Annotated in this window: 158 protein-coding genes and 2 pseudogenes (1 of these 160 only partly in view); 87 read left to right on the forward strand and 73 right to left on the reverse strand. The window is 60.1% G+C overall.

The window, feature by feature from the left end; genetic code table 11:
• The 3 genes in view from AB6803_RS25190 to AB6803_RS25200 are tightly spaced (at most 45 nt apart) and all read left to right on the forward strand, a layout consistent with a single transcriptional unit that may run on beyond the window.
• Window positions 1-303, forward strand: the end of a protein-coding gene (locus AB6803_RS25190) for a hydantoinase/oxoprolinase family protein (RefSeq protein ID WP_371111449.1). 1797 nt of this gene lie to the left of the window's left edge; only the last 303 of its 2100 coding nucleotides appear in the window; its start codon lies off the left edge, out of view; it ends in the stop codon at window positions 301-303.
• On the forward strand, window positions 300-2045 hold the full coding sequence (locus tag AB6803_RS25195; RefSeq protein WP_371111450.1) for a hydantoinase B/oxoprolinase family protein: 1746 nt from the start codon (window positions 300-302) through the stop codon (window positions 2043-2045). Before AB6803_RS25190 ends, AB6803_RS25195 begins: the two co-directional genes overlap by 4 nt.
• A 45-nt stretch (window positions 2046-2090) precedes the next feature.
• Window positions 2091-3272: an acyl-CoA dehydrogenase gene (locus AB6803_RS25200; protein WP_371111451.1), complete on the forward strand. Its 1182-nt coding sequence runs from the start codon at window positions 2091-2093 to the stop codon at window positions 3270-3272.
• Between the two features lie 54 nt (window positions 3273-3326).
• Here AB6803_RS25200 and AB6803_RS25205 read toward each other — a convergent pair whose 3' ends face one another.
• On the reverse strand, window positions 3327-3812 hold the full coding sequence (locus AB6803_RS25205) for a MarR family winged helix-turn-helix transcriptional regulator (RefSeq protein WP_371111452.1): 486 nt from the start codon (window positions 3810-3812) through the stop codon (window positions 3327-3329).
• Between the two features lie 253 nt (window positions 3813-4065).
• Here AB6803_RS25205 and AB6803_RS25210 point away from each other — a divergent pair, with 253 nt between their 5' ends.
• From AB6803_RS25210 to AB6803_RS25230, 5 genes are all read left to right on the forward strand, one after another.
• Window positions 4066-5253 carry an ABC transporter substrate-binding protein gene (locus AB6803_RS25210; protein ID WP_371111453.1) on the forward strand — a complete coding sequence of 396 codons (1188 nt, stop codon included), beginning with the start codon at window positions 4066-4068 and terminating at the stop codon, window positions 5251-5253.
• A 109-nt stretch (window positions 5254-5362) separates the two neighbouring features.
• Window positions 5363-7264 carry an ABC transporter permease gene (locus tag AB6803_RS25215; protein ID WP_371111454.1) on the forward strand — a complete coding sequence of 634 codons (1902 nt, stop codon included), beginning with the start codon at window positions 5363-5365 and terminating at the stop codon, window positions 7262-7264.
• Window positions 7261-8043, forward strand: coding sequence for an ABC transporter ATP-binding protein (locus AB6803_RS25220; protein ID WP_371111455.1), 783 nt, complete (start codon window positions 7261-7263; stop codon window positions 8041-8043). The genes AB6803_RS25215 and AB6803_RS25220 overlap by 4 nt, the downstream gene beginning before the upstream one ends.
• Entirely contained in the window at window positions 8040-8744 is a 705-nt protein-coding gene (locus AB6803_RS25225; RefSeq protein ID WP_371111600.1) for an ABC transporter ATP-binding protein, read from the forward strand. The genes AB6803_RS25220 and AB6803_RS25225 overlap by 4 nt, the downstream gene beginning before the upstream one ends.
• 57 nt (window positions 8745-8801) lie before the next feature.
• Entirely contained in the window at window positions 8802-9269 is a 468-nt protein-coding gene (locus AB6803_RS25230; protein ID WP_371111601.1) for an N-acetyltransferase family protein, read from the forward strand.
• Between the two features lie 22 nt (window positions 9270-9291).
• Here the strand turns inward: AB6803_RS25230 and AB6803_RS25235 are convergent, their stop codons facing one another.
• Window positions 9292-10194 carry a LysR substrate-binding domain-containing protein gene (locus AB6803_RS25235; RefSeq protein ID WP_371111456.1) on the reverse strand — a complete coding sequence of 301 codons (903 nt, stop codon included), beginning with the start codon at window positions 10192-10194 and terminating at the stop codon, window positions 9292-9294.
• A 195-nt stretch (window positions 10195-10389) separates the two neighbouring features.
• Between AB6803_RS25235 and argH the strand changes: the two genes are divergently transcribed.
• The 8 genes from argH to AB6803_RS25275 all read left to right on the forward strand — a co-directional run bounded on the left by argH (window position 10390) and on the right by AB6803_RS25275 (window position 19359).
• Entirely contained in the window at window positions 10390-11856 is a 1467-nt protein-coding gene (gene argH, locus AB6803_RS25240; RefSeq protein ID WP_371111457.1) for an argininosuccinate lyase, read from the forward strand.
• Window positions 11853-12725, forward strand: a complete 873-nt coding sequence (locus AB6803_RS25245; RefSeq protein WP_371111458.1) for an amino acid ABC transporter permease — start codon at window positions 11853-11855, stop codon at window positions 12723-12725. Before argH ends, AB6803_RS25245 begins: the two co-directional genes overlap by 4 nt.
• Before the next feature lie 8 nt (window positions 12726-12733).
• On the forward strand, window positions 12734-13504 hold the full coding sequence (locus AB6803_RS25250) for an amino acid ABC transporter ATP-binding protein (RefSeq protein WP_371111459.1): 771 nt from the start codon (window positions 12734-12736) through the stop codon (window positions 13502-13504).
• 61 nt (window positions 13505-13565) lie between these two features.
• A complete protein-coding gene (locus tag AB6803_RS25255) occupies window positions 13566-14396 on the forward strand; it encodes an ABC transporter substrate-binding protein (protein WP_371111460.1) in 831 nt (276 codons plus the stop codon).
• 108 nt (window positions 14397-14504) lie between these two features.
• Entirely contained in the window at window positions 14505-15896 is a 1392-nt protein-coding gene (locus AB6803_RS25260; RefSeq protein ID WP_371111461.1) for an MmgE/PrpD family protein, read from the forward strand.
• A gap of 10 nt (window positions 15897-15906) precedes the next feature.
• A complete protein-coding gene (locus AB6803_RS25265) occupies window positions 15907-16791 on the forward strand; it encodes a polysaccharide deacetylase (protein ID WP_371111462.1) in 885 nt (294 codons plus the stop codon).
• A 16-nt stretch (window positions 16792-16807) separates the two neighbouring features.
• Complete coding sequence (speB, locus tag AB6803_RS25270; RefSeq protein WP_371111463.1) at window positions 16808-17860, forward strand: agmatinase; 1053 nt, start codon at window positions 16808-16810, stop codon at window positions 17858-17860.
• A gap of 38 nt (window positions 17861-17898) precedes the next feature.
• Window positions 17899-19359: an FAD-binding oxidoreductase gene (locus tag AB6803_RS25275; protein ID WP_371111464.1), complete on the forward strand. Its 1461-nt coding sequence runs from the start codon at window positions 17899-17901 to the stop codon at window positions 19357-19359.
• A 55-nt stretch (window positions 19360-19414) separates the two neighbouring features.
• Here the strand turns inward: AB6803_RS25275 and AB6803_RS25280 are convergent, their stop codons facing one another.
• Entirely contained in the window at window positions 19415-20170 is a 756-nt protein-coding gene (locus tag AB6803_RS25280) for a GntR family transcriptional regulator (RefSeq protein ID WP_371111465.1), read from the reverse strand.
• Window positions 20171-20397: 227 nt separating this feature from the next.
• On the opposite strand from AB6803_RS25280, the gene AB6803_RS25285 reads away from it, so the two are divergent.
• The 12 genes from AB6803_RS25285 (at window position 20398) to AB6803_RS25340 (ending at window position 34640) form a co-directional block, all read left to right on the forward strand.
• Window positions 20398-21621, forward strand: a complete 1224-nt coding sequence (locus tag AB6803_RS25285; protein ID WP_371111466.1) for a M20 family metallopeptidase — start codon at window positions 20398-20400, stop codon at window positions 21619-21621.
• A 12-nt stretch (window positions 21622-21633) separates the two neighbouring features.
• Entirely contained in the window at window positions 21634-23184 is a 1551-nt protein-coding gene (locus tag AB6803_RS25290; protein ID WP_371111467.1) for an ABC transporter substrate-binding protein, read from the forward strand.
• A 105-nt stretch (window positions 23185-23289) separates the two neighbouring features.
• Complete coding sequence (locus AB6803_RS25295) at window positions 23290-24237, forward strand: ABC transporter permease (RefSeq protein WP_371111468.1); 948 nt, start codon at window positions 23290-23292, stop codon at window positions 24235-24237.
• Window positions 24230-25060, forward strand: a complete 831-nt coding sequence (locus AB6803_RS25300; RefSeq protein WP_371111469.1) for an ABC transporter permease — start codon at window positions 24230-24232, stop codon at window positions 25058-25060. The genes AB6803_RS25295 and AB6803_RS25300 overlap by 8 nt, the downstream gene beginning before the upstream one ends.
• 1 nt (window position 25061) lies before the next feature.
• Window positions 25062-26699 (forward strand): dipeptide ABC transporter ATP-binding protein, encoded by a 1638-nt coding sequence (locus AB6803_RS25305; protein ID WP_371111470.1) that lies wholly within the window; start codon window positions 25062-25064, stop codon window positions 26697-26699.
• Window positions 26700-26722: 23 nt separating this feature from the next.
• Window positions 26723-27943, forward strand: a complete 1221-nt coding sequence (locus tag AB6803_RS25310; RefSeq protein WP_371111471.1) for a M20 family metallopeptidase — start codon at window positions 26723-26725, stop codon at window positions 27941-27943.
• Window positions 27944-27949: 6 nt separating this feature from the next.
• The gene (locus AB6803_RS25315) at window positions 27950-29071 is read left to right on the forward strand and encodes a M24 family metallopeptidase (RefSeq protein WP_371111472.1); all 1122 of its coding nucleotides are present in this window, start codon (window positions 27950-27952) and stop codon (window positions 29069-29071) included.
• Window positions 29072-29431: 360 nt separating this feature from the next.
• Window positions 29432-29650, forward strand: coding sequence for a hypothetical protein (locus AB6803_RS25320; RefSeq protein WP_371111473.1), 219 nt, complete (start codon window positions 29432-29434; stop codon window positions 29648-29650).
• Window positions 29651-29723: 73 nt separating this feature from the next.
• A complete protein-coding gene (locus AB6803_RS25325; protein WP_371111474.1) occupies window positions 29724-31484 on the forward strand; it encodes an ABC transporter permease in 1761 nt (586 codons plus the stop codon).
• 23 nt (window positions 31485-31507) lie between these two features.
• Window positions 31508-32839: an AAA-associated domain-containing protein gene (locus tag AB6803_RS25330; protein WP_371111475.1), complete on the forward strand. Its 1332-nt coding sequence runs from the start codon at window positions 31508-31510 to the stop codon at window positions 32837-32839.
• 125 nt (window positions 32840-32964) lie between these two features.
• Complete coding sequence (locus AB6803_RS25335) at window positions 32965-34029, forward strand: sensor histidine kinase (protein WP_371111476.1); 1065 nt, start codon at window positions 32965-32967, stop codon at window positions 34027-34029.
• The gene (locus AB6803_RS25340; RefSeq protein WP_371111477.1) at window positions 34026-34640 is read left to right on the forward strand and encodes a response regulator transcription factor; all 615 of its coding nucleotides are present in this window, start codon (window positions 34026-34028) and stop codon (window positions 34638-34640) included. The genes AB6803_RS25335 and AB6803_RS25340 overlap by 4 nt, the downstream gene beginning before the upstream one ends.
• 93 nt (window positions 34641-34733) lie before the next feature.
• Here AB6803_RS25340 and AB6803_RS25345 read toward each other — a convergent pair whose 3' ends face one another.
• The 3 genes from AB6803_RS25345 to AB6803_RS25355 all read right to left on the reverse strand — a co-directional run bounded on the left by AB6803_RS25345 (window position 34734) and on the right by AB6803_RS25355 (window position 36833).
• A complete protein-coding gene (locus AB6803_RS25345; RefSeq protein WP_371111478.1) occupies window positions 34734-35087 on the reverse strand; it encodes a hypothetical protein in 354 nt (117 codons plus the stop codon).
• A gap of 261 nt (window positions 35088-35348) precedes the next feature.
• On the reverse strand, window positions 35349-36353 hold the full coding sequence (locus tag AB6803_RS25350) for a fatty acid desaturase (RefSeq protein WP_371111479.1): 1005 nt from the start codon (window positions 36351-36353) through the stop codon (window positions 35349-35351).
• Window positions 36354-36635: 282 nt separating this feature from the next.
• On the reverse strand, window positions 36636-36833 hold the full coding sequence (locus AB6803_RS25355) for a hypothetical protein (protein ID WP_371111480.1): 198 nt from the start codon (window positions 36831-36833) through the stop codon (window positions 36636-36638).
• 393 nt (window positions 36834-37226) lie between these two features.
• On the opposite strand from AB6803_RS25355, the gene AB6803_RS25360 reads away from it, so the two are divergent.
• Complete coding sequence (locus tag AB6803_RS25360) at window positions 37227-37970, forward strand: phosphatase PAP2 family protein (RefSeq protein WP_371111481.1); 744 nt, start codon at window positions 37227-37229, stop codon at window positions 37968-37970.
• Between the two features lie 296 nt (window positions 37971-38266).
• Window positions 38267-39523 (forward strand): multidrug effflux MFS transporter, encoded by a 1257-nt coding sequence (locus tag AB6803_RS25365; protein ID WP_371111482.1) that lies wholly within the window; start codon window positions 38267-38269, stop codon window positions 39521-39523.
• A gap of 11 nt (window positions 39524-39534) precedes the next feature.
• On the opposite strand, the gene AB6803_RS25370 is transcribed toward AB6803_RS25365, so the two are convergent.
• Window positions 39535-40557 (reverse strand): LacI family DNA-binding transcriptional regulator, encoded by a 1023-nt coding sequence (locus AB6803_RS25370; RefSeq protein WP_371111483.1) that lies wholly within the window; start codon window positions 40555-40557, stop codon window positions 39535-39537.
• A 94-nt stretch (window positions 40558-40651) separates the two neighbouring features.
• On the opposite strand from AB6803_RS25370, the pseudogene AB6803_RS25375 reads away from it, so the two are divergent.
• Window positions 40652-41844 (forward strand): annotated as a pseudogene (locus tag AB6803_RS25375) (phytanoyl-CoA dioxygenase family protein).
• A gap of 97 nt (window positions 41845-41941) precedes the next feature.
• Entirely contained in the window at window positions 41942-42763 is an 822-nt protein-coding gene (locus AB6803_RS25380) for an SDR family oxidoreductase (protein WP_371111484.1), read from the forward strand.
• Window positions 42764-42782: 19 nt separating this feature from the next.
• On the opposite strand, the gene AB6803_RS25385 is transcribed toward AB6803_RS25380, so the two are convergent.
• From AB6803_RS25385 to AB6803_RS25405, 5 genes are all read right to left on the reverse strand, one after another.
• Window positions 42783-43310: a cupin domain-containing protein gene (locus AB6803_RS25385; protein ID WP_371111485.1), complete on the reverse strand. Its 528-nt coding sequence runs from the start codon at window positions 43308-43310 to the stop codon at window positions 42783-42785.
• A 121-nt stretch (window positions 43311-43431) separates the two neighbouring features.
• Window positions 43432-44676 carry a diaminopimelate decarboxylase gene (lysA, locus tag AB6803_RS25390; protein WP_371111486.1) on the reverse strand — a complete coding sequence of 415 codons (1245 nt, stop codon included), beginning with the start codon at window positions 44674-44676 and terminating at the stop codon, window positions 43432-43434.
• A 117-nt stretch (window positions 44677-44793) separates the two neighbouring features.
• Window positions 44794-45975, reverse strand: a complete 1182-nt coding sequence (locus tag AB6803_RS25395; RefSeq protein WP_371111487.1) for a PLP-dependent transferase — start codon at window positions 45973-45975, stop codon at window positions 44794-44796.
• A 14-nt stretch (window positions 45976-45989) separates the two neighbouring features.
• Window positions 45990-47357, reverse strand: coding sequence for an MATE family efflux transporter (locus AB6803_RS25400; protein ID WP_371111488.1), 1368 nt, complete (start codon window positions 47355-47357; stop codon window positions 45990-45992).
• Window positions 47357-48505 (reverse strand): GNAT family N-acetyltransferase, encoded by a 1149-nt coding sequence (locus AB6803_RS25405; protein ID WP_371111489.1) that lies wholly within the window; start codon window positions 48503-48505, stop codon window positions 47357-47359. Before AB6803_RS25405 ends, AB6803_RS25400 begins: the two co-directional genes overlap by 1 nt.
• 321 nt (window positions 48506-48826) lie before the next feature.
• Here AB6803_RS25405 and AB6803_RS25410 point away from each other — a divergent pair, with 321 nt between their 5' ends.
• The 8 genes and pseudogenes from AB6803_RS25410 (at window position 48827) to phbB (ending at window position 60233) form a co-directional block, all read left to right on the forward strand.
• Complete coding sequence (locus AB6803_RS25410; protein WP_371111490.1) at window positions 48827-52801, forward strand: amino acid adenylation domain-containing protein; 3975 nt, start codon at window positions 48827-48829, stop codon at window positions 52799-52801.
• 33 nt (window positions 52802-52834) lie between these two features.
• Entirely contained in the window at window positions 52835-54145 is a 1311-nt protein-coding gene (locus AB6803_RS25415; protein WP_371111491.1) for a lysine N(6)-hydroxylase/L-ornithine N(5)-oxygenase family protein, read from the forward strand.
• A 432-nt stretch (window positions 54146-54577) separates the two neighbouring features.
• Window positions 54578-55168: a sigma-70 family RNA polymerase sigma factor gene (locus AB6803_RS25420; protein WP_371111492.1), complete on the forward strand. Its 591-nt coding sequence runs from the start codon at window positions 54578-54580 to the stop codon at window positions 55166-55168.
• A gap of 2 nt (window positions 55169-55170) precedes the next feature.
• Entirely contained in the window at window positions 55171-55701 is a 531-nt protein-coding gene (locus AB6803_RS25425; protein WP_371111493.1) for a GNAT family N-acetyltransferase, read from the forward strand.
• Window positions 55702-55757: 56 nt separating this feature from the next.
• A complete protein-coding gene (locus AB6803_RS25430) occupies window positions 55758-56570 on the forward strand; it encodes an ATP-binding cassette domain-containing protein (protein WP_371111494.1) in 813 nt (270 codons plus the stop codon).
• Complete coding sequence (locus AB6803_RS25435; RefSeq protein WP_371111495.1) at window positions 56560-57471, forward strand: iron-siderophore ABC transporter substrate-binding protein; 912 nt, start codon at window positions 56560-56562, stop codon at window positions 57469-57471. Before AB6803_RS25430 ends, AB6803_RS25435 begins: the two co-directional genes overlap by 11 nt.
• The gene (gene fhuB, locus AB6803_RS25440) at window positions 57471-59456 is read left to right on the forward strand and encodes a Fe(3+)-hydroxamate ABC transporter permease FhuB (protein WP_371111496.1); all 1986 of its coding nucleotides are present in this window, start codon (window positions 57471-57473) and stop codon (window positions 59454-59456) included. The genes AB6803_RS25435 and fhuB overlap by 1 nt, the downstream gene beginning before the upstream one ends.
• 70 nt (window positions 59457-59526) lie before the next feature.
• Window positions 59527-60233 (forward strand): annotated as a pseudogene (gene phbB, locus AB6803_RS25445) (acetoacetyl-CoA reductase).
• A gap of 228 nt (window positions 60234-60461) precedes the next feature.
• Here phbB and AB6803_RS25450 read toward each other — a convergent pair.
• Together AB6803_RS25450 and AB6803_RS25455 are read right to left on the reverse strand one after the other, a co-directional pair.
• A complete protein-coding gene (locus AB6803_RS25450) occupies window positions 60462-60854 on the reverse strand; it encodes a GFA family protein (RefSeq protein ID WP_034515365.1) in 393 nt (130 codons plus the stop codon).
• A 190-nt stretch (window positions 60855-61044) separates the two neighbouring features.
• Window positions 61045-63234: a TonB-dependent siderophore receptor gene (locus AB6803_RS25455; protein ID WP_371111497.1), complete on the reverse strand. Its 2190-nt coding sequence runs from the start codon at window positions 63232-63234 to the stop codon at window positions 61045-61047.
• Between the two features lie 319 nt (window positions 63235-63553).
• Here AB6803_RS25455 and AB6803_RS25460 point away from each other — a divergent pair, with 319 nt between their 5' ends.
• Together AB6803_RS25460 and AB6803_RS25465 are read left to right on the forward strand one after the other, a co-directional pair.
• Entirely contained in the window at window positions 63554-64456 is a 903-nt protein-coding gene (locus AB6803_RS25460; protein WP_371111498.1) for an alpha/beta hydrolase, read from the forward strand.
• A 139-nt stretch (window positions 64457-64595) separates the two neighbouring features.
• Window positions 64596-65372 (forward strand): cyclase family protein, encoded by a 777-nt coding sequence (locus tag AB6803_RS25465; RefSeq protein ID WP_371111499.1) that lies wholly within the window; start codon window positions 64596-64598, stop codon window positions 65370-65372.
• 242 nt (window positions 65373-65614) lie between these two features.
• Here the strand turns inward: AB6803_RS25465 and AB6803_RS25470 are convergent, their stop codons facing one another.
• Window positions 65615-66049: a lysozyme inhibitor LprI family protein gene (locus AB6803_RS25470; RefSeq protein ID WP_371111500.1), complete on the reverse strand. Its 435-nt coding sequence runs from the start codon at window positions 66047-66049 to the stop codon at window positions 65615-65617.
• A 59-nt stretch (window positions 66050-66108) separates the two neighbouring features.
• Between AB6803_RS25470 and AB6803_RS25475 the strand changes: the two genes are divergently transcribed.
• Window positions 66109-66324, forward strand: a complete 216-nt coding sequence (locus tag AB6803_RS25475; RefSeq protein WP_371111501.1) for a hypothetical protein — start codon at window positions 66109-66111, stop codon at window positions 66322-66324.
• Between the two features lie 114 nt (window positions 66325-66438).
• On the opposite strand, the gene AB6803_RS25480 is transcribed toward AB6803_RS25475, so the two are convergent.
• The 10 genes from AB6803_RS25480 to dnaK all read right to left on the reverse strand — a co-directional run bounded on the left by AB6803_RS25480 (window position 66439) and on the right by dnaK (window position 78603).
• Window positions 66439-67245: a family 1 encapsulin nanocompartment shell protein gene (locus AB6803_RS25480; protein WP_371111502.1), complete on the reverse strand. Its 807-nt coding sequence runs from the start codon at window positions 67243-67245 to the stop codon at window positions 66439-66441.
• Window positions 67238-68311 (reverse strand): Dyp-type peroxidase, encoded by a 1074-nt coding sequence (locus AB6803_RS25485; RefSeq protein WP_371111503.1) that lies wholly within the window; start codon window positions 68309-68311, stop codon window positions 67238-67240. Before AB6803_RS25485 ends, AB6803_RS25480 begins: the two co-directional genes overlap by 8 nt.
• A 64-nt stretch (window positions 68312-68375) precedes the next feature.
• Window positions 68376-68570, reverse strand: a complete 195-nt coding sequence (locus AB6803_RS25490; RefSeq protein ID WP_371111504.1) for a hypothetical protein — start codon at window positions 68568-68570, stop codon at window positions 68376-68378.
• 104 nt (window positions 68571-68674) lie between these two features.
• Window positions 68675-68929, reverse strand: a complete 255-nt coding sequence (locus tag AB6803_RS25495) for a DUF2171 domain-containing protein (RefSeq protein ID WP_371111505.1) — start codon at window positions 68927-68929, stop codon at window positions 68675-68677.
• Window positions 68930-69046: 117 nt separating this feature from the next.
• A complete protein-coding gene (gene clpB / locus AB6803_RS25500) occupies window positions 69047-71659 on the reverse strand; it encodes an ATP-dependent chaperone ClpB (RefSeq protein ID WP_371111506.1) in 2613 nt (870 codons plus the stop codon).
• 173 nt (window positions 71660-71832) lie between these two features.
• Complete coding sequence (locus AB6803_RS25505; protein WP_371111507.1) at window positions 71833-73857, reverse strand: ATP-binding protein; 2025 nt, start codon at window positions 73855-73857, stop codon at window positions 71833-71835.
• Window positions 73850-75244, reverse strand: coding sequence for a sigma-54-dependent transcriptional regulator (locus AB6803_RS25510; protein ID WP_371111508.1), 1395 nt, complete (start codon window positions 75242-75244; stop codon window positions 73850-73852). The genes AB6803_RS25505 and AB6803_RS25510 overlap by 8 nt, the downstream gene beginning before the upstream one ends.
• Before the next feature lie 146 nt (window positions 75245-75390).
• Window positions 75391-75669 (reverse strand): chaperone modulator CbpM, encoded by a 279-nt coding sequence (locus tag AB6803_RS25515; protein ID WP_371111509.1) that lies wholly within the window; start codon window positions 75667-75669, stop codon window positions 75391-75393.
• Entirely contained in the window at window positions 75669-76574 is a 906-nt protein-coding gene (locus AB6803_RS25520) for a DnaJ C-terminal domain-containing protein (RefSeq protein ID WP_371111510.1), read from the reverse strand. Before AB6803_RS25520 ends, AB6803_RS25515 begins: the two co-directional genes overlap by 1 nt.
• Window positions 76575-76701: 127 nt before the next feature.
• Entirely contained in the window at window positions 76702-78603 is a 1902-nt protein-coding gene (gene dnaK / locus AB6803_RS25525) for a molecular chaperone DnaK (protein ID WP_371111511.1), read from the reverse strand.
• 738 nt (window positions 78604-79341) lie between these two features.
• On the opposite strand from dnaK, the gene AB6803_RS25530 reads away from it, so the two are divergent.
• Window positions 79342-80550: a molybdopterin molybdotransferase MoeA gene (locus AB6803_RS25530; RefSeq protein WP_371111512.1), complete on the forward strand. Its 1209-nt coding sequence runs from the start codon at window positions 79342-79344 to the stop codon at window positions 80548-80550.
• Window positions 80551-80600: 50 nt separating this feature from the next.
• Window positions 80601-81170, forward strand: a complete 570-nt coding sequence (locus AB6803_RS25535; RefSeq protein WP_371111513.1) for a mechanosensitive ion channel family protein — start codon at window positions 80601-80603, stop codon at window positions 81168-81170.
• A 283-nt stretch (window positions 81171-81453) separates the two neighbouring features.
• Here AB6803_RS25535 and AB6803_RS25540 read toward each other — a convergent pair whose 3' ends face one another.
• The 8 genes from AB6803_RS25540 to AB6803_RS25575 all read right to left on the reverse strand — a co-directional run bounded on the left by AB6803_RS25540 (window position 81454) and on the right by AB6803_RS25575 (window position 90422).
• Window positions 81454-82671, reverse strand: a complete 1218-nt coding sequence (locus tag AB6803_RS25540; RefSeq protein WP_371111514.1) for an MFS transporter — start codon at window positions 82669-82671, stop codon at window positions 81454-81456.
• 237 nt (window positions 82672-82908) lie between these two features.
• Window positions 82909-83553, reverse strand: coding sequence for a nucleotide exchange factor GrpE (gene grpE / locus AB6803_RS25545; RefSeq protein WP_371111515.1), 645 nt, complete (start codon window positions 83551-83553; stop codon window positions 82909-82911).
• A gap of 56 nt (window positions 83554-83609) precedes the next feature.
• Window positions 83610-84194: an HdeD family acid-resistance protein gene (locus tag AB6803_RS25550; RefSeq protein ID WP_371111516.1), complete on the reverse strand. Its 585-nt coding sequence runs from the start codon at window positions 84192-84194 to the stop codon at window positions 83610-83612.
• Window positions 84195-84494: 300 nt separating this feature from the next.
• Entirely contained in the window at window positions 84495-85502 is a 1008-nt protein-coding gene (locus AB6803_RS25555; RefSeq protein ID WP_371111517.1) for a cation diffusion facilitator family transporter, read from the reverse strand.
• A gap of 19 nt (window positions 85503-85521) precedes the next feature.
• Entirely contained in the window at window positions 85522-85638 is a 117-nt protein-coding gene (locus tag AB6803_RS25560) for a DUF2474 family protein (RefSeq protein WP_371111518.1), read from the reverse strand.
• A complete protein-coding gene (gene cydB, locus AB6803_RS25565) occupies window positions 85638-86642 on the reverse strand; it encodes a cytochrome d ubiquinol oxidase subunit II (RefSeq protein ID WP_371111519.1) in 1005 nt (334 codons plus the stop codon). The genes AB6803_RS25560 and cydB overlap by 1 nt, the downstream gene beginning before the upstream one ends.
• 5 nt (window positions 86643-86647) lie before the next feature.
• A complete protein-coding gene (locus tag AB6803_RS25570) occupies window positions 86648-88060 on the reverse strand; it encodes a cytochrome ubiquinol oxidase subunit I (RefSeq protein WP_371111520.1) in 1413 nt (470 codons plus the stop codon).
• A gap of 94 nt (window positions 88061-88154) precedes the next feature.
• Window positions 88155-90422: an FdhF/YdeP family oxidoreductase gene (locus tag AB6803_RS25575; protein WP_371111521.1), complete on the reverse strand. Its 2268-nt coding sequence runs from the start codon at window positions 90420-90422 to the stop codon at window positions 88155-88157.
• Window positions 90423-90741: 319 nt separating this feature from the next.
• Here AB6803_RS25575 and AB6803_RS25580 point away from each other — a divergent pair, with 319 nt between their 5' ends.
• On the forward strand, window positions 90742-91638 hold the full coding sequence (locus tag AB6803_RS25580; protein WP_371111522.1) for a bestrophin family protein: 897 nt from the start codon (window positions 90742-90744) through the stop codon (window positions 91636-91638).
• A gap of 175 nt (window positions 91639-91813) precedes the next feature.
• On the opposite strand, the gene AB6803_RS25585 is transcribed toward AB6803_RS25580, so the two are convergent.
• The 14 genes from AB6803_RS25585 to tssH form a co-directional block, all read right to left on the reverse strand.
• Window positions 91814-93958 carry a methyl-accepting chemotaxis protein gene (locus AB6803_RS25585; RefSeq protein WP_371111602.1) on the reverse strand — a complete coding sequence of 715 codons (2145 nt, stop codon included), beginning with the start codon at window positions 93956-93958 and terminating at the stop codon, window positions 91814-91816.
• 16 nt (window positions 93959-93974) lie between these two features.
• Window positions 93975-94904: a substrate-binding domain-containing protein gene (locus tag AB6803_RS25590; RefSeq protein WP_371111523.1), complete on the reverse strand. Its 930-nt coding sequence runs from the start codon at window positions 94902-94904 to the stop codon at window positions 93975-93977.
• 800 nt (window positions 94905-95704) lie between these two features.
• Window positions 95705-96715 carry a hypothetical protein gene (locus AB6803_RS25595; RefSeq protein ID WP_371111524.1) on the reverse strand — a complete coding sequence of 337 codons (1011 nt, stop codon included), beginning with the start codon at window positions 96713-96715 and terminating at the stop codon, window positions 95705-95707.
• A gap of 170 nt (window positions 96716-96885) precedes the next feature.
• Entirely contained in the window at window positions 96886-97266 is a 381-nt protein-coding gene (locus AB6803_RS25600) for a hypothetical protein (RefSeq protein WP_371111525.1), read from the reverse strand.
• Between the two features lie 45 nt (window positions 97267-97311).
• A complete protein-coding gene (locus AB6803_RS25605) occupies window positions 97312-98025 on the reverse strand; it encodes a GAD-like domain-containing protein (protein ID WP_371111526.1) in 714 nt (237 codons plus the stop codon).
• A 274-nt stretch (window positions 98026-98299) separates the two neighbouring features.
• Window positions 98300-98986 carry a GAD-like domain-containing protein gene (locus tag AB6803_RS25610; protein ID WP_371111527.1) on the reverse strand — a complete coding sequence of 229 codons (687 nt, stop codon included), beginning with the start codon at window positions 98984-98986 and terminating at the stop codon, window positions 98300-98302.
• A 733-nt stretch (window positions 98987-99719) separates the two neighbouring features.
• Window positions 99720-100172, reverse strand: coding sequence for a hypothetical protein (locus AB6803_RS25615; protein WP_371111528.1), 453 nt, complete (start codon window positions 100170-100172; stop codon window positions 99720-99722).
• A 256-nt stretch (window positions 100173-100428) separates the two neighbouring features.
• A complete protein-coding gene (locus AB6803_RS25620) occupies window positions 100429-101136 on the reverse strand; it encodes a GAD-like domain-containing protein (RefSeq protein WP_371111529.1) in 708 nt (235 codons plus the stop codon).
• Between the two features lie 18 nt (window positions 101137-101154).
• Entirely contained in the window at window positions 101155-102861 is a 1707-nt protein-coding gene (locus AB6803_RS25625) for a PAAR-like domain-containing protein (RefSeq protein ID WP_371111530.1), read from the reverse strand.
• Window positions 102861-103922, reverse strand: a complete 1062-nt coding sequence (locus tag AB6803_RS25630) for a DUF2169 domain-containing protein (RefSeq protein WP_371111531.1) — start codon at window positions 103920-103922, stop codon at window positions 102861-102863. Before AB6803_RS25630 ends, AB6803_RS25625 begins: the two co-directional genes overlap by 1 nt.
• A 6-nt stretch (window positions 103923-103928) precedes the next feature.
• Window positions 103929-106253, reverse strand: a complete 2325-nt coding sequence (gene tssI, locus AB6803_RS25635; protein ID WP_371111532.1) for a type VI secretion system tip protein TssI/VgrG — start codon at window positions 106251-106253, stop codon at window positions 103929-103931.
• Between the two features lie 7 nt (window positions 106254-106260).
• Window positions 106261-106809 (reverse strand): hypothetical protein, encoded by a 549-nt coding sequence (locus AB6803_RS25640; protein WP_371111533.1) that lies wholly within the window; start codon window positions 106807-106809, stop codon window positions 106261-106263.
• A gap of 117 nt (window positions 106810-106926) precedes the next feature.
• On the reverse strand, window positions 106927-107403 hold the full coding sequence (locus AB6803_RS25645) for an Hcp family type VI secretion system effector (protein WP_371111534.1): 477 nt from the start codon (window positions 107401-107403) through the stop codon (window positions 106927-106929).
• A 64-nt stretch (window positions 107404-107467) separates the two neighbouring features.
• On the reverse strand, window positions 107468-110206 hold the full coding sequence (tssH, locus tag AB6803_RS25650) for a type VI secretion system ATPase TssH (protein WP_371111535.1): 2739 nt from the start codon (window positions 110204-110206) through the stop codon (window positions 107468-107470).
• Window positions 110207-110435: 229 nt separating this feature from the next.
• Between tssH and tssA the strand changes: the two genes are divergently transcribed.
• From tssA to AB6803_RS25720, 14 genes are all read left to right on the forward strand, one after another.
• A complete protein-coding gene (gene tssA, locus AB6803_RS25655) occupies window positions 110436-111494 on the forward strand; it encodes a type VI secretion system protein TssA (protein WP_371111603.1) in 1059 nt (352 codons plus the stop codon).
• A 105-nt stretch (window positions 111495-111599) separates the two neighbouring features.
• Window positions 111600-112112, forward strand: coding sequence for a type VI secretion system contractile sheath small subunit (gene tssB / locus AB6803_RS25660; protein WP_371111536.1), 513 nt, complete (start codon window positions 111600-111602; stop codon window positions 112110-112112).
• A gap of 106 nt (window positions 112113-112218) precedes the next feature.
• The gene (gene tssC / locus AB6803_RS25665; RefSeq protein ID WP_371111537.1) at window positions 112219-113697 is read left to right on the forward strand and encodes a type VI secretion system contractile sheath large subunit; all 1479 of its coding nucleotides are present in this window, start codon (window positions 112219-112221) and stop codon (window positions 113695-113697) included.
• 65 nt (window positions 113698-113762) lie between these two features.
• Entirely contained in the window at window positions 113763-115148 is a 1386-nt protein-coding gene (gene tssC / locus AB6803_RS25670) for a type VI secretion system contractile sheath large subunit (RefSeq protein ID WP_371111538.1), read from the forward strand.
• A complete protein-coding gene (locus AB6803_RS25675; RefSeq protein ID WP_371111539.1) occupies window positions 115145-115975 on the forward strand; it encodes a type VI secretion system accessory protein TagJ in 831 nt (276 codons plus the stop codon). The genes tssC (AB6803_RS25670) and AB6803_RS25675 overlap by 4 nt, the downstream gene beginning before the upstream one ends.
• The gene (gene tssE, locus AB6803_RS25680; protein WP_371111540.1) at window positions 115968-116477 is read left to right on the forward strand and encodes a type VI secretion system baseplate subunit TssE; all 510 of its coding nucleotides are present in this window, start codon (window positions 115968-115970) and stop codon (window positions 116475-116477) included. The genes AB6803_RS25675 and tssE overlap by 8 nt, the downstream gene beginning before the upstream one ends.
• The gene (gene tssF, locus AB6803_RS25685; protein ID WP_371111541.1) at window positions 116470-118251 is read left to right on the forward strand and encodes a type VI secretion system baseplate subunit TssF; all 1782 of its coding nucleotides are present in this window, start codon (window positions 116470-116472) and stop codon (window positions 118249-118251) included. The genes tssE and tssF overlap by 8 nt, the downstream gene beginning before the upstream one ends.
• A 19-nt stretch (window positions 118252-118270) precedes the next feature.
• Window positions 118271-119296, forward strand: a complete 1026-nt coding sequence (gene tssG / locus AB6803_RS25690; RefSeq protein WP_371111542.1) for a type VI secretion system baseplate subunit TssG — start codon at window positions 118271-118273, stop codon at window positions 119294-119296.
• A complete protein-coding gene (locus AB6803_RS25695; protein ID WP_371111543.1) occupies window positions 119286-120434 on the forward strand; it encodes an FHA domain-containing protein in 1149 nt (382 codons plus the stop codon). Before tssG ends, AB6803_RS25695 begins: the two co-directional genes overlap by 11 nt.
• Window positions 120435-120475: 41 nt before the next feature.
• Entirely contained in the window at window positions 120476-121816 is a 1341-nt protein-coding gene (gene tssK / locus AB6803_RS25700; protein WP_371111544.1) for a type VI secretion system baseplate subunit TssK, read from the forward strand.
• Window positions 121813-123309, forward strand: a complete 1497-nt coding sequence (gene tssL, locus AB6803_RS25705) for a type VI secretion system protein TssL, long form (RefSeq protein ID WP_371111545.1) — start codon at window positions 121813-121815, stop codon at window positions 123307-123309. The genes tssK and tssL overlap by 4 nt, the downstream gene beginning before the upstream one ends.
• Window positions 123306-126809 carry a type VI secretion system membrane subunit TssM gene (tssM, locus tag AB6803_RS25710; protein ID WP_371111546.1) on the forward strand — a complete coding sequence of 1168 codons (3504 nt, stop codon included), beginning with the start codon at window positions 123306-123308 and terminating at the stop codon, window positions 126807-126809. The genes tssL and tssM overlap by 4 nt, the downstream gene beginning before the upstream one ends.
• An 11-nt stretch (window positions 126810-126820) precedes the next feature.
• Window positions 126821-128206: a type VI secretion system-associated protein TagF gene (tagF, locus tag AB6803_RS25715; protein ID WP_371111547.1), complete on the forward strand. Its 1386-nt coding sequence runs from the start codon at window positions 126821-126823 to the stop codon at window positions 128204-128206.
• Window positions 128203-129138 (forward strand): serine/threonine-protein kinase, encoded by a 936-nt coding sequence (locus AB6803_RS25720; protein WP_371111548.1) that lies wholly within the window; start codon window positions 128203-128205, stop codon window positions 129136-129138. Before tagF ends, AB6803_RS25720 begins: the two co-directional genes overlap by 4 nt.
• Before the next feature lie 19 nt (window positions 129139-129157).
• Here AB6803_RS25720 and AB6803_RS25725 read toward each other — a convergent pair whose 3' ends face one another.
• The 4 genes from AB6803_RS25725 to AB6803_RS25740 form a co-directional block, all read right to left on the reverse strand.
• Complete coding sequence (locus AB6803_RS25725; protein WP_371111549.1) at window positions 129158-130303, reverse strand: polysaccharide biosynthesis/export family protein; 1146 nt, start codon at window positions 130301-130303, stop codon at window positions 129158-129160.
• A gap of 441 nt (window positions 130304-130744) precedes the next feature.
• Window positions 130745-131182, reverse strand: coding sequence for a YqaA family protein (locus AB6803_RS25730; protein WP_371111550.1), 438 nt, complete (start codon window positions 131180-131182; stop codon window positions 130745-130747).
• 39 nt (window positions 131183-131221) lie between these two features.
• Window positions 131222-132943: a DUF4166 domain-containing protein gene (locus AB6803_RS25735; RefSeq protein WP_371111551.1), complete on the reverse strand. Its 1722-nt coding sequence runs from the start codon at window positions 132941-132943 to the stop codon at window positions 131222-131224.
• Window positions 132930-133379, reverse strand: a complete 450-nt coding sequence (locus AB6803_RS25740; RefSeq protein ID WP_371111552.1) for a thiol-disulfide oxidoreductase DCC family protein — start codon at window positions 133377-133379, stop codon at window positions 132930-132932. The genes AB6803_RS25735 and AB6803_RS25740 overlap by 14 nt, the downstream gene beginning before the upstream one ends.
• A gap of 342 nt (window positions 133380-133721) precedes the next feature.
• On the opposite strand from AB6803_RS25740, the gene AB6803_RS25745 reads away from it, so the two are divergent.
• A complete protein-coding gene (locus AB6803_RS25745) occupies window positions 133722-135758 on the forward strand; it encodes a DUF4034 domain-containing protein (protein ID WP_371111553.1) in 2037 nt (678 codons plus the stop codon).
• A gap of 53 nt (window positions 135759-135811) precedes the next feature.
• Window positions 135812-137653, forward strand: a complete 1842-nt coding sequence (locus AB6803_RS25750; protein ID WP_371111554.1) for a M48 family metalloprotease — start codon at window positions 135812-135814, stop codon at window positions 137651-137653.
• 46 nt (window positions 137654-137699) lie between these two features.
• Here the strand turns inward: AB6803_RS25750 and AB6803_RS25755 are convergent, their stop codons facing one another.
• The 4 genes from AB6803_RS25755 to AB6803_RS25770 form a co-directional block, all read right to left on the reverse strand.
• Complete coding sequence (locus tag AB6803_RS25755; protein WP_371111555.1) at window positions 137700-137903, reverse strand: hypothetical protein; 204 nt, start codon at window positions 137901-137903, stop codon at window positions 137700-137702.
• Window positions 137900-138337, reverse strand: coding sequence for a hypothetical protein (locus AB6803_RS25760; protein ID WP_371111556.1), 438 nt, complete (start codon window positions 138335-138337; stop codon window positions 137900-137902). The genes AB6803_RS25755 and AB6803_RS25760 overlap by 4 nt, the downstream gene beginning before the upstream one ends.
• Before the next feature lie 130 nt (window positions 138338-138467).
• Window positions 138468-139346: a hypothetical protein gene (locus AB6803_RS25765; protein WP_371111557.1), complete on the reverse strand. Its 879-nt coding sequence runs from the start codon at window positions 139344-139346 to the stop codon at window positions 138468-138470.
• A gap of 94 nt (window positions 139347-139440) precedes the next feature.
• Entirely contained in the window at window positions 139441-139929 is a 489-nt protein-coding gene (locus AB6803_RS25770; RefSeq protein WP_371111558.1) for a hypothetical protein, read from the reverse strand.
• 216 nt (window positions 139930-140145) lie between these two features.
• Between AB6803_RS25770 and AB6803_RS25775 the strand changes: the two genes are divergently transcribed.
• On the forward strand, window positions 140146-140604 hold the full coding sequence (locus AB6803_RS25775) for an N-acetyltransferase family protein (RefSeq protein ID WP_371111559.1): 459 nt from the start codon (window positions 140146-140148) through the stop codon (window positions 140602-140604).
• A gap of 5 nt (window positions 140605-140609) precedes the next feature.
• Here the strand turns inward: AB6803_RS25775 and AB6803_RS25780 are convergent, their stop codons facing one another.
• Window positions 140610-141590 carry an AraC family transcriptional regulator gene (locus tag AB6803_RS25780; RefSeq protein ID WP_371111560.1) on the reverse strand — a complete coding sequence of 327 codons (981 nt, stop codon included), beginning with the start codon at window positions 141588-141590 and terminating at the stop codon, window positions 140610-140612.
• A 124-nt stretch (window positions 141591-141714) separates the two neighbouring features.
• On the opposite strand from AB6803_RS25780, the gene AB6803_RS25785 reads away from it, so the two are divergent.
• Window positions 141715-142608 (forward strand): SDR family oxidoreductase, encoded by an 894-nt coding sequence (locus tag AB6803_RS25785; protein WP_371111561.1) that lies wholly within the window; start codon window positions 141715-141717, stop codon window positions 142606-142608.
• Window positions 142609-142709: 101 nt separating this feature from the next.
• Here AB6803_RS25785 and AB6803_RS25790 read toward each other — a convergent pair whose 3' ends face one another.
• The 7 genes from AB6803_RS25790 to AB6803_RS25820 all read right to left on the reverse strand — a co-directional run bounded on the left by AB6803_RS25790 (window position 142710) and on the right by AB6803_RS25820 (window position 149814).
• Entirely contained in the window at window positions 142710-143636 is a 927-nt protein-coding gene (locus AB6803_RS25790) for a dihydrodipicolinate synthase family protein (protein WP_371111562.1), read from the reverse strand.
• 4 nt (window positions 143637-143640) lie between these two features.
• The gene (locus AB6803_RS25795) at window positions 143641-143832 is read right to left on the reverse strand and encodes a hypothetical protein (RefSeq protein ID WP_371111563.1); all 192 of its coding nucleotides are present in this window, start codon (window positions 143830-143832) and stop codon (window positions 143641-143643) included.
• Window positions 143829-145181, reverse strand: a complete 1353-nt coding sequence (locus AB6803_RS25800) for a sigma-54-dependent transcriptional regulator (protein WP_371111564.1) — start codon at window positions 145179-145181, stop codon at window positions 143829-143831. Before AB6803_RS25800 ends, AB6803_RS25795 begins: the two co-directional genes overlap by 4 nt.
• Window positions 145178-146995 carry an ATP-binding protein gene (locus tag AB6803_RS25805; RefSeq protein ID WP_371111565.1) on the reverse strand — a complete coding sequence of 606 codons (1818 nt, stop codon included), beginning with the start codon at window positions 146993-146995 and terminating at the stop codon, window positions 145178-145180. The genes AB6803_RS25800 and AB6803_RS25805 overlap by 4 nt, the downstream gene beginning before the upstream one ends.
• Before the next feature lie 104 nt (window positions 146996-147099).
• Window positions 147100-147939, reverse strand: coding sequence for an ABC transporter ATP-binding protein (locus AB6803_RS25810; RefSeq protein ID WP_371111566.1), 840 nt, complete (start codon window positions 147937-147939; stop codon window positions 147100-147102).
• A gap of 115 nt (window positions 147940-148054) precedes the next feature.
• On the reverse strand, window positions 148055-148861 hold the full coding sequence (locus tag AB6803_RS25815) for an ABC transporter permease (protein WP_371111567.1): 807 nt from the start codon (window positions 148859-148861) through the stop codon (window positions 148055-148057).
• A complete protein-coding gene (locus tag AB6803_RS25820; protein WP_371111568.1) occupies window positions 148858-149814 on the reverse strand; it encodes an ABC transporter substrate-binding protein in 957 nt (318 codons plus the stop codon). The genes AB6803_RS25815 and AB6803_RS25820 overlap by 4 nt, the downstream gene beginning before the upstream one ends.
• Before the next feature lie 446 nt (window positions 149815-150260).
• Here AB6803_RS25820 and AB6803_RS25825 point away from each other — a divergent pair, with 446 nt between their 5' ends.
• From AB6803_RS25825 to AB6803_RS25840, 4 genes are all read left to right on the forward strand, one after another.
• Window positions 150261-151361 carry an LLM class flavin-dependent oxidoreductase gene (locus AB6803_RS25825; protein ID WP_371111569.1) on the forward strand — a complete coding sequence of 367 codons (1101 nt, stop codon included), beginning with the start codon at window positions 150261-150263 and terminating at the stop codon, window positions 151359-151361.
• Window positions 151362-151424: 63 nt separating this feature from the next.
• On the forward strand, window positions 151425-152612 hold the full coding sequence (locus AB6803_RS25830; protein WP_371111570.1) for an acyl-CoA dehydrogenase family protein: 1188 nt from the start codon (window positions 151425-151427) through the stop codon (window positions 152610-152612).
• Window positions 152613-152626: 14 nt separating this feature from the next.
• Complete coding sequence (locus AB6803_RS25835; RefSeq protein WP_371111571.1) at window positions 152627-153211, forward strand: TetR/AcrR family transcriptional regulator; 585 nt, start codon at window positions 152627-152629, stop codon at window positions 153209-153211.
• Entirely contained in the window at window positions 153208-153810 is a 603-nt protein-coding gene (locus tag AB6803_RS25840; protein ID WP_371111572.1) for a 2-hydroxychromene-2-carboxylate isomerase, read from the forward strand. The genes AB6803_RS25835 and AB6803_RS25840 overlap by 4 nt, the downstream gene beginning before the upstream one ends.
• A gap of 101 nt (window positions 153811-153911) precedes the next feature.
• Here AB6803_RS25840 and AB6803_RS25845 read toward each other — a convergent pair whose 3' ends face one another.
• The 7 genes from AB6803_RS25845 to AB6803_RS25875 all read right to left on the reverse strand — a co-directional run bounded on the left by AB6803_RS25845 (window position 153912) and on the right by AB6803_RS25875 (window position 162436).
• Window positions 153912-155450 carry a glycosyltransferase family 39 protein gene (locus AB6803_RS25845; protein ID WP_371111573.1) on the reverse strand — a complete coding sequence of 513 codons (1539 nt, stop codon included), beginning with the start codon at window positions 155448-155450 and terminating at the stop codon, window positions 153912-153914.
• Window positions 155451-155637: 187 nt separating this feature from the next.
• Complete coding sequence (locus tag AB6803_RS25850; RefSeq protein ID WP_371111574.1) at window positions 155638-155979, reverse strand: hypothetical protein; 342 nt, start codon at window positions 155977-155979, stop codon at window positions 155638-155640.
• A gap of 89 nt (window positions 155980-156068) precedes the next feature.
• A complete protein-coding gene (locus AB6803_RS25855) occupies window positions 156069-156509 on the reverse strand; it encodes a DUF1801 domain-containing protein (protein ID WP_371111575.1) in 441 nt (146 codons plus the stop codon).
• 349 nt (window positions 156510-156858) lie between these two features.
• The gene (locus AB6803_RS25860) at window positions 156859-157098 is read right to left on the reverse strand and encodes a Blp family class II bacteriocin (protein WP_047459317.1); all 240 of its coding nucleotides are present in this window, start codon (window positions 157096-157098) and stop codon (window positions 156859-156861) included.
• Between the two features lie 63 nt (window positions 157099-157161).
• On the reverse strand, window positions 157162-158388 hold the full coding sequence (locus AB6803_RS25865) for an HlyD family secretion protein (protein ID WP_371111576.1): 1227 nt from the start codon (window positions 158386-158388) through the stop codon (window positions 157162-157164).
• Between the two features lie 8 nt (window positions 158389-158396).
• Window positions 158397-160529 (reverse strand): peptidase domain-containing ABC transporter, encoded by a 2133-nt coding sequence (locus AB6803_RS25870; RefSeq protein WP_371111577.1) that lies wholly within the window; start codon window positions 160527-160529, stop codon window positions 158397-158399.
• Between the two features lie 1085 nt (window positions 160530-161614).
• Window positions 161615-162436, reverse strand: a complete 822-nt coding sequence (locus AB6803_RS25875) for a bifunctional allantoicase/(S)-ureidoglycine aminohydrolase (RefSeq protein ID WP_371111578.1) — start codon at window positions 162434-162436, stop codon at window positions 161615-161617.
• Between the two features lie 288 nt (window positions 162437-162724).
• Between AB6803_RS25875 and AB6803_RS25880 the strand changes: the two genes are divergently transcribed.
• The 7 genes from AB6803_RS25880 (at window position 162725) to AB6803_RS25910 (ending at window position 169956) form a co-directional block, all read left to right on the forward strand.
• Complete coding sequence (locus AB6803_RS25880) at window positions 162725-164314, forward strand: ABC transporter substrate-binding protein (protein WP_371111604.1); 1590 nt, start codon at window positions 162725-162727, stop codon at window positions 164312-164314.
• 77 nt (window positions 164315-164391) lie between these two features.
• Entirely contained in the window at window positions 164392-165345 is a 954-nt protein-coding gene (locus AB6803_RS25885) for an ABC transporter permease (protein ID WP_371111579.1), read from the forward strand.
• Window positions 165346-165349: 4 nt separating this feature from the next.
• Window positions 165350-166240 (forward strand): ABC transporter permease, encoded by an 891-nt coding sequence (locus AB6803_RS25890; protein WP_371111580.1) that lies wholly within the window; start codon window positions 165350-165352, stop codon window positions 166238-166240.
• On the forward strand, window positions 166237-167301 hold the full coding sequence (locus AB6803_RS25895; RefSeq protein ID WP_371111581.1) for an ABC transporter ATP-binding protein: 1065 nt from the start codon (window positions 166237-166239) through the stop codon (window positions 167299-167301). The genes AB6803_RS25890 and AB6803_RS25895 overlap by 4 nt, the downstream gene beginning before the upstream one ends.
• Window positions 167294-168262, forward strand: a complete 969-nt coding sequence (locus AB6803_RS25900) for an ABC transporter ATP-binding protein (protein WP_371111582.1) — start codon at window positions 167294-167296, stop codon at window positions 168260-168262. The genes AB6803_RS25895 and AB6803_RS25900 overlap by 8 nt, the downstream gene beginning before the upstream one ends.
• Window positions 168263-168313: 51 nt before the next feature.
• Window positions 168314-169018 carry an aspartate/glutamate racemase family protein gene (locus AB6803_RS25905; RefSeq protein ID WP_371111583.1) on the forward strand — a complete coding sequence of 235 codons (705 nt, stop codon included), beginning with the start codon at window positions 168314-168316 and terminating at the stop codon, window positions 169016-169018.
• A 98-nt stretch (window positions 169019-169116) separates the two neighbouring features.
• Complete coding sequence (locus tag AB6803_RS25910) at window positions 169117-169956, forward strand: MurR/RpiR family transcriptional regulator (protein ID WP_371111584.1); 840 nt, start codon at window positions 169117-169119, stop codon at window positions 169954-169956.
• 425 nt (window positions 169957-170381) lie between these two features.
• Here AB6803_RS25910 and AB6803_RS25915 read toward each other — a convergent pair whose 3' ends face one another.
• The gene (locus tag AB6803_RS25915) at window positions 170382-171293 is read right to left on the reverse strand and encodes a LysR family transcriptional regulator (RefSeq protein WP_371111585.1); all 912 of its coding nucleotides are present in this window, start codon (window positions 171291-171293) and stop codon (window positions 170382-170384) included.
• Window positions 171294-171424: 131 nt separating this feature from the next.
• Here AB6803_RS25915 and AB6803_RS25920 point away from each other — a divergent pair, with 131 nt between their 5' ends.
• The 5 genes from AB6803_RS25920 (at window position 171425) to AB6803_RS25940 (ending at window position 175377) form a co-directional block, all read left to right on the forward strand.
• Window positions 171425-171904, forward strand: a complete 480-nt coding sequence (locus tag AB6803_RS25920) for a carboxymuconolactone decarboxylase family protein (RefSeq protein ID WP_371111586.1) — start codon at window positions 171425-171427, stop codon at window positions 171902-171904.
• A gap of 130 nt (window positions 171905-172034) precedes the next feature.
• Entirely contained in the window at window positions 172035-172952 is a 918-nt protein-coding gene (locus AB6803_RS25925) for an MBL fold metallo-hydrolase (protein WP_371111605.1), read from the forward strand.
• Between the two features lie 100 nt (window positions 172953-173052).
• Window positions 173053-173805: an SDR family oxidoreductase gene (locus tag AB6803_RS25930; protein ID WP_371111587.1), complete on the forward strand. Its 753-nt coding sequence runs from the start codon at window positions 173053-173055 to the stop codon at window positions 173803-173805.
• Window positions 173806-173865: 60 nt separating this feature from the next.
• Window positions 173866-174282, forward strand: coding sequence for a cupin domain-containing protein (locus tag AB6803_RS25935; protein ID WP_371111588.1), 417 nt, complete (start codon window positions 173866-173868; stop codon window positions 174280-174282).
• Between the two features lie 69 nt (window positions 174283-174351).
• Entirely contained in the window at window positions 174352-175377 is a 1026-nt protein-coding gene (locus tag AB6803_RS25940; RefSeq protein ID WP_371111589.1) for a mechanosensitive ion channel family protein, read from the forward strand.
• On the opposite strand, the gene AB6803_RS25945 is transcribed toward AB6803_RS25940, so the two are convergent.
• Both AB6803_RS25945 and AB6803_RS25950 read right to left on the reverse strand, forming a co-directional pair.
• On the reverse strand, window positions 175360-175848 hold the full coding sequence (locus AB6803_RS25945) for an Rrf2 family transcriptional regulator (RefSeq protein ID WP_371111590.1): 489 nt from the start codon (window positions 175846-175848) through the stop codon (window positions 175360-175362). The genes AB6803_RS25940 and AB6803_RS25945 overlap by 18 nt on opposite strands.
• A 432-nt stretch (window positions 175849-176280) precedes the next feature.
• Window positions 176281-176847, reverse strand: a complete 567-nt coding sequence (locus AB6803_RS25950) for a flavodoxin (protein ID WP_371111591.1) — start codon at window positions 176845-176847, stop codon at window positions 176281-176283.
• 842 nt (window positions 176848-177689) lie between these two features.
• Here AB6803_RS25950 and AB6803_RS25955 point away from each other — a divergent pair.
• From AB6803_RS25955 to AB6803_RS25985, 7 genes are all read left to right on the forward strand, one after another.
• A complete protein-coding gene (locus tag AB6803_RS25955; RefSeq protein ID WP_371111592.1) occupies window positions 177690-178892 on the forward strand; it encodes an efflux RND transporter periplasmic adaptor subunit in 1203 nt (400 codons plus the stop codon).
• 9 nt (window positions 178893-178901) lie between these two features.
• The gene (locus AB6803_RS25960; protein ID WP_371111593.1) at window positions 178902-182057 is read left to right on the forward strand and encodes a multidrug efflux RND transporter permease subunit; all 3156 of its coding nucleotides are present in this window, start codon (window positions 178902-178904) and stop codon (window positions 182055-182057) included.
• A gap of 144 nt (window positions 182058-182201) precedes the next feature.
• Window positions 182202-182927: a response regulator gene (locus AB6803_RS25965; protein ID WP_371111594.1), complete on the forward strand. Its 726-nt coding sequence runs from the start codon at window positions 182202-182204 to the stop codon at window positions 182925-182927.
• Window positions 182924-184420 carry an ATP-binding protein gene (locus tag AB6803_RS25970; RefSeq protein WP_371111595.1) on the forward strand — a complete coding sequence of 499 codons (1497 nt, stop codon included), beginning with the start codon at window positions 182924-182926 and terminating at the stop codon, window positions 184418-184420. The genes AB6803_RS25965 and AB6803_RS25970 overlap by 4 nt, the downstream gene beginning before the upstream one ends.
• Window positions 184421-185015: 595 nt before the next feature.
• Entirely contained in the window at window positions 185016-185477 is a 462-nt protein-coding gene (locus AB6803_RS25975) for a (2Fe-2S)-binding protein (RefSeq protein WP_371111596.1), read from the forward strand.
• Window positions 185474-187741, forward strand: coding sequence for a molybdopterin cofactor-binding domain-containing protein (locus tag AB6803_RS25980; protein ID WP_371111597.1), 2268 nt, complete (start codon window positions 185474-185476; stop codon window positions 187739-187741). Before AB6803_RS25975 ends, AB6803_RS25980 begins: the two co-directional genes overlap by 4 nt.
• A gap of 137 nt (window positions 187742-187878) precedes the next feature.
• Window positions 187879-189228 carry a cytochrome c gene (locus AB6803_RS25985; RefSeq protein WP_371111598.1) on the forward strand — a complete coding sequence of 450 codons (1350 nt, stop codon included), beginning with the start codon at window positions 187879-187881 and terminating at the stop codon, window positions 189226-189228.
• Window positions 189229-189389 lie beyond the last annotated feature (161 nt).

The following is a 189389-nucleotide window of genomic DNA, read 5'->3' on the forward strand; positions in this document are numbered from 1 at the left end:
AGCCTCGTCAACGTCAACACCTCGGTCATCGGCCGGCGCACGGAGATCGATCTGTCCATGCTGATCGATGCGGCCGGACGCAAGGCGACGCTTGCCGAGGCGCAGACCGGCACGCGCTCGGTCTGGTTCGAGGGCTGGCGGGAGACGCCGATCTACTGGCGGGATCACCTGCCGCTTAAGGCAACGATATCCGGACCGGCGATCATCGAACAGATGGACACGACCATCATCCTCGAGCCCGGCGACGTCGCCACGCAGGACGACGACGGCAATATCATCATCTCGATCGGAGCCGGCCAATGAGCATCGACCCCATCACACTGAGCGTCATTCAATCCGGCCTGCAGCAGGTCTGCGATGAAATGGACCTGACCTTCTCCCGCGCTGCCTTCTCGCCCGTCATCGCCGAGGCCAACGACCGTTCCGACGGTATCTATTCCGCCGAGGACGGTTCGCTGATCGCGCAAGGCGCCGGCGGGCTGCCTGTTTTCGTCGGCACGATGCAATATTCGACCCGCACGCTGATCGAGATGATCGCGTCGGGCAAGGCGGCGGCGCCAAGGCCGGGCGACATCTATATCGTCAACGACCCCTATCTCGGCGGCACGCATCTGATGGATGTGCGCTTTGCCATGCCGGTCTATCGCAATGGCAAGATCTTTTGCTGGCTGTCGAACACCGGCCATTGGCCGGATACAGGCGGTGCCGTCCCCGGCGGTTTTTCGGCCTCGGCCACCTCCGTCGAGCAGGAAGGCTTGCGCCTGCCGCCGGTGCGGCTCTTCAAGGAAGGCAAGCTCGATACCGAGATCTACGCGATCATCTGCTCGAACATCCGCGTCTCCGAACAACGCATCGGCGATGTAAAGGCTCAAGCCGCCGCCCTGCTGGTCGGTCAGGAACGGCTGGTGCGTATTCTCGAACGATACGGTGACGATACGGTCGCCCAAGCGATCGGTGAGTTGCGCCGTCGAGCGGCCGAGCAGATGCGCGCCAATATCCGGTTGATCCCCGAGGGAACCTATCGCTCCATCGCCTATATCGACAGCGACGGCGTGGTCAATGAACCACTCGAAATCCGCCTGACCATCACCGCGACAGGCGACGAGCTTTCCTTCGATTTCGAGGGGTCGTCGAGGCCCTGCGCCGGGCCGATGAATTCGGTACTGGCGACGACGCTATCCTCCGTCTATCTCGCCATGCGCCATATCTTCCCCGATGTCCCGATCAGCGCCGGCGCCTTCGAGCCGTTGAAGGTGAAGACGCCGGAGGGAACCTTCCTCGACGCTCATTATCCGCGCCCGGTTTCCGGCTGCGCTGCGGAAGTCAGCCAGCGCATCGCCGAAGCAGTCTTTGCGGCACTGGTCGAGGCGCTACCTGACCGGGTGACGGCGTCGCCCGCCGGGAGCTCCGGCAATTTTGCGCTGGGCGGCCATGATCCGGAGCGCGAACGCGGCTATGTCATGTACCAGATTTCAGGCGGCGGTTACGGCGGCAACAGCGATCACGACGGGCTTGCCAACGGCTGCTCGACCATCGGCATTTCCAAGGCGCCACCGGTCGAGATCATGGAACAGCAATTCCCCGTGCTTTATCATCGCTATGCCCTTCGCGAAGGGTCCGGCGGCGCCGGCAAGCATCGTGGCGGCTTCGGTCTCGACTACGAGATCGAGCTCAGACGCGGTGCGGCAACCGCAAGCTTCGTCATGGATCACGGACGTTTCGGGCCGCAGGGCGCGCTTGGCGGCGGTGACGGCCGGACGAACAGCGTCACGGTCTGGCGCGGCGGCGAAGCGATGACGCCGGAGCATTTGTCGAAAGCGCAGGACATCGCGCTGAAACCCGGCGACCGCGTCCGCGTCGGCACGCCAGGCGGCGGCGGCTACGGCGACCCGTTGACACGCGAGCCACAAGCCGTTGTAGAAGACGTACGGCTCGGTCGTTATACATCGGCCGAGGCGCTCGATTTGTTCGGCGTTGTCGTAACAGTGGATTGCCATGCGGATGCGACCGCTACGGAGCGAGCCCGTGCCAGCCGTAAGGCATAGGCATATCGCTGTGATTGAGAAAAAAGAGAATTGGGAGACGAGAGCATGAGCCGCGAGATATTCGACTGGGCCGATCCGTTCCGGCTGGTGGAACAGCTGAGCGATGAAGAACGCATGGTGCTGGACACGGCGCATGCCTATGCGCAGAAGAAGCTGGCGCCCCGCGTGCTCGAAGCCTTCCGCCATGAAAAGACCGATCCGACGATCTTCCGTGAGATGGGCGAGCTCGGACTGCTCGGGCCGACCATTGCCCCCGAATATGGCGGCGCCGGCCTCGGCTACGTTGCCTATGGCCTGATCGCCCGCGAAGTCGAGCGTGTGGATAGCGGCTATCGCTCGATGATGAGCGTGCAGTCCTCGCTCGTCATGGTGCCGATCGATGCCTTCGGGTCCGAGGCGCAGAAGCAGAAATATCTGCCGAAACTTGCCACCGGCGAGTGGATCGGCTGCTTTGGCCTCACCGAGCCGAACCATGGTTCCGACCCCGGCTCGATGGCAACACGGGCGAAGAAGGTCGATGGCGGCTATAGCCTCACCGGCGCCAAGACCTGGATCTCCAATGCGCCGATCGCCGATGTCTTCGTCGTTTGGGCCAAGACCGAGGATGGCGTCATCCGTGGCTTCATCCTGGAAAAGGGCTGGAAGGGCCTGTCCGCGCCGGCCATTCATGGCAAGGTCGGCCTGCGTGCCTCAATCACCGGTGAAGTCGTCATGGACAATGTCTTCGTGCCGGAAGAAAACCTGCTGCCGAATGTCTCCGGCCTCAAGGGTCCGTTCACCTGCCTCAACTCCGCCCGCTTCGGCATTGCCTGGGGTGCGCTCGGTGCTGCCGAGGATTGCTATGCCAAGGCGCGGCAATATGTGCTCGACCGCCAGCAGTTCGGCCGGCCGCTCGCCGCCAACCAGCTGATCCAGAAGAAGCTCGCCGACATGGTGACCGAGATCACGCTCGGGCTGCAAGGCTGCCTGCGTCTCGGCCGGATGAAGGAAGATGGCCATCCGCCGGTGGAACTGACCTCGATCCTCAAGCGCAACAGCTGCGGCAAGGCGCTCGACATTGCGCGTGCCGCTCGCGACATGCTCGGCGGCAACGGTATCTCCGACGAGTTCGGCATTGCCCGTCATCTGGTCAACCTCGAAGTGGTCAACACCTACGAGGGCACCCACGACATCCACGCCCTCATCCTCGGCCGTGCCATCACTGGCATCGCCGCTTTTGCGAATTGAGGCCGAATAGCCAAAAAAGAGAGATGCTGTCGAACGGCAGCATCTCCCGCCGCGCTATTTCTCCGACACGCCCGATGATTTGTCATCGTGGTAGTTCAGAATACGGCGCAACAGATAAAGCAGGGCCACTCTTTCGGCGGGATTGAGGTCGGCCATCGTCAACTCGCTGATGACACGAGCCGCAGGTATCATCTCCTCCAGCAGGTGCTCCGCCGCCGGCGTCAAGGACATGATGATCTTGCGCCCGTCCTGCTCGTCCCCGGAGGTGGTAATCAGCCCCCGTGCGGACAGCCGTTCGATGATGCCCCGGATCGTGCCCTGATCGACGGCCGTGGCCTTGACGAGTTCGGTTTGGGAGCTCGGCCCATGATCGCGAAGCGCGCAGAGGGTGACGAACTGGACGGAGGTCAGATTGGGATCGGAGGCGTTTTCCTGGAAGATCGAAAGATGCCGTTGATACACCCTGCGCAGCAGATGGCCTACTTGCTGCGTGACGTCATAGTCGTCCGTATCCGGCCTATCGTGCTTCACATCAGCCATCCGTCGCCAAGATTAGTGTGTACACGCGAATTTCCATCTTCTGCCAACGATTGGCAAGCCGGAAATACGGGATTTCAGCGCAATTTTGCCTAAAAAATACACAGAGAAAGGCCTTGCATTTATAGTGAACACACCAGATCATACCTCAAGGCGACAGGCTATGGATCGCGATTGCACGCGCTCGAAATTCGATGCCGCCGATGACGTGCCGTAAGAACAAGAATCAAAACAGATCAATCCAGAGAGGACGAAAATGAGAGGACTTTTTGCGATTATGGGTACGGCCCTTTGTCTGGCGGCCGGGACACAGGCAATGGCCGGCGAGATCAAGGTCGGCGAGATCAACAGCTATTCTGCACTGCCGGCCTTCACCGATCCCTACAAGAAGGGCTGGCAACTGGCGCTTGACGAAATCAATGCGGCCGGCGGCATCAATGGCGACACGCTGGTGATCATTTCCAAGGATGACGGCGGCAAGCCCGGCGACGCGCTGACGGCCGCCAACGAGCTGGTCGCAAAGGAAGGGGTGGTGATGATCTCCGGCTCCTTCTTCTCGAATGTCGGCATGGCGGTTGCCGATTTCGCCAAGCAGAAGAAGGTCTTTTACCTGGCCGGAGAGCCGCTGACCGACGCGATGATCTGGTCGAAGGGCAACGACTACACATTCCGTCTGCGCCCGCCGAACTACGTGCAGGCCGCCATGCTGGCGCAGGAAGCCGCCAAGCTGCCGGCGAAGCGCTGGGCAACCATCGCGCCGAACTACGAATACGGACAAAGCGCCGTGGCGGTGTTCAAGGAGCTGCTCCAGAAGGCCCGGCCGGACGTGGAGTTCGTCGGCGAGCAATGGCCGCCGCAGGGCAAGATCGATGCCGGGTCCGTGGCGCAGGCCATCGAGGCCGCCAAGCCGGATGCGATCCTCAATGTCGAATTCGGTGCTGATCTAGTGAAGCTGGTGCGCGAAGGCACGACCCGCGATCTCTTCAAGGGCCGCTCGGTGGTTTCCTTCCTGACAGGTGAGCCGGAATATCTGGATCCGCTGAAGACCGATACGCCGGAAGGATGGATCGTCACCGGCTACCCCTGGTATTCCGTCGATACGCCAGTCCATAAAGCCTTTCTCGACGCCTACCAGAAGCGCTACAACGACTATCCCCGCCTCGGCTCGGTGGTCGGCTATGCGCTGGTCAAGTCGATGGCCGCCATCCTGACCAAGGCCAAGTCGACGGACACCGACGCGCTGATTGCCGCCGCCAAGGGCATTTCGGTCGACACTCCCTTCGGCCCGATCACCTATCGTGCCGCGGATCATCAGTCGACGCTCGGCGCCTTCATCGGCAAGACCGCCCTCAAGGATGGAAAAGGCGTGATGGTCGATTTCCAGTACCATAGCGGCAACGACTTCCTGCCGAGCGAGGCTGACGCCGCCAAGCTCCGCCCCTAGCACAACCGTCAAGGCCGGCGGTCGCGGCGTCATGCCCTTCCGCCGGCAAGATGGACACACGCTATCGAGCCGGCATTCGCTCCGTTACGTCGAATGCCACCCTTGTTAAATGGGCAGGGAGCCTCCGTTGGACCTTTATCTTTTGCAGTTCCTGACCGGGCTTTCCAATGCCGCCTCGCTGTTCCTGGTCGCCTCCGGACTATCGCTGATCTTCGGCGTGACCCGCATCGTCAATTTTGCCCATGGCGCCTTCTATATGCTCGGCGCCTATATCGCCTATAGCCTGACGACCCGGTGGGAGAGCGCCTTCGGCTTCTGGGCAGCACTGCTTGTCTCCGCCGCCATCGTCGCAATCTGCGGTGCTCTGCTGGAAATCCTGCTGCTGCGCCGCATCTACCGCGCTCCCGAACTGTTGCAGCTTCTGGCCACATTCGGCGTTACGCTCGTCGTCGAGGACGGCGTGCGGCTGATCTGGGGGCCGGAAGATCTCGTCGGGCCACGGGCGCCCGGACTGTCCGGCGCCGTCGAGATCCTCGGTAGGCCCTTTCCCGCCTATGATCTCGTGCTCATTGCCCTCGGACCCGCCGTTCTCGGCCTGCTATGGCTGCTGCTGCACCGCTCACGATGGGGCATTCTGGTGCGCGCGGCCACCCAGGACCGCGACATGGTCAGCGCGCTTGGCGTGAACCAGAAGTGGCTTTTCACCGGGGTCTTCGCGCTCGGTGTCTTCCTGGCCGCCTTCGGTGGTGGCCTGCAAATTCCGCGCGATGCCGTCACGCACTTCATGGATCTATCCGTCATCACCGAGGTTTTCGTCGTGGTGGTGATCGGCGGGCTGGGCAGCATCGGCGGCGCCTTCCTGGCCGCCATCGTCGTCTCCGAGCTGAACGCCTTCGGCATCCTGGTGTTCCCGGGCATTTCCCTCGTGCTGATGTTCGTGGTCATGGCGGTCGTTCTTGTCCTGCGCCCCTGGGGCTTCTTCGGCAAGCCGTTGCCGGCCTCCCGCGCCGGCCATGCGGCAAGAACCACATGGCAACCACTTGGTCCGCGCAGCCGTGCCGCCGCCGGCGTGCTGATCCTTGGCGCGGTCCTGCTGCCTCTGGTGCTCGGCAATTACGGCCTCGGGGTCGCCAGCGAAGTCCTGATCGCCGTGATCTTCGCCACCAGTCTTCAGTTCATGATGTCGGTGGGCGGGCTTGACTCTTTCGGCCACGCGGCAAGCCTCGGCCTCGGCGCCTACGGGGCGGCATTATCGGTCCAGTGGCTCGGCGCGCCGATGGAGCTTGCCCTTGTCATCGGACCCGTCGTCGCGGCTGCCATATCCCTCATCTCGGGGTGGTTCTGCGTCCGGCTGTCCAACATCTATTTCGCCATGCTCACACTGGCCTTCGCGCAGATCTTCTGGTCGATAGCCTACCAGTGGGTCGACGTCACCGGCGGCGACAACGGCATCGTCGGCGTCTGGCCGTCCGACTGGGCGAGTGGAGCCAAGACCTTCTATTGGCTGGCGCTCGCGGCGGCCGCCCTGTCGGTCGGCTGTATTCGCTATCTGACCTTTGCGCCATTCGGCCATGCCTTGAGAGCCCTTCGGGATTCGCCGCAGCGCGCGGCGGCGACCGGCATTCCGCGCCGCACCGTCCAGCATACGGCATTCGTGGTCTCGGCCTTTTTTGCCGGCCTTGCCGGCTCGCTTCTGGCGTTCCAGAAGGGAAGCATCTTTCCCGACGTGCTCGGCATTCCCATGTCGATCGACGGGCTCGTCATGGTCCTGCTCGGCGGTTTCGGCACGGTATCGGGCGGCATCGTCGGCGCGATCGTCTACAAGACGGCCTCCATCTGGCTGATGAGCAATACCGATCTCTCCCGCATGATCCTCGGCGGCCTCATCATCCTTCTGGTCGTGGCCTTTCCGGAGGGGATCGTCGGCACGCTGGGGCGCATCCTGGGTACTCGCAAGCAGCAACCAGCAATCCTTTCGCGACCGGTCGCCAAGATGGGGGATGCGCCATGAGCCAGCCGCTTCTGTCAGTATCGCATCTGAGCAAGAGCTATCAGGGCCTCAAGGCGGTCACCGACGTCTCCTTTTCGCTCGTCCGTGGCGAGCTGATGGCGCTTATCGGCCCCAACGGCGCCGGAAAGAGCACCTGCTTCAACATGCTGAACGGGCAGATCAGGCCCGATGCAGGGTCGGTGATCCTCGACGGGGTCAATACGTCAGGCCTTTCGCCCGCCCGAATCTTCCGCCTTGGCGTCGGCCGGACATTCCAGATCGCGGAAGTCTACCTCTCTATGACCGTTCGCGAGAACGTGCAGGTAGCGATCCTGTCGCATGCCGGAAATCTCTCGGGATGGACCGGCTTCTTCGGACGGCTGGACCGCAAATTCCGCAGCGAAGCCGAAGAGCTGATCGGCCTGATCGGTCTCCGCGACCAGGCCGATCGTCCCTGTCGCGAACTTCCCTATGGCGACGTCAAGCGCCTTGAGCTTGCCATCGCGCTGGCGGGCGATCCGAAGCTCCTGCAGATGGACGAGCCCGCTGCCGGAATGGCCCCACGCGAACGCATCGAGCTGATGAAGCTGACCGCCCGGATTGTCGAGGAAAGACAGATCGGCGTTCTCTTCACCGAGCATGACATGGATATCGTCTTCGAACATGCGTCGCGGATCCTCGTGCTCAATCGCGGCGTGATTATCGCGGAAGGGTCTCCCGAAGCGATCCGGACCAATCCCGACGTCCAGGCCGTCTATCTCGGCTCCGGCCTGCTTTACGCCAACAGATCGGAGGGCTGATGCTGGAAGTATCGCGTCTCAATAGCTGGTACGGACCCGCCCATATCCTGTTCGACGTGGAGCTGCAGGTTGCCGAAGGCGAAGTCGTCGCCCTGCTTGGCCGCAACGGCGCCGGCAAATCGACGACCTTCAAATCGATCATGAGCCTGCTGATGTCGAAACAGGGGGAAGTCCGGTTTCGCGGCGAGGATATTTCCAGGCTTGCTCCGTTCGACATCGCCCGCAGGGGGCTCGGCTATGTGCCGGAAGACCGGCGCATCTTTACCGGACTGACGGTGGAGGAAAATCTCGAAGTCGGGCGGCAGGTGGGGCGCGACAATCGCGCGGTCTGGACGCCCGAGCGCATCTACGAGATCTTTCCGAACCTCGGCGGCATGCGCAAAAGACCGGCCGGCAACATGAGCGGCGGCGAGCAGCAGATGCTGACGATCGGCCGCACCCTCATGGGCAATCCGCATCTGATCCTGCTTGACGAACCATCCGAAGGGCTGGCGCCGAAAATCGTCGAACAGATGGCCGACGCGATCGTCACGATGAAGCGCGAGGGACTGTCCATCCTTTTGTCGGAACAAAACCTGCATTTCGCCCGGCTGATATCCGACCGCGCCTATATTCTGGAAAAGGGCGGGATCCGATATTCTGGCACCATTGCCGAACTCGAAAGTCGCGAGGATATTCGGCAGGCCTATCTCGCAATGTAATGATCGAATCTGGGTCGAGCGTTGGGTCAGCAATGACAAGGAGGGGCCGCAGTGACCATGGAAATCCGCCTGCTCGAAGCAAACGATCAGGCTCTGCCGGCCCTGGCCGCACTGATGGAAGAAATGCAGGTGCATTACGGCGTGGCTTGCCCACCGCGCGAAGACATCATCTTCGGCCTCGAATCCATGCCGCCGGGCGCGGAAATCCTGCTGGCGGAGGAGAACGGCGCTGTCCTCGGCTTTGCTGCTTTTTCCGGCATCTATCCAGGCCCTGGCCTCAAACCCGGTATCTTCCTCAAGGAGCTTTATGTCGGCAACAACAGCCGCGGTCAGGGGCTCGGACGCCGCTTGATGCGGGCGCTGGCCGGCCTTGCGAAATCTCGTGGTCTTTCCCGGATCGACTGGACCGCCGATCCGGATAATGAGCGCTTGCTGGCCTTCTACGACGAGATCGGCGGCATGCGAAAGACCGACAAGCTCTTTTATCGCCTGGATGGCGAAGCGCTCGACAAGCTTGGGATGTGATGACCGACGCAAGGCGGCGGGTTCAATCCCGCATTTCCTCCGCCTGCGCCATCAGCCATGTCCGGAAGGCCTCCATGGACGAGTTCGGCTTCACCTCATGCGGCGTCGCGAACCAGTAGCCATAGCTGCTGCGGTACCCAAGGCCGCGAGGATTGACCAGCTTTCCGGCCGCAAGTTCCTCCAGCATCAGGCCGCGCGGGACGAGCGCCATGCCCTGCCCGGCAAGTGCGGCGCGGATTACCATCGTATAATATCCGAAGCGCGTGATGTGTCGTACCTCCAGCTCAGCCGCGCCATTGCTCTCGACGAAATATCGCCAGTGCAGCGGGGTCTGCGGGTGCTCCAGCATCTCGCCCCTGGCCAGATCCGCGATCGTTTCCGGCATGCCGTTCTTTTCCCAATAGCTCGGCGCACTCACGAGAAGCACCTCGTGGCCGAAAAGATAATGCAGGTTCTTCTCCTGTCGGGGCTCCGCGAGAAAATGGAATATCCCATCCGGGACTTCGGATTGGGTCGGCGATACGAAGGTTGTGAACTGGACTTCGATATCCGGATGCTTCTCCGCAAATTGCGCAAAGCGCGGCAACAGCCAGCGATCGCCAAAGATCGGCAGGACCTGCAGCCGCAGGACGCGCGGGCCCGGCTTCAGCCGGGCGACACGCAACGCCGCGTCCTCCATCGCCTTCAGTACCGTGCGCGCATGCTCGATATAGATGGAACCGACTTCCGTCGGAATCATGCCGCGTGGTGTGCGGACGAAAGCAGGACTACCGATCAGATTTTCCAATGCCAGCAGTTGCTTGCTGACCGCGCTCTGCGACAGCGATGTACTCTCGGCCGCCGCGCTGGTCGATCCTCTCTCGGCCACCGCCAGCAGCACCTGCAGCGCGGTTGTCGAAGGCAGACGTTGTCGACCGGATGCCATGCAAATCTCCGCGCTATTGCCAATCAGACCGTGTCACGCGTCAGCCCGTGGCCGAACTCCTCGCATGAATATCGGTAAACCCAATGCGATATCCGAGCTAGTCGTTTTCGTCATAGCGGGGTGAAATAACTTCGCTTGCCCACGAAACAAGCACGTGGGAGCCTTGCCGAAAGTTTAAACAGCAGGGGAATATCAATGCCTGAACCCACTCAGCTCTGGGGTGGACGCTTCAAGTCCGGACCGTCCGAAGCCTTGGCCAATCTCTCGCGCGCGCCGAAGTCCTACTTTCGCCTGTTCCGCGAGGATATCGCCGGCTCCCGCGCCCATGCCTCAGAGTTGAAGCGCGCCGGCGTGCTGGTCGAAAGCGAGTTCTCCGCCATTCGCGCAACACTCGACGCCATCGAGGCGGATGTTGACTCCGGCATTGAGGAGCCAATCCCAGGGGACGAAGACGTCCACACCTTCCTCGAGCGCCTGCTGATGGCGCGGCTCGGCGCACTCGGCGGCAAGCTGCGTGCCGGACGGTCCCGCAACGACCAGACGGCCAACAACACGCGCCTCTATCTGCGCCGTATGGCGCGCGAACTCTCTAGCGAGATCATCTCGGTCCAGGAGGCGCTGATAAGCCAGGCCTCGCAGCACGCCGAAACGGTCATGCCGGGCTTCACCCATCTGCAGCCGGCGCAGCCGATCGTCCTTGGCCACCACCTGATGGCGCATGCGCAGTCGCTGTTGCGCGACCTTCAGCGCTTCCAGGATTGGGATCGTCGTTTCGACCGCTCGCCGCTCGGCGCCGCCGCGCTTGCCGGATCGGGCATCGCCTGCCACCCCGACCAATCGGCCATCGAGCTCGGCTACTCCGCCGCCTGCGAAAACTCGATCGATGCGGTCGCGGCCCGCGACCATGTGGCCGAGTTCCTCTTCATATGCTCGCTGGTTGCCGTCGATCTCTCACGGCTTTCCGAGGAGATCTGCATCTGGAGCTCCAAGCAATTCAGCTGGGTGCGGCTGCACGATTCCTATTCCACCGGCTCGTCCATCATGCCGCAGAAGAAGAACCCGGATATTGCGGAGCTGACACGCGGCATGTCGGGAACGCTGATTGGCAATGTCACCGGCTTCCTGGCAACGATGAAGGCCATGCCGCTTGCCTATAACCGCGACCTGGCGGAAGACAAGCGCAGCCTGTTCGAAACGATCGACATTCTCGAACTGATTCTGCCCGCTTTTGCCGGCATGGTCGCAACGCTCGAATTCGATGTCGAGAAATTGCGGGAGGAAGCGCCGAAGGGCTTCACGCTGGCGACCGAGGTCGCCGACTGGCTGGTCGGCCAGAACGTGCCGTTCGCGGAGGCGCACGAGATCACCGGCGCGGTCGTCCGCTATTGCGAGGAACGCGGCCACGATCTTGCCGGGCTCACCGAGGATGATCTGCCGAAGATCGATCAGCGGCTGAACAAGAACATGCTTGCCGCCATCACGCTCGACAATGCACTTGCCAGCCGCACCGGTTACGGCGCCACCGCGCCGGTTCGCGTGCGCGAACAGATTGCCCGCTTCGAAACGGCAATCAACGCCTGCCGCGCCTTTGCCGACACGCCGGGAACAGTGACCAAAGCCACGCATGGAGAGAACGACCCTCAGGAGCCTCGAAGCCGATGACCGCCGCAAGCACCAGCCCATCCCCCACCGACGACAAATACGAAATCGCCCATCTGCGCCTCGTGCCGAAGCGGCATATCGGCCGCATGGTCGCTGCAGCCATCGTACTCGTCCTGCTCGCGGGGCTGGTGCGCGCTTTCAGCGTCGGACAGATAGAGTGGAGTTACGTTCGCCAGTTCCTGTTCGCACCGGCCATTCTCGATGGCCTCACGAACACGCTGCTGATGACCGTGGCAGCCATGGCGCTCGGCATCGTACTCGGCGTCCTCATCGCCATCATGCGCATTTCCGGCAATCCGGTGCTCTCCTGTATCGCCGTCGGCTATGTCTGGATCTTTCGTGGCGCACCGGCGCTGCTGCAGCTGATGCTCTGGTTCAACCTGGCGCTGATCTTCCCGACCATGGGCATCCACGGCCTTCTCGAATTTCGTACCGTGGACGTAATGACGCCCTTCGTCGCCGCCATGCTTGGCCTCGGCATTTCCCAGGGCGCCTATACGTCCGAGGTCGTCAGAAGCGGGCTGCTCTCGGTCGATAGCGGTCAATACGAGGCCGCCCGGACCATAGGCATGACGCAGATGAAGATGCTGCGCCGCATCGTGCTGCCGCAGGCCATGCGCGTCATGGTCCCACCGATCGGCAACGAAGTGATCGGCATGGTGAAGCTCACATCGCTCGCAAGCGTCATCCAGTATTCCGAGATCCTGCACAACGCGCAAATCATCTACTTCGCCAATACCCGCGTTCTCGAACTGCTGCTCGTCGCAAGCTTCTGGTATCTCGTCGTGGTCTCGGTCCTGTCGGTCGGCCAGCACTATATCGAACGTTATTTCGGACGCGGTTCGAAATCGATCAAAGCGTCCATGTGAGGTCGACCATGAAACAGGATATTCTCGTCAAGGCCGTCGACGTCACCAAGAACTACGGCGACTTCTGCGCTCTCGACAAGGTCAGCATGGAAGTCGTGCGCGGCGAAGTCAGCTGCATCATCGGCCCTTCCGGCTCCGGCAAGAGCACGTTTCTCAGATGCATCAACCTTTTGGAGCGGATGGATGGCGGCGCCATCTGGGTCAACGACGAGCTGGTCGGCTACCGTCGCGAAGGCAACAATCTACATCAGATCAGCGATGCTGAAATCTCCCGTCAGCGCCGGCGCATCGGCATGGTCTTCCAGCGCTTCAACCTGTTTCCGCACAAGACCGCGATCGAGAACATCATCGAGGGACCCGTGCATGTGCTTGGACAATCCGCCGAGCAGGCCCGCGAACAGGCGTCTGTCCTTCTCGAGCGCGTCGGTCTTGCCGCGAAGGCGAACCATTATCCGTCGGAGCTTTCGGGCGGCCAGCAGCAGCGCGTCGCCATTGCCCGCGCCATGGGCATGCAGCCGGATCTCATCCTCTTCGACGAACCCACATCGGCGCTCGATCCGGAACTCGTCTCGGAAGTACTCGACGTCATGAAGGATCTCGCGGCCTCCGGAATGACCATGATCGTCGTCACCCACGAGCTCGGGTTCGCCCGCAGCGTGGCCAATACCGTTACCTTCATGGAGGCCGGGAAAGTGATTGAGACAGGCTTGGCGTCGGAGGTTCTCAGTGCCCCGAAAAGCGCCAGGACGGCGGAATTCATCAAGGCCGTCCATAGCTGAGAAAGAGAGTGGCGAGCCATCAGGCCCGCCAGTGCCAACCAGATCAAAAATGGGGAACACTATGAAAAAGCATCTCGCAATGCTCACCATCGCCTGCCTGGCGGTCACCTCGGTCAGCGCCGCAGGCCTGCCGGAGCGCATCAAATCGGCCGGTAAGGTGGTCGTCGCCAACCAGCCGAACTATCCGCCGATGGAATACAAGGATCCGGCGACCAACACGCTGATGGGTGTCGACATCGACCTCGGCCTGGCACTGGCCAAGCAGCTCGGCACCACGGTCGAATGGGCCGACATCGGCTTCGAACAGATGATCTCTTCGCTGACGACCGGCCGTGTCGATCTGATCCACAGCGGCATGAGCGACCTACCGACGCGTCGCGACGCGCTCGATTTCGTAGACTACATGAAGTCCGGCGCGCAATTCTACACGACCGCTGCCCGCAAAGATGAGTTCAAGAAGCCGACCGATTTCTGCGGCAAGATCATCGGCATGAGCCGCCGCACGTCCTTCCCGGATGAAACGGCGAAGTGGAGCGCCGCCAACTGCGAAGCAGCTGGATTGCCGGCCGTAAAGGTCGTCGGCACCGAAGGCTCGGCGGATGCCCGCGCCCAGCTGAAGCAGGGCCGCGTCGATGGCGCGGTGCAGGGCTCCGAAACGCTTCCCTATCTGCTGACCCTCGAGAAGGACACCTATACTGTCGTCGGCGAGCCCTTTACCGCCGTCTATCAGGGTATCGGCTTTGCCAAAAAGGATACTGAACTACGTGATGCCTATGCCGCCGCGCTGAAGGCGCTGATGGCCAGCGGCGAGTACAAGACGATCTTCGCAAAGCACGGCCTCGACGGCACGATGCTGGATGGCATCTACATCAACGGCGAAGCCGTCAAGTAAGGATCGCGATCGGCAGCTCAGGCAATCGCCGCGGGCTGCCGATCCACCGCGAAATGGCAGCATGCCGCCAAGGTTTGACAAACCGAGACACGGAAAGAGAAAACCGGAATGCCCCGCTCACTTGACGACGCTCCTGTTGACCGGCTTGCGTCCTTCGTTGCAAACCTTCGATTTGAAGCGCTACCGGCCGATGTGATCGACAAGGCGAAGATACATATCGCCGACACGCTCGGCGCAGCACTAGCCGGTGCCCGTTCCAACGAGTTCCGGATCACGCGCCGTATTGTCGGATCGCATGGAGCGGCGCGTATCTGGGGCACGAACGCCTTTACCGGCGCACGCGATGCCGCGCTGATCAACGGTGTTTCCGCCCATGCTTTTGAGTTGGACGACGCCGGCGGCTGCGACCATTCGGGCGCCGTCGTCATGCCTGCCCTGTTGGCCGCTATCGCACAGATGCCACGCGCCGTCTCCGGCAAAGAGTTGATCGCAGCCGTCGTTGCTGGATACGATGTCGGCCGCCGCATCCTGGAAGCGACGGGCGGCTACGACAGCCACAACAGTCTCGGCTGGCACTCGACAGGCACCTGCGGCACGCTGGCGGCCGCTGCCGCCGTTGCTAATATTCGTGATCTCGATGCCCATATCACCCGCGACGCCATCACGCTTGCAACCAGCTTTTCCTCCGGCCTCTGGGCCTTCATCCATGATGGTTCCCAGGCCAAGAAGATCCATGCCGGGCGCGCGGCGGAGGGCGGCCTTTTGGCGGCACAGCTTGCCACCGAGGGTTTTGCCGGACCGTCTAAGGTCTTCGACGACGTATGGGGCGGCTTCTTCCGCTCCTTCAACAAATCCACTTGCGATGTGGACAAGCTGAGCGAAGCGCTCGGCGAAGTCTGGAAGGTGAAGCGGGCAGTGTTGAAGCCATATGCCTCCTGCCGCGGTGCGCATTCGGCGGTCGATGCGCTGGAAGACCTGCTGAAGCAGACGGCGCGGACGGCCTCGCAGATCGAGGCGATCGAATTGCGGCTGAGCCCGATGCTGATGGGCATGTGCGGCGCCAAGGAAGGCGGCGCGATGGCACCGACCCAGATGAGTCTGCCCTATGCCGTGGCGGCGCGCTGCGTCTTCGGAACCGCCGGTCTTGAGGCCTATTCGGCCGAACGACGCTCGGATCCGAAGGTTCACACCATCATGGAGCAGATGCAATTGATCGTCGATGACAGCATGAAGCCACTCGATGAACCCTTCGTCACGCTGACGTTCAAAGACGGTCTGCGCGCGACCCATATGGTTCCCCGCGCCACGGGCTCCGCCGAAAGGCCGATGCTCCTCCCGGATATCACCGACAAATTCAAGGAACTCGCTACGATGAGCCTGAGCACCGAGCAAACGGACCACCTGTGGAGCACCCTCGCCACGCTCGAGGAATTGGACGATTGCCGCAAGCTCGCGGACCTTATGGCCGGGGACGCAGACAGCCGACCCGTCTTTTGCTGAGGATATTCTCATGAGTTTCGATCTGACACCGCGCCCTCTCAATCCGGCGCCGAACACACCAAAGATGATCTGGCCGAACGGCGCCAAGAGTGCCCTGTTCATCGGCTTCGATGTCGACGCCGAGACCGCCTGGATCGGCAACAACCCATCGAATGTCGATCGCATGGTGACCACCTCGCATGGCGGCTACGACCGGCGTGTCGGAATAGCAAAGATCCTCGAACTGATGGATGAGCTCTCCCTGAAGGGCACGTTCTTCACGCCGGGATGGACGGCGCTCGCACATCGCGAGATCTGCGAGGCGATCCTGACGGCCGGCCACGAGATCGGGCATCATGGCTATCTGCACAAAATGCCCGACCGCGAGAAGCTGGACGAAGCCTTCGAGGAGATCGATCGCGGTTTCGAGGCGCTGCAACAGGCGCTCGGCGTCAGGCCCGTCGGCTACCGGGCGCCTTCGGGGGAGAATTTCCCCGAGCTGCTGGCCTATCTCGCCAAATCCGGCATTCGCTACTCCAGCTCCTTCCGCGACGATATCCTGCCCTATCGTCACGCCTCATCCGACGGCATGGATGGGCCGGTCGAAATTCCGGTCAACTTTGCCTTCGACGACTGGAATTTCGGCATGTCGAGCCGCACAAGTCCGCGCGCCCTTTTCGGCCGCGACGCCGTGCTGCCGCTCTGGATCGAGGAATTCGAGGCAACGCATGCCTGGGGCGGCGTCACCACACTGGTTCTGCATCCGCAGGTCTCCGGCCGGCCAATGCGCTGGTTCATTCTTCGCGATTTCCTGCGCCATGTTCAGTCTAAGGGCGATGTCTGGATTGCAACCGGGGCGCAGATAACGGACCATTTCGAGGCGCTCGAGGCAGAGCGCAGAGCTTCTCCCACGTAAGATTGGATGGTGAACAATGGCGATTGACGAAGATAAACTGCAGCAACTGCGCGAAAAATTCGGCGAAGGTCACGGCGGCAGCATCCATGATCCGGAGTTCCGCGCCGTCGCGGACAGGATCTTTTCGGCGAGCGGCACGCGCGCGGCTCCCTTCAGTGGCATACCGACGCTGCTGGATGCCGCCTATCGCCAGATCGACGCCGAGAACCCCGATCTCAGCGATCTCGATATCGCGCTCATCGGCGTTCCGATGGACCTTGGCGTCACCAATCGCCCGGGTTCGCGCTTCGGACCCCGGGCGCTGCGCGCCATCGAGCGTGTCGGGCCATACAATCACGTCCTGAAATGCGCGCCCACGTTCGAGGCGAAGGTCGCCGATATCGGCGACGTCCCATTCCGCAGCCGCTATCGCCTCGAACTCAGCCATGAGGATATCGAGCGCCGTTTTGGGCAGATCGTTGCGGCCGGCGTCATCCCGCTGGCGGTCGGTGGCGACCATTCGATAACGCATCCGATCCTGAAAGCCGTCGGCAAGGAGCGGCCTGTCGGACTGATCCACATCGACGCCCATTGCGATACCGGCGGCGCTTACGATCTCACGAAGTTCCACCATGGCGGCCCCTTCCGCAACGCCGTTCTTGATGGCGTCCTCGATCCGACACGCACCATTCAGATCGGCATTCGCGGGGCTGCGGAATATCTCTGGGAATTCTCCTATGAGTCAGGGATGACCGTCATACATGCCGAGGATATCTCTCGCATGGGGATCGATGCCATCATCGAGAAGGCACGCGCCGTCGTCGGCGACGGCCCTACCTATCTGTCCTTCGATGTCGACAGTCTCGACCCGGCTTTTGCGCCCGGCACCGGCACGCCGGAGATCGGTGGATTAACCAGCCGGGAGGCGCTCGCCATCCTCCACGGATTGAAGGGCATCGATTTCGTCGGCGGCGATGTCGTCGAAGTCGCCCCGCAATATGATGCCACCACGAACACAGCCCATGTCGCGGCGCAAATGCTGTTCGAGATCCTGAGCCTCATCCGCTTCAGCCCGTCACTGGCGTTATGACGCATGTTCGATCGGCCTGAACTGGAAGGAGTTTCCGAATGGCGGTGAACGGAAAAGGGCGCAAGCCTCTGGGACTTGAACAGCTGGCTGAAGCAATCGAGATGCTGAAGCGGGCCGTCGGTCCCTTCGGCTGGAGCACGCATCCCGGCCTTATCGAACCGCACGCGGTCGACTGGACGGGATCGATCCGCGGCGACTCCCCCCTGTTGCTGAAGCCGGCAAACACGCAGGAGGTTGCGGCAATCGTCACCATCTGTGGGCAATATGGTCTGAAGATCGTACCCCAAGGTGGAAACACCTCGCTGGCGGGCGGTTCCGTGCCGTCCGGCGAGGGTTTCGAAATCATCGTCAATCTCGCGCGCATGAACAAGGTGCGGGGTATCGACACGATCAACGATACCATCACCGTCGACGCGGGATGCCTGCTCGCCATGATCCAGGCCGAAGCGGCGAACGCATCGCGCTTCTTTCCGCTGCGCCTTGCCTCCGAGGGCAGCTGCCAGATCGGCGGCAACCTTGCCACCAATGCCGGCGGCAGCAACGTCATCCGCTACGGCAACACCCGGGATCTGGTCCTTGGCCTGGAAGCTGTGCTTGCGGACGGCCGGATCTGGAACGGATTGCGCGGGCTGCGCAAGGACAATATGGGCTACGACCTGAAGCAACTCTTCATTGGCAGTGAAGGCACGCTCGGCATCATCACCGGCGCCGTGCTGAAGCTGTTTCCGAAGCCTGCCTCTATCGCCACCGCCGTCTGCGCCGTGCCCTCCGTCCAGGCGGCGCTGGAGCTACTGGCCCTGTGCAAACAGCGAACCGGTGGGCAGATAACCGCCTTCGAACTCATGCCGCGCAACGGTCTGGAACTTGTCTTCAAGCATTTTCCGGCATGCCGCATGCCATTGGACCAGCTTCACGACTGGCAACTGCTCATCGAATTCTCCTCGATTGACGAAGCGGTCTCCCAGCAGGAGCGGATCGAGGCCGTTTTGTCCGAGGCCTATGCGTCCGGTCTGATCGTCGACGCGGCAATAGCCAGCTCCATCGAACAGAGCAGAAGCTTCTGGGCAATTCGCGAAGCATTGGCGGAAGCCGACATGAAGGAGGGTGCGACGGTCCAGGGGGACATTTCCGTTCCGATTTCGGCGATACCCGACTTCCTGGACAGTTGCTCAAGCGCGATCGTAAAAGCGGTCGACGCTGCCCGGATCATCGCCTTCGGCCATCTTGGCGACGGCAATATCCATTTCGGGATCATTGCGCCGGAAGCTGTCCCCACCGAAGAGTTTCTGGCGAGATCGGACGAAATACATCAGATCATCTGCGATCATGCCGACCGCTTTGGCGGTTCGGTCGCCGCTGAACACGGCCTTGGAATCATGAAGACCGATGCGGTCCTCAAATATCGTGGTGACGTCGAGCATGATCTCATGCTTGCCATCAAGCACAGCCTCGATCCTCAAGGCATGATGAACCCGGGCAAGGTACTCAAACGAAAGTAGATCGTTTGACTTTCGATGATCAGCCGCTCTCTTCCAGCGCATTCCCAGGTCCGCCCTACTGCACCTCATGTACATAGCGGTGGCTTCTCGTCGTCGCCCGATGCCGCGCGACAAGGACCGGGGCGGCAGACTGATCGTAGGACACCTCATCGATCGTCAGCACGGCATCCGGCAGAGTGAGCTTCAACAGGCGGGCATCGTCTTCCGTCGCAAGCGTTGCGGCAATCTGCTCGCGAACCGCGGAAATACGGATGCCATAGCGATCGAGCAGGAACAGATAGAGCAGCGCGGGAATGTCCTCTTTCTTCTCGGGGAAGCCCGGCAGCAAGTGCGCCGGAAGCGTGATGATCTCATGCATGACCGGCACACCGCCTACGCTGCGCAGGCGATGAAAGGTGATCACCTCCGTCGGGCTTTCCAGTTGCAGGCTCGCGCTCTCGTCCTGGCTGGCAAGGCGCTTCTCGAGAGACAGGATTTCCGAGGTGGAATTCTGCAGCGAGCCGTCGAGGCCATGAAGGCGGAAATACTGAAAGAAGAAGCGCAGGCTGTGTTGCGGCGTGCGCCCCGTCACGACCGTTCCCGTCTTGCGCCGGCGGCTCAGCAATCCTTCATTGGTCAGATCCGCCAAAGCCCGCCGGATGGTACCGACTGCGACACCGAACATCTGCGAGAGCGCGATCTCGCTCGGCAGGACCGTTCCCGCGGGCCATTTGCCCATCATGATCGCTTCCGTGATCTGTCGCTTGACCACCTCGTAGAGCGGCAGGGAAAACTCCGCCGCACGTGACGTGTCCGCTAAAAAATTGGGCATTTCGCGCAATTAATTGCCTCTTATTTGGAGTTGACTCGCGGAAGGCGAGGAAGCATCATTACTATATAGTTTATATGAATACGAGAGCAGAACAAACCTCCATTCCGCGCATCTTTTCGGAACTCAACGTGAGCAATCAAGCCTTATCACCCCAGTCGATATCATTTGCAAACGCCTTGGCGGCAATCGAACGTGATGTCGAAAAAGCGGTCGAAGATTTGGCGCGCATGATTGCCATCGACACCTCCTTTCCACCCGGCATGGGCTACCCTGCCTTCGCGGACCTGATGGAGGAGCTGCTGGCACCCCTGGGCTTTCACACTAGGCGCGTCAAGGTGCCGGACGAGCTATGGCGTGTCGCCAATGGCCCAGCCTTAGGAGAGCGCGTCAACCTGGTTGCTGAGCGCCCGGCAAACAAGCCGGTCTGCGGCCTCTACTATCATGTTGATACCGTTCCCGCAGCACCCGGCTGGCAGCGTCATCCGCTGTGCCTGACGCGCGAGGGAGACCAGCTTTTCGGGTTGGGTGCCGCCGACATGAAGGGGACAATTGCCGCAACTTTGCTTGCGCTGCGCACCGCCGAGGAGCACGGCGTCGAGCTTGCCTATGCTCCCATGCTGCTGCTGTGCACGGATGAGGAAGGCGGGCTTTATCCGGGTATCCGCTATCTTGCCGAACAGGGCATGCTCAAGGGACATATCGTCAATTTCAACGGTTCGGCCGCGCCGCGCGTCTGGGCCGGCTGCTTCGGTGTCTTTCATCTGCAGATCACCATCAGGGGGCACGCCGTTCATGCCGGCGAAGGCAATCGCACCGGCTCGGGCATCAATGCCATCGAGGGAGCCCTTCCCCTCCTCAATGCGCTTCATGCGCTGAAGCCGCAGATCGCCGCTTTCGAGTCCAAACTGCCGCCACCGCCGCATGCGAGCGGCCCGCTGCGGCCGCAGCTATCGATATCCGCCGTCGACGGGGGCACCTCGGGCGGGCAGGTCGCGGCCGAGGTCAAGATCCTCGTCAGCCGCCGTTACGCTCCCGAGGAAAGTTATGCGGCCGCGCGCGCCACACTCGAGGATCTGGTGCGCGCATGCGTGGCGCAGACACCGGGCCTTAGCTTCGACATCGATCTCGTCGGCCATCTGATCCCGACGGCGGACCCCGATGGCCCTCATTGGCCGCGCTGGCAGAAGGCGCTGAGCCTCGGTTTCGGCTACCAGCCCTCCGACTTCAGCAAGTGGGGGGCCGCGAGCTGCTCGGATTTCGGTTACGTCCAGCAGGCAGGCGCGATGCAGGAGATACTGCTCGGGGGCCTCGGACGTCCCGAAAGCTGCATCCACAGCCCGGAAGAACACACGACAACGACGGATATCATCGCCCTGGCGAAAAGCATTCTCGCCTATCTCGCGCAGGATTTTTCCGCCGATCTCATTCCAGAACATTCCGCGTCAAAATAAGGGGAACACCAGATGCTGAAGTTGAACCGACGTCATTTTCTGGCCGGAACGGCGGCGCTCCTGACAGCGCCGTCTCTCGGTCTCGCTCAAGCCGCCACGCCGGCAAAGGGCGGAACGCTGCGGATTTCCGTCGATCAGGCGGCGAGCGTGATCCATCCGCTTCTGACCCGCGTCAATCCCGAATACATGGTCACCGAGCTGCTCTACAGCAATCTGACGCGGCTGAAGGTCGACATGACCATGGAGCCGGACCTTGCCGAATCCTGGAGCGCCAACGATGCGCTGACCGAATGGACCTTCAAGCTCCGAAGTGGCGTGAAATTCCATGACGGCTCGCCCTTCAGCGCCACAGATGTCGTCGAGACCTTCAAGGCGATCCTGAACCCGAACAATGCGTCTCCGGCCCGCAACAATGTCGGCCCGATCGCCGATGTCACAGCCGCCGACCCTCTGACCGCCGTCTTCAAGCTCTCGGGTCCCTATGCCGATTTCCCGGTCGCCATGGCCTATACGGTGGCCCGCATCATTCCCGCCTCGATCGCCACCGGCGACTTCAAGAAGCTGTCGACAACAGCGAACGGTACCGGCCCCTTCAAGCTCGTGTCCTATGAGCCCGACCGCCTGATCGTCGTCGAACGCAATCCGGATTATTACGATCCGAAGCGTCCCTATCTCGACCGCGTGGAAATCCAGGTTTTCCCGGATACATCGGCGCAAACCTCCGCACTCCTGGCCGGCGACATTGATGTGGTCTCCACCGTCCAGCCCACCGAATATCTGCGCATGAAGGATGCCCAGGGCGTCAACGCATTGCGCATTCCGTCCGGGCAGTTCTGCAACATCAATTTCGGTTGCGACACCAAGCCCTTCAACGATCCCCGCGTCCGGCGTGCCCTGGCACTGACCGTCGACCGGCAGGCCATGGTCGATTTTGTCACCGAAGGCTTCGGAACGCCGGGCAACGACACACCGCTGAACTCCTCCTACCACTTCTACACAGGCCTTCCGCTGCGTCAGGCCAATATCGAGGAAGCAAAGAAACTGCTCACCGAAGCGGGCTATCCAGACGGCTTCGAAGCCACTCTGATCGCCTCGGACAAGCCGAGCCAGCGGACGCAGCTCGCTGTGGCGCTGCGCGAAATGGCCAAGGAAGCCGGCATCAGGATCAACGTCCAGACCATGCCGCATGCCACCTATCTGGATCAGGTCTGGAAGAAGGGCAGCTTCTATGTCGGCTTCTACAACATGCAGCCGACGGCCGACGCCATCTTCAAGCTTCTCTACACCTCAGATGCCGCCTGGAATGAAACACGCTGGAACAACGCGGCCTTCGACAAGGTCGTCAACGAAGCACGCGGGATCACCGACGAGGCCAAGCGCAAGGCACTCTATGCTGAAGCGCAAAAACTGATGAACGAGGAAGTTCCCTCGATCATCCCAGTCTTCTTCGACGTGCTCGCGGCCAAGCGTGACTGGGTCTCGGGCTTTGAAGTCCATCCGCGCGCCTCCGTCTTCCGCCTCGATTACACCGCCTTGACCGACAAGGCGCCGAAGCGGAGCTGAGCTCTGCCGATATAGGCGTTGCGCGTCGCTTTCCGGCGCGCAACGCAGCCCAAAGGCCGGCCGCACAATCCTCAGCCGGCCACAGGAACGCCAGGGAACAAGCCCTTGTCACCGCACTATCTGATCAAGCGACTATTGATGATCGTCTACACGCTCTTCGTCGTGTCGCTCGTCGTCTTCGCCATTACCCAGGTCCTGCCGGCCGATGCCGCCGTGATGATGCTGGGAGAAAACGCCACCGCCCAGGCGTTGGACGCCCTGCGCCAGCAGATGGGTCTCAACGACCCCGTATGGCTGCAGTATCTGCATTGGCTGAGTGGCGTCCTGCATGGCGATTTCGGCCATTCGCTGCGCACCGGCCAGCCCATCGGTCCCGTGATGTTCGAAGCGCTGGGACGGTCCCTGCTGCTCGCCTGCCTGTCGATCGGCCTGATGCTGGTACTGGCCATTCCGCTAGGCGTTATCGCCGCGATGCGGCGCGGCCGCCTGACCGATATGCTGGTGAGCCTGGTGTCCTATGCGGGCGTTTCGCTGCCAGAATTCGTGACGGCGACAGTCGCGGTGCTGGTCGTCTCCGACTGGCTGAAATGGCTACCCGCGACCGGATACGTGCCGCTCACCGAAAATTTCCTCGACGGCATCGCGCATCTGGCGCTGCCCGTCTGCGTCATCTCCATCATCCTCATCGCCCATGTCTCGCGCATGGTCCGTTCGGAACTCGTCGATGTCCTCCATACCGACTATATCCGAGCGGCGCGGCTGAAAGGCCTTTCCGGTTCGAGAGTCTTGTTCGGCCATGCCCTTCGCAATGCACTGCTGCCGACCATCACCGTCGTTGCGCTTGATGTCGGCTATCTGCTCGGCGGCATCATCGTCGTCGAGGAGATCTTCGCCATTCCCGGCATCGGGCGGCAGCTCATCGTCGCCATCCAGACGCGTGACCTGCCCTCCATTCAGGCCGGCGTCCTTCTCATGGCGGCCACCTATTCCATCGTCAATTTCGCAGCCGACCTTCTCTATGCCTGGCTCGACAAGAGGATCCAATATGGTTGATCTTCTCAAGCGGCTGTTGCGTACACCGCAGGGCGCCACCGGCCTGATCCTCATCATTCTGGTGTTCATCGTCGTCGCATTCGGCCCGTGGCTTGCCCCCCGCGACCCCGAAGCCATGTCGATCCTGGCCCGCTACAAGGGGCCGAGCATGACCTTCCTGCTCGGAACGGATCAATATGGCCGCGATATTCTGAGCCGGCTGCTGATCGGCGCTCGTGCGACGGTCATCACGGCGGTCGTCGCCACGCTGGCCGGAACCCTTGCCGGCGCCCTCATCGGTACGGTGTCGGCCTATCTGGGCGGGCGCGCCGACGAGATGATCATGCGCACCATCGATGCCATCATGTCGATCCCGAACCTTCTGTTCGCGCTTCTGATCGTCAATCTGCTCGGTTCCGGCAGCGTCAACGCGCTGGTGGCGGTCGCCGTCGCCTTTGCGCCCGGCATGGCGCGCATTACCCGCAGCGTCGCCCTGTCCGTCCGCAAGCAGGACTATGTCAGTGCCGCCATCGCTCGCGGCGAAAGCTCGTCCTACATCATCCTGCGCGAAATGCTGCCCAATGTCATCGCCCCGATCATCGTCGAGACCACCATCCGGATTTCCTTCGCGGTGATGCTGTTCGCGACGCTGAGTTTCCTTGGGCTCGGCGCCCAGCCGCCGGCAACGGAATGGGGACTGATGATCTCCGAAGCGCGCCAATACATGCATATCAGCGCCGGCATTCTGATCTGGCCGAGCCTGGCGATCGCAATTGTCGCCGTCGGCTTCAACCTGCTCGGCGATGGCCTGCGCGATGCTCTCAACCCGCGCACGGGAGGATGAGATGAGCGAACTCGCACAAAACAGCGTTCTACAGATCCGCAACTATTCGCTCGACTATCTGACAGTGAATGGCGTCTTCCACGCATTGAAGAATATCGACCTGGAGATCGCGGCCGGGGAAATCCTCGGCCTTGTCGGCGAATCCGGCTCGGGCAAGACGTCGCTCGCCTGGTCGATCATGCGTTATCTGCCGGACAATGCCCGCGAAGTCGGCGGCGCCATCCGGCTGCAGGGCGAGGACCTCGCGGCGAAATCGCCGGCCGAAGTCAACCGCATGCGCGGCAAGCAGATCAGCATGGTGTTCCAGGACCCCGGCACCTCGCTCAATCCCACCCTTTCGCTCGGCATGCAGCTGACGGAGGCGCTAAGGCGTCATCGCGGACTGACGAAGAGACAGGCATGGAGCGAAGGCGAGGCGATGCTTGCCCGCGTCGGCCTGAAGGGCCCGGCGCAGATGATGCAACGCATGCCGCATGAGGCATCGGGCGGCGAGAAGCAGCGTGTCGTCATCGCGACGGCCTTTGCCTGCAATCCGCAATGCATCATCTTCGACGAGCCAACGACCGCGCTTGATGTCATCACCTCGCGGCAGATCCTCGATCTGTTTCTCGATCTTCAGGCGGAGACCGGCGTCGCCTCGCTCTATATCTCGCACGATCTGGCGCTGCTCTCGCGCACGGCCAAGCGCGTGGCGGTCATGCGGCGCGGCGAGATCGTCGAGCAGGGCGCCATCGATGATATTTTCAGAGCACCGCGCCAGGATTACACAAGAGAGCTGCTTGCCGCCGTGCCGCGACCCGCCAACCGGCTGGTCGAGACGCGCCCGACCTATCAGACCCAACCGCTGATGGCGGTCGAGAATGTCAGCGTACATTACGGCCGCAAGCCGTTTCTCTCGGCGCTGACGGGCCGCGCCTTCAAGCGCTTCACCGGCAATCGCGCCATCAGCCTCACTGTGCAGCCGGGCGAAATCCTCGGTATCGTCGGAGAATCCGGCTCAGGCAAATCGACGCTCGCCAAGGCGATGACCGGGCTCAATCCATTCGAGGGAAGGATGACCTTCGCCGGACGGACGATCACCGGCCTTTCCGATATGGACAGGAGCTATCGGAGGGATGTTCAGCTGATCTTCCAGCACCCCGACGCCTCGCTCAATCCCCGGCAGAAGATCCATGAAATCCTGTCGCGGCCATTGAAACTCTATGGCGTGGGTGAAGGCGCTTCCCAATCGCAGCAGATCGGCGACCTGCTGGAGCAGGTGCGCCTGCCGCGCACCCATGCCGACCGCTATCCGCATCAGCTCTCAGGCGGAGAGAAACAACGCGTCGCCATCGCCCGCGCCTTCGCCTCGAAACCGAAGCTCGTCATCTGCGACGAGATCACCTCGGCGCTGGATGTTTCCGTGCAGGCCTCCATCGTGCAGCTGCTGCTGGAACTGCATCGCAAGCATGGCACGGCCTTTCTCTTCATCACCCACGACCTCAATCTCGTCCGCCAGATCGCCCATCGCATCGCCGTGATGCACCGCGGCGACCTTGTCGAGGTCGTACCATCAGACGAAATCGCCAGCCCTGACCGCGCCGACTATACCCGCCAGCTGATCGCGGCGGTTCCGGCACTCGCGGGCACATCCCTGTAGAATTGCAGATCAAGGAGCATACAATGGACCCGAAATCGCTCGTCGGCACAATCGACGAGAAGAGCTGCCTCGACTTCCTGTCGAACATGGTACGCCAGAAGAGCCATTCCCAGACCGAAGGCGAGCGCGAACTCGCCCGCATCATGGCCCGGGAGATGGCAGCGATCGGCCTCCAGTCCGAGCTGCAGCCTTTCGACGACGGTCAGCGCTTCAATGCCATCGGGCGCCTGAAGGGATCGGGCGGCGGCAAGAGTCTGCTGTTCAACGGCCATCTCGACACCAATCCGGTGACCGAAGGCTGGACCGTCGATCCTTGGGGCGGCCTTGTCGATGACAAGTTCATCTACGGCATCGGCGTCTCCAACATGAAGGCGGGCGACGCGGCCTATTTCTGCGCCGTCAAGACGCTGCTGGGCGCCGGCGTGAAACTCAAGGGCGATATCATCCTGACATATGTGGTGGGTGAATTGCAGGGCGGCGTCGGCACGCTCGCGGCGATCCGCAGCGGTATCAAGGCCGACTATTTCATCAATAGCGAGCCGAGCGACCTTGCAGCCGTGACAATGCACGCCGCAGCGCTGAGCTTCGTCATCGAGCTCACCGGCGACACCCGCCATCTCTCCAAGCGCGAACAATCCGTCGACGCCATCGCCGCAGCCTGCGACATCATTCCGCGCATCAACGGCATGACCTTCAGCGGTGCGAAAAGCGAGGTACATCGCTCCATCAATCGCGGCCATGTCGGCGTCGTCCATGGCGCGCTCGGACGCGATCTCGAGGAATGGCGGCCGCCGCAGGTCTCTGACTTCGTCCGCATTCGGGGCTCGGCCCGCTACGCGCCCGGCCAGACGCAGGACGGCGTTCTCGCCGATCTCGCCGGCGAACTCGTCGAGCTTGAAAAGCGTTTTCCGGGGCTGAAGGCCAAGCTGGTTCCCGAGATGATCGAGGGCCGCCCGCTGATGCCGCCTTTCGAGGTATCGCCGACCTCACGCATCGTCACATCGATCAATGCCGCCTACGAGGCCGTGCGCGGCGAGAAGCAGCCGACCGGCGCCATTACGCCGACACGCTTCTATGGAACCGATGCCGGGCATCTTTATCACGAGCTTGGCATGGAAGGCATCGTCTGCGGTCCGGGCGGGCGCTACAACACCATGCCGGACGAGCGCGTCGATATCGTCGACTATCTCGACATGATCCGCGTCTACATGCTCACCATTCTCGACATCTGCGAGATCGCCTGAGGCCGCATGTTCCCTCGTGACGAATATGATTGGCGGATCGCCAAGGCGCATGCCGCGATGGACGCCGCCGCCGTCGATCTCCTTCTGATCGACAGCGGCGAGCTGCTGGCCTGGCTGACGGGCTATACCGTCTCCGAAACCATGTACCGCGCCGCTCTGCTTCCGCGCCAAGGACAGCCGTGGTTCGTACTTCGCGAACTCGATGAGGCACCCTGCCGGGAAAGAACCTGGATCACCGATGTGATCGGCTTTGCCGATACCGATGATCCTCATCAGGCCGTCGCGGACAGCATCTGCGCCTATGGTTTCACTGACGCTCGCATCGGAGCGGATATCGGTGCTTATAGCTTCAGCGCCCATACGGCCGCGCGGCTCAAGGCATGCCTGCCTCGGGCGGAATTCATCGCCCTTCCCGGCATCAGCGACCGCTTGCGCTGGATCAAATCGCCGCGCGAGATCGCGGTTCTGACGGATGCGTCTGCCATCGCCGACGAGGCCATGCGGGCCGTCGCGGAGACAATCCGCTCGGGCTTGTCGACCCGCGATGCGGCAGCTGTCGCAGCCGCGACATTCCTGCGGGCGGGCGCCGATACGGGTGAGACCGGACCGATCGTCAAGGCGAGCGGCAGCCATGAATTTCTCCATGGTGCGCTCAAGAATGACGTGCTGAGCGAGGGGGACATACTGCATGTCGAGCTGATCCCGCGCATCGGCGGCTACTGCGCACGTCTGATGCGGCCGATCATCATCGGCAAGCCCGCGTCCCGGCTCCGCGATGCAGCATCTCGCATCGTCACGCTTCAGGACGAACAGATTGCGGCCATGAAGCCCGGGGCTATCGCGCGGGATGTGGACGCCATCGTTCGCAATGGCCTCGTCGCGGAGGGATGGCGGCCAGCCTATAACAATGTCACGGCCTATACGCTCGGTCTCTATACGCGCACGCCGCGCACAAGCGACTTTTCCCGCGTGTTCCTGCCGACGGAGAATTGGCCACTTGAAGACGGAATGGTCTTCCATGTCTATGCAAGCGCCGGCGGCCTTGGCTTTAGCGAAACGGTCGTCGTCACGCCTGAAGGCGGCAAAACGCTGACATCGACTGCCCGGCAGCTTCTGATCTCCGGTTAGTTGCCCGATCACAGCGGCGGCTCTTGCCACCCTCCGATTGGCCTGATCACCGAGGCAAACATCCCCCGCCTATACCAAGGTATAATCGCGGTGCACCAACGCCTGATTGACCGTTCATACCCTCCATGACATCACGGCCATGCCCCACGACGCAGCGCGCGGGGTTACCGAAACAACAGATCAAGAAGCCAATGGACAGCTACTCTAGTCGCTATCCGGTTGCGGCATCCGGCCGTGGCCGGATGGTCATCGCAACAACCTGGACCGCTCCCAGCGCAATCGCCCGGGCGAGCGCCGGTCGGGCCTAGCCTGTCCGGTTCGCCGCCCGGACCTGCCGTCGGCGGACCGAGGAGGTGAACCATGAACAACATCGTTCTTTTTCGCGGACGCACGTCCGTATCCAAATTTCCGGCCATCCGGACACTGCCCGCCAATTCCGTGCAGCCGCGCCCGGCCCTTGTCGCCGTCTGGCACACCAGCCCGCTGACGGGGAAACTGGAGTGCTTCTGGACCACGCAAGGCCCCGCGCCCCTCGACGAGGATGGCAGTCGTCGCACGGATAATCATCAGGCGGCGTAGCCCCCGCTACGACCGCCATCACATCACGCGGGCATATCGCCGACACTCTCCAATTTTTCCATGAGGTCATCACATGGTCTTTCTTTCCAATGATCGCCGGGGGCACAGCGCCGTTGCCGAGCTGGCGCGTGCCCGCATCCTGCCGAACGGCTACGATCTCGTCGCCTTCGCCTTCGTCGCGGCGCTGGCCGTGCTCGCTCTGCACGGGGCGGCCGAAATGCGGGCGCCACTGGAAGGCCTGGCAAGCGCGCCCATCTCGCTCGATCCCGCACGGCTGCCGGAATATGCCCTGCGCACGACGTTGCGGATGTTCGCCGCAATCGGGGCCTCGCTCGTCTTCACCTTCGTTTTCGCAACGCTGGCCGCCAAAAGCCGGCGGGCGGAGATGATCATCATCCCCGCCCTCGATATCCTGCAATCCGTGCCGGTGCTTGGTTTTCTGACCTTCACCGTCACCTTCTTCATGGGGATTTTCCCGGGAAGCCAGCTTGGCGCCGAATGTGCGTCGGTCTTCGCGATCTTCACCAGCCAGGCCTGGAACATGGCCTTTTCCTTCTATCAGTCGCTGCGAACCGTGCCGCGCGATCTCGACGAAGTGAGCCGTGGTTTCGGTCTTTCCGCCTGGCAGCGGTTCTGGCGGCTGGAAGCGCCTTTTTCGGCGCCCGGGCTGATCTGGAACACGATGATGTCGATGTCCGGCGGCTGGTTCTTCGTCGTCGCCTCGGAGGCAATCACCGTCGGCAATACAACGGTGCAGCTACCGGGCCTCGGCTCCTGGCTGGCGGTTGCCATCGATAAGCAGGATTTTGCAGCGGTGAGCTGGGCGGTCCTCGCCATGGGCGTCGTCATCGTGCTTTACGACCAGCTCCTGTTCCGGCCGATCGTCGCCTGGGCCGACAAATTCCGCTTCGAGCAGACGGCGGGGCAGGAGAAGCCACGCTCATGGGTCTATTCGCTGATCCAGCGCACGCGCCTGCTGAAATACCTCATGGGACCGCTTTCCTGGGCATGGGGCCGCCTTATGCTCGTTCGACTGCCTGCCATGACCCGCAAGGCGCCGGCCGCCAGCCGTGACAATGCCATGGCTACACGGGCGCTCGATTACGCCTGGTTCGCCTTGATCACAGTCGTCGGCATCTGGGGTATCTGGACAGCCTTTGCCTATGTGAGCCAGACCTTGACGTGGAGCGACGCATGGGAAGCCTTCCAAGGTGGCCTCGTCACATTGCTGCGTGTGCTTGTGCTGATTGCGGTGGCGTCCGTGATCTGGGTGCCGATCGGCGTATGGATCGGCCTCAGGCCAGCCGTTGCCGAGCGTGTTCAGCCGGCGGCGCAGTTCCTCGCGGCCTTTCCCGCAAACGTGCTGTTTCCCTTCGCTGTCATAGCAATCGTCGCGACCGGAGCGAGCCCGAACATCTGGCTCTCGCCGCTGATGGTGCTCGGCACGCAATGGTACATCCTCTTCAACGTCATCGCAGGTGCCAGCGCCTTTCCGACGGATCTGAAGGAAGCCTGCTCCGTCTATCAGCTCCGGTCCTGGACATGGTGGCGGCGCGCCATTCTGCCGGGGATCTTTCCCTACTACGTCACCGGCGCGCTGACGGCATCGGGCGGCTCGTGGAATGCCAGCATCGTCGCCGAGGTGGTGAGCTGGGGCCACACCAAGCTCGAAGCCTTCGGCCTCGGTTCCTACATCGCCAAGGCCACGGAGGCCGGCGACTTCCCGCGCGTCATCCTCGGCATCGCGGTCATGTCGCTCTTCGTCACGCTTTTGAACAGAACCCTCTGGCGACCGCTCTACGTCTTCGCCGAACGCCGCCTGCGTCTCAACTAACCATTCCAGTCGGAGTAACAATCATGGAAAACACCATACTCACGAAAAAGGCAGGAATTGCCGAAGCCGCCCCGCTGGTATCGGCCAAGCAGGTCTGCCAGATCTACGACAAGGGCGCATCCGGCTCGCTCGTCGTCCTCGACAATGTCGATCTGGAGCTTCGCTCCGCCGAGATCGTCGGACTGCTTGGGCGCTCCGGTTCCGGCAAGTCGACACTGCTGCGGGCAATCGCCGGCCTGATCCGGTCGAGCAAGGGCGAAGTCACCTTCGAGGGCAAGCCGGTGACCGGTCCGAACTCGGGCGTATCGGTCGTCTTTCAGAGTTTTGCACTCTTCCCCTGGCTATCCGTCCTGCAGAATGTCGAATTAGGCCTCGAGGCCCAGGGCATAGCACCGGCCGAGCGGCGCAAGCGTGCACTTGCGGCCATCGACCTCATCGGCCTCGACGGCTTCGAAAGCGCCTATCCGAAGGAGCTTTCGGGTGGCATGCGCCAGCGCGTCGGCCTTGCCCGCGCCCTCGTCGTGCGCCCGAAGGTCCTTCTGATGGACGAGCCCTTCTCAGCGCTCGATGTGCTGACGGCGGAGACGCTGCGCACCGATCTGCTCGATCTGTGGTGCGAAGGCCGGATGCCGATCGAATCCATCCTGATGGTGACGCACAATATCGAAGAGGCCGTGCTGATGTGCGACCGCATCTTGATCTTCGGGTCGAACCCCGGCCGCGTCATCGCCGAGATCCGCGTCGACCTGCCGCAGCCGCGCAACCGCCTCGACCCCACCTTCCGGATGCTGGTCGAAGACATCTATGCAAGGATGACCGCGAAAACCGGCACCGCCGCGCGCGACGGGCTGTTCCCGGGCACAGGGATCGCCATGGCCCTGCCGCGGGTATCGACCAACCTGCTGTCCGGCCTGATCGAGACGGTGGCGGCCGAACCTTATCGGGGGCAGGCGGACCTGCCGCCGCTTGCCACGCATCTCCATCTCGACATCGACGATCTCTTCCCGGTCGCCGAAACGCTGCAACTGCTGCGCTTTGCCGATCTGGAAGGTGGCGACATCCGGCTGACGGCACCGGGCCTGCGCTTCTTCGATAGCGACGTCGACGAACGCAAGCGTTTGTTCGAGCAGCATCTGGCGACCTACGTGCCGCTTGCCGCCCATATCCGCCGCGTCCTCGACGAGCGACCAACGCACCGCGCGCCGGCCCGGCGCTTTCGCGACGAACTCGAGGACTACATGTCGGAGGACTATGCCGATACCACGCTGAAAGCCGTGACGAACTGGGCTCGTTATGCCGAATATTTCGCTTATGACGAGAATGCCGACCTGTTCACGCTCGAAAACCCGAGCTGAGCACCACGCTTGATCACGGCCGACCATTGGCCCACCGCAATGGTCGGCATTGCTCATAGCTTAGCGATCGTGCACCCTGCCGTCGCATGTGCGGCGGCGGATTCGTGTAGGAAAGGTAAGGCGATATGAGGCGCGAGGTCCTGCGATATCTGGTCGAGGCACCCTTGCTGTGGCTCGGCATTACACTGCTCGCCGCCCTGGTCTTTGTTGCCGACACGGTGACCAATCTCGAGATCGCCTTTGCGGTGCTCTATGTCGCGGTGATCCTCATCTCCGTGCGCTCCGGCCGGCCCCGGGCCGTCATGGCCGTAGGGCTCACCTGCGCCGTCCTCACCATAGTCAGCTATTGTCTGACACGGCATGGAGATTCCCAGTCCGGCATGGTGAACGGCGCCATAAGCCTGCTTGCAATCGGCGCGACCACCTATCTGGCGATCAGGATCGAGACGACCGAGGCGAGGGCCAGACAGGCGCAATCCGAACTCGCGCGGATGTCGCGCATCATGACGATGGGCGAACTCAGCACCTCCATCGCCCACGAGGTCAGCCAGCCGATTACCGCAATTGTGGCCAATGGCAATGCGGCGCTACGCTGGTTGTCGGCAGTTCCTCCCGACCAGGAGGAGGCACGGCACGCACTCGACAGGATCGTCAAGGATGCCGGCCGCGCCGGCGAGGTGATCGGTCGCGTCCGCAGCCTCGTTGCGCGAACATCTCCATCGCGCGACAGCATCGACATGGCCGAGACGATCGCGGAAGCGCTGGCGCTCGTCCGTGGCGAGATCCGCGAAAACCATATCCTGCTGCGCACCGAACTTGCCAACGATCTGCCATCCGTGACGGGCGACCGGGTCCAGCTCCAGCAGGTGATCCTGAATTTCGTCATCAATGCCATCGAAGCGATGGCGGGTATCGATGCGGAGAAGCGCGAGTTGCTGGTCAGCGCCGCGGCCGATGGCAGGAAGATAACGGTCAGCGTGCGCGACACCGGCACGGGCGTGCCGCCGGCTGCTTCCGACAGGATGTTCGAGGCCTTCTTCACGACCAAGCCAACGGGAATGGGGATGGGATTGGCGATCAGCCGGTCGATCGTCGAGGCGCATGGCGGTACGATCTATACGGCGCCCAACTTCCCGCATGGCGCGGTGTTCGGCTTCATCCTGCCATCGGATATAGGAGCGAGAGGATGACCACGCTGGAGCAGAAACCGACCATTTATGTCATCGACGACGATCCCTCCGTCCGGGATGGGCTGGACAGCCTCCTGCGCTCGGTCGGCTATGATGTCGGCAGCTTCGCATCGCCACGCGATTTCCTGAAACATCGACGATCCGACGGTCCGTCCTGCCTTGTCCTCGACGTCAGGATGCCGGATGCGAGCGGCCTTGATTTCCAGGATGAATTGGCAAGGACCGGCAATCCCCTGCCCATCATATTCCTGACCGGCCACGGCGATGTGCCGATGTCCGTGAGGGCGATGAAGGCCGGCGCGATGGAGTTTCTGCTCAAGCCCTTTCGGGAACAGGATCTTCTCGACGCCATTCGGCAAGCTTTGGAAAAAGATCGCGCCAGGCTTCGCCAGGACGCCGCAACGACCGATCTGCGGGAGCGGTTTGCAACGCTGACGGCGCGCGAGCGTGAGGTGATGGCGCTTGTCGCCCAAGGACGCCTCAACAAGCAAATCGCCGCGGAACTTGGTCTCAGCGAAATCACCGTCAAGGTCCATCGTGGTCAGGCGATGCGCAAGATGCAGGCGGCATCCGTTGCCGATCTCATAAGGATGGCTGACGCGCTCGGATAGCTGGAATGCCTGTCCAAGGCACGATCGAAATCGTGCCTTGGCGCTATGCTTCGATCCGCCGGCTAGATTGATCGCGGCGGATGATGCCTGGCCTTAATTGAGGGCCGGGCAGCCGCGTCGATTGGCAAAGACCATGCGGTCGGGGCCACCATCATTCCAGCCACGAACCACAATGCGCCGGCCGTTGTTTTCGACCGAATCGATACGTCGGAAGCCTTCCTGGCGGGCGGCATCCATGAGTTCGCGCCGGCCGCAGCCACCACGATCACGGTCGCGGTCCCTGCGCGGACCACCCCAGTCCTGATCCTGCCGGCGGTCCCATCTTGGCGGCTGCCTGTATCCGTCATCATCGCCGTAATACTGCGCCATGGCGACAGACGGCATCAATTGCGTTGCGGCCAGGCCGGCCAACGCGATGAAAGAAACTCGTGCAAAACGTCCAAACATCCTTCGCTCCTCACTGTGATATCGATGGCATGATTCGGTGATATTGCATCCTACATGAACGCTATCCGAACAAACCGTTCATACAATCCCAATGTGATCGTTCCCACAGCATCGCCTCTACGATGCGGCGTCTCCCCCAGTATGGAAACTAGGTTGTGGAGCCATGAAAGCAAGTACGGGCACTTCGGCACCGGGAAACATCCCTGGTCGACCGACGCGACAGAGATTATCCGGCCGATACTAGTTGTCCGTTGAGGCGCCCTACAAATTCTCACCCAGGGCAGATGGAAGCGGATCATGCGCCTGCGCCTCACCTTCTGGCATGATAGGCTGCGGATTGCGGCGCAGAGCCGGATGCGCGACAGGCTCTTTCGCTCTAAGCGCATGGGCGCGCAGAATATCGAGGTAGCTGCCATAGACGTAGCCGCCATTGAGCCGAATCCAGTCGGCACGCTCACGCAGATAGGTTTCGGGCAGTTGATACCATGGAACTCCCGGCCGCTTATGATGGACGAAATGCAGGTTGTTGTAGAGAAACAGCGGGGCCAGAATCGAGCGTTCGACAATGATGGTGCGCCCTTCCGGGCTCTCCGACCACTGATGCTCGCAATAGGAACGGATGGCGATTAAAGCCAGGCCGAGATATCCGCTGGTGATCGCATAGAGCCAGAAAGGTATGCCGAACAGGAATTGCAAAATGAGGGCGATTGGCATGAGCCCCATCAGGTGCCTTAGCCAGGCATCGCGCGTTCTGACATCACCTTGCGCGATACGTTTCCATTCAGCGCGGGTGAAGCCCAGTACACCGAATAGAGGCCCCACGAGCACCCGGCCTAGCATGGTGTTGTTCGCCCTTAACAGCAGTTGCAACGGCCGCGGCAGATGCAGCCAGTCAAGGAGCGCGACATAGTAGCTTTCGGGATCGTCGTAAGGATCGGTCAGCCGCTCATCGAAATGATGCTGCAGATGAATGCGCCTATAGCTGCGATAGGGATAAAACAGGCCGATCGGCAAAAAGACGAACGCTTCGTTCAGGGCCGCGCTGCGCGTGGGATGGCCATGCAGCACCTCGTGCTGGAGAGAGGAATGCAGCGCCACGGCAATACCCATCACCACCAAGGCCAGCGCTGGTAAGAAGGAATACAGCCAGAACCCGGCCGCAAACCAGATTCCGTAGCAAAGCACCAAGAGCGCCAGCGTCGGCCATTCCACACGCAAGTTAAGCTGAAAAGGAGCGAAAGAAGAGGAGCGAGAGGAACGCTTCACTGAAGGGCCTTATAAATCGAGCAATAGTGGGAAATTGGAAAAGGGCATTCTTCGGCAATCGCACTAATATATTTCATCCATGACGATGCCGGAATCGATGCGACGAGATTTCATCCGAGACCTCCAGAAAGGCCGAACGCAGTTCTTTCTCGACACCGTCATCAAAGTGGTCGTCCATCAACAAGGAACGATACTCGCGAACAAGGAGCCTCGTTTCCAGATCGTCACGCAATGCCGAAAGCCGGAAAAAATGCCGGAGTCTGCCCATGATTTCCCTCTCTGTCAGGCGACGCGTGAGACGCTGCCGCGGGATGCGGATATCATCGCGTGAATGGCCCTCTGCACGTCGGCCGATGAGGTGAAATATTGCCCGTCCAGATCATGGACATGGAATTTTACCGCGATGAACTTCAGACGGTCCTTGTCCGGTATGACGATACCGACCGGTACGCCGGCGTACTCAATCACCTGCTTCACCATTGCGATCATCCGTTCAAGTTTGCCCGCTTCAGCCCGACTGTTTCGGGGATTGGCTTCCGCTTGGCGCCGCATTTAATAGTCTATCTATTTTGTAGATTATATGAGGAGACACGGCAGATGGACATTCCATTCGATGCCAAAATTATCGCCATAACGTAGAATATTATTCGAATATATCTCGAATCTCTGTGATACGGCGTCTCCGTTCGACGCCTGGCGCCGAGCGCAAGGTGACGGTCAAAAACACAGCCGTTATAAACCAAGCCGGAGGAGCGCCATGCCCGCAAGCGGCGTAAGAGCCTTTTCCCGTTGCCGCATGGATTTGGCCGGTGGTACATCTCGGCCGGAATCCAAAGGAGACGAAATGGCAACGATTCACATGGGTAACGGTGCATGAGCGATCAGCGGTCCCGCAAGCCGGGGATATTTGGGTGGCTGAATCGTTTCGAACCCCTGGTGCTCATAATGTTCGCGGCTTTCTCCGGCGGGCTCTTTCTGTTTCTGCAATTGACCGGCGAGGTCCTTGAAGGTTCGACGAGGCGATTTGACGAGACCATATTGCTGGCGCTGCGCCAGCCCGGCGATCTCTCCCGTCCCGTGGGGCCGGCGTGGCTGACCCATGCCTTCAGCGACATCACCAGCCTTGGCGGTACGACGGTCCTGACGCTGTTGACGACTCTGGTGACCATCTACCTGCTTCTTGACCGCCGCCGCTCGATCGCCATCTTCATCCTCGCCTCGGTGCTGAGCGGATGGCTGCTGAGCACTGTGCTGAAACTCGGCGTCGCAAGGCCGAGGCCGGACATCGTTCCGCATCTGGTCGAGGTTCATGACCTGAGCTTTCCAAGCGGCCACGCCATGGTGTCGGCCGTGACCTATTTGACGCTTGGCGCGCTTCTTTCCCGCACGCAAGCCTACAGATCGACCCGGATATTCATGATTGTGGTGGCCATTTTTCTGACGCTGATGATCGGCACAAGCCGGGTCTTTCTCGGCGTACATTTCCCGACCGATGTCCTCGGCGGCTGGTGCGCCGGCGCCACCTGGGCGCTCGGATGCTGGATGATCGCCCGCCGCTACATATCGACATCGCCAGCAACGGCAAATCCGGAACAGACGAATGCGCGTTCTTCTTGAAGATGATCTGGTCGGCAGGAGTTTGCGGCAGGCACAGCTCCAATCACAATCGCGGCGCTGCGTTTCCGTCATCCTGCATTGACGACATTCAGATTCCTGTCTAGTTTTTACATCATGAAGATCGCAATGGTTCTTGCAGTGGTGATAGGGCGCATGGGCAGGATGGTATAACCATCCGGCGAAAGCACCCATGCGCTATAAACAGGCTCCTGACGGGGCCTTTTTTTATGCCCTGAATTCGGGCCACGCCTCGTCAGCTTTCCCTCGGCACCCCACTGACAAGACGGTCAAAAACCATGACGGACAACAATCCCCTTCAGGCTTCGCGCACCCAAACGGCAGGCACGACGACCAGCCTCCCCGCTACTCCCGCACCCCGACTGACAACCCTCATCGTCCTGTCGGCGCTTTCGGTGCTGCCAGTCAACATGATCCTGCCGTCGCTGCCCAGGATTGCCGGTGAGTTCCACGCCGATTACGCGCTCGTCAATCTTTCGGTCGCCGGCTACACGATCGTCACGGCCCTGATCGAGATCGTCGCCGGCGCGATGTCGGATCGGTATGGGCGCAGGCCGGTCGCATTGACCGCCGTCTCCATTTTCATCGTCGCGTCGATTGGCTGTGCTCTCGCCACGAATATCGGCACCTTCCTCGTTTTTCGAGCGATGCAGGCCTCGATCGGCGCCTGCTTTTCCGTCGCGCTCGTCGTCGTCAAGGAGACGTCGGGGCAATACGGAACGGCAAGCAAAATCGGCTACGTCTCCATGGGATGGGCGATTGCACCCATGATCGGTCCAATGTTTGGCGGGTTTTTGGACGAGCTGTTCGGATGGCGGGCGATCTTCGTTGTCCTGGCCATCCTTGGTATGGCCGTCCTCGCTCTGTCCATGCGCGAGCTGAGGGAAACCTCCACGCGCGCCTCGAAGCCGAAGGCGAACTACCTCGCCTCCTATGCGCAACTGCTAAGCTCGGCGCGGTTCTGGGCCTATACCCTGTGCATGACCTGTTCCATGGGAACGCTCTATATTTTCCTCGGGGGAGCACCTTTGGCATTCAGCCAGTCGCTTGGCGGATCGAGCGCGACGCTGGGCTTCTACATGGGAATGGTCCCGGCGGGCTTCATCCTGGGCAGCTATCTGGCGGGCCGCTACGCCTCGCGAAATGCGTTGAGCACCGTCCTCATCGTTGCGCGTCTCTTCACCTGCATCGGGCTGCTGGCTGGCCTGGTCCTTTCTATGTCTGGCGCTGCCAACGTTCTTGCATTCTTTGGACCCTGCATGTTCATCGGTATCGGTAACGGGTTGACCATGCCCGCCGGTAATACCGGCGTACTGTCCGTGCGCCCCGACCTTGCGGGCACCGCCGCGGGACTGTCCGCCGCAATGAGGCTCGCCGGCGGAGCGCTCATAGGCTCCGTGGCCGGCTTGTTTCTAGAACGGTCAGGCACGATCCATGCCCTGTTCGTCATGATGCTGGTATCGGCATCACTCGCATTGTTAGCCGCAGCTTACGCCGCCTTCGTCGATCGGCGTATTTCCAGTCGAGGTTCCTGACCAACGGAAGGTCAGGTCGCGGCCGGCATGTTGTAGGAGGTTATGATTTCCACTGCCGATAATACCGCCGGCGCGCTGCGTCCATTTACCTGGCCGCTGATGATGGCTCGAAACGCCGATCTGGCGTCGGTTCGCAGGTCATGATGCAGCACGAAGCCGATCCTGCCGGCGGCAAGCAGCGCACGGTTATCGGCGTCGAGATCATGCGCCACGAAAATGCGGATCGGCCTTCCGGCTGCCTCGAACGCAGCAAGCACGGCCCTATTTCCGCCGCCAACGGAATAGACCGCGTTGATCGTTGCATCCGCCGCAATGGCGCGCGCCGCAAGGGTTCCCGTCGCGGCATCGGTGCCATGTCCCTCGCTGATCTCAGTGACGCCGATCTGTGGATAGCGCTCACGCAATACGCGGCGAAAGCCGATCTCGCGTTCCTCCTCGCCGCGAAAGCGGCCGCTCGACAGCGTGACGAGGACCCTGGCGTCAGCGCCGTCAAAGCTGTTGCCGATGAGATAGGCGGCCGTCTCGCCCGCCGCTCGGTTGTCGGCCCCCGCATAAGCCGTTCGTGACGAATTCGGCAGGTCGGTCACCAGGGTGACAACCGTAATGCCGACTTTGGTCGCGCGCTCGACCGCAGCGGCGATTTCAGGAATGTCGGGGGCCTTCAACACGATCCCATGCGTGCCCCGCAGCCGGATGCGATCGAGCAGTTGCACCAGTTCGATCGGCTTCATAACCTCGGCGAAATGAAAGCGGCAGCGGAAGATCGTTGGCAGGAAGGTCGCCACCTCCGCTTCGAAGGCCGAACGCACCGCATCGGAAAAACGCTCCGGCGTCTCCATGACGATATCGATCGCCAGCGTTCGCCCGCTGATCCCGGCGCCTGCCTGTTGCTTTTCCAGCTCGGCAATCGCCGCCTTGACCCGCATCTCGGTCTGGCGCCGCACACCCGCCCGCCCGTTCAGCACCCGGTCGACGGTGGCGGTGCTCAAGCCCGCCTGAAAGGCGATATCCTTGACGAGAAACGGATGTGACATGCTCTTCGTTCTGATGGTTTTTTGATGGATTTATGATCTATAACACAGCCATGCCTGCCGTATAGTGCCTTCATCAGAGATGGAGGAACACCTGATGAAAACCGACAATCCGCAGAAGCTGCGCGCCGACCGGGTCTGGCTGACCGAGGATGCCTGCGACCTCGACGATTTCCGTGCACTGGCCGAAAAGACCACCGCGCTTGCCGACTATCCAACCGCCGATCGCGTCGAGAAAAACGTGCTGATCTATGACAGCGCCAAGGTTCTGACGGCCATTGCCAGCCCGGAAGGACGCCGCGCCGTGCTGGCCGAGATCTGCGAAGCCTTCGGCGAAGGTCCTGGCGTCGTGGTCTTCAAGCGCGCTTACGAGGATACATCCGTCATCGACCGCGCCAGCGTGATCTTCGACGACATCATCAATGAGCAGCACCGCACGGCGACCGGCGGCGGCGACCATTTCGCCAGCCGGGCGCCAACGACCGCATATGGAATTCACTGGAGAAGCATTGCCTCGCCGACCCGGAGAATTTTGCAGAATATTACGGCAATGCCATCATCGCGATTGCCAGCGAGGCCTGGCTCGGACCGAGCTACCAGATGACGGCGCAGGTCAACCGCGTCAATCCCGGCGGTGCCGCGCAATCCGCCCACCGCGATTACCATCTCGGCTTCCAGACATCGAAGGTGATCGAGCAGTTTCCCGCTCACGTTCACAAGCTCTCACCGGTTCTGACGCTGCAGGGCGCGGTTGCCCATTGCGATATGCCGCTCGAGAGTGGACCGACGCTGTTCCTGCCGCATAGCCAGACCTATGTGCCCGGATATCTCGCGCTGAAGCGCCAGGAATTCCGCGATTATTTCGATCGCAACCATATCCAGTTGCCACTGGAAAAGGGCGATGTCGTCTTCTTCAACCCCGCGCTCTTCCATGCCGCCGGCACCAACCGCTCGACGGATATCAAGCGCGTGGCAAACCTGCTGCAGGTTTCCTCCGCCTTTGGCCGCGCGATGGAAACGGTCAACCGCGAACGCATGAGCGCCCGTCTGTTCCCGGCGCTGAAAGCACTGAGATCGGCGGGCAGGCTCTCCGAGGCGGAGGTATCGAATGCCATTGCCTCCTGCGCCGAAGGCTATTCCTTCCCCACCAACCTTGACCGCGACCCGCCCGTCGGCGGCCTTGCCCCGAAGACGCAGGCGCAATTGCTGCATGAGGCATTGACGGAAGGCTGGAGCGACGAAGCTTTCACCAAGGCTCTCGCGGAGCAGGCTGAAAAGAAGTTGACCTAACGGCCTATAGACACATCGATCATTCACCGAACCGAAGCCTCTCGCATTGCGAGGGGCTTTGCGCACATCATATCAAACCATTTCCGGGAGGAATAACATGAGCAAAGACCATAGCCGCCTTGAGGGCAAAATCGCGATCGTCACGGGCGGCACGCAAGGGCTCGGCGCCACCATTGCCCGCCTCTTTGCCGATCGCGGCGCCAAGGGCATCGTCATCTGCGGCCGCAACGAGGCGAAGGGCAAAGCCAAGGCGGAGGAGATCTCGGCGGCAACGGGCGCAAAGGTTGTCTACGTCAAGGCCGATCTTGGCGATGTCGAGGATGCGCGCAATGTCGTCCATGTCTGCGACCAGAGCTTCGGCCGCGTCGATGCACTGGTGAATGCCGCCGCCATCACCGATCGCGGTACGATCCTCGACACCAGCCCCGAGCTTTTCGACGCCATGTTCGCCGTCAATGTGCGCGCGCCATTCTTCCTCATGCAGGAGGCCGTCAAGGTCATGCGGCGCGAGACGATCGAAGGCACGATCGTCAATATCGGCTCGATGTCGGCCAAGGCCGGCCAACCCTTCGTCGCCGCCTATTGCGCCTCCAAGGGCGCGCTGGAAACCCTGACGAAGAACACCGCCTATGCGCTCTTGCGCAACCGTATCCGCGTCAACGGCCTCAATATCGGCTGGATGGCATCCGAAGGCGAGGACCGGATTCAGAGGGAGTATCACGAAGCGCCTGCCGACTGGCTGGAAAAGGCCGCCGCAAGCCAGCCCTTCGGCCGGCTGGTCGATCCGCAGGAAGTAGCCCGCGCCTGCGCCTATCTGTCATCAGCTGAATCCGGTCTGATGACCGGCTCAGTCATCTGCTTCGACCAGTCGATCTGGGGCGCCTACGACGGCTCGCCGCACCCGGTCGCCGCCCTCTGAAACACCGGAATGCGCGGCCCTACTCATCGTTCAGCCGCGCCTTCGAACCACGCAGCCTGTCCGGCAATCCATCGTGAGGACCAAGATCGCGCTGCGGGTGATCGTCCCACCAATCGTCGATCATATGCTGGCGTTCAGGATGAAACGGATAAACGATGCGGTTCTCCGGCTTGTGCCTTTCACCGACGACAAGCAGACGCACCTCATCATCCGTGTTGTTGAGGAAACTATGCGCGATGCCCGTACCAGCGGGAAACCCGACCCCGTCGCCGGGCTTCAGGCGATGAAGATGGCCGTCGAGCCATACGTCGGGCTCACCCTCGATGACGTACACAAACTCCTCCTCTGCGCTCTCGGCATGCGGGAAGGAGGTGCGCCGGCCAGGCGGCAATCTCTCATGATGAATGCCCAGTTTGTTTAGCCCGAACCTTCTGCCAAAAGCCGCGCCGATACTCATCAGCTCGTCGTCGCCGTCATAACGCCGGTTATCCGGGCGCTCAATCTCCTGCCAATGGGCGATGTAGGATGGACGTTCTGGCGCTGTCATCGAAGTTCCTCCGATTTGGTTCCGCTCAGACTGCCAAAAACCGAGACCGTTTTCCACACCGGAAGAAAACCGCAACCATCCGAGCCCGCCTCACGCGGGCTTGGCCGTTGAAGCTACCCGCCTAGAGATTTTCGAGCTCGAGCAATTCGTCCAGCGTCTGGCGCCGGCGGATCAGCCTGTGTTTTCCTTCGTCCAAAAGCACTTCGGGAGCATAGAGCCGGCTATTGTAGTTCGAGGACATCGTCGCCCCATAGGCGCCGGTGCCGTGGAACACCAGAAGGTCGCCGACATGCGTTTCGGGCAGATCCCTTTTCTCCACCGTTCCGAATTCAGTCTGCGTGAACACATCGCCTGATTCACACAAGGGGCCGGCAACGACGGTCGGTAGGGTGACGGCCGAGCGAACCTGGGGCGTGGGGCCGGGGATGACGGATATATGGTGATAGCTGCCGTACATGGCCGGTCGCGCGAGATCACTGAAACCGGCATCGACCAGCGTGAACCGGTTCTGGCCCATGGTCTTGACCGCCCTCACCTCCGCAAGCAACACGCCGGAATCCGCCGTCAGGAAGCGCCCAGGCTCGATCTCCAGGCGGATCGGATGCTTGAAGTGCGCCTCGACCTGCCGCCGTGCCTCATCCCAGAGCGAGAAATAATGCGTGGGGTCGATCTCCTCCTCGCCTTCCTTGTAAGGAACGGAAAGGCCGCCGCCAGCGGAGATCGCCTCGATGTCGGTGCCGAGATCGCGGCAGAAATCGACCATCGCGCCGCAGACACGCTGCAGATGACCATAATCGACGCCGGAGCCGATATGCATGTGCAGCCCGACAAGCGTCAGGGAATGGGCGCGCACGGCAGCCACCGCCTCGTGCAGTTGTTCGAACCAGATACCGTGCTTGCTGTTTTCGCCGCCGGTATTGGTCTTGTTGCTGTGGCCGTGTCCGAAACCGGGGTTGACGCGAAGCCAAACCCTGTGGCCCGGAGAGCACTCGCCGAGCTGATGCAGCATGTCGATCGAGCCGATATTGACCTCGATCTTGTCGGCAACGACCCTGTCGAGGATCGCGCGATCGAAGACATCTGCGGTGAAGACGATCTCCGCAGCATCGGATGTGCTACCCACCGTATAGCCAGCCCGTACCGCACGCTCGATCTCGCCGAGCGAGACGGCGTCGACGAAAACACCTGCCTTGCGCATTTCCCGGAGGATATGGATGTTCGAGCAGGCCTTTTGCGCAAAACGGATCACGTCGAAGGCTGATAATTGCTTGATGCGGCGGCGGATGGCTTCAGCGTCGTAGACCCAGAGTGGCGTCCCATATTCGGCGGCGAGCGTGGTCAGGGTGTCGTTGGAAGGGATGGTCATTTTCTCTCGGTCGGTTGGGGCTGGGGCTTGGCAATGGGCCGTGACAATAATGCGGGCGGAATGCCGTTGTCACTCCGCCCGCTTCGTAATGCAAATCAGAATTTTAGGCGTCGCCGCTTATTTTGCCGCGACAGCGAATGCCTGCTTCAGATCGGCGATGATGCTCTTTGCATCATGAAGACCGACGTTGAGGCGGATCGTGCGGTCGCTGACGCCGAAACGCGCGAAGACATTCGTCTCGGGCGAAATGCTCAAGGCAGCCTTTGCCGGAACGACGAGGCTTTCCGGACCGCCCCAGCTGACGCCGATCCGCACCAGGCGCAGGGCGTCGACGAAAGAAGCAACATCGATATGGTCCGCAACCTCGAAGGAAAAGAGGCCACCAAATCCGCTGAATGTGCTCTTGCCCGGATGCTCGGCAAAGGCCGGGTGCATGACATTTGCCACAGCGTCGGCCGACTTCAGCCAGGACGCGACCTCAAGGCCCGCTTCGTGATGATGACGCATGCGGAACGGCAGGGTTTCGAGATTGCGCAGAACCAGCCATGCCTCGAAGGGTGCAAGCTTGGCGCCCGTATAGGGATAGATCTCGCTGTTGATCCTGTTGATATGCGCGCGCGATCCGGCAACGAGACCCGCAACGGTGTCGCTCTGCCCGCCCAGATATTTTGAAGCCGCATGGATCACCAGATCGATGCCGACGGCGAGCGGGTTCTGGTAAAGCGGCGTTGCCCAGGAGTTGTCGACCATGGTCACCACGCCATGCCGGCGGGCTGCCTCGGCGATTGCTGTCAGATCCTGCAATTCGAACACCATCGAGGTCGGGTTTTCGAGATATACGACCTTGGCGCCGGGGATAGCCGCAATCATCTTCTCCGTATCGGTTCCGTCGATATAGTCGACGATGACGCCGAAGCGCTTCAGCACTTTTTCGAAGAAGCGGAAGGCATCGCTATAGACATGCCGCACGGTGACGATCCGGTCCCCCGGTCCGACGAAGGCAAGAACCGCCGCGGCGATGGCGCCCATGCCGCTCGAAAAAGCCCGCGCTTCCTCGGCACCTTCCATCTCGGCGATCCGGCGTTCCAGCAGTTGCACCGTCGGATTGTCGCCGCGCGAATAGATCGGCTTTTTCGACCGGCCGGCAAAGACGTCCTCAAGATCGCGGTAGCTGTCGAACAGGAAGAGCGACGTCTGATAGATCGGCGGCACGGCCGCATTGAACGGATCGTCCTGGACAGGCATCAGCGTGTCGGACGTTACTCTATGATAGGCATCGAACCTTGGGGTCTCGTTCATGGCGTCCTCATTTTTCAGGGATGGAGTGTCGATTGGCCAATTAGTTGGCCAGGGCTTGTCGGCAGGAGGGCCAGCCATTCGCGCCGGGCGATGACGAGGCCAAGCATGGCCGCGAGGATCGCGGCTCCCGCCGGCGCAAGGGCGACGCCGGCAAAGCCGATCCAGAGCGGTAGCAAAAGCAGAAGCGGAATGAGCAGATAGCCTTGCGGCGCAAGCCCGACCACGGCGGAAAGTCCGGCCCTGCCCCGCGACTGGAGCATCACCAGCAGAACCGACTGAAACGCCGCCAGGGGGAAGACCGGAAAGAGTGCGCGCAGATAGGACGCCGCCTCGGCTGCGACCTCGGGACTATCGGTGAACAGACGCACAATCGGTTCGGCCCCCAGAAACAGCAGCGCGGAATAGAGCGAGGCGACAGGGATCGTTACCGCCAGCATGACGCGGATGATCGCCCTGACCCGCAGGGGATCGGCCGCCCCGACGGCATGGCTGACAACACTTTGGGCGCCGAGGCAGAAGCCGAAGACGGGAAGCTGGCCGAGTGTCATCAGGCGAATGGCGATAGCGGTCGCGGCAACCCCCGCATCGCCGCCATGGACGGCCGCTTCGCGCAGAAGAACGAGGAAACCCACGCCCGTCACGACACTCGTGGCGGCGGCGGGAATGCCGATCCTTGCGATCGGCCGCAGCAATTGCCAGTGGACCAGCCGCATCGTCACCCTGACCTTGCCCCATCTGCGCTGGAAATAGACCACGTAGCAGAGAAGGGCTGCCACCGATGACAGGATGGTCGCAAAGGCGGCACCCGTTTCGCGAAACTGCAGCAGGAAAATGAAGACCGGATCGAGAACGGCATTGAGCGCGAAACTGGCAATCAGCACGATCATCGAGAAACGTGAGTTTCCTTCGGCAATCGCGATGAAATCGCAGACGGCCTGCAGCAATCCGAGCGTCACGCCAAAGGCCAGCAATCGCCCATAACTGAGGCCCGGCGCCAGAAGCTCGTTGCTGGCGCCGAGCGCGCCGACGAAGCTCGGCAATCCGAGATAGATGAGTACGGAGAGGATAATGCCGATCGGGATGGTCGCGGCCAATGCCGTTACCGCGACCGACGAGGCGGCGGGCACGTCACCCTCGCCGAGATGCCGCGCCAGAAGCGTGGCAAGTCCGATGCCGAGCCCCTGCCCCGTTGCCGCGACCAGCAGGAACAACGGCATGACCAGGCTGATGCCGGCAAGCACCTCCGGCCCCAGCGCACCGAGGAAGATCGCGTTGATCGCATGATGGCCGGCGCTTGCTGCCAATCCAGCCACAGCCGGCAGAGCGATCGTCAGAACGAGCCGCATGACGCGCGGATCGTTCATATCGGCAACTGCCTTCATCACGCAGCGTCCCGGGGCAGCGAGCCAAGGACCGGCAAGCCGTCTCCGCCGGCGAGACCGGAGAGATCGGGCGACAGCAGCCGGTCCATGAAGAAGCGCTCGCGCAGGAGCATCACCAGCAACGCCTTCTTGTGGGCAAACTGGATGTGCTTGATCTTGGAGAAGCCCGACCGGTCGAGATTGCGGATCTGCTGGCGATGATGATGCACCGGTTCGCCGACGATGCGACGCGTGCGCGGATCGGCGAGGAACATGTAGTGCATCAAGGACGGCAGCCAGGCGCTGACGAAGGCCTTTCCACGGAAAGCGTCCTCACCGATGGCGACATGCCAGCCACGATCATGGCCGTCTGCCTCATAATGTGGGCCGATGCGGTCTTCCTTCGCCCAGTAAAGCTCGAAATAGCCGAAGGGTACACCGCCGAATGTTCCGATCAGCGGCAGGGTACGCGGATCGGCGAGCCGGCCCGCGATGAAATCGCGATGATAGGAAAGCTCGCCATTGTCCTCCCATATGGCGGCAACGCGAGGATCGTTCATCCAGCGATGGAAATGCGGGAGATCCGCCTCGACATCGGCGACATGAAAGCCGAGCGGCATGTTCAGCCAGGGAATGAACCGGTTATAGACGGAACCGACAGGTTTCGGCGCCCGCAGGGGATGAAGGACGCCGTTGCTCAGGACCGACGTTTCCGGATAGGCAAATGGTGTGCTTCCAAGCCACGGCTTTGCTTGCTGGAAGAAGGCTTCCGGACGGGCGATAAAACGATCCCCGCGCTGCTCGACAGCACCGGATCCCAGCAGGCGCGTCAGAAGAGCGCGATCCTCAAGAACGATATCGACCGCTTCCAGTTCCGGATGGCAGGTCAAGACCGCATCGAGCACGGCGTTGACGACATCCTCGGGCGAAAGCTCTTTCGTGCCAGCGGAGATCTGATCGAAGGACAGCAGCGGATTGGCCAAGGCCGAGACTCGTCCCGAGGCAACCTCGACGCCATGATGTTTGGCGCGGAAGCCGCCGGGTGCCGATAGCACGACGAGAGGCAGGCCGAGCGCCAATGCGTGGCTTGCAAACCCCTCCGGCGGCAGGCGCAGATCGAATGATCCGGCCGCCGCGATCTCGCGCGTCGTCGCAACAAAAGCATCCATTTTCAGTCTCCAAATCCGGCCGACGCCAACAGTCACCCGTAAAATCGGGCACGGCGCTAATGCCGCAGAGACGAATGGGGGCATGCGAAATTCAAAATATTTCTCAAATTTATTTTTCATTATTTTTCTGAATTTCTGATCATCCCGTTCGTCTTACAGCCGCATCGAATTTAGAAACGGAAATATCCAAATTAGAACTGTTATAATGTAGGTATTATCTAAAGATATACTTACAATTACTCGCCATGCGCGAAATTGTGAACAAGAATAATTTCGCGAATTCGATTGCTACTTCAAGCGCAACTCGGAGAACTGCAAGATATGACACTTCACGACAGGAATGCCACGGCGGCAAATAGTTCGGATCACGTCGCGACGTGTCCGCTATCGCCGACGCAATCGCGAATCTGGCTTCTGTCCGAGACCGGCAACGAAACCGTATTCGGACGACAGATACTCGGGATTGGATTTACCGCGGTGGAGGCGTCAACGGCGCGCAAGGCGCTCGCGGCCCTGTCGGAACATCATCCCCTGATCGCCCGTAAATTCGAGGCACGTCCCGGCGGCACCGTCTATCAGAACCTGGGCGATACACGGCGCATCGAGATCGTTGAACGCAGCCTCTCAGACGGCGAAAGCATCGAGGAAGCGTTGCCTGCCGCAGCCGAGGAAGAAAGGCAACGACCGGTGGACCTGCAGGCAGGACATCCGGCTCGCTTCGTGCTCTTCATCAGCGGGCAACAGGCCGTCGGCGTCCTGTTCTCGCTGCATGCGGTCATCGGCGACAGCGTGGCGCTCGACCGGCTTGCGAGTGATTTCATCCGCAATATCGGCGGTCTTTCCTCAGCGGGGACCGAGCTTGCCGAAACCGTGCTTCCAAATGCCGCCGCGTGGATGCTCGACCATGCCGCACCCTGCAATCCCTCAGCCGAGCAGGTGGATTTCTGGTTTCGACGGCTGACGGCGCAGGAAAACATCGCCGCCCTCACGCCGCAGGCAACCATTGCCAAGGAGATCGAAGACGCCGGCTGGGACGAGCATGTGCTCGACATATCGGCGCAGACCTATGCCGAACTCGCCGGCGATATGCCCGCGGCTCTCGCAGTGGCGTTGCGCCGCTATTCGGGATACGGCACGCAGAGGATCGGTCTGGTGACGAGACCAGAGAGATCCGTGGTAACGGCCCGCACGGAAGATGTGCTGATCGTGACCGCAGAGATCGATGGCGCGATGACGCTCCGAGAGACCCGCAAGGTGCTTGCGGCCGACACGGAAACCGCTTCCGCGCAGGCCCTACCCTTCGAAGGACTGGCCGAAGCCCTGCTGCGGCGCGATGAGCTTTTCGACACGACGAGCCTCGTCAAGACGCTTCTCGACATCAGGCCGGCTTTCCGTTTCGAGACGGCAGCTACGGTTCGCACCTTTGCCGAACCGCCGGCCCGCCGCGACGCCGAACTCGTTATCACCGTTTCCTATCTCTCCGGCGACCGCGCAAAAATCCGGTTCGGTTTCGATCCGCAGAAATACGAGCGCGAGCATATCGTCCGTTTTGCGAATGATCTGGCAACCGCGCTTGAACACCTTCGCAGCAAACCGGATCAATCGATCAAGGATATTCCCTTCGTCTCGCGCGAGGAACTCGACAGGCTTTCCGCACCCTATCCGGATCAACCGGAAGCGGACGACGGAGTGCCGATCCATGAGGTGATCTCGGCGCAGGCGAAACGACGGCCGGATGCCTTTGCCGTGGCGCAAGGCGAAAAATCGATAACGCATGGCGAGCTGGAAGCCGCCGCCAATCGACTGGCCAATCGTCTCGTCTCCATGGGTGTCGGACCCGAAAACCGGGTCGCGATCGCTCTCGAGAAGTCGATCGACGCGATCATCGCTATCCTCGCGGTGCTGAAATCAGGCGGCGCTTTCACCCCGGTCGAGCCGGATCATCCCGAGGCACGCAACCGGCATATCCTCAGCGCGCCTGGCCTGTCGCTAATCATTTCACGCACGCGGTCGATCGCCAACCTGCCGACCGACATCGCAACGCCGATGCTCAATCTCGACAAAACCGATCTCACCGCCGAGAGCATCGAAGCGCCCGCCGTCTCCATCGCGGAGCGGCAGCTCGCCTATGTGATCTACACATCCGGATCGACGGGCGTGCCAAAGGGCGTTGCCGTCGAGCACGGGCCGCTTGCCCACCATTGCAAGGCGACCTTGCGCATTTACGAAATGAGCGAGGCGTCCTGCGAATATCCGGTGCTGCCCTTCACCTCCGATGGCGGCCACGAACGTTGGATGGTGCCCTTGATGGCCGGCGGCGGCGTGGTGCTGACGCAGGACAAGCTGGCGACCCCGGAAGACGCCTTCGCAATGATGCGCAAGCACGGCGTCAACAATGCCAGCCTTCCCACCAGCTATGTGCGCGGCCTTGCCGAATATGCCGGCGAGAATAGAGAAATACCAAGGCTCAGGCTCTATTCGTTCGGCGGCGAGGCACTGTCGCAGGCGGTGTTCGACATGATCACCGAGAACCTGCAGGCGCAAATGCTGATCAACGGCTACGGGCCGACTGAAACGATCATGACCCCGATGATCTGGAAGATCCCCGCAGGCACCCGTTTCGAGGGGACCGTCGCGCCGATCGGCCGGGGCGTCGGCGACAGGCGCATCTATGTGCTTGACGCCGATCTTGCCCCCGTACCGGTCGGCGTGATCGGTGAGATCCATATCGGCGGCAGCGGCCTGGCGCGGGGTTATCAAGGTCAGCCGGAACTGACCGAAGAGCGCTTCATTCCCGACCCGTTCTCCGACAATGGCGGCCGGCTTTACAAGTCAGGCGATCTTGGCCGGTGGCGCGAGGACGGCATCGTGGAGTTTGCCGGGCGCGTCGATCATCAGATTAAATTGCGCGGCTACCGCATCGAGCCGGGCGAGATCGAAGCGGTGCTGAGATCCAACCAGAGCGTCGCCGAGGTCGTGGTGCTGCTGCATCACGAGGGAGGGCGCAGTTCGCTAGTCGCCTATGTCGTGCCGCGCGAAGGCGAAACGCTGAGCGTGACGGAATTGCGTCGGGCCGCGATGACTGCTCTGCCAGACTACATGGTGCCGCAGACGATCATGCTGCTGGACAAGCTTCCGATGGGCCCGAACAGCAAGCTGGATAGAAGCGCGCTGCCCGCTCCTCGGATAGACCGGGACGTGGTCGCGCCGGCGAATGACAAGGAAAAAGCGATCCTCGACGTCTGGAAAGATATTCTCGACATTCCGGAAATCGGCGTCACCGAGAACTTCTTCGATATAGGCGGCCAGTCGCTCGCCGCCGTGCGTATCGTCTCCCGCCTGAAGACCCGCCATCCGGACTGGCCGCTGACGATCGCCGACATGTTCAACTATCCGACCATCCGCGACTTGGCGATCGCCATCGAAGGCACGCGCGACGAGGCCGGCGTCGACATGGTGTACCTGCGGCGGGGTGGCGACCGGCCGCTCCTTTATTGCTTCCCCGGCCTGCTGGTCAGCACCCGCGAATATATGCGGCTTGTCGACTATCTCGGCCCGGAACAGCCGGCGACCGGCTTCATTTGCTACTCGCTGACGGAGAGCAAAACGCTGAGCACCCGTGTCGAAGATGTCACGGCGCGCTATGCCGAAGCCGTGCGCAAACAGGCCAAGGGGCGCCCATGCGCCTTCCTCGGCTGGTCCTGGGGCGGATTGCTTGCATACGAAGCCGCCCGCCAGCTCGGGAATGACATCGATCTTCGGATGATCGGCATGGTGGATGTCTGCGACATGGACGAGGAATTCACCCTCGGCATTATGCCGCGCTTTGCCGACGGTGTCCGGGATCGAACCCATGAGCAGGTCCAGCGCTGGCTCGCGACGACGCCGATGCGCGACGACTGGATGAGACTGTTCTCGGCGATGGATGGGGAGGTCTACGAACAGTTCCTCAACCATATCGTCAAGCACAACGTCATCCTGCCGTCGGACGGTCCGGACATCGGCTCCGAGGAGCATACATTCTGGATCCTGATCGACAATGCGATGATTTTTCGGAATTACCAGCTGCAGCCGGCGGATTTCCGGATTCATGCCTTTGCCGCCGAGGACTCGCTGACGCGGTCGCTGAACGTCATCGACTGGCGCCGCTATTCGCCTAACGCCACAGCCTCCGAGATCGTCACCGGCACCAACCATCTGACGATCATCGGCAAGACACCCTTCCATCAGCGCTTTGCGAGACGGCTCGACCAGGCCTTCGAGACGACATCCGCGTCCGCGCGCAAGGCCAAATAATCTTTCTTTCCGATATCATTCTGGAGCTGCTTCATGACATCTCAAGTGCTCGACCTCGCCGGGGCCGGAATTGGTCCGTTCAACCTCAGCCTTGCCGCCCAGCTGGACTCTATTCCGGCGCTGTCGGTCCGTTTCTTCGAAAAGCGGCCGTCCTTTGCCTGGCATCCGGGCATGATGCTCCCTGGCGCGGAAATGCAGACATCCATCCTCAAGGATCTGGTGACGGCGACCAACCCGACAAGTCCGTGGAGCTTCCTGTCCTACCTGGTGGCGCACAAGCGTTTCTATCAGTTTATCAACGCCGAATATGAGGCCGTTCCGCGCAAGGAATTCGCCGATTATCTCGGATGGGTGGCGCGCGGGCTGACGTCGCTTCGCTTCGGCACCAGCATGCGTGACGTTCAGATGGCCGACCGCCTGTTTTCGGTTGCCACCGACAATGCGCAGATCCATGCCCGCAACCTCTCCGTCGGCGTCGGCAAGATTCCAGCGCGGCCGGCATGGGCCGAAAGACTGCCGAAATCGCTCGCCTTTCACAGCAGCGAGGCCGCCTTGCGCCTTGGCGATCTGAAGGCACCGCGCGTCGCCGTGATCGGCGGCGGTCAGAGCGGGGCGGAGATCGTCGATGCTCTCATGGACATGAAGACCGTTTCCTCGATCCATTGGCTCAGCCGCCGGCCCAATTTCGAGCCGCTCGATGCAACGCCCTTCACCAACGAGCTCTTCACGCCCGGCTATATGGAACGCTTCCATGGCCTGCCCGAGGACCTGCGGCTCACTCATACGCGCCGGCAGGTGCTTGCCAGCGATGGCGTCTCCCCCTCGACCTTGAAGAAGCTCTATCGCCGCCTCTACGAAAGGAAGCTCGATGGGCTCGATCACGGCATAGCCCTGCGCCCGTATCGCGACGTCATCTCAGCCCTAAGCAACGGTCCCGAAATCGAACTGACCATGCGCAACGGCTTTGACGATAGCATCGAGACGATCGAAGTCGACATGGTCGTGCTTGCCACCGGGTATCGCTTCGTGCTCCCCGACTTCCTCCAATCTCTCCAGAGCCGGATTGCGGTCAACTCCATCGGCGAGCCTGTTCTCGAAAGCGATTTCTCCGTGGCATGGGACGGTCCGCGCGAGAATAAGATTTTCGTGCTGAATGGGGGGCGCAACAGCCACGGGATCGCCGAACCGCAGCTCAGCCTCGCCGCCTGGCGAAGCGCCGTCATCGCCAACGCCCTGCTCGGCAAGGCGCATTTCGACCTCGATCAGCTCGATCCGATCGTTCAATGGGAGTCTCAGGGGCAAGCATCGCTCCTCTCCTCGCATATGGGGCAGGCGGCAGAATAACGGCCGATAGAAAGCATCGCGCGGACCGGGCTCAAACACCTGCGTCTGCGCGATGGATGCCTGATTGCTGATACTATCCATAAGGAGCGAAAGTCGGTCGGAGAACTACAACTAAAAATGGTTCAACCTCAAGGCACCACGGGTATGTTTTCGTCCCTTCTGGCGTCTGTTATTTCGCAGCGGCCAACTTAGCTCATGGGCCATTGTCAGTGTCTGAACGGAGCTCAAATCGACCAGGCGACATCGAAAAGGCATCATAATGGTCGCAGATTTCCCAGTAAAAACCAATATAATCATATATGTAGCGTAAAATAAGGCAGGAAGCGGGCACTTCCGCTTTTTTATGTTGACTATTATTATCATGTTTTTTAGGGTGCGCCAAAACAGAGGGGTAAATCGAAATGCAACTTTGGATTTCAGAGAGAGCCCGACATGGTCGTCAATCCTTCGCAGTCGATATCGAATGAACAGCTCAAAGCAGCACTCCTCACCTACCCTAAGCTATTGGCCAGCGCCCGGCGGATCACCGGCTGCATGACGCTTGCCGAAGACGTCGTTCAGGAAGTCCTCCTTCAATTGGTTTCCAAGCCGCTCAAGTCCGATATCGCCGCGCCGGCACCCTATGTGATGCGCATGGTCCGCAATCTCGCCAGGGACCATATGCGCCGGCTGCGCTACGAAAGAGGCCTGTTCGTCGAGGAACAGGTCGGCGGCAGCACCTCGGCCTATGGCAGCCCCGAAGAGCGGCTGCGCGAAACCGAGGCCTACGAGGCTTTCCGATGCACGGTCGAGGCGATGCCCGCCAGAACGCGGAAATTCTACGAGGAACACTATTTTGACGACGTCCCTCAAAACATCATCGCGAAAGAGGCCGGGGTTTCCTGCGCTCTCGTTTGCGGATTGCTCAGGGATGCCCACTCGCGCTGCCTTGCGGCCATATCGCTGAATGCCGATCAGACGACGGAATCCTACAGCAATCATGGGCGCCATCGCTCGCCGAGACCTAGAGAAATGAGGGCCTGACGATGTGTGATGCCGCAATGTCCGGAAACGGCTTCGCCCTCTCAGATGAGCGTGGGCAAATCCAGGATGCGATAGAGATCACCAGCGACAAGGGCAATATCTGCCGCGAGATCATGTCGGAACTGACCGAATGGTTCAGCGAACCCGCCGTCATAGAGGCATGCGCGGAGGCGATCGAGTCGCTGCCGATGTTCGGCTGCGTCGACAAGAACAGGGTCGCCGGTTTCGTCGCGATGCGTTCTCATCCGCCGGACGCCATGGAAATAATGGTCATCGCCACAAGGCGCGCCTATCATCGCAGTGGTATCGGCAAGCGGCTGCTTACGGCCGCCGAGGATTGCGCCCGCGCAGCCGGCTGCAAGATCCTGACGGTCAAGACGCTGGCGCCGCGTGGGAAGGATGAACCCCAGTACGACGCGACCCGCGCCTTCTATGACAAAAACGGCTTCATCCGCGCGGAGATCTTTCCCACACTCTGGGGTGAGGGTCATCCCTGCCTGTTCTTCGTCAAACCGCTCGAGGTCGTCAATTGATCACCGCATCCGGCGGATCGCCCGCATCCATCCCGTCATCTTCCACGAGGCCGACCATGAAAAACCAGCCGGCCGTCGAGCCTTCCGAAGACAAGCCTGCCGTCTTTGCCACGGAGAAACTGCGTTTCGACGTGGACGGCCGAACCATCCTTCATCCGCTCGATCTCAGCTTCAGAGCCGGCGAAATCTCGGGCCTGATCGGCCATAACGGCTCGGGGAAATCCACCCTGATCAAGCTGCTCGCCCGGCAGATCCAGCCAAGCGGCGGCCAGGTGCTGTTCGACGGCGCCCCCGCCGGTTCCTACGATGCACGCGCCTTTGCCCGCGCCGTCGCCTATCTGCCGCAGGACACAACTTCGGCCGCCGGCATGACTGTCAAGGAGCTGGTCGCCTCCGGGCGCTACCCCTGGCATGGCGCGCTCGGCCGCTTTACCGACCTCGACCGCGAGAAGGTCGAGACCGCCATGCGGCTCACCCATGTCGACACCTTGGCGGGCCGGATGGTCGATACGCTTTCCGGCGGCGAGCGCCAGCGGGTGTGGATCGCCATGCTGATTGCGCAGGATAGCCGCTGTCTTCTGCTCGACGAGCCGACCTCCGCTCTCGATATCGCGCACCAGATGGAGGTGCTGGGCCTCGTACACGCGCTGTGCCGCACGAAAAACCTGAGCGCCATTCTCGTCCTCCACGACATCAATATCGCATCGCGTTTCTGCGATCATCTCTACGCCCTGAAGGCAGGAGAATTGATTGCCGCCGGCCCGTCCGCAAGCCTGATGAAAGCGGAAACCCTTCATGCCATTTATGGCGCGGACATGGGCGTCACCGCTCATCCGGTGCACGGAACCCCACTCGCCTATGTCATCTGACGGACCTCTCGACACCTTCAGGCTGTCGCGCCGCGATGCCCTGATCGCCGCCGCCGCCGCGATGTTCGCCGTGCCTCGGATCGGGCGCGCTGCATCGCCAATATCCGGCCCGATCGTTTCGCTCGATTACGGCCTGGCCTCAACCCTTCTGGCGCTCGGGGTAACGCCGGCTGCCATCGTCTCGCTTGCCGATTGGGACAAATGGGTGGTGGAGCCGAAAATGCCATCTGGCGTCGTTGATCTCGGGACAGCCTGGGAGATCAATCTTGAGATCCTGGCGAGCCTCAAGCCGGCCCTGATCCTGACGACCCCCTATCTGGCGGCCCTCAAACCACGCCTCGAGCCGATCGCACCCGTTGTGGAGCTGACGATCTATGCCGAAGGGGGAGAGGCATTGCCTCGCGCCATCGAGGCGACCAGGACGTTGGCCACGGCGATCGGCCGCGAGCCGCAGGCCGCCGATTTCCTCGCAAGATCGGAGCAGTTCTTCGATGATTGCGCCCGGCGGGTCCAACGGATGTCACCGTCGCCGCTGGCGCTCGTCAGTTTCGTCGATCAGCATCATGCCCGCATCTACGGCGGCGCTGGCCTCTATCAGAACGTCATGACCCGGATCGGCCTAAAGAACGCCTGGACGGGTAGCGGCAATTTCTGGGGTTTCGAGACCATCGGCATCGAGCAGCTGGCTTCGCTCGATCAGAACCTGCGGTTGATCGTCTTCGAACCGCTCATTCCCCCCAATATCCTGTCCGGCCTGGAAGAGAGCCCCTTGTGGACCAGCCTGCCATTCGTGAAAGCCGGGCGAATCTCGGTTCTTCCCGGCTCTCTCATGTTCGGCATGGTGCAGGAAGCCGAGCGCTTCGCCCGCATCCTGCTTGACCATCTTGAGAAGGCGGCCTGATGCGTATCCATTCAGATAATAGCCTCGGTGCTCCCGCCGTGGCGGTCGGGCTTCTGCTGCTCGCCGGCCTGCTCGCCTGGCATCAGGTCTCGCCCGATCTCTCGCGCCTGACGGCGCAGGACGTCGGATACGATCCGCGCCGGATGCTGCTTCTTTATTCGACCCTGCCGAGGATCGTCACCGCGCTTATTTCCGGCGCGGCACTGGCGCTCGCGGGAAGCCTGCTCCAGCAGGTGTTGCGCAATCCGCTTGCCTCACCAACGACGCTCGGCATCTCCGCCGGCGCCAACCTTGCGCTCGTCGCCGCCATGCTCGCCTTTCCAGCCCTTGAGGGGTTGAGCCGCGACGCAGTCGCCCTCTTCGGCAGCGCGGCGGCCGCGGCCGTCGTCTTCCTGATCGGCGCGCGGCGCGGCTTCTCGCCCTTCGCACTGGTTCTTGCCGGATTGATCGTCAGCGTCTGGAGCGGTGCGCTTGCCGCCATTCTCGTTCTTATGAACGACCGCTATCTCTCCGGCCTGTTCATCTGGGGCGCCGGATCCCTGGCGCAGCAGAGCTGGACGGTACCGCTATCGTTGCTTCCCAAGATCGCGGCTCTCGCGACCCTCGCCACCCTGATGGCCCGACCGCTATCGCTGATGGAACTCGGAGACAGCGGTGCCAGCGGGCTCGGGCTCTCGGTCAAGCGAACGCGCATCACCGCCGTCTGCATCGCCATCGCGCTCGCGGCAATCGTCACCAGCGCGGTCGGTGTCATCGGCTTCATCGGCCTCATCGCTCCCGGGATCGCCCGTCTTGCCGGTGCGCGGCAGATGAAGAGCCAGCTTATCTGGTCGCCGCTGATCGGCGCCGGATTGCTGCTTCTGACCGACGAGGCCCTGGCATTTTTGAACACAGACTCCTCGACTTTTCTGCCGACCGGCGCCGTCACCGCGTTTCTCGGCGCGCCGTTATTGTTGCTGATGCTGCCGCGCCTTCGGATCACGCAGCGGGGCGTGCCAGCCTCTCCGGAGGCAAAAAGTCGGTTCGAACACGTCTCGCCCACCCTTATTGCCGCAGCAAGTGTTCTTCTCCTCATCCTCGTTTCCGGTGTGATCTTTTTCGGACGTGCGCCGGACGGAACATGGAACATTCTTGCCTACCTGAATTGGCCGGATGTGCTGCCCTACCGCCTGCCCCGCGTGATCGCCGCCTTTGCCGCCGGCATGATGCTCGCGGCGGTTGGTTCGATCCTGCAGCGCCTCACCGGAAACGAAATGGCTAGCCCCGAAGTGCTCGGCATATCGGCCGGCGCGACCATCGGCGTGACAGCCGCGCTCTTTCTCCTGCCAGCCCCCGGCATGTTGGCCCAGCTTGGCTTCGGTGGCCTCGGCGCGCTCGCCGTTCTCATCGCCATTTTCATCTTCGGCATGCGATCCGGCTTCGCGCCGGAACGCGTCCTGCTGACAGGAATCGCGCTTGGCGCAATGCTCGATGCCTCGATCAGCGTCCTCGCGGCAAGCGGCGATCCCCGGGCCATGACCGTCATGCAGTGGATGAGCGGATCGACTTATCTGGTCGACCCGCCGAAGGCCGCCGCAGCCGTGATCGCGGCGATCATCGGCCTGATCCTCTCGTTTCTCGGCCGTCGCTGGCTCGACCTGCTGCCGCTCGGCCCGCAGGCGGCACAGGCGATCGGCATTCGCGTCAATCTCGCCCGCGGCTGCCTCTTTTCACTGGCAGCCGCCATGACCGCTGCCGCTACGCTCGTGGTCGGCCCCTTGAGCTTCATCGGCCTGATGGGTCCCCATCTGGCGCGCGAGCTTGGAATGCGGCGTGCCATGCCGCAGCTTGCCGGCGCGGCACTGGCCGGTGGGGGACTGATGGTGCTCGCCGACTGGTTCGGCAGAATGATCGCCTTTCCCTATCAGATCCCGGCGGGCCTCGTGTCGGCGCTGGTCGGAGCACCGCTGCTGCTGATCCTGCTCCTTCGCAGAAGGAGAGCGTGATGACCAAGGCATCCCTCTGTCCCGGTTGATATCGAAACCGGGTTCACACGAAAATGGCAGGGAGATAAACATGACCAGGGTCGCTTTGGTAACGGGAGGCACGCGCGGGATCGGCGCGGCGATTTCCATTGCTCTGTAAGAGGCGGGTTACACCGTTGCGGCCAGCTACGTCGGCAATGATGACGTTGCCCGCGCATTCCGGTCTACCGATGGGATATTGGCGATTATCAGGCCTGCAAGGAAGGGATTGCCCGGGTCGAGGACGATCTCGGGCCGATTGACGTGCTCGTCAACAATGCCGGCATCACCCGCGACGGCATGTTCCACAAGATCACGCCCGAGGACTGGAATGCGGTCATCAGCACAAATCTGAGCGGGTTGTTCAACATGACCCATCCGGTATGGCCGGGTATGCGCGAACGGAATTTCGGCCGGGTGATCAATATTTCCTCGATCAACGGGCAGAAAGGCCAGCTCGGTCAGGCCAATTACTCCGCCGCGAAAGCCGGCGATCTCGGCTTCACGAAAGCGCTGGCGCAGGAAGGTGCGGAAAAGGGGATCACCGTCAACGCCGTTTGCCCCGGCTATATCGGCACGGAGATGGTCCGGGCCATGCCGGAAAAGGTGCTGAAGGAACATGTTCTGCCGCAGATACCGGTCGGCCGCCTCGGCGAGCCCGAGGAGATCGCGCGGTGCGTGGTCTTCCTCGCCTCCGATGAGGCCGGCTTCATCACCGGATCGACACTGACCGCCAATGGCGGCCAGTATCTTGCCTAGAGCGTTTCAGCGCTTCACTGAAGCGCAGTAACACTCTAGCCCTTTGTTTTTACGCAATTCCGGACGGAAAACCGCAGCACACTTTTCCTGGAATTGCTCTAAATAAGAAAAGAAAAAAGGCGGGCTGTGGTTGCAGCCCGCCCCGAGATATCACCGACCTCCAAATCAGTCGGCACGTCATGAAGCGGACAAAAACCTCGGAGGCATCCCACGCATGTGACGTGCGACCTATTCCTCAAAGCGGCTCGTATCGTCACGATCGCGGTCGTATCGTTTCGTGAGCGGAAACGGCGGCAACCAGGCTTCGCGGCGAATGGTCCAGAGTTCGTAGGTTGGCATCAGCTGGTCAGGAGCATCGAGGGACCCCAGGTTCACCTCGATTTCGTCCGCGGTGCGTGCAAAAACGGGCGAGCCGCAGCGGGGGCAGAAAAACCGCCCGGCGTAGTCGCGTGTTTCGCCATCAACCGTCACCGCATCCTGAGGGAAGATCGCGGAAGCGTGAAAAAGCGCGCCATGATGCTTGCGGCAGTCGAGACAGTGACAAAGGCCGACCCGGTATGGGAGCCCCACCGCTACGATGCGGACATTGCCGCACAGGCAACCGCCCGTGAATCGGTCCATGCTGCATCTCCTCCAAGATCAAGCGGGCGGACTATTTACAACGAACATCGCAGCCATTGCAATTTTCCGCCACGGGCGGGATGCATCATTATTCCGGGGTTGGCGCCAGAGATCATCGCTTTCAGGCGAACGGAGCCTGGCGGCACATGACGCGTCGCCCTCTATTATAAAGGGCGACGCGTAAGTCATTTTACCAGCGATACTTGAGCGAAGCGGTGATGTTGCGGCCCTGACCCAGGTAGCAATAGCCTTCGTTGCAGACCGTCAGGCGTCGGTTGGCGATGTTGCGAACGTCGACGGATGCCGTCAGGCCTTTGTATTTCTGGTCGATTGCACCGAAATCGTAGGAGAGCGCCGCATCCAGATAGAAGCTTGCATCATTCTTGGCGGTGTTGGCCGTGCTGGTATAGGTCTTGCCCGTGTAGCGAATGCCGGTGCCGACCGTAAGGCCGTTTGCAGCCGTATCCTCCTGGAAGGTATAGTTCGACCACAAGCTGACAATATTCTTCGGCGTAACCGCAGGTGCGTTACCGGTGTCGTCGCCGGCAGTGATTTCGGAGTGATTGTAGGAATAGGCCGCAATCACATCCCAACCGTCTGTAACGGTCGCCCTGGCCTCAAGCTCAATACCCCTGTTGGTAACCTCACCGAGCGAGGCATAGACAAGTGTCAGCGGATCGACCAGGACGGGCTTGTTCTTCTCGACGAGGTTATAGGCAACGGCGGACAGCAGAATGTCGGTGCCTGGCGGCTGATATTTCACACCCAGCTCGTATTGTTCACCCTTCGTGGGATCCAGGATTTGGCCGGAGACGGATCGCTGCGTGACCGGATCGAAGGAGGTCGAATAGCTGGTGAAGGGCGCAATGCCGTTGTCGAAGAGATACAGAGCGCCAGTTTGGACTGAAAACGCGTGCTTGCTGAGATTGTCGTCCGTGCTCGTTCCGGAGGATACATAGGTCGTATCCGACGATTGCTTGACCCAGGTCTGGCGTCCGCCGAGCGTAAAGCGCCATTTGTCGAGTTCGATCTGATCAAGGGCGTAAGCGCCGATCTGCTGCATGCTGGCGCCGACACGGCTGAAATTATACTCCGGCGTCGGGCCGGAGACCCCATAAGTCGGATTATCAATATCGAAGTCGTAGGCCGCGCTGGTCGTCGAATCAGCCCCATATGCGAAGGAATCGTTCATATGGGTGTAGTCCAAGCCGAACAGCACGGTATGGGCGGCCGGACCGGTATCGAACTTCGATTCAAGCTGGTTGTCGACCTGGAAGACATTCATGGTATCGCTGATCGCACTCGCGCCGCGATTAGCGACATTACCGGTCCAGCTATAGACGCCGAGATAGCGCGCTTTCAGATCCAGATGAGAATAGCGCAGATTCTGGCGGAAGGTGAAGCCGCCGTCGAACTCGTGCTCGAACTGGTAACCGACCTGCTGCTGGCGGGTCTTCTGATAGTCATAGTCCGGATCGCTCGCGCGCAATTTGAGGACGTTGCCGTCGGGGCCGGTCAGCGCACCGACATTGGCATCGCCTTCAGTCGACTGTGCCGAGCCGTAAACCGTGAATTTCGTGGCGTCGTCCGGCTTCCAGGTGAAGGATGGCTGGATGAAATAACGATCGTCGGCAATATCGAAATTGGTGTCGCCCTTTCGCGCCAGACCGACGATCCGGTACAGCATGCTGTCATCGTCCTGATTGACCCGGCCGCCGAAATCGAACATCGTCTGGGCGCGGTCCGATGTTCCATAGACGGCACCGACCTCCCGGATCGTCTCATCCGTCGGCAGCTTCGAGATCTTGTTGACGATGCCGCCCGGCGAGCCTGGGCCATAAAGCACCGACGTCGGCCCCTTGATGACTTCGACCCGGTCGAGCGAATAGGGATCAGTGCGGAACATCCCGTAATTCATATAGGGTTGGCGCAGGCCGTCGCGAAAATCACCCGTGGTGGTGACGTCATTACCGCGGATATAGACCTGATCGAAGCGTGGATCAAAACCATAGGAGCCGGTCTGGACGCCGGCGGAATAGCGCACCGCCTCGATTATGTCCTGGGCGCCGCGCTCCTCCAGCTCCTTCTTGGTGATCACGGAAACGGATCGTGGTGTCTCGACCAGCGGCGTCTCGATCTTTGTCGCACCCTTGCTTTTCTTGGCTGCGACAGTTGAATTGTCACTCGCATCGCTTGCGTTGCTATTGACGACAATCGGAGCGAGCTGCGTCGCATTCCCCGCGCTTGTATTGGCTGAGGAATCCTGGGCAAAGGCATTCCCACTCAATGCAAGCACCGTGGCAAGCGCTGTCGTCGTGCGCGCCAGATAGAATCTATCTCGCTTTAAGTAAATGATATTATTGACTGATTTAAACGCCATGACGAGCTCGGCCCACCCCTTCTTGAAAAGATGGCGCAAATTAGATCGTCATACCGGCATCCGTCAAGAATACATGATTGGAATAGTCATCTTTTTACCATTATTGATTTCGGATGACTCGAATCCGTGGAAAGACGCACGGATTAGCATCGAATACCGGAGCGCCATGCAATCTTTAATTGCGCGCACAGAGGTCGATCGTCGGCTTGCCAGAGCATTGCCAAAATAATATGAGAAAATCAATCATATTTCGAGTCGGCCGTGCGATCCCCAAAAGAACCGCTCGGCTCTATCAATCCTTCGACCCAGCGGAGAAAACATGCCCAACCCGTCATCCCGCGCGACAGAGGCGTCGCTTGCGCCCGTGACGATCGTCGATGCCAGCTTTGCCGATTTCAGCTCCGGAAATGCCGGCGAGCCCTATCGCATCTTTTTCTTTCGACCCACCAAAACGCCCCCGCCCGAGGGCTGGCCTGTGCTCTATCTGACGGATGGCAACGCCTGCTTCGCAACAGCGGTCGATGCCTTGAAGGTGCAATCCTCCTATCCCAACGGAACCAATGTCAGTGAGGGCGTCGTCGTCGCCATCGGCTATCCCACGGATCAGCCCTATGATCCCCTGCGGCGCTCGTGGGATTTGAGCCCACCTCCCGGCCGGGTCTATCCCCCCTTCTTTCCCGATACACCGGATGTCAGGACCGGCGGGGGCGCGCAGTTCCTCAGCTTTATCGAGGAGCGGCTGAAGCCCTGGGTCGAGGAACAGGTTCCCATCGACCGCTCCCGCCAGACCCTGTTCGGCCATTCCTTCGGCGGGCTGTTCGCCCTCTACGCCCTGTTTTCGAAACCGACTGCCTTCAACCGATGGGTCGCCGCGAGCCCGGCCATATTCTGGGAAGATGCGGCGATCCTTGCGGCGGAAAAAGCCTTTCTCGAAAAACACGCTGCCTCCCTCGACATCGAGTTGCATCTGTCCGCCGGCCAATATGAAGGCGAGGTGCTGGCGCCCTTTCACAAGGGAACGCCGGAGGAACAGAAGCGGCAGGAACGCGCCAGGGAAACCCAGACTGTGGGATATGCCAAGGAAATGGCAGCGCGGCTGGCGGCGTTGGCTGCGCTGCCGGAAAAAGTGACCTTCGAAGAATATTCCGGTGAAAATCACATGTCAGTGCTTCCGGTCGCCTTGAACAGGGCGGCGCAAATTGCATTTCGAAGGGCGAGCTGACGGCAGATATCAAGCCCTTCCGCGCGAGTGGGCTATCTTCGACTTTACAATCTTCAATGACTTCTCGACGTATGGTCAGCAGGCTAGGAAATATCCGCGCGGAACTCGAACACGGCCGAATCCCGGGGAGAAGCAAATCATGACACAAACCATTATCGATCTGTCGGTACCCATCGCCAACGATATTCCGGCGGATCCCCCGGTCCAGATTCCTCATATCGAATACATCGACCACAAGCAGAGCCTTTCACAGATTCTGCCGTTCTTTCCGGGGCTTGCCGCCGAAGATCTTCCGGACGGCGAAGGCTGGGCGGTTGAGCGCGTTACCCTTACGACGCATAACGGCACCCACCTCGATGCTCCCTGGCACTATCATTCCACCATGGATCATGGCCTGCCCGCTCTGAGGATCGATGAGATCCCGCTGGAATGGTGCTTTCAACCGGGCGTGAAGCTGGATTTTCGCCATTTCGAAGACGGCTATGTCGTCACGGCAAAAGATGTCGAAGCCGAGCTTGAGCGCATCGGGCACACGCTGAAGCCTCTGGAAATCGTCGTCGTCAACACGTCCGCGGGCAAACGTTTCGGCCAGAACGATTATGTCGCCAGCGGTTGCGGCATGGGATATGAGGCGACCATGTATCTTCTGGAACGCGGCGTGAAGGTGACCGGCACCGATGGCTGGAGCTGGGACGCTCCGTTCATCCATACCGCCAGACGATATGCCTCGACCGGCGACGCATCGCTGATCTGGGAAGGCCACAAGGCGGGACGGCACCGAGGATATTGCCATATCGAGAAACTGCACAATCTCGAAGTACTTCCCCCGACGGGCTTCAAGATCAGTTGCTTCCCCGCCAAGATCGAGCGCGCCTCCGCCGGCTGGACGCGGGCAGTCGCCATTATCGATAACTGACGACAGCGAACCGGCAGGCGATCCCGCGCACTGGCTGCTGCGCCGCTTCAGGCCTACCCACGATCATCTGATGGCGCTCGCGCTGCACCACCCGAGACCGCACGAGGTGACTGTCACGACCCTGGCCGCCAATCCGGACCTATTGATCCCTGCGGGATGACAGCGGAGAGCTTTTGCCACGTCAAATGTCCGCGAGATCAACGCCTAATCCAAGTCGAGCGCAGCGATATCAGGCGCTTCCGTCAAGGGCCATCGATATCCAGGACACGAAGATAACTCTCGAGGAGCAACGTCCTGTCGCGGGTCAGATCCGTTTCGGCGTCAGCCTGCATGGGTGCGTACATACTCCCTTGCCTGGTGGCAAACAGGCTTTCACGAGCGCGCGCCTCCATATCCCGATAGGCAATCCAACCGCGCTGGGCAGCTCTGAGGTCTTGCCCAGCCTGCGGCGGAAGTGCGTTCAGGAGCTTTGAATAGGCCACGTTCATCCGCTTATCGTAAGATGCGAGGGCCTTCACTTCACACGCACTCTGGTCTCCCGTCGAGCCGTTTTTAGGATCCTGCAGGCAAGCATCAAGGCTTTGCCGCGTTGGGTCCTTCAGTGGCCCAGCGTCTGCCGGCAGAAGGATGAATTGAGATAATAAAAGGATGGCAATGTATTTCTGAGTATCATTCATGATCATACAACCGAGTTGATCGCGGCGGATGAGCCCTGCATGCCATTTTAGACCTCGAAATGAAATCGCTTTCGCACAGCATACGCCGTCCAACGATCGAAGCGGAAGGGGAGCCGGATCGATCCTATCTCAATCACGAGGCGATGATTACACTGACGGCCGACGGCGACCGCGAACGCCTGTCGGCGATGATGCGCGCGCATATCCTGCGGACCAAGGACAATTATCTCAATGCGTTCGAAAAGATGTCCTCGGGCAAGGGCGACGCCGTCTAGCGATAGCGGATTAGAGCCATCGGCAGTGTGCGTTTCATTCGCAACGGACGAAGCCGGGAAATTGAGGTAATCAAGGCTTAGTTCGATCACCTGATCCCGGCATCGTCATCGCAATCACTTTTCCGCGGGCGCGAGTACGACAGCTGCTTCCGATGTCAGCATCCGGAAAGTGAAGGTCTCCTGCAGATACAGTTCCACGACCGTGCTGGAATGGCTTAGGTAACCGATGGAGATGTCCTGACCGATATCCAGCTCGAAATCACCACCGCGGGTCGTGAGCACGAAGCCTCCCTCGATGGCCGGCGCCCAAATGATCCCTCCGTCCACGACACGCTCGATGTGATGGAAGACCGGATAGCCGTCGTCGCTGCCGCCGCTGGCCGCAGTATATGCCTCCGCACCCAGAACAAGCGCGTAAGGACCGTTGACACCCGCCAGTCGTAACTGGCTCACCGCCTTGGCGACCGCATCCGGATATCCCCTCACATTGGCAGGCAAGGGCAATACCGGATTGCTGCTGCCTCCGCGAATGCCCTGAATCCCTGCTGCGGCATATCCGTCGAAGACGGAACGATCCTCGGTGAAAGCGATCTTGCGCGCGGCATCCTTGACGGGCGACCAGTCTGAATCTTCCGCGCCGCGCTCCACGTCATCGATCGCCTGGCGCGTCAGTTTGAACGGAACGCGCAGCTCTACGAGTGCCTTCACCTCGCGCTGCGCAGTCTGGACCCCATCGCCAGGTCCTGGGATAGGTTTGAGATGACCGGTGCCGACTGCCGACAGTTCGATACCCCCGGGGTCCTGCACATCCACCACGCGGCGCGCCGCCAAATGACGTTTGAGCGTACGAGACGCCTCCTCTTCGATTTGTGCCCAGGCGCTGTCGGAGATGGGTGCCAATTGCCGATGAAGATTATTCATAACCTGCCTCATTTTTTAAAGAACCAATACCGAGCGAGCCGTCGCCTGGGGACGATCGCGACTGAATTCTCTCCGCCGCCTCGGGCTCTTTCGAACTCGGCGCAATAGTCGATGGGGTCGCACCATCAGCCACAACATCATCCAGGAACGTCGCGGTGGGCACGAAGAACAGCGTTCCGGTCACCGCGCGGCTGAAGTCGAGCAGCCGATCGTAATTTCCGGGCGGCCGACCGATGAACATGTTCTCGAGCATCTGCTCGATCCGGCGTGGCGAACGGGCATAACCGATGAAATAGGTGCCGAACTCCCCTTTCCCCACTTCGCCGAATGGCATGTTGTCACGCACGATTTCCAGCTGCTCTCCGTCCTCGATGATGGTGGTCAAGGCATTGTGCGCATAGCTTGGCTTGACGGCATCATCCAGTTCGATGTCCGAGAGTTTCATGCGGCCGACAATTTTTTCCTGCTCGGCGACCGGCACCTCGTTCCAGCGCGTCAGATCGTGCAGATATTTCTGCACGATCACATAGCTGCCGCCGGCGAAGGCGAGGTCCTCCTCACCGATGATCGTCGCCCTGATCGCATCCTGATCCACCGGGTTCTCGGTGCCGTCGACGAAGCCGATCAGGTCGCGATCATCAAAATAGTTGAAGCCATGCACCTCATCCATCACGGAGACCGCGCCGGTGAGCCGCGACATGATCTGGGTCGCTAATTCAAAACAGAGGTCCATGCGTGTGGAACGAATGTGGAAAAGGATATCGCCAGGCGTCGAGACGGCATGATGCTGCCCGCGAACCTCGCGGAACGGATGCAGGTCCTTCGGCCTTGGCGCTCCAAAAAGCCGGTCCCACGCGTCGGAGCCGACCCCCATGACACAGGACAGCCGGCTTTCAAGATCACGGAAGCCAACCGCGCGAAGCAGGCCAGACAGATCGCCACAGAGGGCGCGAACGGTCGCATCATGCTGCGAGCCGGAATTGACCGTCACGACGAGAAAGATCGCTGCTCGGGTCAGCTTTGCGACAACCGGCTGTGAAACGGCGGAAGGAGAATTTGCGTCCATTGGCGATCCGTTTGTTATCTTTTGTTGAGAAAGTGGCCTGCTCGTCCGTCAGCTCTCGACGCCGTCAATTCATGTCGCGAAATCCATACCCATCCGCTTCGACACCTTCCACGACGCTCGGCGGCAACAGATCCTGTGCCGCGGTGCCGTCGAAGACCCAGTCTTTCGGGTCGGCAAAGTCGGGTAGAGCCGCGCCCGTGCGCACATAAAGACCTATGCCAGGCTTCTTGACGTTTATATAGAGATCATATTCTGGCATCGCTGCAACTTTCCCAGGTTGGAGACGAAATTGACACCGGGGCGTCCAGCCTCATAGTGACCAATGTGACTGAGGCAGCCTGACCGGCTGCCTCAATGCGTTCATCACAAGTTGACGGGGCGCCCGGATTGCTCCTCTTCCAGGGTCACGGCAATGTCGGCATTCGCGGAGAGACGAACCTTGTCCCCCTCGACACCCGCGACAAAGCCGATCTCGATGTAGTGATGGTGTCCCTCATGGCGCCCAAAACTGTCGCTCTTCTTGAGCTTGATACGGTCGCCTTCCAGGCGATCCACCGTTCCGACGTGCACGCCATCGGCGCCTATGACTTCCATATTTTCCTTGATCTTGTCCGTCATCGCAGCTTTCTCCTTCGTTGAGCTGTTGCCTTGGTAAAACCTTGCCAAATGACTGTACGGCGATCGGGTCAAACTCGTTCTCACGCCATGACTGAAACGCATTGTCGGACAGTCGGTTCAGACGAGGTCAAAATCGTCCTCCTCCACCATCACCGGCTTCTGTCCATTGAACGTGAGGCCATCCTTGCCTGCGGAGAGCTTCACCATCGAACCGTCGCGCACATCGCCCGCAAGGATCATTTCCGCCAACGGGTCCTGCACGTAGCGCTGGATCACGCGCTTTAACGGACGGGCGCCATAGGCAGGATCCCACCCTTTATCGGCAAGCCAATTCCGTCCCTTCGCATCAAGCGTAAGCTCGATCTTGCGATCATCCAGGATTTTCCGCAATCGCGCGAATTGAATTTCGACGATCTGCCCCATTTCACTCTTCTGCAAGCGGTGAAACAGGATGATTGCGTCGATGCGGTTGAGGAATTCGGGACGGAAGTGTGCACGCACCATCGTCATGACCTCACCGCGCACCACGCTCGTCTTTTCGCCTTCCGGCTGGTTTACGAGATATTCCGCGCCGATGTTCGAGGTCATGATGATCAGCGTGTTGCGGAAGTCGACTGTGCGACCCTGACCATCGGTCAGGCGGCCGTCGTCGAGAACCTGGAGCAGGACGTTGAACACATCCGGATGCGCCTTTTCGATCTCATCGAAGAGCACGACCTGATAGGGCCGCCGCCGGACGGCTTCGGTCAGCACACCGCCCTCATCATAGCCGACATATCCCGGAGGCGCGCCGATCAGCCGCGCGACGGAATGCTTTTCCATGAACTCCGACATGTCGATGCGAACCATCGCCGTTTCGTCGTCGAACATGAACTCCGCCAGCGCCTTTGCAAGCTCGGTCTTACCGACGCCGGTGGGACCCAGAAACATGAACGAGCCGATCGGGCGGCTGGGATCCTGCAGCCCGGCACGGGCGCGCCGGACGGCGGTCGACACCGCGCGCACGGCCTGCGCCTGGCCGACGACGCGCTTGCCAAGCATCTCTTCCATATGAAGAAGCTTATCCTTCTCGCCCTCGAGCATCTTGTCGACCGGCACGCCTGTCCAGCGCGACACCACCTGTGCGATATTGTCGGCGGTCACCGTTTCGGTGATCGAGGTATTCTCGCTGGCTTCGACGGCGGCAAGCTTTTTCTCCAGCTCAGGGATCGTGCTGTAGGCAAGCTCCCCGGCCCGCTGATATTCACCGGTGCGCTGGGCATTGGCGAGTTCGGTGCGAAGCTGCTCCAGCTCGCTCCTCATCTTCTGAGCGTCGGAGAGCTTGCCCTTCTCCGACTGCCATTTCGAGGTCAAATCGGCCGACGCCTTTTCCAGCCTGGCCAGCTCCTCGCCGAGCGTCTTCAACCGGCTCTTGGAACCGGCATCCGCCTCCTTCTTGAGCGCCTCCTGCTCGATCTTGCGCCGTATGATCTCACGGTCGAGAGAGTCCAGCTCCTCCGGTTTGGAATCGACCTGCATCTTCAACCGGGCCGCGGCCTCGTCCATCAGGTCGATGGCCTTGTCCGGCAGGAAGCGGTCCGTGATGTAGCGGTTCGACAGCGTTGCGGCCGCCACCAGGGCGGAATCGGCGATCCGGACCCCGTGATGGAGTTCGTATTTTTCCTTCAGCCCGCGCAGGATCGAGATCGTATCCTCGACCGTCGGCTCCGGCACGAACACCGGCTGGAACCGCCGTGCAAGCGCCGGGTCTTTCTCGACGTGCTTGCGGTATTCGTCGAGCGTGGTCGCGCCGACGCAATGCAGCTCGCCGCGCGCCAGAGCCGGCTTCAGCAGATTGGACGCATCCATCGCGCCGTCGGTCTTGCCGGCCCCGATCAGCGTATGCATCTCATCGATGAACAGGATAATCCCGCCTGTGGCGGAAGTGACTTCCTGCAGCACGGCCTTCAGCCGCTCCTCGAATTCACCGCGATATTTCGCGCCGGCGATCAGCGAGCCGAGATCAAGCGCGAGCAGCTTCTTGTCCTTCAGGCTCTCCGGGACGTCGCCGTTGACGATCCGCAGCGCCAGCCCTTCGACGATGGCCGTTTTGCCGACACCGGGCTCGCCGATCAGCACGGGATTGTTCTTGGTGCGCCGTGAAAGAACCTGGATCGTGCGGCGAATTTCCTCGTCACGCCCGATGACGGGATCGAGCTTGCCGTCCCGCGCTGCCTGCGTCAGATCGCGGGCATACTTCTTCAACGCGTCATAGGCGTTCTCGGCCGACGCACTATCGGCGGTGCGGCCTTTGCGCAAGGCGTTGATGGCGGCATTGAGCTGTTGCGGATTGACGCCTCCCTGTGCGAGCAACTTTCCCGCTTCGCCGTGCTTGTCGGCAGCGAGTGCCTGCAGCAGCCGTTCCACCGTCACGAAGCTGTCTCCGGCCCTCTCCGCTGCCTGTTCCGCCGCGGTAAAGAGACGCGCAGTCTCGGGCGCGAGATAGACCTGTCCGGCCCCGGCACCGGTCACCTTCGGCAACTTTGCCAAAGCGTCTTCAGTCGCGCTGAGGATAGCGCGCGAATTGCCGCCCGAGCGATCGATCAGGCCACCGGCAAGACCCTCGCTGTCATCAAGCAGGACTTTGAGAATATGGAGAGGTGTAAATTGCTGGTTTCCCTCCCGCGTGGCGAGCGACTGTGCGGATTGGATGAAGCCTCTTGCACGATCTGTATATTTTTCAGCGTTCATTGAGCCACCTCCTCCGGACCTATGCCACCGCTCCTGTTTCAGAGAGTCTTTGAGCAACGGACGTGCCAGTTCGAGCAGGCAATGAAATCAACGAGATATGATCGGGTGGCGATCTGAGACAGACAATCTGTCGGGAGGAGGCAAGACAAAATGTCCGTGCGAGCCTGAGAGCGTCAATCTGCTTCCGGTAGCCAGACGGTGAACGTCGTGCCTTTGCCGGGCTCGCTCCTGACCGAGATCCTGCCGCCCTGTCGCGCCATCAGCATCTGGCTGACCGAGAGGCCAAGCCCCGTGCCTTCCCGGGTCTTGGTGGTAAAAAACGGATCGAAGATTTTCTGCATCACGTCGGGCGCCATGCCCATGCCCGTGTCCTCGACCTGGATGGCGACCCCTGCCTGGCCGTCCGTGTCTGAATCGATCGTTCGCAAGGTCAGCCGCCCGCCATTCGGCATGGCATGTATGGCGTTGACGATCAGATTGACCAGAACCTGCTGCAATTCGGTTCGGTTCATCATGATCGGCCGCAAGGCGCGATCTTCCCTTTCAAGCACGATCGTCGTCTTCTTCAGCAGATGCTGGACGAGCGGCAATGTGTCGGAGACGATCCCGGCCGCGGCATAGTGTTCGGAATAGCCGGAATATTCCTGTGGCTTTGCGAATTGGAGAAGCTTGGTGACGATCTCCGAGATACGATGCATCTGTTGATCGATAAGGCGAAACTCCGTACCGGCATTGTCGGCATCGGATCCCATCATCTCGCGGATCACTTCGAGATTGCCTTGCATGACCGCAATCGGATTGTTGATCTCGTGAGCGACCCCCGCCGTGATCTCGCCAATCACCGCCAGCTTCTCCGACATGACAAGTTGCTTGGTCGTGGTCTCCAATCGCCGTGTCGCATCGTGCAGTTCAAGCGCCCGCTGCTCGACCCGCTGATTGAGTTCCTCATTCAATTGACGCAGTTCGGCGTCGCGCTGCTGGGTCAGATCGAGCAGATGATCCAGATGCAACGCCACCTGACCGATTTCGTCCCTGTTCTCGACGGGACCGGTGCGCGCGGAGAGATCACCGCCCTCCACGCGGGCGATGGTGCCGGTCATGCGCTCCAGAGGCTTGAAAATGCTGCGGGCCCATATCAGGAACAGCGGAACGGTCGCGGCGACAGCGATCAGGAATGCCGCTACGATCGTCAGCAATGTCTCGTATTTTGCCTGGGTTATCGGCTTTTGGAGAAACCCCGCATAAAGCATGCCGACCCGGCGGCTGTAGCTGTCGAGGATCGGCTCGTAGCCTGAGATATACCAGCCATTGACGACAAAGGCGCTATCGAGCCACGTTCGTCCCTGGTCGAGCACGGCGCTGCGAACCTCGGCCGAGACGCGCGTGCCGATGGCCCGACGGCCCTCGAACAAATGCACATTGGTACTGATGCGGACATCATCGAGGAACAGAGTGACCGTGCCGTGGCTGCCTTCGGGCAGACCCGAGCCATGATAGATGAGGTCGTTGATCGTATCGACGAAGGCGAGGTTCTGATTCAAAAGGATGCCGCCGACCAGGGCTGCGCGCCGACCGTCGGGTAGTATCAAGGCGATTGCCGACTGGAGGACCAGACCGCGTGTTTCCTCGGTCAGGTTGGTCGCAGCACTTCCAACGGTCGGAACGATCTCAATGCGTGCCCGTTGCGCGAGCTCCGGCGATATCGCGGCAAGTTCAGCCTGTCCAAAGACATCGATGCTCGTCTTAGAGCGACCTTCAAGGGCCGAACCGATGGCTGGCCAGTTCCAGCGGATGGCCGGAGAACTCAACGGGTACCCGCTGACGATGATATGACCGTCGTCGCCGACAACGTAGAGGAAATCGAACCTACGGCCCTGAGCAGTTCCCTTGAGAAAGGCTGAAAAATTGCCGTTAAAGCCATTGCCTTTCTGAAGCAGCTCCTGAAATCGGGCCGATTCACTCACGGCAAAAAGCTGGCCCTCGGTATTTTCGAGGATCCGGCCCAAATATTGATGCGCGATCGTCAGGTCGTCATTGACCTTGGAGACGGTCATGGCATCGAACCGGCTATTCCAGCGGTAGATGCTGATACCAAGCAGCAGCGGCAGGATGACGAGCATCGGCACAAGCGCGATCGCCAGCAGGCGGTAGCGCACGGATCTTTTCCCGATCATCATGCCGGGCACGCGTTTAAACATGCCAACTTACGCATTTGCGGTCGACGGTCTTGCGCGAGATACCCAGCCGACGGGCCGCTTCTTCGCGGTCGCCACCGACCTCGCGCAGGACGGACAGAATATGCCGCCGCTCGATCTCCGCCAGGCTCTGCCCTCCACTATCGCCATCATCGTCATCGGCGATCCTCTCGATGTCTTCCGGAAAGCCGCCGAGGATCACCGTTCTCTCGATCAGGTTGCGCAATTCCCGGATATTTCCAGGCCAATCATACCGCGCGAGCGACGCGCGGACCCTGTCATCGATAGCAATCGGAGGCATGCCAAGCTGTTGGGCAAATTCACGCATAAAAAGCGTCGCAAGCTCCACCACGTCGTCGCCGCGATCCTTCAGCGGCGGCAGATGAATCTGCATCACATTGATGCGAAAATAAAGATCGGCGCGGAAGGCGCCGGCCTCGACGCGCTTTGGAAGATCGGCATTGGTTGCAAAGACGAAACGCGCATCAAAGGGAACCTCGCGTTCCGAGCCGACTGGCCGCACGCGGCGATCCTCCAGCACACGGAGCAGCTTGGTCTGTAGCGCATAGGGGAGCTCGCCGATTTCATCGAGAAACACGGTGCCGCCATGCGCATGCATGAACAGCCCTTCGCGGGCTCTCCCCGCGCCGGTGAAAGCTCCTTTCAAATGACCGAACAATTCGCTTTCGATCATATCGGCAGGGATAGCACCGCAATTGATCGGCACGAAAAGCTTGTCGGATCGGTTGGAAAGAGAGTGAAGTGAACGAGCCGCGACCTCCTTTCCCGTTCCGGACTTGCCGGTCAGGAGAACCGAGGTCGGCAAGGGCGCGACGCGTGCTATGGTCTCACGGACGTGCTGGATCGCCCTGGATTCGCCCAGCAGCTTGTTGCGCAGAAAGATCTGATGCGACGGCGATTTCAGCTCCTGGCGCAGAACTTCGTTCTCGCGCTGCAACCGCATCCGATCGAGACAGCGCGCCACGGCGTTCAGCAACTGGTTCGAGCGGAATGGCTTTAGAATGAAATCAACGACACCAGCGCGCAGGGCTCCAATCGCGGTATCCAGATCGGCATATGCGGTCATCAGGATGACGTCGGCGAAGAAGCCGATCGTCCGTTGCTCTGCCAGCCAATCGAGACCATTTTGACCCGGCATAATATTGTCGAGAATGACGACATCGAAATTCTGCTCGTCGAGCTTGCGCGACGCCTCTTTCGTGTCTGCGGCCACCTCAATGAGCTTGCAGCGTGGCAGAAGAATCTTGACCAGAAAATTGCGTATGCCGGGCTCGTCGTCAACGATCAGGATCGATGCCTGGGCCAGCCAAGGCCCAAACTCCGGGTCTGTGACAGGCTCGGCACTATCATTGGTTCGATCCTGTGCCATTCAACTTCCCTCCGACATCAGCCAACTGACGGGCTAGCATGACGATTTACGCAACGATAGATTACATCAATGCCGCAGCTTTCCGCAGAGCGACAAATAAGCCGAGGCAAAATTGCACGTTGACTGCCAGCCAGGCGACGGCATCGCTAAACCGGGCGTTCCTGCATATCCTGGCGCAACTGCGCGAGCGCGCGGCGCATTCCGTGGAGCTGATCCATCAGATGCAGGATGATGTCGATGCCCTCGTCGTTCGCTCCGAGATCCTCCTTCAGCTCCAGGATGAAACGGGCACGCGCGATATCGATGTCGGAGAACCCGATCCCACCGGTCGCCTGCTTCCTCGGGACGAGCCAGCGCTGCTCGAGCCAGAATTCCAGCGTCTGAACCTGAAGGCCTGAGGAAGTTAGAAATTCCTGCTTGTTCATCACGATGTCCTATCTTCGCGCGGATTGAAATCTTTCCCGGCGCTCCAGTTCGTCACGAAGGCCTCGAGTTCAGGATCCGGGGATTTCGGCAGAACCACCTTCAACCGGACAAACTGATCGCCCTGACCGCCGCCACGATGCGGCGCGCCCTTGCCTTTCAGGCGCAAGGTCGTCCCCGTGTTCGACCCCTTTGGCACCGACATCGTGACATCCCCGGTCGGGGTGGGAACGCGGATACGCCCGCCAAGGACCGCTTCGGACAGCGAGATCGGCAACTCCAGGGAGATGTCGTCACCCTCGCGGGTGAAGCGCCGGTCAGGCAGAACCTCGACCTCGATCAGGGCATCTCCAGCACCACCTTTGCCGGCACCAGGTGCACCCTTGCCCTTGAGACGGAGGACTTGTCCGTCCACCAAACCCGGCGGGATCTTCACGTCGAGCGTGCCACCGTCCGGCAATGTCAGGCGCTTGTTGGCGCCTACGATCGATTCCACGAAATCGATCGGCAGGCGGAATTGCATATCCTGCCCGCGCCGGTTCGCACGCCCTCTTTGGCCGCGTCTCAGAAGCTCGGCAAAGGCATCGTCCGCATCCATGAAGTCGGCAAAGCCGGCGGTATCCGCATATGGATGCCCCTGATCCGCGCCGGCGAAATCCCGATAATATTGATGTTGCGGCCGCTCTGCGCCCGAAGCGTCAATTTCACCGCTATCGAAACGTTTCCGTTTCTCGGCATCACCGAGCAAGTCATAAGCGCCCGCGACCTCCTTGAATTTTTCCTCAGCCGTCTTGTCGCCGGGATTGAGATCCGGATGCAGCTTCTTCGCAAGCTTGCGGTACGCGCTTTGCATCTCGGCCGCAGACGCTGTCGGGGCAACACCGAGAACCTCGTAAGGATTTTTCACAACTTACTCCGGAAGAATCTTATTGATCACGAAACATGCACACCGGCCGGATAGGGGTGGCCGGGATGTCCCCGGCCACTGCACGCGATTTGGGCGGGGTGAACACCAACCCGCCGCGCGCGATCCGCTACGGCGAGGTCTTCTTGTCGTCGTCCACTTCGGTGAACTCGGCATCGACGACATCGTCGTTGGCGGGCTGAGCTGAGCCCGCGTCTGACGGGCTTTGCGCCCCTGCTTGGGCAGCCTCCGCGAGTTTCATCGCTTGCTGTTGCAAGGCGCTCGCTTTTGCGCTGATCGCGGATGCATCGTCGCCTTTTATCGCTTCGCGCAGATCCGCCATGGCATTCTCGATCGCACGGCGATCGGCCTCCGACAGATTTCCACCATGTTCCGCCACGCCCTTCTCGGTCGCATGCAGCAGTGCTTCCGCGGAATTCTTTGCCTCCACGGCTTCCTTGCGCTTCTTGTCTTCGACGGCATGCGCTTCCGCGTCCTTGACCATTCTTTCGATGTCGGCCTCCGACAGGCCACCCGAGGCTTGAATCTGGATGCGCTGCTCCTTGCCTGTACCCTTGTCCTTTGCCGAGACATTGACGATGCCGTTGGCGTCGATATCGAAGGTGACTTCGATTTGCGGCACGCCGCGCGGTGCCGCCGGAATGCCCATCAGGTCAAACTGCCCGAGCATCTTGTTGTCGGCGGCCATTTCACGCTCGCCCTGAAAAACGCGGATCGTGACGGCGTTCTGGTTATCCTCGGCAGTCGAAAACACCTGGCTCTTTTTGGCCGGCACGGTGGTGTTGCGCTCAATGAGGCGCGTGAAGACACCGCCCAATGTTTCAAGGCCGAGCGACAATGGGGTAACGTCGAGAAGCAGGACATCCTTGACATCGCCTTGCAGCACGCCCGCCTGGATCGCAGCACCGACCGCAACCACCTCATCCGGGTTGACACCCTTATGCGGCTCCTTGCCGAAAATCTTCTGCACGATTTCCTGGATCTTCGGCATTCTGGTCATACCGCCGACCAGCACCACCTCGCTGATCTCGTTGGCTGTCAGGCCCGCGTCCTTAAGGGCGTTGAGACAGGGCTCGATAGTCCTCTGCACGAGATCTTCAACCAGTGACTCAAACTTCGCCCGCGTGATCTTGACCTGGAGATGTTTCGGGCCGGTAGCATCCGCCGTAATGAACGGCAGATTGACTTCGGTCTGTGTGGATGTGGAAAGCTCGATCTTGGCTTTTTCCGCAGCCTCCTTCAGACGCTGCAGAGCAAGCTTGTCCTTTCTCAGATCTATCCCTTGCTCGCGCTGGAATTCATCCGCCAGATAGTTGACGAGGCGCATGTCGAAATCTTCGCCGCCCAGGAACGTGTCACCGTTCGTCGCCTTCACTTCGAAGACGCCATCGCCGATATCGAGAATGGACACGTCGAAGGTGCCGCCACCGAGATCGTACACCGCGATCTTGGCCTGTTTCTTCTTTTCGAGCCCGTAGGCAAGGGCCGCCGCCGTCGGCTCGTTGATGATACGCAAGACTTCCAGGCCGGCGATCTTGCCGGCGTCCTTCGTTGCCTGACGCTGCGCATCGTTGAAATAGGCCGGCACGGTGATGACCGCCTGGCTCACCTTCTCGCCAAGATTGGCTTCCGCCGTTTCCTTCATCTTCTGCAGGATGAAGGCCGATATTTGCGACGGTGAGTAGGTCTTGCCCTCGGCCTCGACCCAGGCATCGCCGTTGCCGGCCTTGACGATCTTGTAGGGAACCAGTCCCTTGTCCTTTTCGACGGTCGGATCGTCGTAGCGGCGGCCGATCAAACGCTTTACGGCAAAGATCGTGTTGGTGGGATTGGTCACCGCCTGCCGCCGGGCCGGCTGCCCGACGAGGCGCTCACCGTCGCTTGTAAACGCAACAATCGAAGGCGTCGTACGCGCGCCTTCGGAATTTTCGATAATCCGCGTATTCTTGCCCTCCATGACGGCTACGCAGGAATTGGTCGTTCCCAAATCGATTCCGATGACTTTGGCCACCACATTTCTCCTCTTTGAATTTGGATTTATGGTCTATTCCGTATCTGTTCGGCTCATTGGCGCGGCGATAGCTGGAACTCTAAGATCTACGGAGCCTCTTGCCGCATCTCCGTCGGCTTTCCTCCGCCGCCCGATGTTCTCCTTGGGCTGTTCGCCGTTTCGGAACCGGCCCACTCTTCGGGGGAACATCTCTAAAAACAAATCGATCATCACAAGGTTCCCCCAGTTTGGATTCTGCAATCGAACCATTTCGTCTTGCCCGGCGCATTCGCATGCCAAACTGCTTCTCCACCGCGCCAACAGCACTTCGATATTCCCAACCCATAAGAGACAGCAACAGGCGTGCCAGTTTGAGAGGAAAGCGATTTCAATGGGTTAGAAAGGGAATAGTGGAGACGAAGGACAAGATGTCCTTGTGGGGCCAGACAAATTGTCCGCGCCGAATTTGAGTGACGCGAAGGCGGTGCGACGGTCGGCGAAGGCATGCAGGTTGTCAGATGAGAAGGGCACGGCTGTTTTTTTCAGAAGCACCGAGGACAACTTCTCCCGACATTTTGGACAAAATGTCTGAATGTGAGGAAAATACCACCCTAAACCGTTGATATTACTTGCATAAGGAAATGGCACGCTTGTTGCTGCGAAGATGCTGGTGACCATGAGAGGCGGCAGGATGTTGGATCAGACGTCAAAATCGAATTGCGGCGAGACAACGCTCGCCACCATGCGGAAACGCCGGTAATGGGCACACCGTGCACCGCCCCCAATACGCTCGACGAGGCACACGCCATCTTGCGCTCGCAAGCAGAGCCATTGGCACCGGAGGAAATCCCGATTGGGGATGCCGGCTTTCGGGTATTGGCGGAAGCTATAAGAGCACGCGTCGACTCCCCACGCGAGGATGTCGCCGCGATGGATGGCTTTGCCGTGGAGGACCGTGCGGTCCGGGCGAGCAGGCGAGATTTCCGCCTCGTTGGCGCAAGCTATCCCGGCGATGCGGCGCCTCCTGCGCTTGATCCCGAGACGACAGTGCGGATCATGACGGGTGCGCCCATGCCGCGGTCCAAGGATCGCGTTATCCCCTTCGAACTGACCGGTGAACGGGATGGAATTATCCGTATCGTCGGCCCCGTGCCCGCGGCACTTCACGTGCGGCTGAAGGGATCCGGCTTCAATGCTGGGCAAGTTCTTCTTGATCCGGGCACGCAGCTCGATCCACCGAGATTGCTGGTCGCCGCCGCCGCCGACCAGCCGACCGTGCATGTCTATAAGCGGCCAAGACTGCGCGTCATCACCAGTGGTGACGAGCCTGCCCGAGCGGGAAGGGCGAGTTCAACCGACAGACGCATACCCGATAGCCTGACATTGCCGCTTCAGCTGCTGGCAAAACAATGGGGCGCGGACGCAGTGGGGGCAGCACTCGTCTCGGACGACATCGAGGCCATCCGTACGGCTGTCGCTTTGGCGTGCCTCGACACCGACGTCCTTGTCATTGCGGGGGGCGCCTCCCATGGAGATCGGGACCTGGTCCGGCCCGCCTTGAAGATGCTCGAGCTTGACCTCAAATTCGCCGGAGTAGCGATGAAACCGGGAAAACCGGTCTGGTATGGGCGGCTCTACGGAAAGCATGTGCTTGGACTACCGGGCAACCCGTCTGCGGCAATGACCGTTGCCCGACTGTTCCTCGCACCACTGCTTTGCGCCTTGTCAGGTCGGGGATTCGACACCGCGCTTGATTGGCGGGAGTTGCCGCTGGCTGCCCCGGTGGCGGCCGCCGATGCCCGGGAGATGTTCCTCTATGCGCGCCATAGCGGTGACTACGTCGATATTATCCCACGGCAATCGGCGTCCGCCCAACTTCCCCTGGCGAGTGCCAATACGCTGGTCAGGCGGCCGGCGGGCGGCCCTGCCCTTCCCGCCAACTCCCTGGTTCCCGTTCTGGACTTCTAGTAGAAGTTCAGGATGGTGGTGGCCAGGCAACTGATTTGAAGAACCAATCGATGCTCAGATTTATCGACCCGAACCAGTTGATGGGCGCCATGCTACTCGCGGGCCTATTTTTCCTTGCCGGCATATGCCTCTCCTGGCTGGTACGACAATTGAGGATCGAGGTACTCCGGCATGACAGATCCGAGCGTATCGACCAGATCACCATCTCCTTCCTCAGCCACCTCTCTGTCCTGATAATCTGGGTTCTATTGATAACATTCTACGCACACCTGGTTCCGGCACTGAACCGATTGGGCACGGCGCTGCTTGCCGGCGTCAGCCTGATGTCGGTTATCCTGGGACTGGCGGCACAGACGACACTCGGCAATCTGGTGTCTGGAATAAGCCTTGTTCTCTACAAACCGTTCCGACAGGGCGATCGCCTTCAGATCCAAGCGCCGACCGGGCTTGAAGTCGGAGAGGTCGAAAACATCTCGCTAGGCTATACGGTTCTGAAAACCGACGACCAGCGCCACATCGTCATCGCAAACAGCACAATGGCCCAGCAGACGATGACCAAACTATCGCCGACGGTTCCGGCGGATACTTCGTCGCCGGCGGCCGACAGCCAGCAGAATTGAGCCGATATCGACCGGCCTTCGATGATGCAAGCCATTCCGAGGGGCTCAGCTCTATAAGCGTCAACTTAAGGCTGAACCAGCTGAATCCTGATATGATTTAGGGAGGATATGCGAACGACGGATGTCGCCCTCGAAAGCCATCGTTCAGCAACCCGGGAAGGTCCCTAGTGGAAGACCGCAATAATTTTCCGCAAGGCACTGACCTTCATCGGGAATTGCGCGGCCATGGCTTTAATCTCGTACTTGTTTAGACTTTGAATGTCCTTAGACAGGTCTGAACGGCCTATCGCAGTCGCAGTTTGAACAGGGCGTAGATCAGCAAAGCCCCGCTACCAGTCGCCGCTAGAAGGAAAGGCGCGCGCAGCGCGGCTTCGCGCCCAGCCTCGTTTTCAACGAGCGAAACGATGAGGCCTCCGGCAATTGCGCCAAGGGGCATGGAACCCCAGCCGAAGAAGCGGTAGATGCTGTTCACCCGGCCCAACAATTCCGCTGGGATACGCCGTTGCCGCCATGAGACTGTGATTACGTTCCAGAGCATCGAGCCTACCATCAGCGAGAACATCGCCATGCCGACAACGACAGCGCTCGAACTCAGGCCGATAACCGCATAAGTGAGACCCCATACCCCCAGCGAGACAAAAAGGCTCGCCTGCGAGCCGATCCAACCAACCACGGCAGGGGCGCTGAGACTGCCAGCAACGGCACCCATGGCGGCGACCGACAGCAGTACGCCGTAGCCGGCTGCAGACAGCCCTAGCACCTCTTGCGTGAACAGGACGGTTATCGTGGTTGCCATCATGTAGAGGAAATTCACCAGTCCCAGCACTACGGCAAGGCGCAGCAGCGCAACATCACGCCGCATCCAGTTCACTCCCTCGACAAGGGCCGACCAGAACCGCGAGGATGACCGCAGTTGCGGAGGAAGCGTGATCAGCCAGACCAGTCCCGCGGCCAGCACCAGGGCGGCTGCGTCGAGGCCGAAAGGCAAGGCGACCCCGACCCCGATCAGCAACCCAGCCAGCGGCGGCCCTATGAATTGACCGGTCAGTTGCTCAGCGCTCCACATTTGGCCATTGGCAGCTTCAAGGTCACCGGGCGCTACGATGGACGGCAATATCGTCTGCGCGGCATTATCCCGGAGCACCTCGGCCGAGCCGAGCAGGAAGGCCAACCCCGCCAGTGCCCACACCGCCTCAGGGGTCGGCTGACTGAGTGCTAGCATCATGATCGCAAACACAATCCCTGCCCGCAGCATGTCGGCGCGCGCGATCAACTTGCGCTGGTCGGTCCGATCAATGATTACGCCTGCCGGCACGGCGAACAACAACCAGGGCAAGCGAGCCGCAGCAGCCACCGCGGCAATAGCTACCGGATCGCGCGTCATCAGCGTCGCAAGCCAAGGCAATGCCAGAACTGTGAACCCGTCGCCAAGGTTTGTCAGCGCTCCCGCCGTGAACAGAAGGCGATAGTTTCGGTTTCGTATCAGCAAAGGTGCGGCCATCTTGAAGACATCCCCTCGTCTCGTCGTTCAGCTACACTGCAAAATGTCGATTATCGCCGTCAATGAAAGAATATTTCTCTCGGCGAATTGCCTGCTTCTTGTCGATCCTCTCCTGAATTTCCATCGTTACCGCAACTGACAGAAAGGCTTGAATGTCGGAGCAGACTTTTAAGATAGTTCGGCGGCGTCAGACAAAAACTCCATTTGTTTCGCACTTTAAATTAGCGCTTACGCGGCTCAACCCTTCGGTTCGCCTTCCCTACCTGGAGAGGGCTGGCTCTGGGCGCCGCCGCGCGCGATGCCGACCTTGGCCGGGCGCAGCGGGCGAGACCCTATGACATATCCCGGCTCGACGACCTGGGTGACGGTGCCGTTCGGCACGGAGGGATCGGCCAGTTCGAACAGCGCCTCGTGGAAATTAGGATCGAAACGTTCTCCCATGGGATTAAGCTTCTTGACGCCGTGCTTCTCCAAAGAGCGTAGCATTTCCTTTTCAGTGAGCTCGATACCCTCAATCAGCGTCTTGAACGCCCCCTCTTCTTTCAGCGCCTCGACGGGAATGCTGGCGATGGCGCGCTCCATATTGTCAGCCACACGCAGCATGTCGCCGGCAAATTTCGCAACCGCATATTGTCGCGTATCGTTCAAGTCGCGCTCGGCGCGGCGGCGCACATTCTCGACTTCCGCCAAGGCGCGCAGCAGGCGATCCTTCAATTCCGCATTCTCGGCCTCAAGCTTGGCGAAGGCCTCCGCGCGACTGTCGTTCGTCGGGATATCGCCGGCATTCGTTGCACCGGCTGGGTCACGCGCAGCCTGTTCCGCAGTCGCAGCAGACTTGGCTGGCCCCTGATTGCCGTCTTCGGGTTTGGTCTTTCCAGTCATTTCATCTCTCCCACGGATTGGGTCGCTCGCGGATACCACGTGTCACCGATAACCATTTACGCCGAGACGGTCTCCTCGTGTGCCGTTCTCAAACGCAGACCGAATGCAATGAATGCGCAGCCCTGGAAGATCAGATCGACGGACAAAATCAATCCCAGCAGCCATAGACTGTTAACTGGCCAGCCAAGCAGGAAGGTCAATCCCGCGATTGTCGTCACCACGCCGGACGCGACGATCCATCCCCAACCGGATTCGGAGCTTGTCCGGAAACCGAGGCATATGCGCGAAACGCCCGCGGCCACCGCAAGCAGCACCAGCAACAGCGTGAAAATGAACGACGCCAGCAGCGGATTCATGAGGGTGCTAACGCCAGCGGCGGCATAGAGAACGCCGCTGAGAAGCCACAAGACGAAGCCGCGCCAGGTCTTGACCCGAAAGGATTGGATGATCTGCATAACGCCGGCGACGACCATAAACGCGCCAACATAATAGACCGTCGCGAGCGTCGTCAGAAGCAGATTACCGACCGCAATCACGCCCGCGCCGATGAAGACGATCCCGAGGGCAACGAACCACCCCCATTTCGCACGGGCTTCGACGAATGCTCCCGAAGGCGCGGAAGTTCGATTGATAGTCGTCATGGAACCTTCCTTTGATCACTGAAGTGCTTTTCGAGTGCACCCTGCAGGACGGCCTGTGCCCCCTCGTCTGTTTACGCTTCGACGGCATCGCGGCCCTGCTGGCGCTGCCATTCACAATGCAACAAAGCTATACGCAACAGGCGTGCCAATGCGTAAATTGTAGCTATATCAATAACTTGAAGATCACGTATTATTGAACTCGAACATTCTGTCTGATTGGAATTGGACAGAATGTCGATGGCAGCCGCGCCACGTCCCATGAAGACGGCTTCGCGCCGCCGCATAGTCGTATGTTCAAAGTTACGATCGTGTAGCTGGAAATAAGTAGTCGCCGAACCGCTTCTTTCTGGCGCTCTCGAACTGTCCAAGGGTTTGCGGCTTCACAAAGAGCGCGATCACATCGGGATGGGTCATTTGGACACGTTTTTCGATCGCCGCCACGCAGGCCTCGATCTGCTCGGTACCGAGCGCATTGTCGAATTCTATGCTGAGGGCTACCACCGCCTGATCGGGCGCAAGTTGTGCAGTGAGCGCGCTATTGGCGTGGACGACGCCCGGCTGTTCCTGAGCGATCTGGCAGATCGCATCGACAAGTACCGGCGACGCGCGCTCGCCAATCAGCAAGCTCTTGCTTTCAATTGCCAGGAGAAGGGCCGTAACCGCAAGGACAAGCCCGATCAGGATGGACGCAACGCCGTCGAAAACCGGCATATCGAACACTTCGGCGGCCGCGATCCCGGCTGCGGCAATCGTAATCCCTATGAGGGCCGCGCTATCCTCGAACAACACCATGAAGGCGGGCGGATCCTTGCTACGCCGGAACGCCGTCCAGAAACCGAGCTTCCCCCTCACTCTCGCGAAATTGCGCCATGCGATGATCCAGGAGGTGCTTTCGAAGAGGAAGGAAAGACCCAGCACGACATAGCTCACCATGACATGCTCGACGGCTTGGGGAGCCATGACGTGGAGACACCCTTGATACAAGGATACGCCGGCACCAAGCCCGAACAGCAAGAGGGCAACAATGAAACTCCAGAAATAGAGCTCGCGGCCAAACCCCAACGGATGAACGATGTCGGGTCGCCGTGCGGACCGGCGATAGCCGTAAAGAAGCAATCCTTCATTGCCGGAATCGACAATCGAATGCACCGCTTCGCTGAACATGGCCGCGCTGCCCGTGATGATGGCGGCGGCAAGCTTTGTCACTGCAACGGCAATGTTGCCGGCGAGAGCTGCATAGACGACAAGCCGCGCGGGTGAGGAGGGACGCGAATTCGGGTCGGATATCACCGCGCACCTCCTTTGCATTGACCCCGATCGGATAGCCTTAACCGTGCAAACATAACCGGATCACACCTGCGACCACCCCAAGCGCGGCAACGCTTGCCGCCCAGATGGCGGCCATCCACGCGAGTCGCTTCCAAAGAGGGGCGACGGGGCTCATCAGTGATAGCCGTGGACGCCCGCCTTGCCTCGGAACACCCAATAGGCCCAACCGGTGTAGACGAGGATCACGGGAATGATGACAAGCGCTCCGAAAAGCATGAAAATCTGGCTCTCGCGCGGCGCGGCGGCATCCCAGATCGTTACCACGCGCGGCACGATATAGGGATAGATGCTGATCCCCAGACCGATGAATCCCAGCAGAAACAGCGCAAGCGCCATCAGGAACGGAGCACGTTCGAATTCGCGCCGCAAACTCCAGAAAAACGTTGCAGAGCAGATGAGCACCAACAATGGCACCTGAGCGGTCAGCAGCACGCCGGGCATCGCGAACCAGCGCCGCCAGTAATCATAGGCCAGGAACGGTGTCGCCGCACTCACTGCCGCAAGGGCAATGAGCGTTGCGGCACCAACCCAGAAGGCTACGCGGCGCGCATGGCTCTGGCTCGTTCCTTCTGTTTTCCAGATGAGCCAGGTTGCGCCCAGCAAAGCATAGCCGATGACCACGGCCACGCCCGTCAACAGGCTGAATGGGCTTAGCCAGTCGAGCCAGCCACCCGCATAAGCATCGTTCTCGACGTGAATTCCCTGCAGGATCGCGCCAAGCGTGATCCCTTGCGCCAATGCCGCAACGAACGAGCCGACGGAAAAGGCCACATCCCAGAACGGACGGTGACGCGGATCGCGCCAGCGAAACTCGAAGGCGACACCGCGAAAGACTAGGCCAAGCAGCATCGCGATCATCAGCGGATAGGTCGCGGGAAGAATGATCGCATAGGCGAGCGGGAAAGCCGCGAACAGCCCGCCTCCCCCCATGACCAGCCAGGTTTCATTGCCGTCCCACACCGGTGCGATCGAGTTCATCGCCTGATCGCGCTCGTCGCCGACCTCGAATGTTGGAAACAGGATGCCGATGCCAAGGTCGAAGCCGTCCATCACGACATAGGCCATCACCGCGAAGCCGATGACCGCTGCCCAGACGATAGTCAGATCAATGCTGGCCATGGTGGTTATTCCTTCCCCGGCAAAGGCGCGATAAAGCCTGGCGCCGGCGTGATGCCCGCGGCGCGTTGCGGCACGTTCGGCGGCTCCGTCTCCCCGCGCTCAGGCGGCTTCGACATCAGGCGCAGCAGATAATAGGTGCCCGCGCCGAAGGCGCTGAAATAGACCACGACGAAAGCAAGAAGCGATATGGCAACGGCGGGTGCCGCAAGCGGCGAATGCGATTCCGCGGTTCGCAGCAATCCGTACACCGTGAAAGGCTGACGCCCCACTTCGGTCGTCACCCAGCCGGCAATCACCGCAACGAAGCCGGCTGGCCCCATGACAACGCAAGCGCGATGCAGCCACGGCCAGTCATAAAGCTTCCTGCGGAAGCGAGCCAGAAGGCTCCAGAGACCGATCCCAAGCATGGCAAAGCCAAGCGCGACCATGATCCGGAACGACCAGAATATGATATGCGCCGGCGGCCATTGGTCACGCGGAAAATCCGTCAGGCCCGGCAATGGTGCGAATGGATCGTGCTTGAGGATCAGGGAGCCGATATAGGGAATAGAAACTTCATACCGGACACGGGCCTCGTCGTTGCTCGGAAGCCCGAACAGAATGAGCGGCGCGCCATTCGGGCTCGGTTCATAGTCACCCTCCATGGCCAGAACCTTGGCCGGCTGGTGTTCCAGCGTGTTGAGGCCATGCGCATCGCCGGCAAGGATCTGGATCGGTGCGACGATGGCAGCCATCCACATCGCCATCGAGAACATCTTGCGGGCACCGGGATTGGCGCGATCTTTAAGAAGATGCCAGGCGCCAACGCCGCCAACGACGAAAGCCGTGGTGAGATAGGCGGCGATCACAGTGTGAACAAGTCGGAAGGGAAAGCTGGCGGTGAAGATGATCGGCAGCCATGAGCCCGCCGGCACGAACTGCCCCTTTGCGTTGATTGCAAAGCCCGCCGGCGTCTGCATCCAGCTGTTGACCGCAATGATCCATGTCGCCGAGATGAGCGTGCCGAGAGCCACCATGCAAGTCGCGAAAAAATGCAGCTTCTTGCCGACCTTGCTCATGCCGAACAGCATCACGCCCAGAAAGCCGGCTTCCAGGAAGAACGCCGTCAGCACTTCATAGGCCATGAGCGGACCGACGATCGGGCCTGCCTTGGTCGAGAAGACGGACCAATTGGTGCCGAACTGGTAGGACATGACCACGCCTGAAACAACGCCCATGCCGAAGACGACGGCAAAGATCTTCAGCCAGTAACGGTAGAGATTGGCGTAAACACCCTGCCCCGTCTTCAACCAAAGGCCCTCGAGCACCATCAGATAGCTCGCGAGCCCGATCGAAAATGCCGGGAAAATAAAGTGGAAGGAGACGGTGAACGCGAATTGCGCACGCGCCAAAATCACCGGATCTAGCTGCTCAAGCAACGTTTCTTCCTCCCCAATGGCAAATCCAGGATACATCACCTCGACAAGACGAGGTCATCGAAGATCAGACGGCTGATCGACGGTTCAGGTCTGCTCAGGCTGCAACGACGCGCACTGGTATTGATTTGGCGGCAGGTGTGCCGCTGATCCTATCATAATAATCGAGAGGCAGGAGCGGGTTGAGTTCCGGATAATATCCGGCAATCGCTCCGCGCGGCATCGGATAATCCAGCACCGTCAAGCCCTCCACGCGCCGCTGCAGACCGTCATCGCTGATCGTTTCAAGCGTGATGCGAGAGCCTTCTTCCAGCCCTCTGTCGGCACGATCCTCCGCATTCATGAAGAGCACCATGCGGTCGTTGTACACACCACGATACCGGTCATTGTAGCTGTAGATGGTCGTGTTGAACTGGTCATGCGAGCGGACGGTGGCCAATCGCAGCATCCACGGGTCGGCGACCGGAACATTGACCTCGAGACCGGGCAAAAGCAGAAAATTCGCCTTGCCATTCGGCGTCGGCCAAACGAGGCGGCGCGGTGGCACGTCGAGATGAAATCCTTTCGGGTTTTTGATCTTTTCCGAGAAGTCGCTGTAAATCTCCGGATAGACCGCGGCGATCTTGTCGCGAATGAGATTGTAGTCGTGGATATAGCTTTCCCACGGAACCTTGCTGTTCGGCAAAGTCGCAAGCGCCATGCGACAGACGATTTCCACCTCCGGAAGGGCATGCGGACTTGCCGGCGTCAAAACGCCGCGCGATGCGGTGACATTGGACATTGAATCTTCGATCGTGACGAACTGCTCGCCGGCTGAAGTCTGTATCTGTTCGGAACGGGAAACGACCGGCAGGATGAGCGCGTCGCGCCCATGAACGAGATGCCCTCTGTTCAGCTTCGTTGCGATCCCAACCGTCAGCGACAACTTACGCATTGCGGCATAGGATCGATCCGTGTCCGGGATCGCCCGGACGAAATTGCCGCCCATTCCGATAAAGACCTTGGCGGTGCCATTTTCCATCGCTTCCACGGACTCGATCGTATGATGCCCGTGCTCGCGCGGCGGTTCGAAGCCGAAGACATCACGGACGCGATCGAGATACTCCTGCGTTGGCTTTTCATCGATCCCGACCGTGCGATCGCCCTGAACGTTCGAATGGCCGCGAATGGGGGAAATGCCGGCGCCGGGCTTTCCGAAATTGCCGCGCAGCAGAAGCAGGTTCGCCACCTGCTGCAGGAGCCGAGAGCCTTGCTGATGCTGAGTAAGGCCCATTCCGTAACAGATCATCGTCGCGCGTGAGCGAATATAGATCTCGGCGCAGCGGCGAATTTGAGCCTCTTCCAGTCCGGAAATTCTGACAATGTCCGCCCACTCCTGAGCCATGACGTCGTCGCGGATCGCGTCCAACCCGACGGTATGTTTTTCAATGAAATCGGTGTCGATGATCTTTTCGCCTTGAGCTTCTCGCTCAAACATCACCTTCATCATCCCCTTGAACAAAGCGAGATCGCCACCGATGCGGATGTGGACGAATTCGCTCGCGATCGGCGTCGATCCGAAGGTTGCCATCTGCACGACGTCCTGCGGCTCGGTGAAGCGGATGAGCGCGCGTTCCGGCATGGGATTGACGGCCACGATCGGGACGCCGCGTTTGCGCGCTTCGACCAGATTGGTCATCATGCGAGGCGAATTCGTGCCGGTGTTCTGTCCGATGACGAAAATGGCTTCGGCATGCTCAAAATCTTCGAGAATAACCGTCCCCTTACCAACGCCGATTGCGGGCGGCAGGCCACGGCTGGTCGGCTCGTGGCACATGTTGGAACAGTCCGGAAAGTTGTTGGTGCCGAACTCCCGAATGAATATCGCATAGAGGAACGCGGCCTCGTTCGGTGTGCGGCCCGAGGTGTAGAATTCCGCCTGATGCGGGCTTTCGAGCGCCCGCAGGTGATCACCGATCATCGCAAACGCCGTATCCCAGCCGCACGGCACGTATCGGTCGGACGCCGCATCGTAGCGCATCGGCTCCGTCAGGCGGCCCTGCATCTCAAGCCAATAGTCCGACTGCTCCATCAGCTCGGTCACCGTATGCTTTGCAAAGAACTCGCGGGTGACCCTGAACTTCGTTGCCTCGTGCGCGAGTGCCTTGGCGCCATTCTCGCAGAACTCGAGCGTCTTCTTGCAATCGGCATCTGGAAAGGCGCAGCTCGGACACTTGAAACCGCCCGGCTGATTCATGGCGAGCAGGGCACGCGATCCCTTCGTGACGACACTCTGCTCAAGCAACACCTTTGCTGTTGCGGCCGCAGCACCCCATCCACCGGCGGGATGGTGGTAGGTTTTGTATTGAGGCTTATTGTCGGCCATGTTTTACCCCCACGGAAATGATCGTGGCGACAGTAAAACACGTTATCATATTGAAATCTATAGACAAATTGTCCCGTAAATTTGGACAATTTGTCCGAGAGAGCGGTGAGAGCAAGCGCTAAGCCATTGACTTTCCTTCGCCCCGGAACCTGGCACGAATTATGAATACGACAGAGCCTGCTGGAAGCGGCACAGGGGCCAAGCATGGAACGACTGCCTCCACGATCGCACCCGTAGCGATGGGGAGACTTCCGCGTGGTTTTCTCAGATGCGCGATACCCGGTGCAAGGGAAATGCTTACAACGCCACGGATATCGAAATGATCTTACGCTCGAAACCCAGTTTCAAGGATATATTGTTTGCAATCAACGGCTCGATATTGCCGCGGATCGCTCCCCATCTCATTGGGATTTCGCTCATCAGTATCGTGGCAATCTTTGCGGCACAGGAACATCCGGGCATCTTCGCGCGGATCAGCGCTATTCCCTTCACGCTGATCGGCATCGCGCTCTCGGTCTTCATGAGCTTTCGCAACAATGCCTGTTACGCCCGCTGGTGGGAGGGGCGAAAGCTATGGGGCGAGTTGATCATCGCCTGCCGGTCCTTCGCGCGCCAGACCTCCGCCTTGGAGGAACGCGACCGACGTTTCCTCCTTCACGGCCTGTGCGGCTTCTCTGCGGGGCTGGTTGCGCGCTTGCGGGGCCAGGACGAGCGGGCCGCGATCAAGCCCTGGTTCGATATGAGCCTCAGCCCAAACAATCCGAACCCGACAAACGCGGTGCTCGATCATATCGGGAAGCATTGCCTGACGCTCATGCGCAGGCACCAGATCGGAGCGATCCACTACTCGGTCCTGGAGGGTCAAATCACCGCGCTCGCCGAGGTGCAGGGCGGCTGCGAGCGCATAGCGCTGACACCCGTCCCATTCGCCTATTCCCTGCTCCTCCATCGCACCGCGCTTGTCTTTTGCGTGACCCTGCCGTTTGCGCTGGCCGGCTCCCTCGATTGGTGGACACTTCTGCCGGTTCTGATCGTCGCCTATACATTCTTCGGGCTCGATGCACTGGGGCACCAACTCGAGGATCCGTTTGGCCTGGAGCCAAACGCTCTGCCGTTGGATGCGATGCAGCGAACCGTGGAGCGGGAGCTGCTTTCATTGCTCGGGCATGAAGATTTGCCCGAACCAATCAGGCCACATCAAAACATCCTGAGATGATCATATTCGTGCCTGGTTCATGCTTGCGGGCACCGTTGATCAAGCGCCTCTCGATCACATGCCGCGCGGAATTGCGACCCAGACGATAGCGAGCTCGGGAGTATGGCCGCGATGCATGAATAGACGGGTTGGGCGTCAACCCAGCCCGTCATCGGAGTGGCAGTTTCGCTCGATCTCAGGACGCCATTGCATAACGGCGATGCTGGGGCACAGCCGCACTGCGTGTCCTGAATTGCTGCACTAGGTCCGCGAGGTTCTCGGTCTCCTGGGTCAGGCTCTGAGCCGCTGCCGTCGTCTCTTCCACCATCGCCGCATTTTGTTGGGTGACCTTGTCCATCTGATCGCCGGCAGCAGAAACCTCTCGCAGGCTGGCTGCCTGTTCACGCGCGGCAACGGCGATTTCGGCAACCGTGGCATTCATCGCGCCGACTTGTTCGACGATCTGTGCGAGCGACGTGCCGGATTCTCCGACAAGCTCCACGCCCGCCTTGACCTGTGCCGAGGAGGTAGAGATCAGTGCCTTGATCTCTCTGGCCGCACTGGCTGATCGCTGGGCAAGCTCGCGCACTTCCTGGGCGACGACGGCAAAGCCTTTTCCTGCCTCGCCTGCACGCGCCGCTTCCACGCCCGCGTTAAGGGCAAGAAGGTTGGTCTGGAAGGCGATCTCGTCAATGACGCCGATAATATTGCCGATCTTGGACGAGGAATTTTGTATCTCCGTCATCGCGGCGATCGCGCGGGCGACGATCGCACCGCCGTTCTCGGCATTGGCGCGTGCTGTCGCCACGGCGCTCTGAGCATGACTTGCTCCTTCCGCCGTACCATTGACGCCCCGTGTCACATCGCCGAGCGCAGCCACGGTCTCTTCGAGCGAAGCAGCTTGCTGTTCGGTGCGACGCGCGAGGTCATTGGACGCTGTCGAGATTTCCGCAAGGCCGGATTTGATCGTGCCGACCGCGCGGATAACGGAATCGAGGGTCTCTTCCAGACTGGAGACCGAGTTGTTGAAATGATCGCGAATGCGGACATAACGGCCGTCAACCTCGCCGACACGGACGGTCAGATCGCCCTTTGAGAGTGCATCGAGACCGAAAGAAATCTGTTGGAAGGCATGTTCCATCACCTGGGCATCGGCAAGCCGCTCGGCTTCCTGGCGCAGGCGTTCTTCTTCGGCCGCAAGGCGAGCACGTTCGGCATTGGCTTCGGCGGCAAGTTTGCCGCGTCCGGTCTCCTGGAAAACCTTCAAAGAGCGTGCCATGGCGCCGAGCTCGTGACGATGTTCGGTACCATCCACCACCATCGTGTCATCGCCGTGAGCAAGCCGCTCCATCGTCCGTGCCATCTTGCGCACGGCCGAGGAAATCAGCTGACCGACGAAATAGGCGAGTACAAGACCAATCACGATCAGGAGGCCGCTAATGATCAGCGTCGATCTCGCCGCGGAGGCAACCGTCGTCTCGACCGAGCCATCGAGCGACTTCTGCGCGTCCATGACGGTCGCCTGCAGATCCTTAAAGCCCGTTGCGATTTTCGGGGCCAGGACGTTCAGTTCACTCTCGCGGATCTTATTGGTCGCCAGCAATATGTCCCTGACGTCACCAAGACGGCCGGTGTAGTTCTGCATCAGCTGACCGGCACCGAGAATGCGCTTGCGCTGCAGGTCGCCCTTGGCGGCCTTGGCATCAGCATCGTTCAGAGCCATCGCGTCATTAAGCGCCGACTGCGCCAAGTCGTAAGATGCCAAATCACCCGAGTGGATAAAGCGTTCCGAGAAATAGAGGCTGCGGTTCAACGCCTCGAGTGTCGCGGCGGTCATGTGCAGCAGCGTCACATCGTTCTGCCGCCAAGCACTGCGCATGACGTCGTTGAGCGCAATGCTGGTCCAGGGGCCGAACTCGGTGACCTTGGAAATCAGGGCATCGCGCCTTGCGTGCAGGGATACGATCTGTTCGAAAGCCTTGCCATAGGCGGCAACGTCCTGGCGGATGTTTGCCATACCAGCCTGCAGGACATTGTTGCCCGCAAAGCGCTGATCGTCGGTTGCAAATGCCTTAACCCCAGCCCGGAAACGGTCCACGACATCCTGTGTCGGACTGGAGCGGAAAGCTTCCACCGACATCTGGATTTCATGCAGTTGGTCGCTGTAGCCGGAAATGGCGAGGCTCTGGCCGGCAGTACTGCGGTAAGAGGAGAAGATGGATGAAAGTCCTTCCATGCCGGAAATCGCATTGACCGAGAGCAGGCTCATCAGCAGGATCAGCGGCAGGAAGCCTGCCGTGATCTGCGCGCGGATGCCAAGTTTATTCCAAAAGCGCAACATCATGATCCCCTTATGCTCACTGGGTCTTCGGCAGGTATTGGGCGATATTTTGTGGCGTGACGAGCTCGAAGGGCACGTTGTTTTCTCGCGGCACCTTTTGCCCGTTTATGAGCTTGATTGCGGCATCGACTGCCGCCGCGCCCTGCCCGGTGGCGCTCTGGAGAATGGTGACATCCAGATCGCCGGCTTGCATCGCTGCCAGCGCATCGTCCGTCGCATCAACGCCCGCGACGACGACGTCCTTCATCGACATGCCGTTCCGCTTCATGGCGCGGATGGCACCAACCGCCATCTCGTCATTGTTGGCGATGACCGCGTCGAACTTCACGCCCGCCGTTAGCCATTCCTGCATCTGCTGATCGGCATAATCGCTCGACCAATAGGCAGCCTGACGCTCCACGATCTGGAGACCCTTGCATTCAGGCGTCGCAACGACGTTGTCGATATCCTGCGTGCGTGCACGGGCGGCCGCATGGAAGGGTTCGCCCATCAGCACGACGACACGCCCCTTGCCCTTGAGAAGAGAGCAGACTTCCTTCGTCTGCAATGTTCCCGATTCCGCTTCGTCGGACGCGACGACGACCTGGTTTTCCGGCAAGTCGGACAGGTTCGAGGGGACGTTGTTGATATAGACCAGCGGAATATGGGCATCGGCGGCAAGCTTGGTCATCTGCGGGCCAAGGTCACCGTCGGAAACGGCGAGGACGATGGCATCGACCTTATCCGCGATGAACTGCTCGACCTGCTTTTTCTGAAGCTCATTATCGCCCTTGGCGTTCTGCGTGACGAACTTCAGACCGGACACCGTCTTTCCGTTCGACAGGATTCCGTTGAGCAGTGCGGTCCTGAACTTGTCCAGACCGGACATCGACACGCCGATCGTTTGCGCATTCGCAGCCGAAGCGGATATCGCCATCACGAAAGCTGCAAGTATGGTCTTTCTCATTATTTCCCTCCGCAAGGCGTCTACCGAGCTGAAGATTTATAACGAGATTTTAGTTAAAATTTACTTTGCGATACTTAATGTAAATTAGAAATATATCAAATACAAAATAACAATCCGCTCAGGAAGCGAGATTCGCAAGACATTTTCATTGTTTGCATTATCGAAAACCGGAAAATCCCCCTCTAACGAAACAATACTTATTAGATCGACCTATTTAAGCCTCGGGAAATCGTCAGTTTCGAATCGAATACTGGAGATCCCATGCGGTCTCGTGAATACAAATCGGGACGTCAATCGTTGCGCCCAACGCACGAAATTCATCGGCACCCCCGCCGAGCTGAGCCTTAACCCCGGAAAATTCCAGCTCCCGCTGGCCCAAAATCTGGTAGCACCTCAAAAAACCGCTGGAGCGAACTCCAAACTGGATAAAACTTGCGGGCAAGGTCACTGGCGCTATCACGATAGATGAAGAACTTTGGTCGGTTCCCGAAACGTTCCTCCAGAAAGCGAGCGATCATCTTTTCTTCGGCTGAAATAGGGGCAGACTCAAGGCTTAATCTCCATAATGAAGATTGTCCGATGCTATCTTTACGCTCGTTTGGCAAGGCCTTGCGCCTTCGGATACTTCAAATAGGGCTGCCGAAATCTTCAAATAGCTCGTCGCCTCCAACATGATCTCGACCTCTTTGAGCGTTCCGACAATCTTCAAGCTAGGCAAACTTTGCAATCATGTTTCTGGATTTAACCTCAGGATAAAATCTGAACCTCTGCTCACCATCAACAGCCCCAGTATATCGAGCTCAATAATTTACGTTGTCTGGATGTTCAAAGAATGTGAACGTGCTGCCATCGTAACGAATGGCATGCCGGTCTGTCGCGATCCATAGAATAGTATCCGAAAAACTGTCGAGAGCGATGATTTGCGCTCGACCATCCAGCTTCCCACTCGAAACTAACCTAACATTCGATCCGTCAAGCGTATAAAGCCCATGCAACGTTCCAAGATAAACCCGCCCTCCAAAGTGACGGACCGACCAGATGTAACCGCCCGGGAAAAACTCTCCGAGATTGCGGAAGCCTGTGCGAGCGTTGCCAAACAAGACGGTACCATCTTGACCAACCACCCATACTTCATCCGATGATACACAATGGATCGCTGTCAGAATCGCATCGGTATCGATCTCAATTTTACGCCATGATGTCCCGTCATAGTAGAAGAGATTGCCGCCGTTACCGCATACATAGACATCCGTCTCATCAGAGCCGCCAATATCATTAAAATTTGGAAGGTGCCTGAGCGTTTGCGTAAATTGCCGCAACGTCTCATTAGAAATCGGCGCGTTCAACTGCGGCAGTTCGAGGGCGTTTTTTCCAGTTGCAACCAGCTCATCATCGATCGGCGTCCAACCAGTGTCATCGCGACGGTACACCTGCCCAGAACCACCGCAAACAAATAGGGTTGACCCTATCTCCCTAATTCGGGTGACATCGCCCAAAGCGCGTTCGCTCGCCAACCCTGCGTCGGCTATTTTTTCGTAGGTCTGACCGACGGAATTTGCCAACTCGACATCGCCATCGCCTGTCAAAGCACAGCCGGCTCTCTTTACGCTACTTTGCTCGCGGCGCAGGCAAACGGACACTACCTGATGATTTGACCAATCCCGATAATGCCAGACATCTTCAGTTGAAGGGTTAAGATAATAAAGGCGCGTAAACTCTGCGCCAGCGGGCAGGCCATCCGGAATCGTTGCAATAATGAAAATATCGTCGCTTGCTGCGCAGGCGTTTACAAACTTTATGGGTACGACCATCGCCTTTTCCTTAGAGTCCGCCGGCACTACCGGACTTACCGGAGCCTTGACCAACGCTGTTGGAACCTGCGTTTATCTTACCAGTTGGATCGGCTCGAAAAAGCGTTGATCCCGGCAGTTTTCGAACCTTGCGATGGTAGTCCCGCAATTGTTTGAGAAGATCCGCAGGATCACAACCTGTGACAGCCGAGGCCGCAACAACGCCGCTCACCAATCTGCGACATCTTCAACATCTTGCCATGGCATTTGGAATCATCCGCCGTTGTGCCCGCTCCGACAATCCGCTCTTGAAATCTATTAGGCGATGCGAAGTGATAGAGGTCGCCTTCTGCTGACAACAGAGCGAGGTGGGGCTGAGCCGAGTCAGGATCGCGATAGTATGCAACGTCCTGAACACTTAAGTGGAAATCTTCATGGCGCCAATCGTCACCAAGATCCGCTCGATAGCGATATTGATAAGCTCGCGCGTCTGGTTGGTAGATCTCGGAATTCTCCACCACCGTGATAACGGAAATCACATCCTCGGATACCGCGCGCGCGACGTCGGTCATGATTCAGGTTTCCGTCCTTTCGGATAGCGCCCTTACCCAAACATTTTATCTCACCGTCGCTCCTATCTCGCGGACGCGCTCAAGACGTCCAAACGGATTGGCTGGATCGGCCGTGTCGAGCACATAGCGCTCGACTGCGATGTGGACCGTCTGGCTCACCAGCAAAAGATGCTCAACGATCGGCGCCTTAACGAGCGTTTCCGGCGCTCCCGATCCGCCAAAGGCAAACGCGGGAGCGTAGGCATAAATTTCCCCTGGAGCCAGGGGCCCCAGACGATCCAGCCCCCGCTCAAAATCGTTCAAGTCCTGTTCCTTGAAAAAGTCTCGCTCCTCTTTTGCCAGCGCAATGGAATTGGCGACATAACGATCGTCGCTCCATTGCTCCCCTGTGTCTGGCCGCTGCTCATCATGCTGTGAACTGAATACCGGATTATATGCGGCAATATCGAGTGTGATAATCTTGGTATCATTTCGCCAGCCATACAATTTTCCGAAGGCGTCATATTTGAAAATAACAAAATCCGCCGATGCATAATCCGGGTCTCCCCGAAAAACATCCTTCAAAAGCCCGTCGAATACACGCGGGTCGCAAACCCAGAAATAGCCATCCTGGAAAGAACACCAGCCGACCTCACCCCAGAATTCCAAAAGGCCTCCGGGCACGCGCCCGCGATAGGCTTCGATGACGTCGGTGGGCGCAGCACGAATATTGGACGGCCTACCGGCCTTGGAAAGTACATCGGCGAAATCTTTCTGCACTATCCGACGAACTCCAGCTTTTGACCAACGCGGCGACGAAAGAGAAACCAGGGTTGGCTTGGGTCAAGGTGGAAACACATTGATTCTAGAAGAGCTTCGCCGGCGCAGCGAAATAGAACCGCTAGAAAGGATCATTCGTATCCGATCCTCATGCCTCCTCAAGTCTTGTTATATGTCCGGGTGCTTGATCCGTTCCCAAGCCTGGCCGTCAAATCGAAAAATGTCTTTACAAGCAACCACCCACAAGACATCTCCGTAAGCCGCCGACGCTCAACTAGCCAATCGGCCGCACCGCCTGCACCCCGCCTGAAACAGGTTTGGTAAGATAGAAGCGCTGTAACTGGGCAAGGAACGTGAAATGCTCAAGTGCATTCACTCGCTTAATATGCTCTACGCTTTGCGCTGGGCCGAAAGCGCCGGCAATCGCTAAAGCAGGGAAGAAACCATAGCATTCGCTTGTCTCGTTTGCGCCGTAGGCGTGTTGACATGCTGCAAACATCGGAGTACCGGCAACATCCAGGAAATCTGCCTCTTCTTCATCCGGAATCATGCCCGACGCAATATGCTCCGCACTCGCTTGGGGCGGCCAGTTTTCCGATGTTGTAAGAGCTCTGCAATAAATGACATTCAGGGGCAACTCTATCCGAAAATTGTAGAGCTTGTCTGACCAACAATAAAGAACACCGAAAGCAGTGTAGCCGAAGACGTGGCAATCCCGATGGTGAAAATCGTCGTCGGCACCGAATACCAGCGCAGTGACCGCCCGCATCTCCTCCGGATTGCACATGGTAAATAGACCATTGTGAAAAGAGCAGAAGCCCTTTTCCTTGATAAAATCGACCACTACCTGCGGCAGCATCCGATGCAACTCCGAAAGTTCCGCGTTCGATGCGCGCCGGATTTGTCTGACTGGACCATACTCGTCCAAGGCATATTGAAAATTTTCATGAATTGCCGGCATGATCTATTTACACCTCTTCAACTCGACATGCATCTTTTCAGCAGTTTGACGCTGCGACGGAGGCCACATTTGCGGCTTCAGTACCATCGAATAGGAGCGCAGGCCTCCTGTGATCCGGGACCCCTCCCTGGAGAGACGTCACCAGACCGTTGAAGGGACGGCGGACGTCGTCGCTCCCATCCTCCGCCCGTTGAACCTCCAAAGAAATATCGACCAGCCGGCCGAATGAAGTGCGCCCACTGCGGTGAAATAGAACCGCCAGGGACTGTCTTCTGTATCCGCGTTCAAGCCATAAGCCGCTTAGCCGATCAGCTTCCGCTTACGCAGATGCTCCAGGTACCTTGGATCAGATTCCTCAAAAATTTCATCGCCTTCGCTCATGTAGGCGCGCAATAGAGGATCAGTGCTTTCCTCTTCGCGACCAAGATCGTAGAGGCAGGAGCCTATACCGAGCTGGACAAAGCCGTTGGCACAGCCGTCGCCACTCGCTGCAGCTTGCTCAAAGGAACCGAGTGCTCCGTTCAGATCGCCGTCCTGTCTTTGAGCGTCACCGATGAAAGCATGAAGCCAGACCGCCGCATCCCACTTGCGCTGGGGCTCTGGTAGTAATTGCAGAGCTAAGCGCTACATCGAGATTGCTGCTTTCGTATCTCCACGATCGAGCAAATCGTTTCCTTGTTCGGAAAGTTCCGTGACGCGATTATAGATATCGTCCGGCAGCTCCTCTTGTGCACTATTCACCGCGAGCAGCCTTCTCTTTCCGGTAGAAGTCGAGATAGCTCGATTGAGCGCCTGCGAAGCCCTTTTGACCGTAGATCTCGTACACTCGTCCGAAAACGTAATAGGCACGATCCATATCGCCAAGCTTGTACATGGCCTCACCTTCGGTCATGAGTACCAGATGGTCCTCGTGATTGGGATCGTCGTACATATCCGCCATGATCTGCGACCACTTCGAAACGTTCTCCTTGTCCCCTAAATCAGCGAAATCCTGAACGAAGCCTGCCGAAAGGCTTTGAGGATAATAGTCCCAGTCCGACTTGGGTTCCGGAATTAGGTTCCAAGCTTGCAAAGCTATGTCAAGCGACCCTCTTAAGTCACCGGACGAGAACTTCTTGCCAGATATCTCCAGCAGTTCATCAATGCGCTTCCTTATGGTGCGCTCGATTTGCTTTCTCCGGTTCATGAGCGGCTCACTTTATAGGTGGTGCCGGGAAGTGGTCGGATGAACTTCGCCAAATTAAAGCAAAGAGCACAGTTGGAAACTCGAAAAAACTACCCGCGACGACCTCGGCTGGGTCCTGACATATCCCAGGAAGCCAAGGTTACACTGGCATTATTGCAATGGGTAAAGAACTTCGGACGCTTTCCGAAGCGCTCTTCCAGAAAGCGAGCAATCATTCGTGATGAATTTTCTGGAAGCACTAGGCGCCAAACGTCAATCATCCAATCGGACGTATTGCCGTATATTGCCCCCTTTCTAATTTCATCAGATGGAAGGTGCCCAACTGGGCCAGGATTGTGAAATGCTCAAGCGCTTTTACACGCCGGATGTTCTCGATCCGCCGCATAGGACTATCCAGACCGACTATCGCAACCGCTGGAAAATAGCCGTAGCATTCGCCCCGTTCCAATAGGCCGTAAGACGATACACAGCGATCGAACATAGGTTTGCCTTGAGCGTCGAATTCTTCGTAATCTCTACGGTCTGAGACGAGTAGCGAGCGAGCGAGAATGTTTGGATCCGAACTGCGTTCCCGCTTTTCAAAGCCGGCGGGCAGCATGAATTCCGTTGGTGCGAGCTTGCTGGATGTCAATCGCAGATCAATAAGATCGATCTCGAAGTAGTCGTGTCGCTCAGACCAGCAAACGAGCCGGCCGAACGCGGATTGTGCGATTACGAAGCAATCTTTGTGACTGAAATCAGAATCCGCGCCGAAAACCAAAGCGAGGATGGACGAAAATTCCGCCGGATCACAATATTGTACCTTTCGATCAAAATAGTCACCTAGTCCATATGCGCGCAAAAAATCCATAAAGCTGCTCGGCAGGCATTTAGAAAGGCGAGCATCCTGCTCCACCGTCAGTGGGATGCATCTCTGTGGCGGCCCTATTTCGTCAATCGTGTCCACAAAAAAAGAATCTAGCATTTAACACCCATGCTGTTGTTATTTTTCGCCACATATTTTTAGTTCGACATTCATAACTTGGCTAGCCCGCCCTCCGCTGCGCATTTCATTCGCAGCTTGCCTTAGCGACTCGGCTCGACCTTTTTGCGACCACATCGGCCCAATCCTCTGGTTTTCGGCTCCTCCCCCTATTCCAAGTTCTCGCGGATCACCTCCAGCAATAATGTCAAGATAATGCGTCGCGTTGACAGCGGACATTTTCTCTTTGATTTCAGCCCGGGAATAACCCGCTTGTCTTAATGAGGCTTCAAAATCGGCCCGAGCTGCCTCCTGTGCCTTTCCATCTCTCAGCAGGTTAGTGAACGAACCCTTTTTGCCGCTCGCATCCCAAGCCTCACGAGCTTGATCAAGGGCGGTATGAGCGTAAGCCATTTCATCAGCTGTCATTTTGTTGATAGTGTCCTGCTGCTCCTTCAGCTGCCGCCGAAACTCATTACGATCAACTCCCTTTGGCAACTCAAAGCATCTTACATGATGGATGCGCGTACTCCGTGCCCCGTCCTTCCCCTCTTCCTCGGTCTTGCGAGCTCGCTCCGCCTGCTTTTCCTTTTCCCTGATTTCCTCTGCTTCTTTCCTAAGTTTTTCGGCTTTCTTCAGATCGCCGAGTTCCTCCGCAACCTCGGCCGCTCTCTCGAGCATCTTCAGCTTTTTCAATGGGTTGACGATCTCAACAGCGATGCCAGCGACCGCACCCACCGCACCGGCAACGCCGTGCTTCTCGTAACCCGCCTCAACGCCATGCCAGGCCCCGACGGCTTGATCCTTCGCCCAGCCGCCCGTCGCCTTTGCGCTGCCAGCCGGATCGTTCCACACCTCACCAGCCACATGCGCTGCGCCGCCGGCGATATTCTTCGTGCCTTGCCAAATCTCCGATCCTGTCGGAATGCTATCATAGGCGGATTGCGCGTCCCGTCCGATCTGAGACGGGTCGTTCCACCACTGGCCCACCTTGTTGAATATTCCCTCGCCGGTAGATGCGGTGTCCGAAGTCGCCGTCATCCCCTTCCAGAAATCACCACCCGTGTCTTTCGCGGCGCCCCACCAGCTCCTGTTCTGAGCATCGTTACCATCCGGCGGCATATCCACCACCGTGGATTTCACATTGACATACTCGCCAGGGCAGTTGCCGTTATTCAATGTGCAACGGTCAGTGTGACGCTGTATGGGGACGCCATTTGCTCGAACGATGTTGGAGGATGTCACAGGTGTTACGACATTTCCCACCGTGCCCGATTTCACGCCTAGGCCCGTACCAGGTTGGTCACCGTATGTAGCGGTGAAACGTGAATCTGAACGCTTGATGACATCCCCATTAGATTTCACGTCGGGAGAATAGTTCTGTTTATCATCCGCCTTGCCCCATACCATGTAAGGCACAGGCGCGGTTGGTGACTTGCAGACATCTGGCGACAAACAAACCGCAATTGCAGTGCCGTCGTCTGGAATGAACTCTGGTGGTGGCGGAACAGCTGCTGTGGGGTTCGGTTGCACTGCTGGCTTTGCTGCCTCCTTCTTGGGAGGAGGCCAAGGTCCGTCGTAGCTGAGCATCGGGCTGTTGCCGTCCGGCGTCTTGGTAAGCAGTGTACCCGACATCGGCGGGCCGATGATTTTAGTATCGGGAGGGAGTCCATAAAGAGCTGCGAAATCCGCGTCATAGATCGGGTCTGGAAATTGTCTCTCACCCATCAAGCCACCCCTTGAGCGAAACTTGCGAAGGCGAGACGCGGCAGTCCACGACGCTCCGGCCAGGGGAAGCCAATTCGCCACGTCAGAAAAACACGCCCGACACCGGGGCGCATATCGAAATGGACGCCGTCGAGCACCATGGGGCCTCGCGCTGGACCCGTGCCCCGATCGATTTCAACGTCAAGATGAACGCCAGGCAGACGACCGCGGAGCATCTCCAAACCCGGTAGAAGATGATCCAGCTCGAACGCTTCGTCGCCCTGCAGCCAGGGATTTGCCACCAGGTCCGAATGCGCCGCCTGCCAGAAGGAGAAATCGAAGTCACTCGGCAGCAGCGGATGCCTGTCCTTCAGCCAGGTATCGTCGTAGGTCCCAGCCTTCTGGACCCGATCCTCCCAGAATGGCGAAAGCGGACCAAGGCCTGCCGGCGCGGGCCTGTCGCTGACAGAGCGAATAGGCGCATCTGCATCCTCGATCTGCGGCGCCGGCCATTCCGGTTTTTCGCGAAACTGATCCTCGTCGACAAGTCCGATCCCCACCGGATTCCGTTCGAATACCTCGCCGCCCTCGCTCCTGCCGCCAAAGGCAAACCGCCAGTCGATCGGGACATGAGTCACGGCTTCGCCTGTTGTCAATTCCCAGCCGTCAAGCGCATCTTCCTTTTCCTTGTCGATCAGCCCACGCCAGGTCTTGCGGGTCCTCGCACGCCAGAAACGTGGTCCATGAACCCGCAGACGTTTTTGAACAGGGCCGACTCTCAGCCCGCACGTCCAAGAAGAAGCAGCGACGCCATTCGGAGAAAATGCGGCGCCGACGAAAGTTACGTCCGTACCCGGCTTGAATGGCGCAAGATCCGTGGAAGCCATTTGCGGCGTCTGGTGCGGATCGCCGTCATAGACATCCGACATGACCAGAGGCCGCTGGACATCATCCATGATCAGCGGACCACCCTTCGTCAGTTTGAATGTGCCGCGTGCCACGACCACGCCGAGCAGATCGCCTGCCAGATTGTACTGGCGAAAGGCAAGCGAGGGAAAAGGTGTGCGATTGTCGACCGACATGACGCCTCAGCCTTGCGCCGTCGTATCCGACGATGTCGGCGATGCCTCGGCAAAGCCGCCGCCCGGCTTGTTGAGATCAACGACCTTGCCGTTGATCTGCGTCGGCCCTGATGCCGTGAAGTTGAAATGCGTTCCCAGAATGATCACCGTGCCATCCTTGCGCATGATGAACTTGGAAGCACCACACTCGATGACGAATTCTTCACCGACGATCACCTTCTTGAATTTTCCAACCTTTTCGAGCGACGTCTGACCGACATGCGTGACCTTGCTCACCCCGATCTGTTCGGCTCTTGCAATACCTACTGTGTCAGATTTGAACGACCCGACGACCGTGTTCATGATGCCCTGAAGCGGGAAAAGGCTTGCAGCCGCTTCCCCGACTCCACTGCCCGAACCGCCCAGTGCCGTGCCTGCATCGGCGCGAGGATTGGAGCCGGCAACGACCCCCTCCCGGCTGCCGAGGCCGCTCATTCCGAGAAAGCCTAACGCAGAAGAGGCAATCGTGCCTGCGAATGCTGCGAGTCCGGGTCCGCCGCCGCCAGCAATCTGACCGGCCTGCGACAGCAATCCGGCCGTCTGCCCCGAAAGCCCCTGCACCGCTCCCATCAGCGCCATCGCCATCGGCCCGGTACCGCCGACCACCGTGTTCACCGACCCACCGATCTCATGCTTCTGGTTGCCGCTCACCTCGACGGCGCGGTTGCCACCGATGGAGGCGACTTCGTGGCGGTCGACGCGTTTGGTGCGGTCGTTGCGGATGCGGGTCGTCTGGTCCTTCTGGGCATGGAAGAACATGTTCTCACGGCCGGCATCGTCCTCGAAGGTCATTTCGTTGAAGCCGGTACCCTTGTGGGTGTTGGAGCGCATGACCATGCGGGTCTTGTTGCCAGGTAGGTCGTAAGGCACGGCATTGCTGGGGTTCGGCACGACGCCGGTTACCAGCGGGCGGTCCGGATCGCCGTCGATGAAGGCGACCATGACTTCCATGCCGATGCGCGGGATGATCTGGCCGCCCCAGTTGCCGCCGGCCCAGTTCTGGGCGACGCGGACCCAGCAGGTGTCGGAGCCGTCCTTCTTGGCGCGGCGGTCCCAGGGATACCAGAGCTTGATGCGGCCATATTGGTCGGGATGGATCTCTTCACCGGAGGGACCGGCGACGATCGCAACCTGGGTGCCGCGGATACGCGGGCGTTCCGTCTGCCGGTGCGGCGTCATGGAGACGCGCGACGGCACGGCCTCGAATTCATTGGTGTATTCCGGCTGGTCGGTGTTGGTCTCGTAGGAGGGATCGATGGCGAAATGGGTCGCCTTGACGATCACATGCTCTTCGTAGACATGTTCGGGATGCGCCACCTCATAGGGCGTGAAGCGTCGGCCGGCCTCGAGGATGCGCGAGGTCGACTGCCCGACGACCCTGTTGTGATCGGCCTCGGTTGCCTGCATGCGCAATTTCTGCGCCCGCTCGGCTTCGGACACGGAGCTTATGCGCGCGGGGAATTCGTAAAGCTCCCGCTTCATCGCGCCGGGCATCTGCACCAGCGAAGGCGTCGTCGTCGCCGGCACCATTTGCGGCGTCTCGAAGTTCCAGTCGGCGCCGGCCCGCTGGCCGGGGACATAGGCGTAGTGCCGCATCCATTCGGTGATGTGGTTGCGATCGGAGGAGCCCTGCGCCAGGCGCACTCGCGCCTCCCCTTCGGCGGACGGAGAAGGCCCCGCCCAAGAGCTTGCGCTATCGGCGACATGCAGTCGGTGACTGCCGTTCTCATGGCTGAACCAGTAGAACAGCCCGTCCTCTTCGAAGCGGCGGGTCAGGAAATCCAGGTCGGTTTCGTTCCACTGCACCGAATAATGTTGCGGTGGCGGCGGGGTCACGATGCCGGAGACGTCGGGAGCCGGAATGCCGTGCTCGGAGAACAGCGTCTCGACGATATCGACGCTCGTCTTATCCATCCAGATCCGGCAATCGGAACGCTGCGACAGAAGCCACATCTGCGGCTTCAGCACCAGCGAATAGGAGCGCAGACCACGGGTGATCGGCGGTCCCTCGTGAAGGGAGGTAACCAGTCCGTTGAAGGGTCGGCGCACGCCGTCGCCACCGTCCTCGCCCTGCTGGACCTCGATGGAGATGTCCACCAGGCGGCCGATCAGCTCCTCCGGCTGGACGACTTCACGCTTGGCGCGCACGGAAAGCCGGATATCGAAAAGCGAGGATACCCCTTCCGTTATCATGACCCGCTCCGGCAGGAGCTGGTCCGTACCAAGCGGCGAGACGACCCTGAGATTTCGGGTCGCCTGGATGAAATCATTGGCCGAAGGCTGATCGTTCATCTGCTTCTCATCCTACTCGTGTGCTTGCCGCACCCGGCTTATCAGCGCTGCCGAGCGCCTGCTTGCGCCCACCGACGAGATAGGCGGTCTGGAACAGCGTGCCGTTCGGCGGGATCGCATCTATGCGGGGACCATAGAGAAAATCCTGAGTGAGGATCTTGCCGACATCGGCGCGCGACGCGACCGTGCCGAGCAGATAGGCGCCACGCGCCATAAAAACCCGGGTTTCGCCGTCACTCACAGAGAAGTTGAACTGAGCAACAAAGGTGGAATGATGGTTGGTATCCATCTCCCGGATAATGTTCGGCTCGTTATTGCGCAGCCATCGCTGCAGCCAATGCGTCAACGACATCTCGTTCGCCTTTTCCGAAAACATCCGAAAAAGCGATGCCGCAGCACCCATGGCCTGGCCTCGGGCGGCGAATTCGCGCGGACCACTTTGATAGGAGAAATAATCGTAGGAAGGACCGCGGCCTGCGCGCCGGATCGGCGGAAGGTCGGTCTGTCTCACCGGCTCCATTTGGAGTGCCGGCGAGGAAACGGAAAAATCTACCATGGCGACCTCGATAGGGAACGTTTTTGAAAACGCGGAAATCGCGACCGCAGCCGCGATTTCGCATCAAAAATCGGTTCCGGCGCATCACGCGAAACGCGCCGGAAGACGATGTTACCGTCAGGCAGCCTTGGTCGTTGCCAGGTCGTAGGACGCAATCATCGGCGACTGCGGCGACTGCGAATCGTCGTATGGCGTGTACTTCACTTCCATCTTGGTGAAGTTGAGCTTGATCGTTTCGACCGGGCGATCACCATTGGAATCGACCGAGTAGCTGGCGATCAGCGTATTGGTCAGCGTGTATTCGATATAGGTGTCGCCAGGATTGCCGGTCGTCACCAGATGGATGACAGCCTGCTTGCCGGTACGACCCGAGCATGCTTCCTGAAACAGCTTCGTCGAGGAGGAATCGCTGACCTTGGTCAGGATCACTTCCGAAACGGTCGGCTCGGAAGCTTCGCGGTTCGCTGCCGAACCGGCCGAAGTCTTCACATTGCGCGAAACGTTCCAATGGATGACTTCGATGTCCATCCACTTCTTGTGTTGTTCGTGGGTGGCATCGCCCTGGATACCGTCGATTTGCAGATAAATCGGCATGCTCTCAACTCTCCTGTTAGGATTGAATTCGCCTTGTTGCGTCAAGGCGCGGTTACCTTTCCGTCTAATGCCGCATCCGGACAGGGTGTTCGTCCGGGGCTGCTTCATTCGCCGCACCGCTCTGCGGATTGGCGAATTCGGTGTCGTCCATCGCGTGTCCTTCGATGAGGAAACGGTGGTCGTGAAAACTGATGTCGATACGGGCGACCTTGCGTCCTGCGGCAAGCGCATCGAGGAAAAAGGTCGAAAGCTCCGGAAGAAGATCACGGGCAATCATGATCTCGATGGCGCGGGCGCCCATCTCGCTGGCCTTCGCGCGCGCCACTAGCGCTTCGCGGGCCGCATCCGACAGCGACACCTCCGTGCCGTAAGCACCACCGACGCGATCGCGAATGCGCCCGATCTGGATATCGACGATTCCGCTCAGCGTCTCTCCGCTGAGCGGCATGAACGGCAGCACGATCGTCCGCCCGATAAAGGCGGGCTTGAAGTGCTTCTGCAGTTCGGGAAGCAGCAGCGCTTCCAGCGCCTCGCCTTCGGGCATCGTGTCCGGATCGGCGGCGAGAGCCGTCAGAAGCTCCGAGCCGCTGTTGGCCGTCATGACGATGGTGGTGTTCTTGAAATCGATATCGCGGCCTTCGCCGTCGCGCAGCGTGCCCTTGTCGAACACCTGGTAGAAGACTTCCTGCACGCCCGGATGCGCCTTGTCGATCTCGTCGAGCAGCAGAACACCATAGGGGCGCCGGCGGACGGCCTCGGTCAGAACACCACCTTCGCCATAGCCGACATAGCCGGGCGGCGAACCGAGAAGCATCGAAACCTTATGCTCCTCCTTGAACTCCGACATGTTGATCGTCGTCAGGTATTGGCTGCCGCCATAGAGCAGATCGGCAAGCGAAAGCGCCGTTTCCGTCTTTCCCGTTCCAGACATGCCGACAAGCAGGAAGACCGCCGGCGGGCGGCGCGGATCGGAAAGCCCCGCCCTTGCGGAACGCATGGCCGCGGAAATCCGGCCGATCGCCGCATCCTGCCCGATGATCCGTTCCTTCAGCCGCGCATCCAGCGTCTTGACCGTTTCTACCTGATCCGACAGCAGTTTGCCGACGGGAATTCCCGTCCAGCGCGCCACGATGCCGGCGATGACTTCCTTGTCGACGACGCGCGGAACAAGCGGAGTTTCGCCCGCGACCTTGGCGAGGTTGCGCTCTGCCAGTACCAGCGCCGAGCGAGCTCCCTCGGAGAGGGTGTCATGCGGCGCCAGAGGCGCGACGTTGCCATCGATCTGTGATACGGCATCAGCGGTCACACCGGCATCGGCGAACGACGCTTCGAGACGATCGGCCTCGCGTGACAGGCGGATCTCCTCATCGAACTTGGCCTGCAATTTTTCGATCTCGGACGAGATCTCCAATTGCTCGGTGCCGATAATCGAAAGACGCTCGACGATCTCCGAGGTTGGCGGTTCGGCCTGAAGCGATGTGGCTTCAAGCGCGAGCATATCGCGCTCGTTTCTGAGCTCCTTCAAAGCTTCGGGGATCGTCTGCCGGGCAAGCGAAACCGCGGCGGCGGCCGTGTCGATCAGGCTGATGGCCTTGTCCGGCAGTTGGCGATCCGGAATGTAGCGCGCAGAGAGGCGAACCGCCGCGGCAAGCGCCTCGTCGCGGATCCGGACCTTGTGATGCGCCTTGAAGCTGCCAGCAATGCCGCGCAGCATGCGGATTGCCGTCTCTTCGTCCGGCTCCAGGATCTGGACGAGCTGGAAACGGCGGGTCAATGCCGCATCCTTCTCGATATACCGCTTGTATTCGCTCCATGTCGTCGCGGCGATCGTGCGCAATTCACCCCGGGCCAGCGCAGGCTTGAGGATATTTGCTGCGTCACCCTGTCCGGACGGACCGCCGGCACCGATCAGGCCATGCGCTTCGTCGATAAACAGGATAATCGGATCCGCCGATGCTTTGACTGCATCAACCACACCGTGCAATCTTCTCTCAAACTCGCCCTTTACACCCGCTCCGGCTTGCAACAGGCTGAGATCGAGAAGGAGGAGCCGCACGGGCTTCAGCATGTCCGAGACGTTGCCCGAAGCGATTTCCAGCGCCAGCGCCTCCGCGACCGCGGTTTTGCCCACGCCCGCCTCTCCGACGAGGATGGGATTGTTCTGCCGACGACGCATCAGGACATCGATGACCTGTCGCAATTCGCGATCTCGTCCGATCACCGGATCGATTCGGCCCGATCTCGCATCCGCCGTCATGTCGCGGGTGTAGAGGCGCAAAAATTCGTTCTCGCCTGCGGCGGAAATTCCACTGGAAAGCGGTGCCGTGGGCGCTGAAATATCGGAGGACGGCGTGGCGGCCAGGCGATTTTCCAGCGCATTCCGATCGAGATTGCGAAGGGAAGGAGCGATGCCGCGTGCAACGATTCGCAACGACTGGTCGGTCGTCAGCGCAGTCAGGAGGTCGGTCAGAACGACCGTGTTACGGCCGCATTGCAGGGAGGCGACGAGCCAGGCTTCGCGCGAAAGCGCAAGCAGGTTTGGCGACAGAACAAGGGTCGCCTCACCATCGCGGGGAAGGTCGACGATCGCCGCGTCGAGCTCGTTCCGGAGAGCCTCGGCGGAAACGCTAAGTTGTTCAAAAACGTAGCTAACTTCGGTTCCATCAAGCAGCGCTCTTATCCAGTGTGCGACATCGACCATCGCGTGCCGATTGCGCGCGGCAAGCGACGCCCCCGCCTCCAGACCGACACGCAGATCAGGCTCAAGCGTTTTGATCAGACGGTTGAGATCGATGTTGGACAACCGGAGAACCTCCCTCCAAAGTTTAAGTCTGCACGTCCTCCACAGTTGGCAAAACAACTAGGGCGGTTATCCGCCATTGTCTAGGTTCAAATATCATTTTTTCTGAAAGGCAGCGAATTACCATCTGTCACAATTCCGTCGTAGAATATACACGGTTGACAAGGCAATATCTCCGCATCAGTATCTCGCGCTCTAATGATGTATTCGAAAATCCGGAGTTAATGTCCTGCTGAACATTCGCGACATTACAGATCCATTTGATGAAATCGCGCCATGCGGAGAAAATATCCGCATCAATACTTCAATGCGCGAAATATACTATAGAATAAAAGACGCCAGAAACCAGGCTCGTACTGCAGAGCGAGGTATATCATCTGGCGAGAATATTACGATTGCACCTGACTGGACAGAGGTAAGCAATCTCGGGTTGCGGATTATTTCTTCAAAAAGTAAGGACCTCGAAGTATTAGCGTGGCTCGCGGAAGCAGAGTTGCGGTTGCGCGGCTTCGAAGGACTACGTGATATCTACCTCGCCATAACGTCGCTTTTAGACAAGTATTGGGAGCAATTTCACTCCGTCGGCAATGAGGGCCTGGAAGAGCGATTGGCACCCTTGGCGGGCCTCAATGGTATCGGCGGCGAGGGTACGATCATCCAGGCCATCAGGCTCACACCCCTGGTTCCCGACGCGAAATTCGCGCAGTATTCGCTCTGGGATTTCCAGCTTTCGCAGCGGCCCAACGAGACGAAGCGACGCGATGAACTCAACCAGGCGGTTGCGGAGGCGGGCGTCTCGGCGATGCGCGCGCATCTCGATAGGCTGAACAGTTGCATCGCCGCTTTCGACGGTCTTGTCGCGCTTCTCGGCGCGCGTTGCGGAAACGAGGCGCCGCCCAGTTCCAATACCCACAACGTCCTGCTGGAAGCGGCATCCGCCATCCGCGCGCTGGCGGGCATCGACCAGCAGGCCGATGCGCCAACGAGCGATGCAAAGCCTCAAATCGCCGACGCAAATGCCGCAACGGACAACCCACAGACGCACGGCAAGCCACTGGGTGCCGACGCCATAGGATCGAGGGAAGAAGCGTTCGAGCTTCTGGTTGCGGTAGCTCGTTATTTTCGCCGAACCGAGCCGCATTCACCGATCTCGCTGGCGATCGAGACCCTGGTCAGGCGCGGCCGCATGGATTTTTCCGAACTTCTGGCCGAGCTTCTGCCCGAGCAGCAGGCTCGCAACGCCGTTCTAACCGCCGCTGGAATCCAGCCGAAACCCAACAAGAGTGGATGAAAGCACACGTATCGCAGATTTTTTTGCAACCTGATCTTGTCGAATTCGGAGTTGTGACAATCTTTAGTTCGAAATTTGCCGCTGGCATGAAAAGGGAGAAGCTGTATGGCAAGTGTTCATGAGAAGCTGGAGCGGGTTCGCAAGCCGCGCGTCCACATCAAGTACGAGGTCGAAACCGAAGGCGCGATGGTCGTCAAGGAACTGCCCTTCGTCGTCGGTGTCCTGGGCGATTTTTCCGGCGATCCGACCCAGCCCCTCAAACCGTTTGGCGAACGCAAGTTCGTGCAGATCGATCGCGATAACTTCGACGATGTCATGCGCCGCATGACGCCGGGCCTCAACATCACGGTCGAAAACACGATCGAGGGCAACGGCACGCAGATCCCCGTTTCGCTGAAGTTCGAAAGCATGCAGGACTTCGAGCCCGGCTCGGTCGTCAACCAGGTGCCGGCGCTGAAGGCTCTGCTCGATGCCCGCAACGAGCTTCGCGACCTGATGAGCAAGGCCGACCGCTCGGAGGAGCTCGAGCGCCTGCTGGAAGACATTCTGCAGAACAAGGGCGACCTTTCGAAGCTGGCCTCCGAGCTGAACGCCCTGCAGAAACCACCTGCGAACTGATCGCCGACGATCCCTCAAGCGAGATCGCCCCACACTTGTTTCGAGCAGCGGAGCCAAGCGGATTGATGTCCCTTCCGATACGCTGCCTTCTTGTAAGGATTGAACGATGAGCGCAGAAACCCAGTTGAAGGCCCCCGAGGCCGAATTCGCGCCTGAAGAAAACCTCCTGTCCCAGGTCGTGGCCGCAACGCGCCAGACCGAACCGGATCGTGCCCAGGATCTGCTGCGGACGCTGACCGACCAGGCCCTCAAGGGCACCGTCACCTATGACCGCAACCTGACGGTCACCCTCAACAATGCGATTGCCGAGCTCGACAAGACGATCTCCCGTCAGCTTGCCGCCATCATGCAATCGCCCGAGTTCAGCAAGCTCGAAGGCACCTGGCGCGGGCTGAACTACCTCGTCAAGAACAGCGAGACCAGCGTCAACCTGAAGATCCGCGTGATAAACGCCTCCAAGCGCGAGATCTCGAAGGATCTGGCAAAGGCGGTGGAGTTCGACCAGTCGCGCCTCTTCAAGTCCATCTATGAAGACGAATTCGGCACCCCTGGCGGCGAGCCGATGGGCGCCCTGATCGGTGACTACGAGTTCGACAACTCGTTCGAGGACATACAGACGCTCCAGGGCGTTTCGTCCATCGCGGCCGCGGCCTTCGCGCCCTTCATCTCCGCCGCAAGCCCGCGCATGTTCGGCTTCGACGACTATCGCGAACTGGCGCGCCCGCGCGACCTTGAGAAGATTTTCGAGACGGTCGAATACGCTAAGTGGCGCAGCCTGCGCGACAGCGACGACTCGCGCTTCGTCACGCTTGCCCTGCCGCGTGTGCTCGCACGCATGCCCTATGGTCCGAAGACGAGCCCGATCGACGAATTCGGCTTCGACGAAACGCTGGGATCGAGCACCGGGGAGCTCAATCACAACTCCTATTGCTGGATGAACGCCTCTTACGTCATGGGAACGCGACTGACCGAAGCCTTTGCCCGCAGCGGCTGGTGCACCGCCATCCGCGGTGCCGAAAACGGCGGCAAGGTCGAGGACCTGCCGATGCACATCTTCTCCAGCGACGATGGCGATCTCGATCTGAAATGCCCGACGGAAGTCGGCATTACCGACCGGCGCGACGCGGAACTGGGCAAGCTCGGCTTCCTGCCGCTCTGCCACTACAAGAACACCGATTATGCCGTGTTCTTCGGCGCGCAGACGACGCATAAGCCCAAGCTCTACGACAAGCCGGAAGCAACGGCCAATGCCGCGGTTTCCGCGCGCCTGCCCTACATGATGGCGACTTCGCGTTTCGCGCACTACCTGAAGGTGATGGGCCGCGACAAGATCGGCTCCTTCATGGAGGCGGAAGATTGCGAAAACTGGCTGAACCGCTGGATATCCAACTACGTCAACGCCAATGACGATGCCGGCGAAGAATCGCGCGCCAAGTATCCTCTGCGTGACGCCAAGGTCACGGTTCAGGAAGTTCCGGGCAAGCCCGGTTCCTATAACGCCGTCGCCTGGATGCGCCCCTGGCTCCAGATGGAAGAACTGACCACCTCGCTGCGTATGGTCGCCCGCATTCCGTCCAAGAACTAAGCGGATATCCGCGCGGCGCCTGCCGTCGCGCGGTTTCGCTTGCAGGCAACAGGATCGGAACGGCGATGGATTCCAGCGCAGCATGGCCGCGTCAGATAGATCGTTTGATCGCAATGATCGACGATGCACTCAACAGGCAGGTCAACGCCATCCTCCACCATGCCGAATTCCAGGCAATGGAGGCGAGATGGCGGGGGCTGGCGCTGCTGGTCAGTCAGGCCGATCGCGCCGACGATGTGAAGATCAAGATTCTCAGCATTGGCTGGCCACAGCTATCCCGCAATTTCGAGCGCACCACCGATTTCGACCAGAGCCATCTGTTCGAGCTCGTCTACAGCCGGGAATTCGGCATGCCGGGCGGAGAACCTTTTGGCCTCCTGATTGGCGATTATGAGTTTTCCCCAGAGGATCCTTCCGATGGCGATGCGGTCGGCGCGCTGACGCAAATCGGCATGGCGGCCGCGGCGGCCTTCTGCCCTTTCGTCGCCGGAGCATCGCCGCAGGCGATCGGCCTTGAACATTTTAACGAGCTGAACCGCGTTCATGATTTTTCCTGGCTCGCAAACGACCCCCGGCGCATCCGCTGGAACGGGCTGCGGGCGCGCGAGGATTCTCGCTTCCTCGGGCTGGTGGCGCCGCGCATCCTGATGCGGCCGCCCTACGAGCCATTCGCCCGCCGGCGCGATGATCATTTTCCCTTCCGCGAGAGCATCGCAGCCGATGGCAGCACGCTGCTCTGGGGCAATGGGGCCTTTGCCTTTGCGCTGATCGTCATCCGCAATTTCATCGAATCCGGCTGGTTCGCCGACATCCGCGGCGTGACCCAGGATGCGGTAGATGGCGGTCTGTTGAGCGCGGAGGAACTCGCCCCCTATGAGCTGGGGATCGAGAGCCACGGCCTGTCCGCGCAGGCGCCCGTCGAGATACGCCTGACAAGTACTCAGGAGCAGCAATTCTGCGAACTGGGTCTCGTGCCGGTCGCAACCACCTATCTTTCCTCGTCGGTGATCTTCAATTCCAATCAGTCGCTGCATGCGCCGCCGCACTATTCCAGCGAACAGGCACGCCAGAACGCCCGCATCGCCGCCATGCTGCAATATGTTCTCTGCGCCTCGCGCTTCTCGCATTACCTGAAAGTCATCATGCGCGACGAGATCGGGCGCCTGTCGGACGCCGACACGATCGAGCGCAAGCTCAATGATTGGCTCACCCGGTATACGCTCGGCAATGACGACGCGGATCTCACCTTGCGTACCCGATTTCCGTTGCGTTCCGCCGGCATCACGGTCGGCGAAATCCCAGGCAAGCCCGGGATATTTTCCTGTACCGTCCGGCTACAGCCTCATTTCCAGCTCGACGACGTCTCGACGAGCTTTCACCTCATTGCCGAGACCGCGAACGTGGCGCCCGCGCCATCGCGCACGGCCCTGCCGCAAAGGATGTCCGCATGACCTTGTCCGCCCGGATCGCTGAAGCCCTCGGTGAAAACGCACTCGAAGATGCGATCGAGCAGGTGAAATCGCATCTGAAGACCGCGCCATCAGACAAGCAGGCCCGAAATCTCTATATCGACCTGCTCGTGCTTGCCGGCGACTACGAGCGCGCCGATGCGCAATGCAATCTTGCCAGCACCTTCGCTCCGGACGATCTCATGGGTTTTGCGAGGCTGCGCAATCAGCTGAGAGCAATGGCCGCCCGCGCGGCATGGTTCGGGGACGCAGCGACACCCGATTTTCCACAGGGACCGAGCGAACTCGACAAGGCCGCATTGAAACTCGGCATCGCTCATCGACAGGGATCGACGCAAGAGACGACGGCCGCACTCGAAGCCCTTGAGGGACTGCGCGGCGAGCAGCCGATGATCTGGAACGGCAAGCCGGTTTCCGATCTCAGGGATCTGGATGATCGTATTCCGCATGCCCTGGAAGTCATCATGAGCGGCGGCGGCTATCTCTGGGTGGACTTCGCCAAGATCGCCTCGGTCGATGTCGAGCCGATCGCGCGGCCGCGCGACCTGGCATTCCGGCAGGCAGAGCTGCAACTGATCGATGGCGCGAGCGCGCCGGTCCTGCTTCCGGCGATCTATCACGGAACGCCGGCGGACGGAAAACTCCTGCTTGGCCGCGAGACGGAATGGATCGACGAGCCGACCGGGATCACCACCGGCCGTGGCCAGAAATGTTACCTCGCGGGCGACGAGCTGGTGTCGTTCCATGATGCCGTCAAGCTCGAAGCGGGCGGGCGAACGGAGGAGACGAGGCGCGCTGCCCATGGCTGATCCACTGGAACGCTATAGACCCCGGGAAAGAGTTCTCGCGCGATCGATCCTCGATCGGCTGCTGGATACGAATCCGGATCTGTCGCAGGACCCGCCCTTGTCCACCGCCGAGCAGATCCGCGAGTTGCGCGAGGGGATCCGGCGCGACCTTGAGTCCCTTTTGAATACGCGCCGCCGCCCGACCGCACCGCCGTCCCTCCACGAGGAGCTTGGCGATGCGCTGGTCTCCTACGGCGTCGATGGCATGGTATCGGCGAACCTGGTCACGGATGAAGCAAAGCTGCGCCTTGCCCGCATCATCGAACGCCGCATCACGCTCTTCGAAACGCGCCTCTCCGACGTGCGCGTGACAATCCTCAAAAGCCGCACCAATGGTGAACGGGCACTTCGCATGCGCATCCAGGCGACCTTCCGGGTGCATGAAGGCATGCCGCCGATCAGCTTCGAATCGACCATCGATCCGTCGACCCAGCGTTTCCTGGTGGAGGCGACCAATGGCTGATGGCTTTCTGCAGCGCTATAATGATGAGCTTTCCGCCATAAGGCGACGCGCGGCGCGGTTTGCCGATGCCTTTCCAAAGATCGCCGGTCGCCTGCGCATGACGGGAGAGATCGCCGACGATCCCCATGTCGAACGCCTGATCCAGAGCTTTGCCTATTCCGCCGCCCGCGTGCGGCAGAAACTGGACGACGAATTTCCCGAGCTGACGGACGGCCTCCTGGAGACGCTTTATCCGCATTATCTGGCGCCGCTGCCCTCCATGAGCATCGTCCGCTTCGCGCCGAGCGCCACGCTCGCCTCCGTCCAGACCGTGCCGCGCCACACCGAGATCTTCGCCGAGCCTGTCGGCGGCGAAGCCTGCCGTTTCCGTACCACCCAGGATACCGATGTCTTGCCGGTCGAGATCGTGTCGGCCTCTCTCTCCGGTCATCCGATCAGCGCGCCGCCTTCCCGCCATACCGGCGCAGCCGGCTGCCTGCGCCTGTCCATCCGGTCGTGCGATCCAAACAGGTCGCTTGGCGATGTCGGGCTCAAGCGGTTGCGGCTGCATGTCGCCTCGGCCTGGCAACGGGCCGTGGCGATCCATGAGCTGCTTGCCAACCATACGCTCGGCATGGCGCTGGCGCATCATGCCGACGATCGCAACCCGATCACGCTGCCCGCGCAAAACCTTCGACCCGTCGGCCTCGAGCCGGATCAGTCGATGCTGCCCTATCCCTCCTCGAGCTTCGTCGGTTACCGGCTGCTTACCGAATTCTTTGCGCTGCCGCAGAAATTCCTCTTCATCGACATCGATGGGCTCGATGCCTGGCATGGCGAGACGCTGGAGATCTTCATCTATCTCGGCGAAACGGACGCCAAGCTGGAACGGAGCGTATCGGCGCGCGATTTCGTCCTCAACGCCACGCCAATCGTCAATCTCTTCCGCCAGACCTGCGAACCACTGGCGCTTGATGGCACGCGCACCGAATACCGGCTGCTACCCGATGCCCGGCGCCAGAAGACCCGTGAGATTTATGCGATAGAACGCGTACTGGTCTCCGGCCGCGGCGGCGAGGAGGAAATATGCCCGCCCTTTTTCGGACGTAGCCAAAAGGGTGGGACCGGATCGCTCTTCTGGCAATGCAGCCGACGCTTCGATGCCGACGACCGCACCAGCGACATGGACATCGCCTTTGTCGACCGGGGACGGAAGGCGACCGAGCCGCTGGACAAGATCGCCAGCATCGACACGCTCTGCCTGAACCGCGACCTGCCCGAACAATTGCCTTTCGGTGGCGGCCATCCCTATCTGCAGCTCGCATCCGGCAATGAAGCGGTCGGGTCGCTCGAAGCTCTCATCCCCCCGACGCCTTCGGTCCGCATGAACGAACAGCAGGGGCGCAACTGGCGGCTCATGTCGCATCTGCTGCTCAATCATCTTTCCCTCTTCGACAATGATGGCGCGGCGTTGAAGGACGTTCTCTCCCTCTATGCCTTCCGCGACAGCCGAGAGACCAAGCAACTCGCCGATGCGCTGATCCGCGTGCAAGCACGTGGTTCGACGGCCAAGCTTGGAGGCGGCGGCATGGTGCCAGGAACGGACATCATGCTCGAATTCGACCCGGCCGCGATCGACAGGGCGTCGGCCTATCTCTTCGGCAGCGTGCTCGACCGGTTCTTCGGTCTCTACACGTCCATCAACAGCTTCACCCGCCTCTCAATCTCGATGAAGGGGCAATCGAAACCGATCGCGATCTGGCCGGCACGCGCCGCCGAACGCCCGCTTCTCTAGGAGGGATCGTCACACGCCGATGAGCCTGCCCGCGGAAAACCGGAACGAGACCCTTGTATCGCTGCTCGAACGCGACCCCGGCCGCTTCGAACCCGCGACGGCGTTTCGCGTGGCCCAGTCAATATCCGATGAGGATCTATCGGTCGAAACCCCGATTGGTGTGTCGCCTGCTCCGCTCGCGATAAGCGGCCTCCGGCGTCGTGACGGATCGGTCTCTGTGCGCAGCACAATGGCGGCCTTGCTCGGCCCTCTCGGCTCGATGCCGCCCAGTTACAACGAGCAGGTCATGCGCGAGGAGCGCAACCGGTCGCGCGGCCTTGCGAGTTTCTTCGATCTCTTCAGCGCGCGGATGACCGAGCTTTTCGTGGATGCCTGCGAAAAATACCGGATTGCCCGGCGCCTGCGCTGGAGCCGCGAGCGAGACGCCAACACGTTCATCTCCGCGCTGTTTGCGATCGCCGGTTTCGGCACCGCCAGGCTGAAGGAACAGGTCTTAGTCGACGATGAGCTGATCCTGCGCTTCTCCGGCTTTTTCGCGAACCGCACGCGCAATACCGTCAACCTGCGGGCGATGCTGTGCGAATTCACCGGCCTGCCCGTCGAGGTCGAACTTTTCCGTGGCCGCTGGCTGAACATTCCGATCGCGGAGCGCAGCCGCCTCGGTCAGCCGCAAGGTGTCCGCCTCGGCATCAATGCGGCCGCAGGTGTAGCCATCCATGATTTCAGCGGAAGTTTCCGCGTGATCATCGGCCCGTTGGATTATCAGGACTACCTGTCTCTTTCCCCGGGTGGCGCTAAGATCAGTGAAGTCTTTGCGCTCACCAGGCTCTTTGTTGGCCCGGCCCTCGACTTTGATATCCAGGTCGTTCTCAAGAAGGAGCATATCCCGTTCTGCCAGCTTGGCGCCGCAGGCGATCCGCCGAGGCTCGGCTGGAACAGTTGGGCGCGGGTTGCGGCGGCCGATCGCGATAGCGGCGATGCCATTATCGCCGAAACCCATCCATCTTCGCGGGCGCGGGCCGGGGAGGATAGCGATGCGGCTTGAACTGAGGCAGCAGGAAGGAACAGAGATCGGCACGAAATGGTTTTTCGAGCGCGGACGGCGCACGCTCGGACGATCACCGGATTGCGACTGGCAGCTCTCCGATCCCAAGCGTCTCATCTCCAAGGTTCACTGCGTCATCGAGCGCGATCGACAGGGCTTTTTCCTGCGCGACCAGAGCGCCAATGGATCGCGCGTGGACGGCGTCATGGTGCTGGAGGGCGAGATAAAGCGCCTTGCCGACAAGTCTCGCATCGAGATTGGCGGTCTTGCCTTCACGGCCGTCATCACCGGGGAAGCGGATCGCGAGATCGGCGATCCCGAAGCCGGTCTTGCTCTCAGCGACGAAACCTTGACGATTTCCTCCATCCTTGCCGATGTCGCGCCTGGCGGACAAACCGCAAGCGGCATATTAGGCGATCGCATCGGCGATGACATATCGCCCATCTCGTCGGACTGGCGGCGGGTGGATACGGCCGTAAAATCGATCCGCGATGTCGACATCGGCTGGGACGGACCACCCGACACCACCGGCATCAAGCCAACGCTCCCCGACGATTGGAATGCGGAATTCGACTACGGCAGCCAGCTGGAGCATGGGTCGGCAACACGTGTCTCCGTACCGGTTAACCGCAGCCGCAACGCGGTCGCGGTGGATGGCGGCGTGAAGACCATCGTTGCGGCAAATGATGTGGAGATCGTCGATCAGCCACCCAGCGGCCAGGTTTCCGAAGAGCCCGATCACTTCACCAGCAAATTGGAGGCGATGGTCGACGGACTGGAACAGACCCTTGCCGATAGTTTCTCGATCTTCGAAATCGACGTGCCTGCGGCTAATGGTAAGCTGTTCTTTACCGATGGCAACCTCGAGGAACAGCTCATCGCACGGCTGAATCTTCTCCTGTCGCGACAGATGACATTCAACGCCGCGCTCGAAAGTCTTGTCGGCCAGGCAAGCCAGACGCTGGAGCCGCGCATGATCGAAGCGCGGGTCGATGCGGCGTCGCGCAAACTGCCTTGGCCGGGCAATCGCGGATACTGGCAGGCCTATCGGGCCCAGTTCGAAAAGGACGGCAAAAGCCTTTCCATCCGAGATGTGTTCAGCGAAGCGATGCGCGCTTCGATCGGCCACCGGGAATAACAGGCTTCTGCCAGCATGACAAAGAGGACGAACAACAGCTGATGAAGAACGAAAATCGAGTGGCTTGGAGCGAGGGCATGTTCCTTCGTGTTCAGCATTTTCAGCAGGCCGATCGATGGACGGAGCGTCTTGTGCGGACGACCGCGCGGGGGCTTGCGCCCTATCCCTGGGGCGTGGCCGAAATCGGCATCGATCGCAGCGCATTGGCGATCGGTCAGTTCGCACTGTCGAACCTGCGCGGCATCCTGCCCGACGGCACGCCTTTCGAGGCGCCGATCGACGCCGATCTGCCACCACCCCTCGAACTGGATGAATCGATCAAGAATGCGATCATCTACCTGGCGCTGCCGGCACGCCAGCCCGGCAAGGCCGACGTGACCTTGAATGGCGGTGCGACCCGCAACAGCGTCCGCCTTCTCGCTTCGCCCTATGAAGCGCCCGACTCCAATGTCGAAACGGATTTCATGGCGCCGATCGACATCGGTCGGCTGAACCTCAGATATCTGAAGACCGGCGACGAACTGGCGGGCTATGAGCTGATTGGGCTTGCCCGTATCATTGAGGTGCGCTCCGACAAGGCCGTGATCCTCGATCCGGACTATATCGCGCCATCTCTCAATTGCGCGGCCGAAGCACGGCTGAACGAGCTGGTTACCGAATTGCTCGGTATCGTCCGGCACCGCGCCGAGGCAATTGCCGAACGGATCGGCGATCCGACCATCCGTGGCACGGCGGAAGTCGGTGATTATTTCCTGCTGCACATCCTCAATCGCGCCGATCCGATGCTGCGCCATATTCAGGCGAATGCGACCCGGCTGCATCCGATCGAATTTTATGAGCAATGCATCCAGCTTGCCGGCGAGCTTGCGACCTTCACCATGGACAGCAAGCGGGCAAGCGATTTTCCGCCCTATCGCCACGACGACCTCAAGGCGACCTTCGCCGCCGTCTTCGACGATCTCAGGACATCGCTCTCGGCGGTTCTCGAACAGGCCGCCGTTGCGATCGAGCTTGCCGAACGCCGCCATGGCGTGCGCATCGGCATGATCAATGACCGCTCGCTGCTGAAAGACGCCGGCTTCGTGCTGGCCGTGCGCGCCGAGATGTCGGCGGAAGACGTGCGGCGCAAGCTCCCCGCGCAGATCAAGATCGGGCCGGTGGAAAAAATCGCCGACCTCGTCAACGTGGCCCTGCCGGGTATTCCCGTCAGGCCGCTGCCGGTTCTGCCGCGGCAACTGCCCTATCGCTCGGGAACGATCTATTTCGAACTAGACACCAAGAATCCGCTTTGGAAACAGCTTGATACGTCCGGTGCGATCGCCCTGCATCTTGCAGGCGACTTCCCCGGCCTGGAGATGGAACTGTGGGCTCTCAGAGAATGAAAACGCCGCAATCGACATCCTGGCAGGACCTGCCGACAATCATCGAGCTGACCGAGGACGGCGCCCGCAAGAATGAATCCGCTCGCAAGATGGCGGAATTGCTGGACGACGCTCTTGTTCCGCCCTCGGACGGGACAGGACAGCAAGACCTGCGCGCTGGCGGCTGGTCGGTTGATGCCCTGGTGCGCGACTTCCGGTTCGGAGGCGAGGAAGTGCCGACGCTCGTTCGCTCGGCAGCCCCCCTCCTCAATCTCGCCCATAGCCTGCGAAACGCCGATGCGCAGCCCGATATCGACGAGCTGCGCCGGGTGACGGTCGATGCCGTTGGCCGTTACGAACGCGATCTCGCCAGCGCCCGCATCAGCGCTGAGCGCGCGCGCGCCGCCCACTACGTCATCTGCGCGACGATCGATGATGTCGTTCTCAGCAAGTCATGGCGCGCGCGGGCCGGATGGGCCCGCTCCGGGCTGGTATCGACCTTCCATATGGATGTGACCGGCGGCGACCGGGTGTTCGATCTGCTCGATCATTTTCATCAGAGTCCGGGCGCCAACAAGGACCTCCTTCTTCTCATCTATCTATGCCTGTCCCTCGCATTCGAGGGCCGCACGCGCGTCTCCGCGCGTGGCTCGCTGGAACTCGGTCGCATCCGCGACAGCCTCTATAAGACGCTGCTCGGGCAATATGGCGTCTTCGAACGCGAGCTCTCGCCGCATTGGCGCGGCGTCTCGGCGCGACACAAGCCGCTACGCACCGCCGTCGCGCTCTGGACGGCGCTGTCAGCCCTCGTCCTCCTCTTTGCGCTCGGCTATCTGTTCTTCACGCTTTCCCTCAACCAGGCCTCCGACGGCACCTTCGAGCGGCTCGCAAACCTGCCGCCGCACGAGACGCCGAGCGTGCTCATCGACACGCCCAAGCCGCCTGCGGTCGTCGCCAAGGTGGACACGCCGAAACCGCAGCCTCAGCCGGACCCCGTGGTGAAGCCGGCGGCCCCCAGCAGGCTCGATACGCTTCTGGCCTTCCTGCAGCCCGAGGTCGATCGCAAGCTTGTCACGCTTTCGAATGCGAACGGCCGGCTGCTCGTCCGCATCAACAATTCCGGCCTGTTCGGCACGGGAAGCGCCGATGTCAGCAGCGAGTTCCGCGATCTCATTCAGCGCATCGGCGGCGCGCTTGCTTCGGAGAAATTCCGCGCCGTGGTGGTCGGCTATACAGACAATGTCCCGATCAGAACCATGCAATTCCCGTCGAACTGGCACCTCTCCGAAGCACGCGCCCGCGCAGTCGGTGATATTCTCGCCGCCTATACCGGCAAGGATGCCATCCTGACCGAAGGACGCGCCGACAGCGATCCTCTGGCAAGCAACGCCACTCCGGAAGGCCGCGAGACGAACCGCCGCACGGAAATCCTGGTCCTGACCGATCCCAACGAGACATTGCGCGACGCCGATCTCAGCACGCGGACACCGCCGGCACCGGAGGTCTCCCCATGAACCCGCTCAGCCTCTTTTATACGCTCCGTTCCTATGTCACCTCCTATGCCGGTCTTCTCGGCCAGCGCTTCATATCGCTGATCTGGCTCGCGGCAATCTGCGTCGTCATCTGGTTCTACGGCTACATGCTCGGTTACGGCAGCTTCAAGCCACTGGCGAGTGTCAATGCTCGGTTGATCGCCATTGGCGTGGTCATCGCGGTATGGCTGATCTATCTTATCGTCTCGGCTTTCCGCTCCCGCATGCGCGACAAGGCGCTGGTCGAAGGCATCGAAAATGACGCGGCTTCCGATGCCGCGAGCCAGCAGGCGGAAGTCGGCGAGATCCGTGATCGCCTCAAGGAAGCCTTGTCTCTCCTGCGCCGCGTCACCAAGAAGCGCTTCGGCTATGTTTACGAGCTTCCCTGGTATGTGATTTTCGGCGCGCCGGGCTCCGGCAAGACCACGGCACTGACCAATTCCGGACTCAAATTTCCGCTTGGCGATGCAATGGGAAGCAATTCGGTCCAAGGGGCCGGCGGCACGCGCAACTGCAATTGGTGGTTTGCGGATGAAGCGATCCTCATCGACACCGCCGGTCGCTATACGACCCAGGACGACCTGAACGGTGCTTCCAAGGCGGGATGGGAAGGGTTTCTCGGACTGCTCAGAAAATATCGGCGATCGCAACCGATCAACGGCGCGCTCGTGACGCTGTCCATCGGCGATCTGCTCGTTCGCGATCACGAAGCGCAGCTGGAAGAAGTGCGCGCTATTCGCAAGCGCCTGTCCGAACTGGACGAGTTCCTGCAGGCGCGCATTCCGGTCTATGTCGTTCTGACCAAGGCCGACCTGCTGACGGGTTTCGTCGAATTCTTTGACGGGCTCAGCAAGAGCGACCGCGAGCAGGTTTGGGGTACGACCTTCGGGTTGGAGGAAAGCTACAAGGGCCAGAATCTACCCGACCGGTTCATGGAAGAATTCGCACTGTTGCAGGAACGCGTCGGCACCATGCTCATCGAACGCCTGCAGCAGGAGCCGAACATCGAGGTGCGCGGGAGAATATTCCGCTTTCCGGCCGAGCTTGCCGCGCTGAAGGAGCGGCTGCATGATGTTCTGACCGAGCTCTGCTCGGCGTCGAACTTCATTGAAGCGCCGCTCATGCGCGGTGTCTACTTCGCATCCGGCACCCAGCCGCAGGAGATGTCCTCGATGCCGGCGGCTTCGCCCCGCATACGGCGCAGCTACTTTCTGTCGCGCCTATTCAAGGAGGTCATTTTCGACGAGGCGTCGCTGGTAGCGCGAGACCGGCGGCTGTCGCGGCGGCAAACGATCATCAAGCGCGCGGCCTATGGTGTCGCGGCGGTCTTACTGGCGATCGTCTTCACCAGCTGGATCGCCACCTATTTCCAGAATTCCCGCGCCATCGCGGCGGCCGACAAACGCATCGACAACTATGAGAAGCTCGCAAGCGGCATTCCCATTCGCGATGTCTCCGACGCCGATTTCCTGCGCGTCCTGCCGGCGCTCGACAATCTGCGTGCGGTGACCAGCGGCTTCTCGGAAGCGAGGGTGTGGCCGACGAGCTTCGGCCTCGATCAGGAAGACAAGATCGCCAGCCGGCAAAAAAGCGCCTATCAGCGTGCACTCAACTCGTTGCTGTTGCCGCGCATATTGGTCCAGCTGCAGAAGACCATGGCCGACGGCGCCGATACCGAAAAGACCTTCGATGCCCTGAAATTCTACGGAATGCTGGGCGGCCTTGGCCCAATGGACAAGGATTTCGTTTCGCAGCAGTCGGAAGACATGTTCGCCTCGCTCTATCCTGGCGAAGGACGCGCGGCGACGAGGCAGGCGCTCTCCGCCCATGTCGAGGCCATGAGCGAAGGTTCGCTCCCGGCGATCGAGCTCGACAACCAGCTTATCGCAAAGGCCCGCGATGCCATCCACACACAAAGCCTCGCAGCGCGCGCCTATGACATCCTGGCCTATTCTCGCCAGGCCCGCGCTCTCGATAGCTGGGTGCCTGCCGACGCCCTAGGTCCGCTTGGTGCGCAGGCCTTTCAACGAAAATCCAAGGCAACGCTTCGCGACGGTATTCCGGGCCTTTTCACCGGAAAGGGTTACCGCGCCGTCGTGCTGCCGATGGTCACCGATGCCGCACGCGAGGCGCTGAAGGAGCAATGGGTTCGCGGCGACGAGAGCAACCCGGCCGGCATGACGACCGAGGTTGTGGCCCAGGCCGCGCTGCAGCTCTATTTCGATGCCTACGAGAAGCAATGGTCGACGCTGCTTGCCGATCTGCGGGTGCGCCCATCGCAAAACCTCGCCGAGGCGACGGAAACGACGCGCATTCTCGCGGCCAATCCAAGCCCGCTCGAAACTTTCCTGAAATCGGTCTCCGTGGCGACCGATCTTCGGCCGACCGATGGTGCCGAGATCGCATCGCTCGGCGACACGCCGGATGCGGCCATCAGCTCCGCCCTGGCCAGCGCCGCCAACGCACCGGATCCTTATGGGCCATTGCGAGCAGCACTTGAGGTTCCGCGCGATGTCAAACCGGATGACAGCGCCCAAACCGAGGGGAATAAGGACACCGCCCGATCGCAAATCCAGGTGCTCCAGCCGATCCTGCAGAATGTCTACAACCAGCTGTCGCGCGCCTCGACATCGACGGCGGAGGTTGCCCGCGTATTCGACGCCGGCGGACAGCTGACCAGCGCCAATCAGGATCTTCTGCAACAGGCACGCGGACTTCCCGCGCCGGCCGATACCCTGATGGCAGGTATCACCGCCGATATCGGTTCACTTGCCGTCAAGACCGCGCGCAACCGGATCAACGATCTATGGGCGGCGGAAGGTGCAAACCTCTGTGCAGGGATCGTAAGCGGCCGCTATCCCTTCGATCGTTCATCCTCGCAGGATGTGGCGATGGCGGATTTCGTGCGGCTGTTCGGGCCGGAGGGCCTGTTTCAGAGCTTCTTCAAGAACAGGCTCGAAGCCTTTGTCGACACCAGTGCCCAGCCATGGGGCTGGCGCGGCACGTTCGGCGGCGACAGCATTCCGAGCCAGGCGATCGCCCAGTTCGAGAATGCCGACAAGATCGAACGCGCCTTCTTTCCGGCCGGTAGCGAAAAGCCGGCAATCTCCATCAACATCAAGCCGGTATCGCTGACGGATTCGGCCAATGCCGTGATGATGGAGATCGAGGGCGAGCGCGTCGTCTATTTCCACGGCCCGGTGCAAGCGAAATCCATCGCCTGGCCGTCCGCAGGAACCGAAAACCAGTCGCGCATCGCATTTCTTCCGGGCGGCTGGCAGCAGGCGACGACCAAGAGCGGCGACTGGTCGCCATTCCGGCTCTTCGATGCCGCCAAGATCACCATGCAAGGACCGGATCTCTTCCGGGCCCATTTTGACAGTAGCGGCCAGGCGGCAGAGTTCGACGTTCAGTTCGGTTCCGTGCTCAATCCATTCCGATTGCAGGCACTATCCGACTTTGCCTGCCCAAGCCAGTTCTAGCGGTGTTGCCGATGAACGAACGTCTTGCCCGAACAGCATCGCCTGGGGAGCCCGATGCAATCGGCTTCTTCGGCAAGTTGCCGACGCATGGCGATTTCGTCTCCACGGCGCTGGGTCGGCGGCTTCAGTCGGAACTCGACCAATGGATACAGAGTGGCCTTGGCGCGATGGAGCCAACGCTGGGCCAGGACTGGCGTCGCCTCTTCCACGCTTCTCCGCCCTGGCGCTTTATCGTCGCCGGTGGTGTATGGTCTCCCGCCGCGATTGCCGGCGTGCTGCTGCCAAGTAAGGATCGCGTCGGGCGGAGTTTTCCGCTGGTCATCGCCGCGCAACTGCATCGATTTACCGGCCACCTGCGGGACATTTGTGAAGACGATGTCTGGTTTACCGCTGCCGAAGCATTGGCCGAGACCTCCACCAAGGCGGATTTCGACATGCCGCGCTTCATTGAGGGCATCAAGCGCCTGCGCCTGCCATTTGCGAACGCGCGCATGAGGGACGAGATACCCGCGCCCAGTGCCGGCGCGCCGGGGTCGCTTTGGTGGCGCATGACGCTCGGCAGCCGGCATGGCAAGGGTTTCAAAACGGCCGGCCCTCCCACCGCGCAGGACTTTCTGAAACTTGTCGCCGCGGACAAAACCGAAACGGCACCCACCTCTATTCAAGTGCCGGCGCCACCGCCGCCCGTTGCTCGTCCGCCTGAATTGCGCGAAAGCGCGATCGCCTCCGAAACATTGCACCCGATCGAAAGCAGTTATGCCAGCCACCCCGGAACGCGCCTGTCGCTCAATGCCGACGCGCTGCTTGTCTCCGAACGACCACGCTTGTTTGCACTCGCCGACGGTATCGGCGACGGCATGGGCGCCATCGAAGCCGCAAGAACCGCGACAAGCACGCTGTCGAGCGTGGCGTCCCATGAGAGCCTGCAGGCACTGGTTCAAGATATAAAAGGTAAGCTTGGCCACGCCAACAGCATCCTGCAGACGAAAGCGGTATCCGGCGATCGACAGCCACCCTTTGCGAGCATTGTCGTCGCGACCATCCTTGACAGGGAATTTGCCCTCGTCTGGGCTGGAGATGCGCGTTGCTATCTCTTGCGTGACGGGATGATGCGCTGCCTTACCCGGGATCATGTCGATATCGGGCTTAAACGTTCGGTGGCGCGCGGCCTGGGACTGAAGCCGCAATTCGTGCCTGATACCATTCTGGACACGGTTCTTCCTGGCGATCGCTTGCTCCTGTGTAGCGCATCGCTGCCCCGAAGCCTTGCCGACCGCGTGATCGCCGAGATCCTGATCGAAACACCGATCGCAAAGGCCGCCGACACGCTCGTTCAGGAAGGCCTGATCGCAAATTGCCGCGAGAACCTCAGCGCCATCGTCATCGGTGCCATATGAGCAGCGAGCTGCCTGCGGAGGATCTGGAAGAGATAGTATCGCACTTTTCCAGCCTTCTGCATGTCCTGACGCATGATGCCAGGGGCGAGCGTCCGTCCGGCATGCGGGACATGTTGATCGATCGCCTGCGCGATGCGCTGGATCGCCGCCTGCCACGACTTTCTTCCGATAACCCGGCCTTCATAGCCGGCAGTTTCCTACTTGAGACGGTGGTTCATCGCCGCGAACGCATCGAAATCGGCCGGCTGCGACACCGTGATCTGGGAACGCTCCACGCTCTCAAGACCGTCATCGCAGACCGTGCGGATGACGCCGTCGCGCGCAGGCTTCTGTTGCGCGAAGCACGCATCGGCATGGCACTGCGCCATCCACGCCTCGTTCATATCCAGATGGCATTGAGACTGGTCGACGGCCGCCCGGCGATCATTATGGAATGGGCGGGCGAACCGCTGTCCCAACGGCTCTCCTCCGCCGGCTCCGTTTCCACCCGCGACTGTTTACAGGCCATGCGCGGCCTTCTGTCAGGGCTCCAGGCAATTCATGCTACAGGCTATGTCCATTGCGACATATCACCGGGAAATCTGCTTTTGCCCGCCAGCGATATCAGCGGGCTCAAGATTGCCGATTTCGGCGTGGCGCTCGAACAGGGCGGCCGCCATCGCGATCTTGAGATCAAAATTGCCGGCACCTTGCCGTTCATGGCGCCTGAGCAGGCCGACGATGCAGCGGCCGATCCCCGCTCCGACCTCTATTCGGCCGGTCGCGTGCTGAGCGCTCTTCTCGAAAGATGCGAGGAAATGGGGCGTCATGTCGAGGAGATCGGAGCGTTTGCCGGACATCTCGCGGAGAGAAAGCCGTCCCTACGCCCGGCGAGCGCCCAGGTGGCGCTCGACCTTCTCGATGAACTCGGGAAGACTGTCGCGCATTCGTGAAAAACGCGCGAGAATTGTCTTAGTTGGTGGTGCTCGGGGCACTGGGAACAGGAGCAGCAGCCGTCGGGACACTCTTTTGATAGACGGTCAGCAGCTTCGCCGCATCGACCATGCCGGCATTGCTGGCAAAGAGGGTGTCGCCATCCTGCATCTGGAACCGCTGCATCAGGACGAAGTTCGAGACATCCTTCAGGTTGACGCGATAGATCACCGGCTTGACGGAAACGACGGCCGGCGCCGCCGTGGTCTTTCCGGCGGTAGCCGCCGCCTGCGAATAGACATTCTGGTTTCGGAAGAGATAGAAGTTGCGAGAATCAGCCCGGTCATCCAGCAATCCGCCGGCACGGGCAAGCGCCTTCGCCAATGTCATCTTTCCAGGTTCGAACGGGAACTCGCCAACACTCTTGAATGCGCCCAGAGCCGTAAAGCTCGGCGTATTGTCGGACACGAAAAGCTGATCGCCAGGCAGCAACCGGACATTCTGCTGGTCATCCTGAAGAACCCGATCAAGCGGCGCTGTTGCCCGCTGCGAACCGCGGGTCAACGTCACGGTCGCAGAACCCGGCGCCGAAGAGGCGCCGCCGGCAAGCGCGATCGCATCCAGCACCCGCTCCTTGCGCGCCGACAGGGGGAAACGTCCCGCGGTGCGAACCTTGCCATCCACGGTCACCGCGCTCGATGGCTTGTCGACCACCGTTACCACGGCCTGCGGATTGACGGCCGATCCCTTGAGCCCGTTGACGATCTGCGTCTGCAGGCCCTCGGGCGTCGAATCGAGCACACGCTGCTTGCCGACGAAAGGCATGGTGACAAAGCCCTGCTGATCGACCGTGAACCGACCGAGATTGAGCGTCTTGCTCTGGGTCGATGAGAGCAGCCCATCCTCGCCGGTATCCAGGACCGTCACATCGATCACATCGCCGCGCCGCAGCCGGGTGTCAGAAAAACCCGAGGAGCGGAAACGGGCAAGCCCTTGATCCGTCGGCGCATAAGCGGGGGCGGCCACCGCGCTACCCATGGGCGCATCCGCCAAGGCGATCACCGGAATCTTCTCACCGGAATGTGGCAACGTCGCGTTGTAGATATTCCCAGCGTCTGGGCCATCCGATGGTCTTGCACATGCGCTCAAGACAACCATGAGTGCAATCGGCGCCAGTCTCCGCATTCCCGAATCTCCTCTGGGTACTAAGGGCATGGCAGAAATATCAACCATAAGGCGGGAGGCAATATAAGAAGTGCGCAAAAGACAAATTATGACAGCTTCGGGGCACGACCTGTGTCCTATTGGCAACCGATAGTTATCTCGCTGGTCGCTCCAACTGCCACCGAAAGCTCAACATGTTCCACTCGCCGATAACGCGAGACGCATCGTCTTAAGGTGATTCGGACCACCAACCCTGCAATTCGAATGTCAGGCCCGATCGTATAGCCGATCTCATCGCCGCATTTTTTGTACCGGATTAGGCCCGCGCCCACGTGTTTCCAGTCACGCGATGCCCGTCCCATCGAACCAGCAGCAATCAGGCCACAGGGCCAGTGGGCCAGTCAGTCCATCGAACCGAAGGCGCCGAAGCGATCGGGCTATCCGATGACGGGGGCCACGCCATCACATCAGACCCGCCGTCGCCACCGCAAGAATTAAATAGCGCCCAACCTTGGCGATGCTCACCAATATCAAGAATGTCACCAGAGGCTCCCGCATTACGCCGGCAACGACGGTGATCGGATCGCCGACGATCGGCAGCCAGCTTGCGAGCAACGACCATTTCCCATATCGGCGATACCAGTTCTGCGCCCGGTCGAGAGCCGGTTGGCCAACGGGGAACCATCGCCTATGCCGGAAACGTTCGACGCCACGACCGAGGATCCAGTTGAACGCCGAACCAAGGACATTGCCGACGCTCGCAATGGCAACGAGCAGGAGGGCGGAGTATTCCTCCGTCATAAGCAGGCCGACAAGGACCGCTTCTGATTGCATCGGCAATATCGTAGCCGCTGCGAACGCTGCCATGAACAGGCCGAAATAAACGACAAGCTCGGCCATCGGCTCAAAAATACCTGTTGATCGTCTTGAACTCGTCGGTCATGGCAACGCGCTTCGCAGATACCCTTCGGATGCGACGTCCAAGGGAGCCATAGGGTCGGCGAGCCATCCACTATAACTGACAAGATGACCGAAGAACGGAAGATCGATGTTCACGGAAAAATGGAAGCGTCCGTCCTCTAACCCCAGCTGTTCGACGGTATCGCTGCGCGGCGTCAGGAAACGCGGCAGGGGTATCGGCCCGATGCGGCCCTTGACGACCGGATAATAGAGACGGCCGAGTCGCTCGCCGAGATCAATGTCGAACGACAGCAACCCGAACCGTTCGGTGACGCCGCCAGGTCTGTTGCCCGGTGCCGGCGACAGGTATGACCTGAACGCCGCACTCCCAAACTGCCGGGTCCATGTCTCCTTGTCACCACGGCGCTCGATGGTGACGGTGGTTGGAATGTCGTCTCCGCTTCCCGGAAAGCCGAAAGCCATTCCGATCAGCTTGGCAACGATACCGTCTCCACGCGTGACGGTCGCCCTGCCCTCGAGGCGCTTGGATATGCGGCTGTCATGCACCCTCCGGATTGCGGATGGCAGTGCGGCGAAATTCTCTCCAAGTACCCTTTCGAACAGGGATTGCTCGACTTCCTGGACGCTGTGGGTGTTGATGCCAAGCTCGGCGGTCACGGTCTCGATATCCTCCATCGCGATCTCTCCGACACAGGCACGCGCGCCCGGCTCAATCCGCCCTCCCAGGATCATGCGCGTCAACAGATAGGCCGGGATGGTGGGGACCTCGGGGCCATCTCCATGACCGGCAATGAGCGTCCAGCGCGCCTTGACGCCGGTTCCGTCGGCGCTCAGGCCGCCGACTTCGACGCGCATCCCGCCCCGGTCTGTTCCAAGACCGCGCATGGCGTCGGCGATCCTCACTAGCAAGCCGGAGAGGCGCTCCAACCGTAGCCGGGGAAATGCCGCAACTGCCAGACCCGCAAGGCTCAGCGCCGCGTTCATGACGGCAAGCTCAAGCCCAGCCCGGAAGCTGACGTTCGCGGCCCCAAAATGTCTCGGGAACAGGAATGTGTCGGGGGCGCCGATATGATGGCTCCGGCGGCCGGGCACGGGCTGGACGCCGGGAATGCTCAGTGTCTCGTGTCGTCGCTCCGACCAGCCTCGTACGCTTCGCTCTCCGTTTCCACGAACAGTTAAGACGGGCCGCCCGACCTGCGAAAGGATGGATCCGACGACGGACGTGCCGCGCGGTGCGCGGTTGCCGGGCAGGATCACGCTGTCGATAAAGTCGATCGAGGTCATCTGCCGGGACAGGGCGGCCACCGCGGCAGATGAGATTGCCGGAACCGAGCTTGCTCCGGAGATCGCCACGAGGCCGCTCTTCCGTGCCTCGGGATCGAGCGTCGAGATGCCGGCCGTAAATGCTCCGTCATCGCTCAGATCGATATAGCTGGCACCAGCCCTCAAGGCAGCGGCTGCAACCCTATATGGATTCGAGCCGTAGCGTTGAAATGGTCCCGCCGCGTCCACCACGATTGCGGGCGCCAGTTGTGCGAAAAGCGCCTCGAGATTGTCGCCATCCACCACATCGATCGTTGCCGGCCGGCCGCCATTCGTTTCGCAGAACGCCGCCGCCTTTTCCAGCGACCTTCCGGCAACGATGACGTCGAGGCCTTCGACGCGCGCGAGCCGCCTCGAAAGACGACCGCCGAAGACACCGTATCCGCCGATAACCAGCACGGTACTATTCGATGACACGCGCTCGCAGCTCCTTGGAGGGGACAAGGCACGTCTCGTATCTGCCAAAGATGCGATACCTGTTTTTGGCGATCAGATCATATGCCGCGTCGGCCAGTCGTCGCGGCAACAGGTTCACGACGGCAAGGAGGCTCCAGGGGAACCCGAGAGCCCGCACGACGGTGGAGACGGTGTCCATCTTGGTATGCAAGACACCATCCACGATCACCAAGTTGGTCGAGAAGTCGGTCGGGTCGAGACCGTAGTGGCGATAAAGCGCTTGCCCGAGCGGAGACTGCGCGGCCGTGAACAGGAAGCGACCGGACGTGTCGCGGGCAAAGACAAAGCGGATGAAGGAAGAACAAAAAATACATGCGTGGTCGAAGACGATAAGGCCCTTGCCATGATCAAACGGCGGGACTTCCGGGTCGTTATTGAAGCTATATGGTTCTATCATCGGTCGCATGTCGTGACGATACTCAACGCTGCGGCAAGCGTCACGTCAAGTGAAAGTCCTCGTGATCACCTGTGGTGCGCAAGATCGGGCTTTGGACAATCGCTGAAGCACTTTCACCGGCAGTCTCCTTTAGACAATACGGCCGATGGTTGAAATTCGCGATGCATTCACGCTACACATCGAACGCGCATGGGTCCCGGATTCGTTTCAGATCATCAATATGTTTGCCTGCGGATTCCATTGGGCCGAGTAGCCTAAAGACAAAAACACGGGTCATTTTCACGGTTTCCAAGAAATGATCTACCTGACAATCGTGCCGCTATAGATCTTGAGGAACCACGCATGCAGACAGCCATAAGCTCGCCTCCCTTGCCGCTGGATGGTCCTGAATGGGCACGGCTGCGCCAGCAGGAAGAACTGCGAAAGGCGATGCTTGAGCGGCGCTTCGACGAAGTCGAGCGCACAATGGCGGCGCTCGAAGGGGCGTGGTGGCAGCCTGCTGATTTGCCCGATGATCGCTACCCGTTCCTCGCAACCAGCGCCGGCCTGTTTGACAATGCCAGCGTAGACGCGGCCCTCAGACTTGAATTGCTGAATGGCTGGAGCCAAGCCTATCCAGGCTCCTATCATGCAAGGCAAATCCTCGGTCACTATTATTTTCGCCGGGCCTGCGACATTCGGACGGCAGCCTGGGCATCCGAGGTCGGTGAGGACCAATGGGTCGCCGCACACATGGCTTGCGTAATTGCCGCCGAACACCTGTTGAAGGCGATGGTGCTCTCGGAGCGACCGGCGCTTGCCGCTGAAACCATGATGCAGATCAGCCAGTATCTTGGTCAGCCAGATTTCGTCGATGCGCTGTTTCGTGGTGAGCCCGTTGAAAAGACCATGCAGCGCGACGAGTTCGAACCGGACCTTTATGAGGCGGCATGCGCCCAGCTTGCCAGACATGGATTGGAGCCGCCCGGTACTGTAACGGCAACCCTTCCCTCCTCTCTTCCGCCCATCAAAGAGGATGATGTCGAGAATTCCGGCTTTTACTGGTTGCGCTATTGCCTTTCTCTAAGACCACGATGGCCGGATATCCTGGTTGATTACGCACAATATCTGAGCCCCAGATGGGGTGGCCGTGATGGAGAAGTGGAAAAATTCGCCACAGGTCCTTTGTGCTCTTCGCTGAGCGAGCGGGAACGCAATTCCGTCCGCTGGCCGGGAATTCAGGATGCATTGACGCTTCCGGAATATCCGCAGCCGGGCGACGCTCGCGAGATCGCGGCCAGACAGAAGATTTTCAAGAACTGGCTGGCCCGGGATCTCTCCGAACGCTTGCGTTTCATTTCTCTCGGTAAGTACGCCAATTTTACCCATTACTCGCTCGCCGACGGGGAACTGGCGCATCAGCGCCATGTCGAATCGACCCGCTATTGTAAGCCACCGAGCACCTATCCAGCGGTTGATGGCCCGTTCCGGGATTTCACCAACTTGATGCTGATCGAGCATTTCGAGGACCATGAAGGCGCCTATGCAAGCGTGTTGCAAACCGCTGCCCGTCGTTTTGATGAACCAACGATGCTCACCGTCGCAGCATTTGCCTGGCAGTTCGGCATGTGGGGGATCAAGGCCGATCCGGCGATTGCCGCGCGGTTGATCGACCGGGCAGCACAGCTCGAACCGCTTTATGAACCGGACGAGTTTACGCCGATGCATGCTTGCCGGATGATATGGGACGGAGGCTTTCAAAAGGAAGCGACCTATCTTACCCGCGCCTTTGCCGAGAGACGCGTCTACTCCGCCGCCGCAAGCATGTACGACATCACAAGAGGGATCCGGCCCGATACCGATCCGGCGTTGCTTGACGGCGAGGAAGCGGATCACTGGCTTGAGCTCGCCGTCGAGGACGGTGAAGCTGTTGCTCTCCACAATTATGCTTGGCGCCTTGAAAATGTTGACGATATTGATTTGACGGTCCGGGAAAATTTCGAACGCGTCCGCAATCTTTATGTCGGAGCGATGAATGGCGGCGTGGAAATGGCAATGATCAGGGTTGCGAGCGTCGACCGGCGGCACGGAACGGCGGAGGAAAAAGAGCAGGCCGTCGCCAACATGAAATCCCTTGTCACCCACCATGACGACCACATTGCCGGTGAAGCCTATGGCCAGGTCGTCCTGGCATATAAATATGGCGACGGTGTTCCCAAAAGCGAGTTTGTCGCAATGCAGTGGTTCGACCGTTACAAGCAACTTTTTCCCGACCATTCGACAATGGAATGGATGGAAACGCAGGTCTATGGATCGACGGGAATGCAAATGGCAGGCCGAGCGTTGAAGGCCTTTTTCCTTGGCAAGAAACTTTCAAGCGAGCATCTCCCGCCAAAATAAGCGTCACCATGACCACTCCCCTCCCGTCACCGCGTGAAGGCAGATGGCGAGCCTTGATTTGGCTCGCCTTTGGCGATGTGTCTTTGCTCGTCTGCGGATCCGCGCTGATCCTGTCCCCTCTCCTGCTTGCATTGCTGCTGCCTTCGCGGCTTCTGCTGGTTCTTTTTGCCTTGCCGTCGTTGTCGTGGGTGTTCTACGGGCTGATGGTTTTGCGTGCCTATGCGGCAGTGCCGGCACCGCCGGTCTCGAATGGCATATTGCTGGATCCGGGCAAGGTTACAGCTCTGGCCAGCGAGCTTGAACGATTGCGCCTCGCCTGCGATGCCCCCGCCTTCACGGCCGTCTATATCAACGCCGAGCTTAATGCCTCCATCTATCAGACAGGGTCCCGTGCCGGTCAGCCGAAGCATATTCTGGTGCTTGGCCTGCCGCTTCTTGCCTTGTTGACAGGAAAGCAAGCCGCAGCCGTCATCGCACACGAATACGCGCATATTTCCCGGCAGCACGGCCATTTTGCGCGTTGGGCCTATGTGGCGCGTCAACGCTGGGCGGCGCTTGGTGAATTGCATGAGCGCAATCATCGGCTGATCACAGCGCCGCTCAGATTGTTTCTCTCCTGGTACGTGCCCCGCATGATGCGCGAGACACTGGAGTTTTCGCGCCGTTGCGAGATGGTTGCCGATGCGCAGGCAATCGCGGTTTGCGGCAGCGACATTGCCTTCGAGGCAGAAGCAGCCCTGGCATTGCGGCAAAGGGCCATGTCCAGCCGGTTCTGGCCGGATATATTCGCGCAAGCGGGTAGTGATGACATCGCTCTGATACGGCCATTTACGCATCTTTTGACGGAACCGGCGAACAGTCATCCGCGCGACGGCGCGCAGGCAGCCGTCTGGCTGCACGAACGCCTCTGCCAGGAACCGGATAATCACAGCACGCATCCTGTCTTTTTCGACCGCATCGCGGCAACAGGATTTGAACCGGCAGGCCCCCTGCCCGATCATCTGCCTTGGCATCTTGAAGAGACCTCGGCGGCCACAGACTGGTTGAGGGCGGAAGCCGCCGGCATCGCCGCGCAGCTTGATGACGATTGGCGCGAAACCGCGGCGCAAGGTTGGCGGGATGCAAAAGAATGGCACGCATATCAACACCGCGAATTCTCAAAGCTCCTGCAGCGTCGCGAGCAGCAGGTGTTTGACGAGCAGGACTGGCTGGAACTGGCTCGACTGGCCGAGACATTCGATCCAGCAGGCACGCTTCGCGCCGAAGCGGTTGCACAAGGGTTGCAGCACGCTCCTGAAGACCCGGCGCTTCTTCAGCTTAAAGCCGATGATCTGGAGCAGGACGGCGATATCAAAGGCGCGATTTCCATATGGAATCGCATCAGTCAGTCCCCTTCCACGTCCGAATATCACGCTCATCGCCATCTTTGTGAACTCTACCTGCGGGTGGGAGACAAGTCAGTGGCGGAACACCATCGGCAGATCGCCGATCAATCGTGGGCCGATGAAAATGTAAACCCACCGGTATCCAAAGGCCTCTTTCCTCACGGAATGGATACGTCCGAACTCACCTTGCTGCAAAGCACGCTTCAGCCGCTCTTCCAGCATGCGCGCGCCATCTGGCTTTGCCGCGACACGCCGCCGGCTACGTCAAACTCACCACGGTGGTTCTTGTACGTGCAGGCCTATGACAGCTGGTTCATGCGATGGGTTGGTAAGTTGACTGGGGAGGAAGATGTGAATGCTTCAGCCTGCAAGAGGCTGCTGGATCGTTTGCAGGCGCGGCTGCATCTCTATCTGGAAGTCCGCTTTATCGGGCCGAACGATCCGATTCCGGCGTATTGCACGGACGGCAGCCTGATTGCGAAAGCCGGTGCGGCCGCGTCGCGCCATTGAAGGCCATTTTGGCCCTGTGTTGGCGCTTCGACTTCCATCGTCAGCTTCACCAGATGTTCATCGGATCGGCGGATTGCCCAGAAACGGAACACACTCCCAGTTCGCGCCGTCGAAATGCATAAAGGCGAGCGAAACCGTCGAAGCGCTCCTCCGCATTGAAACACGCCACGAAGAGATCATCGCGCGATCGCACAATCCCTGCTTCGAATTTAAGCCGGATCACATCGGGCTTTGTCAGGGGCTGCATCAACTGTTACCTCCTTCGGCAAATCGAGGAGCTCCCTCACAGGCCGCGATCACGTAACGGTCGTGTCGGTCGAGCTGGTTCGCATCCACCAGAACATTGACCAGCCAGCCAGACGGCGACGCGAGCACGAATGAGTAAGGATTTGCACTTTCATCGTTGGGCAACAGGATTGCCGTCTGGGCGAAGTTGGCGATCTGTGAGCCACCCTCCAGAAGACCTGGCGGTGTCAGCTCTTCCTTCACATAGATCGATACGACCTGAGAGAAGTCGGATCCGTCGCCTTCGTGGATGATGCATAGCACCGCCTTGTCTTGCGCCTGTGACAGGTCGTTCACCACTTCGATGGCGCTTGTGTCCACACGCAGCACCGCAGCCAGCGCATTTTTCATGAGTGTGGCGTCCACCGGTCGTTCAGGGGCCGCGTCCAGCCAGATCATAGCCGAGGATCCCGGCGCCCGGAGGCTGTAAATAGGCCGGCTGTAACGAACCTTCGCAAGAGAAGGCGTTCGTCCGAATTGCTGACATTGGCAACCACCAGAACGAGAGCGAGTTTCAACCGTCTCTTCGTCAAAGCGATTTCTCTTGAATGCTTACGACCCCGAACGGATTGAATTTGTATTCATCTTCCTCGTACCGGGTATCGTCGGCCAGAGCGGCATGACGATCCGCCAAGGCCTCTTCAACACCTTCCCGGGTCATTTCATCGGCGACATCATCGATCAGAGCCGCGATCTTGAGTTGCTCGGCATTGGTGGATGGCTTCTGATCATCTCTTCGGACAAAGGTAACCAACACATCAGGCAATCCGATCAGGTGAAACCCGACGCTCGCCATTCCCTCGGCATCATCGCCGATCGGGCGGCGCGCAAAGGCGAGACGGCAAGTTCTCGCAAGCGTCAGCAAATCACGGGACGCTACCGCACTGCGCGCCTGCTCGAAAAGTTCTTTCCATCGCCGCACTCCATGGGCCACGCCCGCGCTCTCGCCCTTTGCGGCAATCGCACCGTGATCGAGCATATATTGTACAAACATCAAGGCTTTTGCGGATGTGGTGACGGCTATGTCCGCCGTCATCGACGGACCAAGCACGTAGAGGACCGAGCCGTGCGCGGCGACCGCGTCTTCGTCCGTATCCTGATAGGCGTTGGGATCAACACGATCCCAGCAGACATTGAATGATCGTTCCATCCGATCATCCGCCTCGTCCTGTGAAAACTTTTCATCCACGGTAAAATCATCGGCGAACAGGCCGATGGCAGCACGGGCGCTCTGCTGAAGCGCGGCAAGACTATTTTCCTTGCCGAGAAAGCAAAGCACATGGCGCGGCGTGTAGCTGGAACGGGACGCGGCGAAGGCCGGCTGTTTGCTCGATGCTCTACTGAGAGACGGCTTCCCCAGGATAAAGCCGCCGAGAAGTGCAAGAATGCCGCGACGCACTGAATTCATTCGGATGTCCCGGTGATTTCAGTCGATGGGGTTGAAGGTTTTAAAAGTGCCATATCACATCCCCTGCATTCTCGCCAAAGAGAGCACCGCCCCATCAGCCCCCTTGCTTCATCCAATATGAAATCACCCGAATGCTTTCCGGGTTCTTCCACTGTATGGTCAATTTGGAATCCGGCAGCTCCCAGGCATGGATATCATACCGGCCGACTCTGGTTGGCGGTCCTAACTTCCCTACTGCATCGGCTATCGTATCGGAGAAGGTCAAACCCTTCCAGATCGGCCCCTTATAGCTCTCGAAACTCTCCACATCTCCCCAGAAGGCACAGTCCGTCAGAAGGAATGGACCCTTGCCGTCATCCGGATAGTCATGGTCGAACACCATGCCTTCATGCTTGAAAGTCAGGTGAATACCCACTGGTGGCGCAGAGATATGATAAATAGCTAACCCTCTATCCAGGGCGACTGCATCGCTCCAGACAATTCCAACAGGTTCCACGACACGGCTGCCAGCATCGCTGTCGAATGGTTGCGTGAGCGCCGTGACGAAGCTCTGCGGCTCGGGGTATTGCGTGGGGACTTTCATGGATTGCATCTCGATGGCGGCGGTTATCGACGGAGCCTTCTAACTGAGAATATGGCGCGGCACAGATTACTCAACCCTATGAACAGGAAAGAATATCTGGCATTCCCACAATGAAATCAGCCAGATCGTATCTATCAGGCCCCGCCGGCGCCAGACGTTGGCGCGATGCGTTCGAGATATGATATCTGCGATAATCCCCACTTGGAGATAATCTCGATGACGAACATTGTTTTTCGCCGCGCGCAAGTTGCCGACCTCCCTGTTATCATCGCCCTCTTGGCCGATGATGTCCTGGGACAGCAGCGAGAGGATGCCAGTTCTCCACCGCACCCGCGCTATGTCGAGGCTTTCCAGGCCATCCTTGCCGATCCCAATCAACTTCAGGTGGTTGCTACTCTAAACGATGAGGTGATCGGCGCGCTTCAACTCACATTCATCCCTGGATTGGCACGCAAAGGCGCCTGGCGTGGACAGATAGAGGCCGTCAGAATCTCGGCAGCGCACCGGGGATCCGGCGTCGGGCAGCAAATGTTCGAATGGGCTATCGATCAGTGTAGGGCCAAAGGCTGCGATCTCGTCCAACTGACGACGGACAAGGAACGGCCCGATGCCCATCGCTTCTACGAGAAGCTCGGCTTCGTCGGCAGCCATATCGGTTATAAGCTCAAGCTTTAGCTCATTTACTTCGCCATGGCTTCAAGTCGATCGACGCTAATGATCTCTCCCACGCGCTCATCATGTAGGGAAGGCGTAGGATGCACGCCACGGCCGTATTGGCGCGGCGAGCAGCCCATCATGCGCTTGAAGGCGGTGCTGAAAGCGCTCTCGGATTCGTAGCCGAGCGAGAGCGCGATGACGGAAATGGAATCGCTGGAATGCGTCAGCCTTTCTCCGGCCACCATCATCCGCCAGCGCGTCAAATAATCCATCGGCGACGTCCCGACCGTCTCCTTGAATTTCAGGGTGAAAGTCGTTCGCGACATGCCGGCGCGCTCGGCCAGTAACGCCAATGTCCAGCGGTGCGCCGGATCCTCGTGCATCGCCGTGATCGCCGCCGCCATCTGCCGATCCGCCAGCGCGAACAGCCAGCCGACGCCACCCGTCAATCCTTCCGCCAGGTGCAGCCGCAACGCTTGCACCAGCATCGTATAGGCAAGCTGTTGCGCAATCAGGAAGCCGCCGGGCTGCGGCTCGCGCAATTCCTGCCGCATGCGCTCCATGCACCAGCGCAGCGCCGCCTTGTCCGTTTCCGTCCGGATATGGACGATCGGCGGCAGCATTGCCAGGAGGACATCAACATGGCCGCCGGAAAGCGTAAAATGCCCGCCGACGATGGAGAAATCGCTGCCGCCGTTGAGCTTGGCAATGCTGCCGTTCGGTCGCGTCGGAAACAGCTTGCGATAATCGATCGGCGGCAAAGCCGGATTGCTGGCGAGAACAAAGGGCCATCCGCGCGGCAGAACAAAACAATCTCCCGTCGTCAGCCGCACCGCGCCGGGAGCGCCTTCAACCACGAGCCAGCCCTGGCCGGAAACAACAGCATAGCATTTGATGCCCTCGTGCTGGCCGAACCGGATCGACCAGTCGCCACCCGCCTCGAAGCCACCGAACATATAACTGCGCGGTTTCAGGAGCGACAGAATATCTGAAAGCGGATCCATGGTTTTCCCGAACGATCGCGAAGATAATACGGACTTTATAGCATAGATCGTTCCTCTTCAATCTTCTAGCTTCGTCCGTGCTGGCTGCGAACGCGGTCATCGACCAAAATCAGGAGAAATCATCATGCGTGTCTTTGTCACCGGCGCCACCGGATGGGTCGGCTTTGCTGTCGTCAAGGAGCTGCTTGCCGCCGGACATGAGGTGCTCGGTCTTACCCGCTCGGATGCGGGAGCTGCGACCCTCGCGACAGCAGGCGCCGAGGTCCATCATGGTTCGCTCGAGGATCTGGAGAGCCTTCGCAGTGGTGCAGCCGCCGCCGACGGCGTCATCCATACCGCCTTCAACCATGACTTTTCAAAATTCGCGGCAAATTGCGAGCTGGACCGCCGCGCCATCGAAACGCTTGGCGCTACGCTTGAGGGAACGGACCGTCCATTGATCGTCACCTCGGGAATGGCATTGGTAGCGCCGGATCGCACCGCGGTCGAGAGCGATCCGGCTGTTCAGCCATCCGACTCCTATCCCCGCGCCTCGGAAGCAACCGCCGCCGCTCTGGCGTCACGCGGGCTCCGCACCGCTGTTGTGCGTCTCCCGCCATCGGTTCATGGTCACGGCGATCATGGCTTTGTGCCGATCCTGATCCGCGCGGCTAGGGAGAAAGGCATTTCGGCCTATGTCGGTGAAGGGCTCAACCGCTGGCCGGGCGTGCACCGGCTCGATGCCGCCCGCGTCTATCGGCTTGCGCTTGAACGCGGCGCCGCAGACGGCCCCTATCACGCAATCGCGGAGGAAGGCGTGCCGTTCAAAGACATCGCCGAGGTGATCGGCCGGCGCCTCAACGTGCCTGTCATCAACAAGACCGCTGAAGAAGCCGCAGAGCATTTCGGCTGGATCGGGCATTTCGTGGGGATGGACGTTCCAGCGTCGAGCGCGCGTACACGCCGGCTGCTGGGCTGGGAACCGACGCAGCCCGGGCTGATCGCCGATATCGACCACCCGGCCTATTTCGAAGCCTGAATGGTGATGGCAAGGCGCGGCAATACCGCTGCCCTCTCACGCTAAAGCTCCCGGCGGGTTATCAACAGCCGGGAGCTAAGCTGATCAGATCGCTCAGGTCTTTAGCCGGCTGCAATCCGGCGACGGAAATGGTCTGTGCCCTCGATGATCTTGTCCATGAGCGCGTCGAGCGCCCAGAACCGCTCCCGGATATCGAAGTTGACCACGCGGCTGTCGGCGCAGGAGAATGTGCCGAGGCGCTGATGATAGAGCTTTGCGAGTTTCGGATATCCCATCGGCTCCGCCATGGCGGACAGAGCGAGATAGACGGAGAGTTCGTCCGCCAGTGCCGGATTGGAAGCGCTTTTCGTCAGCATCCACTTGTAGAGATCCGGATGGAAATTGGTGAACACGCCGGTGAAGCCACGCGATCCCGCCTTCATGGCATCATAGGCAATCGCCGCATTGGCGTTGACGATGGCAAGCGGCGTATCCTTGGTCAGTGCCACGCGACGCTTGACCGTTTCGAGATCGCAGGACACGTCCTTCAGGATGGCAAACCGGCCGCTGCGGGCGCAGAACGACAGTTCGTCATCGCTCAACAGGCGACGATAGGGCGCCGGGCACTCGTAGAGGCCAAGCGTCAGATCCTTCGGTAGGCGCTCGAGGAGCCAGTTGAGATCGTCGATGAACTTCGTGCCGCCCTCCTTCTTGGCATCGAGCCGGTTGGTGACCAGCACCATGCCGTCGACGCCGGTGGCGGCGATCGCGCTCAGCTCGGCAAGCTGGTCTTCCAGGCTCTCGCTGACATGGCCCGACGCGATGACCGGCACACGGCCGGCCGCCGTCTTGACGAAAGCGGCAAGCTCGACGCGCTCTTCGAGGCTGAGAAACTGCATCTCGCTGGACTGGCAGACGGCAAAGAGCGCATCGGAGCCGTTGGCGATGTACCATTCCACCAGCCGTGCAACACCGGGATAATCGATCTTGCCGCCCTCGGTGAACGGTGTGATCATGACGGGAACGATACCTTCGATCTTCTTAAGCATGGTGTCAGCCTGCCAGTACTTGCGGATTAACGACATAGGGGACGATCGCCTGCGGGCGGCCGCCGAGATAGCCGAGGATATTGCTGACGCAGCGCTCCGTGACAAGATGCTCGGCCATGCGATCCATGCCGGAAACATGCGGAGAGAGCAGGCCGGACCAGCTTAAATGCACGGCGCCATGCATCGTCGCTATCACGCGCGGTCGCTTCTGTTCTTCATACTCAGTCTTTTCAACTTCTCATTCAACGTTCTGTGGGGAAGCTGCAGCCGTTTCGCGGCGAGGCTGGCCCTGCCGCCGGCGCTCCACAAAGCCTGTTCGATGACCTTGAGCTCGAACTGATCGACAAGATCGGCCAGGGAGGAGTTCTCAACCGTCAAATCGTCCTGCTGATCCGTGTCGGGGCGCCAATCCAGCCCCAGGGCGCGGCGCTCTGCCAGGTGCTTGAGCTCCCGCACATTGCCGGGCCAAGCATAGGCAAGAAGGAAGCGCGTCTCCTCATCCGTCAAAGGCAACGCCTTCCGTTCGAGGCGTTCCGCCATCGACAGCATGAAATGTTCAAATAGCAGCGGAGCATCGTGACCGCGATCTCGCAAGGGAGGAATTGCGACGTCCGCCGCCGCCAGCCGATAATAGAGGTCCTCGCGGAAAAGCCCGCGCGTGGCGAGATCGCGAAGATCCTCCTTGGTCGCGGACAGGATGCGTATGTCGATTGGTATGTCCCGGTTCGAGCCCAGGCGGGTGACCGTGCGCTCCTGCAGGACGCGCAGGAGCTTTGCCTGTATGGCAAGCGGCATGCTTTCAATCTCATCCAGGAAGATCGTACCGCCTTTCGCGAATTCGAACTTGCCGACGCGGATGCCCGAAGCACCGGTAAACGCCCCGGTCTCATGACCAAACAGCTCGCTTTCGACAATGTCGAGCGGCAGGGCGCCGCAATTGATCGCCACAAAGGGACCAGCCTGGCGCGGACTGCACTCATGCAGCAACCGGGCCACGACCTCTTTGCCCGAACCGGTTTCGCCCTTGATCAGCACGTCGACATGATAGGGAGCAAGCTGCTCGATGGTGGACTTCAGGCGAGTGGTCGCCTGATCTGTCCCCAGCAATTGCCGATCGAGCCTGGCCTGGGTTGCATTGCTTTCTTCCAGGGAGACGACACGCCGGCGCAACCGGGTCTGTTCGAGCGCATTCTGAAGCGTACCGATCAACTGCTCCGGCACATAAGGCTTCGTCAGAAAATTGAACGCCCCGGCCTGAATGGCGGCAACCGCCATCGGAACATCCCCATGACCGCTCAGGATGATCACCGGCAGCTCCGGCCAGGTTTTTCTGATGACAACAAGCAGCTCCAGGCCGGACATGCCGGGCATTCGCACGTCCGATATCACGACATCGACCGTATCCGACCGAAGAACCTTGAGCGCTTCATTGCCATCAGCGGCCTCTATCACCGAGAGTTCGTTGAGCGACAGCCATTGGGCGAGCGAACGCCGCAGTGCGGCATCATCCTCGATCAGCAATACGCCCGGCAACGCATCCGTCATGCGACCTCTCCTTCCCGTCGCAACGCGCTCTTGCCATTCTGCCTGAGGCGCAAAATGAATCTGGCCCCGCCGAGCGGCGACTGATCGAAAGACAATGTGCCGCCGTGATCGCTTGCGATGCGATGGGCCGTCGCCAGACCGAGACCGAGACCCTCGCCGGGCAATTTGGTCGTATAGAATGGTTCGAACAATTGCGTGCTGCTATCGGCCGCAATCCCCGGGCCATTGTCGTCGACAGCAATCACACAGCATGCCCCTTCGGCAACACCGCTGACACGGATGCGGGGCTCTGTCCGGTTCCTGACAGCATCGATCGCATTGCTCAGCAAATTGAGGATGACCTGCTCAAGCTGCGCCGCACTCCCCTGGACCTTGAGGCCGGGGCTGATCTCTTGCGAAACCGCGATGCCGAGGTCGGAAAAACGAAATTTCAGCAGTTTCAGGATACGCCCTATGATGGCTCCAAGGTCGACATCCACGAAGTCGTCATCGCTTCGACGCGCCAGGCGTTTCAATTGACCGGTCAGGTCGGAGATCCGGCCGATGACCTCGTTCATCGTATCGATGTTTTCCCCGATGGGCGCATATTGCCGACGTTTCAGCAGCAACCGGGTCGAGGCGATGTAGGTCGACAGCGCCGCCAGCGGCTGATTGATTTCATGTGCGAGTCCGGCAAAGGCCTGGCCCATTAGCGCGAGCTTTTCGGCCTGAGAAAGGTTGCTGCGTGTCACGCTCAGCTGCCGCTCAGCCTCTTTGCGCTCGGCAATCTCCCGCTCCAGCTGGTCATGGCTCAGCTTCAATTGCTGGGTGCGCTCGGCAACGCGGTGTTCAAGTTGCTCGAAGGCGCGTTTTGCCGCTTGCCGGCCGTGTCGTCTTTGCACGGCAATGGTAATGCCGGCAAGAACCAGCAGGCCGGCCAGCGCCGTGGCAATGGCAACGATGTCCTCTTGACGCCTGATGTCGGCGAGATCCGCGAAATAGATCAGCGTCCAGCCCTTTTCGCCGAATGGTGCGGCAACCTGCAAGCGCTGTTCAGACGTGTCGTCGTTTTCAACCGTCGCCAGATCGAAACCCGACGACTGCTGAACCCGGATCTTCGGCGTAAGCGCAGCATCGCCATAGCGGCGTTCCTGCTTCAGTTGCGCCAGGGCCGTGGGCGAAATCGGTGATGTGGCCGTGTATCGCCAATCCGGCTGCGACGACAGGAAGATGATGCCTTCGCTATCCGCCATGGCAACATGCTCGGATGCGTCCCGCCACTGCTTCTCGACGGGCAGGAGATCGATCTTGACAATGGAGACGCCGACGACCTTGTCGTCGACCTTGATCGGGACGGAGAGGAAATAGCCCGGTTGCCCAGTGGTCGTGCCGATAGCGTAGTAGCTGCCGTTACCATTGGCCATCGCGTCACGAAAATACGGCCGGTAGCTGTAGTCATGGCCAACGAAACTGTCGGGCGTATCGTAGTTGCTGGCGGCGATCGTCAATCCCTTCGTATCGGTGACGTAGAGCGCCACCGCGCCGGATGCGTTCGACAGGCGGGCCAGGAAGCGATTGATGTCCGGCCGCTTGGCCTCGGCCATTCCTGCGCGGAACAGATCCTCGATTTCGCTGGAGCGCGCCACGACATCCGGCAAGTAGCGGAACCGCTCGATGCGGGCCGAAAGCGTGGCCGAGATCAGTCTGAGCCGCTCATGCGACTGGGCGGCCGCCTCACGCAGCCCATATTTCCGCGTCGCGTCCTGAACAAGCCCCGGTATGCCGACACCGAGTAGCGCGAACACAAATGCGAGTATCAGGTATTTCCATCGCAATGGTGCTCCCCCAAACTATACCCCAATCTCCTGATCATAGCAGGATCGGCCGCGCGGCAAAGTAGTATCCGTCTACATCCTTGATCGCGCGACATTTCGATCCGTCAGTCCAGGGTAAGACCCTGGCGCTCGTCCGATGCGAAGCGGTCCTGCTCGGCATGGACGATCTGCGCCAGCTCCCGCTTGATTTCGTTGAATTCGACGGAATTGGTGTCTCTCGGATAGGGCAATTCGATACGGATATCCCTTTTGATCGTGCCCGGCCGATAGGTGAGGATGACGACGCGCGAGCCGAGATAGATGGCTTCCTCGATGGAATGGGTGACAAAAACGATGGTCTTGCCGACCGCCTGCCAGATGCGCAGAAGTTCGTCCTGCAACGAGCGCCGCGTCAGCGCATCGAGCGCGCCGAACGGCTCGTCCATCAGCATGATCGGCGGATCGAGCGCCAGAACGCGGGCAATCGCCACGCGCTGGCGCATACCGCCGGAGAGATCCTTCGGGAAGCGCTGGCGAAACTCCTTCAATCCCAAGAGATCCAGAAGCTGCGTAACTGTCTCGGCGATCTGTTGCTTCGCCAGCCCGCGTATTTCCAGTCCGAAGGCGATATTGCGCTCGACCGTCATCCAGGGAAACAGGGCATATTCCTGAAACACCATGCCACGATCCGGACCAGGGGCCGTGACGGCTTTGCCGGAGACTTCGAGCGTCCCTGCGGTCGGCAGGGAGAAGCCTGCGATGGCATTAAGCAGCGTGGACTTGCCACAGCCGGAAGGACCAAGAAGGCAGACGAATTCGCCGGCATTGATTTCAAGATCAATGTCTTTCAGCGCCGTGACAGTGGCCGGCTCCTTGCCAAAGATCTTGTCCACGCCGCGCGCAAGAATCTGCGGCGCAGAAGCAGTCGCTGCCTGTGGAGCAAGGTTTACAGGAATGATCGACATAAAATTCCTCCCATTGGAGGCACTGACGGATCAATGCCATCGGGCCGGTCCGCGTCCCATCCATCAGGGACAGGCGGACCGGCAGATTGAAGACTGTCGGGGCGCATAACTCCGGCTAGGACTCGATCCCGCGATGCCAGCGCAACAGGTGGCTATTCATCCGGTTGACGCCGAGATCGATGGCAAGGCCGAGCAGCCCGATCGCGATCATCCCGGCAATCACCTTGTCGGACCACATATATTCGCGGGCCTCGAGAATCCGGTATCCAAGGCCGCTGTTCACCGCGATCATCTCAGCAACAATGACGACGATGAAAGCCGTGCCGATACCGATCCGCATGCCGGTGAGAATATAGGGCGTGGCGGCCGGCAGGATGACGCGCCGGAACAAAGTGAGCCTGTCGGCGCCGAGATTGGTGGCGGCGCGGACGTAAATGCTGTCGACGTTGCGAACGCCGCTGATCGTGTTGATCAGCACCGGGAAGAAGGCCCCGATGGCAATCAGGAAGATGGCCGGCGGATTGCCGAGGCCGAACCAGAGGATCGCTAGCGGAATATAGGCGATCGGCGGGATCGGCCGCAGAAACTGGATGACCGGGTTCAGATATCGCTCGATCGTGCGATCCGTGCCCATCAGCAATCCGAGCGGAAGCGCAAGCCCCGCCCCGACGGCAAAGCCCAGAACGACGCGCTGCAGGCTCGCCAGCAGATCGCCCAGAAGCTCGCTCGACATGATCCAGGCACCTAGGCTGCCGGCCTCCTGGAAGGTCTCCTCCGGGATCAGGTAGAGCCACAGCCGTTCCATGATCGCCACGGGAGACGGCAGGATCTCCGGCCTGACCAGGCCGAAGATCGACATCAATTGCCATATGGTCAAAAGGACGACCGGAACGGCAAGGTTTTGCGACAGCCGCTTGATCATTTCAGGGCGTCCTCCAAAAGGTCCGTCTTCACCCAATCGGTCGCCTTCGGCGGATTGACGAGCTTGCCGACACCGTATTTCACCATCAGGTCGGTGGTGATCTGGACGTGCTCGGGCGTGATCTCGTAGCTGTAGGGCGAGTTCCCGATGGCGTCCTTGAAGTCCTCAGGCGTGATCTGGCCCTTGAACATGTCGTTGATGACATATTTCTCCGCCAGGTCCGGCTTGTCGATGAAGGTCTTGGTCGCCTCGACAAAGAGCTTCATGGTGCGCTCGGCAACGTCACTCTTCTTGTAGAACTCTTCCGAGAAGACCAGTGAGCGAACGGGCATTCCCATCGGCGTGTCGTAGGGCTTGACGATCTCGACGCCGAAGGCCTTGTTGATGGCCTGGCTTGCCTGCGGCTCCGACTGGCTCATGGCGTCGATATCACCGGCCATCAGCGCCTGATTGAGGTCGGCATAGGCCATATAGAGGATCTGCACATCCTTGCCCGGCTTTTCCGACCAGGTAAGGCCGACCTTGTCGAGTTCGGCAAGCAGCACCAGTTCCTGGGCACCGCCGCGGGCAACGCCCACCTTCTTGCCCTTGAACTCGGCAATCGAGGTGATCCCCGATTTGGTTCCCGCTACGATGCGCGCACCGCCCTTGGCAAAGCCGGCGACGGCGTAGATCGGCACACCCTTGGCGCGGCCGGCAATCGCGGCGTCGACAGCACTTGCGGCAACATCCACCTCGCCGGCCACGATGGCGGGCAGGATGTCGATACCCTTGGCGAAGAACCTCTCCTCGATTTCCAGATCGTATTTCGGAGCCAACTCCTTCATGTAGGAGATCGCGCCGTAATGGGCGAATTTAAGATTGCCAAGCCGCACCTTGTCGGCGGCGTTTACGGATGTTGCAGCCATAAGGGCAACGACGGCCAGCAGCAGCCGGCGCTTCAAATGTCTCATGTTTTCCTCCCAAAAACACCAATCCGACAGTCGGATCAAGAAATTGGGAGCAAGGGGCGTGCCAGTTACCACCGCGATGGTTGCACGACGGCAATAAACGGCCTCCTTGCGTCTTGCGTGGTTATTAATATCCTGAAATCATGTTCGTTTTCGCCTTCGACGGAAAGACGACATCAAATCGATCCGACATTGCCTCTTATCCTGGCGACCGACGCTTCCGGCAAAAAATTGCCAGCTTCGATCTATGCCGAGCAAGATATTGCTCGCCCAAAGCGAGCATCTCCTCCCGACATTCCCCATGCAATGAGGTCATTTCCAGGCGCCACATCTTGTGAAAATAATTTCTATAAAATTACTAGACAACAGAAAGACTGGTCTTTCTAGCCGGCATCACCGCGGACTAAGCTTCGGGCATGATCGATTGATGAGACAGGCGAGGAAGCAACATGTCTGCTGAATTCATAAGCGTTACGTTCACCAACCCCTCCACCGAAATAAATCCGCTGCCGCAGCCTGCAATAGATCCGCGCTTTCTGGTGCGATATGCGCGCTCGCTTGACGACTACGGCTTCAATTATACCTTGGTCCCTTACGACTCCTCCTCATTCGATCCGTTCACGATCGGCGCGACCATCGCGGCCCATACGAAGAACATCAAGATCATCATCGCGCTGCGCCCGAACACGCTCTATCCGACGGTGGCGGCAAAGGCGCTGGCCACACTCGATCAGCTGAGCGAAGGCCGGGTCGTCGTCCACTTTATCGCCGGCGGCAGCGATGTCGAGCAGGCGCGCGAAGGCGATTTCCTGACCAAGGAGCAGCGCTACGAGCGGCTCGAGGAATATATCCGCATTCTCAGGCGCGCATGGGAATCGCCGGAGCCCTTCGATTTCGACGGGCGCTATTACCAGTTCAAGCAGTTCAGCAACCAGGTCCGTCCGGTAAGCGGCAAGATCCCGGTTTCGGTCGGCGGCTCGTCCGACGAAGCCTACAGGATCGGCGGCGCTCTCGCGGACATTTTCGGCCTTTGGGGCGAGCCTTTGGCCGAGACCAAGGAGCAGATCGACCGCATCAATGCCGAGGCCAAGCGAGCAGGGCGCACCGATCGCCCGCGCATCTGGGTGACGTTCCGGCCGATCGTCGCCGAAACCGATGAACTGGCCTGGGCCAAGGCGCATCGTGTGCTGGAATCTCTGCAAGAGAACCGTGCCAAGGGTCTCGGCAAGGCCCCGGCATCGGCACCGCCGCCGCAAAATGTCGGCTCGCAGCGCCTGCTGGATATCGCCGCACGCGGCGAGGTGCACGACCGGGCGCTCTGGTACCCGACCGTGACGGCAACAAATGCACGCGGCGCCTCGACGGCGCTCGTGGGATCCCCGCAGACCATTGCCGACTCGATCCTCGATTATATTGATCTTGGCGCCGACCTGATCTCGATCCGCGGTTACGACAACCTCAACGATGCCATCGACTATGGCCGCTATATTCTGCCGCTGGTCAGGTCCGGAATAGACGAGCGCGCCGCGCAGCAGCGAAACGTTGCCTGACGACGGCGACGACCGCACACATGAAGCCACGCGCATTTCTTCAATCGGAAAGGGCTCATCAGAGTGTCCCATAGCACGATCGACTTGACGGATATTACCCGTATCCTGGCCGACGCGGCACCTGCCGCGGACGCGACGGGTGGCTTTCCCTGGGTGGGTATCCAGGCCGTGCACAAGAGCGGGCTGCTCGAAAGCACGGTCGGGACGCGCTTCGGCGGCACCGGCGCTTCTCTCGCGGAGACCGGCCGGATTCTCGCGGCACTGGGGCGCGGAGATCCTTCGGTGGCGTTGATCAGCGCGATGACAATCTTCACGCATCTCGGCGAGGCCAGCCGCAACCGATGGCCGGAAGGCCTTTATCGCCGTTTGCTTGATGAGGCGAAGGCGCGTCCCATCCTGCTCAATGCGGCACGCGTGGAGCCTGACCTCGGATCGCCCGCACGCGGCGGCCTGCCGGATACGCTGGCGCGGCGCACGCCGCATGGCTGGTCCATCACCGGCAAGAAGCGCTTCGTCACTGGCGCTCTCGGACTGACGCATTTTCTCGTCTGGGCTCGCACCGACGAGGAGCCGCAGCGCGTCGGCACCTTCGTGGTGCCCTCGGGCTTGCAGGGGATCAACGTCATCGAGAACTGGCGGAGCCTCGGCATGCGCGCCAGCGGTTCGCATGATGTGGAGTTCACCAGTGTCGAGATCCCGCGCGAGGATGTGCTCGATCTGACGGATATTGCGGCAGGCACGCAGGACAATCGCGCCCATGCCAGCATGACCCTGGCGCTCACCGCCATCTATCTCGGCGCGGCGGAGGCTGCCCAGGAAGCCTTCGTCCGTTTCGCCCATGAACGGGTACCTTCCAATCTCGGCTATCCGATTGCCCGCACGGAACGCTTCGTCACGCTTGCCGGAGAGATCGACCTTCTGGTCTCCGGTGCAAGACAGATCATCTTCGACGCGCTGGATTACGGTCTCGACAACCCGGAAAGGCTGATCCGCGCCCGTCTTCTGGCCGGCCGGCAAATTCGCCAGGCCGTGCAGCTTGCCGTCGGCGCGCTCGGCAATCCGGGCCTTAGCGCGGATGTCGGTATCGAGCGGCACTTCCGCGACATCCAGTCCGTCCTCGTTCATGCGCCGCAAGAGGATACGGCCATTTCCATCCTCGGACGCGCCGCACTCGAACAAGGCGCAACGACGCAACGCCCGTCGGAGCTTTCCCCCACGCCTGTCTCCCGATCCATTCTCAAAACCGGCTGATCGACCATAGCATCATGACAACGTCCATATCCGAGCAGATCGTGAATGTCGCCGGGGCTCTCTTCTACAAGGAGGGAATCCGCGCTGTCGGCATCGACAGGATCATCGAAGAGGCCAGCATCGCCAAGGCGACCCTCTATCGTCACTTTCCCTCGAAGGATCATCTGGTTGCCGCCTATCTGAGCCAGCGCCACGACCGCGTGATGAGCTCGCTCGATGAAGTGACAAGAACAATGAGAGAGCCGAGGGACCAGCTAGCCACGATCTTCGACAGGCTGTTCGAAAAGGCCGATAGCCCGGAATTCCGGGGATGCGCCTTTGCGCTGGCGGTCGCCGAACACGGCGATTCCGAGCGCGTGGTTTTCGTCGCCCGCGAACACAAGGGCGCCGTGCGCGCGATTTTCAAATCGATCATGCTGCGCGCCGGTACGATATCGGAACAACCGGCTGCGCATCTTGCGCTTCTTTATGAAGGAGCACTTGCCACGGTTGCCGTCGATCGCGATCCGAATGCGGTGCTGGTCGCCAGGGATTGCGCATTGACGGTTTTTGACGGGGCAGTCGTGTCCCGTGGAATTGAAAGCAGGAATGGAAAATGACAAAGACGATCGACTATTTCTTCGGCATCGGTTCCCCATGGGCTTTTATCGGGCTTGAACCCTTCACAGCGCTTGCCGCGCGCTTCGACGCGGACATCCGGCCCTATATCATCCCTCTGGTCGAAGAAAACGGCGCGATCTTTTCGCGCAACCGGCCGGAGCCACGGCGCGCCTATTGGTTCAAGGACCTGAAGCGTTGGGCAGTACTGCGCGGCAAAAGCCTCGATCTGGACAACAGGGCCAGCCTTTCCGATCCCACGCCGGCGGGCCTGACGGTAATTGCCGCACAGCTAGATGGCAAGGACTGGATCGGGCTGACGAAGGCCCTGCAGGAAGCCTTCTGGTCTCGCGCCGAGGATATCGGCAATGCTGAGGTGCGCAGGACTATTGCCGATGCCGCCGGGTTCGATGGGGCAGCGCTTGAGGCGCGGGCGCAGCAAAGCGACGTGCAGGAACTCTGGCGCTCGAACTATGATGTCGCAAAAGCCGCCGGCGTCTTCGGGTTTCCGACTTTCCGCTATGACGGCGAACTCTATTGGGGGCAGGACAGCCTGCCCTTCCTGGAGCGCCACCTGAACGGCGAGAAGCTGATCGCCTGATTTGGGGCCATAAGCCACGGAAGACTTAGAGCTCCCTTTTCCCGGCCACTTTCGTCTCGGCGGAGTGGCCGGGAACGCATTCAATGATACCGCCCGAACTGCTATTTTCCGTTTGGATAGACCCAGGCATAGCCAAAATGATAGCGGTCAGGTTCGCGGCCATAATAGTATGGCACTCCGATATCGTGCTGTTCCGGATTGGACAGGGCCTCCCCGTATTTCTCCTTCAGCCATTCCGTCAGCGTCGGAGGCATGGCCGACGGCTTGCCGTCACGCTCGTTCCAGACCAGCAGCAAAGGCTGATGGCCGATGCTGGCGTGATCGATGTCGAACAAGGGATAGGCGATCGAGATGACGGGCGTGGTCGGCATGTTGATGCGGACATTGCCGGCTTTCTGCCACGTCGTCGTGACCACCGCCGCCGGCTTTCGCCCTTCCGCCGCCACGACCTGTTCGAGAAACGGGGTGTAAGGCGTGTTCAGATGTTCGTAGGATCCGAAAACCTTCGGAACCAGCACGCTTCCCGCGATGATAATCGGCAACGCCACCATCATCGCGAACGGCACATACAGAAATTTCCGGAACACCTGGGCGGACCCGACCCCCGATGCCTCCAGTTTCAGGCAGAAATAGAGCGGTGCCAGAAACAGGAACGGCAGGAGCCAGCGGTCCCGGAATACCGTCAGCGTGACCACCACAATCATTAACAGCAGGATGACAAGCGTTGCGGCGAAAATCGTGCCGACGAAATCCGACCATTCGCTTCTCGCGCGAAAGCTCCGCACGAATGCCTTGCGGAAAAAGATGAGGAAAATGACGGCCGTCGGCGCGATGATCGCAAAGCCGGTCTCGAACAATTCCTTAAGCCCGTTTCCGATATCGGAAAGTTTGCCGCCCTCTCCCTGTTCGGACATCGTCCGCGTGGTCTGATCGACGACCGCGTTCATATGCGAGATCATCCAGAGCCCGTGGGGCAGAAAAACAACGATCGCCAGCAGGATCGTCAGCAGAAGCCGCTTGTCGAAAACTCTCTTCAGCCCATCCGGATGCCGGAGGACAGCGACAAAGGTCGCAAGGACGATCAGGATGAAATTGTACTTCGTCAGCATCCCCACGCCGACCCACAACCCCATTGAGGCGTAGGATATGACGGTGGGCTTTCGCAGCGTTGAAACGACACTATGCAGAAACAGGCAGATTGCCAGCAGCGTTCCGACCGTATGGGTCAGGTCCCGCTGCGCCTGCCAGAACATTTGCGGCATGGTCAGCAGCGACAAAGTGGCGATGGCCGCCAGCCCCTTGTCGGCAAGGAGCAATCGGGCAAGCCGATGGTAGGTGTAGTAAACCAGAAAGAGCAGAAGGTTCTTTAAAAGCACCAGCGACGCCAGAGTGGTGCCGAAGACGGCGAATACACCCTGCTGAATCCAGTTATAAAGAGGCGGCTGGGCGTCATAGCCCCAGTCGAGCCATTGAGCGACGACGAATTGCTGCGCCTCATCGACGCGCAACGAATTTGGGAGTGCGATGCGAACAATAGCCTGCACGAGGAAATAGGCGGCAAGAACCCATGGCACCCACCGCAGATCGGAAAGCACCCCAGGCTTGCCGGAACGCTCGACGCCGCCAATGCTATCCATCATCTTTCCTTCTGGTGGAAACTCTCGCTCGCGAGTGACGACGGCATGCAACCGCGCCTCATTTAGGTAAGCGGTATAGTGCGTCACCGTGAGGAAGGCAAAGGCGAAAGCAGGGCAGAAAACTGAACGCGGACCATAGGACGACCGAGCATCATCGCCGACACCTGCCGAGCCCGGAAGCTAAGGAGAGCTAGCTCCAATAGGCCTTATACGACGGATGAGATGCGAAGAAGGTCTCGTAATCCGGATAGCCTATCCCTAAGACCAGAACTTGCAGTTCCCCCAAACTCTTATTGTAGTCTTCGATAGCGACGCGAGTGCAGTCGATAATGCCAAACTCCTCCGAACGGTCAGAAAGCGGTGCGTCGTCGCCCAGTTCTTTGCAGATACCATCCGTCGTGCTGGCGTGGAGTTGCGGGTCATAGTCTGAGGTCGGCTCAAACTGTCCCGCCGCAACGCCCATTGGTGGATCGACCGGATCGAGATTGCAGCGCCCGATTACAGTCCCTGTCTGCAGTATTTCGACTTTCATAGCCGCAACCTCAAAACTGGCAGCACATCCTTATCGTTCAAATCAGCGACCAGGAAAACTTATTGTTGTCTACAATGGAGATCGATAGTTCAACGGACACGACCGGCAGCTCGCGCCGACATGTTCAGCGCGACGGCGGCACGAATAAGCGCCTTCAACGCCTCTTCATCAATCTTGGCGCCCTCCTGGAAATCGATGGCACGCCTGGTGTTGCCTTCGAGGCTCGAGTTGAAGAGGCCTGAAGGGTCTTCCAACGAAGCGCCTTTGGCAAAGGTCATCTTCACGACAGTCTTATAGGTCTCACCGGTGCAGATGATCCCACCGTGCGACCACACCGGAACACCTCTCCACTTCCACTCCTCGACCACGTCGGGGTCGGCCTGCTTGATGAGAGCCCGGACCCGCGCAAGCGTATCGCCCCGCCAATCCCTCAGCTCTTCGATCCTCGCATCTATCAGCTGAGAAGGAGAGGCCTCTCCCTTTCCGTCCTTGGGGTCACTCTTCTCTGCGGTTGCTGTCGCTTTTTTCATCGCTACGTTCTCCTCGCCAAGACGCATAGCGACTGAACCACAGCAGAGTCAGCCGATCAACTCCCGACCAGATCAACCCCTGTGCCGACGAGAGATTCGGCGGTGGGCCTTTCCCGAAGATCTTGGTTTGCCAAGCATCAATTCCACGACCAGGCCAAGCCATGTCAGGATGGTCTCGATGCCCGCTGTTGCGGCAGGATGCGCCAGACAGAGTAGGACCTCGGTCTGCCGCCTTTTGTGCTGTCTGTATTGACTAGGTGCGGAGAACATTGCGTTAACCTCGCAGTCTGATCTGAACAGACCGGCAGCCGGAAACCGGCTGCCGGAATTCCCATCCGACTAGATCGGATTAGCCGGCGAACGAGCTGTCAAAGCTGAACGAACCGGAGGCGTTGCTGAACGAAAACGTCCCGGCCTTCTGCACGACTTCCGCCGGCAGCGTTGCCGAGAAGGTGCCCGAGCGGCTGCCGAAGGTGTAGCTGCCGCTGACGGCGCCGTCGGCGCCAATGGTGACCGTCGAAGCGACCGTGGAAGCGCCGCCGCTGACGAGATCGAGCATGTCGGCATTGATTTCAGTGATGTTGCTCATGTTAGTCTCCTATTGGGTTAGGTTTGAGGGATTGACCGGGATGGTCCTCCCCTCTTCTTGTTGTCACCGGCTGCCTATGGCCTTTAACGGGTCCAATACCCAGTCGGTGAAGTGCCGGCGATCCGTAATGACATCGCCGATGAGGGTCATACCGGGGGTCAGCGGGCGCTCTTCGCCGTAGGCGGCGATGCTGGTGCGCTCCAGGCTGACGGTCACGCGGTAGACGGGATCTTTGAATGCGATGGGAGCCAGAAGCTCGCCCTCGCGATAGGTGGCGCGGGACACCTGCACGACATGGCCCGACACCACACCGAAGCGCTGGTACGGGAAGGCGTCGACCCGGAGCCGCACTTCCTGCCCCGGCTGGATCAGGCCGGCCGCGCGCGGCGGTACCAGCAGGTTGGCCTCGAGATTGCTGCCGGCCGGCACCAGGGCCGCAAGCGGCGACTGTGCCACGGCCGTCTGCCCCGGCTGCGCCTGAAGTGCCGCGACCCGACCGGCTACCGGCGCGACCATGACGTAGGCGCGGTTGACCTGCAATTGCGCCAGGGACTGCTCCAGCTCGCTGCGAAGGCCTTGCAGTTGCGCCAGCTTGTCATCCCGCTCAGCCGGCAGGCTCGCCAGTTGCGAACGGGCATCGTTGAGGTCGCCCTGCCGCTGCTCCTTCTGCCGCTCCAGCTCGTGAATGACGCTTTCCTGTGCGAGGATCTGCTGCTGGCGGCGCGACAGCTCGAAGCGCGTGCCGCTGCCCTTGATCTGAAGCTGCGCATAACGGCCGGCATCGTCGGTTTGCAGGGCTTGCAGGCGGCGTTCCGATTCCAGGCGCTGTTCCTGGCTCGCCAGCTCTCCGCCAAGCCCTTCGACGCGGGCCGACAGGCGTCGCCCCTCCTCGTCGAAGCGGGCTTTCGCTGCCGTCATCTGTGTGTCGATCGACTGGATACGGGCTTGGGTCTCTAAGCGCAGCTTTTCGCCGACCTGACCGTCGGCACCGGTCGTTTCCAGCGACAGCTCCACCATCGGCTGGCCCTGGGTCACCACGTCGCCTTCATGGACGAGCACCCGCGTTACGATACCGCCCTTGGTAGCGTAGAGCTGCGCCAGGCCGCCGGTCGGGGCGATGTAGCCCTGCACTGTCTCCTTGCGGGCATAGGTGCCGGTCATGAGATAGGTTGCACCGACGACCACGAAGACGCCGAGGATCGCCGTCATGACACCGTGGCTCACCGGCTGCGCGATCATTACCTCGCCACGGAGACGGCGGCGGTGTTCGATAGCTTCAGTGCGGAACAATGCCTCGCTCATGGCACCACCTGCAAAGGCTGCACCGGCACATCGCGCATCAGCTCACGCACATGCCCGTTCTCCACGGCGAAGACACGCGCCGCACCCTCGATGGCTCCGGGGCGATGTGCCACCATCACCTGGGTAATGCCGAGCCTGCTCAGCGCCTGCATGACGCGACGTTCCGCAAGGACGTCGAGATTGGCCGTCCCCTCGTCGAGGAACAATATGGAGGGCTTTCGATAGAGCGCCCGCGCCAGCAGCGCACGCTGCTGTTGGCCGCCCGATAGCGTCGATCCGAGATCGCCCACCAGGGTCATATAGCCCATCGGCATGCGCAGGATTTCGTCGTGAAGGCCGACAAGCCCGGCAACTGCTTCGACCCGCGCAAGATCCGTATCGGGATCGAAGAAGGCGATATTGTCGGCGATCGTGCCGGCGAAGAGTTGGTCGTCCTGCATCACCACGCCGATCTGCGCACGGTAAGCCCGCATGCCCAGAGCGCTGAACGGCAGACCGTCGACCAGCACTTCACCTTCACTCGGCGGATAGAGGCCCATCAGCAGCTTCAGGAGCGTGGACTTGCCGCCGCCCGAGGGCCCGACAAACACCACGGATTGCCCCGGCTCAATGGTCAGCGACACATCCTTCAGCACCCAGGCTTCGCGCTCGGCATAGCGGAAGGAAAGATTGCGCACGTCGAGCGCACCGGCGAGCGGGCGATCCTTGCGCGCCTCGGCATCCAGGTCCGGCTCAGGGTCCTGGTGCACGGCATCGGCCAGGCGCTCCAGATGCAGGCCCGTCATCCGGAACTTGAAATATTGATCGACGAGCGACAGGGCGGCCGTGCTGAACTGGCCCCGATAGGACAGGAACGCCAGCAGCATGCCGAGCGTCATCTCTCCGCGGATGATGGCGCCGGCACCCAGATAGAACACCAGTAGCATCTCCGCTCCCGTCAGGAAGGAGAGGCCGGCCGTTCCCTTGAGGCTGACTTTCTGGAGGCGCACATTGTTGTTGATGCTGTCGGCATAGGCGTTCTGCCAGACGCCATGGCGCTCCAGCTCCCGGCCGAACAGCTTGAAGGCCCTCGCACCCCGGATGGTTTCGAGGAAGACGCCGTCCACCTTGGCCTGGTACTGGATGCCCTCATTGGTCAGGCTCCGCAGCCAGGGGAAGGTACCGAGCCGGATGCAGATGACGAGCGCCAGCGACACAAGCACCACGCTTGCCAGATAAGGTGCATAGATCAGCATCACCGCCAGGGTGACGATGGCCATAAGCCCGTCCAGGGCGCCGGAGACGAGGCCGCCTGTCAGAAGGTCCTGCACCGGCTGCAGAGAGTTGAAACGGGACAGAATATCGCCGAGACGCCGCTTTTCGAACCACGGCACCGGCAGGCGCAGCGCATGACGCAACAGGTTGCCGCGCATCTGGAAGGTCAAAAGGGTGCTGAAATGCATCTGCACGTAACCACGCAATAGCGTCGTCGCGGTCTGGATCAGCAGTAGCAATCCGGCGCCGATAACGATCACGTTCAGAAGGCTGAGATCACCCTTGGATATCGCCTCGTCGACGATCATCTGGTTGACGAGCGGCGACAGCAGGGCAAAGAATTGCAGCAGGGCGGAGAGGACCAGGATCTGCAGCAGGCTCGGAATGAAGCCGGCGCTCCTCGACCACAGATCGGCCAGCCGCACCCGCTCGACCACCTTGCGCTTGCGGAAGGTGGCGGCCGGCGTCAGCTCCAGCGCCACGCCGGTAAAGTGCCTCGATGCTTCCGCATGGGACAATCGCCGCTGGCCGCTCGCCGGGTCATGCACTTCGATCCGGTTCGGCGTTACCCGGCTCAGCACGACGTAATGCGACATGTCCCAGTGCAGAATGCAGGGCATCTTCAGCTTGCCGATGTCCTCCATCTCCAGCTTCAGCGGCCGGCTGGTAAAGCCGAGATCGTCGGCAACCGAGATGAGGCTCTTCAGCGTCGTGCCCTTCGACGACACGGCATGGCGTCGCCTGAGTTCGGACAGTGTCACGCGATGGCCGTGATAAGCCGCCACCATCGCCACGCAGGCAAGTCCGCATTCGGCAGCTTCAGACTGCAGAAGCGGCTCGATCCGGGAGCGATTGTGAAGGGCTGTCAGAAGCAACGGACCATCCCGTCTTAGAGGTGTGGAAGCTGGAAAATCGGATCGCCGATTTTGAACGAATGCTCGGCCGCAAGCACGGCGCCGGCAGGTTTGCCGCAACAAAGCTGTGGCATCCCTTTATGGACTATGGGGAAGTCTTGGGGTTTAGACTTCCCCATCCAGTACAAAACTTGTATGCGACCAGCAGCATTGCTGGTGGCTGCACATCGTCCTGGACAAGAGGACTGTCAGTTTGAAGGAGGGCATGTGACCAAGCTCCCTGAAATTGCTGCCGACGTTCGATCCCGGCATCCATGATTTATGACTCGGCAATCGCGCCGCCGTGCCCAAATGTATGGCAGACCTGATTATTGAGTTGGGTCTTGTTATGTTGAGAGATGTTACGGCGTGCCGCGAACCGGCCACAATCGGACGGACGCCTGGCTCGGATTTCGGGCCAGAAGTATGCAGCTGAAGGGTAGCCCGACGTACAGGCATGCCTGTGCGTCGTTTTCATGTGAAGAATTCCTCAGATCTCGGAGGACGTACTTCGCCAGCCTTTTCCTTGGTCTCTTTTCGCCGCTGCGTCAGCTTCGCATTGGAGGAAGTGGTGTTGAATTCGATACAAGACTCAACCCGTTTGCCATTTTACGATCGCCCGCAGAATTTGAAACCCAACTTGCCCAACAGGCGGCTTAGTTTGAAGCAACTCCGCTGGTTCAGCCCCGGGTGTTCACTCCAAGTCACCTCGAGCTATCGCTGACGGCCGACTGTCAACGGAGGGCGCCAAGTGCTCGCGCGCTGGCCCCCAACCTCTCGTCACGATGACCCAAGTTGCGATTTGGCCATGAATTCCATTGCTTTGCAGCGAATTGGGGCCTTGGTCACTTTGCGTGGTGGCGGGATAGCGTTCTCAAACGCTACCCCCACCGTACTGCGGGCGGAAACTCAAGAGCTCGACACAAGAAACCGCCCGCTGGTGCCGACCGATGAAGGACAGGTATGCCAACCAGGACAGCAATCTTCTCGGCCACGGAACAGGTATTCAAGCCCAAACAGCCTCGCCGTGCGCAGCATGACACCAGACAAATTGTCGGTTTTTCCGACTACCAAAGTCCGGGGTGCCGGTTAACGTCCTTGTAAAGCAGGTAGCGGAAACGGCCCGGGCCGCCGGCGTAGCAGGCCTGTGGGCAGAAGGCGCGCAACCACATGAAGTCACCCGCTTCCACTTCCACCCAGTCCTTGTTCAGGCGATAGACAGCCTTGCCTTCGAGCACATATAGGCCGTGCTCCATGACATGCGTCTCCATGAAGGGAATCGTGCCGCCCGGTTCGAATGTGACGATGTTCAGATGCATGTCGTAACGGACGTCGGACGGATCGATGAAACGGGTGGTTCCCCAAGAGCCGTTCGTGTCCGGCATCGACGAAATGGCGTGCTGGTCCTCATGCGTGAAAATAGCGGGCGGAGCTTCCAATCCCTCGACTGCCTGGAACACCTTCCTGACCCAATGAAACCTGACGGGCGCGGTTCCCTGGTTGCTCAGCTTCCACGCGGCTCCAGCCGGAATAAAGGCAAAGGATCCTGCCTTTAGCGCATGTTCGCTTCCCGCAAATTCGATCGCCATCTCACCCTCGACGACGAAGATCGCTGCTTCCGCGCGATTATCGGGCTCCGGTCGGTCGCTTCCGCCGCCCGGCAGAACTTCCATCACATATTGTGAGAAGGTTTCCGAGAACCCGGAGAGTGGTCGGGATAGAATCCATGCTCTCGTTCCCGACCAATGCGGAAGCACGCTCGTTACGATGTCAGTCATAACGGTTCGCGGAATAACCGCATAGGCTGTCGTAAAAACAGCCTTGCTTGAAAGCAGTTCCGTCTGCGGCGGCAATCCGCCGAGTTTCGAATAGTAATTTCTGTCGGTCATGGGTCCGGTCTCGCGGCGCGGGATTATGCATTTGCATTAAGTGCCGCACGCCTTTTAAGCAACAATAAATTCGGCGGCCACAGGCCAGGAAATCAAAAAGTTCAATCAAAATATTGTTTTTTAAAATGGAACTCCGGTTTCATTCAAGTCGGCATGAAAACTGCTTCTCATCCGCTGACTGGGTCCTGCCCGGTGGCAACAAGAAACAGATGAGGGAACGGCATGAACCAGGCATTAGGTCTTCTATCGCAGAGAAGATCCATTCTTCGCAAATTCCGCAAATCCATCATGGTCGGGGCAACCGCCATCGCACTGGCTGCCGCGGGCACAGCCTCGGCCCTTGCCGCGGGAACGCTGCGGATCGGTATGACCGCTTCCGATATTCCGCTGACCACCGGACAGACGGACCAAGGCGGCGAAGGTCAGCGCTTCATGGGCTACACGGTCTATGACTCGCTCGTCGAATGGGATCTCACAAGTGCCGTAAAGCCGTCAGCCCTCGTTCCGGGGCTCGCCGTTTCCTGGGCAGTCGATGCCAACGACAAGACCAAGTGGGTTTTCAAGCTTCGCGACGGCGTCAAGTTTCATGACGGTAGCGCTTTCACCGCCGACGCCGTCATCTGGAACCTCGACAAGCTTCTGAAGACGGATGCTCCCCAATTCGACAAACGCCAGGCGGCCCAGGGCAAGTCGCGCATTCCGGCCGTGGCCAGCTACAAGGCAACCGACCCGCTGACGGTGGAGATCACCACCAAGACACCTGATGCGACGCTGCCTTATCAATTGAGCTGGATCCTGATGTCCTCTCCCGCAAACTGGGAAGCGCAGGGCAAGAATTGGGATGCCGTTGCGCAGAAGCCGTCCGGGACCGGGCCATGGAAGCTGGAAAGCGGCTTCACCCCTCGCGAGCGCGCCGAGCTGACGCCGAACAAGAACTACTGGGATCCGGCGCGCGTGCCGAAACTCGACAAGCTGATCCTCATTCCGCTGCCCGAGCCGAACACCCGCGTCGCCGCTCTCCGATCCGGCCAAGTCGACTGGATCGAAGCACCGGCGCCGGACTCCGTGGCTTCCCTCAAGGAGGCCGGCTTCACGATCGTCACAAACTCCTATCCGCATAACTGGACATGGCATTTCTCCCGCGTCGAAGGTTCGCCCTGGAACGATATTCGCGTTCGCAAGGCCGCGAACCTCGCCGTCGATCGCGACGGTCTGAACGAGCTTCTCGGCGGCCTCTCGATCCCGGCCCAGGGGTTCATGCCGCCCGGCCACCAGTGGTTCGGCAACCCGACCTTCAAGCTCAGCTACAATGTCGAGGAAGCGAAGAAACTGATGGCGGAAGCCGGATACGGTCCCGACAAGCGGATCAAGACCAAGGTCATCATTTCCTCCTCCGGCTCCGGCCAGATGCTGCCGCTGGCGATGAACGAGTATATCCAGCAGACGCTTGCCGAGATCGGCATCGATATCGAATATGAGGTGGCCGACTGGAACACGGTCATCAATATCTGGCGTGCGGGAGCGAAGGATCCGAGCGCCAAGGGCGCAACGGCCATCAACTACTCCTACTTCATCCAGGACCCCTTCACCGGCCTCATCAGACATCTGCAGTGCAATCTCGCGCCGCCGGCCGGTACGAACTGGGGCTATTATTGCGATCCGGAAATGGATGCGCTCATCGACAAGGTGCGCAACACCTTCGATCCCGCCGAACAGGACAAGGTTCTCCAGCAGGTGCATGAGAAATACGTCAACGAAGCGCTGTTCCTGATGGTCACGCACGATGTCAACCCGCGCGCGATGAGCGCAAAGGTCAAGGGCTTCGTGCAGGCGCAGAACTGGTTCCAGGACTTCTCGCAGATCACGCTGGATCCCTGATCCCCGAAACGGGTGCGCCGGCTCGCCGGTGCACCCCCAATTGAAGCGCGGACTTACTCTTCCCAAGCGAGAATCTCATGCTGGCTTATGGTTTTAAACGGCTTCTGCATGTCATACCGGTGGCGATCGGCGTCAGCATGGTGTGCTTTATGCTGATCCACATCGCGCCGGGCGACCCGCTTGCGGCCATCCTGCCCTCCGATGCCTCGGCCGAACTCCAGGCCCAAATGCGAAGCTTCTACGGCCTCGACCGGCCGCTGCCGGTTCAGTACGCACTCTGGAGCTGGCGGGCGCTGCATGGCGATCTCGGTGTTTCCATCGCCAGCGGGCGGCCGGTCCTCGGCGAAATCGCCTCGGCTTCGCTCAATTCGATCATCCTTGCTGTCGCTGCAACGCTGATCGGCTTCACGCTCGGTGCGGGCCTCGGCTTCCTGGCAGGTGTCTTCCGCGGCAAGTGGATCGACCGCATCGCTTCGGCGATCTCGATGCTCGGCGTCAGCGTGCCGCATTACTGGCTCGGCATGGTGCTAGTCATCGTCTTTTCGGTCAGGCTCGGCTGGCTTCCCGCGATGGGCGGAGGCCCCGGCGGATCGGATGGAAGATCGGTCGACTGGGAGTATCTCCGCTATCTCATCCTTCCTGCCATCACCATGTCCGTCATCCCGATGGGGATCATCGCCCGGACGATCCGGTCGCTGGTCGCGGATATTCTCGCGCAGGATTTCACACAGGCTCTCGCCGCCAAGGGGCTGATGACGCGGCAGATCCTGCGCCACGTCGTTCGCAATGCCGCACCGACGGCGATATCGGTCATGGGCCTGCAGCTTGGCTATCTGCTCGGCGGTTCCATCCTGATCGAGACGGTCTTTTCCTGGCCTGGAACGGGCTTCCTCCTGAACGGAGCGATCTTCAGCAGAGACCTGCCCGTGCTCCAGGGCACCATCCTTGTGCTCGCCATGTTCTTCGTTCTCGTCAACCTCGTCGTCGACGTGCTGCAAAGCGCAATCGATCCGCGTATCCAGAGGAGTTGAGACCATGGTGACTGTGACAGCAGACGTCATCGCAGATGGTCCGCGCACCATTCGCTCCCCCGGTTTCTGGCACGGCGTCGTCCGCCGTCTCTGTCGGGATCCGGTTGCCCTCGTGGCGCTCCTTGTCGTAATCGCGCTCATCGCAGCGGCGATCCTCGCTCCCTATCTCGCACCATATGACCCGACAAAGACGAGCGTGATCCGCCGCCTGAAGCCGATCGGCACTCCGGGATACATACTCGGGACCGATGAACTTGGCCGCGACATGCTGTCCCGGCTGATCTACGGCGCAAGACTATCGCTATTGATGGGCGTCATCCCTGTGCCGATCGCCTTCGTGATCGGTTCTGCGATCGGCATCATCGCCGGCTACGCGGGTGGCATCGTCAATACGCTGATCATGCGAACGGTCGATGTCTTCTACGCATTTCCGTCCGTGCTGCTTGCCGTCGCGCTCTCCGGTGCGCTCGGCTCCGGCCTGACCAATGCGCTAGTGTCACTGACGGTGGTGTTCATTCCCCAGATCGCCCGCGTCGCCGAAAGCGTGACCACGCAGGTGCGAAACCTCGATTATGTGGATGCCGCCCGCGCCTCAGGCGCGAAGGCCCGCACGATCATCACCGTCCATATTCTGGGCAACGTTCTCGGCCCGATCTTCGTCTTTGCGACCAGCCTCATCTCGGTGTCGATGATCCTGGCTTCCGGCCTTTCCTTCCTCGGGCTCGGCGTCAGGCCGCCGGATGCCGAATGGGGCCTGATGTTGAATACGTTGCGCACGGCAATCTACGTCAATCCCTATGTGGCGGCTCTTCCGGGCGTGATGATCTTCATCACCTCGATCTGCTTCAATCTTTTCTCGGACGGACTGCGCGCGGCAATGGATGTGAAATCATGATCGAAGCCCTCCCCCTGCCCACACAGGATCCACGCGACCGCGGCGGCCCGGCACAGCCGCTGGTCTCGGTCAAATCTCTCCTGAAACACTTTCCCGTCAAAGGCGGCGGGTTGTTCCAGCCAAAGAAGGTGGTCCGCGCCGTCGACGGGATCGACTTCGACATCCTGAAGGGCGAGACACTTGGCGTGGTCGGCGAGAGCGGCTGCGGCAAGTCCACAACAGCGCGGTTGCTGATGCAACTGATCAAGCGGGATCAAGGCGAAGTGCTGTTCGATGGCGAAACGGTCGGCGGCACGCTGTCGCTGAGCGATTACCGCCGGCAGGTGCAGATGGTCTTCCAGGATAGCTATGCCTCGCTGAACCCGCGCCTGACGATGGAGGAGTCGATCTCGTTCGGCCCGCGCGTTCATGGTATCTCCGCGGAAAAGGCCATGGCCCGGGCACACGACCTGCTGCACAGGGTGGGCCTGGAGCCGAACCGTTTTGCCGGACGCTATCCGCACGAGCTTTCCGGCGGCCAACGGCAGCGCGTCAACATTGCCCGCGCCCTGGCGCTGGAACCGCGTCTCGTCATTCTCGATGAGGCCGTATCCGCACTCGACAAGTCGGTGGAGGCGCAGGTGCTGAACCTGCTGCTCGATCTCAAGCGGGATTTCGGCTTGACCTATCTCTTCATCTCGCATGACCTCAACGTCGTTCGCTTCATGTGCGACCGTGTCATGGTCATGTATCTCGGCAAGGTAGCGGAAATCGGCAGCCGCGACGCGATTTTCGACCGGACGAAGCATCCCTATTCCTCGGCCTTGCTTGCCTCCATGCCGAAGATCAATCCTTCCGATCGCACCTCGGAACCTCCACTTGCAGGTGATCCGCCAAATCCGATCGATCCGCCTCCTGGCTGTCGATTCCATACGCGTTGTACCTTTGCCGAGGATATTTGCAGCCGGGAGATACCGCCGCTTGCGATCGTGTCCGGGGATCATGCCGCAGCCTGTCTTATGTCGATGCCCGCATCCGGTCATAGCCGTGCGCCCGTCATGATGGAGATGCAAAATGACTGATGCCCAGCCAATGATCGATATCAGAAACCTCTCGGTGACCTTCAATCGGGGGCGCAAGCCCGTCAAGGCGGTGAACGGTGTCAGCCTTTCCGTACGGCCGGGCGAAGTCGTGGCCCTGCTCGGCGAGTCCGGCTCCGGCAAGAGCGTGACAATGCGTTCACTGCTGCGGCTGCATCCGCCTGGAACGATCATCGAAGGCTCGATGACAGTTGCCGGCCGCAATGTGACAGCTCTTTCGAAGAAGGAGCTGGGCGACCTGCGCGGGCCGATCGTCTCGATGGTCTTTCAGGAACCGCGGCTTGCCCTCGACCCCGTCTATACGCTCGGCCAGCAGATCGAAGAGACGATCAGACGGCATGAAAATGTGTCGCGTCAAGAAGCCTCGGCGCGGGCGCTCGCCTTGTTTCAGAAAGTTCGCATCCCCTCGCCCGAACGGCGCCTCAAGAATTATCCGCACGAGATGTCCGGCGGCATGCTGCAGCGTTCGATGATCGCGATGGCGCTCTCCTGCAATCCGAAAGTGCTCCTTGCCGACGAGCCGACGACGGCTCTCGACGCGACGGTGCAAATTCAGATCCTCCTGCTGATCCGGGAGCTTCAGGCGGAATATGGCTTGTCGGTGATTTTCGTCACGCATGACATCGGCGTCGCCGCGGAAGTCGCCGACAGGATTGCGGTGATGTATGCCGGGCGGATCGTCGAGGAAGGCACCGTCTCCGATATCATCAACCAACCGAAGCATCCCTATACCCGGGGCTTACTGGGAGCCCGCGTCGAGCTGGCCCATGGCCGGGACAGATTGGTGACAATTCCGGGGTCACCACCTGATCTGGCAAACATGCCACCTGGCTGCGCCTTTGCGCCTCGCTGCTCACAGGTGTCGGATGCGTGCCGGTCCCGCGTGCCCGATCTCGTCGGCCAAAGCGGAACCGGACAGGTGGCCTGCCTTCAATACGCGTGAGCTTCGAGCTACCCGTCACTGAAAAAACAACAGCGAACCAGGGAGACCGCCGTGCTCGTTCAGCATGCTCAAGACACAACGAAGCACATCGTCCTCATCAACCCGAATACGTCTGCGGCGACGACGGCAATGATGACCGACATCGCCCGCAGCGTTCTTCCGGTCAATGTCACCATCGAAGGTGTGACCGCGACAAGCGGCGTTCCAATGATCCTCGACGACAATCAACTAGCGGCGGCGGCCGCCGGAGTGGTCGAGATGGGGCTCGCGGCAGCCCGGTTCTGCAACGGCATCATCGTCAGTGCCTTCGGCGATCCCGGTATCGAGCAGCTACGGGACCTCACCGAAGTTCCGATCGTCGGCATCTGCGAGGCCAGCATGCTTGAGGCATCCACGCATGGACGTCGTTTTGGCATCGCGACGGTCACGCCCGATCTTGTCGACGGCTTTGCCCGCAAGGCGGAGGGCCTTGGGCTTGGTCAGCTCTTCACAGGGACCCGCCTGACCAACGGCGATCCGCAAAAGCTCGCGGCTGATCCGGAGCGGCTGCAGGCCGAACTTGCCTTTGCAGTCGAAGAGGCATTCGACCTCGACGGAGCCGAGGCGGTCATCATCGGTGGCGGACCATTGGGACAAGCGGCCGTTGAGCTGGGGCGCCGGTTTTCCAGGCCGGTGATTGCACCAATCACAGCCGCCGTCACATTGCTGCTGCTCCACATCAAAGCCACGTCTGCCACAAGCAACCCTTCTTCATGACGAAGGCACACGGACATCGGTTGCCGGCGCCATTTTCGATTGCAAATCGGGTATCCGCGACCGAAAATCCAGCGGCGAGCAATCTGGTGGAGACGGGAGTGCCTAAAGAGACGTCGTTTCTGTTCAGGGTCAGGCAGGCTCTTCCAGACCTTCACCCCGCCGAGCGGCGGCTTGGAGATTTTGTCTGCGATTTTCCAGGCGAGCTTGCGAGTTATTCCGCGCAGGAACTGGCAGCACTTGCCCATGTTTCGAAGGCGACCGTTTCGCGGTTCGTCCAGCGGCTGGGTTACGCAAACTACGAAGAGGCACGCAGGCACGCTCGTGCCGAGAAGCAGACCGGATCGCGACTGTTTCTGTCGACTTCGACAGATGCCTCCACCACCCAATCGATCAAAGCACACATCGCACAAGCGATCGCCAACATTGACGCGACCTTTCTCGCAATCAACGATACGCAAATCGATGCTGTTGCAGAAGCAATGCTAAACGCCCGCAAGGTATGGATGGTTGGCTTCCGCAGCAGTCATCCTTTCGCCTCTTATCTCCAGTGGCAACTCACGCAGGTCATCGAGAATATCGTGGCGATCCCCGGCCCGGGACAGACCCTCGGCGAGCATCTGGTCAGCGTGGAGGAACAGGACGTCGTCGTGCTGTTCGGCCTGCGGCGGCGCATAGCGCGGATGGATCTGCTGATCGAGCAAATCCTGCGGTCGAAAGCCAGGTTCCTTTACATCACCGACGAAGGCGCCCCCGTGCTGACGAGCGCCGAATGGCATTTCCTTTGCCAGACACTGGCGCCCGGACCACTCTTCAATCATGCCTCCGTCATGGCACTTTGCCACCTGCTCATAACGCGGTGTGTTGAAAAGGCGGAGATTTCAGGTCGCAGACGTCTGCGAAACATCGAAGCTTTGAACGATAGCCTCGAGGAGCTTTAGCCAGACGGGTGTTTTCACGGTAAGTCCCTGTGCCTGAGAAGGCTCCGAGGGTCTTGGGTTTTTAGGCGATGCAGGCCGCAGTTTTCCAAGCATCGAAAGCCTCGAGCCGATGGTGCAGCATTTCTTCAACTTCACGCAGGCTCAGGTTGAACCGTAGGTAAAGTCAGACTGCGTGAGCAATGATCTGGAGCGGAAAAAGGTGACGCTTGAAGCTGCTATCTGGTGTCTGCATCGCCGAAAATTACGCTCTACCCGAAACGCAAGCAACCATATGCCGGTTAGCGGGACAACACCGTTCAACCACCTATGGCACGACGGCTGTATCAGGCGACGACACCAAAAGTTCAGAAAGAACGCAGGTATTGGGATCGCAACCTTTAAGCCGCATGTCTGCCAAACGACGCAAAAATGCATCATTAACGCAATCAATGAGAAAATGCCGGTGCCATCAGCGGATCCTCACCAACTATCTCGATGAGAAAATCGAGAACGGTCCTGATACGCAGCGGCAGGTTTCGACGCGACGGATAGACGACACTAATCGCGAGCCGGCTCGGCGGAAACTCGGGCATGACGTTCACCAGCCTGCCTTGCTCGATCTCAGATCCGACAAGAATGTGAGACAGTACGGCAAGACCATTCCCTGCGAGCACTGCTCGGTGAACGGCAACCGAATTGCTGGCGTTAAAGCGTGGCGCTATGCGCACTGTGACGTCATCGGCGCCATTGGAAAACGACCATAAACGGGCGTTTCCGGCACGACTATAACAGATGCAATCGTGTGAGGTGACATCGTCAGGCGTTTCAGGTGCGACTCGCCCTTGCAGATAGGAGGGCGCGGCGACGAGAAAAGCCGTCGTCCATCCAATTCTGCGACACATCAGACTACAGTCCGAAACCGCCCCGAGACGCACTTCGAGATCGATCCCCTCTCCGACCAGATCGGATGGCTCTTCGCGAACGAGCAAGTCTACGGAAAGCCCCCGATGGCGTTCGAGCAATACCCCGAGCCGGTCACTGACATAAAGCCCGAGGGGAGTGGGCAAAGCTAGCCGCACCTTGCCGGCCACAGCTCCTCCGCCGCGACACGTCGTTTCACTCAAAGCTTCTGCTGCTTCGATGACCTTGAGCGCCATCGGGATGATCTGCTCACCTTCGGCCGTCAAAGCTAATGCGCTCGTCGTGCGGTGCAGAAGACGTGTGTTGAGATGTGTCTCCAGCGCCGAGATCTGTCGGGAGACCGCCGGCTGCGTCAAACTGAGGTCAACCGCGGCGGCGGAAAAGGAGCCTGTCTCCACCACTCGCATGAATGTTTGCAATGCGCTTACGATATCCATTCCCCACCGCCCCATACTTTTCAGCATAAGCCTTATGTTCAAAGTTTAGCCCGTCAGCGCTTTACTGTCCAGTTATTAAGGATATCTTTTATCCATAAGGACATTTTATATCCTTAATAACGGGGACATCTATGACACAGCGCTTGAACTATGCCCAGCAATCCCCCGAACTCTTCAAAAAGCTGTCGGAACTCAGCATGGCCCTGCACCAGGGCGCCATCGAGCAGAAGATCCACGATCTCGTGCAGATCCGGGCATCGCAGATCAACGGCTGCGCCTTCTGCCTGGACATGCATGTGAAGGAGGCCAAGATCCATGGTGAGAGCGAGCTCCGGCTCTACCACATCGCCATCTGGCGGGAATCCAATCTCTTCGTGCCCCGGGAACGTGCCGCGCTAGCCTGGACGGAAGCCGTCACGAAACTGCATGAAGGCGGCATTCCCGATGAGCTCTACGAGCGCGTGCGCGGTCAGCTTTCCGAGAAGGAGATCTCCGACCTCACCTTCGCGATCATGGTCATCAACGCGTGGAACCGTTCCAGCATTGCCTTCAAGGCCGTGCCCGGCTCGGCCGACAAGGCGTATGGCCTCGACAAGGCCGGTCTTAACTAAGCCTTTCGCTCCCAAGACCCCTTGAGCGATGCGTGGCCGCACGAGCGGCCGCGGAACACCCTTGAACATCGCCATCAGCGCTAGAACCGGCCTGACCGGTTCAAAAGACCACAATCAACAGGAGACAGATATGACCATACAGAACACCTCTCATGCCAATAAGTCGGCCCCCGACGAGCTGGTTCCATCGCGCTACGCGGTGAAGATCGGCGAGATTGACGTTTTGGTGATCAGCGATGGCGTGCTGCCGCTGCCGACCAAGATGTTGGGATACAATGCCAACCCGGACGAGCATGCGGCCTGGCTGAACGACATGTTCCTGCCGCAGGACGCTTTCGACTGGGCACTGAACGTGGTCGTGGTGCGCAGCGGCAAGCAGACCATCCTCATCGACGCCGGTCTGGGGCTGGACCCGGAATTAAACTTGCCGCGGGCCGGGCAATTGATCAAGCGACTGGAAGCCGCCGGCATAGACCTTGGATCCGTGACCGACGTGGTGCTGACCCACATGCACATGGACCACGTTGGCGGCTTGCTCGTCGACGGAGTGAAACAGCGGCTGCGTCCGGACCTGCGAATCCATGTGGCGGCAGCCGAGGTCAAATTTTGGGAGGCGCCCGATTTCACCCATGTGTCGATGCCGCCCGGGTTCCCGGACGCGCTTCGAGCGACTGCCAAGCAGTTCAGGAAAGAGTACGACAGTCACCTGCAATTGTTCGATGATGAACACGAGGTGGCACCGGGCGTCGTCGTCTCCCGAACCGGCGGCCATACCCCGGGGCACAGCGTGGTCCGCGTGGCATCCGGCAAGGACCGGCTGATGTTTGCCGGCGACGCCGTGTTCGCGGTCGGCTTCGATCACCCCGACTGGTTCAACGGCTTCGAACACGACCCGGAAGAAGCTGCGCGCGTCCGCATCCGTCTTTTGCGGGAGCTGGTGGAGACCGGCGAGCTTCTGGTGGCCACCCATATGCCGTTCCCCTCGGTTGGCCATGTGGCAGCCGATGGTGATCACTTCCGTTGGGTACCGGTCTTCTGGGACTACTGATCGCTTATTGGTCGGCGCCTTCGCTGGAGTCACCGTGAACAACAACAACCGGCAATCATAAAACAATGCGGCACCCAAAGTGCCGTGAATGGAGAAGCTCATGAAAATCGTCATCATCGGCGGAACCGGCCTGATCGGTTCAAAGACGGCCGAACGCCTTCGCAAGCAAGGCCATGAAGTCATCGCCGCCGCTCCGAACACCGGCGTCAATACAATCACCGGTGAAGGTCTCGCCGAAGCATTGAATGGCGCCTCCGTCGTTATGGATCTGGCAAACTCGCCATCCTTCGAGGACAAGGCGGTGCTCGAATTCTTCGAGACATCTGGCCGCAATCTGGCGGCGGCAGAAAAGGCAGCCGGCGTGAAGCATCACATCGCCCTTTCCATCATCGGCGTCGATCGCCTGCCTGACAGCGGCTATATGCGCGCCAAGGTCGCCCAGGAGACGATTATCCGGGAATCCGGCATTCCCTATACGATCGTCCACTCGACGCAGTTCATGGAATTCCTGAGCGGCATCGCGCAGTCCGGAACGGTCGGCAATAACGTGCGTCTGTCGCCGGCCTATGTCCAGCCGATCGCATCCGACGATGTCGCCGACAACATGGCCGTCGTTGCGAACTCGGCGGCCATCAACGGCGTCGTCGAGATCTCCGGTCCGGAACGTGCCCGACTGAATGAGCTCGTTGCCCGCTACCTCAAGGCGATGGGCGATGCGCGGAACGTCGAGGCCGATCCGGAAGCCCGCTATTTCGGCGCCAAGCTGGAAGATGGCTCGCTTGTTTCCGACAACAATCCGCGCCTCGGCCGCATCACCTTCGAGCAGTGGTTCGCAACCTCTGCTCGCAAATGACCGGAACCGATATGGCGCCTCAGGCGCCATATCGCCCAGCTCTCAAGAAAGGAATTCGAGATGATCAAGTCAATTCTCGGCCTCGCCCTGGCCGCTCTGCTGTCCACCACGGCCGTTGCCCATGATGCAGGCGAGAAGGATGCCAAAGTCACGCTTGTCTACGAGCATGAACTGCCAAACGTTCCCGGCAAGAGCATCAAGGGGGTCCTCGTGGAATATGGTCCGGGTGGTTTTTCCGAGGGCCACACCCATCCGAACTCGGCCTTCATCTATGCGACAGTCCTGGAAGGGGCGATCCGCAGCCAGGTCAATGACGGCCCGGTCAAGGTCTTCAAGGCCGGCGAGAATTTCTCCGAAATGCCGGGCGATCGCCATGGTGTCAGCGAGAATGCCAGCAAGACTAGGCCGGCGAAATTGCTGGCCGTTTTCGTCGTCGATAGCAGCCAGAAAGAACTGACCTTCCCGATCAAAAAATAACCGCGCCGCGCGGGTGCCCCCGGGCGCCCGCACCTCTCGACATTAGCAAATCATTGCCGGTGAGCCTGCATGTTCGGCCAAGATCATTCCCTGCCGCTCGTCCTGATCAATCTTCTGGGGTTTGTTGGCATTCTCGTCTGGCACCTCCAGGGGCGCCGTCATCCGACCGCGCGCCTCATCGTTCAGATCCTGTTTTTCGCCGGCGTGAGCCTCGTGCTCTGGCTTGCCGGAATTTCGCCCTATCGTCTTGACGGTGCTGAGCTGCAAGGCAGCGGAATCTTGCTGGCCAAGTCCGCGAGAGTTCTCTGGTGGCTCCATCTCGCATGGACGATGATCGGCTTCGTCCAAATCTACATCACCCTCAATCGGCGACCGCAGGAAGCGCATCTTCTCCAGGATCTGATCGTCGGCATCGTCTATCTCGGCGTCGCGCTGTCGGTCATCGGTTTCGTTTTCGGCGCGCCGGTCGGCCCGCTCATTGCCACCTCGGGCGTCGTCGTCGTCATTATCGGTCTTGCGCTGCAGAACACGCTTGCCGATGTCTTTTCCGGGATCGCGCTCGCGCTTGGCCGTGCCTACATCATCGGCGACTGGATCCAGCTTGCCGATGGCACCGAAGGGCGCGTCGTTGAGACCAATTGGCGTTCCACCAACCTGCTCTCGGGCGGACACAACGTCGTCGTGCTGCCGAACGGCGTCCTGGCAAAACAGGGCATCACCAATCGCAGCCGTCCTGACGAATCACATCAGATCGTGTTTGCGGTCCGCATTGCCGCCACCCACAAGCCAAGCTTGGTCGAGGAGATCATGCTCGCGGTCCTCAATGATTGCGGACGGATTGTCAGAAACCCGCCGCCAGCCGTCGCATTGAAAGCGATCGATGCGATAGCCATTGATGTCGAGCTGCAGTTTCGTGTGGCAAGTGCCGCGAGCCGTATGCCGGCCCAGAACGAGATCATCGATCTCATCCATGAGCATTGCAGGACAAACGGCGTCGCCCTGGCGGTGCCTGCGCAAAGCCTTGTCTACGCTCCGTCAGCCGAGGCCGCGAGGCCCATCGCCATCGTCAGCCCGACCTCATCCGGCGCGCTCTAGCACCCATTCGAAGGAGCTCTTCCAGAGTTGCGGCGGAATTTCCTCGGACAGAATGCCGACGAGATCCGACAGTTTGACGCCGCGCAGTTTCTCCCGCCAGGCCTCATCCGCTTCCCACATGATACGGGCAACCGCGCACGGGCTGCTTTCGCAATAATCCTTCGGCCGGCACGGATTGTTGGCCCTGATATTGCTGCAGACAAAGGTACGCTGCCGCCCTTCCACGGCTTCAACAATTTCAAGGAAATTGATATCGGTCGGAGGCTTTGCCAGTCGGTAGCCGCCGGACGGACCGAGAGACGTGTCGACAAGTCCCGCGTGCGACAGGCCCTGTAGAGCCTTGGAAAGATATTCCTTCGGAAGCCCATGGAATTCGGCAAGTGCTTTGGTCGAGAGATAGCGACCATCAGGCAGACCGGCAAGAATGGCGCAGCAATGGAGCGCCCATTCGACTTGGCTTTTTAAAATCATGAATTCATTCCCAAGGCCCCGGCACGCCCTATCAAGGATAATGAATATCCTTATTTGATTCCCATGTAAACAAAAGGCGGCGTTATTGACCACCTCACCCAATGCCGAACCTCGGCCGGTGGAATAGCTCTGCTGGTTTCGCTCTGCGGCAACATAGCCTGCACGATTCCTGCTGTGCGACCGATTGCATTGAGAGGAGCAACTCGACGAGGGTCAGAATGCCGGTCTTGAAGGGAGCAATGTTCAGTGCTGATTGACATCTGTGGCTGAGTCGATGCCGTGAACCTCGCAGTTGATGAAACGAGAGAAGAATTCACCGACTGCTACAATACAGGCTATGTATAGTGCTCGAATAACGCTATGAGACCGATCGAATAATGCACCACAAACTGCACTGTATATTCGATCACAAGAATTAGATAACTACTTGTTTTAATACGGTACGATTGAAGGGGTAGACACCCAGGAGACGATCGCATCGCTACCCCGACCACTAGCAATATCGAACTCGTTGATCATCAGGCCCGGGAGAACGGATGCGTTGTGCGCCTGAGCCGCGAAGTTACTTTCATAATGCGAAGGATTGAGCGCATAGGTGGCGAAGAGGCCCACGCTCCGGCCACGGAAGTCCGTCCGTTCGAGAAAGCTCATGATGGGTGCCGCGACCGTGTTCCACCACACCGGGCCTCCGACCAGGATCAGATCGTAATCCGACACGTCGGAGGGATCATCCAGCAAAGCGGGCAGCGTGCCGGTCTCAAGCTCGTATCTCGATCGCTCCGCCGCCTTGCGGATGTCGGAGGGGTAAGGGTCCGCCATTTTGATCTCGAGAAGCTGCGCGCCAACATGAGCCCGGAGCTTTTCCGCAACCAATCTGGTGTTCCCCGTATAGGAATAATAGGCGAGCAGTGTCCTGCGGGGTTCTGCTGCGAAGCACCAGCTTGGAATAGCCGCCATCGCGGCCATCGAGGTAAGCATAGTACGGCGAGAAAGCTGCATACCCATCTCTTTCATTGTCAGAGGTTCGTTGCGGGCGACCAGCTCATTTCTGTATTTTTAGAGCATGAGCCGTATCGATCGAACGACGTTGAATACCTGCTCACGCCCTTGCGGATTGCGGTTCGCGATGAAGATGTGAGGGCATCGTCTCGTTAAGGAGGAGGGCGAGATTTGCGGGGTCGCTTTCACCTTCGTCCGCAAATCTCATGAGTTCCCGCGCAGCGATAATCGCGGGCTGGTCGGAAAGTCTCAGATCGTGGCGGGAGCAGAAGTCTTCCAGCACTTTGCGCAATATTGCGATTTGCGATAGCTCGAGGGCCAATTTCTTATCCTCCTGTTGGTTTCGACATTGCCGAACGCGCAGTGAAGTTCGAACCGGAAGATAGGCCAAGCATGTCGCAGCTTTGTGCCGAAGATGTAGACGCATGTCGCGGAAGGTGCCGCCGCTCGGCCAAGGCATGAAGACAGGCTCATCCTGACAATGCCCAGGCCCATGCGCTGCCAAGCGCCGTATTTTTCAGGAGCTCTGCTCCGCTTTGGCCCTTGTCGTCACGGCGCGGGGCTCTTGCTGCGTCGCGGCATCGGAGCGCGCGTTAATTGCTATAAAGTTGCGACAGCTTGTTACAAATTGGCCCGTGCCGGGCACATCCCTGCGACAGCCGCCGTGTAGTTTGCCGCCTCCAAAGTCCCCAAGACGTCGACGGAGTTGAGCACGATGGTTCCGACCTCATACCCTTTGAAATGCAAAGTATCGGCCACGCGATCTAAGGGCGAGCCGACCGACGGTCACTGCCGGCGCGACCGCTGATCGCCATCCCCGCCCATCAGATATGGAGTTCCATATGCGTATGCTATTCGTCCGCTTGGCTGCCGCTTCTATAACAACCTTGAGCCTGACCGCGTGCGAACGGGGCGAGGCTTCCGCTCCGCAGACCCCACCGACGCCAGCCGTCGGCTTCATCACGGTTTCCCCCGAGGCGCTGCCGATGACCACGGAGCTTCCCGGCCGGGTGACCGCCACGAGAGTGGCAGAGGTCAGGCCGCGCGTTTCGGGGATCGTCACCGAACAGGTCTTTCAACAGGGCGCGACGGTAAGCCAGGGAGACGTGCTCTATAGAATCGACCCGGCGCCCTTCAAGGCCCAGGTCGACAGCGCCGAAGCCACTCTGCGCAGGGCACAGGCGGTGCATCTGGATGCGAGGCAGACCGCCGAGCGGCAGGAACAGCTCCGCAAGTCGAATGTCACCAGCCGGCAGGATTATGATTCCGCCGTCGCCCGGCTGGCGCAGGCCGATGCGGATGTCGCCGTCGCAGAGGCAGGGCTCGTCTCGGCCAAGCTCAACCTGCAATATTCCGATGTGACGGCGCCGATCTCCGGCCGGATCGGGCGCGCCATGATCACTGAGGGCGCGCTGGTCTCGGCCAACGGCTCCGAGAACCTGGCGACGATCCAGCAACTGAACCCGATCTATGCCGACTTTACGCAACCGGCTGCCGATCTCATCCGTCTCCGTAAGGCGTTCGCCAATAGGAGCCTGACCGCGGGGTCCAACGAGGCCCGCGTCGGGTTACGCCTTGATGACGGGACGGAATACGCGCATCCCGGACGGCTCCTGTTCTCGGAGGCGGCCGTCGATGCGACGACCGGGCAAGTCACTCTTCGGGGTGAGTTTCCAAATCCCGACGGCGAACTGCTGCCCGGTATGTATGTGCGCGTCGAGGTCGCGCAGGGGACCCGGAACGCTGGCCTTGCCGTTCCGCAACAGGCTGTCCAGAGGGACGCTGCCGGCAAGGCGAGCCTTTTCGTCATCGCGAATGAGAACAAGCTTGAGCAGCGCAGCGTTGCGGTCGGCCGCGCGGTCGGCCAGCGCTGGATCATAGACCAGGGCATTCAAGCCGGAGACCGCGTCGTCGTCGATGGCTTCCAGCGGGCACGCGCCGGCGCGACGGTAGCACCTCAGCCCTGGACCGACCCCGCCGCCAAACCGACTGCGGAAACGGCCGAGCGCACGACCGTCCAAGCTAGCCTGCCCCTGCAACGATAAGGTGCTTCCATGGCCAATTTCTTCATTGACCGCCCGATCTTTGCCTGGGTTGTGGCAATCTTTATCACGCTTGCGGGCATCCTCACTTTGCCGCTCATGCCGATCGCGCGCTATCCGCAGGTCGCGCCGCCGCAGATCACGGTTTCGACCAACTATCCCGGCGCCACGCCGGAAGACATCTACCAGTCGGTCACCCGTCCCATTGAGGAGGAGCTGAATGGCGTTCCGGGGCTGCTCTATTTCGAATCCGTATCGGAGGCCTCCGGCCGCATCGCGCTCAACGTCACCTTCGAGACGGGAACGAATGTCGGCGAGGCGCAGGTCGAGGTGCAGAACCGCATTGCCCGCGTCGAGCCGCGCCTACCGAGCGCGGTGACGCAGCAGGGCATCAGGGTGGATCGGGCGGGAACCTCGTTCCTGATGATGGTCGTGCTGCGCTCGGAGGATGGCAGGACGGACGCGGTCGGTCTCGGAGACTATCTGAGCAGAAACGTCATCGGCGAGCTGCGGCGCGTTCCGGGCGTCGGCAACGCTCAGCTCTTCGCCACGCAGCGCTCCATGCGCGTCTGGATGGACCCGGACAGGATGGTCGGCCTCAACCTGACGGCGGCCGATATCACCGATGCGATCACCGCTCAGAATGCCCAGGTCACGGCGGGGCGGGTCGGCGCCAGCCCGAATTTGCCCGGCCAGCAGACATCGGCCATCGTCAACGTCCAGGGGCAGTTGCGGTCGCCGCAGGAATTTGGCGAGATCGTTCTTCGCGCCAATCCAGACGGTTCCACGGTGCGGCTGCGCGATGTCGCGCGGGTCGAAGTCGGCGGAGAGAATTATAATTTCGCGAGCCGTCTCAACGGTCAGCCAAGCGCGAATGTCGGCATCCAGCTGACGCCGATCGGCAATGCGCTAGCCACGGCCGAGCAGGTCCGCACGATCATGGAGGATCTCTCCCGCTATTTCCCGCCTGGGCTCAGCTACGAGGTGTCCTACGACACCACGCCTTTCGTCGAGGTCTCCATCGAGAAGGTCGTGCACACGCTACTCGAGGCGATCGTCCTCGTCTTCATCGTCATGTTCCTCTTCCTGCAGAACATCCGCTACACCATCATTCCGACGCTCGTCGTCCCAGTCGCGCTTCTCGGCGCGTGCGCGGTGATGTACGCCGCCGGCTTCTCGATCAACGTGCTCACCATGTTCGCCATGGTGCTGGCGATCGGCATTCTCGTCGATGACGCGATCGTCGTGGTCGAGAATGTCGAGCGCATCATGGCCGAGGAAAAACTGTCGCCGAAGGAGGCGACGAAGAAGGCGATGTCGCAGATCACCGGGGCGATCATCGGCATTACCCTTGTCCTGACGGCGGTCTTCATTCCGATGGCGTTTTTCCCCGGCGCCGTCGGGGTCATCTACCAGCAGTTCAGCCTGACCATGGTCGTCTCCATCCTGTTCTCCGGCCTGTTGGCGCTGACCTTCACGCCGGCGCTCTGCGCATCCTTCCTGAAGCCGGTCACGCACGGGCACGAACGCAGGACCTTCTTCTTCCGGTGGTTCAATCGCGGCTTCGATAGCCTGACGCGGCGATATTCGGTCGGCGTCGGGGCAACAGTCAGACGCGCCGGCCGTTTCATGCTTATCTATCTTGCCCTGCTCGGCGGGCTTGGATGGGCTTATCTGCAATTGCCGAACTCGTTTCTGCCGAACGAGGACCAGGGCTACCTGATCGCCGAACTGCAGGCGCCTGCGGAAGCAAGCACCGACAGGACGCGCGAGGCGATCAGGCGGATGGAAGGCATCCTTATGGAGGAAAGCGCCATCAGGAATGTCGTCGCCGTCTCTGGCTTTTCCTATTCCGGTTCCGGGCAAAATGCCGGTCTTGCCTTCATCACGCTGAAGGATTGGAGCGAGCGTGGTCCGAGCGATTCCGCCGCCGCAATCGCCGCGCGGGTGAATGCAAAATTTGCCGCGATCCGCGATGCGTCGGTGCGCGCGCTATCGCCGCCGCCGATCCAGGGGCTCGGCACTTCGAACGGATTTGCCTATCGCCTTCAGGATCGATCAGGCGCGGGGCAGGCGGCGCTTGCCGCGGCCTCGGCGCAGTTACTGAACGCAGCCCGGGCAAGTCCCATGCTTGTCGGGGTGCGTGTCGAAGGCCTGCCGGATGCCGCGCAGATCAACCTGATGATCGACCGTGAAAAGGCAAATGCCTTCGGCGTCGGCTTCAGCGACATCAACGCCACACTATCGGCGAACTTCGGGTCTTCCTATATCAACGATTATCCGAATGCCGGCCGCATGCAGCGCGTGACCGTGCAGGCGGGTGCCGTGCAGCGCATGCAGACCCAGGACCTGCTGAGGCTGAACGTCAGGAACAGTCACGGCAGCATGGTTCCGCTGTCCGCCTTCGCATCGATCGACTGGGTTCGCGGCCCATCACAGGTGGTCGGCTACAATGGCTATCCCTCGATCCGCATCGGCGGGCAGGCGGCGGCTGGGCATTCCTCGGGAGACGCCATCGCCGAAATGGAGCGGCTGTCGCAGCAATTGCCGGCGGGCTTCGGCTTCGAATGGACCGGCCAATCCTTCCAGGAAATCCAGTCGGGATCGCAGGCGCCTTTCCTGATCGGCCTCAGTATTCTCTTCGTCTTCCTGCTGCTGGCGGCCCTCTACGAAAGCTGGTCAATCCCCCTGTCGGTCATGCTTGTCGTGCCGCTCGGCGTGCTGGGCTCGGTCCTGGCGGTGATGCTGCGCGGGCTGCCGAACGATATCTATTTCCTCGTTGGTCTTATCGCCATCATCGGCCTTTCGGCCAAAAACGCCATCCTCATCGTCGAATTTGCAAAGGATCTCGTCGCCGAGGGGCGCTCGGTGCGGGAGGCTGCGATCGAGGCTGCACGGATGAGGTTCCGGCCGATCCTGATGACCTCGCTTGCCTTCACATTGGGTGTCGTGCCGTTGGCGATCGCGACGGGCGCAAGTGCGGCAAGCCAGAACGCCATCGGAACCGGAGTGCTCGGCGGCATGATTTCCGCAACCCTGCTCGCAATCTTCTTCGTCCCGGTGTTCTTCGCCTTCGTCGTCGGTTTCCTCCGCAAGCCGGAGAAGAGTCCGCATCCGCGTGAACCGGAGCTTACCAACGCGCTCGGTTCCGGCATTCACGAAACTTGATGGCGATGCCTGTCGAGTAGCGGCGTCCGTTCCGGTTGGAACGGACGCCGCAACCGGGCGGTCATTGTGAAACTTTGATACACTTTTTTCGATGCGGACGGGCCTGAGCTTTTGTAAAGTGGCTCAACATGGTGGAAACTGTATATGCAAAAAGCTGCGCATATCGCTGTCGTCGATGACCACGCGGATATAAGAGACCTTGTCGGCCAGTATCTTGAGCAGCAGGGCTACCGGGTAAGCGTGGCCGACAGCGGCGCGGCACTCAGGCGCATTCTGGAGCGCAGTGCGGTCGATCTCGTCGTTCTCGACGTTATGATGCCGGGCGAGGATGGTCTTTCCGTATGCCGTCACCTGCGAGCGACGATGGATGTTCCGATCATATTCCTCACGGCCATGACTGAGGATACCGACCGCATCATCGGTCTCGAACTCGGCGCCGACGACTATCTCGTGAAGCCATTCAATCCGCGCGAGCTGCTGGCGCGGATCAGGGCTGTCCTGCGTCGGGCAAACAGCGTGCCGCAGCAGCAGCGGGAAACGTTGAAAAAGGCAAAGGTCGTCCGCGTCGGGCACTGGCGCGTCAATATGGGCCGGCAGGAACTTTCCGGAGATGATGGCGTCGGCATTCCGCTCAGCACGGCGGAGTTCAGGCTTTTGAGAGTGTTCCTCGAACGTCCGGGCCTCGTTCTCAGCCGCGAGCAGCTTCTCGACCTGACCGTCGGCAAGGCGGCCGATATTTTCGACAGAAGCATCGACAATCAGGTGAGCCGGCTGCGCAAGAAGATTGAGCCGGACCCGAAAAATCCGTCGGTCATCAAGACGCATTGGGGTGGCGGTTACAGCCTGTCGGTGGATGTGGGGTTCGAATGATCTACTGGTGGAGGAGAAGCCTTGCAGCGCAGTTCATAGGGTTTACGTTGCTTGCACTCGTGGTCTCGCAAGCGCTGACATTCGTAATCTCCTGGGACGAGCGAACCAAGGCACTGCATGCGGCCATGAAAAGCGAGTTCTTCAGCAGGTGCGCCTCGGTCACGCGGCTGATGGAATCCGTGCCCGAGCCGCTGCGCAACCAGGCTCTTTTCGCCAGTGAGACCAACTATTCCCGCTTTTGGCTCTCAACGGACGAGCCGACCGATGCCAAGGCGTGGCGCGCGCGCGCGGCAACGGAACTGACCCGCCCGATCGAAAATTTCATCGATCTTACCGGAAAATATGGTGTTCGCTCGAACCCTAAGGCCAGCAGTCTGATGTCCAAAGAGGTGATCGCCGCAGATGCGTCCATCAGATGGACCACACCGCCGCCGGTTCTGTGGAATTCGCCGCAACCTGCCAAGTTCGTCTATTTCGGCGATCACAACGGATATGGGCTGGCGATCAAACTTGGAGATGGCGTTTGGCTGAACACGGCTTTCTACAAGCCCGACATCGATCAGTGGTGGAGTTTGAAATCACTCACTTCGCTGGCGATGACCGCACTTATCCTTTCGCTGATCGGGGTGTTCATTGCTAGCCGTATCGCGCGCCCGTTGAGACGTCTCGCGCTTTCGGCGGAAGCTTTGGGTAGGGGTGAAAACCTCCCGCCTCTGCCTGAAAACGGTCCCGACGACATCAGGCGCACCGCCGAGGCATTCAACAAGATGCAGGAGCGTCTTCATCGCTTTGTCGATGACCGCACCAGGATGCTGGCGGCGATCGGCCACGATCTCAGGACACCGCTGACCTCGTTGCGGCTCAGGACCGAATTCGTCAAGGACGCCGACATCCAGCAGAAGATGCTGTCGACGATCGATGAGCTTCAAAGCATGACCGAGGCCGCCATTTCCTTTGCGCGGGGAGAGTCCACAGCAGAGGAGACGCGGGCCATCGAACTGGAGGCGCTGGTCGGCAGCATCTGCGACGATCTTGCCGACCTCGGCCTGCCGGTGGAATATATCGAGGGGCCGAAGACGACCTACCGGTGCCGGCCTGACGGGCTGCGCCGCGCGGTGCGAAACCTTACCGAAAATGCGGCGCGCTATGGCGGCCACGCGAAGGTCTATATCCTCCATTCAGCCGCCACCATCGACATCGTCGTGGAAGACAATGGTCCGGGCATTCCCGAGAGCATGCGGGAGAAGGTGTTCGCGCCCTTCTTCCGCCTGGAGGCGTCCCGAAGCAGGGACACCGGCGGCGTTGGGCTGGGCCTGTCGATCGCCCGCGCCATTGCGAGACAGCATGGCGGCGACATTCAGCTTGCTCCCAACGATCCCGGCCTCAAGGCGGTCATCTCTCTGCCGCAAGAGGGCCATGTGCAAACACCTGCAAGGGCGAGTAGGCGAAAGAGGCAGACACGCTCGTTCAAGCTGGCCGGTCAGGAAGGGTAGCCACAGACACGAAGCGGCCGGTCGATTTATGAGCCAGATTCATAAGGGCATGCGGATTTCCGGCAATAATGAAAGCGACCCTATTCCTTTACGATGCCGCTTGAAGCCATGTCGGACATCACGAGCCGTAACAGTCCGCTTTAACAGGAAGGTAAGTCGCAAATGCTGGTAACAATGCGCAGTGCCACTGGAGACGCCTGCTCACAGGCGGTGCCGGCGCGATGGTTGAGCTCCTGTCCACCGCTTTCTGCCATACTTGATGGATCTGGTTTTGGAGCGCAAAATACAACTGGGCAAGGTTTGCGACCTGGCTTTGCCACAGAGCGATGTCGCCGAAGGCTACAGGACCATGGATGATCGCCCTGCCATCAAGGCGCTGTTGTGTGTCTGAGCCCTCCGTCTATCGAACAACATCGGATCGGGCTCGGGGCGAGCGGGCAAAGCTTAAGGAAGCAATATCAAACTGTGCGATGGCGCTTACCGAACCGCGTCTGGGCGAGCTTTCGTGGTCACCGATAATTGATCGCATAATTTAGGTGGCCACTACTAATATAGCGCTTGCGTTCACCGTCGTGTCCAATCTCGAGGAAGAGCCATGAGACTTCAAATCAACAATCAAACCTATCAGGTGGAGTCGGGTGACGACACGCCGCTTCTTTGGGTGATCCGGGACGAGCTCGGACTGACCGGCACCAAATATGGCTGTGGTCTGGCTCAATGCGGTGCCTGTTCCATCCTGGTGGACGGCGAGATCGTCCGATCCTGCGTGACGCCGGTGGAGAGTGTGGTGGGTCGAAATATCACCACGATCGAAGCCATCGAAAACGACCCGGTAGGCAAGAAGGTCGTTGCCGCCTGGGTCGAGCATCAAGTCCCCCAGTGCGGCTACTGCCAGTCGGGCCAGGTCATGGCGGCGACGGCGCTGCTCAAGCAGACAGCCAAACCGTCTGAAGAAGATATCGCGGCTGCGATGATCAACCTCTGTCGTTGCGGAACCTACAACTCGATCAAGGCTGCCGTCCAGGAACTCTCCGGCCAGAAGGTGGAAACGCTATGAACGAGATCGACCGCAAACTTGCTTTGGAAAGCGAATTCCCCAACGGAGCACCAGTCAACATTTCCCGCCGCGGCTTTCTCCTCGGCGCCGCGGGAACGACAGCGGGCGCTCTTGTGCTTGGTTTCGGAATACCGGTCGGCACCGCGCGAGCACAGCAGGCCGCAAGCACCTTGGCGCCGGGCACGCGGGTTCCCGCGTTTCTTGAAATTCGGCCTGATAACACCGTGCGCTTCATGAGCCCGTTCGTCGAAGGTGGCCAGGGCGTTTTCACGGCGATGGCACAGATCGTCGGCGAAGAGCTCGACATGGATCCCAGTTCGTTCATCGTGGAAAATGCGCCGACGGGCTCGGATTATCTGGTCATCGGCGGCAAGATGCGCATCACCGGCGGCAGCATGTCCGTGCGCATGAGCTATGATACGATGCGCCGGCTGGGTGCCCTTGCGCGCGCGATGATCCTGCAAGCAGCCGCAACGCGCCTGAATGTTCCGGTTGGTGAGCTGACAACCGAGCCGGGCCAGGTCATTCATATCGCATCCGGCCGCAAGCTCGCGTATGGCGACGTTGCCACGGATGCGATGAGCCTTCCCGTGCCCGCTCCGGAAAGTGTTACGCTCAAGGAGCGCAGCCAGTTCCGCTGGATCGGCAAGCCGGTAAAACGGCTCGATGTTCTCGATAAGTCAACAGGCAGGGCCATCTATGCCATCGATTGCAAGGTCGATGGCATGTTGCATGCCGCCGTACAGCACGCGCCACGCCTGGGCCTGTCAGTCGGCAACATCCGCAACGAAACCGAAGTCAAGGCCATGGCCGGCGTGCATTCGGTCCATCGGCTGCCCGGTGCCGTCGCGGTCGTCGCGGAGAGATGGTGGAACGCCAAACGTGCGGTAGAAGCGCTTCAGGTCGATTGGAACGAACCGGGCGCGCAGCCGCTCATACCGGGCGCGCGCAACATGCCCGCGGATTTTTCCACTGTCGCCTTTAGCAACCGTCTTGCCAATGAAGCTGGTGATGGCAAGGAGGCGGAGAAGGAAGGTGATGCGGTGAGCATCTTGGCGAGCGCCAAGACTGTCGTTTCCGCTACCTATCACAGCCAATATGTTCATCACGCGCAGTTGGAACCGCCATCGGCGCTGGCGCGGTTCAACGATGATGGAACGCTGGATTTGTGGTTGCCCAACCAGGCCCCTGAAATGTTCCAGGCCGAGATCGCCAAGATTACCGGCCTCGACCCGTCGAAGGTGAATATTCACAGCCCGCTGTTGGGTGGCTTTTTTGGCCGCCATTTCCTCTATCCGGCGGCCAATCCCTATCCTCAGGCCATCCAGCTCGCCAAGGAAGTCGGTCGTCCGGTCAAGCTGATCTGGAGCCGGGAGGAGGAGTTCCTGCGCGACCCATTGCGCCCGATGGCAGCGGTTCGCTTCCGAGGGGCACTTGATGACAACGGCATGCCCATCGCGCTTGAGGCGGTTACCGTTTGCGAAGGGCCGACGGAAGGGATTTCCGGCCATAGCGACGACAAGATCGACGACACGGCGGTGGAAGGACTGACAGGCAAAGCCTATGCCATTCCCAACCGCCGCATAGCCCAGATCTATGTGGAAAACCCGACAATGCTTGCCTACTGGCGATCTGTCGGCAATTCCATGAACGACTTTCTCTACGAGTCATTTCTGGATGAATTGGCGGATAAAGGAAAACAGGACCCGTTCGAGCTGCGGCTGCGCCTCCTTCAAGGCAATGAGCGACTGACCAACCTGCTTAAAGCGGTCGGAGAGCTTTCCGGAGGCTGGAAAAGAGGTCCTTTCACGGCCGACGACGGTTCGCACAGGGCGCGGGGGGTCGCAATGGCATCCCCCTTCGGCAGTCATACGGCAGCCATCGCCGAAGTTTCGATACGAAAGGGAGAGGTCGTTGTCCATGATGTCTGGGAAGCGATCGACCCTGGCAGCATCGTCAATCCGGCGATCATCGAAGCCCAGATCAATTCGGCGACGGCGCTTGGTCTCTCTCAGGTCCTGATGGAGGAGGTCATCTACAAGAGTGGCGAGCCGGTCGCGCGCAATTACGATCTTTACCCCATCCTGCCTCCTGATCGAATGGCGCGCGTGCATACGCGCATCGTCGAGAGCGGTGCGAAGATGGGCGGCATAGGGGAGCCGGGGCTTCCCGCCATTCCTCCTGCCGTCGCCAATGCGGTCTCTACCCTGACCGGGCAGCGAATCCGCAGCATGCCGCTTTCCCAATATACGTTTGAAAGCTAGGCCGCTCCGTCTCGTCCCGGTTCCCATCGCCTGAATGGCGAAAAGCCTTGTCTTCAGGAGAGCCGGGCGAAGCAGGGCGTCCATGACGCGATCCGTAGCAAAGCCAAAATGCATCGAACAAACGGGATGGATTGTCCTTGAAAAAAGCGCTCCTGGTTCTCCTCTTGATCGTCATTGTCGCGGCCGGCGGCTTGACGTGGTTTGTCACGCACAAACCGTCTTCTCCGTTCGACCAGATGACCGTCGCTCAAGCGCCTTCACCAGAGCTTGCACAGCGCGGCGAATATGTCGCGCGCCAGGCCGACTGCGTTGCCTGTCATAGCGTGCCGAACGGGAAGCCCTTTGCCGGCGGCCTGGAAATGGGAACGCCGCTGGGCTCGATATTCGCGACGAACATAACGCCCGACAAGGAAACCGGCATCGGCAACTATACGCTGGCCGATTTCGACCGGGCAGTTCGGCACGGCGTCGCACCCGACGGACGCCGGCTCTATCCGGCCATGCCATACCCGTCCTACGTGAAGATGAGCGACGATGATATTCGCGCGCTCTACGCGTTCTTCACGACCGGAGTGACGCCCGTCAATCAACCCAACAGGGCGTCGGACATTAAATGGCCGCTGAACATGCGGTGGCCGCTAGCCCTGTGGAATGCCGTCTTTACCGACAAGGGCACCTATGTTGAGAAAACCTCGGAAGATGCAGTGTGGAACCGCGGCGCCTACCTCGTCCAGGCAGCCGGCCACTGCGGCAGCTGTCACACCCCGCGCAGCCTGACTATGAATGAAAAGGCTCTGGACGAAAGCAGCCCGCTCTATCTCGCCGGCGCGCTCCTCGATGGCTGGTATGCGCCGAGCCTTCGCCAGGACCACAATACCGGGCTTGGCCGCTGGAGCGAGGACGATATCTACCAGTTCCTGAAGAACGGCAGGAACCAGCATGCCGTCGTCTTCGGCTCGATGACCGAGGCCTACAACAACTCCACACAGTTCATGACGGACGATGATCTACGCGCCATCAGCCATTATCTGAAATCGCTGCCGGGGGACCCCGCGCGCGATGGCACGCCGTGGCAATATCAGCCGGCGACACCGGCAAGTGCCTCCGCCGCCGATCGTCGCAACGCCGCCGGTGCGCAGACCTTTGCAGCCAAATGCAGTTTCTGTCATGGCAATGACGGGAAAGGTCGGAACCAGTGGATACCGCCACTGGCCGGTGCCGCCTCTTCTCTCGCTTCGGAAAACGCCTCGCAGATCAACGTGACGCTGAACGGATCGGGCCGCGTGGTCACGGCGGGCATCCCCGACGCCTATCGCATGCCGCCGTTCCGCGAGCAGCTGTCCGACGAGCAGATTGCAGATGTCCTTTCCTATGTCCGCTCGACATGGGGTAACCACGGCGGGCCTGTCAGCCCCGATGAGATTCGAGCGCTGCGCGACCATACGGATCCTGCAAGCAGCAGCCCGATTATCCTGCAGATGCGATGATCGCGGAAAGCAGCGGAAGGCGCAAGACGATTGATGCCACCTCGTTCTGGCAGCGTCTCTCCGAGAAAGAAGAGAGGGAGAGAAGGGCGTTGGTGCAGCGATCGCCGTGTAAGCGGACGTCTGTCTTTGATGCCTTTGCTACTCGGTAGCTTGTCTGTACC

Origin of the sequence: Rhizobium sp. RCC_161_2 (assembly GCF_041355235.1) — a bacterium.
Lineage (GTDB): Bacteria > Pseudomonadota > Alphaproteobacteria > Rhizobiales > Rhizobiaceae > Rhizobium.

Coding starts and splice junctions, on each gene's coding strand:
- AB6803_RS25195 (WP_371111450.1), top strand. CDS start 300: ATGAGCATCGACCCCATCACACTGAGCGTCATTCAATCCGGCCTGCAG.
- AB6803_RS25200 (WP_371111451.1), top strand. CDS start 2,091: ATGAGCCGCGAGATATTCGACTGGGCCGATCCGTTCCGGCTGGTGGAA.
- AB6803_RS25205 (WP_371111452.1), bottom strand. CDS start 3,812: ATGGCTGATGTGAAGCACGATAGGCCGGATACGGACGACTATGACGTC.
- AB6803_RS25210 (WP_371111453.1), top strand. CDS start 4,066: ATGAGAGGACTTTTTGCGATTATGGGTACGGCCCTTTGTCTGGCGGCC.
- AB6803_RS25215 (WP_371111454.1), top strand. CDS start 5,363: ATGGGCAGGGAGCCTCCGTTGGACCTTTATCTTTTGCAGTTCCTGACC.
- AB6803_RS25220 (WP_371111455.1), top strand. CDS start 7,261: ATGAGCCAGCCGCTTCTGTCAGTATCGCATCTGAGCAAGAGCTATCAG.
- AB6803_RS25230 (WP_371111601.1), top strand. CDS start 8,802: ATGGAAATCCGCCTGCTCGAAGCAAACGATCAGGCTCTGCCGGCCCTG.
- AB6803_RS25235 (WP_371111456.1), bottom strand. CDS start 10,194: ATGGCATCCGGTCGACAACGTCTGCCTTCGACAACCGCGCTGCAGGTG.
- argH (WP_371111457.1), top strand. CDS start 10,390: ATGCCTGAACCCACTCAGCTCTGGGGTGGACGCTTCAAGTCCGGACCG.
- AB6803_RS25245 (WP_371111458.1), top strand. CDS start 11,853: ATGACCGCCGCAAGCACCAGCCCATCCCCCACCGACGACAAATACGAA.
- AB6803_RS25250 (WP_371111459.1), top strand. CDS start 12,734: ATGAAACAGGATATTCTCGTCAAGGCCGTCGACGTCACCAAGAACTAC.
- AB6803_RS25255 (WP_371111460.1), top strand. CDS start 13,566: ATGAAAAAGCATCTCGCAATGCTCACCATCGCCTGCCTGGCGGTCACC.
- AB6803_RS25260 (WP_371111461.1), top strand. CDS start 14,505: ATGCCCCGCTCACTTGACGACGCTCCTGTTGACCGGCTTGCGTCCTTC.
- AB6803_RS25265 (WP_371111462.1), top strand. CDS start 15,907: ATGAGTTTCGATCTGACACCGCGCCCTCTCAATCCGGCGCCGAACACA.
- speB (WP_371111463.1), top strand. CDS start 16,808: ATGGCGATTGACGAAGATAAACTGCAGCAACTGCGCGAAAAATTCGGC.
- AB6803_RS25275 (WP_371111464.1), top strand. CDS start 17,899: ATGGCGGTGAACGGAAAAGGGCGCAAGCCTCTGGGACTTGAACAGCTG.
- AB6803_RS25280 (WP_371111465.1), bottom strand. CDS start 20,170: ATGCCCAATTTTTTAGCGGACACGTCACGTGCGGCGGAGTTTTCCCTG.
- AB6803_RS25285 (WP_371111466.1), top strand. CDS start 20,398: ATGATTGCCATCGACACCTCCTTTCCACCCGGCATGGGCTACCCTGCC.
- AB6803_RS25290 (WP_371111467.1), top strand. CDS start 21,634: ATGCTGAAGTTGAACCGACGTCATTTTCTGGCCGGAACGGCGGCGCTC.
- AB6803_RS25300 (WP_371111469.1), top strand. CDS start 24,230: ATGGTTGATCTTCTCAAGCGGCTGTTGCGTACACCGCAGGGCGCCACC.
- AB6803_RS25305 (WP_371111470.1), top strand. CDS start 25,062: ATGAGCGAACTCGCACAAAACAGCGTTCTACAGATCCGCAACTATTCG.
- AB6803_RS25310 (WP_371111471.1), top strand. CDS start 26,723: ATGGACCCGAAATCGCTCGTCGGCACAATCGACGAGAAGAGCTGCCTC.
- AB6803_RS25315 (WP_371111472.1), top strand. CDS start 27,950: ATGTTCCCTCGTGACGAATATGATTGGCGGATCGCCAAGGCGCATGCC.
- AB6803_RS25320 (WP_371111473.1), top strand. CDS start 29,432: ATGAACAACATCGTTCTTTTTCGCGGACGCACGTCCGTATCCAAATTT.
- AB6803_RS25325 (WP_371111474.1), top strand. CDS start 29,724: ATGGTCTTTCTTTCCAATGATCGCCGGGGGCACAGCGCCGTTGCCGAG.
- AB6803_RS25330 (WP_371111475.1), top strand. CDS start 31,508: ATGGAAAACACCATACTCACGAAAAAGGCAGGAATTGCCGAAGCCGCC.
- AB6803_RS25335 (WP_371111476.1), top strand. CDS start 32,965: ATGAGGCGCGAGGTCCTGCGATATCTGGTCGAGGCACCCTTGCTGTGG.
- AB6803_RS25340 (WP_371111477.1), top strand. CDS start 34,026: ATGACCACGCTGGAGCAGAAACCGACCATTTATGTCATCGACGACGAT.
- AB6803_RS25345 (WP_371111478.1), bottom strand. CDS start 35,087: ATGTTTGGACGTTTTGCACGAGTTTCTTTCATCGCGTTGGCCGGCCTG.
- AB6803_RS25355 (WP_371111480.1), bottom strand. CDS start 36,833: ATGGTGAAGCAGGTGATTGAGTACGCCGGCGTACCGGTCGGTATCGTC.
- AB6803_RS25360 (WP_371111481.1), top strand. CDS start 37,227: ATGAGCGATCAGCGGTCCCGCAAGCCGGGGATATTTGGGTGGCTGAAT.
- AB6803_RS25365 (WP_371111482.1), top strand. CDS start 38,267: ATGACGGACAACAATCCCCTTCAGGCTTCGCGCACCCAAACGGCAGGC.
- AB6803_RS25370 (WP_371111483.1), bottom strand. CDS start 40,557: ATGTCACATCCGTTTCTCGTCAAGGATATCGCCTTTCAGGCGGGCTTG.
- AB6803_RS25380 (WP_371111484.1), top strand. CDS start 41,942: ATGAGCAAAGACCATAGCCGCCTTGAGGGCAAAATCGCGATCGTCACG.
- AB6803_RS25385 (WP_371111485.1), bottom strand. CDS start 43,310: ATGACAGCGCCAGAACGTCCATCCTACATCGCCCATTGGCAGGAGATT.
- lysA (WP_371111486.1), bottom strand. CDS start 44,676: ATGACCATCCCTTCCAACGACACCCTGACCACGCTCGCCGCCGAATAT.
- AB6803_RS25395 (WP_371111487.1), bottom strand. CDS start 45,975: ATGAACGAGACCCCAAGGTTCGATGCCTATCATAGAGTAACGTCCGAC.
- AB6803_RS25400 (WP_371111488.1), bottom strand. CDS start 47,357: ATGAAGGCAGTTGCCGATATGAACGATCCGCGCGTCATGCGGCTCGTT.
- AB6803_RS25405 (WP_371111489.1), bottom strand. CDS start 48,505: ATGGATGCTTTTGTTGCGACGACGCGCGAGATCGCGGCGGCCGGATCA.
- AB6803_RS25410 (WP_371111490.1), top strand. CDS start 48,827: ATGACACTTCACGACAGGAATGCCACGGCGGCAAATAGTTCGGATCAC.
- AB6803_RS25415 (WP_371111491.1), top strand. CDS start 52,835: ATGACATCTCAAGTGCTCGACCTCGCCGGGGCCGGAATTGGTCCGTTC.
- AB6803_RS25420 (WP_371111492.1), top strand. CDS start 54,578: ATGGTCGTCAATCCTTCGCAGTCGATATCGAATGAACAGCTCAAAGCA.
- AB6803_RS25425 (WP_371111493.1), top strand. CDS start 55,171: ATGTGTGATGCCGCAATGTCCGGAAACGGCTTCGCCCTCTCAGATGAG.
- AB6803_RS25430 (WP_371111494.1), top strand. CDS start 55,758: ATGAAAAACCAGCCGGCCGTCGAGCCTTCCGAAGACAAGCCTGCCGTC.
- AB6803_RS25435 (WP_371111495.1), top strand. CDS start 56,560: ATGTCATCTGACGGACCTCTCGACACCTTCAGGCTGTCGCGCCGCGAT.
- fhuB (WP_371111496.1), top strand. CDS start 57,471: ATGCGTATCCATTCAGATAATAGCCTCGGTGCTCCCGCCGTGGCGGTC.
- AB6803_RS25450 (WP_034515365.1), bottom strand. CDS start 60,854: ATGGACCGATTCACGGGCGGTTGCCTGTGCGGCAATGTCCGCATCGTA.
- AB6803_RS25455 (WP_371111497.1), bottom strand. CDS start 63,234: ATGGCGTTTAAATCAGTCAATAATATCATTTACTTAAAGCGAGATAGA.
- AB6803_RS25460 (WP_371111498.1), top strand. CDS start 63,554: ATGCCCAACCCGTCATCCCGCGCGACAGAGGCGTCGCTTGCGCCCGTG.
- AB6803_RS25465 (WP_371111499.1), top strand. CDS start 64,596: ATGACACAAACCATTATCGATCTGTCGGTACCCATCGCCAACGATATT.
- AB6803_RS25470 (WP_371111500.1), bottom strand. CDS start 66,049: ATGAATGATACTCAGAAATACATTGCCATCCTTTTATTATCTCAATTC.
- AB6803_RS25475 (WP_371111501.1), top strand. CDS start 66,109: ATGAAATCGCTTTCGCACAGCATACGCCGTCCAACGATCGAAGCGGAA.
- AB6803_RS25480 (WP_371111502.1), bottom strand. CDS start 67,245: ATGAATAATCTTCATCGGCAATTGGCACCCATCTCCGACAGCGCCTGG.
- AB6803_RS25485 (WP_371111503.1), bottom strand. CDS start 68,311: ATGGACGCAAATTCTCCTTCCGCCGTTTCACAGCCGGTTGTCGCAAAG.
- AB6803_RS25490 (WP_371111504.1), bottom strand. CDS start 68,570: ATGCCAGAATATGATCTCTATATAAACGTCAAGAAGCCTGGCATAGGT.
- AB6803_RS25495 (WP_371111505.1), bottom strand. CDS start 68,929: ATGACGGACAAGATCAAGGAAAATATGGAAGTCATAGGCGCCGATGGC.
- clpB (WP_371111506.1), bottom strand. CDS start 71,659: ATGAACGCTGAAAAATATACAGATCGTGCAAGAGGCTTCATCCAATCC.
- AB6803_RS25505 (WP_371111507.1), bottom strand. CDS start 73,857: ATGTTTAAACGCGTGCCCGGCATGATGATCGGGAAAAGATCCGTGCGC.
- AB6803_RS25510 (WP_371111508.1), bottom strand. CDS start 75,244: ATGGCACAGGATCGAACCAATGATAGTGCCGAGCCTGTCACAGACCCG.
- AB6803_RS25515 (WP_371111509.1), bottom strand. CDS start 75,669: ATGAACAAGCAGGAATTTCTAACTTCCTCAGGCCTTCAGGTTCAGACG.
- AB6803_RS25530 (WP_371111512.1), top strand. CDS start 79,342: ATGGGCACACCGTGCACCGCCCCCAATACGCTCGACGAGGCACACGCC.
- AB6803_RS25535 (WP_371111513.1), top strand. CDS start 80,601: ATGCTCAGATTTATCGACCCGAACCAGTTGATGGGCGCCATGCTACTC.
- AB6803_RS25540 (WP_371111514.1), bottom strand. CDS start 82,671: ATGGCCGCACCTTTGCTGATACGAAACCGAAACTATCGCCTTCTGTTC.
- grpE (WP_371111515.1), bottom strand. CDS start 83,553: ATGACTGGAAAGACCAAACCCGAAGACGGCAATCAGGGGCCAGCCAAG.
- AB6803_RS25550 (WP_371111516.1), bottom strand. CDS start 84,194: ATGACGACTATCAATCGAACTTCCGCGCCTTCGGGAGCATTCGTCGAA.
- AB6803_RS25555 (WP_371111517.1), bottom strand. CDS start 85,502: ATGCAAAGGAGGTGCGCGGTGATATCCGACCCGAATTCGCGTCCCTCC.
- AB6803_RS25560 (WP_371111518.1), bottom strand. CDS start 85,638: ATGAGCCCCGTCGCCCCTCTTTGGAAGCGACTCGCGTGGATGGCCGCC.
- cydB (WP_371111519.1), bottom strand. CDS start 86,642: ATGGCCAGCATTGATCTGACTATCGTCTGGGCAGCGGTCATCGGCTTC.
- AB6803_RS25575 (WP_371111521.1), bottom strand. CDS start 90,422: ATGGCCGACAATAAGCCTCAATACAAAACCTACCACCATCCCGCCGGT.
- AB6803_RS25580 (WP_371111522.1), top strand. CDS start 90,742: ATGATCTTACGCTCGAAACCCAGTTTCAAGGATATATTGTTTGCAATC.
- AB6803_RS25585 (WP_371111602.1), bottom strand. CDS start 93,958: ATGTTGCGCTTTTGGAATAAACTTGGCATCCGCGCGCAGATCACGGCA.
- AB6803_RS25590 (WP_371111523.1), bottom strand. CDS start 94,904: ATGAGAAAGACCATACTTGCAGCTTTCGTGATGGCGATATCCGCTTCG.
- AB6803_RS25595 (WP_371111524.1), bottom strand. CDS start 96,715: ATGGTCGTACCCATAAAGTTTGTAAACGCCTGCGCAGCAAGCGACGAT.
- AB6803_RS25600 (WP_371111525.1), bottom strand. CDS start 97,266: ATGACCGACGTCGCGCGCGCGGTATCCGAGGATGTGATTTCCGTTATC.
- AB6803_RS25610 (WP_371111527.1), bottom strand. CDS start 98,986: ATGCCGGCAATTCATGAAAATTTTCAATATGCCTTGGACGAGTATGGT.
- AB6803_RS25615 (WP_371111528.1), bottom strand. CDS start 100,172: ATGAACCGGAGAAAGCAAATCGAGCGCACCATAAGGAAGCGCATTGAT.
- AB6803_RS25620 (WP_371111529.1), bottom strand. CDS start 101,136: ATGCTAGATTCTTTTTTTGTGGACACGATTGACGAAATAGGGCCGCCA.
- AB6803_RS25625 (WP_371111530.1), bottom strand. CDS start 102,861: ATGGGTGAGAGACAATTTCCAGACCCGATCTATGACGCGGATTTCGCA.
- AB6803_RS25630 (WP_371111531.1), bottom strand. CDS start 103,922: ATGTCGGTCGACAATCGCACACCTTTTCCCTCGCTTGCCTTTCGCCAG.
- tssI (WP_371111532.1), bottom strand. CDS start 106,253: ATGAACGATCAGCCTTCGGCCAATGATTTCATCCAGGCGACCCGAAAT.
- AB6803_RS25640 (WP_371111533.1), bottom strand. CDS start 106,809: ATGGTAGATTTTTCCGTTTCCTCGCCGGCACTCCAAATGGAGCCGGTG.
- AB6803_RS25645 (WP_371111534.1), bottom strand. CDS start 107,403: ATGCCGATTTATCTGCAAATCGACGGTATCCAGGGCGATGCCACCCAC.
- tssB (WP_371111536.1), top strand. CDS start 111,600: ATGGCAAGTGTTCATGAGAAGCTGGAGCGGGTTCGCAAGCCGCGCGTC.
- tssC (WP_371111537.1), top strand. CDS start 112,219: ATGAGCGCAGAAACCCAGTTGAAGGCCCCCGAGGCCGAATTCGCGCCT.
- tssC (WP_371111538.1), top strand. CDS start 113,763: ATGGATTCCAGCGCAGCATGGCCGCGTCAGATAGATCGTTTGATCGCA.
- AB6803_RS25675 (WP_371111539.1), top strand. CDS start 115,145: ATGACCTTGTCCGCCCGGATCGCTGAAGCCCTCGGTGAAAACGCACTC.
- tssE (WP_371111540.1), top strand. CDS start 115,968: ATGGCTGATCCACTGGAACGCTATAGACCCCGGGAAAGAGTTCTCGCG.
- tssF (WP_371111541.1), top strand. CDS start 116,470: ATGGCTGATGGCTTTCTGCAGCGCTATAATGATGAGCTTTCCGCCATA.
- tssG (WP_371111542.1), top strand. CDS start 118,271: ATGAGCCTGCCCGCGGAAAACCGGAACGAGACCCTTGTATCGCTGCTC.
- AB6803_RS25695 (WP_371111543.1), top strand. CDS start 119,286: ATGCGGCTTGAACTGAGGCAGCAGGAAGGAACAGAGATCGGCACGAAA.
- tssK (WP_371111544.1), top strand. CDS start 120,476: ATGAAGAACGAAAATCGAGTGGCTTGGAGCGAGGGCATGTTCCTTCGT.
- tssL (WP_371111545.1), top strand. CDS start 121,813: ATGAAAACGCCGCAATCGACATCCTGGCAGGACCTGCCGACAATCATC.
- tssM (WP_371111546.1), top strand. CDS start 123,306: ATGAACCCGCTCAGCCTCTTTTATACGCTCCGTTCCTATGTCACCTCC.
- tagF (WP_371111547.1), top strand. CDS start 126,821: ATGAACGAACGTCTTGCCCGAACAGCATCGCCTGGGGAGCCCGATGCA.
- AB6803_RS25720 (WP_371111548.1), top strand. CDS start 128,203: ATGAGCAGCGAGCTGCCTGCGGAGGATCTGGAAGAGATAGTATCGCAC.
- AB6803_RS25725 (WP_371111549.1), bottom strand. CDS start 130,303: ATGCGGAGACTGGCGCCGATTGCACTCATGGTTGTCTTGAGCGCATGT.
- AB6803_RS25730 (WP_371111550.1), bottom strand. CDS start 131,182: ATGGCCGAGCTTGTCGTTTATTTCGGCCTGTTCATGGCAGCGTTCGCA.
- AB6803_RS25740 (WP_371111552.1), bottom strand. CDS start 133,379: ATGATAGAACCATATAGCTTCAATAACGACCCGGAAGTCCCGCCGTTT.
- AB6803_RS25745 (WP_371111553.1), top strand. CDS start 133,722: ATGCAGACAGCCATAAGCTCGCCTCCCTTGCCGCTGGATGGTCCTGAA.
- AB6803_RS25760 (WP_371111556.1), bottom strand. CDS start 138,337: ATGATCTGGCTGGACGCGGCCCCTGAACGACCGGTGGACGCCACACTC.
- AB6803_RS25765 (WP_371111557.1), bottom strand. CDS start 139,346: ATGAATTCAGTGCGTCGCGGCATTCTTGCACTTCTCGGCGGCTTTATC.
- AB6803_RS25770 (WP_371111558.1), bottom strand. CDS start 139,929: ATGAAAGTCCCCACGCAATACCCCGAGCCGCAGAGCTTCGTCACGGCG.
- AB6803_RS25775 (WP_371111559.1), top strand. CDS start 140,146: ATGACGAACATTGTTTTTCGCCGCGCGCAAGTTGCCGACCTCCCTGTT.
- AB6803_RS25780 (WP_371111560.1), bottom strand. CDS start 141,590: ATGGATCCGCTTTCAGATATTCTGTCGCTCCTGAAACCGCGCAGTTAT.
- AB6803_RS25785 (WP_371111561.1), top strand. CDS start 141,715: ATGCGTGTCTTTGTCACCGGCGCCACCGGATGGGTCGGCTTTGCTGTC.
- AB6803_RS25790 (WP_371111562.1), bottom strand. CDS start 143,636: ATGCTTAAGAAGATCGAAGGTATCGTTCCCGTCATGATCACACCGTTC.
- AB6803_RS25800 (WP_371111564.1), bottom strand. CDS start 145,181: ATGACGGATGCGTTGCCGGGCGTATTGCTGATCGAGGATGATGCCGCA.
- AB6803_RS25810 (WP_371111566.1), bottom strand. CDS start 147,939: ATGTCGATCATTCCTGTAAACCTTGCTCCACAGGCAGCGACTGCTTCT.
- AB6803_RS25815 (WP_371111567.1), bottom strand. CDS start 148,861: ATGATCAAGCGGCTGTCGCAAAACCTTGCCGTTCCGGTCGTCCTTTTG.
- AB6803_RS25820 (WP_371111568.1), bottom strand. CDS start 149,814: ATGAGACATTTGAAGCGCCGGCTGCTGCTGGCCGTCGTTGCCCTTATG.
- AB6803_RS25825 (WP_371111569.1), top strand. CDS start 150,261: ATGTCTGCTGAATTCATAAGCGTTACGTTCACCAACCCCTCCACCGAA.
- AB6803_RS25835 (WP_371111571.1), top strand. CDS start 152,627: ATGACAACGTCCATATCCGAGCAGATCGTGAATGTCGCCGGGGCTCTC.
- AB6803_RS25840 (WP_371111572.1), top strand. CDS start 153,208: ATGACAAAGACGATCGACTATTTCTTCGGCATCGGTTCCCCATGGGCT.
- AB6803_RS25845 (WP_371111573.1), bottom strand. CDS start 155,450: ATGATGGATAGCATTGGCGGCGTCGAGCGTTCCGGCAAGCCTGGGGTG.
- AB6803_RS25850 (WP_371111574.1), bottom strand. CDS start 155,979: ATGAAAGTCGAAATACTGCAGACAGGGACTGTAATCGGGCGCTGCAAT.
- AB6803_RS25855 (WP_371111575.1), bottom strand. CDS start 156,509: ATGAAAAAAGCGACAGCAACCGCAGAGAAGAGTGACCCCAAGGACGGA.
- AB6803_RS25860 (WP_047459317.1), bottom strand. CDS start 157,098: ATGAGCAACATCACTGAAATCAATGCCGACATGCTCGATCTCGTCAGC.
- AB6803_RS25875 (WP_371111578.1), bottom strand. CDS start 162,436: ATGACCGACAGAAATTACTATTCGAAACTCGGCGGATTGCCGCCGCAG.
- AB6803_RS25880 (WP_371111604.1), top strand. CDS start 162,725: ATGGTCGGGGCAACCGCCATCGCACTGGCTGCCGCGGGCACAGCCTCG.
- AB6803_RS25885 (WP_371111579.1), top strand. CDS start 164,392: ATGCTGGCTTATGGTTTTAAACGGCTTCTGCATGTCATACCGGTGGCG.
- AB6803_RS25890 (WP_371111580.1), top strand. CDS start 165,350: ATGGTGACTGTGACAGCAGACGTCATCGCAGATGGTCCGCGCACCATT.
- AB6803_RS25895 (WP_371111581.1), top strand. CDS start 166,237: ATGATCGAAGCCCTCCCCCTGCCCACACAGGATCCACGCGACCGCGGC.
- AB6803_RS25900 (WP_371111582.1), top strand. CDS start 167,294: ATGACTGATGCCCAGCCAATGATCGATATCAGAAACCTCTCGGTGACC.
- AB6803_RS25915 (WP_371111585.1), bottom strand. CDS start 171,293: ATGGATATCGTAAGCGCATTGCAAACATTCATGCGAGTGGTGGAGACA.
- AB6803_RS25920 (WP_371111586.1), top strand. CDS start 171,425: ATGACACAGCGCTTGAACTATGCCCAGCAATCCCCCGAACTCTTCAAA.
- AB6803_RS25925 (WP_371111605.1), top strand. CDS start 172,035: ATGACCATACAGAACACCTCTCATGCCAATAAGTCGGCCCCCGACGAG.
- AB6803_RS25930 (WP_371111587.1), top strand. CDS start 173,053: ATGAAAATCGTCATCATCGGCGGAACCGGCCTGATCGGTTCAAAGACG.
- AB6803_RS25935 (WP_371111588.1), top strand. CDS start 173,866: ATGATCAAGTCAATTCTCGGCCTCGCCCTGGCCGCTCTGCTGTCCACC.
- AB6803_RS25940 (WP_371111589.1), top strand. CDS start 174,352: ATGTTCGGCCAAGATCATTCCCTGCCGCTCGTCCTGATCAATCTTCTG.
- AB6803_RS25945 (WP_371111590.1), bottom strand. CDS start 175,848: ATGATTTTAAAAAGCCAAGTCGAATGGGCGCTCCATTGCTGCGCCATT.
- AB6803_RS25950 (WP_371111591.1), bottom strand. CDS start 176,847: ATGCAGCTTTCTCGCCGTACTATGCTTACCTCGATGGCCGCGATGGCG.
- AB6803_RS25955 (WP_371111592.1), top strand. CDS start 177,690: ATGCGTATGCTATTCGTCCGCTTGGCTGCCGCTTCTATAACAACCTTG.
- AB6803_RS25960 (WP_371111593.1), top strand. CDS start 178,902: ATGGCCAATTTCTTCATTGACCGCCCGATCTTTGCCTGGGTTGTGGCA.
- AB6803_RS25965 (WP_371111594.1), top strand. CDS start 182,202: ATGCAAAAAGCTGCGCATATCGCTGTCGTCGATGACCACGCGGATATA.
- AB6803_RS25970 (WP_371111595.1), top strand. CDS start 182,924: ATGATCTACTGGTGGAGGAGAAGCCTTGCAGCGCAGTTCATAGGGTTT.
- AB6803_RS25975 (WP_371111596.1), top strand. CDS start 185,016: ATGAGACTTCAAATCAACAATCAAACCTATCAGGTGGAGTCGGGTGAC.
- AB6803_RS25980 (WP_371111597.1), top strand. CDS start 185,474: ATGAACGAGATCGACCGCAAACTTGCTTTGGAAAGCGAATTCCCCAAC.